At 71.4% G+C, this 226,214-nt stretch carries 211 protein-coding genes and 1 riboswitch (1 of these 212 running past the window's edge); of the genes, 121 read left to right on the plus strand and 90 right to left on the minus strand.

Translation table 11 applies throughout. The annotated features are described in order from the left end of the window. The coding region (locus tag Adu01nite_RS09745) for a hypothetical protein (RefSeq protein WP_203726249.1) at nt 1-288 on the plus strand (288 nt) is incomplete at its 5' end. Next, nucleotides 266-748 (plus strand): GNAT family N-acetyltransferase, encoded by a 483-nt coding sequence (locus tag Adu01nite_RS09750; RefSeq protein WP_239132268.1) that lies wholly within the window; start codon nt 266-268, stop codon nt 746-748. The genes Adu01nite_RS09745 and Adu01nite_RS09750, both read left to right, overlap by 23 nt. 209 nt (nt 749-957) lie before the next feature. Here the strand turns inward: Adu01nite_RS09750 and Adu01nite_RS09755 are convergent, their stop codons facing one another. Both Adu01nite_RS09755 and Adu01nite_RS09760 read right to left on the minus strand, forming a co-directional pair. Further along, the gene (locus Adu01nite_RS09755; protein ID WP_203726251.1) at nt 958-1,320 is read right to left on the minus strand and encodes a C40 family peptidase; all 363 of its coding nucleotides are present in this window, start codon (nt 1,318-1,320) and stop codon (nt 958-960) included. A 284-nt stretch (nt 1,321-1,604) separates the two neighbouring features. Further along, nucleotides 1,605-1,755: riboswitch (cyclic di-AMP (ydaO/yuaA leader) on the minus strand. 130 nt (nt 1,756-1,885) lie between these two features. Beyond that, the gene (locus Adu01nite_RS09760) at nt 1,886-2,956 is read right to left on the minus strand and encodes an XdhC family protein (RefSeq protein WP_203726252.1); all 1,071 of its coding nucleotides are present in this window, start codon (nt 2,954-2,956) and stop codon (nt 1,886-1,888) included. Between the two features lie 120 nt (nt 2,957-3,076). Here Adu01nite_RS09760 and Adu01nite_RS09765 point away from each other — a divergent pair, with 120 nt between their 5' ends. From Adu01nite_RS09765 to Adu01nite_RS09800, 8 genes are read left to right on the plus strand one after another with little or no spacing between them, the layout of a single operon-like run. Then, nucleotides 3,077-3,952 (plus strand): FAD binding domain-containing protein, encoded by an 876-nt coding sequence (locus tag Adu01nite_RS09765; protein WP_203726253.1) that lies wholly within the window; start codon nt 3,077-3,079, stop codon nt 3,950-3,952. A gap of 2 nt (nt 3,953-3,954) precedes the next feature. After that, nucleotides 3,955-4,434: a (2Fe-2S)-binding protein gene (locus tag Adu01nite_RS09770; RefSeq protein WP_203726254.1), complete on the plus strand. Its 480-nt coding sequence runs from the start codon at nt 3,955-3,957 to the stop codon at nt 4,432-4,434. Continuing rightward, on the plus strand, nt 4,431-6,824 hold the full coding sequence (locus Adu01nite_RS09775) for an aerobic carbon-monoxide dehydrogenase large subunit (protein WP_203726255.1): 2,394 nt from the start codon (nt 4,431-4,433) through the stop codon (nt 6,822-6,824). The genes Adu01nite_RS09770 and Adu01nite_RS09775 overlap by 4 nt, the downstream gene beginning before the upstream one ends. Beyond that, nucleotides 6,824-7,774 carry an XdhC family protein gene (locus Adu01nite_RS09780; RefSeq protein ID WP_203726256.1) on the plus strand — a complete coding sequence of 317 codons (951 nt, stop codon included), beginning with the start codon at nt 6,824-6,826 and terminating at the stop codon, nt 7,772-7,774. Before Adu01nite_RS09775 ends, Adu01nite_RS09780 begins: the two co-directional genes overlap by 1 nt. After that, nucleotides 7,771-8,343 carry a nucleotidyltransferase family protein gene (locus tag Adu01nite_RS09785; protein ID WP_203726257.1) on the plus strand — a complete coding sequence of 191 codons (573 nt, stop codon included), beginning with the start codon at nt 7,771-7,773 and terminating at the stop codon, nt 8,341-8,343. The genes Adu01nite_RS09780 and Adu01nite_RS09785 overlap by 4 nt, the downstream gene beginning before the upstream one ends. Continuing rightward, nucleotides 8,340-9,200, plus strand: coding sequence for an AAA family ATPase (locus Adu01nite_RS09790; protein ID WP_203726258.1), 861 nt, complete (start codon nt 8,340-8,342; stop codon nt 9,198-9,200). The genes Adu01nite_RS09785 and Adu01nite_RS09790 overlap by 4 nt, the downstream gene beginning before the upstream one ends. Next, nucleotides 9,197-10,057, plus strand: a complete 861-nt coding sequence (locus Adu01nite_RS09795) for an SRPBCC family protein (protein ID WP_203726259.1) — start codon at nt 9,197-9,199, stop codon at nt 10,055-10,057. The genes Adu01nite_RS09790 and Adu01nite_RS09795 overlap by 4 nt, the downstream gene beginning before the upstream one ends. Next, complete coding sequence (locus tag Adu01nite_RS09800) at nt 10,044-11,255, plus strand: vWA domain-containing protein (RefSeq protein WP_203726260.1); 1,212 nt, start codon at nt 10,044-10,046, stop codon at nt 11,253-11,255. Before Adu01nite_RS09795 ends, Adu01nite_RS09800 begins: the two co-directional genes overlap by 14 nt. Nucleotides 11,256-11,335: 80 nt before the next feature. On the opposite strand, the gene Adu01nite_RS09805 is transcribed toward Adu01nite_RS09800, so the two are convergent. The 3 genes from Adu01nite_RS09805 to Adu01nite_RS09815 all read right to left on the minus strand — a co-directional run bounded on the left by Adu01nite_RS09805 (nt 11,336) and on the right by Adu01nite_RS09815 (nt 14,787). Further along, a complete protein-coding gene (locus Adu01nite_RS09805) occupies nt 11,336-12,289 on the minus strand; it encodes a LysR family transcriptional regulator (RefSeq protein WP_203726261.1) in 954 nt (317 codons plus the stop codon). A 58-nt stretch (nt 12,290-12,347) separates the two neighbouring features. After that, a complete protein-coding gene (locus tag Adu01nite_RS09810; protein ID WP_203726262.1) occupies nt 12,348-13,169 on the minus strand; it encodes an SAM-dependent methyltransferase in 822 nt (273 codons plus the stop codon). Nucleotides 13,170-13,242: 73 nt separating this feature from the next. Next, the gene (locus Adu01nite_RS09815) at nt 13,243-14,787 is read right to left on the minus strand and encodes a M4 family metallopeptidase (RefSeq protein ID WP_203726263.1); all 1,545 of its coding nucleotides are present in this window, start codon (nt 14,785-14,787) and stop codon (nt 13,243-13,245) included. A 540-nt stretch (nt 14,788-15,327) separates the two neighbouring features. Here Adu01nite_RS09815 and Adu01nite_RS09820 point away from each other — a divergent pair. The 10 genes from Adu01nite_RS09820 to Adu01nite_RS09865 all read left to right on the plus strand — a co-directional run bounded on the left by Adu01nite_RS09820 (nt 15,328) and on the right by Adu01nite_RS09865 (nt 33,346). Beyond that, a complete protein-coding gene (locus Adu01nite_RS09820; RefSeq protein ID WP_239132270.1) occupies nt 15,328-22,308 on the plus strand; it encodes a type I polyketide synthase in 6,981 nt (2,326 codons plus the stop codon). 2 nt (nt 22,309-22,310) lie between these two features. Continuing rightward, entirely contained in the window at nt 22,311-26,969 is a 4,659-nt protein-coding gene (locus tag Adu01nite_RS09825; RefSeq protein WP_203726265.1) for a type I polyketide synthase, read from the plus strand. Nucleotides 26,970-26,980: 11 nt separating this feature from the next. Further along, on the plus strand, nt 26,981-27,280 hold the full coding sequence (locus Adu01nite_RS09830; protein WP_203726266.1) for an acyl carrier protein: 300 nt from the start codon (nt 26,981-26,983) through the stop codon (nt 27,278-27,280). Continuing rightward, nucleotides 27,277-28,056 carry an alpha/beta fold hydrolase gene (locus Adu01nite_RS09835; protein WP_203726267.1) on the plus strand — a complete coding sequence of 260 codons (780 nt, stop codon included), beginning with the start codon at nt 27,277-27,279 and terminating at the stop codon, nt 28,054-28,056. The genes Adu01nite_RS09830 and Adu01nite_RS09835 overlap by 4 nt, the downstream gene beginning before the upstream one ends. Beyond that, nucleotides 28,049-28,981: a sulfotransferase family protein gene (locus Adu01nite_RS09840; RefSeq protein WP_239132271.1), complete on the plus strand. Its 933-nt coding sequence runs from the start codon at nt 28,049-28,051 to the stop codon at nt 28,979-28,981. Before Adu01nite_RS09835 ends, Adu01nite_RS09840 begins: the two co-directional genes overlap by 8 nt. A gap of 13 nt (nt 28,982-28,994) precedes the next feature. Next, nucleotides 28,995-30,698, plus strand: a complete 1,704-nt coding sequence (locus tag Adu01nite_RS09845) for a hypothetical protein (protein ID WP_203726269.1) — start codon at nt 28,995-28,997, stop codon at nt 30,696-30,698. Nucleotides 30,699-30,780: 82 nt separating this feature from the next. After that, nucleotides 30,781-31,695 carry a CE1 family esterase gene (locus Adu01nite_RS09850; RefSeq protein WP_203726270.1) on the plus strand — a complete coding sequence of 305 codons (915 nt, stop codon included), beginning with the start codon at nt 30,781-30,783 and terminating at the stop codon, nt 31,693-31,695. A 61-nt stretch (nt 31,696-31,756) separates the two neighbouring features. After that, nucleotides 31,757-32,188: an SRPBCC domain-containing protein gene (locus tag Adu01nite_RS09855; protein WP_203726271.1), complete on the plus strand. Its 432-nt coding sequence runs from the start codon at nt 31,757-31,759 to the stop codon at nt 32,186-32,188. Next, nucleotides 32,178-32,513 (plus strand): ArsR/SmtB family transcription factor, encoded by a 336-nt coding sequence (locus Adu01nite_RS09860; RefSeq protein WP_203726272.1) that lies wholly within the window; start codon nt 32,178-32,180, stop codon nt 32,511-32,513. Before Adu01nite_RS09855 ends, Adu01nite_RS09860 begins: the two co-directional genes overlap by 11 nt. Further along, the gene (locus Adu01nite_RS09865) at nt 32,510-33,346 is read left to right on the plus strand and encodes an aminoglycoside phosphotransferase family protein (RefSeq protein WP_203726273.1); all 837 of its coding nucleotides are present in this window, start codon (nt 32,510-32,512) and stop codon (nt 33,344-33,346) included. The genes Adu01nite_RS09860 and Adu01nite_RS09865 overlap by 4 nt, the downstream gene beginning before the upstream one ends. Here Adu01nite_RS09865 and Adu01nite_RS09870 read toward each other — a convergent pair. After that, nucleotides 33,343-34,005: a TetR/AcrR family transcriptional regulator gene (locus Adu01nite_RS09870; RefSeq protein WP_203726274.1), complete on the minus strand. Its 663-nt coding sequence runs from the start codon at nt 34,003-34,005 to the stop codon at nt 33,343-33,345. The two genes, Adu01nite_RS09865 and Adu01nite_RS09870, sit on opposite strands and share 4 nt — an antisense overlap. A 105-nt stretch (nt 34,006-34,110) precedes the next feature. Here Adu01nite_RS09870 and Adu01nite_RS09875 point away from each other — a divergent pair, with 105 nt between their 5' ends. Next, nucleotides 34,111-35,034 carry an SDR family NAD(P)-dependent oxidoreductase gene (locus Adu01nite_RS09875; protein ID WP_203726275.1) on the plus strand — a complete coding sequence of 308 codons (924 nt, stop codon included), beginning with the start codon at nt 34,111-34,113 and terminating at the stop codon, nt 35,032-35,034. On the opposite strand, the gene Adu01nite_RS09880 is transcribed toward Adu01nite_RS09875, so the two are convergent. Continuing rightward, nucleotides 35,031-35,297, minus strand: a complete 267-nt coding sequence (locus tag Adu01nite_RS09880; protein ID WP_203726276.1) for a helix-turn-helix domain-containing protein — start codon at nt 35,295-35,297, stop codon at nt 35,031-35,033. The genes Adu01nite_RS09875 and Adu01nite_RS09880 overlap by 4 nt on opposite strands. 90 nt (nt 35,298-35,387) lie before the next feature. Here Adu01nite_RS09880 and map point away from each other — a divergent pair, with 90 nt between their 5' ends. Beyond that, on the plus strand, nt 35,388-36,218 hold the full coding sequence (gene map / locus Adu01nite_RS09885; RefSeq protein WP_203726629.1) for a type I methionyl aminopeptidase: 831 nt from the start codon (nt 35,388-35,390) through the stop codon (nt 36,216-36,218). Here the strand turns inward: map and Adu01nite_RS09890 are convergent. Next, entirely contained in the window at nt 36,186-36,641 is a 456-nt protein-coding gene (locus Adu01nite_RS09890) for a MarR family winged helix-turn-helix transcriptional regulator (RefSeq protein ID WP_203726277.1), read from the minus strand. The two genes, map and Adu01nite_RS09890, sit on opposite strands and share 33 nt — an antisense overlap. A gap of 22 nt (nt 36,642-36,663) precedes the next feature. Between Adu01nite_RS09890 and Adu01nite_RS09895 the strand changes: the two genes are divergently transcribed. Further along, nucleotides 36,664-37,428 carry a siderophore-interacting protein gene (locus tag Adu01nite_RS09895; protein ID WP_203726278.1) on the plus strand — a complete coding sequence of 255 codons (765 nt, stop codon included), beginning with the start codon at nt 36,664-36,666 and terminating at the stop codon, nt 37,426-37,428. A gap of 29 nt (nt 37,429-37,457) precedes the next feature. Then, entirely contained in the window at nt 37,458-38,678 is a 1,221-nt protein-coding gene (locus Adu01nite_RS09900; RefSeq protein WP_275414643.1) for an MFS transporter, read from the plus strand. Here Adu01nite_RS09900 and Adu01nite_RS09905 read toward each other — a convergent pair. The 3 genes from Adu01nite_RS09905 to Adu01nite_RS09915 form a co-directional block, all read right to left on the minus strand. Beyond that, nucleotides 38,645-39,058: a hypothetical protein gene (locus tag Adu01nite_RS09905; protein WP_203726279.1), complete on the minus strand. Its 414-nt coding sequence runs from the start codon at nt 39,056-39,058 to the stop codon at nt 38,645-38,647. The genes Adu01nite_RS09900 and Adu01nite_RS09905 overlap by 34 nt on opposite strands. A 74-nt stretch (nt 39,059-39,132) precedes the next feature. Next, nucleotides 39,133-40,164: a zinc-dependent alcohol dehydrogenase gene (locus Adu01nite_RS09910; RefSeq protein ID WP_203726280.1), complete on the minus strand. Its 1,032-nt coding sequence runs from the start codon at nt 40,162-40,164 to the stop codon at nt 39,133-39,135. 3 nt (nt 40,165-40,167) lie between these two features. Next, entirely contained in the window at nt 40,168-41,619 is a 1,452-nt protein-coding gene (locus Adu01nite_RS09915) for an MFS transporter (protein WP_203726281.1), read from the minus strand. Between the two features lie 92 nt (nt 41,620-41,711). Here Adu01nite_RS09915 and Adu01nite_RS09920 point away from each other — a divergent pair, with 92 nt between their 5' ends. Next, entirely contained in the window at nt 41,712-42,362 is a 651-nt protein-coding gene (locus tag Adu01nite_RS09920) for a TetR/AcrR family transcriptional regulator (protein ID WP_239132273.1), read from the plus strand. 5 nt (nt 42,363-42,367) lie between these two features. Here the strand turns inward: Adu01nite_RS09920 and Adu01nite_RS09925 are convergent, their stop codons facing one another. After that, nucleotides 42,368-43,231, minus strand: a complete 864-nt coding sequence (locus Adu01nite_RS09925; RefSeq protein WP_203726282.1) for a dioxygenase family protein — start codon at nt 43,229-43,231, stop codon at nt 42,368-42,370. A gap of 211 nt (nt 43,232-43,442) precedes the next feature. On the opposite strand from Adu01nite_RS09925, the gene cysD reads away from it, so the two are divergent. Continuing rightward, nucleotides 43,443-44,354, plus strand: coding sequence for a sulfate adenylyltransferase subunit CysD (gene cysD, locus Adu01nite_RS09930; protein ID WP_203726283.1), 912 nt, complete (start codon nt 43,443-43,445; stop codon nt 44,352-44,354). A gap of 95 nt (nt 44,355-44,449) precedes the next feature. Beyond that, complete coding sequence (locus Adu01nite_RS09935; RefSeq protein ID WP_203726284.1) at nt 44,450-45,007, plus strand: class I SAM-dependent methyltransferase; 558 nt, start codon at nt 44,450-44,452, stop codon at nt 45,005-45,007. On the opposite strand, the gene Adu01nite_RS09940 is transcribed toward Adu01nite_RS09935, so the two are convergent. Then, on the minus strand, nt 45,004-45,489 hold the full coding sequence (locus tag Adu01nite_RS09940; RefSeq protein ID WP_203726285.1) for a MarR family winged helix-turn-helix transcriptional regulator: 486 nt from the start codon (nt 45,487-45,489) through the stop codon (nt 45,004-45,006). The two genes, Adu01nite_RS09935 and Adu01nite_RS09940, sit on opposite strands and share 4 nt — an antisense overlap. 55 nt (nt 45,490-45,544) lie before the next feature. On the opposite strand from Adu01nite_RS09940, the gene Adu01nite_RS09945 reads away from it, so the two are divergent. Continuing rightward, a complete protein-coding gene (locus Adu01nite_RS09945; RefSeq protein WP_203726286.1) occupies nt 45,545-47,620 on the plus strand; it encodes an MMPL family transporter in 2,076 nt (691 codons plus the stop codon). A gap of 89 nt (nt 47,621-47,709) precedes the next feature. Beyond that, on the plus strand, nt 47,710-48,681 hold the full coding sequence (locus Adu01nite_RS09950; RefSeq protein WP_203726287.1) for an alpha/beta hydrolase: 972 nt from the start codon (nt 47,710-47,712) through the stop codon (nt 48,679-48,681). 19 nt (nt 48,682-48,700) lie between these two features. On the opposite strand, the gene Adu01nite_RS09955 is transcribed toward Adu01nite_RS09950, so the two are convergent. Together Adu01nite_RS09955 and Adu01nite_RS09960 are read right to left on the minus strand one after the other, a co-directional pair. Further along, nucleotides 48,701-49,327, minus strand: coding sequence for an isochorismatase family protein (locus Adu01nite_RS09955; RefSeq protein WP_203726288.1), 627 nt, complete (start codon nt 49,325-49,327; stop codon nt 48,701-48,703). A 2-nt stretch (nt 49,328-49,329) separates the two neighbouring features. Continuing rightward, the gene (locus tag Adu01nite_RS09960; protein ID WP_203726289.1) at nt 49,330-50,523 is read right to left on the minus strand and encodes a CaiB/BaiF CoA transferase family protein; all 1,194 of its coding nucleotides are present in this window, start codon (nt 50,521-50,523) and stop codon (nt 49,330-49,332) included. Nucleotides 50,524-50,581: 58 nt separating this feature from the next. Here Adu01nite_RS09960 and Adu01nite_RS09965 point away from each other — a divergent pair, with 58 nt between their 5' ends. From Adu01nite_RS09965 to Adu01nite_RS09975, 3 genes are read left to right on the plus strand one after another with little or no spacing between them, the layout of a single operon-like run. Then, on the plus strand, nt 50,582-51,484 hold the full coding sequence (locus Adu01nite_RS09965) for a hydroxymethylglutaryl-CoA lyase (protein ID WP_203726290.1): 903 nt from the start codon (nt 50,582-50,584) through the stop codon (nt 51,482-51,484). 45 nt (nt 51,485-51,529) lie between these two features. After that, on the plus strand, nt 51,530-53,032 hold the full coding sequence (locus Adu01nite_RS09970) for a class I adenylate-forming enzyme family protein (protein WP_203726291.1): 1,503 nt from the start codon (nt 51,530-51,532) through the stop codon (nt 53,030-53,032). Then, entirely contained in the window at nt 53,029-53,892 is an 864-nt protein-coding gene (locus tag Adu01nite_RS09975) for a DUF4437 domain-containing protein (RefSeq protein ID WP_203726292.1), read from the plus strand. Before Adu01nite_RS09970 ends, Adu01nite_RS09975 begins: the two co-directional genes overlap by 4 nt. A 52-nt stretch (nt 53,893-53,944) precedes the next feature. Here Adu01nite_RS09975 and Adu01nite_RS09980 read toward each other — a convergent pair whose 3' ends face one another. The 3 genes from Adu01nite_RS09980 to Adu01nite_RS09990 all read right to left on the minus strand — a co-directional run bounded on the left by Adu01nite_RS09980 (nt 53,945) and on the right by Adu01nite_RS09990 (nt 58,669). Next, nucleotides 53,945-55,276, minus strand: a complete 1,332-nt coding sequence (locus Adu01nite_RS09980; protein WP_203726293.1) for a hypothetical protein — start codon at nt 55,274-55,276, stop codon at nt 53,945-53,947. Nucleotides 55,277-55,309: 33 nt separating this feature from the next. Next, nucleotides 55,310-57,133 carry a S8 family peptidase gene (locus Adu01nite_RS09985; RefSeq protein WP_203726294.1) on the minus strand — a complete coding sequence of 608 codons (1,824 nt, stop codon included), beginning with the start codon at nt 57,131-57,133 and terminating at the stop codon, nt 55,310-55,312. An 87-nt stretch (nt 57,134-57,220) separates the two neighbouring features. After that, on the minus strand, nt 57,221-58,669 hold the full coding sequence (locus tag Adu01nite_RS09990) for a dihydroorotase (RefSeq protein ID WP_203726295.1): 1,449 nt from the start codon (nt 58,667-58,669) through the stop codon (nt 57,221-57,223). Nucleotides 58,670-58,742: 73 nt separating this feature from the next. Here Adu01nite_RS09990 and Adu01nite_RS09995 point away from each other — a divergent pair, with 73 nt between their 5' ends. The 18 genes from Adu01nite_RS09995 (at nt 58,743) to Adu01nite_RS10080 (ending at nt 77,052) form a co-directional block, all read left to right on the plus strand. Continuing rightward, a complete protein-coding gene (locus Adu01nite_RS09995; protein WP_203726296.1) occupies nt 58,743-59,927 on the plus strand; it encodes a CaiB/BaiF CoA transferase family protein in 1,185 nt (394 codons plus the stop codon). Continuing rightward, a complete protein-coding gene (locus Adu01nite_RS10000) occupies nt 59,928-60,695 on the plus strand; it encodes a cyclase family protein (RefSeq protein ID WP_203726297.1) in 768 nt (255 codons plus the stop codon). After that, a complete protein-coding gene (locus tag Adu01nite_RS10005) occupies nt 60,692-62,056 on the plus strand; it encodes an MmgE/PrpD family protein (RefSeq protein ID WP_203726298.1) in 1,365 nt (454 codons plus the stop codon). Before Adu01nite_RS10000 ends, Adu01nite_RS10005 begins: the two co-directional genes overlap by 4 nt. 231 nt (nt 62,057-62,287) lie before the next feature. Then, nucleotides 62,288-63,940, plus strand: a complete 1,653-nt coding sequence (locus Adu01nite_RS10010) for a WxL domain-containing protein (RefSeq protein ID WP_203726299.1) — start codon at nt 62,288-62,290, stop codon at nt 63,938-63,940. 64 nt (nt 63,941-64,004) lie between these two features. Further along, a complete protein-coding gene (locus tag Adu01nite_RS10015) occupies nt 64,005-64,976 on the plus strand; it encodes a WxL protein peptidoglycan domain-containing protein (RefSeq protein ID WP_203726300.1) in 972 nt (323 codons plus the stop codon). Next, on the plus strand, nt 64,973-66,076 hold the full coding sequence (locus tag Adu01nite_RS10020; protein WP_203726301.1) for a hypothetical protein: 1,104 nt from the start codon (nt 64,973-64,975) through the stop codon (nt 66,074-66,076). The genes Adu01nite_RS10015 and Adu01nite_RS10020 overlap by 4 nt, the downstream gene beginning before the upstream one ends. Then, nucleotides 66,073-67,392 carry an ABC transporter substrate-binding protein gene (locus Adu01nite_RS10025; RefSeq protein ID WP_203726302.1) on the plus strand — a complete coding sequence of 440 codons (1,320 nt, stop codon included), beginning with the start codon at nt 66,073-66,075 and terminating at the stop codon, nt 67,390-67,392. The genes Adu01nite_RS10020 and Adu01nite_RS10025 overlap by 4 nt, the downstream gene beginning before the upstream one ends. Beyond that, on the plus strand, nt 67,382-68,113 hold the full coding sequence (locus tag Adu01nite_RS10030; protein ID WP_203726303.1) for an ABC transporter ATP-binding protein: 732 nt from the start codon (nt 67,382-67,384) through the stop codon (nt 68,111-68,113). The genes Adu01nite_RS10025 and Adu01nite_RS10030 overlap by 11 nt, the downstream gene beginning before the upstream one ends. Continuing rightward, a complete protein-coding gene (locus Adu01nite_RS10035) occupies nt 68,110-71,172 on the plus strand; it encodes a branched-chain amino acid ABC transporter permease/ATP-binding protein (protein WP_203726304.1) in 3,063 nt (1,020 codons plus the stop codon). Before Adu01nite_RS10030 ends, Adu01nite_RS10035 begins: the two co-directional genes overlap by 4 nt. Nucleotides 71,173-71,188: 16 nt before the next feature. Continuing rightward, the gene (locus tag Adu01nite_RS10040) at nt 71,189-71,902 is read left to right on the plus strand and encodes a neocarzinostatin apoprotein domain-containing protein (RefSeq protein WP_203726305.1); all 714 of its coding nucleotides are present in this window, start codon (nt 71,189-71,191) and stop codon (nt 71,900-71,902) included. A gap of 273 nt (nt 71,903-72,175) precedes the next feature. Continuing rightward, nucleotides 72,176-72,676 (plus strand): RNA polymerase sigma factor, encoded by a 501-nt coding sequence (locus Adu01nite_RS10045; RefSeq protein ID WP_203726306.1) that lies wholly within the window; start codon nt 72,176-72,178, stop codon nt 72,674-72,676. Continuing rightward, nucleotides 72,666-73,553, plus strand: coding sequence for a hypothetical protein (locus Adu01nite_RS10050; RefSeq protein WP_203726307.1), 888 nt, complete (start codon nt 72,666-72,668; stop codon nt 73,551-73,553). Before Adu01nite_RS10045 ends, Adu01nite_RS10050 begins: the two co-directional genes overlap by 11 nt. A gap of 61 nt (nt 73,554-73,614) precedes the next feature. Next, a complete protein-coding gene (locus Adu01nite_RS10055; protein WP_203726308.1) occupies nt 73,615-73,824 on the plus strand; it encodes a hypothetical protein in 210 nt (69 codons plus the stop codon). Beyond that, nucleotides 73,821-74,273, plus strand: coding sequence for a Clp protease N-terminal domain-containing protein (locus Adu01nite_RS10060; RefSeq protein WP_203726309.1), 453 nt, complete (start codon nt 73,821-73,823; stop codon nt 74,271-74,273). Before Adu01nite_RS10055 ends, Adu01nite_RS10060 begins: the two co-directional genes overlap by 4 nt. Then, the gene (locus tag Adu01nite_RS10065) at nt 74,266-75,117 is read left to right on the plus strand and encodes an ABC transporter ATP-binding protein (RefSeq protein ID WP_203726310.1); all 852 of its coding nucleotides are present in this window, start codon (nt 74,266-74,268) and stop codon (nt 75,115-75,117) included. The genes Adu01nite_RS10060 and Adu01nite_RS10065 overlap by 8 nt, the downstream gene beginning before the upstream one ends. Next, a complete protein-coding gene (locus Adu01nite_RS10070; RefSeq protein ID WP_203726311.1) occupies nt 75,114-75,926 on the plus strand; it encodes an ABC transporter permease in 813 nt (270 codons plus the stop codon). The genes Adu01nite_RS10065 and Adu01nite_RS10070 overlap by 4 nt, the downstream gene beginning before the upstream one ends. Before the next feature lie 32 nt (nt 75,927-75,958). After that, nucleotides 75,959-76,492: a hypothetical protein gene (locus tag Adu01nite_RS10075; protein WP_203726312.1), complete on the plus strand. Its 534-nt coding sequence runs from the start codon at nt 75,959-75,961 to the stop codon at nt 76,490-76,492. A gap of 26 nt (nt 76,493-76,518) precedes the next feature. Further along, nucleotides 76,519-77,052 (plus strand): hypothetical protein, encoded by a 534-nt coding sequence (locus Adu01nite_RS10080; RefSeq protein ID WP_203726313.1) that lies wholly within the window; start codon nt 76,519-76,521, stop codon nt 77,050-77,052. 3 nt (nt 77,053-77,055) lie between these two features. Here Adu01nite_RS10080 and Adu01nite_RS10085 read toward each other — a convergent pair whose 3' ends face one another. The 9 genes from Adu01nite_RS10085 to Adu01nite_RS10125 form a co-directional block, all read right to left on the minus strand. Then, the gene (locus Adu01nite_RS10085; RefSeq protein WP_203726314.1) at nt 77,056-77,799 is read right to left on the minus strand and encodes a maleate cis-trans isomerase family protein; all 744 of its coding nucleotides are present in this window, start codon (nt 77,797-77,799) and stop codon (nt 77,056-77,058) included. After that, entirely contained in the window at nt 77,796-78,434 is a 639-nt protein-coding gene (locus Adu01nite_RS10090) for a hypothetical protein (RefSeq protein WP_203726315.1), read from the minus strand. The genes Adu01nite_RS10085 and Adu01nite_RS10090 overlap by 4 nt, the downstream gene beginning before the upstream one ends. Before the next feature lies 1 nt (nt 78,435). After that, nucleotides 78,436-79,188 carry an SDR family oxidoreductase gene (locus Adu01nite_RS10095; RefSeq protein ID WP_203726316.1) on the minus strand — a complete coding sequence of 251 codons (753 nt, stop codon included), beginning with the start codon at nt 79,186-79,188 and terminating at the stop codon, nt 78,436-78,438. Continuing rightward, nucleotides 79,185-80,105: a hypothetical protein gene (locus tag Adu01nite_RS10100; RefSeq protein WP_203726317.1), complete on the minus strand. Its 921-nt coding sequence runs from the start codon at nt 80,103-80,105 to the stop codon at nt 79,185-79,187. Before Adu01nite_RS10100 ends, Adu01nite_RS10095 begins: the two co-directional genes overlap by 4 nt. Continuing rightward, nucleotides 80,105-80,794 carry a hypothetical protein gene (locus Adu01nite_RS10105; RefSeq protein WP_203726318.1) on the minus strand — a complete coding sequence of 230 codons (690 nt, stop codon included), beginning with the start codon at nt 80,792-80,794 and terminating at the stop codon, nt 80,105-80,107. Before Adu01nite_RS10105 ends, Adu01nite_RS10100 begins: the two co-directional genes overlap by 1 nt. Next, complete coding sequence (locus Adu01nite_RS10110; RefSeq protein ID WP_203726319.1) at nt 80,791-81,993, minus strand: aromatic ring-hydroxylating dioxygenase subunit alpha; 1,203 nt, start codon at nt 81,991-81,993, stop codon at nt 80,791-80,793. The genes Adu01nite_RS10105 and Adu01nite_RS10110 overlap by 4 nt, the downstream gene beginning before the upstream one ends. A 4-nt stretch (nt 81,994-81,997) precedes the next feature. Continuing rightward, nucleotides 81,998-82,960 (minus strand): alpha/beta hydrolase family protein, encoded by a 963-nt coding sequence (locus tag Adu01nite_RS10115; protein ID WP_203726320.1) that lies wholly within the window; start codon nt 82,958-82,960, stop codon nt 81,998-82,000. Between the two features lie 76 nt (nt 82,961-83,036). After that, nucleotides 83,037-83,849, minus strand: a complete 813-nt coding sequence (locus Adu01nite_RS10120; protein ID WP_203726321.1) for an oxidoreductase — start codon at nt 83,847-83,849, stop codon at nt 83,037-83,039. 50 nt (nt 83,850-83,899) lie between these two features. Next, on the minus strand, nt 83,900-85,501 hold the full coding sequence (locus Adu01nite_RS10125; RefSeq protein ID WP_203726322.1) for a carbon-nitrogen hydrolase family protein: 1,602 nt from the start codon (nt 85,499-85,501) through the stop codon (nt 83,900-83,902). A 79-nt stretch (nt 85,502-85,580) separates the two neighbouring features. Here Adu01nite_RS10125 and Adu01nite_RS10130 point away from each other — a divergent pair, with 79 nt between their 5' ends. Beyond that, a complete protein-coding gene (locus Adu01nite_RS10130; RefSeq protein WP_203726323.1) occupies nt 85,581-85,862 on the plus strand; it encodes a Dabb family protein in 282 nt (93 codons plus the stop codon). Here Adu01nite_RS10130 and Adu01nite_RS10135 read toward each other — a convergent pair. From Adu01nite_RS10135 to Adu01nite_RS10160, 6 genes are all read right to left on the minus strand, one after another. Next, nucleotides 85,850-87,253 carry an aldehyde dehydrogenase family protein gene (locus Adu01nite_RS10135; protein WP_203726324.1) on the minus strand — a complete coding sequence of 468 codons (1,404 nt, stop codon included), beginning with the start codon at nt 87,251-87,253 and terminating at the stop codon, nt 85,850-85,852. The genes Adu01nite_RS10130 and Adu01nite_RS10135 overlap by 13 nt on opposite strands. A gap of 58 nt (nt 87,254-87,311) precedes the next feature. Next, nucleotides 87,312-88,466: an FAD-dependent oxidoreductase gene (locus tag Adu01nite_RS10140; RefSeq protein WP_203726325.1), complete on the minus strand. Its 1,155-nt coding sequence runs from the start codon at nt 88,464-88,466 to the stop codon at nt 87,312-87,314. Beyond that, the gene (locus tag Adu01nite_RS10145; protein ID WP_203726326.1) at nt 88,463-89,365 is read right to left on the minus strand and encodes an isocitrate lyase/PEP mutase family protein; all 903 of its coding nucleotides are present in this window, start codon (nt 89,363-89,365) and stop codon (nt 88,463-88,465) included. Before Adu01nite_RS10145 ends, Adu01nite_RS10140 begins: the two co-directional genes overlap by 4 nt. Before the next feature lie 66 nt (nt 89,366-89,431). Next, complete coding sequence (locus tag Adu01nite_RS10150; RefSeq protein ID WP_203726327.1) at nt 89,432-90,865, minus strand: aldehyde dehydrogenase family protein; 1,434 nt, start codon at nt 90,863-90,865, stop codon at nt 89,432-89,434. After that, nucleotides 90,862-92,136 (minus strand): acyl-CoA dehydrogenase family protein, encoded by a 1,275-nt coding sequence (locus Adu01nite_RS10155; RefSeq protein WP_203726328.1) that lies wholly within the window; start codon nt 92,134-92,136, stop codon nt 90,862-90,864. The genes Adu01nite_RS10150 and Adu01nite_RS10155 overlap by 4 nt, the downstream gene beginning before the upstream one ends. Before the next feature lie 5 nt (nt 92,137-92,141). Further along, nucleotides 92,142-93,215 (minus strand): flavin reductase, encoded by a 1,074-nt coding sequence (locus tag Adu01nite_RS10160; protein WP_203726329.1) that lies wholly within the window; start codon nt 93,213-93,215, stop codon nt 92,142-92,144. Between the two features lie 158 nt (nt 93,216-93,373). Here Adu01nite_RS10160 and Adu01nite_RS10165 point away from each other — a divergent pair, with 158 nt between their 5' ends. Then, on the plus strand, nt 93,374-94,201 hold the full coding sequence (locus tag Adu01nite_RS10165) for an IclR family transcriptional regulator (protein ID WP_239132274.1): 828 nt from the start codon (nt 93,374-93,376) through the stop codon (nt 94,199-94,201). On the opposite strand, the gene Adu01nite_RS10170 is transcribed toward Adu01nite_RS10165, so the two are convergent. After that, nucleotides 94,191-94,901, minus strand: a complete 711-nt coding sequence (locus Adu01nite_RS10170) for a hypothetical protein (RefSeq protein WP_239132275.1) — start codon at nt 94,899-94,901, stop codon at nt 94,191-94,193. The two genes, Adu01nite_RS10165 and Adu01nite_RS10170, sit on opposite strands and share 11 nt — an antisense overlap. A 61-nt stretch (nt 94,902-94,962) precedes the next feature. Between Adu01nite_RS10170 and Adu01nite_RS10175 the strand changes: the two genes are divergently transcribed. From Adu01nite_RS10175 to Adu01nite_RS10240, 14 genes are read left to right on the plus strand one after another with little or no spacing between them, the layout of a single operon-like run. Next, entirely contained in the window at nt 94,963-95,424 is a 462-nt protein-coding gene (locus tag Adu01nite_RS10175; RefSeq protein ID WP_203726330.1) for a MaoC family dehydratase, read from the plus strand. Then, on the plus strand, nt 95,421-96,401 hold the full coding sequence (locus tag Adu01nite_RS10180) for an LLM class flavin-dependent oxidoreductase (RefSeq protein WP_203726331.1): 981 nt from the start codon (nt 95,421-95,423) through the stop codon (nt 96,399-96,401). Before Adu01nite_RS10175 ends, Adu01nite_RS10180 begins: the two co-directional genes overlap by 4 nt. After that, on the plus strand, nt 96,398-97,597 hold the full coding sequence (locus tag Adu01nite_RS10185; RefSeq protein WP_203726332.1) for a CaiB/BaiF CoA transferase family protein: 1,200 nt from the start codon (nt 96,398-96,400) through the stop codon (nt 97,595-97,597). Before Adu01nite_RS10180 ends, Adu01nite_RS10185 begins: the two co-directional genes overlap by 4 nt. Beyond that, complete coding sequence (locus tag Adu01nite_RS10190) at nt 97,594-98,889, plus strand: MmgE/PrpD family protein (RefSeq protein ID WP_203726333.1); 1,296 nt, start codon at nt 97,594-97,596, stop codon at nt 98,887-98,889. Before Adu01nite_RS10185 ends, Adu01nite_RS10190 begins: the two co-directional genes overlap by 4 nt. Continuing rightward, a complete protein-coding gene (locus tag Adu01nite_RS10195) occupies nt 98,886-99,860 on the plus strand; it encodes a RidA family protein (RefSeq protein ID WP_203726334.1) in 975 nt (324 codons plus the stop codon). The genes Adu01nite_RS10190 and Adu01nite_RS10195 overlap by 4 nt, the downstream gene beginning before the upstream one ends. Next, nucleotides 99,857-100,318, plus strand: coding sequence for an FAS1-like dehydratase domain-containing protein (locus Adu01nite_RS10200; protein ID WP_203726335.1), 462 nt, complete (start codon nt 99,857-99,859; stop codon nt 100,316-100,318). The genes Adu01nite_RS10195 and Adu01nite_RS10200 overlap by 4 nt, the downstream gene beginning before the upstream one ends. Further along, nucleotides 100,305-100,691 (plus strand): MaoC family dehydratase, encoded by a 387-nt coding sequence (locus tag Adu01nite_RS10205; protein ID WP_203726336.1) that lies wholly within the window; start codon nt 100,305-100,307, stop codon nt 100,689-100,691. Before Adu01nite_RS10200 ends, Adu01nite_RS10205 begins: the two co-directional genes overlap by 14 nt. Beyond that, nucleotides 100,688-101,782: a thiolase C-terminal domain-containing protein gene (locus tag Adu01nite_RS10210; protein ID WP_203726337.1), complete on the plus strand. Its 1,095-nt coding sequence runs from the start codon at nt 100,688-100,690 to the stop codon at nt 101,780-101,782. Before Adu01nite_RS10205 ends, Adu01nite_RS10210 begins: the two co-directional genes overlap by 4 nt. Beyond that, complete coding sequence (locus Adu01nite_RS10215; protein WP_203726338.1) at nt 101,779-102,135, plus strand: Zn-ribbon domain-containing OB-fold protein; 357 nt, start codon at nt 101,779-101,781, stop codon at nt 102,133-102,135. Before Adu01nite_RS10210 ends, Adu01nite_RS10215 begins: the two co-directional genes overlap by 4 nt. Continuing rightward, the gene (locus Adu01nite_RS10220) at nt 102,125-103,288 is read left to right on the plus strand and encodes an acyl-CoA dehydrogenase family protein (protein WP_203726339.1); all 1,164 of its coding nucleotides are present in this window, start codon (nt 102,125-102,127) and stop codon (nt 103,286-103,288) included. Before Adu01nite_RS10215 ends, Adu01nite_RS10220 begins: the two co-directional genes overlap by 11 nt. Next, complete coding sequence (locus tag Adu01nite_RS10225) at nt 103,285-104,100, plus strand: HpcH/HpaI aldolase/citrate lyase family protein (protein ID WP_203726340.1); 816 nt, start codon at nt 103,285-103,287, stop codon at nt 104,098-104,100. Before Adu01nite_RS10220 ends, Adu01nite_RS10225 begins: the two co-directional genes overlap by 4 nt. Before the next feature lie 51 nt (nt 104,101-104,151). Then, the gene (locus tag Adu01nite_RS10230; protein ID WP_203726341.1) at nt 104,152-106,044 is read left to right on the plus strand and encodes a pyridoxamine 5'-phosphate oxidase family protein; all 1,893 of its coding nucleotides are present in this window, start codon (nt 104,152-104,154) and stop codon (nt 106,042-106,044) included. Nucleotides 106,045-106,091: 47 nt separating this feature from the next. Next, entirely contained in the window at nt 106,092-107,147 is a 1,056-nt protein-coding gene (locus Adu01nite_RS10235; RefSeq protein ID WP_203726342.1) for a DUF4232 domain-containing protein, read from the plus strand. Between the two features lie 6 nt (nt 107,148-107,153). Beyond that, a complete protein-coding gene (locus Adu01nite_RS10240; protein WP_203726343.1) occupies nt 107,154-107,630 on the plus strand; it encodes a macro domain-containing protein in 477 nt (158 codons plus the stop codon). Between the two features lie 188 nt (nt 107,631-107,818). On the opposite strand, the gene Adu01nite_RS10245 is transcribed toward Adu01nite_RS10240, so the two are convergent. Next, a complete protein-coding gene (locus tag Adu01nite_RS10245; protein WP_203726344.1) occupies nt 107,819-108,991 on the minus strand; it encodes an aminotransferase class I/II-fold pyridoxal phosphate-dependent enzyme in 1,173 nt (390 codons plus the stop codon). 63 nt (nt 108,992-109,054) lie between these two features. On the opposite strand from Adu01nite_RS10245, the gene Adu01nite_RS10250 reads away from it, so the two are divergent. Then, on the plus strand, nt 109,055-110,017 hold the full coding sequence (locus Adu01nite_RS10250) for a zinc-dependent alcohol dehydrogenase (protein WP_203726345.1): 963 nt from the start codon (nt 109,055-109,057) through the stop codon (nt 110,015-110,017). 165 nt (nt 110,018-110,182) lie between these two features. Next, nucleotides 110,183-113,380 (plus strand): penicillin acylase family protein, encoded by a 3,198-nt coding sequence (locus Adu01nite_RS10255; RefSeq protein ID WP_203726346.1) that lies wholly within the window; start codon nt 110,183-110,185, stop codon nt 113,378-113,380. A gap of 1,045 nt (nt 113,381-114,425) precedes the next feature. On the opposite strand, the gene Adu01nite_RS10260 is transcribed toward Adu01nite_RS10255, so the two are convergent. The 5 genes from Adu01nite_RS10260 to Adu01nite_RS10280 all read right to left on the minus strand — a co-directional run bounded on the left by Adu01nite_RS10260 (nt 114,426) and on the right by Adu01nite_RS10280 (nt 121,331). Continuing rightward, the gene (locus Adu01nite_RS10260; protein ID WP_203726347.1) at nt 114,426-115,616 is read right to left on the minus strand and encodes an MFS transporter; all 1,191 of its coding nucleotides are present in this window, start codon (nt 115,614-115,616) and stop codon (nt 114,426-114,428) included. Next, a complete protein-coding gene (locus Adu01nite_RS10265) occupies nt 115,613-116,914 on the minus strand; it encodes a GH1 family beta-glucosidase (protein WP_438871073.1) in 1,302 nt (433 codons plus the stop codon). Before Adu01nite_RS10265 ends, Adu01nite_RS10260 begins: the two co-directional genes overlap by 4 nt. 73 nt (nt 116,915-116,987) lie before the next feature. Beyond that, a complete protein-coding gene (locus Adu01nite_RS10270) occupies nt 116,988-119,762 on the minus strand; it encodes an AfsR/SARP family transcriptional regulator (RefSeq protein ID WP_203726349.1) in 2,775 nt (924 codons plus the stop codon). A gap of 169 nt (nt 119,763-119,931) precedes the next feature. Continuing rightward, complete coding sequence (locus tag Adu01nite_RS10275) at nt 119,932-120,708, minus strand: AfsR/SARP family transcriptional regulator (protein ID WP_203726350.1); 777 nt, start codon at nt 120,706-120,708, stop codon at nt 119,932-119,934. Continuing rightward, a complete protein-coding gene (locus Adu01nite_RS10280) occupies nt 120,705-121,331 on the minus strand; it encodes a hemerythrin domain-containing protein (RefSeq protein WP_203726351.1) in 627 nt (208 codons plus the stop codon). Before Adu01nite_RS10280 ends, Adu01nite_RS10275 begins: the two co-directional genes overlap by 4 nt. Nucleotides 121,332-121,613: 282 nt before the next feature. Here Adu01nite_RS10280 and Adu01nite_RS10285 point away from each other — a divergent pair, with 282 nt between their 5' ends. Beyond that, a complete protein-coding gene (locus Adu01nite_RS10285) occupies nt 121,614-122,945 on the plus strand; it encodes a pectate lyase family protein (RefSeq protein WP_203726352.1) in 1,332 nt (443 codons plus the stop codon). 58 nt (nt 122,946-123,003) lie between these two features. Continuing rightward, a complete protein-coding gene (locus tag Adu01nite_RS10290; protein ID WP_203726353.1) occupies nt 123,004-123,615 on the plus strand; it encodes an NADPH-dependent F420 reductase in 612 nt (203 codons plus the stop codon). Nucleotides 123,616-123,639: 24 nt separating this feature from the next. Here the strand turns inward: Adu01nite_RS10290 and Adu01nite_RS10295 are convergent, their stop codons facing one another. After that, the gene (locus tag Adu01nite_RS10295; protein ID WP_203726354.1) at nt 123,640-124,128 is read right to left on the minus strand and encodes a hypothetical protein; all 489 of its coding nucleotides are present in this window, start codon (nt 124,126-124,128) and stop codon (nt 123,640-123,642) included. A gap of 225 nt (nt 124,129-124,353) precedes the next feature. On the opposite strand from Adu01nite_RS10295, the gene Adu01nite_RS10300 reads away from it, so the two are divergent. From Adu01nite_RS10300 to Adu01nite_RS10310, 3 genes are all read left to right on the plus strand, one after another. Then, on the plus strand, nt 124,354-125,163 hold the full coding sequence (locus tag Adu01nite_RS10300) for an alpha/beta fold hydrolase (RefSeq protein ID WP_203726355.1): 810 nt from the start codon (nt 124,354-124,356) through the stop codon (nt 125,161-125,163). A gap of 16 nt (nt 125,164-125,179) precedes the next feature. Next, nucleotides 125,180-126,019 carry a helix-turn-helix domain-containing protein gene (locus Adu01nite_RS10305; protein WP_239132277.1) on the plus strand — a complete coding sequence of 280 codons (840 nt, stop codon included), beginning with the start codon at nt 125,180-125,182 and terminating at the stop codon, nt 126,017-126,019. A gap of 65 nt (nt 126,020-126,084) precedes the next feature. Then, a complete protein-coding gene (locus Adu01nite_RS10310) occupies nt 126,085-126,675 on the plus strand; it encodes a dihydrofolate reductase family protein (RefSeq protein ID WP_203726356.1) in 591 nt (196 codons plus the stop codon). Nucleotides 126,676-126,876: 201 nt separating this feature from the next. Here Adu01nite_RS10310 and Adu01nite_RS10315 read toward each other — a convergent pair whose 3' ends face one another. Beyond that, nucleotides 126,877-127,623 (minus strand): hypothetical protein, encoded by a 747-nt coding sequence (locus Adu01nite_RS10315; protein WP_203726357.1) that lies wholly within the window; start codon nt 127,621-127,623, stop codon nt 126,877-126,879. A gap of 224 nt (nt 127,624-127,847) precedes the next feature. Here Adu01nite_RS10315 and Adu01nite_RS10320 point away from each other — a divergent pair, with 224 nt between their 5' ends. Further along, complete coding sequence (locus Adu01nite_RS10320; RefSeq protein WP_203726358.1) at nt 127,848-128,381, plus strand: sigma-70 family RNA polymerase sigma factor; 534 nt, start codon at nt 127,848-127,850, stop codon at nt 128,379-128,381. Beyond that, complete coding sequence (locus tag Adu01nite_RS10325) at nt 128,378-129,094, plus strand: anti-sigma factor family protein (RefSeq protein WP_203726359.1); 717 nt, start codon at nt 128,378-128,380, stop codon at nt 129,092-129,094. Before Adu01nite_RS10320 ends, Adu01nite_RS10325 begins: the two co-directional genes overlap by 4 nt. A 2-nt stretch (nt 129,095-129,096) precedes the next feature. On the opposite strand, the gene Adu01nite_RS10330 is transcribed toward Adu01nite_RS10325, so the two are convergent. After that, complete coding sequence (locus Adu01nite_RS10330; RefSeq protein WP_203726360.1) at nt 129,097-129,330, minus strand: hypothetical protein; 234 nt, start codon at nt 129,328-129,330, stop codon at nt 129,097-129,099. Nucleotides 129,331-129,462: 132 nt separating this feature from the next. On the opposite strand from Adu01nite_RS10330, the gene Adu01nite_RS10335 reads away from it, so the two are divergent. The 3 genes from Adu01nite_RS10335 to Adu01nite_RS10345 are packed head-to-tail and all read left to right on the plus strand — an operon-like array spanning nt 129,463 to nt 131,410. Then, the gene (locus tag Adu01nite_RS10335) at nt 129,463-130,122 is read left to right on the plus strand and encodes an SRPBCC family protein (RefSeq protein WP_203726361.1); all 660 of its coding nucleotides are present in this window, start codon (nt 129,463-129,465) and stop codon (nt 130,120-130,122) included. After that, nucleotides 130,119-130,781, plus strand: a complete 663-nt coding sequence (locus Adu01nite_RS10340; RefSeq protein WP_203726362.1) for a DUF4166 domain-containing protein — start codon at nt 130,119-130,121, stop codon at nt 130,779-130,781. Before Adu01nite_RS10335 ends, Adu01nite_RS10340 begins: the two co-directional genes overlap by 4 nt. After that, complete coding sequence (locus Adu01nite_RS10345; protein ID WP_203726363.1) at nt 130,778-131,410, plus strand: TetR/AcrR family transcriptional regulator; 633 nt, start codon at nt 130,778-130,780, stop codon at nt 131,408-131,410. The genes Adu01nite_RS10340 and Adu01nite_RS10345 overlap by 4 nt, the downstream gene beginning before the upstream one ends. Before the next feature lie 55 nt (nt 131,411-131,465). Here Adu01nite_RS10345 and Adu01nite_RS10350 read toward each other — a convergent pair whose 3' ends face one another. Continuing rightward, nucleotides 131,466-131,939 (minus strand): hypothetical protein, encoded by a 474-nt coding sequence (locus Adu01nite_RS10350; protein WP_203726364.1) that lies wholly within the window; start codon nt 131,937-131,939, stop codon nt 131,466-131,468. Between the two features lie 39 nt (nt 131,940-131,978). Here Adu01nite_RS10350 and Adu01nite_RS10355 point away from each other — a divergent pair, with 39 nt between their 5' ends. Further along, complete coding sequence (locus tag Adu01nite_RS10355) at nt 131,979-132,794, plus strand: alpha/beta fold hydrolase (RefSeq protein ID WP_203726365.1); 816 nt, start codon at nt 131,979-131,981, stop codon at nt 132,792-132,794. On the opposite strand, the gene Adu01nite_RS10360 is transcribed toward Adu01nite_RS10355, so the two are convergent. The 5 genes from Adu01nite_RS10360 to Adu01nite_RS10380 all read right to left on the minus strand — a co-directional run bounded on the left by Adu01nite_RS10360 (nt 132,791) and on the right by Adu01nite_RS10380 (nt 136,548). After that, on the minus strand, nt 132,791-133,096 hold the full coding sequence (locus tag Adu01nite_RS10360) for a GlsB/YeaQ/YmgE family stress response membrane protein (RefSeq protein ID WP_239132279.1): 306 nt from the start codon (nt 133,094-133,096) through the stop codon (nt 132,791-132,793). The two genes, Adu01nite_RS10355 and Adu01nite_RS10360, sit on opposite strands and share 4 nt — an antisense overlap. 55 nt (nt 133,097-133,151) lie before the next feature. Then, entirely contained in the window at nt 133,152-133,343 is a 192-nt protein-coding gene (locus tag Adu01nite_RS10365) for a hypothetical protein (RefSeq protein ID WP_203726366.1), read from the minus strand. Nucleotides 133,344-133,357: 14 nt separating this feature from the next. Beyond that, nucleotides 133,358-134,095, minus strand: coding sequence for a G5 domain-containing protein (locus Adu01nite_RS10370; protein WP_203726367.1), 738 nt, complete (start codon nt 134,093-134,095; stop codon nt 133,358-133,360). Nucleotides 134,096-134,261: 166 nt separating this feature from the next. Continuing rightward, entirely contained in the window at nt 134,262-135,323 is a 1,062-nt protein-coding gene (locus Adu01nite_RS10375; RefSeq protein ID WP_203726368.1) for a pectinesterase family protein, read from the minus strand. A gap of 223 nt (nt 135,324-135,546) precedes the next feature. After that, complete coding sequence (locus tag Adu01nite_RS10380; protein WP_203726369.1) at nt 135,547-136,548, minus strand: LacI family DNA-binding transcriptional regulator; 1,002 nt, start codon at nt 136,546-136,548, stop codon at nt 135,547-135,549. Nucleotides 136,549-136,656: 108 nt separating this feature from the next. Between Adu01nite_RS10380 and Adu01nite_RS10385 the strand changes: the two genes are divergently transcribed. From Adu01nite_RS10385 to Adu01nite_RS10400, 4 genes are read left to right on the plus strand one after another with little or no spacing between them, the layout of a single operon-like run. After that, nucleotides 136,657-137,808: a Gfo/Idh/MocA family protein gene (locus Adu01nite_RS10385; protein ID WP_203726370.1), complete on the plus strand. Its 1,152-nt coding sequence runs from the start codon at nt 136,657-136,659 to the stop codon at nt 137,806-137,808. Continuing rightward, nucleotides 137,805-138,899 carry a DUF993 family protein gene (locus Adu01nite_RS10390; protein ID WP_203726371.1) on the plus strand — a complete coding sequence of 365 codons (1,095 nt, stop codon included), beginning with the start codon at nt 137,805-137,807 and terminating at the stop codon, nt 138,897-138,899. The genes Adu01nite_RS10385 and Adu01nite_RS10390 overlap by 4 nt, the downstream gene beginning before the upstream one ends. Further along, a complete protein-coding gene (locus Adu01nite_RS10395) occupies nt 138,896-139,699 on the plus strand; it encodes a sugar phosphate isomerase/epimerase family protein (protein WP_203726372.1) in 804 nt (267 codons plus the stop codon). Before Adu01nite_RS10390 ends, Adu01nite_RS10395 begins: the two co-directional genes overlap by 4 nt. Continuing rightward, complete coding sequence (locus tag Adu01nite_RS10400; protein WP_203726373.1) at nt 139,696-140,490, plus strand: DUF6807 domain-containing protein; 795 nt, start codon at nt 139,696-139,698, stop codon at nt 140,488-140,490. The genes Adu01nite_RS10395 and Adu01nite_RS10400 overlap by 4 nt, the downstream gene beginning before the upstream one ends. 5 nt (nt 140,491-140,495) lie before the next feature. Here the strand turns inward: Adu01nite_RS10400 and Adu01nite_RS10405 are convergent, their stop codons facing one another. The 9 genes from Adu01nite_RS10405 to Adu01nite_RS10445 form a co-directional block, all read right to left on the minus strand. Beyond that, on the minus strand, nt 140,496-142,328 hold the full coding sequence (locus tag Adu01nite_RS10405) for a caspase, EACC1-associated type (RefSeq protein WP_203726374.1): 1,833 nt from the start codon (nt 142,326-142,328) through the stop codon (nt 140,496-140,498). Further along, nucleotides 142,301-142,705, minus strand: coding sequence for an effector-associated constant component EACC1 (locus tag Adu01nite_RS10410; RefSeq protein ID WP_203726375.1), 405 nt, complete (start codon nt 142,703-142,705; stop codon nt 142,301-142,303). The genes Adu01nite_RS10405 and Adu01nite_RS10410 overlap by 28 nt, the downstream gene beginning before the upstream one ends. 56 nt (nt 142,706-142,761) lie before the next feature. Continuing rightward, nucleotides 142,762-143,085, minus strand: coding sequence for a hypothetical protein (locus Adu01nite_RS10415; protein WP_203726376.1), 324 nt, complete (start codon nt 143,083-143,085; stop codon nt 142,762-142,764). A gap of 10 nt (nt 143,086-143,095) precedes the next feature. Continuing rightward, nucleotides 143,096-144,352, minus strand: a complete 1,257-nt coding sequence (locus tag Adu01nite_RS10420; RefSeq protein ID WP_239132280.1) for an MFS transporter — start codon at nt 144,350-144,352, stop codon at nt 143,096-143,098. 63 nt (nt 144,353-144,415) lie between these two features. Then, entirely contained in the window at nt 144,416-145,552 is a 1,137-nt protein-coding gene (locus tag Adu01nite_RS10425) for a Gfo/Idh/MocA family protein (RefSeq protein WP_203726378.1), read from the minus strand. After that, on the minus strand, nt 145,549-147,012 hold the full coding sequence (locus tag Adu01nite_RS10430; protein ID WP_203726379.1) for a mannitol dehydrogenase family protein: 1,464 nt from the start codon (nt 147,010-147,012) through the stop codon (nt 145,549-145,551). The genes Adu01nite_RS10425 and Adu01nite_RS10430 overlap by 4 nt, the downstream gene beginning before the upstream one ends. Then, on the minus strand, nt 147,009-148,295 hold the full coding sequence (locus tag Adu01nite_RS10435; RefSeq protein WP_203726380.1) for an enolase C-terminal domain-like protein: 1,287 nt from the start codon (nt 148,293-148,295) through the stop codon (nt 147,009-147,011). Before Adu01nite_RS10435 ends, Adu01nite_RS10430 begins: the two co-directional genes overlap by 4 nt. Next, nucleotides 148,292-149,716 (minus strand): glucuronate isomerase, encoded by a 1,425-nt coding sequence (gene uxaC, locus Adu01nite_RS10440; protein WP_203726381.1) that lies wholly within the window; start codon nt 149,714-149,716, stop codon nt 148,292-148,294. The genes Adu01nite_RS10435 and uxaC overlap by 4 nt, the downstream gene beginning before the upstream one ends. A gap of 8 nt (nt 149,717-149,724) precedes the next feature. After that, nucleotides 149,725-151,047 carry a Gfo/Idh/MocA family protein gene (locus tag Adu01nite_RS10445; protein ID WP_203726382.1) on the minus strand — a complete coding sequence of 441 codons (1,323 nt, stop codon included), beginning with the start codon at nt 151,045-151,047 and terminating at the stop codon, nt 149,725-149,727. Nucleotides 151,048-151,279: 232 nt separating this feature from the next. Here Adu01nite_RS10445 and Adu01nite_RS10450 point away from each other — a divergent pair, with 232 nt between their 5' ends. The 6 genes from Adu01nite_RS10450 to Adu01nite_RS10475 are packed head-to-tail and all read left to right on the plus strand — an operon-like array spanning nt 151,280 to nt 156,882. Next, nucleotides 151,280-152,314 (plus strand): LacI family DNA-binding transcriptional regulator, encoded by a 1,035-nt coding sequence (locus Adu01nite_RS10450; protein WP_203726383.1) that lies wholly within the window; start codon nt 151,280-151,282, stop codon nt 152,312-152,314. A 16-nt stretch (nt 152,315-152,330) separates the two neighbouring features. After that, nucleotides 152,331-153,671: an ABC transporter substrate-binding protein gene (locus Adu01nite_RS10455; protein ID WP_203726384.1), complete on the plus strand. Its 1,341-nt coding sequence runs from the start codon at nt 152,331-152,333 to the stop codon at nt 153,669-153,671. Between the two features lie 25 nt (nt 153,672-153,696). Next, a complete protein-coding gene (locus tag Adu01nite_RS10460) occupies nt 153,697-154,665 on the plus strand; it encodes a carbohydrate ABC transporter permease (protein WP_239132281.1) in 969 nt (322 codons plus the stop codon). Beyond that, on the plus strand, nt 154,665-155,495 hold the full coding sequence (locus Adu01nite_RS10465; RefSeq protein ID WP_203726385.1) for a carbohydrate ABC transporter permease: 831 nt from the start codon (nt 154,665-154,667) through the stop codon (nt 155,493-155,495). The genes Adu01nite_RS10460 and Adu01nite_RS10465 overlap by 1 nt, the downstream gene beginning before the upstream one ends. Before the next feature lie 5 nt (nt 155,496-155,500). Beyond that, a complete protein-coding gene (locus Adu01nite_RS10470; RefSeq protein ID WP_203726386.1) occupies nt 155,501-156,166 on the plus strand; it encodes a hypothetical protein in 666 nt (221 codons plus the stop codon). 17 nt (nt 156,167-156,183) lie between these two features. Continuing rightward, the gene (locus Adu01nite_RS10475) at nt 156,184-156,882 is read left to right on the plus strand and encodes a MerR family transcriptional regulator (protein WP_203726387.1); all 699 of its coding nucleotides are present in this window, start codon (nt 156,184-156,186) and stop codon (nt 156,880-156,882) included. Nucleotides 156,883-156,920: 38 nt separating this feature from the next. Here Adu01nite_RS10475 and Adu01nite_RS10480 read toward each other — a convergent pair whose 3' ends face one another. Continuing rightward, on the minus strand, nt 156,921-157,922 hold the full coding sequence (locus Adu01nite_RS10480) for a sugar phosphate isomerase/epimerase family protein (protein WP_203726388.1): 1,002 nt from the start codon (nt 157,920-157,922) through the stop codon (nt 156,921-156,923). An 11-nt stretch (nt 157,923-157,933) separates the two neighbouring features. Continuing rightward, nucleotides 157,934-159,112 carry a Gfo/Idh/MocA family protein gene (locus Adu01nite_RS10485; protein WP_203726389.1) on the minus strand — a complete coding sequence of 393 codons (1,179 nt, stop codon included), beginning with the start codon at nt 159,110-159,112 and terminating at the stop codon, nt 157,934-157,936. Nucleotides 159,113-159,218: 106 nt separating this feature from the next. Here Adu01nite_RS10485 and Adu01nite_RS10490 point away from each other — a divergent pair, with 106 nt between their 5' ends. Further along, complete coding sequence (locus tag Adu01nite_RS10490) at nt 159,219-160,214, plus strand: LacI family DNA-binding transcriptional regulator (protein ID WP_203726390.1); 996 nt, start codon at nt 159,219-159,221, stop codon at nt 160,212-160,214. Here Adu01nite_RS10490 and Adu01nite_RS10495 read toward each other — a convergent pair. From Adu01nite_RS10495 to paaI, 4 genes are all read right to left on the minus strand, one after another. Then, nucleotides 160,204-161,277, minus strand: a complete 1,074-nt coding sequence (locus tag Adu01nite_RS10495; RefSeq protein ID WP_203726391.1) for a glycoside hydrolase family 3 N-terminal domain-containing protein — start codon at nt 161,275-161,277, stop codon at nt 160,204-160,206. The two genes, Adu01nite_RS10490 and Adu01nite_RS10495, sit on opposite strands and share 11 nt — an antisense overlap. Nucleotides 161,278-161,411: 134 nt before the next feature. Next, on the minus strand, nt 161,412-162,719 hold the full coding sequence (paaK, locus tag Adu01nite_RS10500; protein WP_203726392.1) for a phenylacetate--CoA ligase PaaK: 1,308 nt from the start codon (nt 162,717-162,719) through the stop codon (nt 161,412-161,414). Nucleotides 162,720-162,731: 12 nt separating this feature from the next. After that, nucleotides 162,732-163,319 (minus strand): TetR/AcrR family transcriptional regulator, encoded by a 588-nt coding sequence (locus Adu01nite_RS10505; RefSeq protein ID WP_203726393.1) that lies wholly within the window; start codon nt 163,317-163,319, stop codon nt 162,732-162,734. Further along, entirely contained in the window at nt 163,316-163,696 is a 381-nt protein-coding gene (gene paaI / locus Adu01nite_RS10510) for a hydroxyphenylacetyl-CoA thioesterase PaaI (protein WP_203726637.1), read from the minus strand. The genes Adu01nite_RS10505 and paaI overlap by 4 nt, the downstream gene beginning before the upstream one ends. A gap of 100 nt (nt 163,697-163,796) precedes the next feature. Here paaI and paaN point away from each other — a divergent pair, with 100 nt between their 5' ends. The 9 genes from paaN to paaE are packed head-to-tail and all read left to right on the plus strand — an operon-like array spanning nt 163,797 to nt 171,168. Continuing rightward, a complete protein-coding gene (gene paaN / locus Adu01nite_RS10515; protein WP_203726394.1) occupies nt 163,797-165,491 on the plus strand; it encodes a phenylacetic acid degradation protein PaaN in 1,695 nt (564 codons plus the stop codon). Continuing rightward, nucleotides 165,484-165,855 (plus strand): beta-ketoacyl-[acyl-carrier-protein] synthase family protein, encoded by a 372-nt coding sequence (locus tag Adu01nite_RS10520; protein ID WP_203726395.1) that lies wholly within the window; start codon nt 165,484-165,486, stop codon nt 165,853-165,855. Before paaN ends, Adu01nite_RS10520 begins: the two co-directional genes overlap by 8 nt. Further along, nucleotides 165,852-166,589, plus strand: a complete 738-nt coding sequence (locus tag Adu01nite_RS10525) for an enoyl-CoA hydratase/isomerase family protein (RefSeq protein WP_203726396.1) — start codon at nt 165,852-165,854, stop codon at nt 166,587-166,589. Before Adu01nite_RS10520 ends, Adu01nite_RS10525 begins: the two co-directional genes overlap by 4 nt. Further along, nucleotides 166,586-167,461, plus strand: coding sequence for a 3-hydroxyacyl-CoA dehydrogenase family protein (locus Adu01nite_RS10530; protein WP_203726397.1), 876 nt, complete (start codon nt 166,586-166,588; stop codon nt 167,459-167,461). Before Adu01nite_RS10525 ends, Adu01nite_RS10530 begins: the two co-directional genes overlap by 4 nt. After that, entirely contained in the window at nt 167,458-168,384 is a 927-nt protein-coding gene (gene paaA / locus Adu01nite_RS10535; RefSeq protein ID WP_203726398.1) for a 1,2-phenylacetyl-CoA epoxidase subunit PaaA, read from the plus strand. The genes Adu01nite_RS10530 and paaA overlap by 4 nt, the downstream gene beginning before the upstream one ends. After that, a complete protein-coding gene (paaB, locus tag Adu01nite_RS10540; RefSeq protein WP_203726399.1) occupies nt 168,381-168,677 on the plus strand; it encodes a 1,2-phenylacetyl-CoA epoxidase subunit PaaB in 297 nt (98 codons plus the stop codon). Before paaA ends, paaB begins: the two co-directional genes overlap by 4 nt. A 7-nt stretch (nt 168,678-168,684) precedes the next feature. Further along, nucleotides 168,685-169,569 carry a 1,2-phenylacetyl-CoA epoxidase subunit PaaC gene (paaC, locus tag Adu01nite_RS10545; RefSeq protein WP_203726400.1) on the plus strand — a complete coding sequence of 295 codons (885 nt, stop codon included), beginning with the start codon at nt 168,685-168,687 and terminating at the stop codon, nt 169,567-169,569. Nucleotides 169,570-169,607: 38 nt separating this feature from the next. Then, a complete protein-coding gene (paaD, locus tag Adu01nite_RS10550) occupies nt 169,608-170,108 on the plus strand; it encodes a 1,2-phenylacetyl-CoA epoxidase subunit PaaD (protein ID WP_203726638.1) in 501 nt (166 codons plus the stop codon). A gap of 1 nt (nt 170,109) precedes the next feature. Then, complete coding sequence (paaE, locus tag Adu01nite_RS10555) at nt 170,110-171,168, plus strand: 1,2-phenylacetyl-CoA epoxidase subunit PaaE (RefSeq protein ID WP_203726401.1); 1,059 nt, start codon at nt 170,110-170,112, stop codon at nt 171,166-171,168. A 48-nt stretch (nt 171,169-171,216) separates the two neighbouring features. Here the strand turns inward: paaE and Adu01nite_RS10560 are convergent, their stop codons facing one another. The 4 genes from Adu01nite_RS10560 to Adu01nite_RS10575 all read right to left on the minus strand — a co-directional run bounded on the left by Adu01nite_RS10560 (nt 171,217) and on the right by Adu01nite_RS10575 (nt 173,334). Next, nucleotides 171,217-171,816: a class I SAM-dependent methyltransferase gene (locus Adu01nite_RS10560; RefSeq protein WP_203726402.1), complete on the minus strand. Its 600-nt coding sequence runs from the start codon at nt 171,814-171,816 to the stop codon at nt 171,217-171,219. A 50-nt stretch (nt 171,817-171,866) separates the two neighbouring features. Beyond that, on the minus strand, nt 171,867-172,625 hold the full coding sequence (locus tag Adu01nite_RS10565; protein ID WP_203726403.1) for a TIGR03089 family protein: 759 nt from the start codon (nt 172,623-172,625) through the stop codon (nt 171,867-171,869). 24 nt (nt 172,626-172,649) lie between these two features. After that, entirely contained in the window at nt 172,650-172,931 is a 282-nt protein-coding gene (locus Adu01nite_RS10570) for a peptidoglycan-binding protein (RefSeq protein ID WP_203726404.1), read from the minus strand. Between the two features lie 100 nt (nt 172,932-173,031). Continuing rightward, the gene (locus Adu01nite_RS10575; RefSeq protein ID WP_203726405.1) at nt 173,032-173,334 is read right to left on the minus strand and encodes a DUF732 domain-containing protein; all 303 of its coding nucleotides are present in this window, start codon (nt 173,332-173,334) and stop codon (nt 173,032-173,034) included. 501 nt (nt 173,335-173,835) lie between these two features. Here Adu01nite_RS10575 and Adu01nite_RS10580 point away from each other — a divergent pair. Beyond that, nucleotides 173,836-174,783 (plus strand): S1C family serine protease, encoded by a 948-nt coding sequence (locus Adu01nite_RS10580; protein ID WP_203726406.1) that lies wholly within the window; start codon nt 173,836-173,838, stop codon nt 174,781-174,783. On the opposite strand, the gene Adu01nite_RS10585 is transcribed toward Adu01nite_RS10580, so the two are convergent. From Adu01nite_RS10585 to Adu01nite_RS10595, 3 genes are all read right to left on the minus strand, one after another. Then, complete coding sequence (locus Adu01nite_RS10585; RefSeq protein ID WP_203726407.1) at nt 174,755-176,263, minus strand: FAD-dependent monooxygenase; 1,509 nt, start codon at nt 176,261-176,263, stop codon at nt 174,755-174,757. The two genes, Adu01nite_RS10580 and Adu01nite_RS10585, sit on opposite strands and share 29 nt — an antisense overlap. 99 nt (nt 176,264-176,362) lie before the next feature. Continuing rightward, nucleotides 176,363-176,971 carry a TetR/AcrR family transcriptional regulator gene (locus Adu01nite_RS10590; RefSeq protein WP_239132282.1) on the minus strand — a complete coding sequence of 203 codons (609 nt, stop codon included), beginning with the start codon at nt 176,969-176,971 and terminating at the stop codon, nt 176,363-176,365. 68 nt (nt 176,972-177,039) lie between these two features. Further along, complete coding sequence (locus tag Adu01nite_RS10595) at nt 177,040-180,522, minus strand: ATP-binding cassette domain-containing protein (protein WP_203726408.1); 3,483 nt, start codon at nt 180,520-180,522, stop codon at nt 177,040-177,042. Nucleotides 180,523-180,637: 115 nt separating this feature from the next. Here Adu01nite_RS10595 and Adu01nite_RS10600 point away from each other — a divergent pair, with 115 nt between their 5' ends. After that, a complete protein-coding gene (locus tag Adu01nite_RS10600; protein ID WP_239132283.1) occupies nt 180,638-181,588 on the plus strand; it encodes an aminoglycoside phosphotransferase family protein in 951 nt (316 codons plus the stop codon). Nucleotides 181,589-181,710: 122 nt separating this feature from the next. On the opposite strand, the gene Adu01nite_RS10605 is transcribed toward Adu01nite_RS10600, so the two are convergent. Next, a complete protein-coding gene (locus Adu01nite_RS10605; RefSeq protein ID WP_203726409.1) occupies nt 181,711-182,892 on the minus strand; it encodes a metallophosphoesterase in 1,182 nt (393 codons plus the stop codon). 16 nt (nt 182,893-182,908) lie between these two features. Continuing rightward, the gene (locus Adu01nite_RS10610; RefSeq protein WP_203726410.1) at nt 182,909-183,589 is read right to left on the minus strand and encodes a nucleoside/nucleotide kinase family protein; all 681 of its coding nucleotides are present in this window, start codon (nt 183,587-183,589) and stop codon (nt 182,909-182,911) included. A gap of 138 nt (nt 183,590-183,727) precedes the next feature. Between Adu01nite_RS10610 and Adu01nite_RS10615 the strand changes: the two genes are divergently transcribed. Beyond that, nucleotides 183,728-184,843: a ScyD/ScyE family protein gene (locus Adu01nite_RS10615; RefSeq protein WP_203726411.1), complete on the plus strand. Its 1,116-nt coding sequence runs from the start codon at nt 183,728-183,730 to the stop codon at nt 184,841-184,843. A 62-nt stretch (nt 184,844-184,905) separates the two neighbouring features. On the opposite strand, the gene Adu01nite_RS10620 is transcribed toward Adu01nite_RS10615, so the two are convergent. The 5 genes from Adu01nite_RS10620 to Adu01nite_RS10640 form a co-directional block, all read right to left on the minus strand. Then, nucleotides 184,906-185,577 carry a hypothetical protein gene (locus Adu01nite_RS10620; protein WP_203726412.1) on the minus strand — a complete coding sequence of 224 codons (672 nt, stop codon included), beginning with the start codon at nt 185,575-185,577 and terminating at the stop codon, nt 184,906-184,908. 68 nt (nt 185,578-185,645) lie between these two features. Next, nucleotides 185,646-185,885, minus strand: a complete 240-nt coding sequence (locus Adu01nite_RS10625; protein ID WP_203726413.1) for a hypothetical protein — start codon at nt 185,883-185,885, stop codon at nt 185,646-185,648. A gap of 360 nt (nt 185,886-186,245) precedes the next feature. Beyond that, a complete protein-coding gene (locus Adu01nite_RS10630; RefSeq protein WP_203726414.1) occupies nt 186,246-187,598 on the minus strand; it encodes a glycosyltransferase family 2 protein in 1,353 nt (450 codons plus the stop codon). Next, entirely contained in the window at nt 187,595-188,920 is a 1,326-nt protein-coding gene (locus tag Adu01nite_RS10635) for a glycosyltransferase family 2 protein (RefSeq protein WP_203726415.1), read from the minus strand. The genes Adu01nite_RS10630 and Adu01nite_RS10635 overlap by 4 nt, the downstream gene beginning before the upstream one ends. A gap of 21 nt (nt 188,921-188,941) precedes the next feature. After that, nucleotides 188,942-189,940 carry a glycosyltransferase family 2 protein gene (locus Adu01nite_RS10640; RefSeq protein ID WP_203726416.1) on the minus strand — a complete coding sequence of 333 codons (999 nt, stop codon included), beginning with the start codon at nt 189,938-189,940 and terminating at the stop codon, nt 188,942-188,944. A 776-nt stretch (nt 189,941-190,716) separates the two neighbouring features. On the opposite strand from Adu01nite_RS10640, the gene Adu01nite_RS10645 reads away from it, so the two are divergent. Both Adu01nite_RS10645 and Adu01nite_RS10650 read left to right on the plus strand, forming a co-directional pair. Beyond that, nucleotides 190,717-191,652 (plus strand): sulfotransferase domain-containing protein, encoded by a 936-nt coding sequence (locus Adu01nite_RS10645; protein ID WP_203726417.1) that lies wholly within the window; start codon nt 190,717-190,719, stop codon nt 191,650-191,652. A 65-nt stretch (nt 191,653-191,717) separates the two neighbouring features. After that, complete coding sequence (locus Adu01nite_RS10650) at nt 191,718-192,626, plus strand: hypothetical protein (protein WP_203726418.1); 909 nt, start codon at nt 191,718-191,720, stop codon at nt 192,624-192,626. 217 nt (nt 192,627-192,843) lie between these two features. On the opposite strand, the gene Adu01nite_RS10655 is transcribed toward Adu01nite_RS10650, so the two are convergent. Beyond that, nucleotides 192,844-194,328 carry a GGDEF domain-containing protein gene (locus Adu01nite_RS10655; protein WP_203726419.1) on the minus strand — a complete coding sequence of 495 codons (1,485 nt, stop codon included), beginning with the start codon at nt 194,326-194,328 and terminating at the stop codon, nt 192,844-192,846. 59 nt (nt 194,329-194,387) lie between these two features. Between Adu01nite_RS10655 and Adu01nite_RS10660 the strand changes: the two genes are divergently transcribed. Beyond that, nucleotides 194,388-194,906, plus strand: coding sequence for a response regulator transcription factor (locus Adu01nite_RS10660; RefSeq protein ID WP_239132284.1), 519 nt, complete (start codon nt 194,388-194,390; stop codon nt 194,904-194,906). 45 nt (nt 194,907-194,951) lie between these two features. Here Adu01nite_RS10660 and Adu01nite_RS10665 read toward each other — a convergent pair whose 3' ends face one another. Then, nucleotides 194,952-196,043, minus strand: a complete 1,092-nt coding sequence (locus Adu01nite_RS10665) for a M20 family metallopeptidase (RefSeq protein ID WP_203726642.1) — start codon at nt 196,041-196,043, stop codon at nt 194,952-194,954. Between the two features lie 150 nt (nt 196,044-196,193). On the opposite strand from Adu01nite_RS10665, the gene Adu01nite_RS10670 reads away from it, so the two are divergent. Beyond that, nucleotides 196,194-196,796 carry a TetR/AcrR family transcriptional regulator gene (locus tag Adu01nite_RS10670; protein WP_203726420.1) on the plus strand — a complete coding sequence of 201 codons (603 nt, stop codon included), beginning with the start codon at nt 196,194-196,196 and terminating at the stop codon, nt 196,794-196,796. On the opposite strand, the gene speB is transcribed toward Adu01nite_RS10670, so the two are convergent. Next, nucleotides 196,758-197,792 (minus strand): agmatinase, encoded by a 1,035-nt coding sequence (gene speB / locus Adu01nite_RS10675; protein ID WP_203726421.1) that lies wholly within the window; start codon nt 197,790-197,792, stop codon nt 196,758-196,760. The two genes, Adu01nite_RS10670 and speB, sit on opposite strands and share 39 nt — an antisense overlap. 75 nt (nt 197,793-197,867) lie before the next feature. On the opposite strand from speB, the gene Adu01nite_RS10680 reads away from it, so the two are divergent. Then, on the plus strand, nt 197,868-198,749 hold the full coding sequence (locus Adu01nite_RS10680; protein WP_203726422.1) for a serine/threonine-protein kinase: 882 nt from the start codon (nt 197,868-197,870) through the stop codon (nt 198,747-198,749). Here the strand turns inward: Adu01nite_RS10680 and Adu01nite_RS10685 are convergent. Further along, nucleotides 198,746-199,579: a universal stress protein gene (locus tag Adu01nite_RS10685; RefSeq protein WP_203726423.1), complete on the minus strand. Its 834-nt coding sequence runs from the start codon at nt 199,577-199,579 to the stop codon at nt 198,746-198,748. The two genes, Adu01nite_RS10680 and Adu01nite_RS10685, sit on opposite strands and share 4 nt — an antisense overlap. An 85-nt stretch (nt 199,580-199,664) precedes the next feature. Next, nucleotides 199,665-201,125: an amino acid permease gene (locus Adu01nite_RS10690; RefSeq protein WP_239132285.1), complete on the minus strand. Its 1,461-nt coding sequence runs from the start codon at nt 201,123-201,125 to the stop codon at nt 199,665-199,667. A gap of 112 nt (nt 201,126-201,237) precedes the next feature. Between Adu01nite_RS10690 and Adu01nite_RS10695 the strand changes: the two genes are divergently transcribed. The 7 genes from Adu01nite_RS10695 (at nt 201,238) to Adu01nite_RS10725 (ending at nt 208,535) form a co-directional block, all read left to right on the plus strand. Beyond that, the gene (locus Adu01nite_RS10695; protein WP_239132286.1) at nt 201,238-201,642 is read left to right on the plus strand and encodes an STAS domain-containing protein; all 405 of its coding nucleotides are present in this window, start codon (nt 201,238-201,240) and stop codon (nt 201,640-201,642) included. Between the two features lie 45 nt (nt 201,643-201,687). Continuing rightward, nucleotides 201,688-202,398, plus strand: a complete 711-nt coding sequence (locus tag Adu01nite_RS10700; RefSeq protein WP_203726424.1) for an alpha/beta hydrolase — start codon at nt 201,688-201,690, stop codon at nt 202,396-202,398. Nucleotides 202,399-202,419: 21 nt separating this feature from the next. Continuing rightward, nucleotides 202,420-203,655: an ATP-grasp domain-containing protein gene (locus Adu01nite_RS10705; RefSeq protein ID WP_203726425.1), complete on the plus strand. Its 1,236-nt coding sequence runs from the start codon at nt 202,420-202,422 to the stop codon at nt 203,653-203,655. A 33-nt stretch (nt 203,656-203,688) separates the two neighbouring features. Next, nucleotides 203,689-204,129, plus strand: a complete 441-nt coding sequence (locus Adu01nite_RS10710) for a DUF5990 family protein (protein ID WP_203726426.1) — start codon at nt 203,689-203,691, stop codon at nt 204,127-204,129. Further along, complete coding sequence (locus Adu01nite_RS48420) at nt 204,126-207,092, plus strand: DEAD/DEAH box helicase (RefSeq protein ID WP_203726427.1); 2,967 nt, start codon at nt 204,126-204,128, stop codon at nt 207,090-207,092. Before Adu01nite_RS10710 ends, Adu01nite_RS48420 begins: the two co-directional genes overlap by 4 nt. Continuing rightward, on the plus strand, nt 207,085-207,849 hold the full coding sequence (locus Adu01nite_RS10720) for an SWIM zinc finger family protein (RefSeq protein WP_239132287.1): 765 nt from the start codon (nt 207,085-207,087) through the stop codon (nt 207,847-207,849). The genes Adu01nite_RS48420 and Adu01nite_RS10720 overlap by 8 nt, the downstream gene beginning before the upstream one ends. Nucleotides 207,850-207,959: 110 nt before the next feature. Continuing rightward, nucleotides 207,960-208,535, plus strand: a complete 576-nt coding sequence (locus tag Adu01nite_RS10725; protein WP_203726428.1) for a hypothetical protein — start codon at nt 207,960-207,962, stop codon at nt 208,533-208,535. Between the two features lie 58 nt (nt 208,536-208,593). Here the strand turns inward: Adu01nite_RS10725 and Adu01nite_RS10730 are convergent, their stop codons facing one another. From Adu01nite_RS10730 to fxsT (Adu01nite_RS10740), 3 genes are all read right to left on the minus strand, one after another. Continuing rightward, nucleotides 208,594-210,015, minus strand: coding sequence for an SDR family NAD(P)-dependent oxidoreductase (locus tag Adu01nite_RS10730; RefSeq protein ID WP_203726429.1), 1,422 nt, complete (start codon nt 210,013-210,015; stop codon nt 208,594-208,596). A gap of 375 nt (nt 210,016-210,390) precedes the next feature. Beyond that, nucleotides 210,391-210,684, minus strand: a complete 294-nt coding sequence (locus tag Adu01nite_RS10735; RefSeq protein WP_203726430.1) for a hypothetical protein — start codon at nt 210,682-210,684, stop codon at nt 210,391-210,393. A gap of 239 nt (nt 210,685-210,923) precedes the next feature. Next, complete coding sequence (fxsT, locus tag Adu01nite_RS10740; protein WP_203726431.1) at nt 210,924-213,422, minus strand: FxSxx-COOH system tetratricopeptide repeat protein; 2,499 nt, start codon at nt 213,420-213,422, stop codon at nt 210,924-210,926. A gap of 183 nt (nt 213,423-213,605) precedes the next feature. Between fxsT (Adu01nite_RS10740) and Adu01nite_RS10745 the strand changes: the two genes are divergently transcribed. The 6 genes from Adu01nite_RS10745 (at nt 213,606) to Adu01nite_RS10770 (ending at nt 220,813) form a co-directional block, all read left to right on the plus strand. After that, complete coding sequence (locus Adu01nite_RS10745) at nt 213,606-214,097, plus strand: flavin reductase family protein (RefSeq protein WP_203726432.1); 492 nt, start codon at nt 213,606-213,608, stop codon at nt 214,095-214,097. A gap of 46 nt (nt 214,098-214,143) precedes the next feature. After that, the gene (locus Adu01nite_RS10750; protein ID WP_203726433.1) at nt 214,144-215,457 is read left to right on the plus strand and encodes a radical SAM protein; all 1,314 of its coding nucleotides are present in this window, start codon (nt 214,144-214,146) and stop codon (nt 215,455-215,457) included. Continuing rightward, nucleotides 215,454-216,116: a DUF6882 domain-containing protein gene (locus Adu01nite_RS10755; protein ID WP_203726434.1), complete on the plus strand. Its 663-nt coding sequence runs from the start codon at nt 215,454-215,456 to the stop codon at nt 216,114-216,116. The genes Adu01nite_RS10750 and Adu01nite_RS10755 overlap by 4 nt, the downstream gene beginning before the upstream one ends. A 145-nt stretch (nt 216,117-216,261) precedes the next feature. Beyond that, a complete protein-coding gene (gene fxsT / locus Adu01nite_RS10760) occupies nt 216,262-218,877 on the plus strand; it encodes an FxSxx-COOH system tetratricopeptide repeat protein (protein WP_203726435.1) in 2,616 nt (871 codons plus the stop codon). A 196-nt stretch (nt 218,878-219,073) separates the two neighbouring features. Further along, the gene (locus Adu01nite_RS10765; protein ID WP_203726436.1) at nt 219,074-219,607 is read left to right on the plus strand and encodes a snapalysin family zinc-dependent metalloprotease; all 534 of its coding nucleotides are present in this window, start codon (nt 219,074-219,076) and stop codon (nt 219,605-219,607) included. Between the two features lie 36 nt (nt 219,608-219,643). Further along, a complete protein-coding gene (locus Adu01nite_RS10770) occupies nt 219,644-220,813 on the plus strand; it encodes a cytochrome P450 (RefSeq protein ID WP_203726437.1) in 1,170 nt (389 codons plus the stop codon). Here Adu01nite_RS10770 and Adu01nite_RS10775 read toward each other — a convergent pair. The 4 genes from Adu01nite_RS10775 to Adu01nite_RS10790 form a co-directional block, all read right to left on the minus strand. After that, nucleotides 220,779-222,059 (minus strand): mannitol dehydrogenase family protein, encoded by a 1,281-nt coding sequence (locus tag Adu01nite_RS10775; protein WP_203726438.1) that lies wholly within the window; start codon nt 222,057-222,059, stop codon nt 220,779-220,781. The genes Adu01nite_RS10770 and Adu01nite_RS10775 overlap by 35 nt on opposite strands. Before the next feature lie 42 nt (nt 222,060-222,101). Continuing rightward, nucleotides 222,102-223,304 (minus strand): cellulose-binding domain-containing protein, encoded by a 1,203-nt coding sequence (locus tag Adu01nite_RS10780; protein WP_203726439.1) that lies wholly within the window; start codon nt 223,302-223,304, stop codon nt 222,102-222,104. An 88-nt stretch (nt 223,305-223,392) separates the two neighbouring features. Then, complete coding sequence (locus tag Adu01nite_RS10785) at nt 223,393-223,953, minus strand: TetR/AcrR family transcriptional regulator (RefSeq protein ID WP_203726440.1); 561 nt, start codon at nt 223,951-223,953, stop codon at nt 223,393-223,395. Nucleotides 223,954-224,006: 53 nt separating this feature from the next. Further along, nucleotides 224,007-224,201, minus strand: a complete 195-nt coding sequence (locus Adu01nite_RS10790) for a ferredoxin (protein ID WP_203726441.1) — start codon at nt 224,199-224,201, stop codon at nt 224,007-224,009. A 152-nt stretch (nt 224,202-224,353) separates the two neighbouring features. Here Adu01nite_RS10790 and fxsT (Adu01nite_RS10795) point away from each other — a divergent pair, with 152 nt between their 5' ends. Next, on the plus strand, nt 224,354-226,214 hold the 5' portion of the coding sequence (fxsT, locus tag Adu01nite_RS10795) for an FxSxx-COOH system tetratricopeptide repeat protein (protein WP_203726442.1). The gene runs 1,154 nt beyond the window's last position; 1,861 of the gene's 3,015 nt are visible here — the first part of the coding sequence; its start codon is at nt 224,354-224,356; its stop codon lies beyond the right edge, outside the window.

Genomic DNA, 226,214 nt, shown 5'->3' on the forward strand with positions numbered 1-226,214 from the left:
TGTCGGGCGGCGCTGTCCGGGGATCTGGAGTTGGTCGCGAAGGCTGCGGCGCAGGCCGGTGTGGTGGCCCGCTGCCGGGCGCCGCTTCCGCTGAGTATGCGCCTGGTCGGTTCTTCCGTGTGGTCTGGCTTCGGGGTTTCGCGGTCGGCGGTGATGCGGCAGGCTTGTCGGTGCAGCCGGATCGAGTCCGGGTCCGGCGTCGCTTTCGCCGGACCGGCGGTCGGACTCGACAACGATGTCGGCACAGGATCGAACGGGGACAGGCGTGACTACGGACGTATCACCTGAGGTGCGCCTCAGGGCCGTCGAAGACGGCGATCTTGACGTGTTCTTCCGGGATCAGGCGGATCCGGAGGCGACCAAGATGGCGGCGTTCCCGGCGCGTGACCGGGAGCGGTTCGACGCGCACTGGGCGAAGACCCGCGCCGACGAGAGCGTGTTTCTGCGGACGATCGTGGCCGACGGGGTTGTTGCCGGCAACATCGGCAGCTGGGTGTCCGACGGGGAGCGGATGCTCGGCTACTGGATCGGCCGCGAGCACTGGGGGCGCGGCGTCGCGACGCGGGCGGTCGCGCTGCTGGTGGGTGAGGTGCCGGACCGGCCGATTCATGCCTTCGTCGCGGCGCACAACACCGGCTCGGCGCGGGTGCTGGAGAAATGCGGCTTCCGTCGCGATCTGGAGATGGAAGCGCAGGAGCCCAAGCCGGAGGACGGCGTCGAAGAGTTCATCTTCGTGCTCTCCGAGTAGGAACCGACGACAGGCCCGAGCGGGCCGGGGTGCTCTGGCCGGGATGGTTTTCGGCGGCTGGGCGGGCATCGGGCCGGCTGGGCGGGCATCGGGCCGGCTGGGCGGGCATCGGGCCGGCTGGGCGGGCATCGGGCCGGCTGGGTGCCTGGGCGGGATGGCTTCGCCGGTCGAACCGATGTTGGGTCGGTTCGACCGGCGCGACGGGCGGGTCAGGCGGCTACGCGGCCGAAGTGGACCTCGCGCCAGGACCAGACGGTGGCCAGGCGGACGTGGTCGCCGGACTTCGGGGCGTGCCAGACTCGGCCGCCACCGGCGTAGACGCCCACGTGGTAGGCGTGTTTGCCGTGCACCCAGAAGACCAGGTCGCCGGGCTGGGCCGTGGCCCGGCTGACCGGCTTGGCCGCGTGGAACTGGGCGTTCGCGGTGCGGGGCAGGGCGACTCGCACACTGCGGTAGACGTAGGTGGTCAAGCCCGAGCAGTCGAAGGCCCGCGGGCCCTGGGCGCCGTGCCGGTAGGGCTTTCCCCGCTGGGCGCCGGCGGCCGCGACGACTCGCCGGCCGCGCACAAGCACGGCGGCAGCCGGCGAAACGATGGCTCGCGAAACTTTGCCGGCGGTCGCAACCGCTGCGGCGGTTGGCGAAGCTGCGGCGGTCGATGCGGCGGCGGGCGATACCTCGGCGGAAGATGTTGCCGTGGCCGAGCTGGTGGGCGCGGCTGCCGTTGTGGTTGGGCGAGCCGGGGCGGCCTGGGCCGGTGGGGCGGCCAGCGCCAGGGCTGCGGTGGACAGGGCTGCCGAAAGCAGGGCCGAGCGGGTGAAACTGGGCATGGTGAAGCGGGCCGCACGGGACACGAGGTTCCTTGTCCTTCAACCGCCTGCGAGGTTAGCTGTCGGATTAGGCCTGAAGGCGGCCCGTCGCAAACGCGACCTCACCCCTAGCCGGCATGCGCCGGCGCTGTGGTTTCCCCGCTGCCGCCCACTGAAGTTTCCGATCGGAGACAGGTCATTCCGCGGCCGGTGGGCGGGACTCGGCGTCCGGGGCGCGGTGTGGCGGCCGCCCAGCTTCGGGTGGTCGCACCGGACACGATCGGCGGCTGGGCGGCGGCGGGTACGGAAAATCCGGCTTGATACCGAACGGTTACCCGTGAATTGGGGCGTCCAGGCCGGTCAGGGGCAGACCGGACCCGCCCCACGCCTTCGATATGATCTCCGCCGCAATTGCTACGGCGGTTTCCTCGGGGGTTCTCGCACCCAGGTCCAGGCCGATCGGGGCGGACAGGCGGGCCAACTGGGTCTCGGACACCCCGGCCTCGCGTAAGCGGCGCAAACGGTCGGAATGGGTGCGTCGGCTGCCCATCACGCCGATGTAGCGGGCCGGCGTGCGCAACGCGACCTCCAGGAGCGGGACGTCGAACTTCGGGTCATGGGTGAGTACGCAGAGGACGGTGCGCTCGTCGACCGCGGTGGACTCCAGGTATTGGTGCGGCCAGCGGACCACCAGGTCGTCGGCGGACGGAAAGCGCTTTCTCGTGGCGAAGACCGGGCGCGCGTCGCAGACCGTGACGTGGTAGCCCAGGAAGCCGCCGATCTTGGCTACCGCGCCGGCGAAGTCGATCGCGCCGAAGACGATCATGCGGGGCGGGGTGAGGAAGGTCTGGATGAAGACCTCCTGGTCCTCCCGGCGCTGTTCGCCGTGGCTGCCCAGGCGGACGATGCCGGTGGTGCCGGCCGCCAGCATGCCGGCCGCCTGCTGTTCGGCGGCGTGGTCGAGGCCGGTGTCGCCGAGTGTGCCGGAGATGCGGTCGGGCCAGACCGCCAGCTGCTTGTCGGCGATCGAGGCGGTGGCCACCGGGTGGCCGTCGCGGATGGCGGCCAGCACCTCGTCGAGGTCCACGAACGCCTCGGCCGGCTGGACCAGCAGCTCGATCGTGCCGCCACAGGTGAGCCCTACTTCGAAGGCGTCGCCGTCGCTCACCCCGTACACAAGCTGCTGTGCCTCTTTGGTCTTGATGACCTCCTCGGCGGCGGCGTAGACGGCGCCCTCGACGCAGCCGCCGGAGACGCTGCCGAGGACCTCGCCGTGCTCGCTGACGGCCATCGCGGCGCCGGGCTGCCGGGGCGCCGACCGCCAGGTGCGCACGACGGTGGCCACGGCGAACCGCACTCCGTCCGCACGCCAGGCACTCAGGCCGTCCACGATGTCCCGCACGGTTCGTACCTTCGGCGATCATCGGCCGAATCGTCAACGGCTAGTTAAGAGATCGCTTAGGTGGCTGTTGACATCGACGGACATCGGGGCGAGATTCACCCCTGATCAAGGGGGTGCATCGTGCAGGTGCCGGCTCCGTTCGAGTACGAACGTGCCACCAGCGTCGACCAAGCCATCGGACTCATGGAACGTCTGGGCAGCTCAGCGCGGCTCGTGGCGGGCGGGCACAGCCTCCTGCCGATGATGAAGCTGCGGCTGGCCAACTTCGAATATCTGATCGACATCAATCCGCTGCACGACGAGCTCGGCTACATCCGGGTCGGGGCGGACGAGGTGCGGATCGGCGCGCTCACCCGGCATCGGGAGTTGCTGGAGTCGGCGGAGCTGGCGGCCGCGTTCCCGATCTTCCGGGACGCCGAGCGGGTGATCGCCGATCCGGTGGTGCGGAACCGGGGCACGCTGGGCGGTTCGCTGTGCCAGGCCGATCCGTCCGAGGACCTGTCGGCGGTGTGCACGACGCTGGACGCCAGCTGCGTGATCCGCGGGCCGGGCGGGGCCGAGCGGGTGGTCTCGATGGCGGAGTTCCACGTCGGACCGTACGAGACGGCGGTCGCCGACGGCGAGATCCTCACCGAGATCCGGTTGCCGAGGCGGCCGGGGCACGGCAGCGCCTACGAGAAGGTCGAGCGGCGGGCGGGGGACTGGGCGGTGGTGAGCGCCGGCGCTGCGGTTTGGCTCGGAGCCGACGGCACGATTGCAGACGCGCGAGTCGGCCTGGCAGCGGTGGGGCCAAATACCACTGGAATTCCAGAAATTTCGGACACCATCAAAGACCAAGCCCCGAGCGAGGCGCTGTACGAGCAGGCCGGCGCCATCGCGGCGAGGAGCTGCGACCCGGCCACCGATCAACGCGGGAGCGCCGACTACAAGCGCCACCTCGCGGACGAACTGACCCGGCGGACCCTGCGCAAGGCCGTCGAGCGGGCGAGGAGCTGATCATGCAGGTCACGATGACCGTCAACGATGTCGAGGTCACCCGGGAGATCGAGGGCCGGCTGCTGCTCGTGCACTTCCTGCGGGACGTGCTGAGCCTGACCGGCACCCACTGGGGCTGCGACACCAGCAACTGCGGCACGTGTGTGGTGTGGCTGGACGGCGAGCCCGTCAAGTCGTGCACCGTGCTCGCCGCGATGGCCGGGGGCCACGAGGTCCGTACCGTGGAAGGGCTTGCCAAGGACGGTCAGCTGGACCCCATCCAGGAGGGGTTCATGCAGTGCCATGGTCTGCAGTGCGGTTTCTGCACGCCGGGCATGATGATGACCTGCCGCGCCCTGCTCGACAAGAACCCCGATCCGACGGATGCGGAGATTCGCGAAGCGATCTCCGGCCAGATCTGCCGCTGTACGGGCTACGCCACGATCGTCCGCAGCGTCCGCTGGGCGTCGGTGCACGAGGCCGCCGCGGAGGTGACCCGATGACCACCGTCCACGAGCCGAAGCTGACGACGTTCGACGACAACGACCAGAAGCCGGTCGGGCACGGCCGGATGCTCCGCAAGGAGGACCCGCGTTTCCTGCGCGGCCGCGGTCGCTACACCGACGACGTGCAGCTGCCCGGCATGCTGCATCTGGCCATCCTGCGCTCGCCGTTCGCGCACGCCCGGATCCTCAGCGTCGACATCAGCGCGGCCGAGGCGTCCCCGGGCGTGAAGCTGGTGGTCACCGGCGCGATGCTCGCCGAGAAGGGGCTGGCCTGGATGCCGACCCTCTCCAACGACGTGCAGGCGGTGCTGGCCACCGACAAGGTCCGCTTCCAGGGCCAGGAGGTGGCGTTCGTCGTCGCCGACGATCGGTATGCGGCGCGGGACGCGCTGGAACTGATCGACGTGGAGTACGACGTGCTCGACCCGGTCGTCGACGCCCGCCGCGCCCTCGAACCGGACGCGCCGCTGATCCGCGACGATCTGGCCGGCAAGACGAACAATCACGTCTTCGACTGGGAGACCGGCGACGAGGCGGCCACCGCGGCCGTGTTCGCGTCCGCGGATGTCGTGGTCACCGAGGACATCGTCTACCCGCGGGTGCACCCGGCGCCGATGGAGACGTGCGGCGCGGTCGCCGACTTCGACGCCATCGACGGCAAGCTGCGGCTCTGGTCGACCACCCAGGCGCCGCACGCGCACCGCACCCTCTACGCGATCGTGGCCGGCATCCCCGAGCACAAGATCCAGGTGATCGCGCCGGACATCGGCGGCGGCTTCGGCAACAAGGTGCCGATCTACCCCGGGTACGTCTGCGCGATCGTCGGCTCGATCCTCACCGGCAAGCCGGTGAAGTGGATGGAGGACCGGTCGGAAAACCTCATCAGCACAGGTTTTGCTCGGGACTACCTTATGCGCGGGGAGATCGCGGCGACCCGCGACGGCAAGATCCTTGCGATCCGTACGAACGTGCTGGCCGACCACGGCGCCTTCAACGGCACGGCCGCCCCGGTCAAATATCCGGCCGGCTTCTTCGGGGTGTTCACCGGCAGTTACGACATCGAGGCGGCGTACTGCAAGATGACCGCCGTCTACACCAACAAGGCGCCGGGCGGTGTCGCGTACGCCTGCTCGTTCCGCATCACCGAGGCCGTCTACCTGGTCGAACGGATCGTCGACTGCCTCGCCTACGAGCTCGACATGGACCCGGCCGAGCTGCGCCTGAAAAACTTCATTCAACCCGAGCAATTTCCGTACGAGACCAAGACCGGCTGGGTGTACGACTCCGGCAATTACGAGCCCACCATGCGGCTCGCGATGGACATCGCCGGGTACGCCGATCTCCGCCGTGAACAGGCCGAGAAGCGGGCCCGCGGCGAGTTGATGGGCATCGGCATCTCGTTCTTCACCGAGGCGGTCGGGGCCGGCCCGCGCAAGGACATGGACATCCTCGGCCTCGGCATGGCCGACGGCTGCGAGCTGCGGATCCACCCGACCGGCAAGGCGGTGGTGCGGTTGTCGGTGCAGACCCAGGGGCAGGGGCACGAGACGACGTTCGCGCAGATCGTCGCCGAGGAGATCGGCATCCCGCCGGCCGACATCGAGGTCGTGCACGGCGACACCGACCAGACCCCGTTCGGGCTCGGCACCTACGGCAGCCGGTCGACCCCGGTCTCCGGTGCGGCCGCCGCCCTGGTCGCCCGGAAGGTGCGCGACAAGGCCCAGCTGATCGCGTCGGCGATGCTCGAGGTCTCGGTTGCCGACCTGGACTGGGTGAAGGGCGCCTTCCAGGTCAAGGGCGACCCGTCGAAGTCGGTCACCATCCAGGCCATCGCGATGCGCGCGCACGGCGCCGGGGATCTGCCGGACGGCGTCGAGGGCGGCCTGGAGGCGCAGATCTGCTACAACCCGTCCAACCTGACCTACCCGCACGGCGCCTACATCTGCGTCGTCGACATCGACCCCGGCACCGCGCAGGTCAAGGTGCGGCGGTTCATCGCGGTTGACGACTGCGGCACCCGGATCAACCCGATGATCATCGAGGGGCAGGTGCACGGCGGGCTCACCGACGGGGTCGGCATGGCACTGATGGAGATGATCGCGTTCGACGAGGACGGGAACTGTCTCGGGGCGTCGCTGATGGACTACCTGATCCCGACCGCGCTCGAGGTGCCCGACTGGGAGACCGGCTTCACGGTGACCCCCTCGCCGCACCACCCGATCGGCGCCAAGGGGGTGGGGGAGTCGGCCACCGTCGGCTCGCCGCCGGCCATCGTCAACGCGGTCGTCGACGCGCTCAAACCGTTCGGGGTGCGGCACGCGGACATGCCGCTGACGCCGTCGCGGGTGTGGGACGCGATGCGCGGCCAGGCCACCCCGCCGATCTGATGGCCGCCGTGATCGCTTCGCGGGTGCACGAGCTGACCGTCCAGCGGCGGCCGTTCGTGCACGCCACGGTGGTGCGCGCCCAGCAGCCGACGTCCGCGGTCCCCGGCGACGACGCGGTCATCCTCGACGACGGCTCGATCGAGGGTTTCGTCGGCGGGGTGTGCGCCGAGACGTCGGTGCGGGCGGCGGCGCTGGACACGCTGCGCGACGGGCAGACCCTGCTGCTGCGGGTGCTGCCGGACGGCGCCGACGCCTTCCCGCAGGCGCCGGGCGCGCTGGTCGTGGTCAATCCGTGCCTGTCCGGCGGCGCCATCGAGATCTTCCTGCGGCCGGTGCTGCCGCGGCCCCTGCTGGGCGTGGCCGGAACGGCCACCCCGATCGGCGCCGCGGTGGCTGAGCTTGCCGAGTTTCTCGAGCTCGAAATCAGCAAACCGATGGTGTACGCCGGTGCCAGCGCGGTCGTCGTCGCGGGACTGGGCCGCGACGACGAGGGGGCGATCCGGGCGGCGCTGGACGCGGGGGTGCCGCTGATCGCCCTGGTGGCGAGCCGGACCAGGAGCGTCGCGGTGCTGGACTCGCTCGGCCTGACCGAGGCGGAACGGGCCCGGGTGCGCCCGCACGCGGGTCTGGACATCGGAGCCCGCACCCACCGCGAGATAGCCCTGTCGGTGCTGGCCGAGATCATCCGCGAGATCCGCACCGGCGGAGTGACGCCGCCGCCGGTTGCGCCCGCCGCCGCGCCCGCCGCCGCGGCCGGGGAAGGCCGCAATCTCCTTCCTCTCGCTGATATTTCGGAAATGTCCGATATGGAGGTGCCGCGGACCGCTGTCGACCCGGTCTGCGGGATGACCGTCGTGGTGGGAGCGGACACTCCGCACGCGGCCGTCGACGGCGTCGAGCACTGGTTCTGCTGTGTGCGGTGCCGGGACAGTTTTGTGGCGGCGCGATGACGGTTACCGGGCTGGTGCTGGCGGCCGGTGGGTCGCTGCGGTTGGGGGAGGCCAAGCAGCTGCTGCCCTATCGCGGCCGCACCCTGCTCGACGCCACCCTGTCCGTGGCCCGGAACTGTGGGTTCGACCAACTGCTTGTCGCCCTCGGTGGATCGGCCGCGCGGGTTCGGGCCGAGGTCGATCTGGCCGGCTTCGACGTCGTCGACAATCCGGATTTCTCGTCGGGGTGCGGCTCGTCCATTCGTACGGCCGTACCGTCAATTTCGTCGGAAGCGGTTGTTCTGCTGCTGGGTGACCAACCGGGGGTTTCGCCGGACGATGTGCGGCGGATCGTCGCGGCGCCCACGCCGGTTGCGGTCTGCTCCTATGCGGACGGGCTGGGGCATCCGTTTCTGTTCCGGCGGGCGGTCTATTCGCGGCTGGCCGCGCTGCACGGGGACAAAGCGGTCTGGAAACTGCTGCATTCCGGGGAGTTCGCGGTGACGCCGGTGCCCTGCGCCGGGGCGATTCCGATCGATGTCGACACCCGCGACGACTATGCCCGGCTGCTCGCGGGGGAGCGGGCGTGAACGATCCGCAGGAGGTCGGGCGGCGGCTCGACGCGGTCGACTACCTCGTCGACGACGGGCTGGCCATGGCCATTTTTCTCGCCCTGCGGCTCGGCAAGCCGTTGCTGCTCGAAGGGGAACCGGGGGTCGGGAAGACGGCCGCCGCCAAAGCCCTGGCGCTCGCTCTGGACACGCCGCTCATCCGGTTGCAGTGCTATGACGGGCTCACCGCGGGCGAGGCGCTCTACGAATGGAACTATCAGCGGCAGCTCCTCGCGATCCGGCTGGCCGAGGCCCGGCATGAACGGCTCGGCGACGACGATCTGTTCACCGCGGAATTCCTGCAGGAGCGGCCCATTCTCAAAGCCGTCCGGCACGCCGGGCCGCGGCCGCCGGTGCTGCTCATCGACGAGATCGACCGGGCCGACGACGAATTCGAGGCGCTGCTGTTCGAATTCCTCGGCGAGGCCGCGGTGACCGTTCCGGAATTGGGGACCTTCACCGCCGTACGCCCCCCGGTCGTGGTGTTGACCTCCAACCGCAGCCGGGACCTGCACGATGCGCTGCGCCGCCGATGCCTTTACCACTGGATCGAGTTCCCGGCGCCGGAGCGGGCCGCCGAGATCGTCCGGCGGGCGGTGCCCGGCGCCACCCGGCCGTTGATCGCGAGCGCCACCGAGTTCATCGGCCGGGTCCGCACGCTCGACCTCGACAAGGCACCCGGCCTGGCCGAAACCATCGACTGGGTGTCCGCGCTGGCCGCGCTCGGCGCCACCGAGCTGGCCCCCGCCGCCGCCCTGCACACCATCGGCACGATCGCGAAAACCCCCGACGACCGCCTTGTCGTCGCCGGCGCCGTCCACCAGGAGATCGCATGAAGATCACGAACGAGTTCACCGTGCACACCCCGATCGACCGTGCCTGGCAGGTGCTCACCGACCTCGAAGGCATCGCGCCGTGCATGCCGGGGGCGCAGCTGACCGGGGTGGAGGGCGACGTCTACCGCGGCAAGGTGAAGGTCAAGGTGGGGCCGGTGATCAGTGAGTTCGCCGGGACGGCCCGCTTCACCGAGCGCGACGACACCGCCTACCGGGCGGTCATCGACGCGAAGGGCCGCGACGCCCGGTCGGCGGGCAACGCGGCGGCGCTGGTCACGGCCGTTCTGGCGCCGGCCGGGGAGAGTACGACGGTCAGCGTCGACACCGACCTGAAGATCAGCGGGAAGCTGGCCCAGTTCGGCAGCGGCATGATCAAAGAGGTGTCCGGGAAGCTGCTGGCCCAGTTCGTGGCCAACCTGGAGGCGAAGCTCGCCACCGACGCCGCTTCGGCGGCACCGCAGTCCAAAATTCCGCCTGCGTCGGCGTCCCCCGTGCCGACGCCGGCCCCGCCGGCGCCCTCCACGCCGGCGACGCCCGCGGCGGATGCGCCGGTGACGGCGCCCGCCGCGGGCTCGGTTCCGACCCCGGGCGCGCCGATCGACGCGGACCCGGCGCCCGCGCCGGTGGTCGCCATCGCGGACCCGTCAGCTTCGCCGGCCGCCGCCTTCCTCGCCGACGCCAAGCCGGCTTCCGAGCCTGCGGCCTCCTCGTCCAGGGAGTTCGTGGCCACCGAGGAGCCGGAGCCGCTGGATCTGCTCAGCGTCGCCGGCGGCTCCGTCTACAAGCGGGTCGTTCCGCTGGCAGTCGCGGTCCTGGTCGCCGGTGCCGTGATCGCCTGGCTCGTTGCCCGCCGCTGACCCGAACCCGGTTGTGCTGCGCGGTGTGGACCGCGCCGCGTTCGCCGTGTCGTTCGCGAACCGGCTGCGCGGCGCGGGGGTGCCGGCCGGGCTGACCGAGATCGACGACCTGATCCGGGCGCTCGCCGCGGTGCCGCTGGATTCCGCGGCGGCGCTCTACTGGAGTGCCCGGGTCGCGCTCGTCCGGCGGGAATCCGACCTGGCCGCCTTCGACCGGATCTTCGAGGCCGTCTTCGCCGATGCGCCGCCGCTGCCGCTGCCGCTGACCCGGGCCGCCGCCGGCCCGGCCGCCCGCCGCGACGACGTGCACGTGCCCGTCCCGGCGGCCGCCGACCAGGCCGTCCCCGGCGGCGGGCTGCCCTGGGCGACACTTCCGCCCGCGGTGGCCGGCGCCGACGACGGCGACGAGTCCGGCCTGCGGCTGCCGCAGTTGCGCCCGAGCGACGTCGCGGCCCTCGCCGCGCGGCCGTTCGAAGAGCTCGACCCGCGGGAGACCGCGCTGCTGGGCGCGGCCCTGGCCGGGGAGCTGGCCCGCTGGCCGACCCGCCGCACCCGCCGGCACGTGCCCCACTCCGGGGGCCGCCGGATCGCCCTGCGCCCGACCATCGCCCGGGCCCGCCGCACCGCGTGGGAGCCGGTGGTCGTCGTCCGGGAGCGCCCGTTGCGCCGGCCGCGCCGGGTGGTGCTGCTCGCCGATGTCAGCGAGTCGATGCGCGCCCAGGCCACCGCCTACCTGCACCTGATGCGGGCGTTCGCGACGGTGACCGAGGCCGAGGTCTTCGCGTTCAGCACCGGGCTGACCCGGCTCACCCGGGTCCTCGCGCACCGATCCGCGGGCGAGGCGATCGCGCAGGCCTCGGCGGCGGTGACCGACCGTTTCGGCGGCACCCGGATCGCCACCACCATCGCCGCGCTGCTGCGCTCGCACCACGGCAACGCGGTCCGGGGTGCCCTGGTGGTGATCGCCTCCGACGGCTGGGACAGCGACCCGCCCGAGGCCCTGGCCGCGGCGATGGCCCGGCTCGCCCGCCGGGCACACGCCGTCCTCTGGCTGAACCCGCGGGCCGGCGCCCCCGGCTTCACCCCGACGGTCGCGGCGATGGCGGCCGCCCTGCCCTACTGCACCGCCCTGCTGCCGGCCGCCACGTTCGCCGACCTGTCGGTGGCCGCCCGCTCGCTGACCGACGCTCTCCGCTGATTAGTCAGATGCGGAAGGTGGAGACCAGGCTGCTCAGCTCGGTCTGTCTTTTCGAAACCGGTGCTTCGAACCTGCGGTGATCAGCTCCAGAGGGTCACATGGACCGACGGGCGGAAGTGGCTGACGTTGACGCCGGCGCCGCGCATCATCGCCTGGATCGCGCGCGGGGTGGCGGCGAAGCGGGCCAGCTCGGCTGCGGCCGACGGGGTGCCCTGGTCGGCCAGGGTCAGCGAGTGCCAGATCGATTCCATCGTCGCGTACGGCCCGGCCAGCTGCACCAGGTGGCCGTTGCGGACGTCGGGGGCCACCGTGAAGGACAGCGCCGGGGACACCCCCTTGCCGCGTTTCGCCTCCTCCAGGGCGGCGGCGTGGCTCTGGAAGATCTGCTGGTTGCTCTCCGGCACGGCCAGCCGGCGCAGCAGGGCGGGGATGGCGCCCATGTCGACCGCGGCGGACGGACCCAGCAGCCAGGTCTGGTCGCGCAGTTGGGCGGCCGACGCCCGCACCGCGGCCAGCGGGTGGGCCGGGCCGGCCACCACGACCACCCGGTAGTTCATCACCGGGCGGCTGACCATGCCGGTCTCGGTCGCCGGGCGGGGGCCGATCGCGATGTCGGCGGCGCGGGTCAGCAGCAGCGCCTCGAACTGCGCCGGGTTGTGCACGCTGAGCTCGACGTCGAGGTCGGCGGCCCGGCCGGCGAACAGCTCGATCAGGCCGGGGGCGGCGTGCTCGGCGAACAGGCTGGACGCGGCCACCCGCAGCAGCCGGCGGCCCCGGCCGGCGGTGCTCACCTCGAGGACGGTGATGTCCTGCAGGCCGAGCATCTCGGCGGCGCGGCTGGCCAGGCGCAGGCCGCCGTGGGTGAAGGCGAGGCCGGCGGCGGTGCGGGTGAAGAGCTGGTCGCCGAGCTCCTTGCGGAGCTGGCCGATGTGCAGGGAGATGGCCGACTCGGAGACGGAGAGCTCGGCGGCGGCCTGCTTGACCGAGCCCAGGCGCACCACGGCCGAGTAGGCGCGTAACTGGGTGGGAGTCATGACCCGAGCCTGCCACGTCGCGCCATGCCCGGCCCCCTGTGCAAAGTTGTGAAGGAGCTTAGGGTTTTCGGCCGACCGCCGCCAGCATGCCGACCAGGCGCGGATCGGGTTTTTCGGCGCCGGCGTCCGGGCGCCACTCGGACGGCGGGACGATGCCGGGATCGATCAGGTCGAGGCCGGCGAAAAGGGCACCGAACTCGGCGTGGTCGCGGGGCCAGACGTCGATGCGGCCGGCCGCCTGCATGGAGCGGTAGCGCTCGCGCTCGGCGTCGGTCATGAAGTCCGTCGTGAAGTGGGTGGCGGCCAGGAAGCTGCCGGCCGGCAACGCCTCCAGCAGCTCGTCGACCAGCGGCTGGGCGGCGCCGCGGCCGGGGATGAAGTGCAGGATCGCCACCAGCATCAGGGCCACCGGCCGGTCGAGGTCGATGGTGTCGCGCAGGCCGGGATCGGAGAGGATCTTCGACGGGGCGCGGAGGTCGGCCTCCAGGTAGGTGGTGCGGCCGGCCGGGGTGCTGCTCAGCAGGGCCTGGGCGTGGGTCATCACCATCGGATCGTTGTCGACGTAGACCACTCGGCACGCCGGGTCGGCGCGCTGGGCGACCTCGTGGGTGTTGCCGGCCGTCGGCAGGCCGGTGCCGATGTCGAGGAACTGCCGGACGCCGGCCTCGGCCGCCAGATGGTGGACCATCCGGCCGAGAACGGCACGGTTCGCCTGCACACCCGTACGCATGCCGGGGAATTTCTTTTCGATCTCGTCGCCGGAGGCGCGGTCGGCGGCGAAGTTGTCCTTGCCGCCGAGCCAGTAGTTGTAGCGCCGGGCCGGGTGCGGCACCGTCGCGTCGATCGTCGGCCGAGATCCATCCCCGTTGATCGAAGCCATGCGGGCAGCCTACGGGAACGGCTCGGGTCACAGTGGACCCGAGCCGTCGCCGAACGAGGGACAGGAATCGAACTCAGCTGACCGAGACGGCCGCCCAGGCTGCCGCGGTGGCCGCGTACTCGGTGCTGCTCGCGCCGTACAGGTCGGTGGCCGCCTTGAGGGTGGCGGTCTTCGCGGCGCTGTAGTTCGACGACGAGGTGAGGTAGGTGGTCAGCGCGCGGTAGAAGATCGCGCCGGCCGCCTCGTTGCCGATGCCGGTCACCGTGCCGCTGTTGCAGGTCGGGCTGCTGTACGAGACGCCGTTGACGGTGTGCGCGCCGGAGCCGACGGCCAGCAGGAAGAAGGCGTGGTTGCCGACGCCGGACGAGTAGTGCACGTCGAGGTTCTTGACGGTGCTGCTCCAGCACTTGGCCGAGCTGCCGTCCTTGGACGGGTCGTCCATCCAGCGCAGCGGGGTGCCGCTGGCGACGACCTTCTCGCCGATCAGGTAGTCGGCGACGTCCTTGACGTTGTTCGAGTAGAACTCGACCAGGGTGCCCATGATGTCGCTGTACGACTCGTTGAGGCCGCCCGACTCACCCGAGTAGGTCAGGCCGGCGGTGCGCGACGTGACGCCGTGGGTCATCTCGTGGCCGGCCACGTCGAGGGTGACGAACGGGTTGTAGGTGCTGCCGTTGCCGTCGCCGTAGGTCATGCAGAAGCAGGTGTCCGACCAGCTGGCGTTGAGGTAGCTGTTGCCGTAGTGCACCCGGTTGTAGCTGCCCACACCGTCGTCGGCGATGCCGTTGCGGCCGAACTCCTGCTGGTAGAAGTCCCAGGTCTCGCTGACGCCGTACTGGGCGTCGACGCCCAGCGTCGCGCGGTCGGTGAGCGCGCCGGTGCCCCACTTGTTGTCGGCGTCGGTGAACAGGGTGCCCGAGCCGATCCGGCGGTTGTTCATGTCGACCGTGTACGTGTTGCCGCGGGTCGGGTCCTTCAGCTGGTAGGTGCTGCCGGACAGGGTGGTCTCCAGGGTGACGGTGCCGACGTTGTAGCCGGTGCCCGTGCCGGTGACGGTCTGCTCCTCGGCCCACTTCTCGACCACCGCGCCGCTCCGCGCGTCGACCAGCACGTGCTGCAGGCCCTCGGCGGTGGTCACCGCGGTGCGGTAGACCAGGGTCGGGACGGCCTCGCGGGTGCTGACGGCGAGGGTGGCGGTGCCGGTGGCGGTGCCCTTCAGCGCGGCGGCGGCCGCGCTGTTCGCGGTGGTCGCGGTGAGCGCGGGGGTCACGCCGAGGGTGAGGGGTGCCAGGAGGGTACGCGTGACCTCCCGCACCGAGCCGTCGGCGTTGAGGTGGGCGATCACGTCGCCGCCGATGACCTGCAGGCCGTGGTAGGTCCGGTCCATGTGGACGTGGCTGATGCCGGTGGCGTCGAGCTTCGTGCCGCGGGCGGCGAAGGCGTCCGACGTGCTCGCGGCGAAGAGGGCGGCGCGGTCCTTGACCGCGGTCTGCGCGAACGCGGTGGCCTGGGCCGGGGTGGTGGGCCGGGCCGCCGGTGCGGCGGTCGCCGGGACGGTCGCGATCAGGCCGGCGGCCGCGGCGAGCGTGGTGGCGCTGAGGATGACTCTGGTGCGCACCTGGGGGATCTCCTCTCGGGATCCGGCCACATCCGGCCGGATGGGAATTGAGTTTCGTGAATGTCCTCGCCTGTGGGAACCCCTGGCTCTGTTACCAATCCGTGTCGTCGCGTTCACAGTCCGCGCAGTCCGAGTTGGACCGTGTTGTGCAAGGTGACCGTTTCGTGGTCGTCAATGACCATTGGGTTACTTGGCGTACTGGCCTTCCGCTCGCCGGCAAGCGCTTGCTACCAGCCAGTAGATAAGCCTATGAAAAGACTATGAGATACACAGAGTAATTAGCGTCGTTTAACGCTGAGTCATCAATTCTGAACGTCTCATATATCCCGCGTTATGGAAGACGTGTGTGATATTGATATGACCTGCCAAAACACCTGTGAGTACGCTCTGGTGAGCGGTCTAAATTGGATGACTCCGATCAAGATTGGTTAACGGAGCTGTAACCAGACCTCGTTAAGTTCCTACCCACTGTTAGATCGACTCATCTGCATGTTTTAGTGAAGCGGGAGTCCGATGAGCACGTCACCACCCTGCGCTCCGGTGATCGCCGTAACCGGCGGGACCGGGATCGAGCCGAGCCCGTACCTCGCCGCCGCGGCCACCGCCGCCGGCGCGACCGGCATCGTGGACCTGGGTACCGGCGAGACCTGGACGTTGCGCCTGCTCCGGCTGGCCGCGGCCCGGTCGTCCGAGCCGATCGGCGTACGCGTCGGAGCCCGGTGCACCGCCACCCTCGCCGAGGTCCGGGCCGCCACCGGCGGCCACCTCGCCGCCGTCGTGCTGACCGCCGACGCCGCCTGGCCCCGCACCGACCTGGCCGGCGAGACGATCCTCGTCGAGGTCACCGATCTCGACGAGGCGCGCGCCGCCGTCGCGGCCGGCGCCCACGGCCTGATCGCGCGGGGCATGGAGTCGGCCGGCCGGACCAGCGACCTGAGCACGTTCGTGCTGCTCCAGTCGCTGCTGGACGCGATGGGGGAGACCCCGGTCTGGGCGGCCGGCGGCATCGGCCCGCGCACCACCGCCGCGGTCGTCGCGGCCGGCGCCGCCGGGGTGCTGCTCGACAGCCAGCTGCTGCTGATGCCCGAGGCCGACCTGCCCGACCACAGCCGGGCCGCCCTCGCCCGGACCGACGGCACCGAGACCACCGCGCAGCGCGAGGCCGCCGGGCTGCTCGGGGTCGGCGCCGACGGTGCGCTCGCCGCCGCGTTCGCCGCCCGCTGGGCCGACACCGGCACCGCGATCCGCGCGATCCGGGCGGCCGCCGGCGAGGACTTCGCGGCGGCGGCCGGACTGCTCGCCCCGGGCGGCCCGCTCGCCGCGGCGCTCGGCGTCGACCTGCCGATCGCGCAGGGCCCGATGACCCGGGTCAGCGACGAACCGGCCTTCGCCGCCGCGGTCGCCGCCGAGGGGGCGCTGCCGTTCATCGCGCTCGCCCTCGCCGACGCCGCCAAGACCGAGCAGATGCTGGCCGGGACGGCGGAGGCGCTGGGCGACCGGCCGTGGGGGGTGGGCATTCTCGGGTTCGCGCCCGACCACGTGAAGGCCGGGCAGATCGAGGTGATCCGGCGGGTGCGCCCGGCGTACGCCATCATCGCCGGCGGCCGCCCGGCGCAGGCGAAAGCGCTGGAGGCCGAAGGCATCCGGTCGTTCCTGCACGTGCCGTCGCCCGGGCTGCTCAAGCAGTTCCTCGCGGCGGGCAGCCGCCGTTTCGTCTTCGAAGGCGCCGAATGCGGTGGCCATGTCGGGCCGCGGGCCAGCTTCCCGCTCTGGGAGACGCAGCTCGCGGTGCTCGACTCCTTCCTGGACGAGCATCCCGCCGCCGGCGATGACCTGCAGATCTTCTTCGCCGGTGGGGTGCACGACGCGCGATCAGCCGCGATGGTGGCGGCGCTTGCCGCGCCTCTCGCCCGGCGCGGGGCCAAGATCGGCGTGCTGATGGGTACGGCGTACCTCTTCACCGCCGAAGCCGTGCAGCACGGGGCGATCCAGCCGTTGTTCCAGGCCGAAGCCGTGCAGGCGACCCGGACCGCGCTGCTGGAGACCGCACCCGGGCACGCCACCCGCTGCCTCGCCACCGGCTTCGCCGACGACTTCCACGCTCTCCGCGACGGACTCGAAGCGGCCGGGGTGGACCACCGGCAGGTCTGGGAGCAGCTGGAGATGCTCAACGTCGGCCGGCTGCGGGTGGCCAGCAAGGGGCTGCGCCGCGAGGGAGACGCCCTGGTCACCGTGGACGAAGCCGGGCAGGCGGCCGAAGGGCTGTTCATGGCCGGTCAGGTGGCCGTGCTGCGTTCCTCGGTGACCACGATCGCTTCGCTGCATGCCGCGGTCACGACTTCTGCCGCCGCATTGCTGGCGGCTTTTGCCGCGCCGGCCTTGGCGGCGGTGGAGGAGCCGGTGGCGCCGCTGGACATCGCCATCATCGGTATGGCCTGCGTCTTTCCCGGCTCGTCGGACCTCGCCGGCTACTGGCGCACGATTCTCGGCGCCGCCGACGAGATCACCGAGATCCCGCCGGGGCGCTGGGACGTCGACACCTACTACGCCCCTACGGTCGGGCCCGGCGAGGCCGGGCGGATCACCGTCTCCAAGTGGGGCGGCTTCATCGAACCCATCCCGTTCGACGCCATCCGCTACGGCATTCCGCCGTCCGCGCTGGCCAGCATCGACCCCACCCAGCTGCTCGCGCTCGAGGTGTCGCAGCGGGCGCTGCTCGACGCCGGTTATCCGTACGACGCGGCCGGCGCCGACCACGGCAAGACCGGTGTCGTCTTCGGCGCCGAGGCCGGTGGTGACCTCGCCGGGGCGAAGACGTTGCGTGCGGTGCTGCCCGGCTATCTCGGGGAGTTGCCGCCCGGGCTGGACGAGCAGCTGCCGGCCATCACCGAGGACTCGTTCCCCGGTGTTCTCGCCAACGTCATCGCCGGGCGGATCGCCAACCGGCTCGACCTCGGTGGACCCAACTTCACCGTGGACGCCGCCTGCGCCTCCTCGCTCGCCGCGCTCGACGCCGCCTGCAAGGAACTGGCCACCGGCGGCAGCGACCTGATGATCTGCGGCGGCGCCGACCTGCACAACGGCATCAACGACTACCTGATGTTCACGTCGGCGCACGCGCTCTCGCCGACCGGCCGCTGCCGGACCTTCGACAGCAGCGGCGACGGGATCGCGCTCGGCGAGGGCGTCGCCACCGTCGTCCTCAAAAGGCTGGCTGACGCCGAAAAAGACGGCGACCGGGTGTACGCCGTGATCAAGGGACTCGGCGGCGCGAGCGACGGCCGCGCGCTCGGGCTCACCGCGCCCCGGGCCGAAGGGCAGCGGCGGGCGCTCGACCGGGCCTACCGGACCGCCGGGATCAACCCGCGCGAGGTCGGCCTGGTCGAAGCGCACGGCACCGGCACCGTCGTCGGCGACCGGACCGAGCTGGAGACGCTCACCCGGCTGTTCATCGAGTCCGGGGCGTCGCCCGGGCAGACCACGCTGGGCTCGGTCAAGTCGCAGATCGGGCACACCAAATGCGCGGCCGGGCTGGCCGGCGTGATCAAGGCGGCGCTCGCCCTGCACACCGGGGTCAAGCCGCCCACGCTCAACCTGACCCGGCCCAACCCGGCCTGGTCCGCCGCGGAGAGCCCGTTCTCGTTCCAGACCAGCGCCCAGCCGTGGTCCGCACCGGCCGCCGAGCGGATCGCCGGGGTCAGCGCGTTCGGTTTCGGCGGCACCAACTACCACGCCGTCCTGGCCGCCCACGCGGCCGACGCCGACCCCCGGCACGGCCAGACGTCGTGGCCGGCCGAACTCTTCTGTTTCCGCGGGAGCGACAGCGCCGCCGCCCATCGTGGCGTGCGCCGGCTCCGCGACCGACTCCAGGTCGTCGCCGGCTTGCGCGAGCTGGCGACGACCTGGTCCGCCGAATCCGACCCACGGGTCGGCCCGGTCCGGATCGCCGTGGTCGCCCGCGACCTCGGCGAGCTTGCCGACCTGCTCTCCCGGGCGCTGGCCGGCGAGCACGACCCCCGCCGGGGCCTGATCCAGCCGCCGTCCGCCACCTCCCCGGGCAAGGTCGCCTTCCTGTTCCCGGGGCAGGGCAGCCAGCGGCCCGGTGCGCTCGCCGAACTGTTCATCACCTTCCCCGAGCTGCGGCACTACCTCGAACTCGGTGGTGACTGGGCCGACCTGCTGTTCCCGCCGGCCGCCTTCGACGACGAGACGGCCACCGCCCAGAAGACGCGGCTGCGGGACACCCGCAACGCTCAGCCCGCCCTCGGCATCGGCGGGCTCGCCGTCGACCACCTGCTGCGCCGGCTCGGCGTGCGGCCCGACCTGACGGCCGGGCACAGCTACGGTGAGCTGGTCGCGCTGTGTGTCTCCGGGGCGTTCGCCCCGGCGACGCTGCTCGAGCTCAGCCGCTCCCGGGCGGCCAGCATCCTGGCCGCGGCCGGGTCCGACCCGGGCACGATGGCCGCGGTCAGCGCTACCCCCGCGCAGATCACCGCGGTGCTCGGCGACTCCGCCGACGTGGTGGTGGCCAACCACAACGCACCCCAGCAGGCGGTCATCTCCGGGCCGACCGAAGCGGTGCGCGCCGCGACCGCCGCCCTCACCGCGGCCGGGCTGACCGCGCGGCCGATCCCGGTGGCGTGCGCCTTCCACAGCCCGGTCGTGGCCGGTGGCAGCCCGATCTTCGCGTCCGTCCTCGCCGACCGGGAGATCTCCGCGCCGACCGGGGAGGTCTGGTCCAACCGGACGGCGGCCACCTATCCGGACACGGCCGACGGCGTACGGGACGAGCTGGCCGCCCAGATCTCCTCGCCGGTCCGTTTCGTCGACCAGATCGAAGCGATGTACGAAGCCGGTGCCCGCGTCTTCGTCGAGGCCGGCCCCGGGCAGGTGCTCACCGGCCTGGTCGGCGCCGTCCTCGGGGACCGCCCGCACCTGGCCGTGCCGATCGACGGCCGGGACGGGCTCCGCTCCCTGCTGCTGGCCGTCGCCCAGCTGGCCTGCGCGGGCGTGCCGGTCAACACCGGCTGGCTGTTCCGCGGCCGCGACGCACGAACCTCCCCCGAAACGTCACGTCCGCTGTGGACGGTCGACGGACATCTCGTACGCGACCCCAGCGGAGCCTGCCTGCCCGGCGGCCTCGCCCCGGCCCGCCGCATCCCCGAGGAGCTGATCATGACGACGCCGCCCCAGCAGGCACCGAACGCCCAGAACGCGCTGCTCGCCGAGTACCTGCGCACCACCCGCGAAATGATCACCTCCCAGCGCGATGTGATGCTCGCCTTCCTCGGCCAGCAGCCCGCAACGACGTGGGAGCCGGTCCCGGCGCCGTATGCGGAGCCGGAACTGGTGCCGAGCATGGCGAGGCCGGCCCTGGAAGCGTCGTACGCACCGGTTGCGCCGGCGCCGGCGCCGATGCCGATGCCGGCCGCGGTGCAGGTGCCCGTCATGGCGGCGGTGGTGGCACCCGCGCTCGATGTCCAGGGCGCGGTGCTCGGCGTGATCAGCGAGCGGACCGGCTACCCGATCGAGCTGATCGAGCTGGACCTCGACCTGGAGGCCGACCTCAGCGTCGACTCGATCAAGCGTGCCGAGGTGGCCGGCGAGGTCGCGTCCCGGTTGGGCCTGTCCGTCGACGGCGACGAGTCGGAGCTGGAAGACCTGGTCAAGGCCCGGACCGTCCGCTCGATGGTGGAGTGGCTCAACAGCCGAATCGTCGGCCCGACGAACGTTGGTGCCCCGAACGTTGGTGCCCCGAACGTTGGTGCCCCGAACGTTGGGGCGGCTAACGATGGGGCGGGGGCCATTGACGTGCAAAGTGCGGTCCTCAGTGTGATCAGTGACCGTACCGGCTACCCGGTCGAGCTGATCGAGCCCGATCTCGACCTCGAAGCCGACCTGAGCGTCGACTCGATCAAGCGCGCCGAGGTCGCCGGCGAGGTGGCGTCCCGGCTGGGCCTGTCGGTGGACGGCGACGAGTCGGAGCTGGAAGACCTGGTCAAGGCACGAACCGTGCGCTCGATGGTGGAGTGGCTGGAAAGCCGCATCAACGGCGTCGCACCGTCCACACCCGAGCCGGCGGCCCAGCATTCCCCGCCGCCCGCCTCGGCCGGTATCGCCCCGCAGCGTCTCGTGTCCCGTCTGCAACCGGCCGCGGCCGGGGAAGGCGAGGTGCGCCTCAATGGCGCAAGGTTTCTGATCAGCGGCGAATCCTTCCACGCCAAGCTCGTCGGCGACCTCCTCGGCACCGCCGGCGCCCGGGTCGTGCCCACCGGCACCGCCGACGGCCTGATCCTGCTGGACGGCCTCGACGACGGCCCGGCCCTGCTGCCCGACCTGTTCGGCCAGATCCGCCGGTCGCTCACCGAGGGCGTCCGCTGGGTGATCGCGGCCGGCCGCCCCGGCGAGCGCAACGACGGCATGCCCGGGCTGTTCCGCACGATCGCCCGCGAATACCCCGAGGTCACCGCCCGCTACGTGGAGTTCCGCGCGGACATCGACGTCCCGGCGGCCCTGCTGCGCGAGCTGGCCGAGACCGCGGTCGCCCCGGTGGTGGTGCACGACGACCGGGGCCGCAACGGCGAGGACCTGGAGCCGGACGGCCTCGGCGTGCTGGCCGACGGCGGGGCCGGCCCGGCCGGTGACGGTGCCTCCGAGGCCCGCGCGCTCGGCCTCGACCAGGACTCGGTGCTGGTGCTGGTCGGTGGCGCCCGCGGCATCACCCCGTGGTTCGCCCGGACGGTCGCCGCCGCGGCCCGCTGCCGGGTCGAGCTGATCGGCCGCACCCCGCTGCCGGACGGCCCGGCCGGCGACGATCTACCGGCCGGCCTGGACAAGGCCGGGCTCCGCGGGGAGCTGGCCCGGCGCGGGATGCGCTCGCCGGCCGAGATCGACCGCACCGCGTCGGCGGTCCTGGCCGCCCGCGAGGTCGAGGCGACCGTCAACGAGCTGCGCGAGCTCGGCGCCACGGTCAACTACCACGCCGCCGACGTCCGGGACGACCAGGCGGTCCGGCAGCTGCTCACCAAGATTCACGACGAGCACGGCCGGATCGACGGGCTGGTCTACGCGGCCGGGATCATCGAGGACAGGCTGATCGCGGACAAGGATCCGGCGTCGTTCGCCCGGGTTTTCGGGACCAAGGTCGACGGATGCCGTACGGTCCTGCGGGTTTTGGGGGAGATCGCCGCCGAGATCAAGTTCGTGGTGTTGTTCGGCAGCATCGCGGCCGCCTACGGCAACCGGGGGCAGAGCGACTACGCCGCCGCCAACGACGCCCTCGACACGCTCGGCGCACGCTGGTCGAGCGAGCACGGCAAGCGGGTCGTCACCGTCCACTGGGGACCGTGGGCGCCCGGGGCCGGGCACACCGGCATGGTCACGCCGGAGCTCATGCAGGAGTACGCCCGGCGCGGCATCGCCCTGATCGACCCCGAGGAGGGCGCGCTCAGCCTGCTGCGCGAGCTTGCCTGGGGTACGCCCGGCACGACCTCGGTGGTCTACACCGCGTCGGGGTGGTGATCGTGCAGAAAACCCAGCAGCCGACCGCGATCGTCGGGATGGCCGCGATCCTGCCCGGCGCCGGCGACCTCGGCACCTACTGGCGCAACCTGGTCGAGGGCCGGGACGCGATCACCGAGGTGTCGTCGCACCGGTGGGGTGGCCCGCACTACGACCCGGCGTTGTCGCACCGGCCGGACCGGCTCTACTGCAACCGGGGCGGGACGGTCGACGAGTTCGCTACGTTCCAGCCGCTCAAGTACGGCATCATGCCGAACTCGGTCGACGACATCGAACCGGACCAACTGCTCATGCTGGACGTGGCGACGGCCGCGATCGAGGACGCCGGCGGCTACGACCGGATGCCGGACGCCGACCGGATCGGCGTGATCGTCGGCCGCGGCGGCACGCTCAGCCCCGGCCAGGCCCGGCACGCCCAGCGGGTCCGGCTGCCCACCCAGATGCTGCAGGTGCTGCGCGAGTTGCTGCCGGAGCTGACCGACGAGCAGATCGAGCGGGTCCGGTCCCGCTTCGACGACCAGCTGGGGGAGTTCCACCCGGAGGGGACGATCGGCCTGGTCCCCAACCTGGCCGCCTCCCGGGTGGCGAACCGGCTCAACCTGCGCGGTCCGGCGTACACGATCGATGCTGCCTGTGCCTCGTCGCTGCTCGCGGTGGACCAGGGGATCAGCGAGCTCGCCGCCGGCAAGCTCGACGCGGTCCTGGCCGGCGGTGTGCACCACGTGCACGACATCAGCTTCTGGTCGGTGTTCAGCCAGCTCAAGGCGCTGAGCCGGCAGGGCCGGATCCGGCCGTTCGACGCGGACGCGGACGGGCTGCTGATCGGCGAGGGCACCGGCGCGGTGGTCCTCAAGCGACTCGAGGACGCGGAGCGGGACGGCGACCGGATCTACGCGATCATTCGCGGTACCGGCGTCTCCAGCGACGGCCGCTCGGCCAGCATGTTCAACCCGGCCACCTCCGGCCAGGTCCTGGCCCTTCGCCGGGCGTGGGCGGCGGCCGGCCTCGACCCGCGGGCCGAGGATGCGCTGGGTCTGCTCGAAGCGCACGGCACCGCCACCCCGACCGGTGACGCGGCCGAGCTGACCTCGGTCGCCGAGGTGTTCGGCCCGCTCGGCGGCGGCGAGCGGGCGGTGATCGGCTCGGTGAAGTCGATGATCGGGCACGCGATGCCGGCCGCCGGGATCGCCGGGCTGATCAAGGCGGCGCTCGCCGTGCACCACGGCGTCCAGCTGCCCACCCTGCACGTGGACAACCCGCGCGCCGAGATGGCCGCGACCCGCTTCGAGCCGATCGGCGCGGCGCGGCAGTGGGAGAGCGCCGGTCCGCGCCGGGCCGGGGTCAACGCGTTCGGTTTCGGCGGCATCAACGCCCACGTCATCCTCGAACAGTGGGTGACGCCGACCCGCCCGGTCACGACGAGTAAGCCGGACCGGGTCTTGCGGCTGGCCGCCGAAACCCCCGCCGAGCTGCTGAAACTCCTCGACAATCCAGGCCCGATGGGCAGCGGGATGTGCCGGCTCGCCATCGCCGATCCCACGCCCGCGCGGATCAAGGCCGCCCGCAAGATCGTCGAGCGCGGCGAGCCGTGGCGCGGCGGCCGGGACGTCTGGTTCACCACCGAGCCGATGTTGGCCGACGAAAAAAGCAAGATCGCGTTCGTCTTCCCCGGCGTCGAGGCCGAATTCGCGCCGCGCACCGCCGACGTGGCCGCGCTGTTCGGCCTGCCCGACCGCGAATGGTCGGCCGCCGACCTCGGGCAGCACGGCACCGGCCTGGTCGAGAGCGGCGTCCTCCTCGACGAGGCACTGCGAAAGATCAAGATCCTTCCTGATGCGTACGCCGGTCACAGTCTCGGCGAATGGACCGCGGCCCGGGTCAGCGGCCTGATGAACACGGCCGCGGTCGGCGAGTTCCTGCACGCGTTCGACGTGGACGCGGTCGAGGTGTCCGGGTACGCGTTCGCCGCCGTCGGGGCGGGCGTCGACGACGTCGTACCGCTGCTGGAGGCTTATCCCGGGGTTGTTCTTTCGCACGACAACGCGCCCGCGCAGACCGTCGTGAACGGACCGGCCGAGCAGATCGACAAGCTCGTCGAGGATCTCCGCGGCCGCCGGATCATGTGCCAGGCGCTGCCGTTCCGGTCGGCGTTCCACACCCCGGTCTTCGAGCCCGGCCTGCGTGCCATCGGCGAGGCCCTCGGCCGCTGGCAGATCACCGGGAGCCGGGTGCCGGTCTGGTCGGCGACGCTGGCCGCGCCGTTCCCGGCCGACCCCGAGAAGGTCGCCGAGGTGTTCGTCCGGCACATGGTCACCCCGGTCCGCTACCGGGAGACGGTGGCCGCCATGCACGACGCCGGTTTCCGGGTGTTCCTGCAGGTCGGCGCGGGCCAGCTGGCCTCGCTGATCGCCGACAACCTGCAGGGCCGGGACCACCTGGCGATGCCGGTCAACGTGTCCCGCCGCGACGGCGTGGCCCAGCTCCGCCGGGTCGCCGCCGCCCTCTGGGTGGAGGGCGCCGAACCCGACTTCAGCCTGCTCGAAGAGTCCCCGGCGCCGTTCGGATCCACCGTGGTCGCGCCGGGCGCGGCCCGCGGTCCGGCGGTCCGCCTCGACCTCGGCGGCCCGCAGCTCACCCTGGGTGCCGGCGCGGACCAGCTTCTCACCCCAAGACGGGACGGCGTCGCTACGCGGGGCGGCGTCGTCCCCCCGGCGCCCACGGCGCGGCCCCCCGCCGTGACCCCGCCGCCGGCCGTCGGCCGCCCGGCTCCGGCCCCGCGACCGGTAAGCCCACCGGCCGCGATGCCGCAGCCATCCCTGGGCGCCCGGCCGGCGGCGGGTAATCGGCCGCCGGCGGGAAACCGGCCGGCCGACACGGCGGCGGCGCTCGGCGCGCTGAAGGAACTGGCGGAGCACTCGACCGCCGCCGCCGAACTGGCCGCCCTGCTGCAGGAGACCGCGACCGACGCGGTGACCATGCTGTCGGCCACCGCCCGCCCGGCCGCGCCACCCGCGCGGCGCAACGGAAACGGCGGCGCACCGCCGCCGCGGAACGGCAACGGCAACGGCAACGGGAGCGGGAACGGTGCGCACCCGGCGCCGGTCCCGCCGCCCTCGGCCGGCGTCCACCGGTCGAGCCTGCGGGTGTCGATGGAGGAGATGCCGTACCTGCTGGATCACTGCTTCTATGCGCAGCCGCCGGACTGGCCGGTCGTCGACGACCGCTGGCCGGTCGTGCCGGCCACCACCGTCGCTCAGCACATGATGGACGCGGCCGAGGCGGCCGCCCCCGGGCACAGGGCGGTGGCGATCCGGGATGCCCGCTTCAACCGCTGGCTGATCGCGGCCCCCGCGCAGACCGTCGAGACCACCGTGAAGCATGACGGCGCGGGGGAGGCCACCGTCGTGTTCGGCGGCTACGCCCGGTCGGTGGTGGAGCTGGCCCCGGCGTACCCGAATCCGCCGCAGGCGTTGTGGTCGCACGACCCGGCCACCGAACGCCCGGCCACCGTCGACGCGAAGACGATGTACGACGAGCGGCTGATGTTCCACGGCCCGCAGTTCCAGGGGGTCAGCGCCGTGCACGCGGTCGGTGACATGCACGTCCGCGGCCAGGTCGTCACCCCGGCCGCCAAGGGCGCGCTGCTGGACAACGCGCTCCAGCTGATCGGCAACTGGATCCTCACCACCCAGGCGACCCGTACGGTGGCGCTGCCGGTGCGGCTGGGCAAGGTCAGCTTCTACGGCCCGCACCCCGCGGCCGGCACGGTCGTCGAGTGTGTCTGCCGGATCAGCACGGTCGACCACGAGCAGATCGTCGGCAACTGCCAGCTGGTGGTGGACGGCCGCTTGTGGGCGCAGATCGACGGCGTGGTGGACCGCCGGTTCGACAGTCACCCGACCGCCCGGCCGGCCGAGCGGTTCCCGTCCCGCTACCACATGTCGGAGCCGCAGCCGGAGGGCTGGACGCTCGCCTACGACTACTGGACCGACCTGGTCACCCGGGGGATGGCGGCGCGCGGCATCCTCGGCGCGGCCGGCGCCCTGGAGTACGAGCGGAAGCCCCCGGCCGGCCGCAAGTCGTGGCTGCTGGGCCGGATCGCGGTGAAGGACGCGGTCCGCTTCCGGCAGTGGGCGGCCGGGCACCGCGACGTCTTCCCGATCGAGCTGACCGTCACCAACGAGCCGAACGGCCGGCCGCGGGTCGCGGTGCGACCGGGCAAGGGGCTCGTCGAGTGTGACGTGTCGCTGGCGCACAGCGCGGACATCGGGGTCGCCATTGCCCGCCCGTACACCGAAAAAGCGCAGGAGGGCGGCGTCGGCATCGACGTCGCCGAGGTGAAGCCGGTCGAGGAATCGACCGTGCGGTTCGCCCTGACCCCCGGTGAGCAGGACCTGCTGGCCGAGCTCGGCGACCGCGACCGGTGGTTCACCCGTTTCTGGGCGGCCAAGGAGGCCGTCGCCAAGGCCGAGGGCACCGGGTTCGGCGGCCGGCCCCGGGATTTCGTGATCACCGCGCACGGGCCGCACGGCCTGACGGTCGCGGCCAACGGCCGTACCTATCAAGTCGCCCACCGCGAGGTGGGCAATCCGCCCGACCTGCCGTCCCGCCGCTACGTCGTCGCCTGGACCTGGGGCCCGGAAACCGGGCCCGTGACATGAAGGAGTTATCCGTGATTCCCGTCGACACCCCCTCGGTCACGGCCGAGGTCAACCGGATCCTGCAGGCGGTGCTCGGCGACTTCGGTGCCGACATGCCGATCTCCCCCGACAGCACGTTCCGGGACGACCTGGGGATGGAGAGCATCGACGTGGTCGCACTGGCCGGCCGGTTGCAAGCCCGCTACGGCGCCGGCGTGAACCTGGCCCAGTTCGTGGCGAGCCTGGACGTCGACTCGGTGCGTGAACTGCGGGTCGGTCAGCTCGTCGACCACATCGTGCTGTCGATGAACCGGGCGGACGGCCGGCCATGACCACGGTCCGGGTCAACGACATCGACCTGCACGTGCAGGAGCTGACGCCGACCGGGGTGGCGGATCCGCCGACCGTGGTGCTGCTGCACGGCCTGGCCACCGACTCGATGGCCAGCTGGTATTTCACGATGGCGTATCCGCTGGTCGAGCTCGGTTACCGGGTGCTGCTGCTGGACCTGCGCGGGCACGGCCGCAGTCAGCGGCCGGCGCTGGGCTACGCGCTGGACGATTTCGTCGATGATCTTGATGCTTTGCTCGCCGGCCGCGAAAAAGTGACGATCATGGGCAACTCGTTCGGCGGGACCGTCGCGTTCGCCTACGCCGCGCGGCACCCGGAGAAGGTCGCCGGGATCGTCTCGGTCGAGTCGAGCCCGCCCACCCCGGTCTGGTTCGCCCGGCTCACGAGCCGGCTCAGCGACCTGGCCAACGCGGTCGCCCGGCCGCGCGCCCTGGTCGCGGTCGGCGCCCGGCGCGGCGCCCGCGGTGCCCAGCGCGCCCAGGACGCGGCCCGCCTGCTCGCCGAGACCAGCCTGCGCGAGGAGCTGCCGGCCAGCCGGCTGCCGGCCCGCGCCCGCCTCGAAGCGATCACCTGCCCGGTGCTGTGTCTCTACGGCGACCGGTCGCACGTCGTCGAGATGGCCCCCGAGACGCAGCGCCTGTTGCCGCAGGCCGCGTTGCGCGTCTTCGCCGGCCAGAAGCATTCGCTGCTCATCGATCAGCCGGAGGACGTCCGGGCCGCGATCACGACCTGGCTACGTGGAGGTTCCCATGCTTGACCGTTCGATCATCATCAGCAACGGCCGCTGCGGTTCGACGCTGCTGTCCGACCTCATCCACGAGGAGCCGGACACGCTGTCGGCGCAGGAGTTCTTCATGACCATGGCGCCGTGGTCGCGGAGCATGGAGATCCTCACCGGCGCCGAGTACTGGGACGTGCTGGCCAGTCCCAAGGAGGAGATCTCCACCCTCTTCCGGATCGGGTTGCCGCCGAAGGAGGTGCGCTACCCGTCGACCGGCGAGTGGGCCGGCAACGAGGAGAACATGCCGCGCATCCTCGGCATCACCCTGGCCAAGCTGACCGACGACCCGGATGGATTGTTCCATTCGCTTGCCGGCCACGTGAAAGCGTTCCCGCGGCAGAGCGTCTCAGCCCAGCATCAAGCCTTCCTCGATCTGCTCGCCACCACGCTCGGCCGGCGTCGCTGGGTGGAACGCTCCGGCGGATCCAGCCAGGTAGCGCCGTTCCTGCTGGCCAACTACCCGGACGCGCGGATCGTCTACCTCGATCGCAACTGGGCCGACTCGGCCCGCTCGATGAGTAGGCACCCCTCGTTCCAGCTGGTGCAGCTGCGGGTGGAGGCGCTGAGCCGCTGGGGGATCGACCCGTTCCGGGTGCGCCCGGACCAGGAGGTCCCCGACGAGCTCGCCCCCTACCTGCCCGGCCGGATCACGCCCGAGCTGCTGAAGGCCCGCGGCGAGGACCCGAGCCGCTACGTGCACCTGTGCGCGTTCATGAGCAGCCAGGCCCAGCAGGCCATCGACGACGCCAAGCCGTCACACCTGCTGACCATGGCGTACGAGGATCTGCTGCTCGATCCGGTCGGGCAGCTCACCAGCCTCGGCGAGTTCCTGCAGTTCGACGACCCGGCCGACTGGGCCGATCGCGTCGCGCACCGAGTCCGTACCCCCGCAATGAAATAAAGGAGAACCGGCCATGAGACTTCCCGCGTTGGCCGCCGCCCTCATGCTCGTCGTGGCGGGGGCCGGCCCGGCCGCCGCCGCGACGACCACCGATACGTACGACTACAAGCTCCTCGCCAAGGCGGTGCCGGACGAATGCTTCGCCGGGATCGGCCTGCCCTACCCGGCCGGCCCGCCCTGCGCCACCGGTCAATCCAAGGTCAATCAGGCGTACGTGTGGGGCCTGACCAAGGTCGGCACCGACATCTGGTTCGGCACCGGCACCAACAACAACTGCCTGACCAGCGGCGCGACCCTGGACGTGATCGACCCGGTGCTCAACGCCGACTACGTCTGCGAGTACGGCGAGAGCCAGGTCGCCAAGACCGACTCGGCCATCCCGCCGGAGATCGGCGACGTGCGCCCGCCGCAGGTGTGGCTCTACGACTCGCGGAGCCGGCGGAACACCAACAAATCGGCCGAGATCACCAAGCGGTCGGCCGACGACAAGTACCGCCTCGACCACACCATCGGCCTGCGCGCGGCCGGCGCCTTCAAGGACAGCGTCCTGCTGGCCGGCCCGACCGCCGAGGGCTACGTGAACATCTTCGCGTTCGACGCGCGGTCGCACCGCTACCTGGGCTCGAACACCTTCACCCAGTACGGCAACGTGCGCACCTTCCTGCAGTACGACAACGCCCTCTACCTGGGCGTCGGCGTCGGCGTGAACGGGATGAGCGGCGGTGCCGTGCTGCGCTGGACCGGCTCGGCCAAGAGCCCGTTCACCTTCGACACGGTGGCGTCGCTGCCGGTGCAGGCGGCCGACCTGACCGCTTATGACGGCCGGATCGCCGCGACATCGTGGCCGGCCGAGGGCTCGGTCGCGTCCGCCGACAAGATGGCCGGCGTCTGGATCAGCCCGCTGCTGGCCGACGGCGCGCCCGGTCTCACCACCGACGACGCGGCCGGCTGGACCCAGGTGTGGAACGCCCGCAAGTACGAGCCGGACAAGGTCATCGCGGCCACCTACGGCATGGGCGGCGTCGCCTCCTACGGCGGCTACCTCTGGTGGGGCTCGATGCACGTGCCGATGAAGTCCACCAAGGTGCACCAGAAGGTCTACCCGCAGGACACCGACGAAGCGGCCCAGGCGCAGGTCAAGAACACCCAGCGGGCCACCGCGATCTTCCGCGGCAAGAACCTCGGAACGGCGGATCAAAAGATCGAGCTGGTGTACGGGACGAGCCAGCTGCCCGCCTACGACCCGGTGACCAAGGCGTGGGCGGTGCAGCCGACGAACTACACGCCGCTGTTCGGCAAGTCCGGTTTCGACAACCCGTACAACAACTACACCTGGCGGATGACGGTGACCGACGGCAAGCTGTTCGTCGGCACGATGGACTGGTCGTACATCGTCCAGGACATCATCGACGGCGGTAAGACCGGCGCCCCGACCCTGGCCCAGGAGAAGGCGACGAGCATGGCGAACGTGGCCGCGCCCGACCCGGCCGGGTACGGCGGCGACCTGTGGATGTTCGCCGACCCCGAGCAGCCGGCCACCGCGATCACCAAGACCGGCATGGGCAACTATCTCAACTACGGCATCCGCAACATGATCGTCGACGGCACCGGCCTCTACCTGGGCATGGCCAACCCGATGAACCTGCGGACCGACCCGGCCGACGACGTACCCGAGGGCGGCTGGGAGCTGATCCATCTGACCAAGTCCTGTAAGTAAGCGGTTGGGGGCAAGGATCACCCTTGCCCCCTTCTGACCGCTCGCTTACGGTTTTCGAACGACCGAAGTGGAGGATGGCGGGATGCGACGGCTGGCTCTGCTCCTCCCGCTTCTCCTGCTACTCGCCGCCTGTTCCAGCCCGGACAAGCCGCGATCCGGCCCGACCGGCCTCTCCGAGCACACGATCAAGGTGGGCACGCTCGACCGGACGTACCGGGTCTTCCGCCCGCCGCTCCCGGCCGGAACGCCGGCGCCGCTGGTGGTGGTCCTGCACGGCGCGGCCGGCACCGGCCGGCAGGCCGAGAAGTCGTACGAGTGGGACGCCGCCGCCACCAAGGGCGGCTTCGTGGCCGTCTTCCCGGACGGCATCCGGCGCACCTGGAACGCCTCGCCCGACTGCTGCGGCGTGGCCGCCCGCGATCAGATCGACGACGTCGGCTTCATCAAGGAGATGGTCGCCGAGGTCAGCCGGGCGTCCCCGATCGATCCGGCCCGGGTGTTCGCCACCGGCATCTCCAACGGCGCCCTGCTCACCTACCGCCTGGCCTGCGAGACCACGCTCTTCGCGGCGATCGCCCCGGTGGCCGGCACGATGATCAACCCGTGCCTGGCGCCGCGCCCGCTCTCCGTCCTGCAGATCCACGGCAAGAGCGATTACACGATTCCGTACGCCGGGGGTCAGGGCCGCCGCGACAACGGTGGCACCGGCGGGCTCCCGGTGAAGATCGACGGCCCCGGCGTCGAAGCCCTGAACGCCACCTGGCGCAAGGTCGACGGCTGCCCCGCGCCGACCGTGACCACGACCGGCTACCTGACCACGACGCTCGCGCAATGCCCCGGCGGCCGCACGGTCGAGCTGATCGCGGTGGCCGACGCCGGTCATCAGTGGCCCGGCTCGGACGGCCCGGGCCCGATCGCCTCCCGCCTGTTGCACCTGGACCCGCCGTCGATGGCGATGGACGCCACGACCACGATCTGGCGGTTCTTCCTTTCTTGACGCAACCATTTGGTTGCGATAACTTCAGTAGCAACCAACTGGTTGCTACTGAGGAGACGTCATGGGCTTTCCTGATCGCATCGAGCGCACCCTCCAGCTGGCCCACCCGCCCGTGCGGGTGTGGCAGGCGCTGACCACCGCCGAGGGCCTCGGCACCTGGTTCGGCAACAGCGCCGAGGTCGACCTGCGCGTCGGCGGCACCGCCAAACTGGCCTGGACCAGCGGCGACACCGCCACGCTCACGATCGAGCGCCTGGAGGAGCCGCACATCTTCGGCTACACGTGGTCGCTCTACGGCCTGCCCGCCGAGGACCCGCGCCGCACCTACGTCGAGTTCACGCTGGAGCCGGCCGGCGACGGCACTACGCTGACCATGGTGGAGAGCGGATTCGCACAACTTCCCGACGACCTGCACAAGGTGGCGTTCGGCGGCAACACCGGCGGCTGGACCAGCGAGCTGGGTGAGCTGGTCACGTACCTCGATGACCACTGACGATCCGGAGGCGGTCGCCGAGGAGGTCTTCGCCGCCCTGGCCGACCCGAGCCGCCGCTCGATCCTGGCGTCGCTGGCCGCCGGCGGTCCCGCCACCGCGACCGACCTCGCCGACCGGCTGCCGATCACCCGGCAGGCCATCGCCAAGCACCTCGCCCTGCTGTCCGAGGCGGGCCTGGTGGTGGCCGAGCCGGGGGAGCGGCGCCGGGTCCGCTACCGGGTGGACTCGGCCCCGATGAAGGTCGCCCAGCAGTTCCTGGCCGCCCTGTCCCGCGACTGGGACGGCCCCCTTTCCGCCCTCCAGCAGCATCTGGGCCGGCCGTGATCCCGCAGTCCTTCAAGGACATGCCGCGCTGGTGGCGGGACGGTTCGCAGTGGCTCGACGCGCTGCCCGGCCTGGTCCGCGCGCAGTGCTCGGCCTGGCACCTGACCGTCGCCGGCGAGGCGATGCACGGCTCCAACGCCCTGGTCGTCCCGGTCACCCGCGACGGCGACGACTACGTCCTGCGGCTGAGCCCGCCCGGTCCGGAGGTGACCGACCAGGTCGCCGCGCTGCGCTTCTGGGCCGGCCGCGGCACCGTCGCCCTGATCGAGGCGGACGCCGGGGCGATGCTCCTGGAACGGCTGGGCGGTTCGCTGGCCGACGTGCCGGTCGCCGAGGCGATGCACGTCCTGGGCCGGACGATGCGCCGGCTGGCCGTCCCCGCCCCGGCCGGCGTGCCGAGCACCGCCACCGTCGTGGCCCGGCGGATGGCGGCCATGGAGCGGCCGGACCGGCCGTTCGACCGGGCGATCCTCCGGCACGCCCTCGACATCGGCTCCCGGCTGTCCCGCACCACGTCCGGCCTCGCCGTCGACGGCGACCTGCACTCGGCGCAGGTGCTGCGCGGCCGCCGGGAGCCCTGGCTCGTCGTCGACCCGGTCCTGATGCGCGGCGACATCGCCTACGACCTCGGCCGGATCCTCTGGACCAGGCTGGACGAGATGACGAACATCGCCGGCCACTTCGACGAGGTGGTCCGGGCCGCCGATCTCGACCGGGACCATGCCCGCGACTGGGTCTTCTTCCGGGCGGTCGACTACTGGCTGTGGGGCCTGACCGCCGGCCTGACCGAGGATCCGGAGCGTTGCCGCCGCCTGGTCGCCGCGGTCGCTTAGCGGGGGAGCACGCCCAGCAGGGTCGCGGTCAGGGCCAGCTTGAGCGAGTCCTTCAGCTCCAGGCGGAAGTGGGCCAGGTCGGGCTCGGCCTCGTAAGCGGCCTGCAGGCTGGGCGGCGGCGTGCTGTAGGCCGAGAGCGCGCCGGCCATGACCATGGTCTGGAGGCTGAACAGCGTGGCGCTCTCGCCCAGCTCCGGCAGGTATTTCCGGATCGTGGTGGTCATCGTGCTCAGGCGCTCCAGGGAGGCGCGCTTGTAGCGGGCGACCACCTCGACGGAGACGTTGTGCTCCAGGACGCTGCCCTGCGCGCCGAACAGATCGCAGAGCACGACTCGGTCGGAGAGTGAGCGGCTGAGGATCTCCGCCACCGCGGTCGCCCGCTCGGCCATCGGCCGGCTCTCGTCGACGCCGGCGGCGAGCTCACCGGCCAGCTCGACCAGCCACTCCTGCAGGAAGTGGTCCAGCAGCTCGAGCAGCACCGCTTCGCGGGACTCGAAGTAGCGCAGCACGTTCGGCTTCGCCAGCCCGACCCGCCGGCTGAGCTCGTTGAGGGTGACCGCGGCGACCGGCATCTCGTCGAGCATCGCCGAGGCCATGTCGAGGATGGCCCGCCGCCGAATCTCCCGCTGCTCTTCGGTCCGCGCCCGCTGAAACGTCACGATCACCACCCTAACTTAGGTACCGCCGGTACGTTGACAACGTACCGGAAGTACTTTACCGTTCTTTCCACAAGATACCTTCGGTACGTTAGTGGGGAGCCCGACATGAGCGAGACGTGGACGACGACCGACATTCCCGACCAGCGCGGCCGGGTGGCCGTGGTGACCGGCGCCAACACCGGCTTGGGCTACGAGACCGCCAAGGCGCTGGCCGAGCGCGGCGCGTCGGTGGTGCTGGCCGTGCGCAACGCCGAGAAGGGCAAGCAGGCCGCGGCCACCATGCCCGGCAACGTGACGGTGCAGGCCCTCGACCTGACCTCACTGGATTCGGTCCGGGCGGCCGCGGCCGCCCTGCGCTCCCGCTTCGACCGCCTCGACCTGCTGATCAACAACGCCGGCGTGATGTACACCCCGAAGCAGACCACCCGGGACGGCTTCGAGATGCAGTTCGGCACCAACCACCTGGGCCACTTCGCCCTGACGGGCCTGCTGCTCGACCTGATGCTCCCGCTCCCCAACTCCCGGGTGGTGACGGTAAGCAGCACCGGCCACCGCATCCGAGCCGCCATCCACTTCGACGACCTGCAGTGGGAGCACTCATACGGCCGAGCGGCGGCCTACGGCCAGTCGAAGCTGGCCAACTTGATGTTCACCTACGAGCTGCAACGCCGCCTGTCCACCCACGGCACCACCGCGGCCTTGGCCGCACACCCCGGCATGTCCAGCACCGAGCTGGCCCGCAACAGCCCCGCCGCTCTCCGCCTCCCACTGACCTGGCTGTCCCCGCTGATCACCCAGACCCCGGCAATGGGCGCCCTGCCAACCTTGCGTGCGGCCACCGACCCCGCCGCGCTGGGCGGCCAGTACTACGGCCCCGGCGGCCGCTTCGAGGTCAAAGGCCACCCCCGCCTGGTGACATCAAGCCCGCAGTCATACGAGGTGGCGATCCAGCAGCGACTGTGGTCAGTCTCCGAAGACCTCACCGGCGTGAAGTTCCCGATCGCCCAGCCTGCGCAGGCGCGGCCTTAGGAGGCCTGGCGGATCGCGGTGTCGGCCAGCCAGATGTCGGCCAGGTCGCTCAAGGGGATCTCCAAGGCTCGGCTCAGGCCTACCACCGTGCCGAAGGCTGGGGCGGGCAGGCGGCCTGCTTCGATCTTGCGTAGCGTTTCGGGGGAGATGCCGGCGGCCAGGGCCACCTCGGCGAGGCTTCGGCTGCCGCGCGCGACTCGCAGAGCGGCGCCGAGGCGCTGGCCGGCGGCGATCTGTTCAACGGTGAGCGGTTGGCGAACCATGGCAGCAGGATATCCCTCCGGGGCGGCCGCAGGTGGCTGTGGTATAAAAATACCGGTATAAAAATACCGGTGTGGTGGAAGGGGAACGTGGTGATCGAGCTCAAGTCGGCCGAGGAGATCGGCCGGATGGCGGTGGCCGGCCAGTTCGTCGGTGAGCTGCTCGCCGAGCTGCGCGGCGTCGCCGCGGTCGGGGTCAACCTGATGGACATCGAGCGGCACGCCCGTGGGCGGATCAAGGAGCGCGGCGCCGAGTCCTGCTACTGGGACTACGCCCCCTCGTTCGGCCGTGGGCCGTTCCGCAACGTGCTCTGCCTGTCGGTCAACGACGCGGTGCTGCACGGCCTGCCGACCGACTACGTCCTGCGCGACGGTGACCTGGTCAGCATCGACATGGCGCTCGGCATCGGCGGCTGGGTCGCCGACTCGGCGCTGTCGTTCGTGGTCGGCACCCCGGACCCGGCCGACCTCAAGCTGATCGAGTGCACCGAGGTCGCGCTGGAGGCCGGCATCGCCGCCGCCCAGCCCGGCGGCCGCCTCGGCGACGTCTCGGCCGCGATCGGCGCGGTCGCCCACGAGTACGGCTACGGCGTCAACGGCGAGTTCGGCGGGCACGGCATCGGCCGCACCATGCACGAGTCGCCGCACGTCGGCAACAGCGGCCGGGCCGGCCGCGGCATGAAGCTCGACCCGGGCCTGACCATCGCGATCGAGCCGTGGTTCTGCCGCTCCACCGACAAGATCAAGTTCGACCCGGACGGCTGGACGATCCGCTCGGCCGACGGGTCGCGCACCGCCCACTCCGAGCACACGATCGCCATCACCGAGTCGGGCCCGCAGGTGCTGACCCGCCGCCCGGCCGCCGGTCCGGCCGCCGGTCCGGCCGCCGGCTCAGGCCTGCGCGCGGATGCGGTCGAGCAGTAGCGCCAGCGACGGCAGGGCCGCGGTGATCCGCTCCCGGTCCTCGGCCGGCAGCTCGGCCACCGCCCGGGCCATCACCTCGGCCCGGCCCTGCCGGAACGCGTCGAGCATCCCCTCGGCCCGTGCGGTCGGCACCAGCAGCACCGACCGGCCGTCGACCGGCGACGGCTGCCGGGAGACCAGCCCGCCCTCGGTCAGGTCGCGCACCACGTTGCTGATCGTCGGGCGGGCCAGGTGCAGGTCGTCGGCGAGCTGGGCGGGGGTGCGGCCGCCCGCGTGCGACAGCCGGCGCAGCACCGCCACCTGTGACTCCGGTAACGCCGGCACCTGCCCGGCCCGGCGGGCGGCCTGCACCAGGGCCCGGCCGGTGCCCTGGACCAGCCGGACCAGGCGGTCGGGCAGGTCGCTTTCCTTGCGATCGCGCATCACACTATGACAGCATAGTTTTGTGGCAAAACCATTTGAGGACCGTGGTCTGATTCGCCGCGAGCCCCGCACCCCGCGCCGCCGGGTGCTGCGGGTGACCCGCGTCGAGGAGCTGAGCCCCACCATGCGGCGCATCTGGCTGGGCGGTGACGACCTCGAGGCCGACTTCCCGTTCAGCCCGCTCGGCGCGACCGACCACATCAAGCTGGTCCCGCCCGACCCGGCCACCGGCAGGGCCGAGCTGCCCCCGCCCGGCGGCCCGCGCCCCGACATGCGCGACTACACGGTCCGCCGGTTCGACCCGGTCGCCAAGGAGCTGGCCCTCGACTTCGTGCTGCACTCGCACGGCCCGGCCGGCCGCTGGGCGATCGACGCCGTGCCCGGCGCCGAGATCGGCGTGCTCGGGCCGCGCGGCACCCAGATCTACCCCGACTTCTGCAGCGACTACCTGCTGGTCGCCGACGAGACCGGGCTGCCCGCCCTGGAGCGCTTCCTCGAGGAGCTGCCGGCCGGCGTCCCGATCCGGGTGATCGCGCTCGGCGCCTCCCCGAGGGGGCTGCCCGGCGACGCCGAGGTCACCTGGCTGCCGGACGCGACGACCCTGGTCACGACGGTTGCCGGGCTGCCGTTCGGGCCGGAGAGCTTCGCCTGGGGTGCCGGCGAGACCGGCGAGATGCGCGAATTGCGTACCCATCTGCGGTCCCGTCTCGACGCCGAGCGCGTCTCGGTGCGCGGCTACTGGAAGCAGGGCCACGCCGGCAACGTGCCCCGCGAGGAGGAGGACTGACCACCGCGGCCCCCCGGCGGTTCGCCGCCCTGCGCAACCCCGACTGCCGGCCCTACCTGTTCGGCGCGGCGCTGGCGATGATGGCCGACAACATCGAGCACGTCATCACGTACTGGGTGCTCTGGCAGAAGTTCCACTCGCCGGCCCTGGCCGGCTTCGAGGTGATCAGCCACTGGGTGCCGTTCCTGCTCTTCAGCGTCTATTTCGGTGGGCTCGCCGACCGGTTCGACTGCCGCCGGGTCATCCAGGCCGCGCAGGCGCTGTTCATGCTGGTCTCGGCGCTGTGGGGGGTGCTGCTGCTGACCGGCGGCCTGCAGATCTGGCACGCCTGCGTGCTGCTGGTGCTGCACGGCCTCGCCGGCTCGTTGTGGGGGCCGGGCGAGCAGCTGATGCTGCACGATTTCGTGGGCGATGCGGAGCTGCCCAGCGCCGTACGCCTCAATGCGACCTTCCGAAGTCTTGGTGTTCTCTTCGGCCCGGTGATCGGGTCGGCGCTGCTGCTCGGGCTCGGGCCGACCGCCGGCATCTTCGTCAACATCGCGTTCTACCTGCCGCTGACCATCTTCCTGTTCCGCACCCGCTTCACCGGGCACACCCGCGACGGCGGCATCGTCAAGCACGAGCGGGTCGGCCTGCTCGACTCGCTGCGCGTGCTGCGCACCATCCGCGCCGACAAAACCCTGGTTAGCATGATCATTCTGGGTGGGCTGGGGTCGTTCTTCGTCGGTGCCTCGATGCAGTCGGCCATGCCGATCTTCGCCCAGGACCTCGGCGCCGGCAGCGCCGGCACGGCGTACGGCATCCTGCTTTTCGCGAACGGCGCCGGCGGCGTCCTCGGCGGCCTCCTCCTGGAGGCCACCGGCTGGATTCCGCCCACCGTCGGCTCAGCGGTGGCAAGCACCTTGGTGTACGGGCTGAGCACGCTCTTCTTCGCGATGTCCGGCAACTACCTGATAGCCCTGTCGTTGCTGGTCATCGGTGGGGTGGCGAGCCTGGCCGCGATGTCGGTCGGCCAGACCGTGGTGCAGCTGCTCGCCCCGCCGGCCGACCGCGGCCGGGTGATCGGCGTCTACGGCGTCTCGGCCAGCGGCCTGCGGTTCGGCAGCGGCATCACCGTCGGCCTGTTCGGCGCGGTCGTCGGCGTGCACTGGTCACTGGGCCTGAGCGCCGCCGCCCTCTGCGTCTGCACCCTGCTGGCGGCGATCCCGGCCCTGCGTCACGCTCGCCAGCGCGCCCGCTCGTCCCCCTGAACGACCTTGCAGGTCAGCTTCTCGCCCGCCTTGGTCTTGCCGGTCGCCCCTTCCGGCGAACAGAACGCCCCCGCCGTGACCTTCTTCTGCACCGCACCCGGCTTCACCGTGGTCGGCACCGGAGCCGGCTTCACCTTGGACGGCTTGCTGGTCGGCGTCCATGTCGTGTTCGGCTGCGGGCTGCCCTTGGTCGGCTTGGGCTTGGGCGACGCCGGGACCAGGCTCGGGGCGGCCGAGTCGGCCGGCGCCGCCTCCAGCGTCGGATCCACTATCACCGCGGTCTTCGCGGCCGACTTGTCATCGTCCCCGGAACAGCCACCCATCAGGGCGGCAACAACAGCAAGACCAAGAATTACGGGTACGGGACGGAAGCGAGCCATCCGGACACCCTGCCGGTTTTTGGCTACCGGAGCGATAGCCCGTTGGTCCAGAACCGGTGGTTCGATCGTCACCTTCACCCGTTCGGGAACGTCACGATCACCTTTTCGGCCGCGCCCGGGGTCAGGGCCAGCTCGAACGCCCGGGGTGCCTCGGCGAACGGGACGCGGTGGCTGATCAGGCGGGCGAAACGGTCCTGGTGGGTGGCCAGCTCCGGGGTCACCTCGAAGATCTCGGTCGGGTAGCCCTGGGACGCGATCAGGGTCAGCTCGCTGCGCAGCATCGCGCCCAGGTCGATGTCCGGCGACTTCTTCTGCACGGCCACCATGACCAGCTTCGCCTTCCACTTCGCGGCCGCGGTCACCGTGGTGAACACGGCGGCGGCACCGGCCGCGTCGATGAAGATGTCGGTGCCGGGGCGGGGCTGGCCGAGCGCGTTGGCGGCCGGGCCGTGCAGCTCGGTGAGGCGGGCGACCACATCCTCCCGGGACGAGTCGATCACCGCGTCGGCGCCGACGGCCAGAGCGGTGGCCAGGCGTTCGGGGATGAGGTCGACGACCACCACGTGGCGTACACCCCGAAGCTTCAGCCAGATCGCGGCGCCCAGGCCGATCGGGCCGGCCCCGAACACCACGACCTTGTCCTCCGGGCGCGCCTCGCTGCGGTTGACGCAGTGCCGGGCCACCGCCATCGGCTCGTTGAGCGCCGCCACGTCGAACGGCACGGTGTCCGGGAAGACGGCGACGCTGTGGCCGACCACCGCGTTCTCGATCAGCAGGTATTCGGACATGCCGCCGAGCGTGCCGCCGCAGCCGATGATCCCGGACGGTGCGCCCTGCGGGTTGACCACCACCCGGTCGCCCACCCGCAGGCCGTCGACCTCGGCCCCGACCTCGACGATCTCGCCGGCCGGCTCGTGCCCGAGCGCCACCGGAACCATCGACCCGCCCGGCCCGAACGGGATCCCGCCCATATGCAGGAACATCCCGTCGGTGCCGCAGATCCCGCAGGCCCGGACCCGGACCAGCGCATCCGCCGGCCCCGGCACCGGCCGTGGCACCTCGACGATCTCGACCTGGCCGACCGCGCCGGTGATCACCGATTTCATCGTTCAGTCCTCCGGGAGTGCGGCGTCGGCGGTCGCCGAGTGGGTGGGGATGATCGCGGCGAGCAGGGCGGCCAGGATCGCGGCGCCCGCGCACAGGGCGAACAGCAGCTGGTAGGCGCCCAGCGACGGCAGCGCGTGCCCGCCGAGGTCCATCGTCTTGGCGGCCAGGATAGCGCCGCCGAGGGCGCTGGCGAGCGAGCTGCCGACGCTGCGGAACAGGGCGTTCAGGCCGTTCGCGGCGGCCAGCTCGGAGCGCGGGGCGGCGTGCATGATCAGGCCGGGCATGGCGGCGTACGCGATGCCGGTGCCGGCGCCCGCGATGGTGGCGCCGAGGATGACCTGCCACAGGCTGCCGGTGAGCCAGATCCGGGACAGGAAGCCGACCGCGATGATCAGCGAGCCGATCATCAGCGCGATGCGCGGCTTGAGCCGGGCGGATACCGGGGAGAGGAGAAGCATGATGATGCCGCCGGGCAGCATGCACAGGCCGCCGACCAGGATGGATTTGCCGAAGCCGTACCCGGTGGCGGCCGGCGCCTGCACGTAGGTGGCGGTGCCGATCAGGGTGGCGAAGAGGGCGAAGCCGACGAACAGCGACGCGATGTTGGTCAGCAGCAGGGCCGGCCGGGCGGTGGTGCGCACGTCCACCAGCGGCGACGTGATCCGCAGCTCGAACACCACGAAGACGACCAGCAGCACCACGGCGGCGGCGAACAGGGTGAGGGTCAGCGGGTCGGTCCAGCCCCACGAGTCGCCCTGAGCCAGCGGCAGGAGCAGGCTGAGGATGCCGCCGCCGAGCAGCGCGGTGCCGATCAGGTCCATCCGGCCCTTGGCCGAGCGGGCCGGTTCCGGCACCAGCAGCACGATGCCGGGGATGGCGAGGATGCCGCCGGCCACGCAGATCCAGAACAGCACGTGGTAGTCGGCGTACTCGGCGATGACGCCGGCCAGCGGCAGGCCGAGCGCGCCGCCGACGCCGAGCATGGCGCTGATCACGGCGATGCCGGAGCCCGCGTGCTTCCGGGGCAGGGTGACGCCGATCAGGCTGATGCTCAGCGGGACGGTGGCCACCGACAGGCCGACCACCGAGCGGCCGACGATCATCCAGGTGAGGCTGTCCGAGAGCGCGCAGATCAGCGAGCCCGCGACCAGCGCGCCGAGTGCGACGAGCACCATCTTGCGGGTGCCGTAGAGGTCACCGAGCCGGCCGAAGGCGGGCACCGCGACCGCGCCGACCAGCAGCGTCGAGGTGAGCAGCCAGGCGATGCCGTCGCTGCCGGTGTTGAGGTCGACGGCGAGCTCGCCCATGACCGGGACCAGCAGCGACTGGGTCAGTGAGACCATGAGCGCGCCGACGCCGATGACGAGCAGGATGACCACCTGGCGGCTGGTCCACTGCTTGCCGCCGTCGGTGGTTTTCCCGGGCGGCGCGTCCTCTGCGACGGCTTGCGACATGTCGGCTCCTAGGCGGCAGGCTTCGTGGCAGAATGTGCCACGAGGCAGAGACTGCCACGGAAAAGTTGCCGATTGGGAAACGAAGCCGCCGCTTGAGACCGGCGTCACAAGAGGAGGGCGGGCACATCTCCGGGCTGAGAGACCTCAAGCGCGAGCGCAACCGGGTGCTGACCGCCGAGACCGCCTGGCGGCTGTTCATCGAGCGCGGCTACGACAACGTCACCGTCGCCGACATCTGCGCCGCCGCCGAGATCGCGCCGCGCACCTTCCACCGCTATTTCGCCGGCAAGGACGACGTGATCGCCGAGCCGGTGCGCTACATGGGCAGGGTGGTCGCCGAGCACGTCGACGCGGCGAACCCCGAGCTGTCCGACGTGGCGGTGCTCCGCGGCGCCATGCACGAGCTGGGCGTCTTCGTCGTCGCGCACACCCAGTGGCTCAGCGCGCTGCGCACGGTCATCCGGCAGTCGAGCCACCTGAGCGCCATCCACCTGGGCGTGCAGCCCGAGCAGGAGCAGGACCTTTCCGCGGCGCTGGCGGCACGGCACGCCGGGAGCGGCGAGCCCGGCTGGCGACAACGACTCCTCATTGCGTACGCCGTGGCAGCGTTCCGCATCTGGTACGACGACTATCTGCTCGGCGCGTTGACCGACCCGCTCGCCCGGCTGGACGAGATGGTGGCGACCATCGGGGCGACCGGGGCGTCCCGCCCGGACCTGGGAGGGTCTTCCGGGCGGGACTGATCCGGTCAGGCGGACAGGCGCTGCCCACCACTCAATGCGGTGCTGCTCGGGTTGACCGTGATGGTCAGGTTCGCGACGTAGCCGGCCGCGACACTGCCGGTCAGCGTGGCCATCTCCCGCGCGGCCAGGTCGTCACCGAACACCATGTCGCTGGACAGGCTGGTCCGGCGCATGTTGGCGGTGCTGCCGGTGTAGCCGTAGCTGCTGGCGTAGACCAGCTTCGACTCGGCCTCCGGGAGCGCGATCTGCGAGGTCTTACGGATCGGCCCGGCGCCGCTGGTCGCGTCGGACAGCGACGAGTAGACCTCGAAGTGGATGTGCGGCCACCGGCCGGTGTAGGCGGCGGGGTAGATGGTGGTGAAGGTGACCTTGCCGGTGGCGTCGGCCACCTGGATCCCGCGCAGGTAGTTCTGGGTGGTCGCGCCGGACGAGTAGAGCGAGTAGCGGCCGAGCTTGTCGCAGTGCCAGGCGTAGACCGCCGCCCCGGCCAGCGGAGCGCAGGCCAGGTTGTTGATGGTGAGCGAGAACTGCAGCAGGACGCCGGTCGCGACGGTGGTGGAGGTGCCGAACGACGAGCGGATGTCGCTGCGCACGATGCCGTTGAGCACGCGTACGTCGGGCCCGTTGGAGCCGTCGGCGGGGAACGGGCCGGCGGTCTCCGACTCGACCTCGGCGAGGCAGGCCGCCGCCGCGGCCTCGGCCTGGCCGCTCGAGCCGAGCAGCGCGCCGGCGCCCACGGCGAGCGCCCCCGCGCCGCCGAGGACGCCGAGCATCCGCCGCCGTGACATGGTGCCGAGGTCGAATGCCAGGCCCTTGTCGTGGACCTCGCGCACGTACGCGTCGTTGTCCTGCTCCGGTACTTGAGGCATGAACCTTTCCTCCTGCTCTCCGTGCTGCCGGACGGCCACCCGGGTGACCGCCCCTGGGGGACGAGGGAGAGCAGAACATTGAAGTCTATGAATGACCTGTGGTTGATCAGTCTGACCTCATATCGGATCGGTCATCACCTCCCGATGATTGTTCAAATCGTCAACAATCAATACGCTTAACGAACCGTAGGAAATGATGCCGGGAGGTTCGATGACCCAGCCCCACCTGTACCGCGTCTCGCATCTGGACGCTCTGGAGGCCGAGAGCATCTTCGTGTTGCGCGAGGTCATGGCCGAGTTCGAGCGCCCGGTGATGCTGTTCTCCGGCGGCAAGGACTCGATCGTCATGCTGCGGCTGGCGCAGAAGGCATTCGCCCCGGCCCGGGTGCCGTTTCCGGTGATGCATGTGGACACCGGGCACAATTTCCCGGAGGTTCTGGAATATCGCGACGCGCGCGTGACCGAACTGGGATTGAGCCTGGTTGTGGCGAGTGTGCAGGAGGCGATCGACGCCGGTCTGGTGCGCGAGTTGCCGGACGGGACGCGTAACCGGATCCAGACGCCGGTGCTGCTGGCGGCGGTGGAGAAGTACCGGTTCGACGCGCTGTTCGGCGGGGCGCGGCGGGATGAGGAGAAGGCGCGGGCGAAGGAGCGGATGTTCTCGTTCCGCGACGAGTTCGGTCAGTGGGATCCGAAGAACCAGCGCCCGGAGCTCTGGGGGCTCTACAACGGTAAGCATCACCCGGGTGAGTCGATCCGGGTGTTCCCGTTGTCGAACTGGACCGAGCTCGACGTGTGGCACTACATCGCGCGGGAGGACATCCCGCTGCCGAGCATCTACTACGCGCACGACCGCGAGGTCGTCGAGCGGGACGGGATGTTCTACGCCGTCAACGAGTTCATCCGGGTGCGCGACGGCGAGACGTCGTCGGTGCGCCGGGTCCGCTACCGCACGGTCGGCGACGCCTCGCAGACCGCGGCCGTCCTGTCCGATGCGGACACCGTGGAGAAGGTGATCGACGAGGTGGCCGCGACCCGGGTGACCGAGCGGGGAGCGACCCGCGGTGACGACCGGGTGTCCGAGGCGGCCATGGAGGACCGCAAGCGCGAGGGCTATTTCTAGGCGATCGACGGGACGGACAGCGGGGCATGCGGGCACCTATCATCGGCCGGCACCGATGCTCATCCCGCTCAGCGACTGAGCACCGTGGAGGCGGCGTGGAGAAGGTCGACTACGACGTACGGCTGCATGCCGTCTACGACGCCGGGCGGCGGATGTCGGCTGAGGCGACGCGGACGTGGATGGCGGCGTTCGCCCGGCACCTTCCGTCGCCCCGGCCGCTGACCTGGCTCGACCTGGGGTCGGGCTCCGGTCGGATGACGCCTTCGCTCGCAACGGCCTTCGGCGGGCCGGCCTTCGGGGTCGAACCGTCCGCTCGGATGCGTACCCAAGCAATTGCCCGCGCCGGACATCCTGCCGTGACCTATGTGGCCGGATCGGCCGAAGGCATTCCGTTGCCGGCGGCGTCGTGCGACGCCGCCCTGTTGTTCTTCGTCTGGCATCACGTGGCCGACCGCGCGGCCGCGGCCCGGGAGTTGCGGCGGGTCGTGAAGCCGGGCGGCAAGCTGTTCGTGCAGGTCAACTTCGCCGACCTGATGCCGGACGTCTGGTGGTTCCGAGCCGTGCCGGAGTGGCGAGAGGTCGACGCGGCGCTGCCCACTCTCGGTGACGGGCCGCAGAATGAGACGAGCACCCTGCTGGTCTTCGAAGCTTAGGGTTTGCGGCCGGCCTCGGTCACCGCGCCGGACATGCGGCGGACGATCTCGGCGGTACGGGCCAGCTCCTCGTCGGTGAACTCCGCGGCCGCCTCGTGCATGAGGACGCCCAGCGGGACGAAGAATGCCGAGGCGACCTTCATCGCGGTGTCGTTCATCTGCACCGTGACCCGGCGGCGGTCGTTCGGGTCGCGGTAGCGACGCACGTGGCCGACATTCTCCAGGCGGTCGACCAGGGCGGTGGCCGCCGCGGGGCTGAGCCGTAGCCGCTGGGCCAGCTCACCGACCGTGACCGGGTCGCCGGTCGAGGTGCCCTGGCTGATCCACATGATCGCGTTCATGTCGCTGCGGCCCATGTTGTGCGCGCGGGCGAAACCGTCGACGAAGACGTCGCTCTCGACGGTGAAGTTGCGCAGCGCGTCGATCAGGTCACCCATCACGGCGTGGCGTTGCGGTTCAGGTTGCGTGGGCACGGCCGTCATCCTATCGTTTCCATGACCGAAAAGTTCAGTCATCGAAATGTTGAGGATCTTTCCCATGCCCAAGCGTACGGTCGCCTGGCTCACCACCCGCCTCGGGGTCCTCACCGTCCTGTTCCTCACCGTCGTGCTCTCCGGCCTGGTTTTCGCGTTCTCGCCGGAGCAGCCGGCCAAGGGTCCGGCCGACGGTCTGCCCTCCGGTGCCCAGTCCACCCGGGTCACCGAGCTGGCCGGCCGCTTCGAGAGCGGTCGATCGCAGAGCGCCGTCGTCGTCCTCGAGCGAACGGACGGTGCGCTCACCGACGCCGATCTGACCGCGACCACCGGGCGGCTCGGCGGTCTCGGCACCGTCGGCAAGGCGGTCACCTCGGCGGACAAGCAGGCCGCCCTCATCGTCGTGCAGCTGGCCGACGGGCTCGACTCCGACGCGCAGCACGCCGTGGTCGATCGGATGCGGGCCGAGCTGCACGGCACCGCCCTGCCCGCCGGCCTGACCGTGCAGGTCACCGGTGGTGCCGCGATCGGCCGGGACATCTCGGCCGCGTTCGAGGGCGCCGACGTGACGCTGCTGATCGCCACCGCCGCGGTGGTGGCCGTGCTGCTGCTGATCACCTACCGCAGCCCGATCCTGTGGATCGTCCCGCTCACCGTGATCGGCCTCGCCGACCAGGTCGTCGCGAAGCTGCTGCCATGGGTCGCCCGGATCGTGGGGGAGCGCACCGACGCCTCGGTCTCCGGCATCGTCTCGGTGCTGGTCTTCGGGGCCGGCACCGACTACGCACTGTTGCTGATCTCCCGTTACCGGGAGGAGTTGCGCCGCACCGAGTCCCGGCGCGAGGCGATGACCAGGGCGTGGCGGGCCGCCGCCCCGGCGATCACGGCCAGCGCCGGCACCGTCGTCCTTGCTCTGCTCACCCTGCTCGCCGCGGTGCTCACCTCGAACCGGACGCTGGGTGTCTCGGCCGCCGTCGGCGTGCTCGTCGCGCTGCTGTTCGGGCTGTTCGTGCTGCCGGCCGCGGTGGTGGCGCTGCCGCGCGGCGTGTTCTGGCCGAAGGTGCCGGCGGTCGGCAGCGCCGACCCGACCGAGACCGGCTGGTGGTCGCGGGTGGCGCACGGCGTGGGCAAGCGGCCCGGTGCCGTCCTCGCGGTCGCCCTCGGCGTGCTGGTGATCTTCTCGGCCGGCCTGCTCAAGATGGATGTCGGGCTGTCGCAGACCGAGCAGTTCCGCACCAAGGTCGAGTCGATCGTCGCGCAGGAGGCCCTGGCCCGGCACTTCCCGGCCGGCGCCGCCCAGCCCGCGCAGGTGATCGTCGAAACTCCGCAGGCCGACCAGGCGCTCGGCACGCTGCGGGCGGTCGACGGCGTCGCCGCGGTGCTGCCCGGCGAGAAGTCGGTCGACGGCGCGCTGACCCAGTTCGCGGTGCAGCTCACCGACGATTCCGGGACGCCGGCCGCCGATCGCACGGTCAAGCGGCTCCGCGACGCCCTGCCGGCCGCGGAGGTCGGTGGTGCTCCCGCCGCCGATCTGGACAAGCGTGCGGCGAACCTGCGCGATGACCGGGTGGTGGTGCCGCTGATCCTGGCAGTGGTGCTGCTCGTCCTGCTCGCGCTGCTGCGCTCCCTCGCGGCGCCGCTCCTGCTGCTGGTCACCGTGGTGATCAGCTATGCGGCCAGCCTGGGCGCGGCGACCATGCTGCTCACCTACGGCTTCGACATGCCGGCGCTGGATACGAGCGTGCCGCTGCTGAGTTTCCTGTTCCTGGTGGCGCTCGGCGTCGACTACAACATCTTCCTGGTCACCCGGGCCCGGGACGAGGCGATCGAGCGGGGCGGCACCCGGGCCGGGATGCTGCGCGGGCTGGCCGCCACCGGTGGCGTGATCACCTCGGCCGGCATCCTGCTCGCCGCGGTGTTCGCCGTCCTCGGCGTGCTGCCGGTCATCGTGCTCACCCAGATCGGGGTGGTGGTCGGGGTCGGCGTGCTCGTCGACACCCTGTTGGTGCGGACCGTGGTGGTGCCGGCGCTGGCGCTGCTGATGGGGGAGCGGTTCTGGTGGCCGGCCCGTCCGGTGCGCGGCGGATCGGGCCCCACGCCCACCACGCCGGCCCCGAAGGAATCAGTAAACATCGATTAATGGGAACGGCGCCTTGACACGAGGCCATCGATCCTCCTGAATGGAAACACCGTTTCGGAGAGTGTTACAGATGACCTTTGGAGGGTCTCGTGTCACTGCGCCGTATCCTTTCCACCCTGCTCCTGTCCTCCGTCGCGCTGGTCGCCACCCCCACGGCCGGCAACGCGGCAGCCACCTGGACCAAGGCCAGCACCACGGTGAGCATCGCCTGCTCCTCGTCGTCGACGCTGAGCCAGGCCGCGAACTGGTATTTCCCGTCGACCGCGACCCCGAAGGCGCTCGTCTACCTGCAGCACGGCTTCTCCCGGTCGAACGCCAACATGGAGGCGCTGGCCGGTAAGTACGCGGACGCCGGCTTCCTGGTCTTCGTGCCGACCCTGCCGTCGTCGACGGCCTCGAACAACTGCGCGGTCAACAACACCGGCGACAACACGACGTTCCTCAACAACGTGGCCGCGCTGATCGGCGAGGCGACCGTCGCGACGAGCAGCCTCGCCAGGAGCTACACCACCGCCGCCGGTCTGGCCGGGCGCACCGGGCAGGCGATGCCGGCCACATACGTCATCGCCGGGCACTCGGCCGGTGGCGACGCGGTCAGCTACATCGCGAACCGGCTGCGGACGACCTGGCCGGCCGCGTTCGCGAACCTGAAGCTCGTGCAGCTGCTCGACCCGGTCCTCTCGCCGAAGGGCACCAACATGGCGACCGGCCTGGCCGGGCTGGCCACCACCAGCACGCCGATCTACGCGATCTCGTCCCCGCCCTACACCGCCAACGACCAGGCGAGCGGGACGACCGAGCTGCTCAAGGACGTCGACCGGCCGTTCCTGGGGGTGCGGCTGACCACCGGCTCGCACTGTGACGCCGAGGGTTCCAGCACCAACTTCCTGTGCACGCTGCTCGGCGGCTCGTCGAAGGCGGCCAACGTGACCGCGCTGCAGACCTTCGCGGTGAACTGGGCGACCGACGCGGTGGCCGGCAGCACGACCGCCACCTACTACCCGGGCGGCACCTATTACCAGGGCCTGCTGACGGCCGGCACCATCACGACGCTCAGCTGATGGCAACGCGTGCCTCCCTTCACCCTTGAAGGGAGGCACGGGCCTCGTCGAGGCCGATCACGTCGGCGTATTTGGCGTTCAGGTCGAACAGGTTGTGCTCGTGCGGGCCGCCCTCGCGGTCGGCGCAGGCCTCGCGCACCACGATCGGGCGGAAGCCGTGCTGCAGTGCGTCCAGCGCCGAGGCCCGCACGCAACCGCTCGTCGAATAGCCGCCGATGACCAGGGTGTCGATGCGGTGCGAGGCGAGCCAGGCGGCGAGCGAGGTGCCGGCGAACGCGCTCGCGTAGTGCTTCACCACGACCAGCTCGCCGGGCGCGGGGGCGAGCGGCGCGGTGAAGTCGCCGAGCGGGTTGCCGGCCGCGAAGACCTTGAGGGCCGGCACCTTGGCGGCGAACAGCGGCGCCTCGGAGCACGACTCGTCGGCGTAGCGCACGCTGGTCCAGACCACCGGGACGCCGTGCTCCCGCGCGGTTGCCGCCAGCTCGTGCATGGCTGCCGCCGCTGCCGCGCCGGACTTCAAATACAACGGCGAACCCTCTGCGGTGTACGCCGAGGCGGGGTCGACCAGGAGCACCGCCGGGCGCCAACCCCAGCCGAGTCGCCGCGCGAACCCGGCCGTCGCATAGTCGCGATCCAGATCGGACACTCTCAGATCACCCCCCGATCGTGGAGGGCCTTCTGTTCCGCGGTGGACAGGCCGAGCAGCTCGCCGTACACCTCGTCGTTGCTCGCACCGAGCGCCGGGCCCGCCCATTTCACCGCGCCCGGCGTCGCCGACAGGCGGGGTGCGACGTTCTGCATCGGCAGCGGGCCGAGCTCCGGGTGGTCGACCGTGACGACCGCCTCGCGGGCCCGCACGTGCGGGTCGGCCAGGATGTCCTCGGCGGTGTAGATGCCGCCGGCCGGCACCCCGGCCGCGTGCAGCAGCTCGAGCAGCTCGGCCGCGGGCAGCGTGACCGTCCAGGCGGCGACGATCTCGTCGAGCTCGGTCTGGTGCTCGCCGCGGGAACCGTGAGTGGCGTAGCGCGGGTCGTCGGCGAGCGACGGGCGGCCCATCGCCTCGGCGAGGCGGCGGAACACCGTGTCCTGGTTGGCGGCGATCAGCACGTCGGCGCCGTCGGCGGTCGGGTAGCCGTTGCTGGGCGCCACGTTGGGCAGGATCGCCCCGGTGCGCTCGCGGCGATAACCGGCGACCGCCCACTCCGGGATCAGCGACTCCATCATCGCCATCACCGCTTCGTAGATGGCCGAGTCGACGACCTGGCCGTGGCCGGTGCGCTCGCGGGCGTGCAGGGCGGCGAGCGTGCCATACGCCGCATACGTCGCGGCGAGCGAGTCGCCGATCGAGATGCCGCTGCGGGACGGCTGCCGGTCGGGCTCGCCGGTCACGTAGCGCAGGCCGCCCATCGCCTCGCCGATCGAGCCGAACCCGGCCCGCGGTGAGTAGGGCCCGGTCTGCCCGTAGCCGGTGACCCGGACCAGGACGAGCCGCGGGTTGATCTCGGACAGCGCTTCGTAGGACAGGCCCCACTTCTCCAGGGTGCCGGGCCGGAAGTTTTCCAGCAGCACGTCGGACTTCGCCACCAGGCGGCGGACCAGATCCTGGCCCTCGGCGGTGCGCAGGTTGCAGGTGACCGACTTCTTGTTGCGCGCGACGACCGGCCACCACAACGATTGGCCGTGCGGTTTCTCCCGCCCCCACTGCCGCATCGGGTCGCCCTTGCCCGGGTCCTCCAGCTTGATCACCTCGGCGCCGAAGTCGCCGAGGAGCTGCCCGCAGAACGGGCCGGCGAGAAGGGTGCCGGTTTCGATGACCCGGATGTCACTCAGAGCTGCCGTCACCCGGTTACCCTAGCGAAGGGAAACGGTGTTTCGCCAGTCGGAACGAGAGGGTGTGTGGATGGAAATCGTAGAGGTCGGGCCGCGTGACGGTCTACAGAACGAGAAGCGGGTCCTGCCCACCGGGACGAAGGTGGAATACGTGACCCGGGCCCTGTTCGCCGGCCTGCGCCGGATCGAGGTGGCCGCGTTCGCCCGGCCGGACCGGGTGCCGCAGATGGCCGACGCCGAGGAGGTGCTGCGCCGGGTGCCGCGGGTCGACGGGGTGCGTTACATCGCCCTGGTCCTCAACGGGCGCGGCCTCGACCGCGTCCTGGCCCTCGATCCGGCGGCCCGGCCGCATGAGATCAACTACGTGGTGGTGGCGAGCGACGAGTTCGCCCGGCGCAACCAGGGCATGGACACGATGACCTCGCTGGACGGCTTCCGGGCCGTCGCCGAGAAGGCCCGGGAGGCCGGGCTCGGCGTGACGCTCACCGTGGCGGCCGCCTTCGGCTGCCCGTTCACCGGCGAGGTCAAGCCCGATCGGGTCCGCGGCATCGTGGCGGCGGCCGGGCCGCTCGGCGAGCTGTGCCTGGCCGACACGATCGGGGTGGGCGTCCCCGTGCAGGTCGAGGAGCTTGCCGCCGGCGTCCGCGAGGCCGCCCCCGGCGTGCCGCTGCGGGCGCATTTCCACAACACCCGCAACACCGGGTATGCGAACGCGATCACCGCCGCCCGATTGGGTTTCGGGGCGCTCGACGCCAGCCTCGGCGGGATCGGCGGCTGCCCGTTCGCGCCGGCCGCCACCGGCAACATCGCCACCGAGGATCTGGCCTACCTGCTCAACCGTTCGGGCCTGGCCACCGGGGTCGCGGTGCAGCAGGCTGCGGAGACGGGCACGTGGATCGGAGCGGAGTTGGGCTTGACTTCGGTGCCTGCTCAGCTCGGCCGGGCGGGCGATTATCCCGGCAATCTCTCCTGACGGGCAGGCCTTGCGCCGGAATGGAAACGGTGTTTCCATTCTCGCATGTTGCGGTCCGGTGGAGCTGATCTGACGATCGCGGGTGGCATCCGGGAGTTCGGCCGGGCCACCCCGGGCATCGTCGCGGTGCGCGACGGCGACCGCTCGCTGACCTTCGCCGCCCTTGACGAGCGCTCGTCCCGCCTGGCCTCCGCGCTGCTCCAGCAAGGGCTGGCCACCGGTGACCGGGTCGCGCTGCTCTGCGGCAACCGCCTCGAATATCCGGAGATCGCGGCCGGTGTCGCCAAGGCCGGCCTGGTCCTGGTCCCGGTCAACCCGCGGCTGACCGCGCCCGAGGTCGACTTCATCCTGCGGCACTCGGGTGCCTGTGTGCTGATCACCGACGACGCCCTCGCCGGATCGGTGCCGCACTTCCCGGGTCCGGTGATCTGCATCGGCGGCAGTTCGCTGGGCCCGTCCTACGAAACGTGGCTCGCCACCGCGCCGGCCACCGATCCCTGGGTCGCGGTCGACGAGCGTGATCCGTTCTGCATCACCTACACGGCCGGCACCACCGGCGACCCCAAGGGCGTGCTGATCTCGCACCGGTCGCGCTGCCTGACCTTCTACGCCACCGCCCTCGAGTGGGGTCTCGGCCCGGGCCGGCGCACGATCGCGGTCGCGCCGATGTACCACGGGGCCGGCTTCGCGTTCGCCTACGCGGCCGTCTACTGCGGCGCCACGGTGAGCATGCTGCGCTCGTTCGACCCGCAGGGGTTGCTGGACCTGATCCAGCGGGAGCGGGCCCAGTCGGTCTTCCTCGTCCCGACGCACGCCCAGCTGATCCGGGCCGCCGTCGAGAAAGTGCCGGAGCTGCCCTCGCTCGACACTCTCTACTTCAACGCCGCCGCCCTGCCCAAGGTGCTCAAGGAGTGGGTGTTCGAGGCGTTCCCGGGGGCCGGGGTGCACGAGCTCTACGGCTCGACCGAGGCCGGCGTGGTAACCAACCTGCGCCCGCCGGACGCCCGCCGCAAGGCCGGCACGGTCGGCCACCCGTGGTTCGCCACCCAGGTCCGGATCGTCGGCCCCGGCGGGCAGCCGGTCGCGGCCGGCGAGCCCGGCGAGCTGTTCAGCCGCTCGCCCTATCTGATGAACGGCTACCACGACAACCCGACGGCGACCGCCGCCTGCATCACCGGCGACGGGTTCCTGACCTCCGGCGACATCGTGATCGCCGACGACGAGGGCTTCATCTCCATCGTCGACCGGGTGAAAGACGTGATCATCACGGGCGGGGTCAACGTCTATCCCCGCGACGTCGAGGAGGTCCTGCTCACCCACGGCGCGGTCGCCGAGGCCGCGGTGGTGGGCGAGCCCGACGACCGGTGGGGCGAGCGGGTGGTGGCCTACCTGGTCTGCCGGCAGCCGGTCGAGGCGGCCGTGCTCGACGCCCATCTGCGGGCCCGGCTGGCCGGTTACAAGGTGCCGAAGGAGTTCAAGGTCATCGCGGCGCTGCCCCGCAACGCCGCCGGCAAGGTGTTGAAACGCGAGCTGAGGAGTACGCCGTGAGGGCACACGTGGAACTCATCCACGAGGACGACTACATCTTCCACACCGGCGAGCTGCCGTCCGGCGAGGGCAAGATCCTGGAGCGGCGGCTGTCCACCGACGAGGAGGACGGCTCCTCCTCGCTGTCGCTGCACGCCATCGGTGACTGGGGCCGCAGCGCCGGCATCGCCCATGCCGACACCGAGTTCTACGTGGTCGAGGGCACGATGATCTACGGCGGCCAGGAGCTCGGGCCGGGCGGCTACGTCCAGGTGCCCAGGGGCACGGCGATGGACTGGGTGAGGTTCCGGGAGGGCGCGCGCATCCTGCACTGGCGCGAGTACGGCGATTGCGGCTTCGACCCGTACACGAACGTGGCCGAGGCGTCCGCGAAGGCGGCGCCGGAGTCGGGCGAGGGGGTGAGCGTGATCGACGCGAACCGGATGGAGTGGACCGAGGCGCAGTCGGTCGGGCCGCTCACCCCGCTCTACATCAAGCTGCTGCACCGCGACCCGAAGACCGGCTTCTACACCCGGCTGATCCGGGCCAGGAAGGGCTGGACCGACCACCGCCTGGCCCACCACCCGTGTTACGAGGAGTTCTACACGCTCGGCGGGAAGATGGCCTACAACTTCGGCGACATCGACGAGGGCACCTACTGCTTCCGCCCGGCCGGGGTGAAGCACGGCCACTTCATCGCCGAGACCGACATCGACTGGATCATCCGGTCGGACGGCGAGCTGACGAACTGGTACACGACCGACGAGTGGGTCAAGTGGGGTGGCCACGCCGAGAACTACGAGCACCACCACGCGCCGGTCATCTCGACCCTGCCGGTCCGGTCCCGCTCCCGTGGCGAGTGGTCCGGCGACGGCATGTGATGAGCCCCGGAGGCCGGCGGCGGTCGGTGCCGCCGGCCTCCGGTCTCCATCGTCAGACCATCCGGCTCGCGGCGAGGACGATCCAGGTCACCTCGGGGTGCACGATGTCGCTGTGCGCGCCGCTCGGGTCGCCGCCGCGGCGGACGATCTCGCTGCAGTCGATGTTGAGGACGCGGTTCTTCGCGAAGCGGTAGGTGGTGCCCGGGCCGGCCGGCTTGATGCCGTCCAGCACGGCGTCGGTGTTCTGTGCGCCGTCGGCGCCCATCCCGCCCCAGCGCCACAGCGCGCCGCGCGCCCCGGAGGTGTCGTCCCGGGCGGCCAGCGACGCGAGGGGGTAGAAGCGGCCGACCGCGTTGTCGTGGCTGGAGAAGCAGACGGTCACCGGGCCGTCGACCCGCCGGTGCTGGTCGCCGAGTGCGCCGTTGCGGCCGGCGTCGAACGGCAGCGGCTTGCAGAAGGCGAAGTGCGAGAACGCGCCCTGCAGCAGGGTCACCGACTTCACCTGCGGAGCCCCGATCGCGTATGAGACCAGGCGCGCGCCGAAGCTGTGCCCGATCAGGTGCACGCGCAGGCCGGCCGGCAGCCGGACCAGGAGCTTGCCGAGCCCGTTGCGGCCGACCACGCCGGCCCGGTTCTTCATCTCCCAGTAGGTGGCGCCGCGCAGCGCCTCCTTGGCCCCGTTGAGCAGGCCGCCCAGCCGGTCGCCGAGCCCGGCCTGACCGCCGCCGCCTCCGCCGAGCTGGACGCCGCTGTCGACCAGGGCGCTCCGGTAGCGGCCGAACAGGTCGTCGGCGCTCTCGTCGCTGAGCATCCGCGGACCGCCGGCCGGCTGAGGCGCCTCGCCGTCGTTCTCGGCCGTGCCGGCCAGCCGCGCGAACTCCTTGAGCGCGGCGTGGAAGTCGTCGAGGGCCGGCTGGGTGGCCGTGCCCCGCAGCAGCGCCGCCATCCGTTCGAGCGGGACCTTCGCGGCCGGGAAGAGCTCGAGCAGGTCGGCCAGGGTCTGCTCGTCGAGGGTGGCGTCGGCCACCACCGGTGCCTGGTGGCGCGGGGTGGCCGCCGCGACCCCGCCGCCGCCCGCCGCGGCGGCCGGGGTGAAGTCCGGGATGGGCTCGTCCGACCAGCGCTTGGACGGCCAGTAGACGCCGGCCAGCCCGACCGTCCGGCCGCCCGGGTCGGCGGCCAGCTGCCGGGCGAGCAGGCCGAAGAACGCGTCGTACAGCCGGCGGGCGGTGCCGCGTTCGTTGTTCCAGCCGTGCGTGAAGACGTACAGGTCGGTGAGGTTGCCGGTCTCGGCGAGCAGGGCGTCGGTGGTCCGGGTGTCCGGGTCGCCGTCGGCGTCGAAGACGAGATCCCAGAACGGTAAGCCGGCGATCGAGTCGGTCATGTCGAGCTCCGATCTTTCAGATGGATTGCCCGGTCAGATGGATTGCAGGGCCCGCATCAGGTCGAGCAGGCCGGCGCCCTGGAACTCGGGGCGGCGGCCCAGGTCGGTGGCGGAATCGACGAGGATCCGCTTGACCCGCTCGGGCTCTCCGATGAATTCGCGCCGCACCGACAGCAGGGCCGCGGCGGCCCCGGAGACGTGCGGCGCGGCCATGCTGGTGCCGGTGTCCTCCACGTAGACGGCCCGGTTCCGCGGGGCGGGCCGGCCACCGCCGACCACCGCGTCGAGGTTGACGCCGGCCGCGCACGAGGTGATCCGTTCACCCGGTGCCACCAGGTCGGGTTTGCCGCGGCCGTCCCCGGTCGGGCCCTTGGAGGAGAAGTACGACACCCCGTACAGGTGGGGTGCGCTGCGGTGGGTGGAACCGACGGTGATGGCCAGCTCGGCGTTGCCCGGGTCGTTGACGGTCATCCCGAAGCCGAACTTGCCGGGCGCCTCCATCGCCACGTTGAGGCTGCCGTAGCCGGAGTTGCCGGCCGCCACCACGACCACCACGCCCGAGCGCACCACCCGGTCGATCTCCTGGCACAGCGGGCTGCGGCCGCAGGCGAACCACTCCGGGTCGAACTCGTAGCCGACGCTGAGGTTGACCCCGTGGATCCGCATGCTGTCGACGCTGTCGCCGTTGACCTCGCGGACGTAGGCGAGCGCCTGGATGACCCGGTGCACCCGGTCGTCGATGGTGCCGCCGGGACCGACCGCCTTGAGGCTGACCAGCCGGGCCCGGGGCGCCATCCCGGCCAGCTGGGTGCAGTCGTCGATGGTGCGCGGGACCCGCAGCGGCGAGGTGGGGTTCGCCACGTTGTAGCGGCTCTCGGTGGCGTACACCTCGCGGCCCTTGGCGCCGGTCCGCCACGGTTCGATCGCGCCCGCGATGATCCCGGCGACGTGGGTGCCGTGCCCGGACGTGTCGTCGAAGGCGCCCCGGCGGGTGGGCTTGTCGGCGATCGGGAAGAACCGGTGCAGGCCCTTGACCGAGTCGTGGGTGAGCGTCTCGTAGTGGTCGAAGTGCGGGTGCGGGGCGATGCCGGTGTCGATGACCGCCCAGACGATGCCCTGGCCGTGCGCCTCGAACGCGCGCCGGGCCGCGTCGGCCTTGATGGTCACGCAGGACGTGTCGACGTGCGGGCGCACCGGGAAATCCGGCCACACGTGGTAGATGCTGCGCCGCGGCCAGGCGATCGGCACCGCGTCGGCGGCGACGAGCTGTTTGATCCGGGCCATGGTGAGCTCACCGGCGAGGTAACGCTCGGCGACCCGGATCGGCGCGGGGCCCTGGCCGGCGGTGACGGCCTTCCACAGCGCGGCGAGCCGGTCGAAGGCGTCGGCCACCCCGGTGGCGAACTGAAGGTTGATCTCCACCATCACCGGGACCGGGTCGTTCTCGCCGAGCTTGATCCCGGCGCGCTGCCAGGTGCCCGGATCGCGTAGCGGCGCCGAAATGACCCCGGCCACCACCGCCAGGTCCCGCTTCTCGGCCTTGTAGGGCTCGGCCGGCGGGGGTGTTCGCAGCCGTTCCTCGGCCTGGTCGGCCGCGGCCCGGCCGGCCGCGGTGACCGCGAAGGCGTTCCGGTCGACCAGGCCGGCGGCGCGCAGGGCGGTGATCGCCTCGGTGACCTGCTGCTGCCATTGCGGCACCCGGGCCAGGCCGAGGTAGCCGCGGTCGGTGTGCGTGAAGTGGTCGGCGAAGCGGAGGGCCACCTCGGTGGCGACCCGTTCGCCGGTTCGTTCGATGCCGTCCGCCAGCCGCCTGATGGCGACCAGCACACGGTCCTGCCAGGTCTCCGGAGTGGCCACCCGCCACCTCCCACGTCGAGTGAAGACGCTGGTCAGGATGGCCCTGGTGAACCCTCGATCACAGTCGGTTAACCGACTGCCTTCGCTCTAACGGGCGACGAAACTCCCGCGCGGCGTCCCGGTCACGCTCCCCTGTGCGTACGCGACCTGGCCGCGCAACACCGTGGCGATCGGCCAGCCGCGCACCTTGTGGCCCTCGAACGGGCAGTGATCCTGCCCCGACAGCAGCAGCTCGGCGGTGACCTCCTGCTCCAGGTCGGGGTCGACGACGGTGAGGTCGGCGTCGTAGCCGACCAGCAGGTTGCCCTTGCGCCCGTCGAGGCCGTAGGCGCGGGCCGGGTTGCCGGACACCAGCTCGGCGACGCGCGCGGGGGACAGGCCGCGCTTGTGCATGCCCTCGCTGATCAGGATCGGGTAGAGCAGGGCGGTGCCGCCGAAGCCGGGCAGCGCCGGCCACAGCTCGTCGCCCTTGTTCTCCTCCAGGCAGCAGGCGTGGTCGGAGGCGACCCAGCCGACCGAGCCGTCGAGCACGCCGGCCCAGAGTGCCTCGTTGTCGGCGGCCGAGCGGATCGGCGGGTTGACCTTGCCGCCCAGGCCTTTGCCACTCAGCCCGGCCTGGGCGTCGAGTTCTTCGTGGGTGAGGCAGAGGTGGTGCAGGGTCACCTCGAAGCGCATGTCGGTGCCCGGCATCGCGGCCCGGGCCTCCTTGGCGGCGGCGAGCGCCTCGCCGGAGGAGAGGTGCAGCAGGTTGACCGGGCAACCGGTGGCCCGGGCCAGGGTGGTGGCCTCGCCGATCGCCACCCGCTCGGTCAGCGGCGGACGCGCATCCGAGTAGGCCTTCAGCGTCTGCGGGTCGCCGGCCGCGCGGACCCGGTCGATGAACAGCCGCATCAGCTCGGCCTGCTCGCAGTGCAGGGAGAGCGAGACCCGGCGGTCGGTGGCGGCGTTGGCCGCCGCGACACCCTCCATCAGCTGGTAGAGGTGGCCCAGGTCGTACTCGTCGCTCATCGTGAAGGACTTGGCGTCGCGCGAGTCGGCCGAAAGGTTGAAACCCTTGTAGAACATGTAGTACTTGAAGCTGCTGATCCCTTGACCGTCGACCAGCGCCGGGATCTCCTTTACCTGCGCGGTGTCCATCGGCGCGAGGTGGAAGCCGTAGTCGGTCCACGCCCGGCCGGCCACCGCGGCCAGCACCTCGGGCAGGATCTCGCCGTAGGGGCCGGTCTTGTTCAGGTAGTGCTGGCCGGTGCGGAAGTAGGAGAGGACGGTGGTGGCCCCGCCGACCAGGGACGACCGGGTCTCCTCGGCCGCGTCGACCTCGAGCGGGCGATAGATCCCCAGGTGGTAGTGGGCGTCCACGGCGCCCGGGAAGACCAGCTTGCCGGTCGCGTCGATGACCTCGTCGGCGTCGGCCGCCGGGATGTCGTCGGCGATCGCGGCGACCTTTCCGTCGCGGGTCGCCAGGTCTGCCCGGATCGTGCCCAGGTAGGGCAGCACCAGGGTGCCGCCGCGGACGAGCAGTTCGTATCGGCTCATGCCGGACCTCCCGAGTGTTTCGCACAATGTAACGGGGTTTCCGTCAACGGAACAGGCCGGTTACTGTGTCGCCATGCCCAGTGCTCTCGACGGCGTGCGGGTCATCGACGCCGCCACCCTCTTCGCCGGACCGCTCGCCGCCACCGTGCTCGGTGACTACGGCGCCGAGGTGATCAAGGTCGAGCACCCGGGCAAGGGCGACCCGGCCCGCGGCCACGGCCCGGCCAAGGACGGCGTGCCGCTGTGGTGGACGATGCTGGGCCGCAACAAGCGGACCGTGACGCTCGACCTGAAGAGGGCCGCCCCGGTGTTCCGCCGGCTGCTGGCCTCGGCCGACGTGCTGATCGAAAACTTCCGGCCCGGCACCCTGGAGCGCTGGGGTCTCTCTCCCGAGGTGCTCCATGCGGAGAACCCCGGCCTGGTCATCGCGCGGGTCACCACGTACGGGCAGTTCGGGCCCTACTCGTCCCGGCCGGGCTTCGGCACCCTGGCCGAGGCGATGAGCGGCTTCGCGGCCATCACCGGCGCGCCCGACGGGCCGCCGACCCTGCCGCCGTTCGGGCTGGCCGACGGCATCGCGGCGCTCACCTGCGCGCAGGCCGTGATGACCGCGCTCTACCACCGCGACGTGCACGGCGGCGGCGGGCAGGTGATCGACCTGGCCATCGTCGAGCCGATGCTGACCGTGCTCGGCATGCAGGCGATGGTCTACGACCAGCTCGGCATCGTGCAGCAGCGCACCGGCAACCGGTCGGTCAACAACGCCCCCCGCAACACCTACCGGACCGCCGACGGTCGGTGGGTGGCCGTCTCGACCAGCGCGCAGGCCATCGCCGAGCGGGTGATGCGCCTGGTCGGCCGGCCGTCACTGATCGACGAACCGTGGTTCGCGACCGGGGTGGGCCGGGCCGCGCACGCCGACGAGCTCGACGAGGCGGTCGGCTCCTGGATCGCCGGGCGCGATCTGGCGACCGTCCGCAAGGCGTTCGACGACGCGCAGGCCGCGGTCGCGCCGATCTACGACATCGCCGACGTGTTCACCGACCCGCAGTTCATCGCGCGCGACGCGGTGACCACGGCCGGCGACCCGACGCTCGGGCCGGTGCGCATGCCCGGCCCGCTCTACCGGATGTCGAGCACCCCCGGCCGGATCGACTGGACCGGCCGGGCCCTCGGCGCCGACACCGACGAGGTGCTCGCCGCTCTCGGCTACGACGAGGACGCGCGGGCCGCACTGCGGGCCGAAGGAGCCATCTGAGTGAAAGTTTTCGATCTCGCGCAGCCGATGCGCCGGGGCATGCCGCAGTCGCCGAACCATCCGGCCTACCAGCACGCCCTCGTCCGCCGGCACGGCGACCAGGTGCGCCCGGGCGGCGGCTCGGCGGCCAACGACATCCTGGTCACCGGCGTCCACGTGGGCACGCACGTGGACGCGCTCGCGCACGTGTCGCAGGACGGTCTGCTGCACGGCGGGGTGGTGGCGGCCGACGTGCAGTCCGACGCCGGGTTCGCCCGGCTCGGCATCGACGAGTTCCCGCCGTTCGCCGGCCGGGGTGTGTTCCTCGACGTGGCCGCGGTGCACGGCGTCCCGGTGCTGCCGCCGGGCTACGCGGTGACGGCCGCCGATCTCGACGCGGCCGCCGGCGACCTCGGGATCAACCCCGGCGACGCGGTGCTGGTCGGCACCGGCTGGTCGCGCCTGTTCGCCGACGGCGCGGCCTTCCTCGGCGCGCGGTCCGGGGTGCCCGGCGTGGGCGAGGAGGCAGCGCAATGGCTCGTCGAGAAACGGGTCGCGGTGACCGGCGGGGAGACCATCGCGTACGAGGTGATCCCGCCCGGCGCCGGCCACCGGTCGCTTCCGGTGCACCGGATCCTGCTCGTCGAGGCCGGGATCAACATCGTCGAGACCATGCTGCTCGCCGAGCTGGCCGACGCCGGGGTCAAGGAGTTCCAGTTCGTCCTGGCCCCGCTCAAACTGGTCGGCGCCACCGGCTCGCCGGTCCGGCCGCTGGCGGTCGTGCCATGACCCTCGCGGCGTCCCTCGGCGAGTTCGCGGCCGGGGTCGACCCGCCGCGCGCGGTCCGCGACGACGTGCCCCGGCGCATCCTCGACGTGCTCGGCAACGCGCTCGCGGCGTACGCCGAGCCCGGCGCCGACGCCGCACCGGCCGCCTTCCGGACCATGCGCCGCTGGGGCGGCGTGCCCGAGTCGACCGTGCTCGGCTGGGGCGTGCGGCTGCCCGCGCCGAGCGCCGCCCTGGTCAACGGCGTGCTCGCGCACTCTCTCGACTACGACGACACCCACCTGCCCTCGGTGCTGCATCCGAGCGCCTCGGTGGTCCCGGCCGCCCTGGCCGTGGCCGAGGCCGGTGCGCCCGGCGACGTGGTCGCGGCCATCGCGGCCGGCATCGAGGTGACCAACCGGCTCGGCATGGGCGGCGTCGCCGAGGGGGTCAACCTCTACTTCGAGCGCGGCCAGCACGCCACCTCGATCTGCGGGACGATCGGCGCGGCGGTGGCCTGCGCCCGGCTCTACGGGCTGTCCGCCGACCGGATCGCCGACGCCATCGGGATCGCCGCCTCGATGGGCGCCGGGGTGCTCGAGGCCAACCGCACCGGCGGCTCGATCAAGCGGGCGCACTGCGGCTGGGCCGCGCACGCCGGGGTGGTCGCGGCCACCCTGGCCGCCGAAGGGCTGACCGGGCCGCCGACCGTGCTGGAGGGGCGCTTCGGGTTCTTCGCGGCGCACACCGGCACGCTCGACGCCGCGGCCGTCACCGACGGGCTGGGGGAGCGGTGGGAGCTGCTGCGTACGGTCTACAAGCCATATCCCGCCAACCACTTCACCCACCCCGGGATCGACTGCGCGCTCGCGCTGCGCGCCCGGGGCGTCCGAATATCCGACGTGGACAGCATCGAGCTCGGGGTGGCCGAGCCGGTGCTGCGCACGATCGCCGAGCCGGCGGCGGAGAAGGCGCATCCGCGCAGCGGCTACCACGCGAAGTTCTCCGGGCCGTACACCGTGGCCATCGCGCTGACCGGCGGCGGCGGTCTCGGCGTGGGCCTGGACGACTTCGCCGCGCTCGATCCGGCCCGGCTCGAGCTGGCCGCCAGGGTGCGGGTGGTGGCCGACCCGGCCGCGACCGCGGCGTTCCCGCGGGCGTTCGCCGCCGTCCTGCGGATTCGCCTGCGCAGCGGCGAAACCGTGGAACACCGCGTGGCCGGTTCGCGCGGCGGCCCGGAGAACCCGCTCTCCGCCGACGAGGTGGCCGCGAAGTTCGCCGCCAACGCCGCCCGGGCGCTCCCGGCCGAGGAGGTCGCCGCGCTGTCCAAGGTGGCCTTCCGGCTCGGCGAGGGCGGCACTGTGTCCGACCTGTTTCCGAGCTGACGCGAATCGGCTCCGGTTGTGGAAACGGTGTATCGCAGGGCGAGATGCGGCCGTCCGGAGTCTTGACATTCCCTGGTGGGAAGGACTTTATTGGGACCACGCAGATGGAAAACGCTGTTTCCCTGATGGAAACGGGAGGGGAGACCCGGATGCGTACCGCGCGCTAGTCGCACCTTCCGCCGGAGCCTCGGCGGCCGGTGCACCCACCTGACAGAGGGGACGCGGCACCACATGAAACACACCGCTCGCAAGGCCCTGACGGCGCTGGCCGCCGCCGGCCTCTCCGCGGCCACGGCGCTCGTCGCCGTCGCCGCGGGAGCCGGCCCGGCCGCCGCCTACGGGCCGACCAATGTCTCCCTCGGTTGCCGGTTGTATTTCGGCAACGCCGGCACCGGCACCTCGCCCACGACGTGGGCCGACACGTTCACCCTGACCCAGACGCCGGCCTCGCCGACGCCCGGGCAGACGGTGACCGTGTCGCTGACCGCCGCCATCGGCCCCACCAACGGCCCGGCCCCGCTCAACCCGGGTGACGTCCCTGTCAAGATCACCGTCAAGATCGCGGGCAACCAGTCCGGGACCGTGACGCTCAACCAGGCGGCCTACCCGGCCGTCGCCAAGGACCCGGCGGTCGCCCTCGGCGGGTTCACCGCCACCGGCACCTTCGTGGCCGGGGCGGCGGGCGCCGGCACGCTGACCGTCAGCCAGGTCAACTTCGCCAACGTCTCGGCCGCGACCTATTGCTCGGCCGAGGGCGACCGCGACCAGAAGCTGTCCCCGGTCGACACCCCGATCGTGCAGAGCTTCGCGGTCTTCGACGGCGGCGCCTCGATCACGTCGGTCACCGGCCAGACGGTCACGGGTTACGCCCGGGCCGGCAACACCATCAACTACTCGGTCACCGGTCTGGCCGCCAACGCGACGCTCACGGCGTCGCTGAAGGACAGCACCGGTGGCGGTACGGCACAGGGCAGCGGGACCGGCACGACCGGTGCCACCGGCGCCGGCACCGGCACGCTCGCCGTTCCGGCCGGGGCCACCGCGGGCAGCCGCACGGTCTCGATCACCGACGGCACCAACACCGTGACCGTACCCATCACGATCCTCGGCACCCGGGCCATCACCATCACCCCCACCGGTGGCGGCGCCGGCACGGCCATCACGGTCACCGGCACCAACTGGGATCCCGGAAGCGTCGTCACGATCGGCGGCTACAAGGCGTCCACCGGCGGGCAGCCGCCGGCCACCTCGGACCCGGCGGTCACCGCCACCGCCTCGGCAACGGGCGGTTTCACCGCGGCGTTCACGGTCAGCGACCCGGCCACCGTCTACATCGGTGCCGCCGTCGGCATTTCGTTCGCCCTGGCCACCTGGGCCGCTTCGGCCGATTCCTGCGTGGCCGGCACGACCGGGTGCAAGACCACCTATCAACTGTCCGAAACGGTCACCGGCGGCTCGCTCTCGATGTCTCGCGGCACCGGCAGCAGCACCATCACGTTCAGCGGTGTCACCCTCAACGGCTCGCCGCAGTCGGCGACCGGCACCCTGCCCGCGATCAACGTGACCGACAACCGGGGCAGCACGTTCGGCTGGAGCCTCACCGGCACGGTCACCGACTTCACCGGTGTCCCGTCCGGCTCCATCGGAAAGGCCGCCCTGACCTGGACCCCGTCCTGCACCGAGCACACCGGGGTGACGACCAACGCGGTTACCGCGGTGGCCGGGGCCGCGGGTGCGGTGGACGGCGCCACGCTCTGCTCGGCGCCGACCGCGACCACCGGCACCGGCGGTTCGTTCGACGCGTCGGCCGGGCTGTCCCTCGCGGTGCCGGCAAACCAGCTGGCAGGCGCGTATTCGGCAACGCTCACCGTCACGTTGAGCTGAGCCCCTTTTGACGGTGGGGGCGGGCCCGCCCGTCCCCACCAACTCGGACAGGAAGGACAGGCCGATGCGGTTACGCGCACTCGCCGCGTGGTGTGTCGTCGCGACGTTCGCGCTGCCCGCCGCGCCGGCCACGGCCGCCGGGAACGGCGAATGGGCGGTCACCCCCACCCCGGCCAAGAACCCCGGCCCCACCCCGCGGGTCTACTTCTTCCTCGACGCCGGCGCCGGGCAGACCGTCAAGGAGTCGGTGCGGGTCGCCAACCTCGGCAAGAGCCCCAAGTCGTTCTACGTCTACGGCGCCGACGCCTACAACACCACCCGCGACGGCGGCTTCGCGCTGCGCACCCGCGACGAGACCCAGAACGACCTCGGCACCTGGGTGAAGGTGGCGGCCACCCGGGTGACCGTGCCCGCCGAGACCCAGGCCGACATCCCGTTCACCATCACGGTGCCGAAGAACGCGACGCCCGGCGACCACGTCGGCGGCATCGTCGCCATGGAGGCCGAGGCCGGCGTGACCGGCGAGGCCGAGGGCGCCACCGTGCAGATCCAGCGGGCCGTCGCCGCCCGGGTCTACCTTCGGGTGCCCGGCACCGTCGTGCCCGGCCTCGCGGTGCCGTCGGTGAAGCTCGACCTTGATGCTCCGCTGCTGCCCACCGGGGCGCGCGGAGCCCTCGACTACCGGATCGCCAACGTCGGCAACGTGCACCTGGTGCCGGCCACCACGGTCAAGGCCACCGGCCTGTTCGGCCACCACGTCGAGCTGGCCGGCAGCCGGCCGACCGGCGACTTCGTGCCCGGCGCCGAGGGTAACTTCGCGATGAAAGCCAGCGGCGTCTGGCCGATCGACATCGTCTCCGCGTCGGTCACCGTCCGCGCCGACGGCGGCGTCTACGCCAAGCGCACCGACCGCACGTTCGTCCTCTCCTGGACCGCCCTGCTGATCCCGGTCGCGCTCGGCGTGGCCGCCTGGTGGGTCCTGACTCGCCGGAAGCGCAGCCGCACGCTGCGGGCGCGGGGCCTGGTGGCCGGATGAAGAGGCCCGCCTTCCTGGCCGTCACGGTGCTGATCGTGCTGGTCACGACCGCCCCCGCGGCCCAGGCCGGCAGTCTGACCGCGAAGCTCTCGGTGGACGAGGGCAAGGTCGGCGACACCGTCCGGGTGACCGGTTCCAGCTGGCCCGGCGGGCAGCTCGTGCAGTTGGTCACCTGCGGCGAGGGCGGCCTCACCGGCTCGGTGGCCTGCGACAACCGGGCCGCCCTGGCCACCCCGGTGCGCCCCGACGGCACGTTCCTGGTCGACCTGCAGATCGGCGAGCCGCCCAAGGCCTGCCCGTGCGTCGTGCACATCGGGCTGGTGCAGGGCATCGACGACTCGTCGGTCAACCTGCCGCTGACCATCACCGGGCACGCGGTCGGCGCACTGCCGAAGGCAACCGCCGCGCCGCGCACCCTGGAGTTCCAGGACGGCCGGCTCGGCGGTGGTTCGTGGACGGCCTGGTTCGGCGCGCCCGACCACCTGAGGCTGACCTACACGGTGCGCAACCCGTCGGCCGCGACGCTCACCAACGGCACGCTCAGCGCCCGGATGGCCGGCGACGGCACCGACGACATCTACTACCAGGCCCCGGTCACCGACCTCGGGCCCGGGCAGAGCCGCACCTTCACCGTCCCGGTCGACATCCCGCTGTTCGCCTTCGGCCGCTACGCCGTGACCGTCGACATCGGTGGCCTCGCCGTCGCCCGCGCGCACCACGAGGCGTACCCCTGGGGCCTGTTTGCTCTCAATGCCGCCGGGCTGGCCCTGATCCTCTGGGGTGTGCTGCGCCGGCTGCGCAGGCGGCGGAAGTTCAACGAGCTCAGCGCGGCCGAAGCGGTGCTCCCGGCGGTGGTGCGGCTCGGCGGGCTGGGCGCGTTCCTGGTCTTCGACGACGCGCCGATGGCCGGGCGGCTGCGCCGGCACGCCGGTGGCTCGCTGAGCACCGACGGCCTGCGCACGCTGATCGGCACCGGCACCGGCGCGCCCCGCGGTGGTGACTCGGTGCTCGACCTCGACGCCCTCGGGCACGTGCTGGCCCGCCGTTATCCGCCCGGCCCGACGCTGCAGGACACGCTTCTGGAAGGGAAACACCCATGACCACCAAGGCCGACTGGCCGCTGCTGGCCCGGGCCGGCGCCGTGCTGGTGGCGTGCGTGCTCGCCTACACCAGTTGCGGTGCGCTGATGCCCGGCGCCTCGTCGGCGGTCAACCAGGGCGTCGCAGGCGGCGCGGTGAAGGTCGTCTTCATCGGCACCGACCTGACCAAGACCGCGTCGCTGACCGGCTTCAAGAATCCCGACGTGGGCAGCCCGGCGGCGCAGGTGACGGCGCTGGCGAAATACATCAACGCGAACGGTGGCATCGCCGGGCGCAGGCTGGACGCCGTCTACGAGGAGTACGAGGCGAGCGCCGACTCGCCGTCCGCCGAGACCACGCTGTGCAGCAAGATCACCCAGGACGACAAGGCGTTCGCGGTGATCCTGACCGGGCAGCTGCAGTCCAACGCGCGCCCCTGTTACGCCCAGCGCAAGACCCTGATGCTGGACGCCACCCTGATCGCCGACGACCGCTCCACGTTCGCGGCGCTCTCGCCCTACCTGTGGACGGCGTCCTTCCCCGAGTACGACGCGTTCGCGACGTCTTTTCTGGCCGTACTCAAGCGGGAGGGGTTTTTCGAAGGCCGTAAGCAGGCCGGGGTGGTCGCCGCCGACACCCCCGCCAACCGGGCGGTCTACGCGAAGAGCGTGACGCCCGCGCTGGCGGCGGCCGGCGTGACCGGCACGGTCAACTGGATCGACACCACCGACCTCGGCACCCTCAACACCGGGCTCAGCCAGGCCGCCGTCAACTTCCGCGGCAAGAAGATCGACCGGGTGTTCTTCTTCGGCGGCGCCCGGATCGCGCCGTTCTTCATGACCTCGGCGGTCGCCCAGAACTTCACCGCCCGCTACGGCATCTCCACCTTCGACAGCCCCAGCTTCATGGTGGCCAACCCGGACACCATCCCGCCGGCCGCGCTCAAGGGCATGGTCGGGGTCGGTTTCGCCCCCGGCTACGACGTGCCGGACAGCCAGCTCCCCTTCCCGTCCACCGCCGCCGAGAAAAACTGCCTCGGCATCTACTCCGCGGCCGGCATCACCTTCAAGGCGCGGGAGAACGCCCGGGTCGCCTTCACCTACTGCGACGCGGCGCTGCTGCTGCAGACCGCGGCCAAGGACCTTCCCGACCTGACCGCCGACGCCTGGGGCCGGGCCGCCCAGGCCCTCGGCACGTCGTTCGCCACGGCCACCGGATTCGGCGGCTCCCTGCAGGCCGGCGGGAACGCCGCCGCCAGCGGCTACCGGGTCCTGAAGTTCAGCGACGCCTGCTCCTGCTTCACCTACTCCGGCGAGGTGACCCCCCTTGGCGAGTGAGCCGGTTCTCGAGGTGGCCGGCCTGTCCGGCGGCTACGGCACCATCCAGGTCCTCTTCGGCATCGACCTCACCGTCGGGCCCGGCGAGACGGTCGCGCTGTGCGGCCCGAACGGCGTCGGCAAATCCACCCTGGTCCGGATGATCGCCGGCCTGACCCGGCCGTCGACCGGCCGGATCACGTTGCACGGCAACGACATCACCGCGGTGCCGGCGGCCCGGCGGCCCCGGCTCGGCATGTCCACCGTCATCGGGCAGCAGGCCTTCGGCACCCTGTCGGTGCGCGACAACCTGCGCATGCACGCCTACCCGAACGGCCGGGACGAGGAGAAGGCGCACACCGCGGTCGACGGCGCCCTCGCCGTCTTCCCCCGGCTCGCGGCCCGGGCCGACCAGCCGGCCTCGACCCTCTCCGGCGGGGAACGGCAGATGCTCGTCCTCGCCAAGACCTTGATCCAGAGGCCGTCGCTGCTGGTCATCGACGAGTTCTCGCTCGGCCTCGCCCCGGTCGTCGTGGGCGGCCTGCTCGAGTTGGTCCGCCGACTCGCCGCGGTCGGGGTGGCCACCCTGGTCATCGAGCAGTCGGTGAACGTCGCCATGTCGATCGCCGACCGGCTGCTCTTCATGGAACACGGCACGATCATCGCCGAGCACACCCCCGACGAACTGCGGGCCGCCCCCGACCTGGCGAGGCGTCTCGTGCTGGGCGGGCACGCCGCATGATGGGCTACGACTTCGGCCTCGACCGCATCGCCGTCGGCCTGTTCACCGGCCTCACCTACGGCCTGCTCGCCATCGGCCTGGTGCTGGTCTACCGGTCCAGCCGGTTCGTCAACTTCGCGCATGGCGCCATCGGCGTCTTCGGCGCGGCCGTCCTTGCCCGGTTCGCCGGCGGCCTCACCTACTGGGTGGCGTTCCCCCTCGCCATCGCGGTCGCCGGCGGCCTCGGCGCGCTCACCGAAGCCACCGTCGTTCGCCGCCTCTACCGGCGCCCGCGCGTCATCGGCATGATCGCCACCCTCGGGTTGTCGCAGTTCATCCTGGTGCTGGCGCTGATCGTCGACCGGTCCAGCTTCTCCGGCACCGCCTACCCGAAACCGCCCGGCCTGCCGTCCTTCCACATCGGCACCACGACGGTCGGTTCCTCGCTGACCGGCATGCTGGTGCTCACCCCCGTACTCCTGATCGCCCTCGCCCTTTTCCTGCGCCGCACCCGGTTCGGCATCGGCATCCGGGCCGCCGCCGACCATCCCGACGCGGCCTCCGTCAACGGTGTCGCCGCCCCCCGGATGGCCAGCCTGACCTGGGGCATCGCCGGTGCGGTCGCCGCCTTCTCGGCCATCCTCCTCACCCCTACCCAGGGCGTGCAGTCGATCGACTCGCTCGGCCCCGAGTTGCTGCTGCGCGGCCTGGCCGGCGCGGTCATCGCCCGGATGGCGTCGCTGCCGATAGCGTTCGCGGTGTCGCTGGGCGTCGGCGTCCTCGAACAGATCCTGCTGTCCCGACAGACCGCCGGCTTCGTCGACGTCGTCCTCGGCGCGGCCATCCTCATCGCCCTGCTCCGCCAGCGCCAGGCCGGCCGCCGCGGCGAGGAAACACCGGCCTGGCGGCGGCCATCGGCCGGGGTTGCGGACCCGTGGGCCCGCATCGGCCTGGGATTATTGGTCACCGTCGGCATCACGCTTGCGTACGTCGTGAGCAACGCGACCGCCTCCGTCCTCACCGAGGTCTGCGGCTTCGCCCTGGTCGGCCTCTCGGTCATCCTCGTCACCGGGGTCGCCGGCGAGTTGTCGCTGGGCCAGTTCGCCTTCGCCGGCATCGCCGCCGCCGTGTCGGTGCGGGTCGCGTCGTCGACCGGCAACATGTTCCTCGGCGTCGTCGCCGGCTGCGCGGCCGGCGCGGTCTCCGCGGCCCTGGTCGGCCTACCCGCCCTGCGCCTGCGCGGGGTGGCTCTCGGCGTCACCACCCTGGCCTTCGCCCTGGCCACCAGCGGCTGGCTGCTCCGCCAGCCGTGGCTGCTCGGCGACGGCCTCGACACGCCCTATCCGGTCTGGCACGGCTACGTGGTCAGCGTCGCCGCCGACTACTACCTGTTCGCGCTGATGCTCCTGGCGATCGGCTGGTGGGTGACGAGCCGCCTGCGCAACGGCGGCTTCGGCCGGCTGCTGCTGGCCCTCCGCGACAACGAGGAGGCGGGCAGGGCCCTCACGATCGCCGCCCCGATGCGCAAGCTCCAGGCGTACGCGGTCTGCGGCGCCCTGGCCGGCCTCGGCGGCGTGGTGATCGGTTTCAGCCAGTCACAACTGAGCGTCAACAGCTTCCCGGCCTCGGCCAGCATCGACGCGGTCGCCATCGCGGTGGTCGGCGGCATGGCCCGCAACAGCGGCGCCCTGCTCGGCTCCGCCGTGATCGTCGGCCTGCCCGCCCTGGTCCCGCTCGGCATCCCCGGCCAGGCCGCCCTGACCTTGGGGTGGCTGCTGGTGGTCCTGCTACTTCCCGACGGCTTGGGCGGCCTGCTGGCCACCCTGCGGCAGCGAATCCCCCTGCACCTGCCGCGGGCCGGAAGAGGTGGCCCCGGCGAGCCCGCCAGCCCACCGGGGCCACCATCCACCCAGCCTCCCACCGCGGCTCTCGCCGAAGCCCCCGACACGGAAGCCCTCGACGCTGAGGCGGCCTTCGCCGCTTTCATGGCGGGCAACGGCCGCGCCTCAGCCGGCGTTGCGGCCGACGGCGGCATCACCGCGGCGGCGACCGCTGCGAGCAGCCTGGGCACGGCGAGCACTTTCGACCCCGGCCCCGACCCCGGCCCCGGCCCCGGCGCCGACGGCGGTGGCGTCGGGGACGGCGGCGCGACGTCCGTACTCAAGGAGGAAGCGGATGGGGATTCGCCTGCCTTGACCGGCTCGGGGTTTGGGGATTCCGGGGGCGGGCGGGCGCGCGGGTGGGGGAGTGGGCAGCTACCGGCTCGGCCTCTTGTGCTTGATCGGGATGGGCGGCCGCTGTTGCAGGTCGTGGGGGTTCGGCGGGCGTTTGGTGGGGTTCGGGCTGTTGACGAGGCCACGTTTGCTGTTGCCGAAGGGGAGATCGTCGGGATCATCGGGCCGAACGGGGCCGGGAAGACCACGCTCTTCGAGATTCTGGCCGGGTTTACCTCGGCTCATGGTGGGGCCGTCTACTACCGCGGGCGGGCGGTCACCCGGTGGGCGCCCGAACGGCGGGCTCGGCATGGGCTTGTTCGGTCGTTTCAGGATGCCCGGCTCTTTCCGGCCATGACCGTGCGGGAAGCCGTGATGGTTGCGGCCGAAGCCGGGTCGCCGGCCCGGATCGCCGCCGACGTGCTCGGGCATGCCGCCGCCGAAGCCGGCAAAGCCGCCCGGGCCGACCGGGCGCTGCGCACGATGGGCCTCGACGAGCACGCCGAACGGGCGGTGGGGGAACTGTCCACCGGCACCCGGCGGATCGTCGAGCTCTGCTGCCTGCTCACCCTCGAACCGCGGCTGATGCTGCTCGACGAACCCTCCTCCGGCCTCACCCAGGCCGACGGGGCCGCGCTCGGCGATCTGCTGCTGCGGGTTCGGGCCGAGCTCGGCACCACCGTGCTGGTGATCGAGCACGATCTGCCGTTGCTGTCCCGCGTCGCCGACCGGCTCATCGCGATGGACGCCGGCCGGGTGATCGCCGACGGCACCCCGGACGAGGTGCGCGCCCACCCCGCAGTCGTTCTGTCCTACCTCGGCACCGATGAGGCTGCCGTGGCCCGGTCCGGAATGCCGGCCGGTTGACCCCATGGAGGATCCGATGGCTCGTACATCCGTCACCCGCCGGCTGGCCGCCTCGGCCGCCGCCGGCCTCGCCCTGGCCACCACCGTGGTGCTGGTGGACAGCTCACCGGCGTTCGCCGCGCCCACCCTGCACGTCTCCAAGACCAGCGGGCTCACCAACGGCCAGCAGATCACCGTGTACGGCACCGGCTTCACCGCCGGCCTGCAGTCGATCGCGCTCGGCCAGTGCATCAAGGACCCGGCCGGGCCGACCGACTGCAACCTGTCCGGCGGTGCGGCGTTCGTCAACGCCGACGCCGGCGGCAAGACGCCGACGCTGACCCTGAAGCTGGCGACCACGTTCAGCGGCCACACCTGCGGCACCAGCGGTTGCGTGATCGCCGCCCAGATCCTGCCGTCCACCGCCACCCCCGAGGTGGTCGAGGCGAACAAGGCGCAGGTGGCCATCACCTTCAGCAGCGGTGGCACGACCACCACCGCACCGACCAAGACGTCGACCAAGACCGCCACCGCCACCGCGACCGCGACCGCGACGAAGTCGACCTCGGCGACCGCGGGCGGCGGCGGAACGACCTCGACGACCACCGCCGGTTCGGCCGCGCTGCCGGCCACCGGGCCCGGCCTGGAGTGGGCCACCATGCTGATGATCGGGGGCGCGCTGCTGCTGCCGGGCCTGGGCCTGATCGCGATGCTCCCGGCGCGCCGCCGCCGGATCGCCCAGCTGCGTTGACCGGATTGCCCAGCTGCACTGGCGGATTGCCCGGCGCCGGATCGGGTGGCGGGCCGGGCCGGGAATGCGGCTGCGCTGGCGGATTGCGCGGCTGAGCTGACCGGATCAACCGGCTGCGCTTTCCGGGGCGGTTCAGGGCTGTGGGAGCGTCTTTGCGCGGGGACAATCCCACAGCCCCGATCCGTCCGGAAAATAGTCGCCGAACCTTGCAGCATGGCTGCCGCGCCGGCCGTTTCCTGGGCAGGACGAGTTCACAGGGGAGCGGGGGCGGGGATGCGGGATGCCGGCGCATTCGATGATTTCTATCGGGACACATCGTCTCGAATGTTGCGCTACGGGTATGCGATGACCGGGGATCTCGGGGACGCCCAGGATGTGGTGCAGGAGGCGTACACCCGGGCGTGGCGGCACTGGCGCACGATGGCCGGCCATCCGGCACCGGAGGCGTGGGTGCGGCTGACCGTCAACCGGCTCGCCACCGACCGGTGGCGGCGGCTCAGCGGATGGCGTGCGGCCCTCGCGCGCACCGGACCACCGCCGCCGGCCGAACCACCCAGCGAAACCACCGTCCTGCTCACCGGCGCCCTGCGCCGGCTGCCCGCGCACCTGCGGCAGGCCGTGGTGCTGCACTATCTGCTCGACATGCCGGTGCACGACGTGGCCGCCGAGACCGGGTCGCCGGTCGGCACGGTGACCTCGTGGCTGCACCGCGGCCGCCTCGAACTCGCCGCCATCCTCGGATCGACGCAGCTGGAGGTCTCCGATGTCGAATGAGTTGAAGCGCGCGTTCGCCGCGCTGTCCGACGACGCCGGTCGTGGCCGGCTCGAACCCGCCGCCACCGTGCGCCGCCGCAGCGACCGCCGCCGCGCCGTCACCGCCGTGGCCGGCACCCTCACCGCGGCGGTCCTGGTCGCCGGCGTGCTCGTCGGTTCCCGGCTGGTGCTGGCCGGCCCACCGGCCCCGGTCCCGGCCGTCTCGATGCCGCCGGTCTCGCTGCCGCCGTCACTGCCGCCGTCGCCACCCTCGGCCGACCCGGGCACCACGTCCCCGTCCTCATCGCCGTCGTCGCCGGCGCCCCGCAGCATCCCGTCGTCCCTTCCGGCGAAGGCGTTTCTGCAGGCCAGCGATGTGCCGGGCAAGATCAAGGACGGCCCGCAGCGCCTCGGGGCCGGCGATCAGCCACTGCCGGACTTCTGCGGCAACTCCTACGACCAAGGCGCCAAGGCCGGCATCCGGGCCACCCAGGTCCTCTACTTCACCGGGCCCGGCGATCCGCCCGACAGCACCCCGAAGGCGGCGGTCTACCAGGACATCCTGGTCTTCCAGGGCAGCGCGGCCGAGTCGTTCATGGACGACCTGCGCGCGGCGGTCCAGGACTGCGCCACCGACGGGGACGTCAAGAGTTACGTACGGGGATCGCTCGGGGTCGGGGACGAGTCGTTCCTGATCGAGCGGACCAGCCCGGCCACCGACGACGCGGGCGAGCCGGTCGGCGGCGAGCTGTTCCACCTCTACTACGCCGTGGTCCGGGTCGGCGACGCGGTGGCGTTCGTCAGCGACACCGGCTGGGAGTCCGGCTCGGCCGATCGCGCCGACGCCGTACACCTGGGGGAACGCGCCGCGGCGCGGTTGTCCGCCTGGCGTAGGTAGGCACGCAGCCTTAAGCAACCCTGGTTGACTAACCCGGATTTAGTCAACTAGGGTTGCTTGCATGTCTGATGATCCTGCGGATGCGCTGGCGGCGGTGGCGGCGTTGCGGCGGCTGGCCGACCAGTTGGAGGATGCCGCGGTCGAGCAGGCGATGCGGGCCGGCTGGGGCTGGCCGAAGGTGGCCGAGGCGCTCGGCGTGACGCGTCAGGCCGTCCACAAGAAACACCTCAAGCGGCTCGAAGCCGCCGGCGTGGAATTACGGAGGCGATGACCGTGTCCGGATTCGACAGGTACCTCAAGGACGTTCTGGAGTCGGCCACCGAGGAGGCCCGGCGGCAGGGCGCGGCAACGGTGGAGGCCGAGCACCTGCTGCTCGCGATTGCCGCCGCCGGGTCACCGGCGCTCGATGCGGCCGGCCTCGACCAGGCGGCGATCCGGGCGGCGCTGGATCGGGAGTTCGCGCACAGCCTGGCCACGGTGGGTGTTTCGGCGGCGGCGTTCGACCTCCCGCCCGCCACCCCGGCCAAGGACCGGCGGCTCCAGCCGGGTGCGTCGGTGCGGCTTGCTTTGGAGCGTACGTTCGTGGCCGCGGCCGGCCGCGACCCCCAGCCCGCGCATCTTCTCCTCGGGATCCTGGCGGCCGAGGTCGGCATCGTGCCGCGGGCCCTCGCCCTGGCCGGTTTCGATCGCGTCGCGTTGATCGCCCGGGTCCATGGCTGACCTCGCGCTCGACGTCACCGGGCTGCGCATGCGCTATGGCACGAAGGATGTGCTGCACGACGTCACCCTCCGGGCGGCTCGCGGCGAGGTGCTCGCGCTGCTCGGCCCGAACGGCGCGGGCAAGACCACGACGATCGAGATCCTGGAGGGCTTCCGCAGTCGCTCGGCCGGCCGGGTGTCGGTGCTCGGCACCGACCCCGCACACGGTGACGAACGATGGCGGGCCCGGCTGGGCGTCGTCCTGCAATCGTGGCGCGACCACGGCAAATGGCGGGTCCGGGAGTTCCTGGCCTACCTCGGCGGCTACTACCCGAAGCCGATGGACCCGGACGAGTTGCTCGCCGCGGCCGGGCTCACCGACCAGGCCGGCCAGCAGATCCGGCGCCTGTCCGGCGGACAGCGACGCCGGCTCGACATCGCCGTCGGCCTCGTCGGCCGGCCCGAGCTGCTCTTCCTCGACGAGCCCACGGCCGGCCTCGACCCGCAGGCCCGCCGCGAGTTCCACGACCTGGTCCAGCGGCTGGCCGCCGAGCAGCACACCACGGTCCTGCTCACCACGCACGACCTCGACGAGGCCGCCCGTCTCGCCGACCGCATCCTCATCCTGAACGGCGGCCGGGTCGTGGCCGACGGCACCGCCGCCGAGCTCACCCAGCGGATCGCCGGCCAGGACGAGGTCGGCTGGACCGTGGACGGCCGTCGTTTCACCCGGTCGACCCCGCGGTCCACCGAGTTCGTCTTCGACCTGTTCCAGCGGCACGGCCACGCGGTCACCGACCTGGAAGTCCACCGGACATCGCTCGAGGACGCCTACCTCACCCTCGTACGGGAAGCCGAATCATGATCTTTCGTCAGGGCGCGGTGCAGGGCCTGATCGAGTTACGCCAGTCGTTCACCGGCGGCGAACTGATCGCGAACCTGTTCTGGCCGGCCGCCACCCTCGTGGCCATCTTCCTCCTCCGCGACCGGCCCGTCGACGGCACGGCGCTGCCGCTCGGCGAGCTGGTCCTGCCCGGGGTGCTGGGCATGTTCGTCGCCCTCGGCATGCTGCTGATCACCCAGCAGCTGACCGCCGATCGCGAGGACGGCACCCTGCTACGCGCGAGGGCAACGCCGCACGGCTTGCGCGGCTACCTGATCGGCAAACTCACCACCGTGTCGGCGACGGTGCTGGCCTACCTGGCCGTCCTGCTGGCCGGCGGCGCACCGCTGGTCACCACCTTCCACCCGCTCACCCTGGCCTGGGTCCTGGCCCTCGGCCTGATCGCCACCCAGTCGGTCGGTGCGATGCTGGGCGCGCTGATCAGCAGCTCACGCGGCGCGGGCATGCTCTCCCTGCCGATCCTGGGGTTGATCGCGGTGTCCGGCGTCTTCTACCCGATCGGCGCCCTGCCGGGCTGGCTGCAGGGGATCGGCCAGACGTTCCCGATCTACTGGCTCGGCTTGGGCATGCGCTCGGCGTTCCTGCCCGACAGCGCCGCCGCGGTCGAGCTGGACGGTTCGTGGCGGCATCTGCAAACCGCCGCGGTCCTGGGCGCCTGGGCGATGGCCGGCCTGATCGTCGCGCCGCCGGTCCTACGCCGGATGACCCGCCGGGAGTCAGGTTCGCGGGTGGCCGAACGCCGCGAACGGACCCTGCAGCGAGTGGGCTGAGCCGGTTGACACCCGACGACTCCGTCCGGGCCATGGCCGAACGTCTCCTGGCCATCGACTATCGGCGCCATGGCGACAAGTCCTGGTCGAAGGCCGCCCTGCTGGGTGAATACTTCCGCCGGGCAGCGGCCTACGACTGCGGGTCACGGACGCCGTTCTTCGACATCGCTCTTTGCGTAGATCCGAGCATTCGCGCCGCCCAGCAGTATGTGGACAGCGTCGTGGAGGGCGTGCATCCGCAGGGCCGCAGCGCGATCACCACGGTGGCCCCGTTCATGCTGCATTGGGCCGCGCTTCGAGCCGACCCGAGCTTTGTGATGCCGCTGGAGCCGGCGGACCCGTTCGAGCCGCTGATCCTCATGTTCGAGCGGGACGGCGGATTCCACACCGAGAACGGCGAGGTCAATCTCGAGTACCGCGCGGTGCCCATGCGCCGCTGGCGCGAACGGTCCGGCGCGGCACCGATGCCGAGCTTCGCCCCGGAAGTGCTCGACGAGATCGACCGGGCTGGGTCTTTGAAGCAGTTCGGGTATGTGATGGGGCCGGACGGGAAGCCGGTCGGCTGACCTCGATGGGCGGGGACAATGTCGGCATGGATCTCTCCGAGGTGCGCAAGGACGTTGCCGCCGTCGATGAGCTGGTGCGGTTCCTCGTCAAGAGCCAGGCGATCGATATGAACGATCCGGATTGGATCGCCAAGCTCAAAGCTGCTCCGAACCCGGTGGACGAGGCCGGGGTCCGGGTCGAGGCGGATGCGGCGCTGCAGGCGCTGCTGGACGCGTACGAGTCGGGGGATGCTGCGCTGCGTGCGGAGGTCCGGGAGATCTTCCGTGCCTACCCGTCGTTCCGGGACTGTGCCGGGCTGCCGAACCAGTGGGCGACGGCGGCGGAGTTCCGCCGCCGCCTGCTTCTGATCTCCGCCAACGACCAGGGTGCGGACCCGCGCGACGAGCTGATCTCGCTCTGGGGGCTGTGCCACGCCGGCCGGGAGCTCGGCATCGACACCGAGCCGGTGCTGCGCGAGGTGGCCGAGTTGTCGTCCGGCGTTGATCACTACGGGTTCGGGTCGATGCGGGCCCTGATCCTGCGCGGGCTGGAGGTGCACGACCCCAGCGAATGGGCGTGAGCCTCAGTATTCGCGGAGCAGGCTTCCGGCGCCGTACACCTTTTCCCTGATGCCGTTCTCGCGCAGGGCCATCCACCATGTTGCCGCGTTGATGGCGATCACCGGCTTGCCCAGCCAGCGTTCGGCCTCGTCGGCCAGGCGGACCATCGACAGGTTCGTTCCGCATTGGACGATCGCGTCGACCTCGGGGCCGTCCACGGCCAGGATCGCTCGGCGCAGCTCGTCCTCGGTCACGTGGGCGATCGAGACCGCGGTCGGGCACTTCAGGCCCTCGATCTTGGTCACCTCGAAGCCGATCTCGCCGAAGAAGCGGACCACGTTGGCGTCGCCGATCGGCTGGTACGGGGTCACCACGCCGATCCTGCGGGCGCCGTACAGCTTCAGGGCCCGTTCGCACGCCTCGGCGCCGGTGGCCACGTCCAGGCCGGTGATCCCGTTGATCTGGCGGACGAACTCGCGGTTTCCCTCGACGCCGCCCCAGAACGTCTCGGCCGACATGCCCATCACCATGTAGTCGGGCTCGGCGGTCAGCACCCGTTCGCAGGCGAAGCCGATCTCGCCCCGGATCTGGACCAGGAGGTTCTCGAACTGGTCGTCGCTGGAGAGGTCCTGGTTGCGGATGTGGATGCGGGAGAAGTGGGCGGTCACGCCGGGGACCGTCATCGCGTAGAAGTCGGGCTCGACGATGGTGTTCGTCGAGGGGGCGATGACGCCGAACTTGCGGCGCCAGCCGAGTGCGTCGGTCATACGGGTTCTCCCACGGGGATTGTCTGCGGGCGGCGCGCGGCGGTCAGCGTCAACCACGCCGCGATCAGCAGGGCCAATTGGGCGGACGTGTTGAGGGACTGCTCCAGCCACTGGTAGGCGACGGTGTCGTGCCTGGCCGAGCCGCGCAGCGGGACCAGCGACGTCACCAGCACCAGGCCGAGGACGAACAGCGACACCGCCCACCACTGCCGGTAGCGGCCCGCGATGATCGCGCCGAGCACGCTGACCGCGGTCACCCCGAACGTCGCCGTCACGAAGATCGGGTGCAGGTTGCCGGCCAGCACGGAGCCGGCCACGCCGAGGCCGAACGCCAGCGCGAAAGGCCAGAGGTGGACGCGCTTGCCACGGCGTACGGCAATGGCCAAGGACCAGGTCAGAAGCGTGGCGCCGGCCGCCATGAGCGGGAAAAGTGCCTCCTCGAGGAGGCGTGGATCGCCGCCGCCGGCGGCGACCGTCAGTTTCCAGGCGCATTTCGACAGGCCGCCGGCGCCGATCAGCACCGCGCCGAGAAGGCCGGCCCGGTGCGGATAAAGGCGGCTGAGCAGGGCGAAGCCGGTCAGTCCGAAGAGGACGGGCGCGAAGTCCTCGAGCGCGAGCCAGATCGGGTAGTCCATCTCATCCCTCGGCGAACAGGTCGCGCTTGCGGAACCCGGCGGTGGCGAACCGGTAGGCGGCCTTCGGCCCGGTCAGCCAGGCCACCCGCCCGCCGTTCCTGGTGCCGGCGAGCACCCGGGCGGCGAGCCACGGGGTGACGGTCTCGACCCGGTCGGCGAGGATGTTGAAGATCTTCTTCGCCTTCGCGAACTCGGCCGGGTCGTAGTCGTGGGTGAGCAGGTCGGTGACGACCATGCCGGGGGAGAGCAACGCGACCTTGACCGGCGTGTCCTTCAGCTCCTTGGCCATCGCGAGGGTGGCGTAGGTGAGCGCCCGCTTCGTCGCCCCGTAGGCGGTCAGCCCGGGCACGATCTGGCCGTTGGAGCCGAGGCCCTCCATGTTCCACAACGCGCCGTGGCCCTGGGTGAGCATCGCGTCGAGCACGACCGCGCTCGCGTGCAGGGTGCCGCGCAGGTTGAGGTAGACGACCTGGTCGATCTCGTCCGGCGGCAACTGCCACAGCGGCGCCCGGCCGGTCGACATCCCGGCGTTGTTGACCCAGATGTCCACCCGGCCGAATCGGTCGACCGTCGCGTCCCACAGTTTCCGCACGTCGGCGCGGTTGGTGACGTCGGCGGTCACGCCGAGCGTTCCCTCCGGCACCTCGGCGACGGTGCGGCCGCAGAAGGCCACCGATGCGCCCTGCGCGGCGAACGCCCGGACCAGGCCCTGCCCGATGCCGCGGGTCCCGCCGGTGACGACGACCACGGTCACGGCGTCCACTCCAGCAGCCCGTGCAGCACGGCATCGAGCGTGTTTCCGTGGAACAGCTCGTAGACCACCGACAGCTGCCTGCCCGCCGACATGCCGGGCTTCGCGTCGATGGAGAACTCCCGGCCCTTGATCTTCCACACGTCGGTGAGGTGCAGCGAGGAGAACGAGGCACGGCCGAAACCCACCGCATTGCCGTACGCGTCGGGCCCTTCGAAGAACAGGTTGTTGCCGTCCCGCCGGGTCTCCACCGTGAACTCCCGGTCGAGCCCGGCGCCCCGCCAGGTCACCAGCCGGCGGGTGCGCAGCAGGTCGATCGGCTTGAGCCCGATGCTGACCTGAACACTCCCGCGCAGCTTCTGGTCGGCGCCCCACAGCTCGCACTCGCCGGTGAACGCGCCCGACTCCTTGGTGGGCAGGATGTAGGGCACCGGGCCGCAGACCGTCTCCCGCTCGATCAAGTCGTCGACGAGCGAAGGGTTCCGGGTGTAGACGCCGTTGAAGCAACCCACCACCGCCCACCCCTGGTAGAGCACCGACGAGTAGACCTGGGTCTCGCCGTCCGGCAGCACCTGGTTCCAGGTGTTCAGGTCGACCTGCCAGCCGGGCCCGTAGTAGTGCGAGTCCACGAACGACCCGTAGGGCTGCCCGGTGCCGAAGAAATCCGGCCCGGCGTAGACGCGGTTGGCGTCGGAGTCGACCACACCGAAGGCGAACGGCGCCCCCAGCCGGAAACGCCCGGCCAGAGCACCACCCCCGATCAAACCCCCATCCATCCGGTACGTCGTGACGCCGTCGACGAACTCCGACGACCGCCGGATCTCCTCGAAACCGCACCAGGTGCCGGTGTGATCGAAGAGGGAGGGCCGCCCGTGCCATTCGCCGGCGATGCGCTGCTGCCAGACGCTCGGCGCGGTCATCAGTTGCGCACCAGCTCGAGGCGGACCAACTCGGACTGCTCCTGGCCGAGCAGGCGCACCGTCTGCGCCCAGACCGGGTCGATCTCCGGGCTGAACAGCAGCGCCCGGTGGGCGGCGTCGCGCTCGGCGGTGCCCTCCGCCTTGACGCCGGAGTCGACCAGGCCGGCCCAGTGCGTGAAATACGTGTCGACGGCCTCGCCGATGCCCGCGAAGGCCTCCGCGGTCGCCCGGTTGACCAGCATCCACGGCGACATCAGGGCGTACTGCCGGGGCGACAGGTGGGCCGGCGTCAGGCCCTCGCGCTCGCGAACCTCCTGGTAGACCGCGGTCAGCGGCTCGAACACCTCGTCCAGGTAGGGCAGCGAGGTGGCCAGGTCGATCCGGGGGATCAGGTCGAGGTGGAACGCGTAGTTGTCGCCGTTGGCCACCGAGTCGAGCGTGAAGTGCGGAACGCCCGACGACGGGTCGGTGAAGGCGAAGATCATGTGGCTGTCGAGGCCGATCGGCGGGACGACCAGCGACACGTTCACCACCTTGACGATCGGGCCCTCGCCCCGCCAGACGCGGATCTTGCCGACCGGCGCCGGGCTCATCGGCGAGGTGAGGTCGCGCTCCTCGGTCAGGGTGACCGGGAACCGGGCGAGGATCTTGTCGAGGGTGGTGTCGCAGAGCGCGGCGGGCAGGCTCACTTGTTCTCCTCGGACTCTTCGTCGGAACCCATCAGCCGGGCCGCGGCCACCGTCGGGTGCTCGCCGCGGGCCTTGTGGATCCAGGCCCGGGCGAGCTCGGGGTTCTCCCGGCGGGCCGGGGAGGGGATCACCGTGGCGGTGCGCTTGGGCACGTCACCGGTGATGAAGTCCTCCTCGTTGAGCAGCCAGCCCTTCTCGGCCAGCTCCTGGCGCCGGCGACGGTATTCGACCGCGATGATGTCGCTCTTGATGTGCAGCTCGGCGCCGAGGTCGAACGGCAGCAGCTCGGGCCGGACCTTGTCGACGACCGCGGCGTCCTCGTAGAAGATCCGCATGGTCCGGTTGATGGCGTCCTTGTTGGCCCACGTGCCGGTGAAGAACGTCCGCAGCGCGACCCACTTGACCAAGGTGTGCGTCTCGTCGATCGGGATGTTCGTGTCGTAGATGACCATGTCGCCGATCGGCAGCCGCACGTGCAGCTTGATCATGTTGGGCAGCATCCAGCCGGCCGACGTGGTGACCGGCGGCCGCTTCTTCAGGTCGTTGCCGACCAGCCGGCCGAACCTGCCCCAGATGCCGCTCGGCTTCGGCGGGTGCAGGTCGACGGTGGCGAACGCCGACCACTCGTCGGGGTGCTCCACTTCGTACTCCGGGACCTCCGGCATCTCCGGGTTGCCGAAGCGCCCGGCGTGCACGAACGGCGCGTGCGCGATGTCGCAGCCGTTCTCCAGGATCCGCTCGTAGTTGGCGTTCCACAGGAACTCACCGGTCACGACCCGGAATCTGCCGCCGTTCTCCACCAGGTCGTCGAATTCGGGCCAGACCGGGATCGGCGGCCGTTCCTCCTCGGGGAGGTCGCCCATGAAGACCCAGACAAACCCATATTTCTCCTGTACGGGGTACGAGTCGACGCGCGCCTTCTTCGGGATGCTCCGGCCCGGCAGGTTGGCCGGGATCTTGGTGCACGCGCCGTCCGGGTCGTACTCCCAGCCGTGGTACGGACAGACGATCTTGTCGTCCTTGAGGGTGCCGCCGGAGAGCGCGGCGCCGCGGTGCACGCACAGGTCGCTGAGGGCGACGACCCGACCCTGCTTGGGGGTGCGGTAGACGACCAGGTACTGCCCGAGCACGGTCAGCCGGGCCGGCTTGGTGGTGACCCGATCGGTGAACTCGACCGCATACCAGAAGTTTTTGAGCATGGCGTTACCTCCGCCTGGTCTCGGCGACGTCGGGGTTGTCCAGGGCTTTGTCGAGCGCGTCGCCGTCGGCGCCACGCAGGTGCACGTCGAGGAACGCGGCCGTCACCTCGGTCAGGGCCGCGCGGGTGGCGGCCGGGTCGGTCGTCGCCTCGAGGTCGAGGAACGCGCGGGCCGCCGTCTCGTCGACCGGGTGCACGATGCCGAAGTGGTTGGCGCCCGTGAAGGTCACCTTGAGGTTGGCGCCGTCCGCGTCCGGCAGCGCCTCCTCGAAGGTGCGGGTGATCGGGTCCTTGCGGGTGGCGGCCTCCTCGCCGTACCGGTCGGCGGATCCGTTGATGACGCCGTCGCGCTCGCCGGCCATCAGCAGCACCGGCGAGTCGACCTGGGCGGGCAGCACCGTCCCGGCCGGCCAGCCGAGCATGGTCGCCACCATCGTGTGCGTCCCGTACGCGGCGACCGCCCTGACCTGCGGGAAGAAGCGGGCGCTCTGCAGCACCACGGTGCCGCCGGCCGAGTGGCCGATCAGCGCCACGGTGTCGAGGTCGATCAGGCCCGCGACCGGCCCGGTCATCTCCCGCAGGGCCTCGATCACGGCGGGCACCGACGGCGTCGTCGCCCGCGTGCCGTACGCGTCGGGCCGGGCCGCGTCGAGGATGACGCCCGGCGTGATGCCCTTGAGGCCGCCGAACAGCTCACCCACCCAGTCGTAGGTGACCGCGACGTAGCCGCGCTCGGCGAGCGCGACCGCCAGCCACCGGTAGGCCTCCTGCCCGACGTTGACGCCGGACACGATGATCACGACCGGGTAGGGCGCGAGCGCCGGGTCGGCCGGGAAGATGCCGGAGAGCCGCTCCGCATCCGAGCCGGTCGGCTTGGCCGGGTAGTAGACGCGCAGGTGCGCGGTGTCGAAGGGCGCTTCGTAGCCGGGGACGGCCGCGGCCCACCAGATCGACCGGACCCCGGTCATGCCAGCTCCTCGCTTCGCTCCGAGCTGCCAAGACCAAATTCCGCACTGAGCTTGCCGATTCGCTCGCTACGCTCGCTCATGCTCCGGCCCCCGGCCGCGGTAGCTCGCGGTCGCCGCCCCACAGCGCCCGGACCAGCTTCTCGGTGGTCTCCTCGCCGAAGAACCGGACGCCCATGACGTTGGCCGGGTCGCGGTCGGCGATGTTGCGGCGGATCTTCAGATCGGTCGCGGCGAGCGCCGCCTGCTCCTCGGCCGGCACCGGGGTGGCCTCGTCGACCCAGCGCAGCCACCGGTCGACGTGCGCGTGCAGCTTCTCGGTGACGATCGCGAGGTTGCGCTCGCTGCGCTCGAACGAATAGCAATACGCCGTCGGGGACAGGCTGGACCGGATGAACCCGGCGCGGGACACGAAATACTCGAACTGGGGGTCGGCCCGCAGCGCCAGCCACTCCTCGTTGAGCGGCTCGTAGTACTCGTCGTAGTACTCGCCGTCCTCGACCATGTTGACCCGCGGCACCGAGTCGACGTAGAACCAGCCGCCCGGCCACACCAGCAGCGCGATGCCCAGGTGCGGCACCTTGATCTGCGGGCCGAGCCAGCAGGAGAGGTGCAGATTGGCGAAGCTCGCGCCGGGGTTGCCGATCCACGAGTGGACCATCCAGTCGACCTCGGGCCCGGAGTAGGCGGCGAGACGCCCGCCCGGCCCGTCCGGGTAGGTGCCGTAGGCCTCCAGCGCTTCCGTCGACGGGTCGCGGGTGGTCTCGAAGCGGGCGTCGATCTTCGCCTTCAGCGCGGCGAGGAGTTCCTGGTAGTAGTTGAACGTGTCGTGGACGTCGACGACGGGTGAGCCGTCGACCATGTCCTCAACGTGCGCAAGCGTCTCCGCCACGATGAAATGTCCCTTCAGAGGTTCAACGGGTCAGGGTCAACGGGTCAGGGTCAACGGGTCAGGGCGTCGAGGAGCCGCCACGGGCGCCCGTCGACGAGATCGGTGAGTCGCGAGACCAGGCGGTTCGCGGCCTGTGCGGGAGCGACCACCGCCGTGCCGACGAGCACGTCGCCGGGCACGTCGGTGCGGATCGGGGTGGAGATGCGGCCGGTGAACGGGCCCTGCCATCGGGTCCAGAGGGTGAAGTCGGGGCTCATCGAGAAGATCGCCGCGGGCTGCCCGGACGGGGTGGCGACCACGACGTTGAGCCGGTTCTCGGCGGCCCGCTCGGGCAGGGCCAGGGACAGCTCCCACGGCTCCTGCACGCGGTAGGGGACCGCGACCACGTCGGCGTCGAGGAGGGCGGCCAGCCGGAACGTCTCGGGGAAGAGCGCGTCGTCGCCGACGACCACGGCCAGCCGGCCCCAGGGCAGGTCGACCGGGACGATCCGTTTGCCGGTCGGCTCGAAGCCGGCCGGGCCGACCGCACGGCTGGCGTGCAGCTGCGGCTGCCGGGCCACGATGCCGGCCGCGCCGACCACCACGCCGACGTGCGCGGCGTTCTCGATGACGGTGGTGACGACGTGTGCGTCGGTGCCGCCCAGCACGTCGGCGAGGGCGGCCGGGGAGCCGGTCAGCTCGGGCAGGACGATCAGCTTGGCGCCGCCGAGCGCGGTCTCCCGGACCAGGCCGGACGACCGGACCACGGCGACCGGCAGCTCCGGCGCGCCCGGGCCGCGCTGCCGGCCCATCGGCGGGTCGGCGATCGGGCCATACAGCGCGGGGCGGCGGGTGGCGAGGATGTCGGTGCCGTCCGGGCGCCGCTTGTCGTCGGCCGCCGACGGGTCGATGTCGGCGACCACGATCGCCTCGCCGGTGCGCGGGGCCTTCGCGACCACCGTGCCGTCGGGGGCGACGATCTGACTCTCGCCGGCGCCGTGCAGCCACTCCGGCGGCACCCCGAGCCGGGCCGCGATGGCCGGCAGCTCGGCCACCGGGAGCAGCGGGCCGACCTTGTTGGCGGCGATCACCCACGCCTTGTTCTCCGCGGCGCGGACCGGGATATGCAGGTCGGCCTCGTCGAGGGCGAAGCTGTTCAGGCTGTTGAGCATCACCTGGGCGCCGCGCAGCACCAGGCCGCGGGTCACCTCGTTGATGACGCCTTCCATGCACGCATACATCCCGACGCGGCCGAACGGGGTCTCCATCACCGGGCCGACCGCGGGGGCCGGCTCCAGGAAGTCGTTCTCTGCGCCCATCAGGGTCTGCTTGTCGGACGTGCCGACGACCGCGCCGCTGGAGTCGAAGAGGAAGTTGGTGCCGCCGGTGGTGCCGTCCGGCCAGGCGTGCGTGACGTTGATCTTGATCCACATGCCGTGCCGGCGGGCCCGGCCGGCGATCGCCGTCAGGAACGGATCGCCGGGGCGGGTGGCCAGCGCGTGGGCCTGGGCACGGCCGGTGTACCAAGAGAGGTGGTTGCAGAACTCGGGCAGGACGGCGAGCTGCGCTCCCGCCGCCGCGGCGGCGTCGATGACGCGCAGGCAGGCGGCGAGGTTCGCGGCAATGTCCTGGCCGGCCTCTATCTGTGCGGCGGCGACGCGAACCGGAGCCATCGTGGTTCCCCCTAGCGAAACGGCGTTTCCAAAATCTACACTCGGAGGCGTCGTAGCAAAAGGGGTCAGGGAGGCACAAGTGCTGGTACACGTGGTGATGATGAAGTTCGCCGACGCCAGCGATGCTGCCAAGGCAAAGTTGCGTTTGGAAGAACTGGCCGGGGTCGTGACCGAGATCCGGACGATGGATTGCCGGCTCGACGAACTGCGTACCGATGTCTCCTGGGACCTTCTGCTGCGGACCACCCACGAGGACGCGGACGACCTGCGGGGCTATCAGGCGCATCCCGCACACAAGGAGTTCGGTGCGTGGGTGCGCCCGCTGCTGACGGCGCGCGCCGTCGTCGACTACACGGGGTAGGCGGAAGGTCCGCCGGCCGGGGGCGGTGCGCCCGGCCGGTAGGCGGCCGGCGCGTGGATGACACAGGTCTGGACGTACTCGGCGAGGCCCTCGGCGGCGTATTCGCGGCCCCAGCCGGAGCGCTTCACCCCGCCGAACGGTGCGCGCAGGCTCATGCCGGTGCGGTTGTGGGTGTTGACGAAGCAGAAGCCGGCCTGGAAGCGACGGGCGAAGGCGACCGCCCGCTCTTCGTCGGCGCTCCACACCGAGGCCCCCAGCCCGAGCTCGCTCTCGTTGCACGCGGCCAGCAACTTTCCCTCGTCCTCGTACCCGAGCACCGGCACCACCGGGGCGAACTGCTCGGCGGCCACGAGCGGGTCGTCCGGTTGCGGCGCGACGACCAGGGCCGGGCGGACGAAGTAGCCGGTCTTGTCGTCGGCGTCGAAGAGCCCGAGATCGTGGACGGTGCCGCGCCGGAGCGAACGGGCGGCCTCCTGCGCCGCGGCGGAGATGACCGGGCCCATGGTCACCCCGTCGGCGAGCGGATCACCGGTGACCAGCACGCGGGCGGCGGCAGCCCGGTAGGCGTCGACGAAATCGCCGAGCCGCCGCTCCGGGACGTACAGCCGCTTGGCCGCCATGCAGACCTGGCCGCTGGTCGCGAACGTGGCCATCACCAGCCGATCCATGGCCGGGTCGTCGAACGGCGCGTCGTCGAGGAACACGGCCGGGTCGTTGCCGCCGAGCTCCAGCACCGACGGGGTGAGCCGGTCACCGGCCAGGGCGGCGACCGCCCGGCCGCCGGCCGCACCGCCGGTGAAGGCCACCTTGCGGACCAGCTCGTGGCCGACCAGCGCGGCACCGGCGGCCGGGCCGCCGTGCACGATGCGCAGCGGGCCGCCGACCAGCCGGACGATCCGGTCGAGGGTGAGCGGGGCGAGCGGTGACGGTTTCACCACGACCGCGTTCCCGGCTGCCAGGGCCGGCGCGATCTTCAGCATCGACAGGATCACCGGCGCGTTCCACGGCGTGATCGCGGCGACCACCCCGTACGGCTTGTGCTGCTTGATGAGCAGCCCCAACTCGTCGTCGACGACCTCATCGGCGTACGCCGCGGTCGCCTGCGCCACCACCCACCGCAGGTAGCGGACCGCGAAGCCGATCTCGCCGCGGCAGTCGCCGAGCACCTTGCCGGTCTCCCGGGCGAGAAGCACCGACAGCTCGCCGAGCGCGTCCTCGATCGCCTCGGCCGCCGCGGTGAGCAGCCCGAGCCGCTCCTCGATCGGCGTGGCCGACCAGCGCCGGAAGTCGGCATCGGCGGCCCACACGATCGCATCCACCTCGATCGGCGACGACTCCGCGACCGACCCGACGATCTCCTCGAACCGAGCCGGATTCTCCCGAGAGATCATGCGACGCCGCCCAAAGCCCAAGGAACATCAACGCGATCATGACGCTCGCTTCGCTCGGTCATGCCGCGACCCGCAACGACGCGATCATCGAGCTTTTCAGCAGCGCCGCGCGTGCCTTGGCGGGGTCGGCCGCGGTGGCCCGCAGCCCGGCCAGATGTGCCTCGCGCATCAGAGGGTCGGCGGTGCGCATGCGCTCGTAGTTCTGGTGGGAGACGCTCTGCACGTATTCCAGGGCGATGCGGCGCCGGCTCTCGGCGGCCCCGGTCACGGCCGTGTGGTCGCCGGCGGCGATCGCCGAGGCGTAGGCGACGGCGTCGTGGATGCCGGAGTTCATGCCGAGCCCGCCGAGCGGGTTGTTGACGTGCGCCGCGTCCCCGGCGAGCAGCACCCGGCCGAGCCGGAAGGTCTCGGCGACCCGCTGATGCACCCGGTACATGCTGGCGTGCGCGACCCGCCACTCCCGGCCCGGATCGTGGACCCCGAGCAGCCGTCCGCCTAGCCGGTCGTACTCCACCTGGTCGGGCGTGCCGTCCGGCGTCGGCAGCAGCACCCGCCAGTGGTCGGGGGTGCGCAGCAGCACGCACCACTCGACCGGGTCGTAGACGTAGTTGACCGCGGCGAGCCCGTCCATCCAGTCGGTCAGCTCGTCGTGGACCGAGGCGACCAGGAACCGCTCGGGGTAGGTGATGCCCTCGAAGTTGACGCCGAGCGCCCGCCGCACCGCCGAATGCGCACCGTCCGCCGCGATCAGCCAGCTGCCGTCCACGGTCCGGCCGTCGGCGGCGACCGCGGCGACCGCGCCGGCCGCGCGCTCGACCACGTCGGCGACCGGCCAGGAGTATTCGATCGCGCAGCCGTCGTGCCGCAGCAGGTGGTCGCGCAGGATCGGAGTGAGCTTCGACTGCTCGCACTGCACCCGGTAGGGGTAGCGGGTGTCGCCGGCGAGCAGCCCGAGGTCGAGCATCGCGACCGGGCCGGTGCGCCGGTCCCGGTAGGCGAACGTCGGCGACACCAGCCCGCGCCGGTGCAACTCGTCGCCGACCCCGAGATCGTCGAGCATCTCCAGGGTCGGCGGATGGAAGGTGGAGGCGCGGGACTCGGCGGCCAGGTCGTCGCCGGCCTCCAGGACCGTCACGGCCAGGCCGCGGCGGGCCAGGGCGAGCGCGGCGGTGAGGCCGACCGGCCCGGCACCGGCCACCAGGATGCGGTTCACGTCTCCAACCTCCCGGAGATGTCGGGGGCCCGAAGGCCCGGCGCGGGGGTGTAGCGGGCGTCGAGTTCGAGGGCGTCGGACTGCCCGGTCAGGTCGGTGAAGGCCGCCCACGGCATCCGGTCGACCGGCTCGGCGCTGCCGTGGTCGGCGATCGCCCGGTAGACGAGCGACGCGGCGCGCAACGCGGCCAGCAGCGCCGCGACCGGGTGCAGGACCATCCGGACGCCGACCGCGGCGAGCTCGGCGTCGGTCGGGGCCGGACGATTGCCGCCGGCTTCCGAGCGGTTGACGACGATGGGTACGCCGGGCAGCGCGTCGTGCAGTTTCCCGAGGTCGCCGAGGTCGTCCACGCCTTCGGGGAAGACCGCGTCGGCGCCGGCCTCGGCGAACAGCCGGCACCGCTCGATCGCATCCTCGAGGCCGTTCACCCCGTACGCGTCGGTGCGGGCGATCACCGCGAGCTCCGGCACCTCGGTGGCCAGGGCCTTGATCTTTGCGGCCGCCGGGCCGGCCTCGACGACCTCCTTGCCGGCGAGGTGCCCGCAGCGCTTCGGGCTGACCTGGTCTTCGAGGTGCAGCCCGGAGATGCCGGCCCGGGCGTAGGCGTGCGCGGTCCAGATCGCGTGCAGCGGGTTGCCGTAGCCGGTGTCCGCGTCGGCGAGCAGCGGCACCCCGTTCAGAGCCGGGACCAGCGTGGTGGCCCGGTCGGCGATCTGGGTGGCGTGCACGAAGCCGAGGTCGGGCCGGCCCAGCATCAGCGCGGACACGGCCGCCCCGGACAGATGGACGGCCTTGTGCCCGGCCCGGACGGCGAGGGCCGCGGTGACCGGGTCGTAAACGCCGGGCACGTGGGTCACGGTGTCCGCACGGAGCAGGGCTCGCAGCTGGTCAGCACTCACGGCTGAACCTCCTTCGGCACGCGCCCGCTGCTTTGTGCCGCGGGACGTCGCGCACCACTCTGCCGTTCATGGCCGTCCATGCAAGGCGAAGCCGCCCTCGACCCCGGTCACCCGCGGGTTGGTGAAGAAGAGCAGGGTCTCCGCCGTCCCCTCCTCGGAGTAGCCGGAGAGCCCCCAGGCCGGGCGGGGCGTGAAGAGATGCAGACTCATGATCGAGGAGCCGTTGACCTTGACCTCGCCGGCCCGCACCCGGCGCGCCACCGCGAGGGCGGCCTCCTCGTCGGCACCGACCACATAGCCCTCGAGACCGTGGCTCGTGCCGTTGGCCAGGGCGATCGCCTCGTCGACGGTCTCGTACCCGTGCACCGCCGCGACCGGCCCGAAGATCTCGTCCACCGTCCGGGCCGGGTCGGCGCCGACGACCAGGGACGGCGCGAGGGTGTTGCCCGGCCCTTTCAACGCCGCGGAACGGATCGTGCCGCCCATCGCCGCACGGGCCTCGACCACGGTGGCCAGGTGCCCGGAATGGATCAGCGGCCCGTAGTCGGTCGTCGCGTCGGCCGGGTCGCCGGTCCGCAGCGACGCGACCCGGTCGAGGATGGCCGACACCAGGGGTTCCTCCCGGCCGGCCGGCACGATCAGGCGGCCGAGCGCCCGGCACCACTGCCCGTTCAGCGTGGTGAGCAGGTCGGCGGCGGCGCGCACGGCCACCTCCTCGTCGGCGTCGGGCAGCACGATCAGCGGGTTGTTGCCGCCGAGCTCCAGCTGCACCGGCTTGATGTCGTAGGCGCAGGCGGCCGCGACCGCTCGCCCGCCGGCGAGCCCGCCAGTAAAGGAAACCGCCCGGATCCGCGGATCGGCGACGAGTTGCCGCCCCGCCGAAGCGCCGCCCTGCACGAGCTGGAACAGCGCCGCCGGCGCACCGGCCCCGCGCAGCGCCTCGTCGATCGCGACGGCCAGCCGCTCGCTGCCGAACGGCGCGAACTCGCTGGGCTTGAGGATCGCCGGGCAGCCGGCGGCGAGGGCGTTGGCGACCTTGTGCGCGGCCATCGGCGCCGGCGCGTTCCACGGCACCAGGCAGGCGACCGGGCCCCACGGCAGCCGCTCGACGACGACCTCCCGGCTGTCCTCCCGGGTGGCGGTGGACCGCAGCAGGCCGGAGCGCAGCTGACCGGCGGCGAGCGCGAACGACCCGGACAGGATCATCCCGAGCGGCGTGGTCTGCCGGATCGGCACGCCGGTCGCCGCCGCCTCCAGCGCGACGATCTCGGGCGCGGCCGCGGCGACCGCCACCGCCACCGCTTCCAGAACCGTCGCGCGTTCCTCGGCGGACGCGTCCCACGACTCCAGCTCGGCCGCGGCCCGCAGCGCCGCCTCCACGCGAGCCGGGGACGAGCCGAGGGCCGGGCCGGTCACCGCACCGGTGGCCGGGTCCTCCAGGTCGAGGCCGACCGGGGTGGAACACGACTCCCACCGGCCGGCGACCAGGTCGCGGCTCACACCTTCACGCTCGCGAACAGCTCGTTCGCCTTGTTGCTGGTGATCACCGAGGCGGCTTCGAGGCGGCCGCGCTCCGGCGGGAACGTCATGACCAGCCCCATCGCCAGGTCGCGGACGGCCCGGCCGACGACGCCGTTCATGGTGGCGCTGGACGTGCCGGACGCCTTGAACGCGCCCATCGCCACATCGAACGCGGCCTGGCAGATCGAGCCCTTGGCGATCCGCCACTGCGCATACACCTCGGACTTGGTGGCGATCGGCGGCTCGCACGTCTCCAGCAGCAGCTGGCGGCGCAGCCACAGATACGCCGTCTCCAGTCGTTCGGTCATGTCGCCGATGATGACCTGGTGCATCGGCGACTCGGCGATCGACTTGCCGGTGTCCGCGAACGTCTTCCGGGTCAGGCGCTCCAGGGTGTCGTCGTAGACGCCCTGCGCGGCGCCGACGTAGACGGCGGTGATGGCGAGCTGGTTGCCGACGAAGCTGCCCCGGCTGCACTGCAGCATCTTCACGAACGCGCCGGGCACGGCGAGCGCGTCGTCGTCGGGGATGAAGACGCTCTGCAGGCGGATGCCGTGGTTGGCGCTGCCCCGCATGCCGAGGCCCTCCCACCTGGGTCGCTCGGTCACGCCGGGCGCGTCCCTCGGCACCAGGAACATGGTCAGGCCGTCGGCCGTCTCGTAGCCGTCGAGCCGGGCGGTGACCAAGTAGTAGTCGGCGACGCCGGTGGCGCAGCCGAACGACTTCTCGCCGGTCAGGTGCCAGCCGCCGGCGGTCCTGACCGCGGTGGTGGCGATGGCGATGTTGGCGCTGCTGCTCTTCACCGACTCGCTCGCGAAGTTGGCGAGCCAGGTGCCGGCCGACATCAGCCGCAGCACCTTCTCGGCGAACGCCTTGACCACCGGCACCTCGTCGTCGGCGAACAGGCCGGACTCGATCGCCTCGAGCGGGAGCAGGCCGCGGGAGGCGGAGGTGTTGTGGAAGAAGAAGGAGAGCGCGGTGGACGGGCAGGCGGTGCCCATCGCGTAGGTGGCGGCGGCGAGGTCGCGCAGGGTGCCGCCGAGCCCGCCGTACTCCTCCGGGACGATCAGGCCCATCAGCCCGGCGTCGCGCAGCAGATCGATGTGCGACATCGGGAAGGCGCCGTCGGCGTCGGCCTGCTCGGCCTTGGCCCGCAACACCGGCAGCACCTGCTCGACGAGGGCGGCGCGGCTCTTCTCGTCGACGGTCATGTCGTTGACGAGCCGTTCGCCGGTCAGTCGGTCGGCCATGGAAGTCACTCCCTGATCTGGGCGAGGTCGCGGAGGTCGCCGGCCTGCGCCGGGTCGATCGGGCCGGACACCTCGAGTTGACGGGACAGATGAAGCAGGTCGCCGAGCGGCAGGCCGGGGGAGCCGGACCCGGGGGCGACCGTGTCGAAGTGGGTGACGCCGCTCTTCATCGCGACGAGCGCGTTGACCAGGGCGAGGCTGTGCCCGCCGGCGAGCCGCACCCGCAGGGCGGCCGGGCGGACCCGGGCCTTGGCGTCCTGCAGCACCCGGCGGACCTGCAGCGGGGACGCCGGCGCGGTGGCCGACTCGGCGAGGCCGACCTCGTCGCAGCCGAGCGCGGTGAGCGCGTCGAGGACGTCGAGGACGGCCTGCTCGCGGCCCGGATCGAAGGCGTCGGCGACGTAGCCGACGACGCAGCCGGCAAGCTTGGCGGCGGCGACCCACTCGGCCGAGGGCAGGCCGCTCCCGTCGGCGGTGACGACGAACTCGGTGTGGTCGTCGTCGTGCCGGACCCGGGCGCCGCCCTGCCGCAGCACCTGCGCGAGCGGATCGCCGGCCGCGACCTCCACGGTGAGGTGGATCGCGGTGGGCAGCGGGTCGGCGACCTGGCCCCAGGTGCGCGAGTGGAACAGCAGGGGCGCGATGACCCGGGGCGTGGCGGCCTCGGTCACCCGGCCCACGAAGATGGTGTGGTCGCCGCCCGGGTAGGCGTGCGCGACCGTGCAGTCGAGCCAGGCCACCGCGTCGCTGAGCACCGGGCACCCGTTGGGGGTGATGGTCCAGGCCAGACCGGCGAACCGGTCGGTCACCCCCGGGTGCTGCCCGGCGAAACGCCGGCCGATGTGCGCCTGGTCCTTGCCGAGGAAGCTCAGGGCGAACTTTCCGGCGGATTCCAGCAGCGTGCGGCTCGGCAGATGATTGCCGAGACAGACCGAGACCAATGGCGGGTCGAGGCTGACCGAGGAGAATGAGGAAGCGGTCATGCCGTGCGCGCCGTGCGGTCCGACCGTGGTCACCACGCACACGCCGCTCGGCCATTGCCCGAGGACGGAGCGGAACGTGGTGCTGTCGACCGGCACGTGAGCCTCGTTTCGGCTATGGAAACGCTGTTTCCACGACGGTAACGATCCGGCCGTGTCGCTGTCAATCGTTGGGCGGGACAGCGTTTCGCTGTGCGAAATCGCAGGTTAGGCTCATCCGAAGGTTTGTTCCGAATCTGTTCCGGGGGAGTTTCACTGTGCCCACCCGTTCCGCGCCGTCCAGCACGTCGGCCCCGGCCGAGGACGAGAGCCAGTCGCGCTCCGTCGCCGCGGTCGAGCGCGCCATGGACGTGCTGCTCTACTTCGGCCGCACCGACCAGCCCGACCTCGGGGTCACCGAGATCGCGACGGCGCTCGGGCTCACCAAGGCCGCCGTGCACCGCATCCTCACCGCGCTGCGCAGCCGGGAGCTGATCACGGTCGACCCCACCACCCGGCGCTACGCGCTCGGGCACGCGGCGGTCGCGCTGGGCCGGGCCTACCTGGCCCGCACCGACGTGCGCGCGATGGCCGCCCCCGACCTGCGATGGCTCTCCGAGCGCACGCACGAGACGGCCACCCTGTCGCTGCGCCGCGGCGACACCCGGCTCTACGCCGACCAGGTCGTGCCCGATCAGGAGCTGCGCCTCGAGGTCAGCCTCGGCATCCCGTTCCCGCTGCACGCGGGCGGCTCGTCGAAGGCGTTCCTGGCCTGGGTGCCCGACTTCGAGCTCGAGGCCTACCTGCAGCGGCACCCCCTCGAAGCGGTGACCGACAAGACGATCACCGACCAGGCGAAGCTGCGCAAGGAGCTGGCCAGCATCCGCAAGCGCGGTTACGCCACCTCGCTGGGCGAGCGGCAGGCCGGCGCGGCCTCGGCGGCCGCCCCGATCTTCGACCACGACGGGCATGTGGTCGCGGTGATCAGCGTGGCCGGCCCGGCGCTGCGGTTCAAGCCGGAGCCCGGCACCGAGGTGATCGACGACCTGATCGCGGCGGCCCGGCGGATCTCCGCGCAGCTGGGCTACGAGCCGGCTACAGATTAGCGAAGGGCTTCGCGACACCGAGGAGCCCGGCCAGCAGCACCGAGAGCCAGATGGCCCAGACGTACGGCAGGCAGCCGTTGACGCTCCGCCGGAGCACTGACTCCGTCTCCGGCCCGGCGGAGCCGGCCATGACCGCGCCGAAGGCGGCGCCGAACGGGCGCAGCGTCCGCCGGATGCCCAGGCCGGCGGCGATCGCCAGGGAGTAGAGCAGCACCTTCGCACCCAGCCAGCGGGGATTGGTGGTGACGCCGAACGGCTCGGCGGCGATCAGCGTGTAGAGGCCGGCGCCGGCCATGCCCGCGATCACCGCGATCCGGACGATCCAGTCGATCTTCTTGACCAGCGGATGCTTCCCGGGCGCGTGGTGGTCGGTGTGCATCAGCCGGACCCAGGCGAACGCGCCGATCCACAGCGGCACGAGCAGCCACCAGGGCAGCATCTTCAGGCCGAACACATACCCACCGTGCGCGTCCAGCGAGACCAGGGTCAGGCCGCTGGGCAGGAAGAGGATCAGGCAGATCTTCGGGCCGAGGTCGAGGCCGCTCATGATCTTGAGGGCGGTCAGCCGGGCGGCCGGGGTCAGCGACTCGTCGATGACGAACCGGCTGGAGTAGAAGACGCCGAGGTCGCCGCCGAGCCAGAAGACCATCAGCACGATGTGCAGGTAGCGGAACGCGTCGAGCATGCGCAATGGAAACACGGTTCCGCCGTGAGAAACAATCCCTTGACCCTGACTACCGGGCGTAGCTAGCGTCCTCGGCATGGTCGGCCGATATTTCGAAGATTTCGCGGTCGGTGACGAGTACCGGCATCCCTTGGGCCGGACGGTCTCCGAAGCGGACAACACCTGGTTCACGTTGCTCACGATGAACACCAACCAGTCCCACTTCAACGCGGATTACGCCGCCGGCACGCCCTACAAGAAGCTGCTGGTCAACTCCACCCTGACGGTCGCCATCGTGACCGGGCTGTCGGTGCTCGACATCAGTCAGCACGCCTTCGCCAACCTGGGCTGGGAAGAGATCAGGATGCCCAACCCGGTGTTCGTCGGCGACACCATCTACGCCCGGTCGACGGTGCTGTCGAAGCGGGAGTCGCAGTCCAGGCCGTATGCCGGGATCGTCTCCTGCCACACCACCGGCTTCAACCAGGACGGCGTCGACGTCATCACCTGGCGCCGGTCGATGCTCGTCTACAAGCAGGGCCACGGGCCGTCGGCATGAGACTCGACGTGCAGCCCTGGGGTGCGACGATCGGCGAGGTGGTCGAGGCGGCGCGCGCCGCCGAGTCCGCCGGGGCCGGCGTCGCGTGGACTCCGGAGCTGCACCGCAGCGCGCCGGTGGTGGCCGCCGCGATCGCCGCCGGCACCTCGACGATCGGGGTCGGCACCGGGATCGCGCTCGCCTTCGCCCGCAGCGCGATGCTGACCGCGCTGACCGCGGCCGACCTGGACGAGTTGTCCGGCGGGCGGTTCCGGCTCGGCCTCGGCACCGGGGTGAGCCGGCTCAACCAGGACTGGCACGGGGTCGAGTTCGCGAAGCCGGTCGCCCGGATGCGCGACTCGGTCGCGATCATCCGGGCGGTGGAGGCCGGCGGCGACCCGATCGTGCACGAGGGGGTCCGATCCATTGCGGTCCGCGGCTGGCGGCGGCCCTATCCGGCGGCCCGCCCGCGGATCCCGATCTACCTGGCCGCGGTCGGCCCGGCGATGCTGCGCCTGACCGCGCAGATCGCCGACGGCTGGCTCTCCCACGAGCTGTGCCCACCGTCGACGCTGCGCGATCAGGTCCGGCCGGTGCTCGGCTCCCGGAAGATCGACATCGTCGCCTCGGCCTGCTGCTCGGTGGATGCCGACGCCGGCGCCGCTCGCCGCCGCGCGGCCAACGTGGTCGGCTTCTACGCCTCGGTCCGTTCCTACGCCGACATGTTCGCCGCGGCCGGCTTCGCCGAGGTCACGGCGATGGCCGGCGCCGCGCTGCGGGCCGGTCGCCCGGCCGACTCGCTGGGCGACCTGATCCCGGACGAGATGGTCGACGCCTACGCGGTCGCCGGCACGCCCGCCGAGTGCGTGGCCCGCCTCAAGCAATACGACGGACTGGCCGACGGCATCAAGCTCTCCCCGCCCTCCTACGGCCTCGACGCCGACGAGGTGCGCGCCGCCCAGCACGGCCTCCTCGAGCTCGTCGGGAGCCACTCGTGAGACCTCTCGCCGACCTCCGCATCATCGCCGTCGAGCAGTACGGCGCCGGCCCGTTCGGCTCGGTCCACCTGGCCGACCTGGGCGCCGAGGTGATCAAGATCGAGGAGCCGCAGTCCGGCGGCGACGTGGGCCGCTACGTCCCGCCGTACAACGACGGCGAGGACTCCCTGTTCTTCGAGACGTTCAACCGCGGCAAGCGGTCCCTCTCCCTCGACCTGGCCGCCCCGGCCGGTCGCGAGGTCTTCGAGGACCTGGTCGGCACCGCCGACGCGGTCTGGTCCAACCTGCGCGGCGACGTCCCGGCGAAGATCGGCATCACCTACGAGCAGCTCAAACACCTCAACCCGGCGATCGTCTGCTGCTCGCTGACCGGCTTCGGGATGACCGGCCCGCGGGCGAAACAGCCCGGCTACGACTACATCCTGCAGGGCCTGGCCGGTTGGATGGAGCTGACCGGCGAGCCCGGCGGCCCGCCCACCAAGTCCGGCCTGTCCCTGGTCGACTACTCCGGCGGCTTCGTCGCGGCCATCTCGCTGCTGGCCGGGGTGCACGCGGCCCGGCGGGACGGCGTCGGCATGGACTGCGACGTCAGCCTCTACGACACCGCGATCGGCATGCTCACCTATCCCGCCGCCTGGCATCTCAACGCCGGCTTCGCCCCGGCCCGCACCCACCACTCCGCGCACCCGTCGCTCGTCCCGTTCCAGGTCTTCCCGTCGGCCGACGGCTGGATCGTGGTGGGTTGCGCCAAGGAGAAGTTCTGGCAGCGCCTGGTCCAGGTGCTGGCCGTGCCCGCGCTCGACGACCCGCGGTTCGCGACGTTCGCGACCCGCCGGGAGCACGCCGCCGAGCTGCTCTCGTTGCTGGACACCACGTTCGCGACCCGGCCGTCGGCCGAGTGGCTGGCCCTGCTCGAACCGGCCGGCGTGCCCTGCGGCCCGGTCAACGACGTGGCCGCCGCCCTGCGCGACCCGCACACCCTGGCCCGCAACCTCGTGGTCGAGACCGAGCACCCGCGCTACGGCACGGTCAAGCAGGTCGCCTCGCCGGTCCGGGTGGGCGACGACCCGCCGGCCTACCGCCGGGCGCCGCGCCGCGGCGAGGACCTGGGTTATGTGGCCGGCCTGCTGGGCTACGACGACTCCCGGCTGTCGTCGCTGCGCGCCGCCGGCGCCTTCGGAAAGACCCGCACATGAGTACGGATCCTGCTGCCGTCGTCCTGGCCCGTTGGGCTTCCGAGCTGCGCTGCGCGGACCTGCCGCCGGACGTGGTGGACGCGGCCGAACGCCACCTGATCGACGCGGTCGGCTGCGCGGTGGCCGGCATCCGGCGCGGTGCGGCCGATCCGGCGCTGACCGTGGCGCGGTCGCTGGGCGGGCCACCCGAGGCTCAGCTGTTCACCGGGGAACGGCTCGGCGCGGTGGCGGCCGCCTTCGGCAACGCGGTCGCCGTGCACGCCCTCGACTTCGACGACACGCACCCCGGCGGCCTGGTCCACGCGAGCGCGGTGACCGTGCCGGTAGCGCTCGCGGTGGGTGCGGCGGCGTCCGCCGACGAGTTGATCACCGCGCTGGTCGCCGGCATGGAAACGGTCTGCCGGCTGGGCGCTGCCGTCCCGCACGGGTTTCACGCGCGCGGGCTGCACGCCACCTCGATCTGCGGGCCGGTCGCCGCGGCCGTCGTCGCCGGGAAGCTGCTCGGCCTGGATGCGCCGACGCTGACCGCCGCGATCGGGATCGCGGCCAGCGGCGCGAGCGGCCTGCTCGAGTTCCTGCACAGCCCGGCCGGCACGAAGCAGCTGCACCCCGGCACCGCCGTCGCCAACGGCATCCTCGCCGCCCGGCTGGCCGCGGCCGGCGCCACCGGACCGGCCGGTGCGCTGGACGGCGCCTACGGCCTCTACCGGGCGCTCGCCGACCGGCAGCCCGACCGGGACACGTTGCTCGGCGGGCTCGGGTCGCGGTGGGAGACGACCGGGATCGCCGTCAAGCCGTACCCGTGTTGCCAGCTGAGCCACGCCTCGCTCGACGCGGCCCGGCCGTTCGCCGGCTCGGAGCCGGGGACGCAGGCGGGGGCGGTGACGGTCACGCTGCACCCGGCCGCGGTGCCGATCGTGGCCGAGGAGCCGAAGCGCCGGCCGCGCAGCGCGTACGAGGCGAAGTTCAGCGTCTACTTCGGCGTCGCCGCGATGATCATCGACGGCCGGGTCGACCTGGACACGTTCGACCACCTCGACCGGCCCGACCTGCTGGAGCTGGCCGCCCGGATCACGGTCCGCACCCGCGATGCCGGGGGAGTGCCGGCCGACGCGCCCGGCGACGTCGAGGTCGAGGGCCACCGCTCGATCGTCGACCGTGCCGCCGGCCCCGGCGTACGCGACAAGGCCGCCGCCAATCTGGGCGCCGGGGCGCACGCCGTCTTCGCGGCCGTGGACTCCCGGGCCGGCGCGGCCGCACTGCTCGATGCGATCGAGGGGTGCCTCACGTGACCGTCTACCTGCCCGCCGTCGCCGGTTATCCGGGCCTGCCCGGTGCGCTCATCGAGGCCGGCCTGGGCATCGGCGACATCGTGCACGTCACCGAATACGTGACCAGGCCCGGCCTTCAGCTGAGCCACGCCCGCTCGATAGCGCTCGGCGGCCACCGGGTGCCGGTCTCCCGGGTGCCGGTCGAAGCGGTGGTCGGCGACCCCAGCCCGTACATCCTGGGGGTGAGCGCCCATCCCGGTGGCGGAACCCTCCTCGCCGCCGGTGGCGACGCCCTGCGCGTCGCCGACGGCATCGTCTATCTCCCCAGCGTGCACACGACGGAGGGGGAGTTCCGCGAGCAGTACCGCTGGTGCCTCGACCGGATCGCGTCGCTGCTCGCCCTGGCCGGTCTGAGCCCGGCGGCGCTGACCCGCACGATCGACTACACCGCGACCGCGACCCGGGCCGACTATCCGCGCTGCGGCCGCCCCCGCAGGGAGGTCCTCGGCGCCGGCCCGGTCCACCCCGGCGCCGCCGGCATCCTGGTCGACGTGCCGGTCGAACCGGGCGCCCAGGTCGCGATCGACGCCCTGGCCGCGATGGGTGGCCTGGAGGCGATCAACCCGGGCTGGGCCCGCTACGACACGCTCACCTACAAACCGGCGGTCCGGGCCGGCGGCAAGATCTTCCTCTCCGGGTTCGGCGCCCTCGATCCGGTGTCCCAGCAGGCGCTGCACGCCGGCGACCTGCTCGCGCAGGCCGACTACATCTACGCGAGCATCGAGACGGTGCTGACCGCGGCGGGCGCGTCCGGCTCGGCGGTGACCGGCCTGATCGAGTACGTGACGCCGGACGCGGTCGCCGACTACCCCCGCACCGCCGCCCTGCGCGCGAAGCATTTCCCGAACGCCGCGGTGACGTCGGTGGTGTGCTCGGCCCTGCTGCGCCCCGAGTTCCTGCTGGAGACGATCCCGTCGGTGGTGCCGGCATGACCAAGCTGCTCACCCCGGAGCTGGCCGCGCGGATCGGCGAACAGGTCAGCTACACCGCGCCGGAGCCGCTGGGCCGGGCGTCGATCCGCTACTTCGCGCTGGCCACCGGCGACCCCGAGCCTGCCCACCGGACCGGCGAGGTGGCCCCGCCGACCCTGATCTGCGAGACGAATCAGTACGCGGGGGTGCCGCGCGACGACGACGGCTACGCCGGGCACGGCTGGCATCTGGACGTGCCGGGCACGCGGCTGGTGCGCGGCGGCAACTCCTACGAATTCCACGGCCCGGTCGGCCCGGACGACATCGTCACCGCGACCTGGCGGCTGGCCGACATGGTCGAGCGGGTCACCGGCGACGGCAAACGCATGCTGGTGGTCACCTCGACCGCCACGTACACCAAGCAGACCGGCCGTGTCCTGGCGACGAACGAGGAGACGCTGATCTATGTCGAGCGTTGAGTACCCGCCGCTGGAACGGACCATCGACCTCCCCGACATGATCGCCTACGCGGGCGCGACCTGGGACTGGCACCGCCTGCACTACGACCAGGCCTACCTGGCGGCCCGCGGCCTGGACCGTCCGGTGGTGGACGGCCAGGTGTTCGGCGCCTACCTGGCGATCGCCCTGCGCGGGTGGTTCGGCCCGCACGCCGAGATCACCAAACTGTCGTTCCGCTTCAAGAGTCTCGTCTTCGCCGGCGAGACGATCCGCTGCCACGGCACCCTGCGCGAGGTCGCCGACCGGCACGCCGTGGTCGACCTGCGGGTCGAGGTCGCCGACGACGGCCGGCGCGCCGTCGCCCCCGCCGAAGCAACCGTGCGGCTGCCATGAGCGTGGCCATCGCCGGCGCCGCCGAATGCGACCTCGGGCAGACCGGGAAGAGCGTCCTGGAGTTGCAGAGCCAGGCCGTGACGCGGGCGCTCGCCGACGCCGGCCTCCCGCTGTCCGAGGTCGACGGTCTCGCCACCAACGGCATCGCCCGCTTCTCCGCCACCCAGCTCGCCGACTACCTGGGCCTTCAGCCGGCGTGGAGCGACTCGAGCTTCGCCGGGGGAGCGGTCTTCGAGATGTACGTGGCGCGGGCGGCCCAGGCGATCGAGGCCGGCCAGTGCCGTACGGTCGTCATCTCGTTCGCCTCGAACCAGCGCTCGGCCCGCTCCCGCACGCTGACCGGGGTGGTCGAGGAGGGCACGCCGGAGGCGTCGTTCGAGGCGCCCTACCGGCCGCTCTACCCCCTCTCGTACTACGCGATGACGGCTCAGCGATATCTGCACACCTACGGCCTGACCCGCGCCGACCTGGCGGCCGTGGCCGTGGCCGCCCGCGCGAAGGCCCAGCTCAATCCGGCCGCGTGGACCTACGGGAAGGGCCCGCTGACGGTCGCCGAGGTCCTCTCCGCGCCGATGATCTCCACTCCGCTGGGCGCCCTGGACTGCTGCCTGGTCACCGACGGCGGCGGCGCGATCGTCCTGACGTCGGCGGAGCGGGCCCGCGACCTGCCGCGGATGCCGGTGACGGTCCTCGGCTACGGCGAAGCCCTGACCCACACCGGCATGGCGACCGCCCCCGACCTGTTGCGGACCGGCGCCGAGGCGGCCGCCGCACGGGCGTTCGCGCGCGCCGCCCTGACTCCCGCCGACATCGACGTGGTCCAGCTCTACGACTCGTTCACCATCTCCGTCCCGCTCGGCATGGAGGCCCTGGGTTTCGCCAAACCGGGGGAGGGCCTCCATGCCACCGTTCCGCACAACACCAGCGGCGGGGGCCTGGCCTATTGCCACCCGGGCCAACTCGGTGTCCTGCTGCTGGTGGAAGCGGTGCGCCAGCTCCGCCAGGTCCCCGGCGCCCGGACGGCGCTGGTCCACGGCACCGGCGGCATCTTCTCCAGCCACGCCACGGTGATCCTGGGGGTGGACCGGTGACGGAGCAGGAGTGGTGGGCGGCCACCCGCGACCGGCGGCTGCTGCTGCAGTTCTGCCTGACCTGCCGCAGATTTCAGCACTATCCCCGCGTCGTCTGCACCGGGTGCGGCGGCGCGGAGCTCGAAATCCGGGACGCCGCCGGGACCGGTGTGATCGACAGCTTCACCACGGTGGTGCGGGCGGAAACCCCGTACACCATCGCCCGGGTCCGTCTCGCCGAAGGCCCGATCCTGCTCACCCAGCTGGTGGATCTCCCGGATCCCCGCTGTGACCTGCCCGTCCGCCTGGCCTGGCGGGCGCAGCCCGACGGGCGCCACCTGCCCGTCTTCCGGAGTGCCGACGATGGACTTTGAGCTCAGCGACGAACAGCGCCTCTTCCGCGAGGTGCTCCGCGACTTCGTCGACCGGGAGATCCGCCCGGTCGCCCAGGAATGGGAGGAGTCCGGCCGCTACCCCACCGAGATCGTCGCCACCATGCGTGAGCTGGGCCTGTTCGGGCTGACCGTGCCCGAGGAGTACGGCGGGCTCGGCGCCGACATGATCAGTTTCGCGCTGGTGTTCGAGGAGATCGCCAAGGGCTGGATGGGTGTCGCCGGCATCCTCGGCAGCCACTCGCTGTCCTGCTGGCTGATCGCCCGGCACGGCACCGAGGAGCAGAAACAGCGCTACCTGCCGGACCTGGCGAGCGGCAGACGGCGTACCGGAATCGCGTTGACCGAACCGGATGCCGGCACCGATCTGCAGGGCATCGCCACCGTCGCCGTTCGCGACGGCGACGACTATGTGATCACCGGGCGCAAGACGTGGATCACGAATGCCCGGCATGCCGATCCGCTGCCGGTGCTCTGCAAGACCGACCCGGCCGCCGCGCCCGCGCACAAGGGCATGTCGGTGCTGCTGGTGGACGCGGGCACGCCCGGTTTCACGGTGGAGCGGGATCTGCCGAAGCTGGGCTACAAGGGCACCGAGTCGTGCGAGGTGCTGCTCGATGCCGTCCGGGTCCCGGCCGCCAACCTGCTCGGCGGCGTCGAGGGCCGCGGCATGCAGCAGGTGCTGGCCGGGTTGGAGACCGGCCGGATCAACGTCGCCGCGCGGGCGCTCGGCATCGCCCAGGCCGCCTACGACGAGGCGCTGCGCTACGCGGGCGAGCGAAAGGCGTTCGGGCAGGCGATCGGGGGTTTCCAGGCCGTCCAGCTGAAGATCGCCGAGATGGCCGCCCAGGTCCAGGCCGCCCGCCTGCTGGTCTATTGGGCGGCGTCCCGGTCGGACGGCGGCCACCGGGTCGACATGGAGGCCGGGATGGCCAAGGCGTTCGCGTCGGAGGCCGCCGTCTCCTGCGCCCTGAACGCGATGCAGATCCACGGCGGCTACGGCTATTCCAAGGAGTTCGTGGTGGAACGGCTCTACCGAGACGCCCCGCTGATGATGATCGGCGAAGGCACCAACGACATCCAGCGCATCGTGATCGCTCGCGCGTTGCTGGCCGGCACGGCGTCGATCGGATGAGGTCGTATCTCTACGTCCCCGGCAACCGGCCGTCGATGCTGGCGACGGCGCTGTCCCGGGGTGCGGACGCGCTGATCGTCGACCTCGAGGACGCGGTCCCGCCCGGCGAGAAGTCCGCCGCCCGGGACGCGGTCGCCGGTTGGCTGCGGACCCTGCCGGAGGGCTCGCCGGTCTACGTCCGGATCAACGAGGGCAAGGACGGCCTGGCGGACGCGTCGGCGGTGGCCGGTCCCGCCCTGCGCGGCCTCTGCGTGGCCAAGGCCGGCACCGTCGACCAGCTGGCCGGGATCACCGCCGAGCTGGACCGGGCCGGCGCGCCCGCCACGGTCGAGCTGGTCCCGCTGCTGGAGACGGCCCAGGCCATCCTGTCGGCCCCCGCGCTGGCGGCGGCTCCGCGGGTGCGTCGCCTTCAGATCGGCGAAGCCGACCTGGCGGCCGAGCTCGGGGTCACCCTGGGTGCGGACGAGCGGGAGCTCATTTACGTACGCTCCGCCGTGGTCCTCGCCTCCGCCTCCGCCGGCATCGAACCGCCCGCCGCCGCCGTGACCACCGACTTCCGCGATCTCGACCGTCTCCGCCGCACCACGGCGGCCCTGAAACGGCTGGGTTTCCGGGGCCGGGCGTGCATCCATCCGGCCCAGATCCCGGTGGTCAACGACGTCTTCACCCCGGCCCCGGCGCAGCTGGCGGCCGCGCGGGACCTGATCGAGCGCTTCGAGGCGGCCGGCGGCGGGGTGTGCCTGGACGCCCGGGGCCGCATGGTCGACCTCGCGGTGGTGCGCGAGGCCCGCCGGACTCTCCGCGACGGGTGAACGTTCCGGGTTGAACTCCCACCGGCCTGACCGCGATGGGAGGGTTGTCGGGTGGACCAGGCCTACCAGGTGATCGACGGACGGCTTCGCGATCTCCTCCTCGCCCAGCCGGTGTTCTTCGTCGGCACCCTGCCGGACGGGCCCGGCGGGCAGATCGACCTGGCGCCGCATGCCGCCGCCGGTGGCCTGGCGGTGCTGGACGATCAGCGGATCGCCTACCTGAGCGACGGCAGCGACGCCGAGATGGTCGAGCACCTGCGGGCGAACGGCCGGATCACCCTGCTGTGTGCCGTGCGGGACAGCTCACGGGTCGTCCGGTTGCAGGGTCGCGGCCAGGTGGTCGATCCCGGCGACCCCGGCTTCGGTCAGCTCATGACGCTGTTCCCGGATGCCCCGGCCGGCGATCGGCGCCCGGTCGTCGAGGTCACCGTCGAGCAGGTCAACGAGTCGTCCGAGCCCGAGCCCGCGGCCCCCGCGGTCTACCCGCCGCCGGTCGAGCCGCCGGACCGGTGGATCTTCCGGATCCCGATCCTGCGTGTCATCCGCAACCAGCACGAGGACTGCGTGCGCAGGTACGACCGAGACCTCCTCGCCTATTTCGACGCGACCCACCGGATCGACGACGCCGAGCGAACGGAGGCGCGTCCCGCCGTCATCCGCAGCCTTCACCCGATCGACGTTCGGCAGGCCTGGCTCGAACTGATGTGGCGGATCAAACCGTCGCTGGTCTGGACCGCGGTGTGGCCGGCGCCGTGGATCTATGGTTTCGGCGCGTGGCTGCTGGCGTGGTCACCGGCGGCCGGGGAGGGCAAGGCGATCTGGCTCGCCGGCGCCTTGGCCTACCTGCACTGGTACATGGCCGCGGTTTTCTGCGGCGGGAAGTTTCAGGAATCGGTCATCGTGTCCGCGTCGGATATCCGGATTCCCCGGTATTGCCAGGTGCTCGGTGCGGTCCTGTTCGTCGCCGGGCTGGCACTGGCGCCGTCCACGCTGTCGGTCGGCGCCCTGCTCCCGGCGATGGGCGCGATCCTGATCGCCGCGGCGCTCACCTTCCTGGTCGCCCTGCTGGTCGCGACGACGGTGAACTGGATTCCCCGGTTCCGGCCACGCGCGGCGATCTACATGACCGAGGTCGCGCTCCTCAGCCTGGCGGCCTCCGGGCCGAGGCCGGACTGGCCGCAGTGGCTCGTGCGCGGACTGTGGACCGGGTTGTGGGCGAGCTGCGCCTTCGCGGCGTCGTTGGTCATCATGCTGATCGCCGTGTTTCTCGCCACCAGCCTGTACGTCCGGTGGAAGAACCGCCGCTACGCCGCGGCCGAGCTGCTGCAGACCCTCCTCTGGCTGGTGATGCGCATCGACGACGCGGGCAGGCCCGAGGCGGACCGATCGGAGCTGAGTCGCCGATACCAGCCGCCGGACCCGCTCAGGATCGCCGTGGCTCTGGAATACCTGGCCACGGTCATCGAGGAATCGCTCCCGAAGGCCCTCGACTGCGGCGACCGGAGCGGCACCCGGGCGATCTCGGAGCACTGCCGGGGCATCGCGGCCTCGGTCCGGGCCCTGAAGACCGAGCGCTTGCTCGACCAGCGGACCTCGTCCGACGCCCTGGCCGCCGCGCTCGCCAACGCGATCGTCCCGGTTGCCCTCGGTGACTGGAAATCCCTGGCCTACGTCGAGCCGGCCGACCTGCCGCAGACGGTCTCCGCATGGACCCGCACCCTGCGATGGATCGGCCGGCTCGTCGCGGCCGCGATGCCGCTGGCCGTCATCCTGTTCCTCCAGGCCACCACGCACGGCAGCGACAAACAGCTGGAACCGCTCGTCCCGGTCGCCGCCACCTGGCTGCTGGTCTCCATCGTGACCTGGATCGACCCCGGCGGCGGCGACCGCTCCGCCGGCGTCCGGAACCTGCTGGGCGCGGTCCCCGGCGTCAAGGCGAACTGAGCTCGGCGGGACGGCGGCAGTCGCGCCGAGCTGGCACCATGCTGCCCATGCTTGTCACCCTCCGGCTGCCGGCCGCGATCCTTGCCGCCGCCGTGCTGACCGGCTGCGCCGCGACCGGGTCGGCCGGCGGGCCGAAGCCGGTTCCGTCCGAGGCGCTGACCCTGAAGGCGGACGGCAGCGTCCCGTGGGTGGACGAGCCGATCGACAGCGTCTACACCGCGCCGGCCGCACCGACGGTCGCCGAGGGCAGCAAGCCCTGCACGTCGGCTCAGCTCACCGGCCGGCTCGACAAATGGTGGAAGCCGAGCGGGGAGGCGGTGCTCGGCGGCCGGCTCCTCGGCGAGCTGGTCGTCACCAACGGATCCGGCGCCGGCTGCGTGCTGCAGGGCGAGGCCGGCGTGCGGCTGTTCAGCGCGGGCGCCGAGGTGCTGGTCGACCACGCGTCGAGCGTCAACGACGAGGCCAAGCGGAAGGCGGTTCCGGTACCGGCGGGCGGGACCGCCACGATGCGCGTCGACTGGTCGGGCCCGTTCTGCGGGACGGCCCGGCCGCCGTACGAGCTGCGGGTGACCCTGCCCCACGAAGGCGGCGAGCTGCGCGCCCCGATCGGTCCGCGCGACCATCCGGCGTGCAGCCGCAACCCGGAGTCGCCGGACAGGCCGTCGTCCCACCTGTCCGCGAGCGTCTTCGACACCACGGTCGCCCCGGACCCGGCCGCCGGGGTGCGCTCGCCGCTGTGGGCGCTGACCGCCGCCGCGACCGGCCCGCAGCAGGCTCGTCCCGGCGCCCGGATCACCTACACGGTCACGCTGGCCAACCCCACCGCCGAGCCGGTCACCCTGCTGCCCTGCCCCGGCTACCTGCAGGAGATCAGCTCGTCGGCCGGGGGAGCGGTGAACGGTTCGAGCTACCGGCTCTACCGCCTGAACTGCCGCCCGGCGACCGCGGTCCCGGCGCACAGCGGCCTGCGTTTCGAGATGGTCGCCACGGTGCCGGAGACGGCCACGGCCGGCGGCAGCGTGCAGATCTCCTGGAAGCTGCAGACCGCACAGAGCCTGCCCAGCGAGCACCTGGTCGGCCTCCTCACCATCCCTGTGGTCTGATGGGCCGTGCTTCCCCTGAAGATCATCAAAGGCGACGCGACAAGCCCGCAGGCCAAGGGCCCGAAGCTGATCGCCCACATCGCCAACGACCTCGGCGGCTGGGGCAAGGGTTTCGTCCTGGCCATCTCCCGCCGCTGGCCGGAGCCGGAACGCGCGTACCGCCAGTGGCACCGCGACCGCGCCCACAACGACTTCGGCCTGGGCGCCACCCAGCTGGTCCAGGTCCGCCCCGACATCTGGGTGGCGAACATGGTCGCCCAGCACGGCCTGAAATCCGGCAGCGCCGGCCCACCGATCCGCTACGACGCCGTGGAGCGCTGCCTGACCACGGTGGCCGAGCACGCCGCCGCGCTGTCGGCGTCGGTCCACATGCCGCGCATCGGTTGCGGCCTGGCCGGCGGCCGCTGGGACCGCATCGAGCCCCTGATCGTGACGGCGTTGTCCGCCCACGACATCCCGGTAACCGTCTACGACTTCGACTGAGCGGCGCAAGCGTAATAGGGAGGCAGCGGCCGCGGCCGCCGCCTGCATGGAGGCCTTGAGAAAGCGCAGCGCACAGAAAAAAGCGGAAAATCCGGGTTTATGTACGCGGTGGAAGCGCAGCCCATCCGCGATGCTCGCGAACACCGCCCGGAAGGGTAGTGCCCATCGCAAGCGGAACAACGCGCGGGTCAACCGTTCGAGTGAAGCCGGTGGCCGACCGCGCTGACGGCTTCGAGCACCGTGGTGACGTCGGCGTCGTCGTGATTGGCGGTCAGTGACAGGCGCAGCATCGCGCCGGCCGAGGCGGGCGGGCCGACCAGGTTGGTGAAGACGCCGGCTTCGAAAAGGCCCGCCCAGAACGCCCCGGCCGCGGCCATGTCGGCGAACCGGACCGGGATGATCGGGGTGGTCGATGGCCGGGTGTCGTAGCCGAGCTCCCGCAACCCGCTGTGCAGCGCGCCGGCCAGATCAAGTGTGCGCGCGCGGCGTTCCGGCTCGGCCAAGATGATCTCCAGGGCGGCGAGGGCGGCGGCGGCCGAGGCGGGCGGCAGCGCCGTCGAGAACAGCACCGATCGCGCGTTGTGGTCGAGGTAGCGGATGTTGTCGGCTGAGCCGGCGAGGACCCCGCCGACCGATCCGAACGCCTTCGACAGCGCCCCGGTGATCAGATCGATCCGCCCTTCGAGGCCGTACGAGGTGGCCAGGCCGCCCCCGTCCGGGCCGAACACCCCCATGTCGTGGGCGGCGTCGATGACGAGCTTCGCGTCGTACTCCTCGGCCAGCGCGACCAGTCCGCGCAGGTCGGCGACGTCGCCCTCCATCGAGAAGACGCTGTCCGTGATGATCAGGCGGCCGCCGCCCGAAGGCGCGGCGGCGAGGCGTTCCCGCAGGTGGGCAAGGTCCCGATAGCTGCGCACCTTCCCCCACCCGAGCCGGACCGCGTCGATCAGCGAGGCGTGGTTGCGGGCGTCGGTGAACGCGATGTCATCCCGCCCGAGCAGCGCGGACAGGGCCAGGTTGGCCTGAAATCCGGAGCCGGTGACCGCCGCCGCTTCCTGGCCGAGGAACGCGGCGAGCCGCCCCTCCAGCTCGCGATGCAGGTCGAGGGTGCCGTTGAGCGCCCGCGATCCGCCAACCCCGGTGCCGAACCGGCGCACCGCGGCCACCGCCGCCTCGATGACCCGAGGGTGGGTGGACAACCCGAGGTAGTCACCGGAGCCGGCCATCAGCACCTTGCGCCCGTCGATGACGACGTGCGAGTCGCCGGTGCGTTCGGCGGCCGAGCGGAAGTACGCGTCGACGCCGTGCGCCTGCAGGATCGCCTCGGCCTGGTGCAGGCCGGGTTTCGCGAACGGGTCCACGTCCTCATTGGATCGAACGGGAACGCAAAAAGACAGCCCGACCTGCGATGTTATCGTTAACACATGCGCGTAGCCCGTCTGTTCGGTGCCGGTGATGTTCGGGTCCTCGACGAGGAGGTTCCGGTCCCGGTCGCGGGTGAGGAACTCGTCGAGGTGACCAGCGTCGGCATCTGCGGCTCCGACCTGCACTGGTTCACCGAGGGCGCGATCGGCGACGCCGTGCTCTCCCGCCCGCTCGTGCTCGGCCACGAGATGGCCGGCGTCATCCGCGGCGGACCGCGCGACGGCACCCGGGTGGCGATCGACCCGGCCATCCCGTGCGGCATCTGCGAGCCCTGCCTCGACGGCGACCCCAACCTCTGCCTGAACATCATCTTCTCCGGGCACGGCGGCACCGACGGTTCGCTGCGCCAGTTCATGGCCTGGCCGGCCCGCCGCCTGCACCCGCTGCCGGACGCGATCGGCGACGACGAGGGTGCCCTGCTCGAACCGCTCGGCGTCGCCCTGCACGCCTACGACCTGGCCCACGCGAAGCTGGCGAGCACGGTCGCGGTGATCGGCTGCGGCCCGATCGGCCTGATGCTGATCCAGCTGGCCCGGCTCGGCGGCGCGACCCGGATCATCGCCGCCGACCCGCTGCCGCACCGGGCCGAAGCGGCCGCAAAGCTGGGAGCGGAGATCACCGAGGGCGAGGCCGACGTGGTTTTCGAGGTCTCCGGCTCGAACGAGGCGGTCGACGCCGCCCTGAAGGCCGCCAGGCCCGGCGCCCGGGTCGTCCTGGTCGGGATCCCGGACGGCGACACCACCACGTTCACCGCGTCGCACGCCCGCCGCAAGGGCCTGACCCTGGTGATGTCCCGCCGGATGGGCGAGGTCTACCCGCGCGCCATCGACCTGGCCGCCCGCCGCCTGGTCGACCTGCCGCCGCTGGTGTCGACGGCGTTCCCGCTCACCGAGATCGCCGCCGCGCTCTCGACGGCCGCAGCCCGCGACGGCCTCAAGATCGTCGTCCACCCGCAGGCCTGAAGCGGCAATACCCGCAGGTTTGAAGCGGCGAATACCCGCCGGTAACCCGGCACACATCGGACGGTCACGCTACGCGTTGGTAGCGAAACTCTGGTGTGCAACCCATCGAAGTCTTAGCATCTACGAAATAATTTCGCGTTCGCGTTTCCCTGAAGGGAAGCCTCCATGCGCCGACGTTCCCCCGTCCTCAATTCCCTGGTCATTGCCGCGGTAGTCGCCTCCGCGGCATTCACCCCTATCACTGCGTCCCCCGCGCAGGCGGCCTACGCCGTTAACGACTATTGCCTGGGCGAGTGCTCCGACATCCTGCCGCCGGGCCAGAACGGCGACGCCGACCTGGTCCAGGTGCTCGCCAACCAGGCCTTCGGCACGCAACCGCCGCACGCCGACGACCAGCTCGCCAAGTACGGCAACCTGACCTACAACTACACCGGCCTGACCGGCGACCAGATCAACACGTTCTTCAACGACAGCTCGTACGGCGTCGCCGCCGCCGATGTGGAGAGCACCAAGTCCCCGCGCTCGGACGTGACGATCGTCCGGGACAAGCAGCTCGGCATCCCGCACATCACCGGCACCACCAGGGCCGGGACGATGTACGGCGCCGGTTACGCGGGCGCCCAGGACCGGCTGTTCCTGATGGACCTGATGCGGCACGTCGCGCGCGGCAGCCTCACCTCGTTCGCCGGCGGCGCCGAGGGCAACCGGGAGCTCGAGCAGAGCGTCTGGCGCAACTCGCCCTACACCGAGGCCGACCTGCAAACCCAGATCAACACCTTGCAGGCTTCCGGTACGCGTGGCGCACAGCTCTACACCGACGTGCAGAGTTACATCGCGGGCATCAACAAGTACATCGCCGACTGCATGGCCGCCCGGGACTGCCCCGGCGAGTACGTGCTGACCGGGCACCTCGACTCGATCACCAACGCCGGCGGTCCCGAGGACTTCACGCTGACCGACCTGATCGCGATCGGCGGCGTCATCGGTGGCCTGTTCGGCGGGGGCGGTGGCACCGAGATGCAGTCGGCGCTGGTCCGCATCGCCGCCCGGGCCAAGTACGGCACCACCGTCGGTGACCAGGTCTGGCAGCAGTTCCGCCAGCAGAACGACCCGGAATCGGTGCTCACCCTGCACAACGGGCAGTCGTTCCCGTACGCATCGGGGAACCCGAACGCCGCCGGCGTCGCCATGCCGGATGCCGGCAGCGCCGTCTCCGAGCCGATCGTCTTCGACAAGACCGGTAGCGCGGTCAGCGCGGCGGCCAGCGGCACCAGCGACATCGCCCAGTCGCTGAGCACCCTGGCGATCGGCAGCGCCCACCGCGGCATGTCGAACGCCGCGGTGATCTCCGCGGCCAACTCGGCCACCGGCCACCCGGTCGCCGTGTTCGGCCCGCAGACCGGCTACTTCGCGCCGCAGCTGCTCATGGTGCAGGAGCTGCAGGGCCCGGGGATCAGCAGCCGGGGCATCGCGTTCTCCGGCCTCAACCTCTACACGCTGATCGGGCGCGGACCCGACTACGCGTGGAGTGCGACGTCGTCGATCCAGGACATCACGGACACGTTCGCGGTGAAGCTGTGCAACGCCGACGGCAGCACCGCGACCCTGGCCTCGACGAGCTACGTCTACCACGGCACCTGCCTGCCGATGGAGGCGCTGAGCAAGACCAACTCGTGGAAGCCGACCACCGCCGACTCCACGGCGGCCGGCTCTTACCGGCTGACCATGCAGCGCACCAAGTACGGCCTGGTCACCTGGCGCGGACTCGTGAGCGGCGCACCGACCGCGTTCACCAGCCTGCGCTCGACCTACCGGCACGAGGCCGACTCGGCGATCGGCTTCCAGATGTTCAACGAGCCCGACCAGATGGGCACGCCGGCCGCGTTCATGAACTCGGCCTCGAACATCGCGTTCGGCTTCAACTGGTTCTACGTGAACTCGGCCGACACGGCCATGTTCACCTCGGGCAGCCAGCCGGTGCGGCCGGCCGCGGCCGACCCGAACCTGCCGACCAAGGCGGAGGCGGCCTACGAGTGGACCGGCTGGAACCCGGACACCAACGTCGCCACCTATCAACCGGCGTCGGCCCATCCGCAGGCGGTCAACCAGGACTACTTCGTCAGCTGGAACAACAAGCAGGCCAAGGACTACGGCGCCGCCGACGGCAACTTCAGCTTCGGCTCGGTGCACCGCGGCGACCTGCTGGACACGCCGATCAAGGCCGGAATTGCGGCGGGTACGAAGTACGACCGGGCCGCCCTGGTGAAGGTCGTCGAGTCGGCCGCCACCACCGACCTGCGCGGCACCGACGTGCTGCCGGTGCTGCTCCGGGTGATCGACACAGCCACGGTGACCGACTCGGCGCAGGCCGCGGCGCTCACCAAGCTGCGCACCTGGCTCGCGGCCGGCGCGCACCGCCAGGAGACGAGCGCGGGCAGCAAGGCGTACGCCAACGCCGACGCGATCCGCATCTTCGACGCCTGGTGGCCGAAGCTGGTGGTGGCCGCGTTCCAGTCGGGTCTGGGCGACCCGCTGTTCCAGTCGCTGGTGGACACCCTGCAGATCAACGAGTCGCCGTCCGGCGGCCAGACCGGCCCGACGTCCTCCCTGCCGACCAGCGCGAACGAGTCGCAGGCGCACAAGGGTTCGTCGTTCCAGTTCGGCTGGTGGGGTTACGTCGACAAGGACCTGCGGGCCACCCTGGGCGACAGCGTGCCGGGCTGGTCGCAGAAGTACTGCGGCGGCGGCACGGTGAGCACCTGCCGCAGTGCCCTGCTGACCAGCCTGACCACGGCCCTGGCCGAGCCGGCCGCCACCACCTATCCGGCCGACACCTATTGTTCGGCCGGCGACCAGTGGTGTGCCGACGCGATCCTGCAGTCCCCGCTGGGCGGCATCAAGCACGGCCTGATCGGCTGGCAGAACCGCCCGACCTACCAGCAGGTGGTGTCGTTCCCGGCCAAGCGCGGCGACGACATCACCAACCTGGCGGCCGGCCGGACGGTGACCGCATCGAGCACGCAGAGCGGATATCCGGCGTCGAACACGGTGGACGGCAGCTATACGAGCCGGTGGGCCAGCTCCTACGCCGACAACCAGACGCTGACGGTGGATCTGGGAGCGTCGAAGACGGTGGCGCGGGCGGTCATCCGCTGGGAGTCGGCGTACGCCACGGCGTACAAAATAGAAACCTCGGCCAATGGCACCACCTGGACCCAGGCGGCCGCCGTGACCGGAGGGAACGGTGGCCTCGACACCGTGACCTTCCCCGCGGCGACCGGCCGGTATCTGCGCCTGACCGGCCAGACCAGGGCAACGTCCTACGGTTTCTCGATCTACGAGTTGGAGGCCTACAGCCACTAGGCAGCGTCACAGCGAAGGGTGTCGCTGTCTGTCCCCAACGACAGTCACCGGCACCCTTCGCTCTGCTTACCTCCGCGCGCCGCTTTACTCGCGCTTTGATAGCGCTGTACCACGAACGGCACCTCTCTTTGTCAAGGCGTCGGTAGTAGAGAGGTCTCCGTTCGCGTTACGGACCCGGCGATATGTCTGCCGGCTGGATGCGTTGGGTCGCAGGGCGTCTTTCGGGAGGCCGCATTCGTGATGATTCACGAGGGTTGGTGGCGATGGCGATCGTGTGCCGAGGTGAGGCCGGCCGCCTGGCCCGATTTCCTTGATTGCGGGGTCTGCGCGCGGTTCAGGATTTCGATTTTCTTGATGTCGGGGCCTCGGGTGTGCGACGAGAGCCCGTTTTCCTGGGTCTTGGCCGCTGGCGGCCGGGGTGAGGCCCCAACTTCCGCGAAGTCGGCAGCTCTGGCTCCGACCCCGGCCTCGTCCCCGGCCTCGTCCCCGGCCTCGTCCCCGGCCTCGTCCCCGGCCTCGTCCCCGGCCGATCTTTGAGCAACCGCCTGACCTGCGCGACGTTCGGCCGAAGCTATGTGAACAGTTACCCATCATGAATGGCCAAGCAGAACGGCATGACATGTACGTCATGTCCGGCAGTCGGTTCGCCGACCCGGCGGGGACTTGTCGATTTTCGGTGGGAGCTGGGAGTTGGGCTGGAGATTTACAAGATCTCGAGGGAGAAGCGTGGCGAGGCCGGCGTCGGTCGCGGATTCGTGGCGGCTAGGGCTACTCGCGTCGGGATTCCGGCAAACACGACCTTAACCATCAAGGCAACAGAAACCCCCTTAACTCCACGGGCTGCTGCACCTGTAGCTGCTTACCTCCACGCACTGCTGCACCCGCAACTCTGGGTGCTGCTCTGCCCGCAGCCCTGGGTGATGCGATACCCGCGCACTGCTTACCTCCGCGCGCCCACCAGATATCTCACGACAGATCGTGGTGCGCGCGTGGAGGTAAGCAGAGCAGGGCGCGGCGAAGGTGGTCGTCCGGGTGGGTGGGGTGGTCAGGCGACGGATTTGATTCGGGTCACCAGGACCGAGCCGAGCACGGTGATGACCGCTACCACGCCGAACAGCACCGGGTAGCCGCCCAGATACGTGACCAGGGGGAACGCCAGGGCCGGGCCGAGGACCTGGGGGGCCGAGCTGGCGATGTTGATGACGCCCAGGTCGCGGGCGCGGTCCTCGGCGGTCGGCAGCACCTGGGTGATCAGCGCCTGGTCGACCGACAGGTAGACGCCGAAGCCGAGGCCGAGGACGACCGCGGCGGTCAGCGCGCCGGTCCAGGTCGGCCAGGCCGCGAGCAGCACCGCGGCGACCGCCATCGTGAGGCCGGAGGCGATCACCGACGGCTTGCGCTTGCCGGTGCGGTCCGAGATCACGCCGCCGATCACCACCGTGAGCACGGTCGCGACCGTGTAGACGATGATCAGGATGGTCAGGCCGTCGTCGGCGTTCTCGTAGTGCACCTTGTCGCGCAGGAAGTAGAGCAGGTAGAGCGTCGCCATCGCGTTGCCGAGCTGCACCAGGAAGCGGGTGCCGAACGCCCACGCGAAGTCGCCGCCGTGCCAGGTGAAGGTGCCGCGCAGCGCGAAGCGGGTGGGCGTCGCCGGCAGCGGGTCGCGGGTGGCGAGCACGAACGGGACGGCCAGGGCGACGACCACGACGGCGATCACCACGTAGCCGCCGCCGACCACGGTGACCAGCACGACGCCGGCGACCACGCCGATCGACTGGGTCAGGCCGACCCAGCCGGAGACCAGGCCGCGCTGGTTGACCGGGGTCTGGTCGGGGACGATCGAGTTGAGGCCGGCCTGCAGCACGTTGAGCCCGGCCTGGGCCAGGCACCAGCCCAGCGCGACGCCGAGGATGCTGTGCACCCCGGTCAGCGCGACCAGCCCGGCCGCGCCGATCAGCGCGCCCGCGATGATCCAGGTGTGCCGCCGGCCGGTGCGGGCGGTGGTGGCGTCGGAGAGGGCGCCGGCGACCGGGCCGACGATCACCGCGACCAGGGCGCCGAGGCCGGTGACGATGCCGAGGGCGGTCGTCTTGGAGTCACCGGCGATGTCTTCGATCTGGTTGGGCAGCAGCACCTGCAGCGGCCCGAAGTAGCCCATCCAGAGGCCGAGGTTGGCCAGCGAGAGCAGCCCGATCCAGCGGGACCCGACCCGTTTTTCCACTTCCAGAGCGGTCATCCGCGCTCTCGCAGCTGCGCGGCGAGCCAGTGGTAGGAGGCCTTCGGGGTGCGCTCCTGGGTGTCGAAGTCGACCCGGACCAGGCCGAACCGCTGGCTGTAGCCCTCGGCCCACTCGAAGTTGTCGAGCAGCGACCAGACGAAGTACCCGCGCACGTCGACGCCGGCCGCGATGGCCCGCTTGACCGCGCCGAGGTGCCCGTCGAGGTAGTCGATCCGGAACTGATCCTCGATCAGGTCGTCGGTCGAGCAGCCGTTCTCGGTGATGTAGATCGGCGGCAGCGCGTCGCCGTAGGTCGTCTTCAAGCCGGTGAGCAGCTCGTGCAGCCCGTCCGGCACGACCGGCCAGCCGAATGCGGTGGTCGGCACCCCGTCGATCTGCTTCATGTCGAACGGCAGCTCGTCCTGGGTGGGCGCGCCGACCTTGGTCGGGTTGTAGTAGTTGATCCCGAGGGTGTCGATCGGCGTCCGGATCGTCTCCATGTCGCCGTCCTGGATGACCGGTTCGAGCAGCGCGGCCAGGAAGTCCGGGTACGTCCCGAGCAGGACCGGGTCGTTGAACAGCCGGTTGTGGAAGGCGTCGTAGACCATCGCCGCGGCCTCGTCCGCCTCATCGGCGGACGCGGGCCAGACCGGCGTGCAGTTGTTGGTGATCATGATTTCGGCGGCGCCGCGCGAGCGCAGCTCCTGCACCGCCAGACCGTGCCCGAGCAGCTGGTGGTGGGCGACCGGCAGCGCCTCGAAGCCGAGCGACTTGCCGGGCGCGTGCGACCCGAAAGCGTACCCCTGGGCCATGTGCACGATCGGCTCGTTCAGGGTGATCCAGCGCCGGACCCGGTCACCGAGACGATCGGCGACGATCCCGGCGTACTCCGCAAATCGCTTTGATGTTTCGCGATTCAGCCAGCCGCCGTCGTCCTCGAGCGCCTGCGGCAGATCCCAGTGGAAGAGCGTCGGCACGATCGCGATGTCGCGGTCGAGCAGGCCGTCGACCAGCCGGTCGTAGAAATCCAGACCGAGGGGGTTGGGCTTGCCGCGCCCGTCCGGCTGGATGCGCGGCCAGGACAGACTGAAGCGGTACGCGTCGACGCCGAGCCCGGCCATCAGATCGAGGTCCTCGGCGAAGCGATGGTAGTAGTCGCAGGCGACATCCCCGGTGTCCCCGGCGAGGGTCCGCCCCGGCGTGTGCGCGAACGTGTCCCAGATCGAGACCCCGCGCCCGTCCTCGGTAGCGGCACCCTCGATCTGATAGGCGGCGGTCGATACTCCCACCTCGAACCACGTGGGAAACCCGTCCAGCGATCCCAAACCATCCTCCAGCCGAAGGCGAATTCAGCTCAGGTTAGTGACCGCACCCACCCCGCGGAACCCCTCAGCCCGGCGTCCGTGGCCCGAGGATGGCCTCCAGTCGCTCGATGTCCGGGTAGCGGGCGGTCTCCAGCAGGCTCAGCGCCTCCCCGCGGACCCGGTCGGCCGCCTCCTGGTCGCCGGCCGCCAGGTGGGTGGAGTAGAGCCCGATCAGCGGTTCGATGCGCAGGTCCTGCATGTCGCCGAAGAGCCGCAGGGCCTCCTCGAAGGCGGCCACCGCCCGGGCCGGATCGCCGGTCGCGGCGTGGAAGCGGGCCAGGTGCATCCAGCTGCCGGCCGCGCCGTGCGGGTGGTCGCAGCGCACGTTGATGTCGATGCTCTCCTGCAGCAGCGCGCGAGCCTTGTCCCGGCCGCCGGGCCGATAGAAGTGGTACCAGGCGATCGGGTGCAGCGCGTTCGCCGCCTCGACCCGCCCGAAGTCGCCGCCCAGCTTGCGGTAGGCGGCGAGCGCCTCCACCGCGTACGGATAAGCCTTGATGGTTTCCGTGCGGGTCGGCACGTCGTGCACGCCGACGATGCCGGTGGCCACGCTGAGCAGGCCGTGCGCCAGCCGGATCGGGTCGTCGGTGGCCCGGCCGACGGCGATCGCGGCCTCCAGCGGCGGCATGGCCCGGTCGATCTGGTTGAGGCGCAGGTAGGCGCGGCCGATCGCGTACTGCAGGAAGCCGATCCACCAGCGGGAGCCGTCGCGTTCGGCGATGGTCAGGGCGCGCCGGGCCAGGCCGATCGAGTCGTGCAGATGGAAGCGGACGTCCTGCTGATAGGGACACAACACCCAGACGAAGATCTTGAGGTACGACTCGTCGCAGATCTCGGTGAGCGCCATCAACGTGTCGTACTCGGCGTCCTGCCAGGCGTACGCCTCCCGGGGGTCGGCGAACGTCTCGGGCCGGATCCCGTCCGGCACCGGCGGGAGGCGCGACGGCTGCCGGTAGGGGAAGCACACCTCGACCGCGTTGCCGCCGGAGAAGAGGTAGTGCTCGACGATCCGGCCCAGCACCGCCGGGCTCGGCGTGGCCAGCTCGAGGGCGTAGGCGCGGACCAGGTCGTGGTAGACGTAGCGGCCGGGGCTGCGCTCGTCGAGCAGGTGCGCGTCGCAGAGCAGCCGCAGGAGGCCGCGGGCCTCGTCGCCGGCCACGCTGATCGCGGCGGCCCGGCTGACGTCGGCGCCCGGGTGCAGCGCGAGGTGCCGGAAGAGGGCGGCGGCGCCGTCCGGCAGCTGACGGTACGACCAGGAGAACACCGCCCGCAGATCGTGCTTGAACCCGGCCACCGTGAAGGCGTCGAGCCCCTCCTCGTCCTGCAACTCGGCGGCGATGGCGGTCAGCGAGAACGCGCTGCGGGTGGCGGCCCGCGCGCACACCACGGCCAGGGCGAGCGGGAGGCCGCCGCAGCGGGCGACGATCGCGTCCCGGGCAAGCGGTTCGGCGTCGACCCGGGCGGCACCGAGCCGGCCGCGCAGGTAGTTGCGTGCCTCCTCGTCGTCGAACGCGTCGAGCCGCAGCGTGTGCGCGCCCTCGGCGACGACGAGCCCGCCGAGCTGGCTGCGGCTGGTCACCACGACCGCGCAGCCGCGGGTGCCGGGCAGCAGCGGCCGTACCTGTTCGGCGCCGACCGCGTTGTCGAGCACGAGCAGCATCCGCCGGCCGGCCAGGACGCTGCGGAACAGTGCGACCCGTTCGTCGAGGGCGGGCGGGATGCGGTGGTCGGGCAGGCCGAGCGCGGTGAGGAACCCGAACAGCACGTCGGCCGGGCCGGCCGGGGCCTCCTCCGGCCCGAAGCCGCGCAGATCGGTGTAGAGCTGCCCGTCCGGGTAGCGCCCGGCGACCGCGTGCGCCCACCGGACGGCCAGGGTGGTCTTGCCGACGCCGCCGGCGCCGCTGATCACGGTCAGGATGGTGCCGTCGTCCTCGCCGGCCAGCCGGGTGAGCTCGCCGAGCTCGGCCACCCGGGCCGCGAACCCGGCCGCCGCCCGGGGGAGTTGCGCGGGCCGCAGCTGCGGCCCGCGGTCGGTGCCGACCGCCTCCTCGAGGACCTCGCCGCGCTGGGTGAGGATCGCCTGCTCCAGCCTGGCCAGTGCCGGTTCGGGGTCGAGGCCGAGCTCGTCGGCGAGGTGCTCGCGGTGCCGGCGGAGCGCTTCGAGCGCCTCGGCCGACCGATGCGCCGCCCACAACCCGAGCGCCAGCAGCCGCCATGCCTCGCCGCGCAGCGGTTCGGCGTCGGCGAGGGCCTGCGCGGCCGGCACCGCCTCGGCGATCCGCCCGATCCGCAGCATCGCCGCGATCGCCCGCTCCTGCGCCGCGTAGCGCAGCTCGGTCAGCCGGGTGATCTCCGCCTGCGCCCACTCCTCGTCGGCGAACTGCTCGAACGGCACCCCGCGCCACAGCCCGAGCGCCTCCCGCAGCAGGGTCACCGCCTCCTGCGGCGGCAGGTCGGGGGAGCGGGCCACGTCGCGCTCGAAACGCCAGGCGTCGACCTGCTCGGCGGGCAGCCGCAGCGCGTAGCCGGCCGCCTCGGAAACCAGGATCTGGGGTGCGGTGCGCGGTGCGCGGTCCGGTTCGAGCAGGCGGCGAAGCCTGGAGATGTACGCCTGGAGGGTGGCGGTCGCACTCGCCGGCGGTTCGCCGCCCCAGACCTGGTCGACGATCCGGTCGGCGGGCACGACCCGGCCGCCCGCCGCGACGAGCATCGCGAGCACCGCCTGCTGTTGGTACCCGCCGGTGGCGCCGGGCTCGGTGGCCCGCACCTCGACGGGCCCGAGAACGCACACCTCGATCATCCGGGAACACACCACACTGTGGATCGGGCCGTCAGTAGTGGTTGATCTTAACCGGTTAACCAGGGGTTTCTCGTTCTGCGCAGAGGCGGATAGCCGACATCGAGGCCGGTGAACGAAAAGTGCCGGGCCGACGTCGCCGCGCCCGGGGGCAGGCGACGACGTCGGCGGCTCAGCGGGTGGCGCAGAGCTCGGGGACCCGCCCGGCGAGGGGATCGCCGGCCAGGATGCGGCGGTGCAGCTCGCGCAACTCGGCCGACGGCCGGACGCCCAGCTGGTCGGCGAGCACCCGCCGGACCTGGTCGTAGTGGGCGAGCGCGTCGGCCGGGCGGCCGGCCCGGCACAGCGCCGTCATCAGCAGCCCGTGGTAGGGCTCGGAGATGGGGGATTCGGCGACCAGGCCGCGCAGCCGGGCGATCGCCTCGGCGGGCCGGCCCAGCTCGATGGTGACCGCGGCCAGGTCGGCGGTGGCCGCCCGGCACAGCTCGGCCAGCCGGGCGCGCTGCCCGGCCAGGTAGAAGCCGGTGGTGCCGGCCAGTGGAGTGCCACGGTGCAGGGCGAGCGCGTCGGTGAGGAAGCCGGCCGCGGCCGGGTGGTCCCCGAGGCGGACGGCCTCGGCCGCCTCGGCGGTGTCCCGGCGGAACCGCCACACGTCGACCGACTCGGGCGGGACGTCGAGCTGGTAGCCACCGGCGATCCAGCCGATCTCGGCCGCCCCGGCGAAGGTGCGGCGCAGCCGGGAGAGGTAGGTGCGGACGGTGCCGACCGCGGTCTCCGGCGGCGCGTCCGGCCAGAGCGCGTCGACCAGGTCCTCGGTGCTGGTGATCCGGCTGCCGCGCAGCAGCAGGACGGCGAGGGTGGTGCGCTGCTGCGGGCTGCCCAGTTGCAGCTCGAGGCCGTCCCGCCAGGCCCGCACCGGGCCGAGCAGGGAGAACGCGAGGCTGCTCATACGGTCGCGCCGCGCAGCTCGCCGACGTACCGGCGGTACTGCCGGCGGCCGACCAACTGCCACAGCAGACGGCCCGGGCCGGGGACCTTGCCCAGGAAGTAGCGCTGCTCGTCCGGGTCGGCGTCCTCCAGGATCGCGCCGAGGGCCAGCATCACCTTGCTCTTCGGGATCGTTTCGAGGCCGCGGCGGCCCACCTCGTCCCACTCGTCGACGGTGAGGTGGTCGGCGATCAGCGGCAGCACCTGGGCCTCCTCGTCGTCGAGGTGCTCGGTGAGGACGCAGACGTGGTCCTGCAGGGCCTCGACGAGAGCGGCCCGCACGTGGTCGGCCCCGGCCGCCTCCCACCGCGGCAGCATCGCTTCGATGACCTTGAGGGTGCCGTCGAGGCGGGCGTGCTGGGCCGCCATCCGGTCGATCAGCTCGTCGTAGAGCCGGGCCCGCTGATGGAGCTTGGGCCAGATCAGCTCGTCCTCGAGGCCGTGATGATGGTGCAGGCCGCCGACGTATTCGCGGACGGCGGCGGCGATCCGGGCCGCCCGGACGGTGTCGCCGGTCGGCACCCCGTCGACGAGGCGCGGCAGCAGCGCGGCCTCCCGGCGGAACACCCGATGGATGATCACCATTTCATGCGTGTACGGCGTGGTCGTGACGGGCACAGACTCCCCCTCGGGTCATGGTCGTGTCAGGACGCCCGGGAGTCTGACGGAGCCCACTTGATCGCCACTTGCACCGGATCCATCGTTTTCATGGTGCGGGCCGGTGATCGCCGAATGATCAACACAATGCAAAGAATCTGCGTCGCCCCGGGCATTGACTAGGTGCGATCTCCGTGTAAACGTAGCCAGGCAAGCGCTTTCCTGAAGCTTTCACGGCGGTTCCACCGACCGCCGCTCGAGGAGTACGCCATGCCGTTCGCCATTCCCCGGGCCTTGCCCGCCACCGCCGTTCTCGTCGCTGTCGCCGCGTTCGGGACGGCTGCCGCTCCTCCGGCGGGTGCTCAAGCAGCACCCGCCGGGGTGAGCCGGGCCGGGCTGGACCTCGGGCGGCAGACGCTGCCGCTCAACGACGGCTGGGCGGCGGCCGGCTCCGGCACGACCGGCGGTGCCGCCGCCGACGAAACCCATGTCTCGGTGGTGCGCACCCGGGACGAGTTGGTCGCGGCCGTCGCGGGCAACGATCCGAAGATTGTGTACGTCAGTGGCCGCATCGACATGACGGCCGGCAAGTCGTGCACCGACTTCGCCGACCCGGCCTACGACCTCGACGCGTTCCTGGCGGCTTACGACCCCGCGGTGTGGGGCACGGCGACCAAGCCGACCGGCCCGCTCGAGGAGGCCCGGGTCCGCTCGGCCAAGACCCAGGGCGACCAGATCAAGGCGATCGTCGGCAGCAACACCACGATCATCGGCATCAACAACGGCCGGATCAGCCACGGCAGCCTCGTGCTCACCAACATCAGCAACGTGATCGTGCGCAACCTCGAGATCGTCGACGCGGCCGACTGCTTCCCGGCGTGGGACCCGACCGACGGCAGCGCCGGCAACTGGAACTCGCTCTACGACCTGGTGTCGCTGTCCGGCGCGACGAACGTGTGGATCGACCACAACACGTTCTCCGACGGCAACAACAACGACGAGGACCAGCCGCTCCGCCTCGGCCGCCCCTACCAGGTGCACGACGGCGCCAGCGACATCATCAAGGGCTCCGACTACGTGACCGTGTCGTACAACGACTATTACGACCACGACAAGACGATGCTGATCGGCTCCACCGACACCGCCGGTGTCGACGTCGGCAAGCTGCGGGTCACGGTGCACCACAACCGTTTCGGCAACGTCATCCAGCGGGCCCCGCGGGTGCGCTACGGCCAGGTCGACGTGTACGACAACCTGTATGTCGGCACCGATGAGGAGACGTATCAATACTCCTTGGGCGTCGGCATCGAGTCGGCGATCTACGCGGAGAACAACTACTTCCGCCTCAGCGCCGACGTGCCCACCAGCAGCGTCCTGCACTACTGGAAGGGCACCAAGATCACCGCGATCGGCTCGCTGCTGCAGATCGGCAGCCGCCGCCCGGTTCCGGTCGACCTGATCGCCGCCTACAACGCGGCCTACGACCCCGACTTCACCGCCGACGCGGGCTGGACACCGACCCTGCGCACCCACCTCGACCCGACCGCAGCGGTGCCCGGCATCGTGGCCGCGAACGTCGGAATCCGGCACCTCGGCTGCTGAACCTGTGGACTTCGCCATTCGCCCACCCATCGGGTGGGCGAATTGGCACGCTGGGGGCATGCACATCGGCGTCATCGGAGCAGGTCAGCTCGGCGCAACCCTGGCCGAGTGGTGCGCGCAGAGCGGTCACGACGTGGCGGTCACGTCACGGCATCCGGAACAGCTGACCGACCTGGTCGGCCGCCTCGGCGACCACGTGACGGCCATGCCGGTCGCCGACGCGGCCGCGTACGCGGAGGCGGTGCTGTTCGCCCCCACCTGGGGGTCGGCCCACGAGGCGATCGACCTGACCTACGGCGCCCTGGCCGGGAAGGTCGTGATCGACGCGACGAACCCGCCGGAGGCCGGCCCGGGCGGCCGCAGCGGCCTGGAACTCCTGATGGAGTGGGCCCCCGAGGCGCACTGGGCGAAGGCTTTCAACACCCTGCCGACCAACGTCCTGTCCCGCCGCCGGGGCCACGACCCGCTGCTGGCCGAGTTCGTCTGCACCGACAAGCCGGTGGCCCGGCTGACCGCCGCCAAGCTGATCCGGGACCTGGGCTTCGCCCCGTACTACGCGGGCGGTGCGGAAAAGGCCCGACTGACCGAGACGGGCGGCCCGCTGCAGCTGGCCGAGTGCAACGTCCTCGACGCGAAAGACATCCTGGCCCAGGCCCTCGCCGACGGCTGAGGGCCCGGGCCGGGCGGCGGCGGATCAGGTGCCGCAGGGAACCTTCACACTTCCGGAATAGCGCAGCGTCCACGACGGAGACGGCCCGATCAGGTACGTGAAGGTGATCTTCTTGCTGATGTATCCGCAGCGATCGGCGACCGACAGATCCTCGATCCACACCTGCCGTCCGGTGGCGCCGATTGCCGCGGTCTCGGCGGCGGCGAGCGCCAGTTGCTTGGCGAGTTTGCACGTGGCGCTGGTGCCGGCGTTCTTGGCGGCGATCTCGCCGGAGTAGGCGGCGATCAGGTTGAGTTGGCTGCGCGCCTTGTACTTCTTCATCTTGTTGACGACTGCGGTGATTCCGCAGGTGACCGAACCGACCGCGGCGCCGTTGAGGAAATTCTGGACGATCCGGGTTGCTTCGTCGGGGCTGTAATAGCGGGCGGAGCTCGCTTGGGCTGGTGATCCAGCTACCAGAACGGCCGCACCGGCCGCGGCCGCGGCGAGGCCGGATGCCAGTTTTCTTCGCATACTTACCCCTTGTGGCAATCGTTAATATCGGCGGGAAATGTCAGCGTAGAGTTCTGACCATTTATCGAGCTATCGCCGTAACAGTGGGCACTTCACGGTCGGTGGGCGACCCCGAAGGGTGGACACCCGCGAGGTGACCGCGGCGGCTGGCAAAGGCGGTTGCACCCGGCGAGCGGTCCTGCTTGTCTGAGGCCGTCCGCGACCTCACCCGCCCGCAGGAGTCCCGTGCCCACCACCCCGTCCGGCATCGCCTACGACCACGTGACCGGCAGTGACCTGCCGATAGTCCTGATCCACGCCGGTGTCGCCGACCGGCGGATGTGGGATCCGCAGTGGGCGTCACTCAGTGAAGATCATCACATCGTGCGCCTCGACCTGCGTGGTTTCGGCGACTCGACCGCCGCATCGCAGGGCCCGCTGTCACACGTCGACGACGTCCTCTCGACGCTGTCGCACCTCGGCATCGACCGGTGTCACCTGGTGGGTGCGTCGCTCGGTTCCGGGGTCGCGGTCGAGGTGGCCCTGACGGCGCCGCAGCTGGTCGGCTCGCTGCTTCTCGGCCCGCCGGGCGGTAGCCTCCTGGCCGAGCTGACCGACGACCTGACCGACTTCTTCCAGGCCGAACGCAGCGCTCTCGAAGCCGGCGACATCGACGCCGCCGTCGAGGCCAACATCGCCGCCTGGGTGGTCGGCCCCGGCCGGCAGCCCGAGCAGGTCGACGTCGCCGTCCAGGACGCCGTCCGGCGGATGCAGCGCCGGGCCTTCGAGGTGACCTCGGCGTGGCCGAACACCGAGGAGGCGGAGCTGGACCCGCCGGCGCTGGACCGGCTGGGCGACATCGCCGTGCCGACGCTCGTGCTGGTCGGCGGCCACGACCTGGCCACCACGCACGACTCCGCCGATCGCCTGGCCCGGGGGATCGCCGGCGCGCGCCGGGTGGACTGGCCGGACGTGGCCCACCTGCCGTCCCTGGAGCAGCCCGACCGTTTCCGCACCCTGTTGCTCGACTGGACACGTGCGCATCCCGTGAGTTGAGCGCCATGCTGTGGGCGTGGAATACGTGTCCCGAGTGCCGCGGCCGCCGCTGGACGGGCTGATCGACGACCTCTACTACCTGGCGGGCGCGCCGCCGTGCGCCCGGCTGACGCTGCCGCCGATGCCGGCGGCGCTGCTCATCGTCAACCTCGGGGCGCCGTTCCGGATCCGCGCCGGCCACGACATCGAGACGGCCGAGTACGCCGACGGCTGTGTGGTCACCACGCCCACCCGCGCGCTGGAGTTCGGCTACCCCGTCCCGACCCGATCCGTCGGCGTGCACGTCAAGCCGTGGGGGCTGGCGCCGTTCCTGCCGATGCCCGCGGCCGATCTCTGCGACCGGCCGGTGACATTGGAGCAGGTCTGGGGCCGGCCCGCCGTCGCCGAGCTGCGCGACCGGCTGGCCACGGCGGACCGGCCGGACGAGATGCTGACGCTGCTCGAGGAGGAGCTGAGGCGCCGGCTGTGCGAGACCGCCGGCCTGGGGCTGGTCCGCCGGACGAGCAGTGTCATCGCGGCGACCGGCGGGGTGGCCGCGATCGGCGACCTGAGCGAGGCGGCCGGGGTCAGCAGCACCCATCTGGCACGGCAGTTCCGGGAGTTCGTCGGCGTCACGCCGAAGCGGCTCGCCCGCACCTACCGCTTCGCCGCCACCGTGTTCGCGATCGACCCGGCCGGCCCGATCGACTGGGGCGACCTCGCCGGCGATGCGGGCTACTTCGACCAGGCCCACTTCGGCCACGAGTTCCGGGCGTTCACCGGACTCACGCCGACCCGGTACGTCGAGGTCCGGCGGCGGTTCCGCCGCGAACATCCCGGCCACGTGTTCGACGGCTGGCCGCTGCCGGCCGATTGATTTCTTACAAGAACGACAGCCCACAAGACGCTAATTTGGGGTCACCCCAAGCAGAGGAGAGCGTCGTGGGCAGGGTGGTCATGTACAGCTCGGTGTCGGTGGACGGCTTCGTGGCGGACGAGAACGACCAGCCCGGGCCGCTGTTCGACTGGCTGATGAGCGGCGACGTCCCGCTGGACGAGAGCGGCGCGCTGAAGGTGTCGAAGACGTCCTACGACTACATCCGGCCGTACTGGGACCAGATCGGCGTGACCGTCGCCGGCCGCCACGTCTTCGACATGACGGACGGCTGGGACGGCAAGCCGCCGGCCGGGATCGACCACGTGGTCGTCGTGACGCACCGGCCGGCGCCCGAGGGCTGGGACCCGGAGGCGCCGTTCCACTTCGTCGACGGCGTCGAGGCCGCCGTGGCCAAGGCACAGGAGCTGGCCGGTGACCGCCTGGTCGAGGTCGCCGCCGGCGAGGTCGGTGGCCAGGTGTTCGCCGCAGGCCTGGTCGACGAGGTGCGGATGGACGTCGTCCCGGTCGTGTTCGGATCCGGCAAGCGCTACTTCGGCTCGGTCGACGCGCAGCACCTGCTGACGGACCCGGACGTGGTGATCCAGGGCAACCGGGTGCTTCACCTGCGCTATCGCGTCACCGATGCGACGCGATGAAGGCGGATACCGTCTCGCCCGGCGAAGCGGGCGGAGCCTGCGAGCCTGGGTGACCGCCGGGGCCGGGCCGGTGGCGGGGTGATCGGCCGGACCGGCGCCTGGCCGGCCGATTCTCAGTCGGGCTGTCGGTGAATCCCGTACTCGAAAAATGACCCGCCCGGCAGCTACGTTCGCTGCCGGGCGGACCCCCGATGGTTCTGTTCAGTTCGTGGGGTTTGTCAGCGGGAATCCCGGGATGGCCTTGGTCTTGCCGCCGGTGGGAGCCACTGCGAACCACTTGTCGTTGACGCCCTGGCCGTTCAGGTCGCCGGGCTTGGCGTCGGCTACGAAGTAGTAGACCGGCCAGCCGTTGATCGTTACCTGGCAGTGGCCGTCGGCGCGCTCGACGTAGCCGATGATCTTCGGGTCGATGCCCTTCGGGAAGATCTTGCCGGGGGACTTGATCAGCAGCGGGGGCCACGCCGTGGCGCAGGAGCCGTTGCACGTCGACTTCGGCGGCTTGGTGTTGTCGTTGTCGAAGCGGTACAGCGTGCGGCCGGCGCCGTCGGTGACGAACGTGCCGATCTGCTCGTTCTCGACCGCGTTCAGCTCGACCGTGTTGCTGCCCTGGGTCTTGTCCTCGTTCGGCTTGATGTCCTTGTCGGACGGGCCGCTGAAGATCTTGACCCACTTCTGGGTCTTCGCGACGGTGGGCTTCGCGTCCGGGATCTCGACCTCGCCGCCCTGGCCTGAAGCCGTGGGGGAGGCCGAGGCTGACGGTTCCGCTACGCCGGCCAGGCCGCCGGGGCCCGCGGCGGGCGGCGGGGCCTCGACCGAGCGTGTCTCGGCTACCGGCAGCTGGCCGGCGATCGCGTCGGCCGGCGTCTCGACCCGGCTGCCGCACGCGGCCAGGCAAGCCAGGCCGGCCAGCGTGACCACTACCTTCGTCGTCCTGCTGTGCATCGTCATGGCTGAATCTCCCTCGCTCCTGTTCGCGTGTCATCCACACGACGGGGGCGCAAGGGTGGTTCACCCGCACGTGCCACTTTGCCAAGATCTTTGATCCGGGTGGGCTACCTGGACGTATCTGTGGTAGCCGCGGCACAGTACGTTCGTCGATGTCGCCTTCGGCTCGGGCGGCAGACCCCGGACCGGAGCGGCGCCACGGAGTGCCGCGGAACAAGAGAGACGCGATGCCGTCGAGCAGCAGACCACGCCGGGAGGTGGCCGATGAGGCACTGGTCAGATCGTTGTTCCAGGAGCACGGACGGGCCATGCTCGCCTACGCGACGCAGCTGACCCGGGACCGGGCCGCCGCCGAGGACGTCGTCCAGGAGGCGCTGGTGCGTGCCTGGCGGCACCCGGACAGTCTGGACAGCGGTAAGGGATCGGTACGGGGATGGCTGCTCACGGTCGTCCGCAACATCGTTCTGGATCAGATCCGCGCCCGGAACCGGCGGCCACCGGAGGTGCGGGAAAGCCCGCCGGATGCCGCGGTGGAGGGCGATCACGCCGATCGGGTGGTGAACTCGATGGTGGTGGTGGACGCGCTCAGCACCCTCTCCGACGAGCACCGGGCCGTGCTCGAGCAGGTCTACCTGCGGGGCAGCACGGTCAGCGAGGCAGCCGAGGTTCTCGGCATCCCGCCGGGAACGGTGAAGTCCCGGTCCTACTATGCGTTGCGGGCCCTGAGAGAGGCCGGCGGCAGAGAACGGTTGGCATCATGAGTACGCCGGAGAGAGTCAACCCGACCAACGACCACGTCGACATGGCCGGATACCTGATGGAGATGCTCACCCCCGACGAGAAGCGCCGGGCCGACGAGCATCTGGCGACGTGTGCCGAGTGCCGCGACGAGATCGAGTCGCTGCAGGAGTGGTCGACGGCGTTGCGTGACATCCCGGACGAGATGCTGCTCGACGGCCCGCCGGAGGACGCCGACCTGCTGTTGCAGCGCACCCTGCGCCAGGTCCGGCAGGAGTCCAGCGGTGGCCGGCTGCGCCGCCTGGCCGTCCTGACGACGGCCGCGGCCGCGGTGGTCGCGGTGGCGATCGGCGGCGGGGTCCTGCTCGGGCGGGGTACGGCGCCGACCGGAACCCCGCAGGCCCAGGCCACCGCGTCCTCGGTTCCGGCCGGCACCAAGGTGGTGAACGCGGTCGACGGGGGCACCGGCGCGCAGATCAACGCGACCGTCATCCCGGCGTCCGGCTGGGTGCGGGTCAGCGCGACCGTCGCCGGCATCCCAGCCGGCGAACGCTGCCGGCTCGAGGTGGTCAGCAAGGACGGCGAGCCGATCCTGGCCGGCAGCTGGCTGGTCTCGGCGGCCGGCGAGGCCAACGGCACCACCCTGAACGGCAGCGCCCTGATCGATCCGACCCAGGTGGCGTCGGTCCGGGTGGTCAACATGGCCGGCAAGCAGTACGTGAGCGCCACCGTCTGATCTCAGTTCCGGCCCGCGGTCTCCAGCTCGCGGGCCGGCTTTCGGCCGGCGGCGTAGACCGCCGTCATGATCATGCCCAGGGCCAGGCCGAAACCCGCGCCGAGCAGCGGCGAGTGCGCGAAGGTCGCGCCTCCGAGACGACCAAGACCGATGGCGTACGCCGCCCAAGCCGCACTCGCCAGCGCGCTGAACAGGCGGAACCGGGGCATCGGCAGGCGCACCGAGCCGGCGGTCACGGCGGTCGCGGTGCCCGCCTCGATGGTGCCGGCTTCCCGTCCTTGGGTGGGGATAACACCACCCCTGCTCTTGAGCGATCGCTCAAAACCCGCTACGTTTGAGCAGTCGCTCAAATCGACCGGGGAGGGGTCATGGCCAGGATTTACGTGGAGACGATCATTGCCGCGCCGCTGGACCGGGTCTGGGCCGCGACCCAGGATCACCGGCAGCATCCGCGCTGGGACGCACGGTTCGGCCGCATCGATCCGGTTCCCGGCACCGTGCCGGCCGAGTTCACCTACGCCACCGCGGTGCTGCCCGGCGTCGAGATCGCCGGTTACGGAGTGCACACGGGGGAGCGGCAACGCGCGGACGGCGGGGCCACCTCGGCGCTGCGGTTCGGCTCCGCCGACCCCCGATCGGCCATCCGGGAGGGGTCCGGCTACTGGCGCTATGTTCCGGTTCCGGGCGGGGTGCGCTTCCTTACCGGGTACGCCTACCGCACGCGCTGGGGTGTCGCCGGGCGGCTGGTCGATCTCGCCTTCGGGCCGGTCTTCGGCTGGGCCACGGCCTGGTCGTTCGACCGTCTCCGGCTGTGGCTCGAGCACGGCATCACCCCGGAGCGCGCCCGCCTGCACGCGATCGTCGAGCTCCTGCTGCGCGCCGCGGTCGTCACCCTCGCCGTCGTCCTCGACGGGCGGCCGCTGGTCGTCCTGATCGCGGCGGGCCTGGCCCTCGGCGTACCCCCGCACCCGCACACGCCCGCGGCACGACGGTGCCGGCGGCGTCCCGGAAAGGACGACCCGCGATGACCTCGGTCTTCGAACATGCCCTGCGTGACGACTTCGACCGGCTGCACCCGCAGCTGCAGCGGCGCTTCGGCGTCGACGGCGAGCGGGACCAGGGCTGCATCGGCACCGGCGTGATGGACCGGGTGTGGCGCGGGGCGGCGTTCACCGCGCCGTTCCTGCACCTCGGCACGCTGCGGCACGTGCTGTTCCCGGAGACCGGCACCGGCGTGCCGTTCACCATCGAGAACTACGCCTACCCGGACACCTACGGCCGGCCGACGCTCACCTTCGTGCGGACCTTCCAGGTACGCCCACATCGGCGCCGGCGCTTCGACGCGACCATGGTCTACCACCCCGAGCGGGACGTGGTGATCGACTACCTCGGCACCACCCAGCACCTGGCCGTCGACCTCGACGTGAGCGTCGATCGCGCCGGTGGCCTGCTGATTCGCAGCGGGCGGCAGACGTTCCGGGGCGGGATCGGCTGCCCGGCGACGATCTCCGGCGAGGCGGAGGTGCGCGAGTGGTGGGACGACGGGTTTCATATCCAGGTGACTGTCACCAATCGGCGCTTCGGGCCGCTCTTCGGCTACCACGGAAGTTTCACCGCGGCCTACGTGCCGGGCGGCACCCCGGTCCCGGCCGCGGTCCGGCCGCTGCGGGAGAACCCGCGCGGATGAGCGGCACCCGCGAGAAACTCATCGCCGGCAGCCTGACCGCGATCCGCGAGCACGGCATCGCCGGCACCTCGGCCCGCTCGATCGCGGCCGCGGCCGGCGTCAACCAGGCGCTGATCTTCTACCACTTCGGCACCGTCGACGAGCTCCTCTCGGCCGCCTGCCAGACCGAGGCCACCGCCCGCGTGGACCTCTATCGGTCGCGGTTCGCTTCGGTCAAGACCCTGCGGGAGCTCCTCGACGTCGGCCGTGATCTGCATGAGCGGGAGAAAGCCGAAGGCAATGTGACAGTCCTCGCCCAGCTGATGGCCGGCGCGCAGAACGACGAGAAACTGGCCGGGCCGACCGCGGCGGCCCTCGCCCTGTGGACCGCCGAGATCGAGGCCGTCCTGCGGCGGGTGCTGGTCAAGTCGCCGCTGAGCGATCTTGCCGATCCGGCCGGCCTGGCGGTCGCCGTGTCGGCCGCGTTCGTCGGGCTCGAGCTCTACGACGGGGTCGATCCGGACGGGGCGCGCGGGGCGTTCGCCGCCCTCGAACAGCTCGCTGTCGTCGCCGAGGTGGTCGACGATCTCGGGCCGATCGCGCGGCGGGCGCTGCGGGCCCGGCTCAGGTCGTCGGGCGGTGCGCGGTGACCAGCCAGGCGCGGGCGTCGACTCAGCTCGGTGTCGAAGTCCACGGTCGGCGATCCTACGAGGAATGCCGCTGCGCCTCGGCTCGCAGCCGCTCCATCAGCGCGGACAGCTCGGGTTGTTCGAGTTTCGCCCGGTTGCGGTGAACCGCCGGGGAATTGGCGCGCCAGATCGCGGTCTCGATGTCCGGGCCGTTGCGGACCGAGATCCACAGGGCCAGGGCGTCGAAGCCGGTGGCCGGGGCGAGCCAGACCCGGTCCAACTCCGGCCACGGCACCACCCTCGTCCGGACGATCATGCTGATCTTCACGCCCCGATCGCCGATCCAGACACCGACCAGGACGATCCGCCAGACCAGCGTGATGGTGGTGGCGACCAGGAGCGGGCCGACGACCCAGGTGACCCACGACTGTTTGTCGCTGAAGGTGAGGGCGCACAGCGGGGCCAGGACACCGATCGAGAAGAGCAGGGCGAACACGTAGCGGATCAGGGTGCGGTCGGGAGACTCGTACGGGACCTCCCACCGCGGCATGGGCCGATGGTAGGAGGGTCGCGCCCGTACGCTGCCCAGGTGATCGAAGCTGATGTGCGCACGGCCGACGGGCGGAACCTGCACGCCTACTCCCGGGGTGACGGCGACCTGGTCGTCATGTGGCATCACGGCACGCCGAACATCGGGTCGCCGCCGGTGCCGCTCTTCGCCGCCGCCGATCGGCTCGGCATCCGGTTCATCTCGTACGACCGGCCCGGCTACGGCGGGTCGACACCGTTGCCCGGCCGGGACATCGCGTCCGTCGCCGCCGACGCGGCCGCCGTTGCCGATGTGTTCGGCGTGGGCTCGTTCGCCGTTCTCGGCCATTCCGGTGGTGGGCCGTGCGCGCTGGCCTGCGCCGCCCTCCTGCCCGGCCGGGTCACGGCCGCCGTTTCGATCTCCGGGCTGGCGCCGTTCGACGCGGCCGGGCTCGACTGGTTCGGCGGGATGGGGGCGGCGGGGGTGGCCGGGTTGCGCGCGGCCGCTGCGGGGCGGGCGGCCAAGGAGGCGCACGCCGGCGGCGAACCCGACTTCCTTCCGGCTGACTGGGCGGCCCTGGAGGGGGAGTGGGGGTGGTTCGGCAGCGTCGTCGAGCCGGCCCTGGCCGCCGGCCCGGCCCCGCTGATCGACGACGACCTGAGCTACGTCAACCCGTGGGGCTTCGACCCGGCCGTCATCGCGGCCCGGACCCTGCTGGTGCACGGCGCCGGCGACCTGGTCGTTCCGGCCGCGCACAGCTCCTGGCTGGCCGCCCACATCCCCGGGTCGTCGCTACGCCTCGCCGACGGCGAAGGGCACATCTCGGTTCTCCCGCCGACCGCGGTGCCGGCCCTGGAGTGGATTCGGGAGGTCTAGTCGTCGTCGCGGTCGGTGGAGAACGCGCGGGCCAGCGTTGCCGCGAGGGCCACGCCGACCACCGCGATGCCGACCTGGACGGCCACCACCAGCCAGTCGAAGGTGCGGCCGGTCACCTCGACGTGGTGGCTGCTGTGCCAGTCCCAGCGGTCGGCGGCCCATGTGCCGGCGACCGCCGCGCCCATGCCGATCAGGACGGTCAGGATCACGCCGATGCGTTGCTTGCCCGGAAGCAGGATCCGGGCCACCACGCCGATCAGCGCACCGAAGATGATCGCCACCACGTAGTCCTGTGCCTGCACCTGTCGCCTCCCCATCCGCCGGCTGCGGCAGGATGTGCCCGCTCGGCGGGCAGGTTCAAACGCGGCGCCAGACGTTGCGGAGTGCGCGCGTGAACCGGGCCGGGCGATCGTTCTGCCAGCCGCCGGAGTCCCGCCACACCAGCGACGGCAGCCGGCCGTGCTCGAAGGCGGCGGGCTCGTCGTCGACCAGCATCCGCAGGCTCACCGAAACCGGACTCACCGGTTCGGTCTCTTCGTCGGGGTCCATCGCGCGCACCTCCGTCACCTGTCGCAGGCGATGCCGTCACCGTCGCGGTCCAGGTCGTACGGGTCGTCGCCGATCACCCGGATCGGGCCGTCCACGTAGGCCGGGCCGTTCCCGCTGCCGCCCGCGCAGTCGACGTCGCTGGCGATCGGGACGCACGGGTCGTAATGGGGGTCGCAGCCGTCGTTCGCCGCCGCCGCTTTCGTGCCGACCGCGACCACCTTCGTCACCGGCTTCTTGGTGACGGCGTCGCTGATCAGCTTGCGGCCGGTCTCCTTGCCGCCGGTCAGGGTCACCCGGTAGGTGAGCGTGCGCACGCCGGCGACGCCCTTCGTCCGTACCTTGGTCTTGCCCTTCGCGAGGCTGTCGTCGTCGACGGTCCTGGTGGCGAACGCGATCGCCGTGGTGACCGTGACGGTCTTCGTCGTTGCCCGGCCGGGGTTGCTCGCCGGGACGGTGCCGGCCGTCGGCGCCGGGGTGGCCTCGGTAGCTTTTGGTGCCCCGGTCGCGTCGGGGTTCGCCGCGTCGCTCGACGGTTCCAGCAGCGCGTCCGGGGTGCCGGCCACCTGCTCGGCGACCGGTACGTCGGTGGTGGTGTAGGTCTTCGGCGAGCCGGACAGCGCCCCGATCGCGGCGAGACCGCCGCAGCAGGGCAGGAGCACGGCCGCGCCGATCAGGCCGACCCGTTGGAACGGCGAGAGCCGCGCCCAGAAGGTCCGCCTTCGCGGCGGTTGCCAGATCGGTGTCTGATTCATCACCGCGACAGTGTGGAATCACCGGGGCCCGGAAACCACCGACTGTTCGGCTGAAAGATGTAAAACCAGTATGCCTATTTCAGCCGTAGGCTACGGCCGTGTTCCGCGGTGTGGCCGGGTGGCGGACCGGCCGTTGCCGCGGAAAGATGCGAAGCTGGTACGCATATTACCGGCAGGACTGCGGCCGCCAACCGTCCGAACCGCGGAGAAACGCGGCGACCGTGTAGGTGGCCGCCTCGTCCGCGGTGAGCTGCGGGCGGTCGGCCGAGACCAGCGCGCCGGGCCCGCGGTTGTGGTGCTCGCCGAAGCGGGCGTCCGCCCACGGCCACGTGCCGAAATCCGACCAGGCGGTGGCGCCGATGTGCGAACCGATCCACGAATCCCGGATGATCGCCTGGCCGATCGCGTTCGGGTCGTTGCTCGGATGCCACGGCCGGCCGAGGAACACGGTGCCGGCCGGCGCGTCCGAGGTGAGCATGCACCGGCTGAAGAGGAACCCGTACGGAATGGTGATGTCGGTGCTCGGCGCCGTGACATACCCGTTCGGGGTGGACCCCCGGTTGAGCGAGTGGATCCGGCAGCCGTCGAAGACGGCGGAAGCCCGGCCGAAGATGAAGTCGACGTCGCCCTCGACATAGCAGTCCCGGAAGTACGCCCGGGCGACCACACCCGCGGCGCTGCTGTTCACGTAGAGCGTGTCCTGGTTGGCGATGAACCGCACCCGGTCGAACTCGATCTTGTCCGCCCGGGTCAGGATCGCCACCGCCTGCTTGGAGGTGATCTCCGGGTGCCCGGCCTCGTCGAACAGGTTGGCGAAGGTCAGATTGCGAGCCTTGAACCCGGCGCCGTCGACCGTGACCGACGCGCTGCCGGAGGTGCCCCAGGTGCCGCTGCCGTCCGGCTTGGGCGTGCCGTTGGCCCGGTCGTCGGCGATCACCACGGCGCTGGGCGTGGCGCCGAGCCCGGCCAGCGTGATGAACGGCCTGGACGACGGAATGATGACCTGCCCGAGATAGACACCGGGCTTCACCGCGATGGTGACCGGCGTCGTGTTCCCGGCCGGAACGGCGTTGACGGCCGCCTGGACGGTCGCGAAGTCACCGCTGCCGTCGCCGGCCACCACGGCGAACGGGGGAGTGCCGGCCCAGGCCGGGGACGACACGGTGGCAGTGAGGACGGCGCCGGCGGCCCCGCCGCCGGCAAGTTCGAGAAACCTACGTCGGCGCATCAAAAACTCCTTGGGAAAGGCCTTTCCCGGCGACGCTAGAGCCACCCATCGCCCAGAGTCAATGCCCAATCGCCGAGCGGTCACCCCGCGCCGCACGCCCGGGGTGGAGGCCGGTCCGGGCTGCCGTGCCAAGGGGCCAGCGCCTCCGCAGTGGGAGTTGCTCGGTGTCGAGCAGGCGGGGGCGCGACGGTCGGCGGGGCCCCTACGTCGTACTATTCGCTGCTCAGAGTGACCATGTGCTCTGCCGGATGATGAGCGCGGCCTCGACGTGTTCGACGCGCGGAGCGTCGCCGGCCGCACCCAGCGCAAGCGTCATCGCCCGCTCGCCCAGCTCGGTGAGCGGGAGGCGGACCGACGTCAGCGACGGCGTGACGTCGCGGGCGATCGGCATGTCGTCGAAGCCGATCACCGCCAGCCGCCGGTCGGGCGCGGTGCGCAGGGCGGCCAGCGCGCCGACCGCCATCGAGTCGTTGAGGGCGGCGATCGCGGTCACCTCGGGCTGTTCGGTGAGCAGGCGGGCGGTCGCGTCCTCGCCGCCGTCGCGGGTGAAGTCGGCGTGAATGATGCGCTTCTTGGGGAGTTTGCAGCCATATTTCCGCGCGGCCCGCTGCAGGCCCTTCAGGCGGTCGAACGTCGTCGTCAGATAGGACGGGCCGGCGATCACCGCGACCTCGGTGTGGCCCAGGTCGAAGAGGTGCGCGCCGGCCAGGTAGCCGCCCTGCTCGTTGTCGGGCAGGACCGCATCGCCGGTGTGCTCGTGGCGGCCGATCACGGCGATCCGGCCGCCGGTCGCCTCGAAGGCCCGCAGCCGATCGTCGAGGCGCGCGGCGGTCGCGTCGTCCAGGTAGCCGGAGCCGGCGATCACGATCGCCGCCACCTGGTGGGCGTGCAGCAGGTCGATGTATTCCAGCTCACGGTCCGGTTCGCGGAAGCTGTTGCAGATGATCACCAGACGGCCGTCGGCGGTGGCGACCCGCTGGAGGCCCCGGGTGATCTCGGCGAAGTAAGGATCGGAGACGTCGTGCACGATCACGCCGACCGCGCTGCGGTGCGATCGTGCCAGCATCTGGGCGTGCGCGTTCGGAACGTACTTGAGTTCGGCCACGGCGGCCAGCACTCTCGTACGCAACGCGTCCGCGACCGGCTTCGAGCTGCCGTTGATGATCCTCGATGCGGTTGCGGTGGAAACTCCTGCGTGGCGAGCGACATCCGCCAAAGTGGCCATGACCGGGGAGGATACCGTCGTCGCTCTTGCCTCGGTGGTGACGCGCCCGTTACGGTCTAGGAAAGCGCTTACCTCAAGCGTTCAGACCATCGTGGGAGGACCTCCAGCATGGGCCGGACGACCATCGGCATCGTTCTCAACGGCGTAACCGGGCGAATGGGGCTTCGTCAGCACCTGCTCCGCTCGGTTCTCGCCATCCGCCAGGACGGCGGCCTGCCGCTAAGCGACGGGTCGGTCCTCTGGCCCGAGCCGGTGCTGGTCGGCCGCAGTGAGGCCAAGCTGCGCGACATCGCCGAGCGGCACGGACTCACCGAGTGGACCACCGATCTCACCGCCGCGCTCGCCCGCCCGGACGTGCAGATCTACTTCGACGCCCAGGTCACCTCGGCCCGGGTCAAGGCACTGCAGATGGCGATCGACGCGGGCAAGCACATCTACACCGAGAAGCCGGTGGCCGAGACCGTCGAGCAGGCGGTCGAGCTGGCCCGGCTGGCCGACGCGGCCGGCGTGAAGCACGGCGTGGTGCAGGACAAACTGTTCCTGCCCGGGCTGCGCAAGCTGGCCCGCCTGGTCGAGTCCGGCTTCTTCGGCCAGGTGCTGTCGGTGCGCGGCGAGTTCGGCTACTGGGTGTTCGAGGGTGACTGGCAGGCCGCGCAGCGTCCGAGCTGGAACTACCGGGCGGCCGACGGCGGCGGCATCGTGCTCGACATGTTCCCGCACTGGCATTACGTGCTCGAGCAGGTCTTCGGGCCGGTCCGGGCGGTGACGGCGCGGGCGGTCACGCACATCGGCCGGCGCTGGGACGAGGACAACGCGGCCTACGAGGCCACCGCCGACGACGCCGCCTACGGCATCTTCGAGCTGGACAACGGCATCATCGCCCAGATCAACTCGTCGTGGGCGGTCCGGGTCAACCGGGACGAACTGGTCGAGTTCCAGGTCGACGGCACGCACGGCAGCGCGGTCGCGGGCCTGCACCACTGCCGCATCCAGCCGCGGGCCGCCACCCCGAAGCCGGTCTGGGACCCGGACGTGCCGACCACCCAGCAGTTCCGTTCGCAGTGGCAGGAAGTGCCGGACAACGACATCTTCCCGAACGGCTTCCGCGCCCAGTGGGAGCAGTTCCTGCGCTACGTCGCCGAGGACGCCCCCTACGCCGGTGACCTCTGGGCGGGCGCCCGCGGCGTTCAGGTGGCGGCGCTCGGCCTGCAGTCGTCCCGCGAGGGCCGCCGCATCGAGATCCCGGAGCTGGACCGATGATCGCGTTCTCCGGCCGGGGCGCCGACTTCGCCTCGTCAAAGGGCAAATTCACCAGCCGGATTGCGTACGCCGCGGCACCCGTCACCGCCGATCAACATGCCGAGAACATCCCCGGTGCACCGGCGGCCCTCGACTGGGAGGCGACGCTGCGGTTCCGGCATCACCTCTGGTCCCACGGGTTCGGGGTGGCCGAGGCGATGGACACGGCGCAGCGCGGCGCCGGTCTCGACTACGCGGCGACCCGGGAGCTGATCCGGCGCAGCGCGGCCGAGGCGACCGGGCCGATCGTGGCCGGTGTCGGCACCGATCAGCTGCCGGTCGGGCCGGCGACGATCGACGACATCCGGAAGGCGTACGCCGAACAGCTGGCCGATGTGCAGGAAGCCGGCGCCCAGCCGGTGATCATGTGTTCGCGGCATCTGGCCGCGGCGGCGCGGGGTGCCGACGACTACCGGCAGGTCTACGGGGAGTTGTTGTCCCAGGCCGACGGTCCGGTGCTGCTGCACTGGCTGGGGGAGGCGTTCGACCCGCTGCTGGCCGGTTATTGGGGCGGCGACGAGGTGGTCCTGTCGATCATCACGGAGCACGCGGCCAAGGTGGACGGGATCAAGATGTCCCTTTTGGACGCTGGGCGGGAAGTCGACATGCGCCGCTCGCTCCCGCCGGGTGTCCGGATGTACACGGGTGACGATTTCAACTACCCGACGCTGATAAAGGGTGATTTGTCGGGCTATTCGGACGCTCTGCTCGGCGTCTTCGCGGTGATCGCGCCGCCGGCCGCGGCTGCTCTCCGGGCTCTCGATGCCGGCGACATTTCGGCCTATGACCGCATCATGGAGCCGACCCTGCCGCTGGCCCGGCATCTCTTCGCCGCCCCGACCTACCACTACAAAACCGGCATCGTGTTCCTCAACTGGCTGGCCGGGCACCAGGACCACTTCACCATGGTCGGCGGTGCCCAGGCCGGCCGCTCCCCGCAGCACCTGCTCACCCTCGCGCGCCTGGCCGACGAGGCCGGCATCCTCCCCGACGCCGACCTGGCCGCCGCCCGCGCCCAGGCCTGGCTCACCACGGTTGGACTCGACAAATGACCAGATTCTCGCTCAACCAGGCCACCACCAAACGCTGGCCGCTGGACGAACTCGTCGCCGGTTGCGTGGCCGCCGGCGTGCCCGCGGTCGGCCTGTGGCGCGAGGAGGTAGCCGAGTACGGCCTGGACAAGACGGCCCTCCTGGTCCGCGACGCCGGCCTCACCGTGTCGTCGCTGTGCCGCAGCGGTTTCTTCCACGAGGAGGACTGGTACGACAACAACCGCCGCGCCATCGAGGAAGCCGCCACCCTGGGCACCGACACGCTGGTGCTGGTCAGCGGCGGCCTGCCCGGTAGGTCCCGGGACATCGACGGCGCCCGCCGGCACGTGGCCGACGCGATCGGCGCCCTGGTCCCCGACGCCCAGGCGGCCGGCGTCCGCCTGGCGATCGAGGCCCTGCACCCGATGTTCGCCTCGGACCGCTGCGTCGTCTCCACCCTCGGCCAGGCCCTGGCGATCGCCGCCCCGCACCCCGCGGAGGCGGTCGGTGTGGTGATCGACACCTACCACCTGTGGTGGGACGACCAGGTCTGGAAGCACATCGAGCAGGCCGGCCGGGAGAACCGGATCGCCGCGTTCCAGCTGGCCGACTGGATCACCCCGCTGCCCGAGGGCGTCCTGCTCGGCCGCGGCCTGCCCGGCACCGGCTGCGTCGACATGCGAAGGTTCGCGACGGCGGTCCGCAACGCCGGCTACCAGAGCTGGGTCGAGGTGGAGGTCTTCCACTCCGACGTGTGGTCCCGCCCCGGCGCCGAGGTCCTGGCCGAGGCGTTCGCCGGCTACCGCGCCGCCGTCGAATGACCACCCTGCGCGTGGCCGGCGTACCGGTGGTCACCTACGTCGACGACCCCGACCTGGACATCCGCCTGGCCCCACGCCCCTACCTGCACCCCGTCCGCACGCTGACCGGCGTGGCCGTCACCGATGCCCTGTGCGAGGACCACCCCTGGCACATGGGCGCCTCGGTGACCATGTCGGACGTGTCCGGATACAACCTGTGGGGCGGCCGCACCTACGTCCGCGACGAGGGCTACGTCTGGCTCGACGACCACGGCCGCGTCCGCCAGGTGACGTCCACCCCGATCCCCGGCGGCGTCACCGAGAGCCTGGAGTGGTCCACCCAGGACGGCACGGTCCTGCTGCGCGAGCAGCGCGAGATCACCGCGGTTGCCGCGCCACACGGATGGGAGCTTTCCTTTGCGTACGCACTGAGCGCCCCCGGACCGGCCGAAGTGACCCTGGGGAGCCCGGCCACCCACGGCCGCCCCGGCGACGCGGGCTACGGCGGCTTCTTCTGGCGGGCGACTCCGGGCCCGGCGGTGGCTTTCACGGCATCGTCGGACGAGCCGCACGGCTCCGCCGACCCGTGGCTGGCCTTGGTGGTGGCCGACCGCTACACGCTGGTGTTCCGCGGCCTGGCCGACGCGGACCGGTGGTTCGTCCGCACCACGGAATACGTGGGCGTGTGCGCCGCCCTGGCCTTCACCGACCCGCTCACGATCAAGCCGGGCGACCCGCTGACCCGCCACCTGCGGGTCCTGGTGGCCGACGGCGTCCTGTCCCGGGAGGAGGTCGCGGCCGCCCTGGAGTAACCGATCTACCGGAGCATGCCCTTGATCTTCTGGAGGGCGGCGCCGACCTCGGCCTCGGAGTAGCCGCCGGGCACCACGGTGAAGTGCACCCTGTCGAGTTGTTCCACGGGCATCGGCAGTGGGCTGGCCCCGGCCCGGAAGTCCAGGATCATCTGGAAGAGGTTGTCGACCTCGGCGGGATCGTAGCCGTCGCCGGAACGACAGCGTCGGAGCGAAGCCCGCAGGCCGCTGATCCTACTGATCATGTGGTTCATGTCAGCGGTGCACTTCACGTGGTACTGGACCATCACCTGCTGCCGGAGCATGTCGGCGGTCTTTTTGAGGGCCGCGTCCACCTCGGTCTCGATGTAGCCGTTCGGCTCACGAGCGAATTTGATCTTCAGTAGATCGTCGGCACTGAACGGAAGCGGCCGGCGCTGGTCGATCGCCTCGACAATTTCCCGGAACAGGCGGTCGGCCTGGTCGCGTGCATAGCCGGAGCCGGGCCGCCGAGCCCGGAATGTCCGTGGCAGGCCGTCGATCCGGTCCCGGATATAGCGCACGGGGCCTCCCAGCGCTGATCTTGACCTGGTGTCCGCGACGGGGCGTGGCCCGGGATTGCGGTTGCGGGCCGTCTGCACGGCCCCGGCCGGAAGCTCCGGTGCAGGATCGGCCCCGGGCTTGAGCGGGATCGCCCACCCGAGCGTGATCAGGTGTTCCAGCTGAGCAACCTTCTTCCGGTCGGTGGCCTGCTGCGCGAACTTCCGCTGGGCCAGCTCAGCTGCCTTGACCAGGTCGGGCCCGGCGGCCGGCGGCCGGGAAGGCCCGGGTGCGGGCTGGACCTGTAGGTGGAGGCGGATGGTGCGGGACTCGCCGGTCGCCGCGTTGCGGACGTGCACGTTGGCCCGGGAGTGCCCGGCTCGCGGCGTCACCAGAAGCTCCAGCCGCTCGGGCTCCATATGCCGGCTCGTGGCGATCCAGTCGGCGTCGCACTCGACGGTCCACGGCGCGGGGGCGCCCTCGCTGTCCCGCGCCTCCACGTAGACCCGTTCGGCCGGCAACGTCTCGCCGGCCTCGACCTGGCCCAGATCCAGCCGCACCTCGGAGACGTGCAGCGTCGGGGCGGCCGGCCGCGTCGGCCGGGCGCGGCGGCGGGCGATGGCCAGGCCGCCCTCGCCGTCCGCCTTGAACTGCGGCCGTTGCCGGCCCAACTCGGCCAGCCCGTTGCGGGTGAACTCGAACAGCTCCTCCAGGGTCAGATGGCCGGCGGTGGAGCGGGCCGCCGGCGCGGTCCGCAGGCCGGCCACGACCTGACCGGTGAACAGGCTGGTGCCGTCCTCCGCGGACGCGTCGTTGGCCAGCTCCTGCGCGCGGCAGCTGGTGAGCACGTACCGCCCGGTGCCCTCGAACGCGCGCACCATGTCGGCGCCCTTGAACGCGCCGCTATGGCAGCAGTCCAGCATGATGATCACCCGGGATGCGGCCGACCCTTCGATGATCCCGTCGACCGCGCGGGAGCTGATCGAGGTCGACCGGAGCCGGTCGGCACGGGTATCCCGCGTGCAGAGGTAGAGATTGCCGTACTCGTCCAGCCGCCCGTGCCCGCTGTAGTAGAGCAGCAGCACCTCGTCGCGACCCGCGGTCGTGAAGAACTCGTCCAGCCCGACCAGGACCTCCTGCATCGAGCCGTCCGGCTGGAGCGTGACCGAGCCGGGCCCGAACAGACCCTGACCCGGGTCCTGCAGGGCGTCGCGCAGGGCCACGATGTCGTTGCGCGGACCGATCAGTGGCGGGAGGTTGTGCTCGTCGACCGGGTACGAGCTGTTTCCGATCAGGATCGCTCGGTATCGGTCTGCCACGGTTCCCCCGACAGGATTCGGCTCATGCCCCGGGTCAACTCCTGCATCGCCGCCGCATCCAGGTTGTCGGCGTCGAGGGTCACCCGGTCCTCCCGGCCGTCGTGCTGCCAGGTCAGCGTCACCGTCCGGGTGCGGTCGCGGCCCAGCCACGCCTTGAACGCCCCGAGCGCGGCGGTGAACGCACCGGCCGAGCCCAGGGCCACCACGACGGCTTCCGCGGCGCCCTTGGTGCCGGCCACCGGCGTGGAGCGCACCTCGGCGCCGGGCACGCCGGAGCGGAGACCGGCGGCCAGCTCGTAGCGCTGCTTGATCCACCCCGGATGATCCGGGGCATACCGCCGGCTCGTGGCGGATACCTCGATGTCGACAGTCAGCATCCCCGAAATCCTACGCACGGTGATGGGTGGGTGACCGGCCGACACTCGGGGCGGCGTCAGGCGGCCGGGGTGCCCAGGGACTGCTCGATGACCGCCAGCAGGAGCAGCGCGACCAGTGCGGCGGCCAGGCCGAACAACGCTGCCTGCCCGCCCAGTGACGCCGCCGAGCGGGCGTTGCGGCTGCCCACGTAGACCCACAGGCCGGCCACGACCAAGCAGCCGGGCAGGAAGATCGTGCTCCACAGCAGGCTGCTGATCACCGTGTCGCGGAACTGGTCGCCGAGTCCGCCGGTCGACGCGGTGAAGGCGACGACACCCGCCGCCAGCCCGGCGAGGATCCAGGCGGTGGCGACGGTGAAGGCGCGCGCTCGGCTCACCATGGCGGGCAGACTAACCCTCCAGCTGCGGCTCCGGCGCCAACGAATCGATATCGATCTCTTTAAAACGACCTTTGGCCCGTGCCACCAGGGCCGCGGCCACGACGCCGAAGGCGGTGATGGCCAGCCCGCACAGCAGGAGGGCGTGCCGCGCCCCGAGCCACTCGACCAGCGGGCCGCCGAGGATCGTGCCGATCGGCACCGCCACCACCAGCACGGCGCCGTTGGCCGCCAGGACCTGGGCGCGGTTGGACCTGGTGGTGCTGCGCTGGAGCAACGCCATCGACGTCGGCATGTAGGGCGCCCAGATCGCCCCGCCGACCGCGAGCGCCGCCAGCGACACCGGCATCGGCGCGCCCAGCCCGATCGGCACCATGGTCAGCCCGAACGTGGTGACCACCCCGATGGTGACCGGCCACAACGGCAGCCGGCGCAGATATCCGGCGAGCAGCGCCCCGCCGACCGCGCCCGCCGCGAACGCCGTGAAGAACCAGCCGAGCAGCGCCGCCGACCCGTGCAGGTCGTCGGCCACGTAGATCGGCAGCGCCACATACACCGGCCCGAACAGGAAGAAGAAGCCGAAGCTCAGCGCGAGCAGCCCGACCAGCCGGCGCTGCCGCAGGATCACCCGGAAGCCGGCCGACCGGGAGGCTCCGGCCGGTGGCGGCGCGGCCCGGACGGTGTGCGGCACCGCGAGCCGGTAGCTGATCGCCAGCACCGCGAAGGTGGCCGCGTCGGCCGCGATCACCCAGGCCGGCCCGACGGCGGCGGCGAGGAAACCGGCCAGCGGCGGCCCGCCGACCGCGGTCGCCTCGGCGATCGCCCCGATCAGGGCGTTGCCGGCCAGGTGGTGCTCGGTCGGCAGCACCTCGGCGATCAGTGTGTACCGCCCGGCCGAGCCCCACGAGTGCAGCAGCGACGAGCAGGCCAGCAGCACGACGTAGAGAGTCGGCGTGAGCGCGCCCGTCGCATACGCCAACGGGATGGCCGCCAGGGCGGTGGCGCGCAGCGTGGCGTCCCACCCGGCCAGTCGCGCCCCGTCCCAGTGCGCGAGCCGGCGCGCGAAGAAGAACGTGCCGAGCACGCTGGGCATCGTGTACGCGGCCATGGCCAGGGCCACCCAGGTGCCGCGCGTCCCGGGGCCGGCCAGCAGGAGCGCCAGCCAGCCCACCGCGACGATCGACATGCCGTCCCCGAGCGCCGACACGGCGAGCCCCGGCAGCAGCCGGCGCAGCACCGGGTTGGTGATCACCGGACGGTAGGGGTTCATACGTCCACCCGACACCATCGGCGGCCCGAGATCCATCTGCCAGAAGCAGAAGCAGAACCGGCGCTACGTGACCGGCAGCCGCTGGACGAGCGGGCGGACCGCCCACGGCACGCCCATCTCGGACGGCAGGGCAAGGGTGTCGACGACCTTGTGCAGCAGGTCGTTGATGCCGGGGATGGTGCGGTTCGGGCCCTCGATACGGACCACGCCGTCGTCGAGCAGGTGCGGCTCGGGCACGTCGGGCACGGTCAGCGCCTCCAGCACGGCGGTGAAGTCGGCGGTCGCGGCCAGCGGCACCAGCAGCGGCACCCCGCTCGCCCGGTGGTCGAGGAGGTTGGTCAGCAGGTCGGTGCGCCCGGGCACCTCGCGCAGCTCGTCGTCGCCGGGCAGGGCGAGCCGGTCGGTCGGGTATTCCAGCAGCGCCCGCCCCTCCGGCCCGCGCGCCCCGATCTCGCCGGCCACGAAGTCCTCGCCGGCCAGGGTGACCGCGATGACGACCTGCAGCCCGTCGTCGAACGTGATCCGGGCGAACGCGGTGTCCTCGACCTCGATCGGCCGCACCCGGTACCGCTCGGCGACCAGCTGCCGCGGCCGGCCCGCGCCGAGCGACTGCGCCCCGGCGAGGGCCTGCATGACCGCGTGCGCGAGCGGGTTGACCAGGGCGCCGTCGATGACCGGCCGGCCACCGACGACCCGCCGGCCGGCCCACGGCGACCGTCCGTAGTAGACGTCGTCGCGCTGCCAGGACGCGGTCGCGGTGATCCCGCCGATCGGCCCGAGCCCCGGCAGGGCGGCGCGGAACTGCTGCCACGCCGCCGAGCCGAGGGCCTGGAACCCGACCTGGCAGGCCCGCCCGGACGAACCGAGCGCCGCGGTGAGGGTGCGGTGCGCGGCGAGCGACGCCACCGGCGGCTTCTCCAGCAGCAGGTCGCAGCCGGCGGCGATCGCGTCGAGCGCGATCTGCAGGTGGGTGTGCGGCGGGGTGCAGATCACCACCACGTCGGGGGCGGCCTCGGCGAGCAGGTCACGGTGGTCGGCGAAAACCGGGACCCCGGCGGGTACGGGCGGGTCCTCCTCCAGCGGCCGCGTGTCGGCAAGTGCCTTGAGGCGTACGCGTCCCGCGGCCTCCAACTCGGCGATGCGCCGCCGGTGCCACCGTCCGTGCCCGTTCGCCCCGATCAGGGCGATGGTGGGGATCATCGGACACCGGCCAGGGTCGCCTCGACGCCGTGTTTGTCGAGCTCGGTCAGCCAGTCGACGAGCAACTGCCGGACCGTCTCGTCGCCGGCCAGCTCCGGCGCGAAGACGGTGTCGAGGCCGAGCAGCGCGTCGACGGTGCCGGCCGGGGTGGGTGCGGCGGTGGCGAGCCGCTGCCGGATCCGGTCGGCCAGCGGGTCGTCGAGGGGCAGTGGCCGCCCGTCGTCGGTGGTGCCCCGCACGTACCGCATCCAGGCGGCGACCGCGAGGGCTCCCCAGCGCGGGATCCCGCCGGCCCGGCGCCGGTCGAGGATGGCGTGCAGCAGCCGCTGGGGGAGTTTCTGCGAGCCGTCCATGGCGACCTGGACGGTGCGGTGCCCGATGGCCGGGTTGGCGAAGCGGTGCAGCACCTGGTCGCCGTACTCGACCACGGTGATACCGGGCGGCGGGTCGAAGCTGGGCGCGATGTCCTCGGCGATGAACCGCCGCATGGCCGTGACCAGGCCGGGGATCTCCAGGGCCGAGTAGATCGTCTCCCGTCCGGCGACCGCGCCGAGGTAGGCGATGGCCGAGTGCACCCCGTTCAGCGTGCGGAGCTTCAGCAGCTCCCAGGGGCGCGGGTCGCCGGCGAGGACCGCACCGGCCTGCTCCCAGGCGGGCCGCCCGGCCGGGAAGTCGTCCTCGATGACCCACTGCATGTAGGGCTCGCCGTGCACGGCCGCCTCGTCGCGGACGCCGAGCTCGCCGGCCGCCACGGCCAGGGTCTCGGCGGTGCTGGCCGGCACGATCCGGTCGACCATGGTGCCGGGGAAGGTCACGTTGCCGGCCACCCAGTCGGAGTGCCCGGTCGCGGTGGCCAGGTAGTCGACCAGCCCGCGCAACCGGTGCCCGTTGGACGGCAGGTTGTCGCAGCTGACCAGGGCGATCGGCCCGCCGTCAGCCCGGCGGCGGGCGGCGAGACCGCGGATGAGCAGGCCGGGAACCGTCCGCGGGTCGCGGTCGGTCTCCAGGTCCCCGCGCAGGTCGTCGTCGAGCAGGAGCCGGCCGGTGGCCGGGTCGAGCCGGTAGGCCTTTTCGGTCACGGTGAGGGTGACGATCTTGATGGCCGGGTCGGCGAGGAGGGCGACCACCGCGGCCGGGTCGGCGGCCGCGTGCCGCAGCCCGGCGATCGCGCCGATCACCCGGGTGGAGCGGCCCTCGGCGGCGAGGGTGGTGACGCTGTAGAGGCCGTCCTGGGCGCGCAGGTCGTCGATGACCTTCGCCGAGCGGGGCCCGACGCCGACGATGCCCCAGTCACCGCCGCCCGCGGCCATCGCGTCCTCGGTGTAGACGGCCTGGTGGGCCCGGAAGAACGCGCCGAGGCCGAGGTGGACGATGCCGGCGCCGGCATCGCCGGGGGTGATGCGCGGGCGGCTCGCTTCGGGGATGCGGCCGAGGGTGCCGAGGCCGAGACGGTCGCTCATCGCCAGACCGGCCCGTCCGGGAAAGAGAACTCGGCGATCGAGGCGGGCTTGAGGTCGGAGCTGTAGCCGGGCTTCTCCGGCACCAGATAGCGGCCGTCCCGGGTGCGCACCGGATCCTCGAAGTGTTCGTGCAGGTGGTCGACGTACTCGACCATCCGCCCGTCCAGCGACGTGCCCACCCGCAGGTAGTCGAAGATCGCCAGGTGCTGGACGAGCTCGCAGAGGCCGACCCCGCCCGAGTGCGGGCAGACCGGCACCCCGAACTTGGCCGCCAGCAGCAGCTCGGCGAGGACCTCGGGAACGCCCGCCACCCGGCACGCGTCGATCTGCATCACGCCGATCGCGCCGGCCTGCAGCAGCTGCTTGAAGATGACCCGGTTGGCGGCCACCTCACCGGTTGCCACGCGTACGGGAGCAACCGCTTTTTGAATTTCGGCGTGCCCGAGGATGTCGTCGGGGTGGGTGGGTTCCTCGATCCAGTAGGGATCGGATTCGGCCAGCCGGGCCATGTTGGCGATCGCCTCGCCGACCCCCCAGATCTGGTTGGCGTCCATCATCAGCAGCGCGTCCGGGCCGATCTCCGCGCGGATGATCCGGGCCCGGCGGACGTCGTCCTCGATCGGGCCGCCGACCTTCATCTTCATCGCCCGCCAGCCCTGCGCGTACGCCTCGCGGGTCAGCGCCCGGACCTTGTCGTCGGGGTAGCCGAGCCAGCCGACGCTGGTCGTGTAGGACGGGAAGCCCTCGCTGCGCAGCTGGGCGAGCCGGTCCTCGAGCCCGACCCGGCCCTTGTCGAGGATCGCGGCCGCGTCCTCCGGGGTGAGCGCGTCGTCGATGTGCCGGAAGTCGATGCAGGCGACCAGGTCGGCGGTCGGCATCTCGGCGAGCAGTTGCCAGATCGGCTTGCCGTCGATCTTGGCCCGCAGGTCCCAGACCGCGTTGACGATGGCGCCGGTGGCCATGTGCAGCGCGCCCTTCTCCGGACCGAGCCAGCGCAGCTGCACGTCGGCGGTGAGGCTGCGCAGGAACGCCAGCGGCTCGGCGAACAGCTCCTCGAGGGTCCGGCCCTCGACATGGTGGGCCAGCGCCCGGACCGCCGCGCAGGTGATCTCGTTGCCGCGCCCGTTGGTGAAGGTGAACCCGGTGCCGGTGTGGCCGGAGTCGGTGGCCAGCTCGACGTAGGTGGCCGAGTAGTCGCCCTTGTTGATCGAGTCGGAGCCGTCGCCGGCGGCGGCGGTCGGGAACCGTACGTCGTGGACGGTGAGCCCGGTGATCGTCGTCATGCCTTTGCCCCGTCCAGCCGGAAGATCCGCTTCGGTAGGTGGTAGGCCAGGTCGGCCATGGTCTCGGCGGCCTCGTCGAGCGGCAGCCGGTCCTGCGCGACCAGCGACGCGAGGTAGGCGGCGTCGGACCGGCGGGCGACGTCGTGCCGCACCGGGATCGAGCAGAACGCCCGGGTGTCGTCGACGAACCCGGCGGTGTTGTAGAAGCCGGCCGCGTCGGTGACCGCCTCCCGGAACCGGCGCATCGCGTCCGGCGTGTCCAGGAACCACCACGGTGCGCCCAGGTAGAGCGCGGGGTAGCCGCCGGCCAGCGGGGCAAGTTCCCGGCTGAACGTGTACTCGTCCAGGGTGTAGACCACCAGCCGCAGCTTCGGATCCATCCCGTACGCGTCGAGCAGCGGCCGCAACCCGTGCACGTAGTCGGTGGCCTGCGGGATGTCGCCGCCGACGTCGAGGCCGTGCTCGGCGTAGAGCTGCCGGTTGTGGTTGCGGTTCGCCCCCGGGTGGATCTGCATGACCAGCCCGTCGTCGAGCGACATCCGGGCGAACTCGAGCAGCATGTGCGCCCGGAACGTCTCGGCATCCTCGGCCGTGGCGGTGCCGTGCAGCCCGCGGTCGTAGAGGGCGGCCGCCTCGGCCGGGGTCAGCGCCAGGGTCCGGGCGGTGGGGTGGCCGTGGTCGGTGCAGGTGGTGCCGGCCTCGATGAACGCCTGCCGCCGGCTGCGCAGCGCGGCCAGGTAACCCGGGTAGGTGCCGGTGTTCTCGCCGGCGATCTCGCCGAGCGTGTCGATCGCGCCGCGCCAGTCCGGGCGCTCCATGTCGACCACGTTGTCCGGCCGGAACGTCGAGATCACCCGGCCGCCCGGGCCGCCCCAGCCGTCGGCGGCCAGCTTGGCGTGCTGGGCCAGGTCGTCGGTGGGCGACTCGGTGGTGGCCAGCACCTCGATGCCGAACCGCTCGAACAGCGCCCGGGGCCGGAAGTCCGGCTCGGCGAGCTTGGCCGCGATCGCGTCGTACACCTCGTCGGCGGTTTCCCGGCTCAGCCGGGTCTCCACCCCGAACACGGTGCGGAACGTCTGCTCCAGCCAGAGCCGGGACGGGGTGCCGCGGAACAGGTGCCAATTTTCCGCGAGCAGCCGCCAGATGGTGCGGCCGTCGGTCTCGACCGGGCCGCCGTCGCGCCGCGGCACGCCGAGCCGGGACGGCGGGATGCCCTGGCTGAGCAGCATCCGGGTCACGTAGTGATCGGGCACGATGAGCAGTCGCGCCGGATCGGGGAACGGCTCGTCGTCGGCGAGCAGGCGGGGATCGACATGGCCATGCGGGGAGAGCAGCGGCAGGTCGCGCGCGACGGCATACAGCTCGCGGGCGATGCCGGCCTGGCGCGTGTCGATGGCGAACGTCGGGTCGGACACGGTCACCTCGGTGATCAGTTCAGGTCGAGCAGGTCGGAGACCCGAACCGGCTCGGCGGTCTGCAGGGAGCGGTTGGCGGCGAGGCCGGTGAGCAGCGCCAGGGCGCCGTCGCGGGCGGTCGCGGAACGGTTCATCGGGTCGGTCTGCCCGCCGAGGAGGACGGCGGTCATGCGGTGGTCGGCGCCGCCGTGGCCCTCACGGGTGTGCGGTTGCAGCTCGACCCGGTACGGCGGGGCCCAGAACGGCCGGATCGTCAGGGTGACGCCGCCCTGCTCGGGTGCCTCGGTGGTGCCGTGCACGGCGGCACCCTTGAGTTCGCCGGCCGCGGTCGGGCTGACGTGGTCGGACTCGACGACCTCCAGCTCGAGCCGGCCGCGGCTGCCGTTGACCATGAGCCGGTAGCCCTCCCACGGCGCGTACGCGGTGAGGTGGTAGGTCATCCGCGCCCCGGTGTCGTACCGGACCAGGACCGACAGGTCGTCCTCGATCGTGACGCCGGGCGCGAACACGTTGCGGTCGCGCAGGTAGCCGTCCTCGCCCTCGGCATCGAGGTACAGCTCGCGCAGGCGCGGGTTGGCCGCCATGTCGAGCGCGAACGGGTCACCCTGCGCCTCGGGACTGCCATGCACCCGCTCATAGTCGCGTGCGTACCCGTGCCGCTGCCCGTGTTCGCCGTAGAAGAAGAGCCGGCCGGACGCGTACACCTCGGTCGGCGCCGCCCCGAGCCACCAGTTGACCAGGTCGAAGTGGTGGCCGGACTTGTGCACCAGCAGCCCGCCGGAGTTGGCCTTGTCGCGGTGCCAGCGGCGGAAGTAGTCGGCGCCGTGCCGGATGTCGAGCAGCCACTCGAAGTGCACCGAACCGATCTCGCCGATCTCGCCGCCGGCCAGCAGGGTGCGCACCATCTCGTGCACCGGGTTGTACCGGTAGTTGAACGAGACCTGCACCTTCCGCCCGCTGCGCTGCTGCGCGTCGAGGATCCGCCGGGCGCTCTCGGCGTCGACGGTCATCGGCTTCTCGGTGATCACGTCGCAGCCGGCGTCCAGCGCGGTCACCATGTGCCCGGCATGGGTGCTGTCCATGCTGGTCACGATCACCTCGTCGACGCGTTCCTTGGCGATCAGGGCGGCCAGCTCGGCGGCCGGGTAGGTGGGGACCGGCTCGTGGCCGGCCGCGGTCAGCCACCGGTTGTGCGCGTCCATCCGGGCCTGGTTCACGTCGGCCAGCGCCACCAGCACGGTGGTCTCCGCATGGTCCTCGGTGATCGCGCGGACGAACATCTCGGCGCGGGCGCCGGCACCGACCACGGCGATCCGGCGGCGTTCGTTTCGTGGCATGGGTCCTCCCGGCCGAGGCGGCTACAAAGGTTTGCAGCGAAATTAGGTGGATCGATGCGTTGTAGTCAATGACTACGGCGATTATCGTCCGGATTTGCCCGGCTAAGACAGCCTTTCAGGTGCCCGTCTGCAATCTTTATGCAACACAACTACATTGACAGTTGTGCAACCGCTTGCATTAATTGTGGTCGTCAGTGACCGCCGCCACAACGTCCACTGAGGAGGCCGGAGCGTGTCCGTCACCATTCGCGACGTTGCTCGGGCGTCCGGCGTGCACATCTCCACGGTGTCGCGCACGTTCTCGGCGCCCCACCTGGTCAACCCGAACACCCGCAGCCGCGTGCTGGCCTGCGCCGAGCAGTTGGGTTACCGGCCCAACCGGGCCGCCCGCGCACTGATCACCGGCCGGACGTACAACATCGGCCTGATCGTCGCGGACATCGCCAACCCGTTCTTCCCCCCGCTCATCAAGGCCGCCGAGAGCCAGGCCCGCAAGCACGACCACCACATCTTCGTCGCCGACACCAATGAGGACGCGGCGGTCGAGGAAGAGGTGGTCCGTGCTCTGGCCAAACAGGTCGACGGCGTCCTGCTGTGCAGCCCGCGGATGAGCAACACGCTGATCGAGCAGCTCAGCCGCGAGGTCCCGCTGGTCGTCGTGAACCGCCAGATCACCGGCATTCCCGCCGTCGTGATGGACGTGGCCCAGGGCGCCCGGCTCGCCATCGAGCATCTCACCGCTCGCGGGCATCGCAACATCGCACTTCTCAGCGGGCCACGCGGCTCGTGGACCAGCCGGGAGATCCGGCGTTCCGCGACCGCCACGGCCCGAGCCGGCCACGCCGAGCTGACTGTCATCGGGCCCAACCCGCCCACCGAGACCGGCGGCCTGAGTGTCGCCGAGGACGTTCTGCAGGCCGGCGCCACCGCCGTGCTCGCCTACAACGACCTGATGGCGATCGGCCTCATCGAGGGGCTGTTCACCGCGGGGGCCCGTGTCCCCGAGGACGTCAGCGTCATCGGCATCGACGACATCATGCTCAGCCGGCTCACCCGTCCGAAGCTGACCACGGTAGCGACACCCACCGCCGCCGCGGGTCGGGCGGCCGTCGACATGCTCCTCGCGCATGGCGACGACCGTCGTTCCACCGCACACCTACACCTGCAGACCGAACTGGTCATTCGCGACTCGACGGGGCCGGGCCCGGGTCCGCACAGCCCTGCGGACCCGGGCGACGTGATCGTCCCCGGAGGTGTCGCTTCCTAAAAAGGAGCCACACGACATGCTTCCCATCACGAGGAGCGCCACGCACGATCAACCTACCCCGGCGCTCCGTCCGACACGCCGCCGCCTGCTCGCCGCCGCTCTCGTCGCGCCCCTGCTCCTCGGGGCCGCGGCATGTGGTGGCGACGACGACTCCGGCGGCGGATCGAGCGACAAGGTCGAGCTCTCCATCTTCTGGTGGGGTGCCGACAAGCGCGCCGAGCTGACCGACAAGGCGCTCGCGCTCTACACCCAGAAGCACCCGAACGTGACGTTCAAGAAGACCTGGCAGGCCAACCAGGGCTACTTCGACAAGCTCGCCACGCTGACCGCCGGCGGCAACGCGCCGGACATCTTCCAGATCGACGACAACTTCATCGCCGAGTACGCCCAGCGCGGCGTCACCCTGGACCTGCAACCGTCCGCGGACAGCGGCAAGATCGACGTCGCCAAGTTCCCGAAGAGCCTCGTCGAGTACGGAAAGGTCGACGGGAAGCTGGCGGGCGTCGCCATGGGTGAGAACACCCAGGGCCTGGTGTTCGACAAGACCCTGCTCGACAAGTTCAAGCTGCCGGCCCCGACCACCGGCATGAGCTGGGAAGACTTCATCAAGTGGGCGACCAACGTGTCCAAGGTCGCGAAGGTGCCCGGCACCCAGGACCCGAGCGCCGTCTACCAGGCCCTCTGGGTCTACCTGCGGCAGAACGGCAAGGACCTCTACAAGGACAACAAGCTCGCGTTCGACGAGGCCGACATCACCAAGTGGTTCCAGCTGTGGAAGGGCGCTCGCGAGGCCGGGGCCACCCCGACCCCGGACGTGATCCACGAGGGCAACGACTCCAGCGTCAGCAAGCAGCTGGTGGTGACCGGCAAGGCGGACACTTCCTGGGTCTGGGTCAACCAGATGCCGGAGCTGAAGAAGAACACCAAGAGCGAGCTCGGCGTCATCGCCTACCCCGGTGACCCGAGTGCCCAGTGGGCCCGCGCCTCGATGTACTTCTCCATCTTCAAGGGCACGAAGAAGAAGGACGCCGCGATCGACGTCGTCAACTTCCTCGCCAACGACCCGGAGGCCGGCAAGATCCTCGGCACCGACCGGGGCCTGCCGCCCAACCTCGACGTCCGTGCGCAGGTCGCGGCGTCGGTCACCGACGCGAGCATGAAGCAGACCATCGAGGTGCAGAACGAGCTCGGCACCAAGTTCGGGCCGACCTCGCCGGCCGTTCCGCCGAAGGGCCACAGCAAGGTCAAGACCGAGCTGGTCCGCATCGCGGAAGAAGTGACCTACGGCCGATCGACCCCCGAGGCGGGTGCTACGGCGTTCGTCACGGCCGCCAAGGCGGCCATCGGGCAGAGCTGAGGAACTTTTCGTGACAATGGCTCAAATGCCGGTCCGTCCGACCGAGCCCGCGCCCCCGGTCCCCGCCGCACATCGGCGGGGCCGGGTGGCCCGCCGGCGGCGTCGTGAGGGCCTGGCCGGCTACGTGTTCCTCTCACCCTGGCTGCTCGGCCTGCTCGGGATCACCGCGATCCCGATGCTGCTCTCGCTGTATCTCAGCTTCACCGACTACAGCCCGCTGATCCCGGTCACCGAGGCCAACTGGATCGGCCTGGAGAACTACCGGCGGATGTTCACCGCCGATCCGCAGTACTGGCACGCGGTGCGGGTCACCGCGACCTTCGCGCTGATCGCGGTGCCGCTGAAACTGGCGTCCGCGCTGGGCGTGGCGTTGTTGCTCAACAAGACCATGCGCGGCATCTCGGCCTTCCGCGGTCTGTTCTACCTGCCGTCGCTGCTGGGCGGCAGCGTCGCGGTGGCCATCGTCTGGCGCAGCATGTTCAGCGGCGACGGGGCGGTCAACTCGTTCCTGTCGCTGTTCGGGATCAAGGGCGAGGCCTGGGTGAACGACCCGACCTGGGCGCTGCCCACCCTCATGCTGCTGGCCATCTGGCAGTTCGGCGCCCCGATGGTGATCTTCCTGGCCGGCCTGAAACAGGTGCCGGTCGAGCTCTACGAGGCCGCCTCGGTGGACGGCGCCAGCCCGTGGCGCCGGTTCGCCCACATCACCCTGCCCATGCTGTCCCCGGTCATCTTCTTCAACCTGGTCCTGGAGACCATCCACGGCTTCCAGGGCTTCACGTCGGCGTTCGTGCTCAGCAACGGCACCGGCGGACCGGTCGACTCCACCCTCATGTACACGCTTCGCCTCTACAACGCCGGCTTCGTCGAGCTGAACATGGGCTACGCGTCCGCGATGGCCTGGGTCTTCCTGGCGGTGATCGGCACGATCACGGTCGTGCTGTTCAGCACCGGGCGGTTCTGGGTCCACTACTCCGACTCCGAGGAGCGGTGATGCGCTCGAAAGTACGCCTGCTGGCGTTGATCGTGATCCTGGCGATCGTGCTCTACCCGCTGCTCTGGATGGTCGGCACGTCGTTCAAGTCGCAGCAGGAGATCGCCAGCAACATCGGCCTGTTCCCGCGCGAGTTCACGCCGAAGAACTTCTCCGACGGCTGGCACAAGTTCGACTTCGCGTTCGGCCGGTTCTTCCTGAACAGCGCGATGGTCGCCATCCTGACCGTGATCGGCAACACGCTGTCCTGTCTGCTGGCCGCCTATGCGCTGGGGCGGCTGAAGTTCCGCGGGCGGGGTCTCTGGTTCGCCATCATGATCGGCACCCTGCTGCTTCCCGGGCACGTGTTGATCATCCCGCAGTACATCCTGTTCCGGACCCTCGGCTGGGTCGGTGGCGGCTGGCCCTACCTGCCGCTGCTGGTGCCGCACTTCCTGGCCACCGAGGCGTTCTTCGTGTTCCTCATGGTCCAGTTCATGCGCGGCATTCCTCGCGAACTCGACGAGGCCGCGGTGATCGACGGTGCCTCCCCGTACGGGGTGTTCCGTCACGTCATCCTGCCGCTGAGCCGGCCGGCCCTGGTCACCACGGCGATCTTCTCGTTCATCTGGACCTGGAACGACTTCTTCCGGCAACTGGTGTACCTGTCCGACCTCAAGGACTACACCGCGCCGGTGGCCCTCACCCTGTTCATCGACTCGACCAGCGAGAGCTCGGTCGGCCCGATGTTCGCCATGTCGCTGCTGTCGCTGGTTCCGGTGTTCCTCTTCTTCGTCGCCTTCCAGCGACTCCTGGTCGAGGGCATCAACACCAGCGGCCTGAAGGGGTGAGTCCGATGCCGCATGACTGGCGCGACTCGCTGCGCCTCGCCGCTGACCTGGCGTTGCTCGGCATTGTCGTGACGCTGCTGTCGCTCCCGCTGTTCACCGCGGGGGCGGCGGTGGCGGCCGGCAGCTTCGCGATCGGCCACCTGATCGCCTACGGCCGGTGGCCGTCCTTCACCGGCCTGTGGGCGTTCTTCCGGCGCCGGCTGCTGCCCGGTCTCGTGGCCGGCCCGGCGGTGGCCGTCGCCATCACCCTGGTCGTCATCGACGTGGCGGCTCTGCGCCGGGGTGCTGTCCCCGGCGGGGCCCCGGTCCTGACCGCGGTGCTGGCCGTCGCGGTCCTGGCGGCCGGCTACGTCGCGCTGGTGGCGGTGCGCGCCGGGACCATCGCCGGCGTCGCGCCGGGTGCCGGCGATGCCCCGCACCGCATCGGCGCCGGCGTTCCCGGGGCACCGAACGGGGGAGCGGCGCGGTCGGCCCTGACGATGGCGTTGTCCCGCCCGGCCGCCCCACTCGCCGCGGCCGGGGTGCTGGGCGTGGCCGCGCTGCTGGCCTTCTTCGTGCACCCGGTGCTGGTGCCGGTGCTCGCGGGTTACGTCCTCTTCGCCCTGCACGTGGTCACACCCCGGGTGATGGGCCGGTCGGCGGTCTCCGCTCTTGACTCTCCGGTGACCTGAGGCCTGATGCTGGACGCGTGAACGGCGACGACCTCTTCAACATCGGTGCCTTCGGCGCGGCGACCGGCCTGACCGTCCCGGCGCTACGCCACTACGACGAGATCGGCCTGCTCAAGCCCGCGCAGGTCGATCCGGGCACCGGCTACCGGCGCTACGGCCGGGACCAACTCGACGACGCCCGCCTGATCTGCGGCCTGCGCGCCGTCGGCGTGCCGATCGACGAGATCCGGGCGGTGGCCGGCCGGCCCGCCGAGGACTTCCGTGCGGCGCTGGACACCCACCGGGACCGGCTGGTCGCTCAACTCCGTGTGCTGGCGCAGCGGATCGTCGCCGTCGACGAGTTCATCGAGAAGGGAACCCCGATGCCCGCTCTGCAGGACATCCGCCCGGTGCAGCTCCGCATCCAGGTCGCCGACGTCCGGAAGGCGGCCGCCTTCTACACGGCCGCGTTCGACGTCGTCTTCAACGAGGCGATCTCCTCGCTGCAGTTCGGCACGTACCGCTCGGACCGCTTCTTCCTGATCACTCTCGAGGAAGGCGGCGGACCGAGCGGCTCCCGCTTCGGGCTGCTGGTCGACGACGTCGACGCCGCGCATGGCCGGGCGCTCGCGGCCGGCGGCGCCGAGCATCACCCGCCGGCCGACTTCGCCTGGAAGCCCCGCACGTCCTGCGTCCGCGACCCCGACGGAAACCTGATCGACCTGAGCCAGGCGTAACACTGTTCAGTTGTCAAGAAACGGGCGGGCGGGTGGGGTCAGACGCCGGCGGTGCGGGCCGCGGCCAGGAGGCTTTCCGCGGCCTGGCGCAGGCCCTCGATCTGGTCGAGCTCGGCGTCCTCGTGCTCGATGTTGACCGCCATGTCGGGATCGACGGCGTGCAGCGCCCGCAGGAACGGCGCCCAGAACTCCTCGCCGTGGCCGCGGCCCACCGCCACGAACTGCCACGACGGCCGGGACGGCCACTGGTTGAGCGTGTTGTTGCCGCCCAGGCCGAGCGGGTTCTGATCGGCCGGCACCCGGGTGAAACGGTCGTCGAGGACGCCGAAGAGCCGCACGTTGTCGTCGTTGATCCGGGTGTCCTTGGCGGCGGCGTGGAAGACCAGGTCGCCGAGGTGTTCGACGGCGGCGACCGGGTCGATGCCCTGCCAGAACAGGTGGCTGGGGTCCATCTCGGCGCCGACGTGGGTGGCGTTGGTCTGCTCGACCAGCCGCTGCAGGGTCGGCGGGTTGAAGACCAGGTTGTGCGGGTGCATCTCGATGCAGATCTTGACGTCGGCGTCGGCGGCACGGGCCTGGACGTCCTTCCAGAACGGGATCGCCACCTCGTTCCACTGGTAGTCCAGGACGTCGAGCCACTGACTGTCCCAGGGGTTGACCACCCAGTTGGCCGCGGTGCTGCCGGGGTGGGCGCCGGGCAGGCCGGACATCGTCACGACCCGCTTGACGCCGAGCGCGGCGGCCACCTCGATGGTGCGGTGCAGGTCGGCCGCGTGCCGCGGACCGACCAGCGGGTCGGGGTTGAGCGGGTTGCCGTTGACGTTGAGCCCGGTCAGCGTGATGCTGGCCTGGGCGAAGCGGCCCAGATAATCCTCCCGGGCGGCGCTGCTGGCCAGGATGTCGTCGATCGGGAGGTGCGGGGCGCCGATGAAGCCGCCGCTGTTGATCTCGGCGCTGGTCAGGCCCATCTCACCGAGGATCTTCAGGGTCTCGTCGAGGGAACGGTCGTGCAGGCAGGCGGTGTAGGCACCGAGTTTCATCAGGGGACTCCTCAGAGCTGGACGGGCTTGTCGGTGGCGGACACGACCGCGTCGAGGACGCGCAGGTTGTGCAGGCCGTGCGCCATGTCGGGGCACGGCGGCAGGGTGGGGTCGCCGGCGATCTGGTCGAGGAACGCGCGGGCCTGGTAGACGAAGAAGTCGTTCTGCCCGTGGCCGACGGTGGGGAAGTCCATCGGCAGGCCCTGCCCGACGTAGGGGTGCCAGGGGCCGATGAAGACGGTGCGTACACCGTTGACCTCGGGGGCCGGCCCGGCGTCGGCGATGGTGAACTCGGCCGGCCGGGTCAGGTCGAACGATGCGGTGCCGTTCTCGCAGAACAGGTCGATCCGCAGCGTGTTGGCGTGCCCGAAGGCGATCCGGGACAGCGAGAAGGTGCCGACGGCGCCGTTGCCGTACGACGTGGTGAAGGTGCAGACGTCCTCGTTCTCCACCGGCACCCGCTCGTCGCTCACCTGGACGCCACCGGCGTGGCCGACGGCGACCCCGAGCGGCTTGGGCCGGTCGGCGACCACCGTGGTCAGCGTCGTGCCCTGCACGCCGGCGGTCGGCCCGCAGAAGAACTCGGCCAGGTCGACCATGTGGCTGCCGATGTCGGCGAGCACGCCGCTGCCGGGGCCGCCGAGATAGCGCCAGCTCATCGGGCGCTGCGGGTCGTAGCCGTAGTCGCACCAGTAGTTGCCCACGAAGTGGCGCACCGGGCCGAGCCGGCCCTCGACCTGCTGCTTGATCGCGTTGATCGCGGGGGAGCGGCGGAACGTGAAGCCGACCGCGTTGATCTGGCCGGGTGCGGCGGCCGCGGCCTCCACCATGGACTGCGCCTCGGCGACGCTGGGGGCGAGGGGCTTCTCGCAGAGCACGTGCTTGCCGGCGGCCAGGGCGGCCTCGGTGATCTCGCGGTGCAGGCTGTTGGCGACCGCGACGCTGATCGCGTCGACGTCGGGGGCGTCGACGACGGCCCGCCAGTCGGTCTCGGCGCGGGCGAAGCCGTAGCGGGCGGCGGCGTCGGCGGCGAACGGCTCGTGGAGGTCGGCGACGGCGACCAGGCGGGGAGCGGGACGGTCGAGGCCGAAGACGGTGGCGGCGCTCCGATAGGCGTTGGCGTGAGCGCGGCCGACCGTGCCGGCTCCGATGACGGCGACGCCGATGGGTTGGGGCGAAGGTTGCGGCATAGGGGGTTACCTCCGAGGGGTGGCGCTCGGTTTTAAAGCGCTTTAAGTCCCTGTACTATCTGAGTCGATCTCGATCTGTGTCAAGGGATTCACGGGGAGTGATTTGGTGGATCAACGACCACGCCTGGCCGACGTCGCCGCCCGCGCCGGCGTCTCGACCGCATCGGTGTCCCTCGTTCTGCGCGGCGAGCCGGGCCCGAGCGCCGAGACCCGCGAACGCGTGCTGGCCGCCGCCGCCGAGCTCGACTACCGGCCCGACCGCACGGCCAGCCTGCTCGCCCGCCGCCGGCGCCATCTGCTCGGTGTCCTGCTCGACGTGCGCAACCCGTTCCACGCCGAGCTGGTCGAGGAGCTGCACGTCGAGGCGGACAAGGCGGGCTACGAGGTGGTGCTGTCGACGCTGACCCGCGGCCGCGACGAGGACCGGGCGATCGAGACGCTGCTCGACTTCCGTTGCGAGGCGCTGATCCTGCTCGGCCCGGACGCGTCCGAGGAGGCCCTCGACCGGCTGGCCGCCCAGGTGCCCTGCGTGGTGATCGGCCGCACGGTCGGCGCGGCCCAGGTCGACGTGGTCCGCCCGGCCGACGACATCGGGGTCGACGCGGCGCTGCTGCATCTGATCGGTCTCGGACACCGGGAGATCGCGTTCGTCGACGGCGGGCAGGGCGCGGTGGCGGCGATCCGGCGCCGCGGCTACCGCCGTGCGATGCGCCGCGCGGGCCTGCTCCCGCTGATCGTCGCGGGCGACCACACCGAGGAGGGCGGCGTGCTGGCCGGGCGCCGGCTGCTGGCCGGGCCCGCGCTGCCGACGGCGGTGGTGGCGTCGAACGACCGGCTGGCGGTCGGCCTGATGGACGCGTTCGTCCGGGCCGGCGTCGACGTGCCGGGCCGCGTCTCCATCGTGGGGTATGACGACAGCAGCCTGGCCCGGCTCGCCCACATCGACCTGACCTCGGTCAACCAGGACGCGCCCGCCCAGGCCCGCAACGCCGTGCTGGCCGCCGTCTCCCGCCTCGACAAGGGCCGCACGGTGCGTTTCGAGGCGGTTCTGGTGCCGCACCTGGTGGTGCGGGGCAGCACCGCCCCGCCGGTCAGCAGCTGAGCAGCCCGGCCCGCTGTTTGGCCACCAGCACGTGCCGGGCCGCATCGGTCAGCCGCGCGCCGAAGGCCGGGTCGCGGCCGGCTTTCTCGGCCAGCGCGGCCGACATCGGCGCCGCGTCGGCCGGCCGGATGGTGAGCGCCATGTCGCCGCCGGCCGCCACGAAACGCACCGCCCGCTGGCCGGCCGGCACCGCGTCGAGCGCCGTCGCGGCACCCAGGTCGTCCGACATGATCAGCCCCGGGAAGCCGAGCCGTTCGCGCAGCAACCCGGTGACGATCGGTGCGGAGAACGCCGCGATCGCGTCCGGATCGAGCCGTGGGTAGCGGGCCGAGGACATCATCACCGCGGCCGAGCCGGCTTCGATCCCGGCCGAGAACGGGCCGAGATAGGGATCGTTCGCGGTCGCCATGTTGTCGGCGGCGTCGGCCGAGGTGTCCGTGTTGACGGTCACCCGGCCCAGGCCCGGGAAGTGCTTGAGCACGGTCAGCACGCCCGCGTCCTGGCTGGCCGGCACGACCGTCCGGATGCTCGCCGCGACCTTGGCCGGGTCGGAGCCGAACTGCCGGTGCCAGTAGCCGATGGGCGGGTTGCGCTCGCCCAGCACGGCCGGGACGGTGTCGGCGACCGGTGCGAGGTTCATCGTCACGCCGATCCCGGCCAGGCGGCGGGCGCTGTCCGCGGTGGTGTCGCGCAGCGTCGCGGCCGGGTCCGCGCCCAGGGTCTGCGCCGACGGCAGCCGCGGGAAGTCGGGGCCCTTGAGGGTCTGCACGTTGCCGCCCTCCTGATCGAGCGAGATCAGCAACGGCAGCGACGCCCGCTGCTGCAGCGCCGCGATGCCGGGCCGCAGCTGACCGGCCGTGCGGGTGCTGCGGCCGTGCAGGAACACCCCGCCGAGGTGGTACTTCGCGACCGTGTCGCCGAGGTCGCCCGGATCGTCGACCGCGGTGCCGATCATGAGCACCTGACCGGCGAGCTCCGCCGGGCCGAGCCGGCCGAGAGTTTGGGTGACGCAATCGGCCGAGGGCGAAGCCGACGGCGATGCCGGCGGCGACAACGAGGGCATCGGCGAAACGGACGGCGCAGACAAAGGTGGTGGCGACGATGAGCATCCCGCCAGGAACAGGGGGAGTGCCACGGCAAGGTTTGTCACGGTCCGGCTTCGCATCGGCAGTCAACCTATCGGGTCGGCGCACACCCTCATGACGCCCTCCGCAGGTCGACTATCCGCCGCGCCTTGCCCATCGACCGTTCGACACCGTCCGGCTCGATGACTTCCACCCGTACCGAAACTCCGATCGTGTTCTTGATCGCGGTGACCAGATCGTGGCCCGCCTGCGTGGCCACCTCGGGGTTCGTCCCGGTGCGGCGCTCCACTTTGACCGTCAGCGCGTCGAGGCGGCCGTCGCGGCTCAGCACGCACTGGAAATGGGGTGCGAGCGCGGGCGTGCGCAGGATCAGCTCCTCGATCTGGGTCGGGAAGACGTTGACCCCGCGCAGGATCATCATGTCGTCGGAACGGCCGGTGATCTTCTCGATCCGCCGCATCGGGCGTGCGGTGCCGGGCAGCAGCCGGGTGAGATCGCGCGTGCGGTAGCGCACCACCGGCATGGCCTGCTTGGTCAGTGAGGTGAAGACCAGCTCGCCGACCTCGCCGTCGGGCAGCACGTCGCCGGTCTGCGGGTCGATGATCTCGGGATAGAAATGATCTTCCCAGACGTGCGGGCCGTCCTTGGTCTCGATGCATTCGTTGGCGACGCCCGGGCCCATCACCTCGGACAGCCCGTAGATGTCGAGCGCGTGCATGTCGAGCCGTTCCTCGATCTCGCGGCGCAGATCCTGCGTCCAGGGTTCGGCGCCGAAGATGCCGATCTGGAGCGAGGTGGCTCGCGGATCGATGCCCTGCCGTTCCATCTCGTCGACGATCGCCAGCAGATAGCTCGGCGTGACCATGATGATCTCCGGCTCGAAATCCTTGATCAGCATGACCTGACGCTCGGTCATCCCGCCGGAGACCGGAATGACGGTGCAACCCAGCTCCTCCGCGCCGTAGTGCGCGCCGAGGCCTCCGGTGAAAAGGCCATAACCATAAGCGACGTGTACGCGGTCGCCCGGTCGCCCGCCCGACGCGCGGATCGAGCGTGCCATCAGCCGGGCCCACGTGTGCAGGTCGTCCTTCGTGTAGCCGACCACGGTCGGCTGCCCGGTCGTGCCGGACGACGCGTGCACCCGGGCGATCCGCTCGCGCGGCACGGCGAACATGCCGAACGGGTAGTTGGCCCGCAGCGTCGCCTTGTCGGTGAACGGGAACTTCGCCAGATCGGCGAGACTCCGCAGGTCACCGGGGTGCACCTGGCGCTCGTCGAACAGCTTGCGGTACTGCGGCACATTCTCGTACGCGTGCTGGAGCGACCATTTCAGGCGGCTCAGTTGCAGGTCGCGCAACTCGTCGATCGAGGCGCGCTCGATCGGGTCGAGATCTTCGGGACGGGGGGAGCGATCCTGCACTTTCTCTACCTCCTACATGCGCAGTCCTTCGAAGGCGATGCTGATGACGGCGTCGGCGATGGCCTCCGCGCCGCCCGGCCGCGGCCGGTACCACTCGGTCAGCGAGTTGACCATGCCGAGCAGCAGGCGGGCGGCGGTCGCCGGGTCGACATCCGGCCGGACGTCACCCTCCGCCTGCGCCTGTTTGACCAGCTCGGTCACGACCGCGTCGAACTCGCGCCGCCGCGTCAGCGCGTGTTGCTCGACCTCGGTGTTGCCCCGCACCCGCAGGAGCACGGTGACGAACTCGAACCGCTCGGCGAGGACCAGGACGCTGCTGCGGATCAGCCGCTCGAGCCGCTCGATGGCCGGCAGATCGAGCTCCCGCACATCCTCGGCCGCCTCGAACAATCCGTCGAGTGCCCGGTCCATCGCCATCTGCAGCAACTGCTCCTTGCCGCTGATGTGGTGATAGACGCTCGATTTGGTGATGCCGAGTGACTCGGCGATCTCGAACATGCTTGTCGCGTCATACCCCTGCTCGTTGAACAGGCGCACCGCGGCGGTCAGCACCGCGTCCTGGTCATGGCCGGGCCGCCCGCGCCGGCGCGGCGCCGTCACGCCGGCCTCCCCGGGCCGATCACCCGGCTGCGGCCGCGGAACTCGGCGACCACGTCGCCGTCGCGGGTCACGGTCACGTCGTAGATCCCGCTGCGACCGCTGGTCACTCTCTCTTTTGCGTACGCCGTGAGCAGGTCACCGGCCTTGGTCGGGCGGAGGAACGTGACGTCGGCGCCGGCTGCCACGGTCACCGGACCATGGCTGTTGCACGCACACGCGAACGCGGTATCAGCGAGCATGAAGACGTAACCGCCGTGCGTCATCGCGTGCCCGTTGACCATGTCGCCGGTGACCCGCATCCGCACGGTGGCCTCGCCGTTCCCGGCGGCGAGCAACTCGATGCCGAGAGCCTTGGAGGCGGTGTCGCGGTCGAACATGTCGTGCGCCGGAGTCCGTGCCACCTTGTCTCCCAAGCCTTGATAACCGACCGATCGTTCGGTAGATATTTAAGCCACAGCCAACCGCAATGGAGCGCAGATGACAACCCCCACCGAGTTGTACGAAACGCATCGCGAGCTGCTCGATCGGGCCGTTCAGGCTGCCCAGGAGCGGGACTACTGGTCCGCCTTCCCGGAGTCGCCGAGCAAGAGCGTCTACGGCGAGGATGCCGCGCCCGCCGGCGAGCGGGCGTTCACCGCACTCCTCGGCAAACAGTTCCCGATCGACGTGCCCGGCGCGGTCGGCATGGTGTCCACCGAGCGTTCCCCGTTCGGCATCGAGCTCGGCGTGAGCTACCCGAAGGCCGACCCCCTGGCTCTGGTCGCCGCCGCGCGCGCGGCCGTCCCGGCCTGGCGCGCCGCCGGTCCGGAAGGCCGGGCCGGGGTCGCCGCCGAGATCATCAGGCGGATCAACGCGCGCAGCTTCGAGCTGGCCCACGCCGTGCAGCACACCACCGGCCAGGCCTTCGTGATGGCGTTCCAGGCCGGCGGCACGCATGCGCAGGACCGTGCGCTCGAGGCGGTCGCCTACGCCCTGGCCGCGTCCACCCGGATGCCGGCCGGTGCCACCTGGGCCAAGCCGCAGCGCGGCACCGAGCCGCTGCGCCTGGAAAAGACCACCACCGTGGTCGGCCGTGGCGTCGCCCTGGTGGTCGGCTGCACCACGTTCCCCACCTGGAACAGCTACCCCGGCCTGTTCGCGAGCCTGGTCACCGGCAACCCGGTGATCATCAAGCCGCACCCCGGCGCCGTCCTGCCGCTCGCCATCACCGTGCAGATCTGCCGCGAGGTCCTCGCCGAGGCCGGCCAGAGCCCCGACCTGGTCAGCCTCGCCGTCGAGGAGCCCGGCGACGGCATCGCCGCCACCCTCGCCACCCACCCCGACGTGCGCATCGTCGACTTCACCGGCTCCAGCGAGTTCGGCAACTGGCTCGAGGCCAACGCCCGCCAGGCCGTCGTCTACACCGAGAAGTCCGGGCTCAACACGGTCGTCGTCGACTCCACCGACGACTACAAGGGCCTGCTGCGCAACCTCTCCTTCTCGCTGTCGCTCTACAGCGGCCAGATGTGCACCACCCCGCAAAACCTGCTGGTCCCGCGGGACGGCATCGAGACCGACGCCGGCCACAAGAGCTTCGACGAGTTCGGCGCCGACCTGGCCGCGGCCCTCGACAAGCTGCTCGGCGACCCGAAGCGTGCGGCCGGCACGCTCGGCGCCATCGTCAACGACGGCGTGCGCGGCCGGCTCGCCGAGGCGGGCGACCTGTCGTCGGCGATCCACCCGTCCGCCGAGGTGACCGACGAGCAGTTCCCCAACGCCACCATCCGCACCCCCGTGGTGGCCCGGCTCGACGCGGCCGACGAGAAGGTCTACACCCGTGAGTGGTTCGGCCCGGTCTCCTTCCTGATCGCCACCGACTCCACCCCCCACAGCCTCGAGATCTTCGTCGAGACGGTCCGGGCGCACGGCGCGCTGACCGCCGCGGTCTACTCGAGCTCGCCGGATGTCCTGGCCGCGGCCCGGGAGGCAGCGCTCGACGCCGGCGTGCACCTCTCGGAAAACCTGACCGGTGGCGTCTTCGTCAACCAGACGGCGGCGTTCAGCGATCTGCACGGCACCGGCGCCAACCCGGCCGCCACCGCCTCCCTGACCGACGACCACTTCGTGACCGGCCGGTTCTTCACGCTCCAGTCCCGCCACCACGTCGCGGCGCCGGAGGGCACGAATGCCTGAGGCCTACCTCGTCGGCGGGGTCCGCACCCCGCAGGGGAAATACGCCGGCGGCCTCGCCGGCGTGCGTCCCGACGACCAGGCCCTGGCCCGGGCCGGCTGGGGCGTGGCCGACCTCGACGCGGTCGAGCTCAACGAGGCGTTCGCCGTGCAGTCGCTCGGCGTGATCCGCCGGCTCAAGCTCGACGAGGAGCGGGTCAACGCCGACGGCGGCGCCATCGCCCTCGGCCACCCGCTCGGCTGCTCCGGCGCCCGGATCACCGTCACCCTGCTCGGCCGGATGGAGCGCGAGGGCGCCCGCCGCGGCCTCGCCACCCTCTGCGTCGGCGTCGGCCAGGGCGTGGCCATGCTGGTGGAGCGGCCATGACCGGCTCGACGCTCACCGTCGAGGAGCTCGACGACCGGGTGGTGGTGACGTTGCGCCGCCCTGAGGCGCGCAACGCGATAAACGCGGCCATGGTCCGGGAGCTGCACGAGGTGTGCACGGTGCTGGAGGAACGGCCCCGGCTGCTGCTCCTGACCGGCGGCGACGGCGTCTTCGCGGCCGGCGCCGACATCGGTGAGCTGCGCGAGCGCGGCCGCGACCAGGCGTTGCAGGGCATCAACAGCCGGCTGTTCGACCGCATCGCCCGGCTGCCGATGCCCACCGTCGCGGCCGTCGACGGCTACGCCCTGGGCGGCGGCGCCGAGCTCGCCTACGCGTGCGACATCCGCCTCGCGTCGCCGGCCGCGGTCTTCGGCAACCCGGAGCCCGGCCTCGGCATCCTCGCCGCGGCCGGTGCCTGCTGGCGGCTGCGCGACCTTCTCGGCGCGTCGGTCGCGAAACAGGTGCTGCTGGCCGGCCGCCGGCTCGACGCCGACGACGCGATGCGGCTCGGCCTGGTCGCCGAGGTCGTCCCCACCGACGACCTGCTGAAACGAGCACATGCGCTGCTCGACCGGATGGCCCGTTCCGGCCCGCTCGCGCTGCGCCTGACCAAGCTCGTCACCGACGCGCCCGGCGGCCACCCGGTCACCGACGACCTGGCCCAGGCGATCCTGTTCGAGTCCTCCGACAAGAGCGTCCGGATGGACGCCTTCCTCGCCGGCGGCCGGTCATGACCGATCTGATCGAGGCTCTGGTGCCCAAGACCGTCGGTGTCATCGGCGGGGGCCGGATGGGTGCCGGCATCGCCCAGGTGTTCGCGGTGGCGGGTGCGGTGGTCTGCCTCGCCGAGCGGGATCCGGCCGCCGCCCAGGCCTCCCGTGACCGGGTGGCGATGGGCCTGCTCCGGGCCGCGGAGAAGGGCAAGCTCACCGAATCGCCCGACGCGGTTCTCGAACGCCTCGTCCTGGTCGACGCGGTGGCCGGGCTGCCGTCCGACGCCGATCTGGTGATCGAGGCCGTGCCCGAGGACACCGCGCTGAAGATCCGGGTGCTCACCGCCGCCGAGCTGGCGGTCGGTGAGCAGGCCGTGCTGGCCAGCAACACCAGCTCGCTGTCGGTCGCCGGCATCGCCGACGGGCTGCGCCGGCCCGGGCGCTTCCTCGGCATGCATTTCTTCAACCCGGTGCCGGCCAGCAGCCTCGTCGAGGTGGTCATCGGGCCGCAGACCGGCGACGACGCCCGCGATGCCGCCCGGTCCTGGGTGGCCGGGCTCGGCAAGACCGAGGTGGTGGTGCGCGACTCACCCGGCTTCGCCACCAGCCGGCTCGGCGTGCTGCTCGGCCTCGAGGCGATCCGGATGCTCGAGGAGGGCGTGGCCGACGCCGCGTCGATCGACCGGGCCATGGAGCTGGGCTACCGGCACCCGATGGGCCCGCTGCGCTCGACCGACCTGGTCGGCCTCGACGTGCGGCTGGCCATCGCCGAGCACCTGCGGGCGGAGCTGGGCGACCGGTTCGCCCCGCCACAACTGCTGCGCGACAAGGTGGCCCGCGGCGAGCTCGGCCGCAAGACGGGCCAGGGTTTCTTCAGCTGGGAGACAGCATGAACGGCGAACAGGTCTTCGAGGACACCCTCGCGAAGGACCAGCGGGTCGAACCGCGCGACTGGATGCCCGACGGCTACCGCAAGACGATGATCCGGCAGATCGCCCAGCACGCGCACTCCGAGATCATCGGCATGCAACCGGAGGGTGCCTGGATCACCCGCGCACCGACGCTGCGCCGCAAGGCGATCCTGCTCGCCAAGGTGCAGGACGAGGCCGGTCACGGTCTTTACCTCTACTCGGCGGCCGAAACCCTCGGTGCCGACCGGGGCGACCTCACCCGGCGGCTGATCGAGGGCCGGCAGAAGTACTCGTCGATCTTCAACTACCCGACGCTGACCTTCGCCGACGTCGGGGTGATCGGCTGGCTGGTCGACGGTGCCGCCATCTGCAACCAGGTGCCGCTGTGCCGAAGTTCTTTCGGGCCGTACGCGCGGGCCATGATCCGCATCTGCAAGGAGGAGTCCTTCCACCAGCGGCAGGGCTACGAGCTGCTGATGACCATGATGAGCGGCACCGCGGCGCAGCGCGCGATGGTGCAGGACGCCACCGACCGCTGGTGGTGGCCGTCGCTGATGATGTTCGGGCCGCCCGACGCGGAGTCGCCCAACAGCGCCCAGTCGATGGCCTGGAAGATCAAACGGCACAGCAACGACGAGCTGCGGCAGCGGTTCGTCGACATGAGCGTCCCGCAGGCCGAGGCGCTCGGCGTGACCCTGCCCGACCCAGCGCTGCGCTGGAACGCCGACCGCGGGCACCACGACTTCGGCGAGATCGACTGGGCCGAGTTCAAGAAGGTCATCGCCGGCAGCGGCCCGATGAACCAGGAGCGCCTCGCCCACCGGCGGCGGGCGGACGAGGACGGCGCCTGGGTGCGCGAAGCCGCCGCGGCGCACGCGGCCAAGCGGTCGGGAGCACAGCGATGAGCGACGAGATCAAGCACGAGTGGCCGCTGTTCGAGGTGTTCGTGCGGGCCAAGCGCGGCCTCAACCACGTGCACGTCGGCTCGCTGCGGGCGGCCGACCACGAGATGGCCCTGCACCACGCCCGTGACCTCTACACCCGGCGCAACGAGGGGGTCAGCATCTGGGTGGTGCGCTCCGACGACGTGGTCTCCTCCGGGCCCGGCGACAAGGACGCGTTCTTCGCACCCAGCGGGGACAAGGCCTACCGCCACCCGACGTATTACGCCATTCCCGACTCGGTTCCGCACATCTGAGGCCGCCATGTCCTTCGACGACGCCTACGACGCGCTCACCGACCACGACGACGACACCCGCTGGGCGTACGGGACGGGATTCGCCGACCCGCTCGCCGGTGTGCCGACCGCCGTGCCCGACGGCGTCGATCCGGCCGACCTCGTGGCTTACTCCCTGATGCTCGGCGACGACGCGCTGGTCATGTCGCACCGGCTGCAGCAGTGGGTGACCCGGGCCCCCGAGCTGGAGGACGAGATGGCGATCGCCAACATCGGCCTCGACCTGCTCGGCCAGGCCCGGCTCCTGCTCAGCCGGGCCGGCGAGGTCGAGGGGGCGGGCCGCGGCGAGGACGCGCTGGCCTACCTGCGCGACCCGGCCGGCTTCCGCAACGTGCGGCTGGCCGAGCTCGCCGCCGAGGACTTCGCCCACCTCGTCGCCCACCTGCTGGTCTTCGCCACCTGGCGGCTGGCCCTGCTCGACCGCCTGTCCGCCTCCCGCGACCCGGTCCTGGCCGCGATCGGCGCCAAGGGGGTGAAGGAGGTGACCTACCACCGGGAGTACGCGGCGGGCTGGGTCGTCCGCCTCGGCGACGGCACCGAGGTCTCGCACGCCCGCATGCGTGCCGCGGCCGAGGCGATCGAGCCGCTGGCCGGCGAGCTGTTCGCGCCGCACGAGATCGAGCTGCGCCTGGCTGCGGCCGGAGTCGCGGTCGACCCGGCCACCCTGCGGCCGGAGTTCGACGACGTCCTCACCCAGGTCCACCAGCTCGCGACCCTGCCACCGCCGCCCGCCCGCGACGCCGTGACCACGTCCGGCGCCTCCGGCCGCGATGGCATCCACGGCCCGGAACTTGCCGAGATCCTGGCCGAGATGCAGGAACTGGCCCGGGCGATCCCTGGCGGTGCGTGGTGAAGGTGACGGCGTCCGGCCGGCCGCCCGGCATGGCGGACATGGGCGGCGTCTTCACGGCGACCGCGGTGGCCGGGTCGGTAGCCGATCCGGAGCTGCCGGTGCTCACCCTGGCCGACCTGGGAATCATTCGGGACGTCCGGGAGAGCGACGACGGTGTCGTCGTGACGATCACCCCGACCTATTCGGGTTGCCCGGCGATGGAGGCGATGCGCGACGACATCGTGGGGGCGCTGCACCGGGCCGGATTCGGCCGGGCCGAGGTGCGTACCGTGCTGTCGCCGGCCTGGACCACCGACTGGATCAGCGAGACCGGCCGGGCGAAGCTCGCCGCCGCCGGGATCGCCCCGCCCGGCGCGGCTCCCCGCCGCGGCGCCGGGCCCATCCCGCTGGTGATCGGCGTGCGCGCGGAGGCGGTGCCCTGCCCGCAGTGCGGGCATGCCGAGACCGAGCAACTGGCCGCCTTCTCCGCGACCGCCTGCCGTGAGCTGCGGCGATGCCTGTCCTGCCGGGAACCGTTCGAGCACGTGAAGGAGATCTGACGTGGTCGTGCGTGACTTCCGGCCGCTGCGGGTGGCCGGGATCGAGCGGCTCTGCGACGACGCGGTAGCGGTGACGTTCGACGTGCCGGACGAGCTGGCGTCGCGGTATGCGTTCCGGGCCGGGCAGTCGCTGACCGTGCGCAAGCCGGGAGACGCGGCCGACGAGCGGCGCAGCTATTCGATCTGCGCCGCCGAGGGGGAGCGGCCGCGCATCGGGGTGCGCGAGGTGCCGGGTGGGCTGGTGTCCGGGTGGCTGGTGCGGGAGCTGCGGGTGGGGGACGCGGTCGAGGTGGCGCCGCCGACCGGGAGTTTCACGCCGGATCTGGTGGCCGGCGGGCGACACGTGATGATCGCGGCCGGTTCCGGGATCACACCGGTGCTGTCCATCGCGACCTCGCTGCTACGGAACCCGAAGGCGCAGGTCAGCATCCTGTACGGGAACCGGCGCGCGGCGACCGTGATGTTCGCGGAGGAGCTGGCCGATCTCAAGGACAGCCATCCGTCGCGGCTGGAGCTGGCGCATCTGCTGTCCCGGGAGGCCCGGGAGGTCGACCTGCTCAGCGGGCGGATCGACGCCGCCAAGCTCCGCGAGCTGCTCCCGCTCCTGATCGACGTGCGCGCGGTGGACCACTGGTGGCTGTGCGGCCCGTTCGGGATGGTGGTCGACGCGGTCGAGGTGCTCGGCGAGGCGGGAGTCGAGTCGGAGCGGATCCACCGGGAGCTGTTCTGGGTGGACGAGGTGCCGCCCACGCCGCGCCGGTCGGAGGCGGGGATCGCGGGCCCGTCCAGCGAGGTCACGGTGATCATGGACGGGCGGTCGACGCTGGTCGAGGTGGCCGACGGCGACACCGTGCTGGAAGGCGCCCAGCGATCCCGGCCCGACCTGCCGTTCGCCTGCAAGGGCGGCGTGTGCGGCACGTGCCGCGGCCGGGTGCTGGAGGGCGAGGTCACCATGCGGCGGAACTTCGCGCTCGAGCCGCACGAGCTGGCCGAGGGATTAGTGCTGACCTGCCAGTCGACCCCGGTCACCCCGAAGCTGGTCGTGACGTTCGACGAGTGAGCCCTGCACGGCGAAGGCCGCCCTCGGGTGAGGGCGGCCGTGAGCAGGTCAGGCGAGCTTCGCCAGGGCGAAGATCTGGCTCTCCTCCGGGCCGTTCTCCGGGGTGAAGTTGACCGTGTCGATGGACTCGACGGCGAAACCGTGGGCCTCGAGAACCGCCTTCAGGTCGGGCTCCAGGTAACCGGAGACCGTCACCGGCACGCCGAGGAACTCGAACGGCAGGCTGTCGCCGTCGAAGTTGACCATGCCGACCGCGAAGTAGCCGCCGGGCTTGAGCCAGCCGGCCACCTTGCCCAGGGTCTTCTCGATGTCGGCCTTGCTCAGCATCAGCAGCGAGAAGAAGGCTGTGACGGCCTCGAACTCGCCGAAATCGTCGGGGAGCTCGGCGAAGTTCGCGTGCACGAACTCGGCCGCGGGAACCTGGTCGCGGGCGAGCTTCAGCATTCCCTCGGAAATGTCCACACCGACGACCCGGTGGTCGGACTCCGCGAGGATCTTGGCGGTGGGCACGCCGGTGCCGCAGCCCAGGTCGACCACCGAGGTACCGGCCGGGAGCAGCGCGCTGATGCGTTCCACCAGCGCCGCCTGGAAGGGGTTGCTACTGTGTTCGCCCTGGTATTTCTCGGCGAGTTGGTCGAATACCTCCATGGCCGGGAGGTTACCGTCAAGTGTGGATGATCTCTAGCGTGCGAAGGTCCTCAGTAGACCTCTGAACGGCTACGTTCCCGATTCGCGCGGATGTGGCGATCACGGCACCGGCGAGCCCAGCACGTGCGTGACGCCCTCGGCCGCGACCCGCTCGTCGATGCGGGACGGGTCGAGGTCGGCGCAGAGCACGATGGAGGCCCCGCGGCGAGCGGAGCCAGCAACCACATCAGCGGTTGCTCGCTGCCGGCCGCGTCGAGCAGCACCCGATCGCCGGGGCCGATACCGTACGACTCGGCGATGCCGGCCGCCAGTTCGCCGTACTCCCCGAAGGTCGCACCGACCGCCGCGAGGTCGCCGGCGCCGGCGAGTTGAGCCGGTGGCGCCGCACCCAGATAGGACCGCACCTCGGTGGCGAAGTCGCGGTAGCCGGCCGGAACGTCCGGGGCGGGCGCACCGGCCGGGGCCAGGCCCAGCACGAACGGGTGCCGGCCGGAGGGCACATCGTCCAGCCAGTTGCCGACCCGGCGCCGTTCCACGAACGTGGCGTCGAAGCCGGCGCCGGCCGGGGAGAGCCCGGCGGTCGCCCAGCCGCGATACGACACCTCGAGGCCGGCCGACCACGCGCCGAGCAGCACCGCCGCGGTCTGCCAGTGCGGCGGGAGCAGCACCGCCACCCGGCTGCCCGGCCCGAGGCCGCACCCCTCGGTGAGCAGCGCGCCCGTCGCCGCCGCCCAGCCACCCAGCTCCGCCGCGGTCAGGCCGGTCCGCTCGCCGGTCGCGTCGTCGTAGTAGACGAACAGCTCGCTCATCCCGAGCACCCTAGCGGGGCGGGATCAGGCGGCCAGGTCCAGATGACGTTCGCGGACTTCTTTCGCGTAGCGGACCAGCAGGTGCACGGTGTGCGGCCCGGCCACGCCGTCGGCCTCGAGGCCGACCCGGGCCTGGAAGGCCCGCACCATCTCGGTCAACTCCTCGTCGCTGTCACCGATCGTCACATCCAGATCGGCGAACAGGGCACGCACCGTAGTGGGATCGGCCGGCGGTGACGTCTCCGGCCAGCCGATCAAGCCACCTACGGCGGTGCCGACCATGGTGAACATCTCGCGTGCTGACATGACTGCCTCCTGCCGTGACCCTGGGGGATCGGGTACCTCCAGAATCCGCAGGAAAGCTGTGTTGCACATCGGACCTTGGTCCCGAGAACCTGTGCCCTGTTCAGACTTTCGGCCGACTTTCGCACATGGTGCTACCGGCCAGGGCGACCAACTTTCCGGCGTCGGTGCTGGTCACACCCTGCTCGCTGAGCTCACCGGCCACGGCGGTGGCCTTCCGGCCTGCGGCGAGAGCGTCGCAGGCCTGCTGGCCGAGCTGCTCCACCTCCTCGTCCCGCCGGTCGAGCGCGACCTCCGGCAACTGCTTCTGCACGGCCGCCACGAACCGGTCCAGCCCGGGACTGCCGCTCCCGGCCCCGGCCGGCTCCGCCGTCCGCTTCGCCTGCGGCGGACGGGAGGAGGTCACGGATAGCGATTCGGTCGAAGTCACCGAAGGTACGGAAGCGGCAGCGCGTTCCGGCGGTGCCGCGGCCGGCTCGTCCGCGCAGCCTGCCAGCGCCGCGATAAACCCGAGCGTCACCAGGGCGCGCCTCACTGCGGGCCCTTCCGATCGCTGGGAGCCGGCGGCAGCGGTTCCACGGCCGGCGGCCAGACGCGCAGACCGGGCCGAGCGACGGTGGGCGCGACCAGAGTTGGCGCAACCAGGGTCGGGGCGATCAGCGCCGGATGCGGAGGCTCGGTGTCGCGGGGAGACAGCGGCACCGCGATTGTGGTGAAACGGGCTAAAGACACCCGAAAAGGTTAGGTGCGCAACCACGGGCCGAGCGGCGGCGCGCCCACGCGCGGGTGGCGACTCGACCCGGTCGAGTGACCGGCGGCATACAGCAAAGCCACAGACGCTTCACCGGGTTCGAACAAGTTTCCGGGCAACTGTTGACGCACCAGCCGAACGAAGCGAGGCGTCGCCATGACCGATCTGATGAGCCGGCCCCCTTACTACCGCGGTGCCCACGGCGCGTACGCCGACGAGCGCACCGGCGATCGCGACGACAACACCAACGTCACGCCGCCTCCGCCGCCGGCCCCGCCGTACGTCATGCCGCCGTCCGGTGGTGGCGGTGGCCGGCACTGGCCGCGTCGCGTCGGTGGCGCCGCCGCGATCCTCGCGCTGGTCGCCGGCGGCGGCACCGCGGGCGGCGTGCTCGCCGAGCGTTACCTCGCCGACCACCCGGCCACGGCCGCCACCACCAGCAGCGTCACCTCGACCACCGCGACCAGCACCTCCACCGGGTCCGCGACCGAGGGTGACGACCTGGCGGCGGTCGTGAAGGCGGTGCAGCCGAGCGTCGTGACGGTGCTGGTGGACGGCAACCAGTCGTCCTCGCTCGGCTCCGGCGTGGTGATCAGCTCGGACGGGCTGATCCTCACCAACAACCACGTGATCGCCGAGGACGGCACGGTGAGTGTGCGGTTGTCGTCGGGCAAGACGGTGCCGGCCACGGTCGTCGCCACCGACACCACCAACGACCTGGCCCTGGTGCAGGCGACCGGGCTGTCCGGGCTGACCCCGGTCACGTTCGGCACCGACGACTCGGTGATCGTCGGGGACACCGTGCTCGCGTTCGGGGCGCCGCTCGGCCTGGAGAACACGGTCACCTCCGGCATCGTGTCGGCGCTGGACCGCAGCGTGGACACCGGCACCGAGAAGCTGACCGGGCTCCTGCAGACCGATGCGGCGATCAACCAGGGCAACTCCGGTGGCGCCCTGGTCGACACCTCCGGTCACGTGATCGGGATCAACGTGGCGATCGCCACCGCCAGTGAGAGCAGCACCGGCAGCATCGGGGTGGGTTTCGCGATCCCGGCCGACAAGGTCACCGCCGTGATCAAGCAGCTGGAGAGCCAGATCCGCTGACCTCCGGCGCGCCGAACCACCTGGTCAGCGCGGTCCGCAGCGACCCGGCGTCGGGTGCCGCTACATCCGACGCCCAGGCCACGTAGTTGTCCGGCCGCACGAGCAGGGCGGACAGCCCGTCGACCGGCACCGCGACGACGTCGACGCGGTCCCGCCACGGCGCGGCGACCTCGGCGAGCGTGCCGGTGTTGTCGACCAGCAGCGGCCGGCCCGACCGGGTGACCGGGCCGAGATCGGGTGCGAACCCGCCGGCCGGCGGCGTACCCACGTCGTACCGGATGTCGGATCCGGCAATGAGCGAAGCGATGTGCTGGAGCACGTCGGGTTTCTGCAGCAGCTCGCCGAAGAGCGTGCGCAGCGCGGTCACCTCCGGGCCCGGTCCGGTGAGGGCGTGCTGGGCGAGGGTGTGCATGGTGACGCGGGCGCCGGCCGGGCGACGCTCCGACTCGTAGGTGTCGAGCAGAGCGTCCGGGGCCCAGCCCCGCACGGTCGCGGCCAGTTTCCAGCCGAGGTTCACCGCATCCTGCAGACCGAGGTTGAGGCCCGGCCCACCCATCGCCGAGTGCACATGCGCCGCGTCACCGACCAGCAGCACCCGCCCGTCCCGGTAACGCTCCGCGAGTCGCGTGTTGCCGCCGGAGAGGCGGCGCAGCAGGTGCGGTCCGTCGCCGTCCGGCGGGCCCAGCGGGATCTCGATGCCGCCGAGCACGTGCTTGAGGGCCTGCTGGAGTTCGGCGATGGTGAGGTCACCGTCCGGCGCGGGCAGGGAAGACGTGTTGACGCTGATCAGGGTGCGGCCGTCCGGGAACGGTGCGTAGGCGATCAGCCCGAGCTCGGTGCGATGGTGCAGGAACGGCGGAATCACTCCGTAGCCGGGCACCCGCAGACCGCCGGTCACCGGGTCGCGCAGCTCGGCCGGGACGGTGACGTGCGCGGTGCGACCGACCGTGCGGTCGGTGGTGATGCCGGGGAATTCGATCCCGGCCAGCTTGCGGGTGATGCTCTTGCCGCCGTCCGCGCCGACCAGATAGCGGGTCTCGATCCGATAGCCGCCGTCCGGCCCGTCGACGTCGACGAGCACCCGGTCGTCCTTCTGGGCGAGCCCGGTCAGGCGGTGACCGCTGCGAATGGTCACGCCCAATTCGACGGCCCGCGCCGCGAGCATTTCCTCGATCTTCCGCTGCGGCACCATCACCAGATAGACCGGGCTCTCCGGCAATTCGTGGAGCGGCAACGGGAACGCCGCGAACATGAATTGCTGCGCCGGCGTGGGCGGCCGGGAACTGCCGGTCAGTCGTTCGTAGAGGCCACGCCGGTCGAGCATCCGGATGACCTGCCCGACCATCCCGTTGGCGCGTTGTTCCAGCGAAGGGCCGGTGCGCTGCTCCAGCACGAGCGGCTGCACGCCGGCCAGTGCCAGTTCACAGGCGAGCATGAGTCCATTAGGTCCCGCCCCCGAGATGACAACATCGAAAACCATCGGAAACCCCTTTTGATCGTACGCGTCGAAAAGCTCACCACCGCAGCGCGAACCGCCCCGGCGTTTGGAGAAAAACGCGGGTTGCCCTTGATGAAAAGGTCAGGAAATAGGTGGTGGCAGCCCAGCCGTGATCTGCTGGAGGGCCTCGGCCAGCAATTCCTGAATGCTGGACCTGCTGACGAGCGAGGCCTGGCTGGCCACGTTCACCGCGGCCAGGACCGTCGCGGCGACGAGGTTGGGATAGAGGTCGGTGGTGGGGTCGGTGCCGGTGCGCTCGGCGACCGCGGCGGCGATCGCGGCCTGGGCGAGCGCGCCCGCCCGGAGGATCTCGGCCTGGATGGCCGGGGCGGCGGTCATCAGTTGCACGCCCGCCGCCCAGGCCGCACGGTCGGGATGGGGGTGTGCGGTCACTTCCGGACCGGGGGTGAGCTGGTCGAAGATGGCGTGGGTGATGGCGTCCCAGAGCGGCTCGCCGGCCGGGCGCGCGCGCAGCGCGTCGGCCCCGCGCCGGAACCGGTCGAGATGCCGGGACGCGACCGCCTCGGCCTTGCTGCCGAAATAGTTGTTGAACGTGCGCGGCGAGACACCGGCTTCGGTGGCGATGTCCTCGACCAGCACCTTGTCGTAGCCGCGTTCGACGATCAGCCGGATGGCCGCCCAGCTCAACGCCGACCGCGTCGCCTGCTTCTTCTGTTCCCGCAACCCCACCGACGTAACGCTAGCAAAAACTGCGGGCCACGCAAAGATGCGTGACCCGCAGCTTTCTCAGCTCCCGCTCAGCCGGCCAGGTGGCCCCAGCGGTGCTCCAGCTCCGGCCAGGTGCCCTGATCCTCGACCCGGCCGCCGATCAGGATCACCACCTTGTCCGCCTGGGCCAGCGCCGCCCGTTTCGAGGTGGAGCCGACCACCGTCACGCCGTGCTCGCGCAGCGCCCGCCACAACTCCAGCTCCGTCGTCACGTCCAGGGCGGACGAGACGTCGTCGGCGATCAGCAGTTCGGTGCGCGGCGCGAGGGCCCGGGCCAGCGCCAGCCGCTGCAGCTGGCCGCCGGACAGCCGGGTGCCCTTGTGCCCGATCAGCAGCTGCAGGCCGCCGCCGGACGCGGTCAGGTCGTGGTCGAGCTGGGCCGTGGACACCGCGTCCGCGGCGTCCAGCTCGTGGCCCAGCCGGATGTTGTCGGCGACCGTGCCGGACAGCACCCGGGGGAGCTGGGCGACGTAGCCGACCTGGTTGGGCCGCAGGAACAGCTCCGGCTCCACCACGTCCTTGTCGTTCCAGCGCAGCTCGCCGGTGTGGTGCACGATGCCGGCGAGCGCCCGGAGCAGCGACGACTTGCCGGCCCCGACCGGACCGACGACCAGGACCAGCTGGCCGCGGTCGACCGTGAGGTCGACGTCCTGCGCGCCCACCGTGCCGTTCTCGTGGACCGCGCTGAAGTGCCGCAGCTCGAGACGGTCCAGCGGGTTACGCGGCGCATTCGGCGGGGCCGGCGCGGTGCCCTCGGAGATGTCCACGCCGGGAACCTCCGCCGTGTACTCGGAGATGCCGGTCATGGCGACCGTGCGGCGGGTCCAGACCCGGGCCGACGGCATCTGCGACACCAGCGACGCGGTGGTCCAGGCGAACCATCTCGCCGCGCCCAGCGTGGACACCGCGACCAGGGTGGCCGCGGCGGTCAGGTGCCCGCCGAGGTAGAGCGCCCACGCCAGGATCGGCAGCAGGCCGCTCGCCAGCGCCGGTGTGGACCGGGCCCACACCTGGATGACGATCTCGCGGCGCTGGCGGTCGCTGCGGGTCGTGTCCAGGTCGGCCAGGTGGTTCAGCACCGGCTCGGTCGCGCCGGCCAGCTTCACCGTGCGCGCCGCCGACAGCGTCGACACCAGCGCGGTGGCGAACGCCGCCCGGGACGCGACCGTGCGGCGGGCCGCCGTTTCCAGGCGCGGGCCGAACAGGGTCGCGGCCAGGCCGGAGAGCACCATCGTGCCGAGGAAGAACAGGCCCGGCACGATCGACTGGGACGCGAGCGTCATCATCGCGATGAGGATGAGACTTGTCACGTTGTCGATCAGGTTGTCGGCGAGGAAGACCACCCGCTCGGTGTCGCCGCCCTGCGCCACCACCTCGGCCGGGGTGTGCTTGCTGACCCGGCGCGGCCCGATCTGGCCGTGCACCAGGCGCAGGCTGATCCGCAGCATCTGCCGCACCCACCACTCCGGGAACCAGACCCCGGTGTAGTAGAGCGCGGGGATCGCCACGATCAGCCCGGCCGCGATGCCGATCGCCGGGTAGAGCGGGTTGCCGACGCCGTCGACCACGTGGACCCACAGCACCGGCAGCAGCGCGCCGTCCAGGCCCAGCCCCATCAGCACGACGTAGAGCGCCACGGCGCCCAGACCGTACCGCGGGTCGTTGGTGGCCAGCCGCACGATCTCCCGCATGGTGCGGGCGGGCGGTGCCTCGGGCAGCGGCGGTGGTTCGACCGGGGGCAGCGTGTTGGCCAGGGCGTCGGCACCCAGCTCGACCCGGGCGGCAGTGTCCCAGTCGCGCTCGGCCACGGCCACCCCGCCACCGGCCGTGGTGGCCGCCGGGACGGGGAGGCTGCTGCTCGCCATCAGCTCGGCGAAGCGCCGCGACTCGGGCAGCGGCCCGGCCTCGAGCACCTTGCCGTCGGCCAGCACGACCACCTCGTCGCAGCGCTGCACACTCGACAGGCGGTGCGCCACGATCACGCCGATCCGGCCGTCGAGCAGCCGGTCGGTGGCCCGCTGCACCCAGGTCTCGGTGACCGGGTCCATCCGGGCGGTGGCCTCGTCGAGGATCACCACGTGCGGGTCGCGGACCAGGATGCGGGCGAACGCGACCAGCTGCTCCTGACCGGCGGACAACTTGTAGCCACCCTCGCCGAGCTTGGTGTCGATCCCCTCGGGCAGGCTCTGCGCCCACGGGGTCAGGCCCAGCTCCGCCAGCGCGTCGGCCGCCCGGGGCAGCAGCTCCCGGTCGAACAGCGCGATGTTCTCGGCCAGGGTGCCGGCCAGGATCTCGGTGCGTTGCGGGACGATCGCCGTCCAGCGGCGCAGGCCCTCGATGTCGAGGTCGGTGAGGTCGCTGTCGCCGAGGAACACCGTGCCGCGCGGCACGTCGACCGCCCGGGTGAGGACCTTGGCCAGGGTGGACTTGCCGGAACCGGTGCGGCCGATCAACGCGTACGACCGGCCGCGGGCGAACGTCAGGTTGACGCCGTGCAGGGCCGGCGGCCGCCCGCTGTCCGACTCGCCGTAGCGGAAGGTCAGATCACGGACGGTCAGGTCGCCGTCGACCGGCGGGCGGCCGCCGGTGGGTTCCTGCGGCACGTCCTGCAGCAGCTGCACCCGGCTCCAGGCACCCAGAGCGTTCTGCAGCTCGGGAACCATCCGGGTGACGTGCTCGAGGGTGCCGCCGAAACCGAGCGCGAGCAGCCACACCGCGGTCAGCCGGGCACCGCTGATGTGCCCGCTGAGCAGCCCCCACGCGCCGCCGACGACCAGGATCGCGATGAGCGACCGGGTGATCGTGCCGGCCGCCATGGTGATCCGCGACGAGGACCGCCAGACCAGCCGGCCACGGCGCAGCACCTCGCTGGCCCGCTGCGCGTAGAGCCGCCGCACATACGGCGCGGCGAGGCTGGTCCGCACGTCGTCCTGCCCGTGGATGGACTCCTCCATCACGGCGGCCAGGTCGCTCCAGGACTCCTCCTCGCTGATCCGCATCGGCGAGATCCGCTGGATCGGCTTGTTCATCGTGAGGAAGAGCAGGATCGACACGAACACCATGCCGACGCCGGCCGGCCACCAGGCGAAGAACGCCGTGATGATCGACAGGGTGGCGACGGCCACCGACTGCGCGATCCGCACGCCGCTGCCGCGCAGCTCGGAACCGACCGCCGAGACGTCGGAGTCGATCCGGTCGAGCAGCTCGCCGACCGGCGTGTTCTCCAGCGTCGGCAGGTCCTGCCCGAGGGCCACCCGGTTGAGGCCGCGGCGCACCCGGGCGGCCCAGTCGGCGGTCAGGCCGGCCGAGACCAGGCCGACCACGACGTCGCTGAGCACGGACACCACGAGCGCGGCCGCGAGCACGGTGAACAGCGAGAACGATCGATTGACGAGGACGGCGCCGGCCAGTGCGAGAGCACCGGCCTGCCCGGCCGCGCCGAGCAGGATGAGCAGGGCCACCAGGCCCGTGCGATGTCGGGACGTGGCCCACAGGTCGCGAAGCAAGCGCATGAAACAACCCCTGGGGCTCGACGGTTGGGCGGTGACTCCATCCTCCGGATGCGCCGGAAACTCTTCAACGCAATTACGTGGCCGCGAAATATCACGTGTGTCACCATCGGCGTCCGTGGGAGATGTTCCGGCCGCCGTGCGGGCCAAGGCCCGAGACGCCGGCGCTTCCGCCTGGCTGGAAAACCTCCCCGGGCTGGTCGGCGATCTCTGCCGGGAGTGGGAGCTGCGGCCGGGCGGGGTGTTCGGCGACGCGACTGAGGCGTACGTCGTGGAAGTGACCCGAAAGAATGGCACGCCCGCGGTGCTCAAACTGCTCGTGCCCCGCCCCGGCGCGCCGGCCGCGCACGAGATCACCGTGCTCCGGCTGGCGGCGGGCGAGGGTTGCGGCCGCCTTTACGAGTACGACGTGGGCAGGGGAGCCCTGCTGCTCGAACGGCTCGGGCCGTCGATGGCCGAGCTGAACCTCCCGCAGCCGCGCCGCCTGGCGATCCTCGCCGATCTGGCCGCGGCGCTGTGGCGGCGGACCGACGCCGAACTGCCGACCGCGGTCACCCGGCTGGAGTGGCAGATGCACTACATCCGTCGACAGTGGAGGGAGCTGGGCGAACCCTGCAGCCGCGCCGCCGTCGACCAGGCCCTGGCCGCCGCGGAGAGCCGCCGCCGGGCGTGGGATCCGGGCCGAGCGGTCCTGATGCACGGCGACGTGCACCAGTGGAATGCACTGAGCGTGGCCGTTGAACCTAGCCTCCTAGGACGCCCTGCGCGGGGTGCGGCCGGACACGGGGACGGCGCGGGCAGGTTCCGGCTGGTGGACCCCGATGGGTTGATCGCCGAGCCGGAATGCGACCTCGGGGTGCTCATGCGCGAGGACCCTCTCGAACTGATCGACGGCGATCCCTGGGAGCGGGCCCGGTGGCTGGCCGCGCGGACCGGCACCGACCCGGTGGCGATCTGGGAGTGGGGGCTGGTCGAGCGGGTGGCGACCGGCCTCGTGCTGACCGTGGCGGGCGTGCAGCCGGTCGCGGCCCAGATGCTGGCCGCGGCCGACGCGGTCAGCCGGCTTTGAGGGTCGGCAGGCTTTAAGGGTCGGCAGGCTTTAAGGGCCGGCAGGCTTTAAGGGTCGGCAGGCTTTAAGGGTCAGCCGGCCTTGAGGGTCAGCCGGCCTTGAGGGTCAGCCGGCCTTGAGGGTCAGCCGGCCTTGAGGGTCAGGAGGGTGATCTCGCTCGGGGCGAAGATGCGGAACGGCGGGCCCCAGAAGCCGGTGCCGCGGCTCGTGTAGAGCTGGGTGCGGTCGGAGTGCCGGGACAGGCCCTGCAGCACCGGCTGGTCCAGCCGGACCAGGTAGTGGAACGGCCACATCTGGCCGCCGTGGGTGTGGCCGGAGATCTGCAGGTCGACGCCGTGCGCCACCGCCCCCTGGATCTGCGCGGGCTGGTGGGCCAGCAGCAGGATCGGCAGTTCCGGGTCGGCGCCGGTCAGCGCGGCCTCGTGGTCGGTGTGGTGGCCGGGGACCCCGGAACCGGCCGCGGTGCGGTCGTCGACGCCCGCGATCACCAGCGAGTAGCCGCCGCGGGTGACCACCAGGTGGCGGTTGTGCAGCGCCTCCCAGCCGAGCGACGCCATGTGCTCGACCCAGCGCTGGGCGCCGCTGAAGTATTCGTGGTTGCCGGTCACGTAGACGCGGGCCAGCGACGCGCGGATGTCGGCCAGCGGGGCGGCCATCTCGCGGCGCTGGGCGACCTCGCCGTCGGCGATGTCACCGGTGTGGGCGACCACGTCCGGGTCGAGGGCGTTGACCGCCACCGTCACGCCGCGCGACCAGCGGGCGCGGTCGATCGGGCCGTAGTGGGTGTCGGTGATCAGGACCAGGCGCAGGCCGTCGAGGGCGGCACCCAGCCTGGGCAGGGTGACGTCGATACGACGGATTCGCGGGACGCGCATGGCCTCCGCGTACCCCCAGAGCAGCAGGACCAAGGCGATCACCGTGACCACCGCGGTGGCGATGCGGGAGCGAGCCGGCGAGTCGACGCCGACCAGCCACAGGACCAGGGTGAGGATCTGGCCGATGATCGACCAGACGAACAGGACCCAGACGACGCCGAGCGTGGTGTCGGCGATCTTGGCCGGGCCGTCCCGGTGATGGCGGCCGTGACCGCTGAACATCAGCGCCGGGAAGCCGGCGGCGACCCCGGCGAACACGATCGTGCCGAGCACCACGACCGGTGTCGGCCAATGGTTGCCGCTCATGATCAGCGTCCACCAGGGCACGCCGAAGAGGAGCAACAGGACGGCTACGACAATGAGCGCGAAGCGGGCGGCCCGGGAACGACTACGCCTCGGTTCGGTCTCGACGGTTTCACCCACGGACACGTGAGAAGCATGCCACTCAGGCGGGTGGAGTGCCGACGCGGTGGATCAGATCGGCCGGGACGACCAGGTCGGCGCGGTCGCGGGTGGCGGCGATCACGGCGGCGTTGAGCTCGTCGGTGCCGGTGGCCCAGACCTTCGCGAGCGGCTCGGGCTTGCCGAACCGGACGTGCCGGGCGATCAGCCGGTCGAGGCGGGTGTCCTGGTCGAGGTCGGCATACCAGACCTCGGACAGCAGCGGGCGGACGGTTTGCCAGTGCGGGGTGTCCAGCAGCAGGTAGTTGCCCTCGGAGACGATCAGCCGGGCCGGCCGCTCGATCGGGATGGCCCCGGCGATCGGCTGCTCGATGGTCCGCTCGAAGCCGGGCGCGTAGATGATCTCGTCCTGGTCCTCGCGCAGGCGGCGCAGCAGGGCCGCATAGCCGAGTGCGTCGAACGTGTCCGGGGCGCCCTTGCGGTCGCGCCGGCCGAGCCGGTCGAGCTCGACGTCGGCCAGATGGAAGCCGTCCATCGGGACATGCACGACCCAGCTTCCCCGGGCCAGTCCGGCCGGCGGGTGCGGGGCGAGCGCGGCGACCAACTCCTCGGCGAGGGTGGTCTTGCCGGACGCGGGCGGGCCGGCGATCCCGAGAACCGCGCGGCCGCCGCCGGCGACCAGCGACCTCGCCCGGTCGGCCAGCGCATCGAACGTGAGGGTCATGGTCCCGAACGGTACCGGCCGGTCACCTGATCGGGGTCGGATCAACGACGTGGGCGCAGGCGCGGCCGTTCGGGCCATGGGCTTGACCTTCCCCCACGGTCAGGGTCCTGAATGTTCGCAAGAACTCAGGGGGATCAGATGATCACAAGACGTATCGCTCTCACCGCCGCCCTCGCGGCCGGTGCCGTGCTCGTCTCGGCGGTGCCGGCCGCGGCGGGTGGCGCTGCGGCACCGTTCCCGGTCGCTGTCGGGCTCGACAATCCGCGCGGTCTGGCCTTCGGCCCGGACGGCGCGCTCTACGTGGCCGAGGCCGGCCGCGGTGGCACCGGGCCGTGCCAGAAGGAGGGGCCCGAGGGTGGCCCGGTCTGTTTCGGTAGGTCCGGCGCGGTCACCCGGGTTTCGCACGGCCGGCAGAAGCGCATCCTGCGCGGGCTGCCGTCGCTGGCGTCGCCCGAGGGCACCGAGGCCGGTGGCGTCTCGGATGTCGCCGTCGACCGGCGCGGCACCCTCTGGTTCACGGTGGGCCTGGGCGGAAACCCCGACCTGCGCTCGCAGCTCAAGGAGCTCGCCGGCATGGCGAAGCTCTACAAGGTCGGTCGGCACGGGCCGTCCGCGGTCGCCGATCTGGGCGCGTTCGAGAAGCGGGCAAACCCCGACGGCGTCCAGCCACCCGACACCAATCCCAACTCGGTGGCCGTCGTGCGCGACGGCCAGGTGGTCGCCGACGCGGGCGGCAACTCGCTCGTCCGGGTCGGCTCGCGCGGGCGTGTGTCGACCCTGGCGGTGTTCCCGCAGCGCATGGTGCCGGCTCCGGCCGGCATTCCCGGCGGCCCGCCGGAAGGCACGCCGATCCCGATGCAGGCCGTGCCCACGTCAGTGGTGCAGGGCCCGGACGGCGCCTATTACGTGGGCGAGCTGACCGGTTTCCCGTTCGTCAACGGCAAGGCGCGGGTGTGGCGGGTCCGGCCCGGTCACCAGCCGATGGTCTACGCCACCGGCTTCACCAACATTATCGACCTGGCCTTCGGCCCCGATCACCAGCTGTACGTGCTGGAGATCGCGAAGAACGGCCTGCTCTCCGGCGACCAGACCGGCGCGTTGATCCGCGTCGACAAACACGGAAAGCGGAAGGAGGTTCTGTCCAAGGGGCTGACGGCGCCGGGCGGTCTGGCGATCCGCGGGAAGTCCGCATTCATCAGCAACTGCAGCGTCTGCAAGGGCACCGGCACCGTGCTCCGCGTGACCCTGCACTGACATGCCGGGCCACTCCGGGTCGCGTTGGTCGCGCGCCGGGTTGCTCCCCGGGCCGGGCCGGGTTACTCCGGCGGGGCGCTGGTGGAGAGGCCCATCCGTAGGCCGGCTACGCCGGCTGGGGACAGTGGGCGGGCCGTGGCCCGGCTGAGTTCCTCGCGCACGCTTGCCGGCAGCTCATCGGCGAGCGTGCGCAACCGGGGGTAGAGGTCGAGCACGTCACGGTGGGTGAGCGCGCCGACGCCGATCAGCAGGCCGTTCACCGAGCCGGCGTCGCGGGCCAACTCGGCGCAGAGTTCGAGGCGCCAGATCGGGTCGTGCACATGCGACGCGAACTCGCGGGCGATCCGGTTGCCGGCGGGGGAGGCGACCTCGAGCCGGGCGTGCCGGCCCGAGCGGGCCAGGACGGGGGCGAGGCGGCAGGCGATGCCGAGCATGCGGGCGAGTTCCGGCACGGTCAGCACCTCGAGGCCGAGCGAGCAGGTGGCGCACAGCCGTTGGTAGGTGCGGGCGTGCACGACCGAGGCGGGGCGTGGGCAGTCGCCTAACGGGCCGCATAAGCGGTCCAGGATTATCTCGGCGAGCGTGCCCTCGTGGTCGAAGCGGCCCACGCCGAAGTAGGCGGCCGGGCGGCTGCGGTAATGAGCCAGGGCGGTGCGGGCGCTGACATAACCGTCGGGTTCGACGCCGATGCGGGGGACGCCGTTGTCGGTGTGCAGCTGGATCAGTCGGAACATCTTCGTCGCTCCCGGTGGTTGAAGCGCCAACGTCTTGTCCGGGATTACGGGTGCCGTGAGGTGTCGGTTCAGTCCTCACCGCGAGTGAACGAAAAATTCTGTCTGCGCTGGTGACCGGTAAACCGGAAGCAGTCGAAGGTTACGGCGTGTAGTGCGTAGACGCCAGAGCTGATGATCATCCACATGGTCGCAAGAACCGCACCGATCGTCGGGTCGAGTGTGTTCCAGGCGGCGGGCAGCGTCACGGTGCCGAGGATCAGGGCTGCCGCGGTCGCGGCCTCGCCCAGTCGGAGAGGATCGATGGACATGGCCGTAGCCTTCCGGGTCGCGGGGGACCGCCGCTTCGGTCCGGAGCGGGATCTGAACCTACGACTTTCGGCAGAGGTTCCAAAACGGGTAAACCCCACATAGGTGATCAATTACCCCACCCGTGGGACCGCCCGGCGCCGCACGGTAGCCCTATGGAGTGGCCCCGACGCAGCGAGTTCCAAAGCGGACAGCCCGCCTATGCCATGCGCCGACCCACCGACCGTCCATACCCGGCTCAGCGGCGCGGGATGTGCGCGACGGCCGCTTCACGCCCCGAACCCGGCCCGGCCCGCGCGGCGGGGTGCGGTGCGGCGGGGGTGCGGTTGCGGCGGGGTGCGGGGATGACAGCCGGCTGATGGTCAGCCGAGGGGGCGCTTGGCCTGGCGGCGGCCTCTCAAGTAGGCGCTCGGGCCGGAGAGCATGCCTCGGCGGTTGGCCTTGCGCAGGTGTCGCGGGAAGTCGTCGCGCGGGGTCTGTGACTGGGGGGTGTACCTCGTGGCCAGCTCTCGCAGGGCGGTGGGGGCCAGGCGGAGCAGGGGCCAGATCAAGGTCGGGCGGCGCAGGACCAGGCCTGTGTAGGCGGCGGCCAAGCCGGTGCCGTGGCTGACCATGTGTTCCTTCAGGCCCTCCAGGTCTCGGCGGTGGTAATGGTGGGTCAGCGCCGTGGGCTGGTAGACGATCGTGCCGCCGGTGATCAGGACCTGGGTGAAGGCCAGCGTGTCCTCGCAGTCCATCGCGGGGGTGCCGGCACCCAGGGCCGTGTCGAACATGCCGATGCGTTCGATCACGCCGGGGCGGAATGTCATGTTGGCGCCGACCGCGAACGGGGGGACGGGGTACAGCGGGCTCTGTTCGCTCGTGGACTTCGGGCCGAAGACGGCGGGGACGAAGCCTCGGCCCTTGATGTGGCCGCCGAACTGTTCGAACCACAGCTGGGCCCGGGTCTCCAGCTCGGCGGGCAGCGTCACGCCGGAGATCACGTCGGCGTCGGGGTGATCGTCCAGGGCTCTCGCGATCTCGGCCAGCCAGTGGCGGTCGGCCACCTCGTCGTCGTCGATCCAGGCGAGGATCTGGCCGGGGGCGTTGCGGACGGCGGCGTTGCGTGCGCAGGAGAGGCCGGGGGCCGGCTCCAGGAGGTAGTCGACCCGACCCCGGCGGGCGGCGGAGCGCACCACCTCGGCGGTGGCCTCGCCGGTGGGGGCGTTGTCGACGACCAGGATCCGGTAGGCGGGGTAGTCCTGGGCGAGCAGGCTGTCCAGGCAGCGGGCCAGGGCGCCGGGGCGCTCCCGGGTGCAGATCACCACGGTGATGTGCGGGGCGGTGGCCAGCACCTGGCGGCGGCGGGTCAGGAAGGTGGGCTCGGTGGCGGGGACCAGGCCGTCGATCGGCAGGGCCTCGCCCAGGCGGGGGCGTAGCTGGTCGCCCAGTACCGCCTCGATCGCGGCGCCGAGGTCGGCCGGGCGCAGGCCGTCCTCGGGCACGTCGACCAGGACGGTGCCGAGCGGCTCGGTGAACAGCCGCACCAGCGCCCAGGCCTGCCGGACGCGGCGGCCGTCGTGGTGCACGGCCGGTACCGACGGCAGCGGGTCGGCCAGGTCCACGTCGAGGACCACGGCGGGCAGCTCGGCGGCGGTCGGGGTGATCCGGGGTGCGGTCAGGATCGGGACGTCGCGCGGCGGCGGTGACCAGGAACGGCTGAGGCCGGAGTTCATCGGGCCGTGGCGAGCGCCCGGCGCGGTGCGCGCCGGGTGTGGAAGGACTCGACGGTGGCGCCCACCCCGGCGGCGGCCAGGCCGGCCAGCATCCCACCGGCGCGCAGCAACCGACCGGCGTCGCGACCACGCAACGCGGCCCCGAAATTGTGCCCGACCGCCCGCAGCCCACTGCGACCCCCGGTCGCCGGCCCGCTGACGCGCGCCGACCGTCCGGCGTCGCGACCGCGCAACGCGGCCCCGAAGTTGTGCCCGACCGCCCGCAGCCCGCTGCGACCGCCACCGGTCGCCGGCCCGCTGACGCGCGCCGACCGTCCGGCGTCCCGGCCGCGCATGGCGACACCGAGGTCACGGGCGACGGCACGCAGCCCGGGGGTGGGCAGGGTGCGCGGCACGCGTCCGGCCTCTTGGCCGCTGAGCGCGGCGCCGATGCTTCGGGCAACGGCACCCAAGCCGAGGCCGCCGCCGCCGGCGGCGGGCCGGACCGGGTCGGCGGCGGGCCGGCCGTTGCGGGGGACGAGCAGACCGCCGCGGGTGGCAGGCAGGCGGGTATGGCGGGCCGGCGCCTCGTCGCGGGCCGGCATCGGAAGGGCCGGCGCGGGAAGGGTGGAGGCCGGCCGAGTGGACGTCGGCATGGTGGTGGGGAGCAGGGCGGCGGTGCGGACTCGGCCGCGGCCCTCCTCGTAGCAGCGGCGCAGGAACGCGCCGAACGTGGTTCCGGTGGCCGGGACCAGGTGGCGGATCACGGCGTCGGGGGCGTACGCCCAATGGCCGCCGGTCAGGTCGGTCAAGCGCAGGTAGAAGTCGGTGTCGGTGCCGGTGGTGAAACCGCCGGCCTGGCGGAACGGAACCCGGCGCAGGACCGTGCCGGCCGGCTGCAGGCCGCGCGGGGCGGTGCCGGCCGCCCAGCGGAACTCCTCGGGCAGCCAGCCGGGGCGCGCCGTCTGCCACTCGGCGGTCACGTCGGTGCCGGCGCCGATCACCGCGGGGCTGGTGAACTGCGCGATCAGGTGGCTGAGCCACCGCGGGTCGGCGACGGTGTCGTCGTCCAGGAAGGCGACCAGCGACGTCTCGGCGTGGAACGCCCCGGTGTTGCGGGCGCCGGACAGGCCGGGGAGGCCGTCACTCTCCAGGACCGTCACGCCGGCCAGGTCGCGGCGGACCCGGCGGAACAGGCGCGGGTTGTGGTCGACGACCACCACGACCTCGGCGGGCTGGACGGTCTGGGAGCGGGCCGAGGCCACCGCCCGGACCAGCGTGTGCCAGTGCTCGGCCGTCTGGGTGGGGACGACCACGGTTACTGCGGGGCGGGTCAATTCCATGGGGGGTGCTCCAGGGGGATGTCAGTCCTCGATGGCGGACGGCATGCGCAGCGGCTTGATGTCGCCGGTGCGGGTGCCTACCTCGCGCTCGCGGGCCGGGGGATTCATCGGGGCGGCGGCCGGGGGGACCGTCCGGGTGATCTGGGTGCGGGTGATCGCGGGGCGGTTCTCCATCTGGCCGTAACCGCGGGACTCGGCGGTGGTGCGCTGGTGCACGATCACGCCGTCGGGGCGGCGGACGCCGGTGCGGTGGTGGCGGCGCATCCGGCCGTACTCGCTGAAGATGGTGCGCAGCACGCGGAAGCCGTCGCGGAAGGTGTTGAGGTTGCTCTCGCCGTGGATGCGGGCGTGCTCGATGCTGCCGACCTCGCCGACCTTCATGCCGTCGGCGGCCGCCCGGATGTTGATCATCGTCTCGATCTCGAAGCCGTCGCCCCACAGCTTGCTGCCGTCGCCGGGCTGCGGCAGCCGGGTGTCCGGGAGGTCGAGGGCAGGCACGACGCTGCGCCAGAACGCGTTGTAGCCGTAGCAGAGGTCGGTGAACTTGGTGCCGAACAGCACGTTCACGACCAGGTTGAGGCCGTCGTTGCCGAGCTTGCGCAGTTGGGTGATGTCGTGGCTGTGGCCGCCGTTGGAGAACCGCGAGCCCTTCACGAAGTCGGCGCCCTCGACCAGCTGCTTCACGAACAGCGGGATCTCCGCCGGGTCGGTCGACCCGTCCGCGTCGATCATCACGATGATGTCGCCGGTGCAGGCGGCGAAACCGCAGGCCAGCGCGTTGCCCTTGCCCTTGCGGGTCTGCTGGACGACGACCACGTCGGGGCGCAGCTCGAGCGCCACCGCGACGGTCCGGTCGACCGAGCCGCCGTCGACCAGGATCACCTCGGTGACGCCGGCGGGCAGGGCGGCGAAGACGTGCGGGAGGTTCCGCTCCTCGTTCAGGGCCGGGATGACCACGCTGACCGTGGGTGACGCAGAACTCTCACCGAACGTGTTTTCACTGCTCGCTGAAAGCTCCATGTGCGTTCCTCCTGTGCTACGGCCAAGCAACTTCTCAGCAGATTCCGGGCGCAGAATCGCAGGTCGCTTGCGTATGGAGACCAACCTAGCAAGGTGTTACACAGCGTCAACTGACCGAATAGACAGCCTGGCCGGGTCCGGCCGGTATATGCCTGGCCAACCGGATGACCTGCGGAGTTCACTTTTCGCCCCAGAAAATGATCTGGTTCACACAAGTCACGTGGAGTAACGGACTCGCTGCGTCTTTAACCGACAAAGCGCAGACAAAAGGCAAAACTGACAATGCGCCTTGAGTACGCCTAAAGCCGGGCAAGACAAATATGACGGAATTGACGGGGTGAACTGTGTCACCGCACGTCGACATTACGAAGCGTGACGCGCCCAGTGCGGAAGTAGACACGTACGGGTGACGGAAAGATCGCGAACGATGGATACTTTGCCGGTATGGGGACCCCTGTAGGAACGGGCCCGTAGCTTTCGGGCGCCCTTACCGTTGGTGAAACGATGAAGGCTGAGGAAGCACACTGTGTTTGCGGACATCCGCGTCGCGCCCACGACCACCACCGGCGGGGGACCGACTGCGCCCTGTGCGGCGCGGGCGAGTGCCCCCGATTCCGACCCGACGTCTGGTGGCGCCGACTGGTTCCGAGGCGGTGAGCGCCGGCATCCCAGCACGTGGCAAGGGGTCGCGAAAACCTACTAAGTCTGTAGGCTAACCCTCACTTCGAGCGGCCGGGCGTGCTTGGCCCGCCCGGCTACGACAGGAGGGACTCGCGATGTCTCTGCCGGATTTCCTGATCGCCGGGGTGCCCAAGGCCGGCACCACAGCGTTGCATGCGGCACTGCAGCCGCATCCGTCGCTGTTCCTCTCGGCGGTCAAGGAACCCAAGTTCTTCCTCTCCGACGGGCCGCCGCCGCGCCACGGCGGTCCCGGCGACGTGCAGACCTACCAGGAGCACGTCTGGCGCCGGAAGGACTACGAGGCGCTGTTCGCCCCGGCGCCGGCCGGCACGCTGCGCGGCGAGGCAACCCCGTTCTACCTGTACGACCTGAATGCCCACGAACGCATGGCGGCGCTGGTGCCGGAGGCGCGCATCGTGCTGCTGCTGCGCGACCCGGTCGACCGGGCCCACTCCAACTGGACCCACCTGTGGATCGCCGGGCTCGAGTCGGAGGCCGACTTCCTGGCCGCGTGCCGGGCGGAGCCGGAGCGGATCGCGGCCGGCTGGGCCGACTTCTGGCACTACGTCAACCTGGGGCTCTACGGGCGGCAGCTCGAGAACCTCTACAAGCACTTCCCGCGTGAGCAGGTGCTGCTGCTGCGCTACCGCGATCTCAAGGACGACCCGGCCGTCACGCTCGACCGGGTCTGCGCGTTCCTGGGGGTGGAAACCGGCGTGCTGTCGGCCATTCCGAAGGAGAACGTGAACCGGCACGTGGTCGAGGACAGCCCGGTCAACGCGGTGCTGCGCCGGCTGCTGCGCACAGGTGGTGAGTTCGGGCATCGCTTCCCGGTGCCGCTACGGCTCGCCGCGCGCGGCCCGCTGCTGACCCTGCTGCACCGTAAGCAGGGGACCAGGCCGGTCACCACCCCCGAGGAGCGGGCCGCGCTGCTGCCGCTGTTCGCCGAGGACATCGCTTTGCTGCAGGATGTCACCGGCGAGCAGTACGACGACTGGCTGTCGGTGGACCGACACGCCAACGCCCGGTAATTCCTGCCTTGCCGATAGAACGCGCATGCTTGTCCGGATGTCGCCCCATTTCGATAGGAGCCGCCTTGTCCACCGGGATCTCAACGCTGCCGCTGCCCCGCTGGGAGGAGTCCGCCGTGGTGGTCCCGCCACCGGGTGACGAACCGGGGGCGTGGTCGGGGGCGCCCAGCTCGGTCGCCACCGACGACGGCGTCTACCTGGCCTACCGGGTGCGGCTGCCGATCGGCGAGGGCCGGGGGATCTCCAACGTGATCGCCCACGCGGCCGACGGGGTGACCTTCACGCCGGTGGCCGAGGTGAGCAAGGAGCAGTTCGGGGCCGAGTCGCTGGAGCGGCCGGCGCTGGTGCGCACCCCGGAGGGGCGGTGGCGGCTCTACGTCAGCGCCGCCACCCCGGGCACCAAGCACTGGCGGGTCGACCTGCTCGAGGCGGACACCGTCGAGGGCCTGCCGGACGCGACGGCGCGGACGGTCCTGGCCGGGGACGAGACGGTCGGCGTGAAGGACCCGGTGCTGCACCACGACGAGGCCGGCTGGCACCTGTGGGCCTCGGTGCACCCGCTGGAGAGCTGGGACGACGCCGACCGGATGACCACCGAGTACGCGACCAGCCCGGACGGGGTGACCTGGACGTGGCGGGGCACGGCGCTGGCCGGCCGCGCGGGGGAGTGGGACGCGCGCGGCGTGCGGGTGTCGTCGGTGCAGGTCGACGGGGACGAGATCACCGTCGCCTACGACGGCCGGGCCACCGCCGCGGAGAACTGGGAGGAGCGCACCGGGGTCGCCCGCGGGCAGCGGCTCGCGGACGGCAGCTTCGGGCCGCTGACCGCCGAGGGTGAGCCGGTGGGCAGCCCGCACGCGCCGCACGGCCTGCGCTACCTGAGCATCGTGGACCTGCCGGCCGGCGGCCGGCGGATCTACTACGAGGCCACCCGGGCCGATGGGGCGCACGACCTGCGCAGCGAGCGGGCCTGATCGCGTTTATAGAAGAGCGGGAAGCAAAATGGCGGAGCTTCTCCTTGTGGGAGTGGCTCCGCCATCGACAGTGCGGCCGTTTACCGCGCGCACCTGCTCACCTGGGAACGCTAGGCGACCCCGGTTCGGGGCGAACGGCCGCCCCGCCCGATCGTGATCGCGCTCTCACCCGGCGGCACGGACGGTTTTCCCTGCACAACACCCGGTTACCGGTGAGTCAGTTGGCGGGCACCGCGGCCGGGACGAACCGCCGGACGGTGCCCTTGCCGGCCGACTTCGCCGCATACATCGCGGCGTCGGCCTCCCGGATCAGGGTGTCCAGGGTCTCGCCCGACCGGCTCAGGGTCAGGCCGATGCTCCCGCCGATCTTGACGGTGGTGTCCAGCACACCGATCGGGTGGGTGATCGACTCCAGGATGCGGTGGGCCACGGCCAGGCCGGCCGGCTCCGCGTCGAGCTCGGTCAGGATCAGCACGAACTCGTCACCGCCGAGGCGGGCCACCAGGTCGGTGGGGCGGATCGCCGCCCGCAGCCGGCCCGCCACCGCGATCAGCACCTCGTCGCCGGCCGCGTGGCCCAGGTCGTCGTTGACCGGTTTGAAGCCGTCCAGGTCGAGCAGCAGCACCATGCAGCGGCCGGGGTCGGCGGCCACCAGCTCGGCGCCGGAGCGGTGAAAGTATCCGCGGTTGGGCAGGCCGGTCAGCGCGTCGTGGTCGGCCTGGTGGGCCAGCTCCGCCTGCTGGCGTTCCAGGGTGATCGCCAGCCGGCCGACGATCGCGACCGTGATGAACTGCCGCACCAGCACCAGCATGAACGTCACCAGCAGCACCCACACCAGCACCGAGCCGAGCCGGCCGGTGCGGATCTGCTCGGCCGCGCTGGCACCGACGGCCAGCAGGATCGGCACGTACGGCAAGAAGGCCCACCGGCCGGAGATCATCCGTTCGGTGCCGGCCGGCACCGGGCGCGGCGTCTCCAGGTGGCTGGTCACCGCCACCAGGCCGGCCGCCAGCAGGTAGCCGGCCCCGGCGCCCAGTGAGTACCACGGTTGGCCGTTGACGTTGCTGCGCAGCGCCAGCATCGCGGTCAGGGCCAGGACGACGGCGGCCACGCCGAGCAGGCGCGGGGCCCGGCCGGCCCGGGTGGGCAGGTTGCGGGACATGGTCACCAGGGCCACCGCGGCGGCGACGATCTCCGGGCCGATGAGCATGGTGGCGAAGCCGTAGGTCATCCCGTCGGTGCCCCGGTCCTGCGCCGGCACCAGGACGTAGAGCCAGGTCAGCGCGTAGACCGCGCCGGAGACGGCGGCCACGTCGATCAGCCGGCGGTACCGCTCGGCGCCGCGGACCGGCGGCGCCAGCAGGTGCATGCCCACCGGCAGCAGCAGGGCGGCGCCCACCGACAGCACGCCGGCCGGGGTGATCAGCACGGTCGGCGGGGTCAGCTCGTCGATCAGGAACAGGACGTTGCCGGCCGACCAGAGGGCGGCCGAGGTGGCGCCGACGGCCACCGCCACCTGCGTGCGGCGGGTCTGTTCGCGGCGGATGCGGCGGGCGTAGGTGACCGCGGCGCTCGCCAGCAGAACGGCGATGAGGGTGTCGGAGACGGCCCGGCCCAGCCACTCGGGGAGCGCCGGCACGACCGCCTGGAACGTGCCGGCCAGGGCCACCACCGCCAGCAGGGCCGCTCGGGTGCGCATCATCGGTTCTTCGCACCCGACGTGCAACACGGGATCTTCTGCGACCCGCTCAGGATCCGCCGATGATGCCCCCGCTCGAACGGAACGTCACCCTCACCGGTCAGGAGACAGCCGTGGTTGCTGCCGCATCGTCCACCATCCCTACCTTCACCGTTCCGTCGCTGTCGCTGGTCGCGCCGGTCGCCGAATGGGTCACCGACGTCGCCGACCCGACCATCCTGGTCGCCGACGACGACGAAGGCGTGCGCGACCTGGTCGCCTACAAGCTTTCGGCGGCCGGCTACAACGCGATCACCGCCGGGGACGGCACCTCGGCGCTGACCATGGTGCACCGCGAGCAGCCGGACATGGTGATCCTCGATGTCAGCATGCCGGGGCTGGACGGGCTCAGCGTCTGCTACGAGCTGCACTCGTCGGCGTCCACCGCGCAGATCCCGGTGCTGATGCTCAGCGGCCGTGACCGGCAGGTCGACATCGACCTCGGGCTCACCGTCGGCGCGGACGACTACCTGGTGAAGCCGTTCAGCCCGGCCGAGCTGATCCGGCGGGTGCGCTGGCTGCTGCTGGCCAACGGGGACTGAAACGACTGCCATGATCGCATTCTGTTGCAGACGGGCGACCATTCGTCATCCGTCGAAAGTCTGCAGAAACGCGACCAACGCGTCGTGATACGGCCGCAACGTCGGAAGGTCGACGAACTCGTCGGGCCCGTGCTGGCCGTCGCCACCCGGGCCGAAGATCACCGCGTCGATGCCGAGGGCGTGGTAGTAGCGGCCGTCGGCGGCGCCGTGCTTGCGCAGCAGGCTCGCCGGATGGCCGGTGGCGCGGATCGCGTCGCGCAGCGCCCGCACACCCGGGCCGGCCGGGTCGGCGTGGTGCGGCGGGCCGAGCGCGTCCACGTGCGCCTCGACCCCGGCGACCTTGGTCAGATGCGTGGCGACCTCCTCGGCCGTGCGGCCCGCGAAGTCCGGATCGGACGGCGGGTAGCGGATGTCCAGCCACGCCGTGGCTTCGGCGGGCACCTGGTTGTACGCACGGTTGGGGGTGTCCAGACGGGCGAGGTTGACGGTGGTCGTCCACGCCTCGCTGACCGGCACCGGATAGGCGGCCAGCACCCGGGTCACCGCGTCGGTCAGCGTCAGCAGCGCGTTGCGGCCGAGCCACGGGTACGCGGCGTGCGCGGCCCGGCCGGTGGTGGTCAGCCGGGCGTGGCAGATCCCCTTGGACTCGGTGACCACCCGCAGGCCGCTCTGCTCACCGATGATCACGAAGTCGCCGCGGACCCCCTCGGCCAGCTGGTGGCCGGTGCCGTCGGCGCCGCCGACCTCCTCGTCGGTGACCAGCTGCAGCGCGATCGGATAGGGCAGATCGGCGGCCAGCTCGCGGAACACGCCGGTCAGGACCAGGGCGGCGGCCTTCATGTCGTGGGCGCCGCGGCCGTACAGGCGGTCGCCGTCGCGGCGCGGCACGAACTGCTCCGGCGGCGCGGGGACGACATCCAGGTGGGCGTTGAGGATGACCCGGAACTCTCCCGGGCGGCCGGGCGGGTGCAGCAGGGCGCTCGGCTTGCCGTTCGAGGTGAACTCGCGGACCGTCCAGCCCGGGCCGGCCTCGGCCAGCACCAGGTCGAGGGCGTTGCGCAGCTCGGCCGGGCGGTCGGCGGTGGACTCGATGGCGATCAGCGCGGCGATGCGGTCGGTGATCGTTTCCGTCCACATGGTCACCGAACCAGAATGGCCGCATTCCGTGCGTGACGGAAGTCCTCTTCGCCCGGCGGCCGGGGACGGCCGCAAGGGTGCGGTCAGCCGATCCCTGCGCCGGGGACTCATTCCACGCTCGTACGCAAAGGGTCGTGATAGACATGCGCCGTGAGTGAGGTGACCGCGGGGAAGCGTGCCGGCGTGCTTGCCGCCGCCTGTGCGGTCGTCGCGGAACGCGGCGCCGATGCCACCCGCTTCTCCGACGTCACCGCCGTGACCGGCGTGGGGGTGTCGACGTTGCAGTACTACTTCGGCAGCCGCGAGGACATGCTGATCGCGGTGTTCCGGTATGCGGCGCAGAGCGACTTCGACGCGGTGTCCGAACGACTCGCGGCCGCCGCCGATGCCTGGGCGAAACTGCTGGTGATCGCCTCGCATCTGACCGGGGCGGTGGGCAGCGACACCGGCTGGCGGCTGTGGGTGGAGTCATGGCGATGGGCGCTGCGTGACGAGGAGTTGCGCGCGGAGGTCCTCGGTGATTACACCCGGTGGCATGAGCTGCTCGCCTCGATCATCGCGGCAGGGGTCTCGGCCGGACGCTTCGCCTCCGCGGCCGCGCCGCTGGATGTCGCCCGGCAGGCGCTCGCGCTGATCGACGGGCTGGCGTTGCCGGTGGCCCTCGGCGATCCGCAGGTCACCGGGGAGATGGCCGGTGACCTGCTCGCCGATGGGCTAGGCCGGCTGGTCGGGCTTCGTGCCGCGGCCCTCTAGCAACGGGGTCGCGCGGTTCCATCGCGGACCGGTACCGTCCTTGCGACGGCGGGCCATCCCGGACAACGCCTCCAGGACGACGCGGTTGCCGAGCATCGCGGTGATCTCGGCGTGGTCGAACGGCGGCGACACCTCGACGATGTCCATGCCGACCACCGGCAGCTCGTGGCAGATCCGGGAGACCGCGTCCAGCAGCTGACGCGCGGTGAGGCCACCGGGCTCGGGCGTGCCGGTCCCGGGCGCATGGCCGGGGTCGCACACGTCGATGTCGACCGAGAGAAACACGCCCTCGCAACCATCAAGAGCAATCTCAAAAGCCTGATCGAGTACGGTGTTCAAGCCCTTCTCGACGATCTCGCTCATGTGGAACGAGTTCATCCCCTGGTCGGCCATCCAGTCCAGGGTTTCCGGGCCGGGCCAGTAGCCGCGCAGCCCGACCTGCAGGAAGCGGTCGCCGCGCACCGCGCCCGACTCGATCAGCCGGCGCATCGGCTGGCCGTGACCGTAGAGCGAGCCGAACTCGATGTCGCCGGTGTCGGCGTGCGCGTCGAAGTGGATGACCGAGATGTTCCCCGGTGTTTCCTTCGCGACCCCGGCCACGTCGGGCCAGGTGACGGTGTGGTCGCCGCCGAGGATGACGGGAATGGCCCCGTTCTTCGTGATGACGGCGACGGCTTCCTCGATCGTCGCGCAGCTGCGCCGGACCTCGCCCGAGTAGACCTCCAGGTCGCCGGCGTCCTTCACGACCAGGTCGTCCTTCAGCGCGTCGACCCGCATCGCCATGTGCGGGCGCGAACCGTCGTGCGGCAGGTAGTCGGTGCCGCGGATGACCTGCGGGCCGAACCGTGCCCCGGGGCGGTGCGAGGTGCCGCCGTCGAAGGGGGCACCGACGATCACGACGTCGGCGTCGGCGTACGAGGCCGGCTCCTGCCAGTCGCACGCGGGGACGCCCAGGAAGGTGTAGTCGGGGCCGAACATGGGGCCGTAGCGGGTCATGCGTACGGACTGTATAGCCATACAGTATGGGAGTACAGCGTTTGTGCCGGAGCGTCGGCGGGTACCGGGGCGGCCATGGCGACGCGGACCGTGGGTGGGCGATATCAGCTGGTCCGACGCATCGGCGTGGGCGGCATGTCCGAGGTGTGGCACGGGCACGACGAGGTGCTCGACCGGCCGGTCGCCATCAAGGTCCTCGCGCCCGGGCACACCACGCCGGTCGACGTGGTGCGGGCCGAGGCCCGCTCGGCGGCCCGGCTGGCCCACCCCAACGTGGCCGGCGTGCACGACTTCGGCACCTCGGCCGAGCAGCCGTTCATCGTGATGGAGCTGGTCGAGGGGCGCACCCTCGGCGAGCACCTGCGCGCAGGCGCGCTCGACTGGCGGATCGCGGTGCGGATCTGCGCCGAGGTGGCGGCCGCGCTGGCCGCCGCGCACGGCGAGAACGTCGTGCACCGCGACATCAAGCCGGGCAACATCATGCTCACCCCGTCCGGTGCCAAGGTCCTCGACTTCGGCATCGCGGCGACCGTCGGGGCCGCCGACGACGACCCGGACGGGCCGGTGATGGGCACCCCCGCCTACGTGGCGCCGGAGCGGTTCGCCGGGCACCCGGCCACCCCGGCCACCGACATGTTCGCCGTCGGCACCCTGCTCTACCAGTGCCTGAGCGGCCGGCTGCCGTGGCTGCGGGCCACCCCGACCGAGCTCGTGCACGCCGAATGTCACGACGACCCGGACCCGCTGCCGGAGATCGACGGCCTGCCCGGCGAGGTCCTCGACCTGTGCTCGCGCTGCCTGGCCAAGGACCCGGCCGAGCGGCCCACCGCCATGATGGCCGCACTGCTGCTGGCCGAGGCGGTGGACGCCCGGGTGTACGTGCCGATGAGCCTCATGGAACCGCTGCCGCCGTCGCCGCGCTGGATCGACGAGCCCACCGGCCGGCACCGCGCCTAGCCGCTGCGCGGGACCACCACCACCGGCCGCCGGGCCTTGCGCAGCAGCCGGGCCGAGACGCCGCCGAGCAGCACCCGGCGGGCCGGGCCGTAGCCGCGCGAACCGCAGAACAGCACGTCGACCTCGTCCAGGCCGGCCAGGGTGTCGACCACGTCGCCGATGATGATCCGCCAGTCGGCCTCCAGGCCGGGCACGCTGGCCGCGGCGGTCGACAGCGAATGCTCGTACGTCTCCTTCGCCGTCTCCAGCAGCACCCGCTCGGCGTCGTGCAGGAACGGCAGCGGGCCGGTGCCCTCGGCGACCACGGTGTAGAGCCGCAGCCGGGCACCGGCGCCGGTGGCCAGCGCGGCCGCCTGCGCCAGGGCGGCCCGGCCGTCCGGGGTGTCCACGTACGCCACGCCGATCAGGCCCAGCGTGCCCGGCTGTTCGACCAGGTCGCCGGGGACGACCGCGACCGGGCAGACGTTGCCGGCCAGCAGCCGTTCCGCGGTGCTGCCCAGCGCCTCCTGCCCGGAACCGACCACCACCAGCGCGGCGCCGGTCTCCTCGGCCAGGTCGTGCAGGCCGTGCGCGGCCGACGAGGAGGCGATCGTCCGGTACTCGATGTGCCCGGTCGCCTCGCCCAGCGCCGCGCGCGCGTCGTCGAGGACCTGCTGGGCGGCGCGGTGCCGGTCGGCCACCCACTCGGCGTCGACCCGGCCGGAGCCGAGCGCGGCCGGGGCCGGGTGCACGACCGCGACGATCAGCGGCACGCCGAGGGTCTCGGCGGCCCACCGGCCCAGGGTCAGGGCGCCCGGGCCGGGTGCCCCCACGATCACCGGGCCGGTCATGGCTGAGCCTCCTCGGTCATGCCTTTCTGGCCCTCGCCTGCGGCCTGGGCGGGCAGGTTGCGCAGGTGCCGCTCGGTGCAGGCAGTCATGACTGTTCACCGTCCTGCTCACGGGCCCAGCTCGGGGTGCTCTGCGGCTCGGTGCGTAGCCGCGAGTTGCGGTAGCCGTACAGCAGGTAGATCGCGATGCCGATGACCAGCCACACCCCGAACCGCACCCAGGTCTCCCAGGGCAGGTCGCTCATCAGGTAGAGGGCGAACAGCACGCCGATGATCGGCAGCACCGGCGACCACGGCACCCGGTACGGCCGCGGCATCTCCGGCCGGGTCCGGCGCAGGATGATCACACCGATGTTGACCAGCACGAACGCGAACAGGGTGCCGATGTTGACCAGCTCCACGATGGTGCCCAGCGGCACCAGTGCGGCCAGGATCGCGATCAGCACGCCGAGGCCGACGGTGAGCCGGACCGGGGTGCCGAAGCGCTGGTTGATGGTGGCCAGCCGGCGCGGCATCAGGCCGTCGCGGCACATGGCGAAGAAGATGCGGGTCTGTCCGTAGAAGATGACCAGGACGACGCTGGTGATGGCGACGACCGCGCCGAGCGCCAGGATGCCGGCCGCCCAGCTGATGCCGGCGCCCTGGTCGAGGGCGGCGGCGAGCGGCGCGTCGCTGCCCTTCATCTGGTCGGGCGAGGCGATGCCGATCGCGCCGACCGCGGTGAGCACGTAGAACAGCGTGCAGATGCCCAGCGAGGCGAGAATCGCGATGGGCAGGTCCCGGCCCGGCTTCTTGGCTTCCTCGCTGCCGGTGGAGACCGCGTCGAAGCCGATGTACGCGAAGAAGATGATCGCGGCCGCCGAGGTCACCCCGTCCACGCCGGCCGGGGCGAACGGCTGGAAGTTGCCGGTGCCGAAGTTCGCGAACGCCACGATCAGGAAGAAGATCAGCACGGCCAGCTTGATCACGACCATGATCAGGTTGGCGCGGGCGCTCTCGGTGACGCCCCGGACCAGCAGGAACGTGATCGCCAGGACGATGAAGACGGCCGGCAGGTTGAACACGCCGCCGTCCGACGGGCTCTTCGAGATCGCGTCCGGCAGGTGGTAGTTGAACGCGGCGTCCAGGAACGCGTTCAGGTTGCCGCCCCAGCCGACCGCGATGCCGGCGACCGACACCCCGTACTCGAGGATCAGGTCCCAGCCGATGATCCAGGCCACGATCTCGCCGAGGGTCGCGTAGGTGTAGGTGTAGGCGCTGCCGGAGACCGGGATGGAGGAGGCCAGCTCCGCGTAGGACAGGGCCGAGAACGCGCAGGCCACGGCGGCCAGCACGAACGAGAGGATGACGGCCGGGCCGGCGATCCCGGCGCCCTTGCCGATCACGACGAAGATGCCGGTGCCGATGATCGCGCCGACCCCCATCGCGGTCAGCTGGGTGACGCCGACGGCCTTCTTCAGGCCGCTGCCTTCCTCGGTGGTCTCGGTGATCAGTGAGCGTACGTCCCGGATCGCGAAGATGCCCGGTTTACCTGATGTGCTTGCCACGGCCCACCCGCCCTCGTAGCTCGATTGGCGATTGCCGATCTCACCTTGTGCACAGGTGGTCACGCTCCGCAAGTCGAGAGTGGCGCCGGAAACTCGTGGCAGCCTGCGAGGCGTGCGATCGTCGTTGTACCGTGAGGTGAACGGGTACGAAGGCGGAGGGTCGGCGATGGGCGAGGCGGTGATGACCACGCGCACCCAGGCCGACGGTGCGATCGTGGTCGACGTCCGGGGCAGCCTCGACGCCGCCACCGTGGACGCCGTCCGCGAGTCCCTGCTCGGCACCCTGGCGCGGGAGCGCCCGATAACCCTCATCGTCGACCTGACCTTCGTGGTGTTCATGGACTCGATGGGCGTCGGCGCGCTGGTCACCGGCTACAACGCGGCCCGCGAGACCGGCACCCGGTTCGTGCTGCGCAATCCGAGCGAGTTCGTGCACCGGCAGCTGCGGGTCACCGGGCTGGCCGAGATGTTCGGACTGCCCCCGGCGTCGTCGCCTTCGCAGTCCTTCACCGGCTGATCCTTTCAGCGCGCGCCGTCGCTCCCGGGCGGTTAATGTGCGTGCATGGAACGGGTGGCGGTGGCCCGCGGGGAGTGGCGTGACCTCCGGTTGCCCGCGCCCCTGCTGAAGGTCGAGCTGACCGCCCGGGTCTGGTCGCCGGCCACCCCCACCGATCGGGTGGTTGTCGTGCACGACGGGCCCGACTACGACCAGTTCGCCGCGCTCGGCGACTTCGCGGCCGGGATCGTGGCGGCCGGGCAGGTGCCGCCGTTCCGGCTCGTGCTGCTGCCCGCCGGGGACCGCCTGGAGTGGTATGCGGCCTCCCGGGCGTACGCGAAATCGCTGACCGCCGAGATCCTGCCGCGCGTCGCCGGGGACCGGCCGGTGGTCGGGATCGGCGCCAGCCTCGGCGCCCTCGCCATGCTGCACGCCCAGCGCCGGGAACCGGCCCGGTTCGCCGGGCTGTTCCTGCAGTCCGGCAGCTTCTTCCAGCACCGGTTCGACGCGCAGGAGTCCGGCTTCGCGCGCTACCAGCGGATCATCCGGTTCGTCGCCGCGGTCCGGCGGGCCTCGTCCGGCCCGGCCGTGCCGGCCACGCTGACCTGCGGTCTCGCCGAGGAGAACCTGGCCAACAACCGGAGCATGGCCGACGCCCTGCGCGGGCAGGGGTACGACGTGAGCTTCGCGGAGAGCCGCGAGGGGCACAACTGGACGAACTGGCGGGACACCCTCGATCCGCATCTGACCACGCTGCTGCAGCGGGTGTGGCCGTAGCTCAACCCCCGGGAGGACGACGTGGCCGACGTCGAGCACACCATCGGACTGTTGCTGGGCACCGAGGACGACTGGCCCCGGGCCTACGAGGCACTGCTGCGCCGGCTCGGGGTGATCAAGGGGCCGGACGGGCGCACCCACCGGGCGGTCAGCGAACGGGTCACCATCGAGCCGTTCAACCTGCGCGACAAGCCGCGGCACGAGCTGGTCATCGACCGGCTCGCCTATTGGTACTACCACCCGCGCGAGTGGCTCAAGAAGATCTCGCTGATGGACGACGTGTACCTGCTGAACAGCCCGTTCACGTTCCAGTCGATGGAGAAGCACGCGGCCTACTGCGCGATGATGCGGCTCGGCCTCAAGGTGCCGGAGACGGTGCTGGTGCCGTACAAGAATCCGCTCGACAACAGCCGGTACGCCTACACCGCGGCCCGCTACAACCAGTCCTTCGACCTGGAGGCCACCGCGGCGCAGGTCGGCTACCCGATGTACATGAAGCCCTACGACGGCGGGGCCTGGGTCGGCGTCTCCAAGATCCGTAACACCGACGAGCTGCACGCGGCGTACGACGCGTCGGGGGAGCGGCTCATGCACCTGCAGGCCTCGGTCGAGGGGTACGACGTCTTCGCCCGCTCGCTGACCATCGGGCCGGAGACGATGGTGATGAAATTCCGGCCCGAGCAGCCGATGCACTCCCGCTACGAGGTCGACCACGGGTTCCTCACCGCCGACGTCGGGCACGAGGTGGTCACCATCTCGCGGCTGGTCAACGCGTTCTTCCGGTGGGAGTTCAACTCCTGCGAGTCGCTGGTCCGCGGCACCGACGTGCACCCGATCGACTACGCCAACGCCTGCCCGGACGTCGCGATCACGTCGCTGCACTACTACTTCCCGTGGGCGATGTCGGCGCTGCTGCGCTGGACGGTGTTCTGCGTGGTCACCGAGCGCAAGCCGACGCTCGACACCGACACCGCCCGCTACTTCGCCATCGGCGACGACCCGTCGCTGTCGTACGCGGAGAAGCTGACCGAGTACCGGCGGCTCACCGACGAGTACTTCGAGACCGCCCGGTACGAGGAGTTCTGCGACCGCTACCTGGGCAACGTGGACGCGATCGTCTACGACTGGGTGACCTCCGAGGAGTTCCGGTCGCTGCTGCGCGAGACCGTCCGGGCGACCTACCCGGTGCACGAGCACGAGAAGTTCCTCGGGCACTTCGGCGGGCTGATCGACGCCTGGGTGCGCGATCACTCCTGAGTTTTGTCACAGGCCCGGCCTATTGTCGGTCGGGTGCGGATCCGGATCGAGGGACGAGAACTGCCGGGCACCTTCCCGGGCCCGGTGGCTGACGAGTTGCGCCTGCGCAATGTGCACGTGGGGGTGCAGCGGAAGTCTGTCGTCGTCGACCGGGTGCCGGCGTCGGCGCCGGCCGCGGTCTGGGAGCTCGAGGTCGACTCTCGGGAGGTCGACGGGCTGCCCGACGTGGGCGGGCCGTTCGTGCACGGCCGGCCGGGAGCTCGGTTCCTCTATCTGAGCTGGGGGAACGTCTCGGGGGAGTCGTTCGAGATGTTCCGGCGGGCGAAGCTGCTGTTCGGCGACATCCCGACCGCTCTGCTGCGGCAGGCATTCTCGGATTCCTTGCTGGTCGGGTCACTGGGCTTGACGGATGCGGCCGGCGAGCCGCGCTGTGCCCGCGTGCGGCCGCCGGACATCGTCTGGACCGTGCGATGAGCACCGCCCTGGTCCAGGTCGGGGTTCGGGTCCTGCACGGGTTCGTCGCGCGGGACGGGGCCCTCTGCCTGTGGGGCGAGGTCGACACATCGGATATGTCGGCCTTGAAGGGTGGGCATCCGCTGGCGCTGCCCGTCGACCGGCTCCCGGTGGGCGATTCGCACGCCCCGATGGTGCTCATGCTGCCGTCGACCAGCGCCGGGCCGATGCCGTCGCCGCAGCTCGGGCTGCCGCCCCGGCGCGGGACCCCACGGCTGCGGCCCTGGCAGGTGCCGGTCGTCGAGGTGCCGTTCGTCGACGACGACCTCGCCGACGAGTTCGACGGCCGGCTCGGGCCGTCCGTCCACTGGCTGATCGAGCTGTGCGCCTTCGCCGCCGACCTGGTGCGGCGCGGCCGGGTGCTGCCGGCCGTGCTGCCCGGCGGGCCGGTCGCCCGCTGGCGGCCGGTGCTCACCGGCTTCGACGCCGTGCACCACGCCGACCTGCAGCGCCGCATGCCGCCGGCCTGCCGGGCCGAACGCGCCCGCCCCGGCGACGTGGCCGGGCTGCCCGCCGCCGACACCCTCGCCGCCGCCCTGCACCGGCTCGTCGACGGCCTGGTCCGCACCCGGCTCGCCCTCGCCGGTGTCGAGATCGGCACCGGCTGGCTGGCCGCCCTCACCGGCGAACCGGAATTCACCGCCGCGCCCGCGCTGGCCGACGACCTGGCCGAGAAGCTCGACGCGTGGCACGCCGACGCCGCGTCCGGCGCCGCCGTCCGGCTCTGCTTCCGGCTCAGCCACCTGCAACAACTCGACGAGGAGCCGGACGCCACCGACCCGGCGGCCCGGCCGCCCGGCCGCGACGTCTGGCTCCTCGAATTCCTCCTGCAGGCCGTCGACGAACCGAGCGCGCTGGTCACCGCGAGCGACATCTGGCAGGACGAGTACGCCCCGCTGCGCCGCTGGACCAGGCACCCGCAGGAACGGCTGCTCGGCGGCCTCGGCCGGGCGGCCCGGCTCTACGCCGAGCTCGGCGCCGCCCTGCGGGTGCCCCGGCCGGTCGACATGGTCCTCGACACGGCCGAGGCGCACACGTTCCTGAGCCACGCCGCGATCCTGGAGGAGGCCGGCTACGGCGTGCTGCTGCCGGCCTGGTGGCGTGAGCCGCAGAGCCTCGGCCTCGCCCTCGAGCTGCGCGAACGTGACCCGGTCGCGCCGGTGCTGCGGGACGAGGCGGCCGACCTCGCGCACCTCGTCGACTACCGGTGGGGGCTCGCCCTCGGCGGCCGGGTGCTGACCGAGACCGAGCTGGACGACCTGGCCCGGGCCAAGATTCCGCTGGTGCGGCTGCGCGGGCGCTGGGTGCATCTCGACGCCGTCCGGCTGGCCGCCGGGCTCACGTTCCTGGAGCGTGGCGGGGGGTCGATGACCGCCGGCCACGCGCTGCGGATGGTCCGGCTGCTGCCGCCCGAGGAACTGCCGCTGCCGGTCACCGCGGTCGGCGGCAAGGGCTGGCTCGCCGACCTGCTCGACGGGGATCTCGAGGAAAATCTGGAGCTGCTGCCGCCGCCCGCGGAGTTGCGCGGCGAGCTCCGCCCGTACCAAATCCGGGGTTTCTCGTGGTTGGCCTTTCTCGACTCGCTCGGGCTCGGTTCGTGCCTCGCCGACGACATGGGGCTCGGCAAGACCGTGCAGCTGCTCGCCCTGCTGCTGCACCGGCGGGCCGGGCCGGCGCTGCTGATCTGCCCGCTGTCGGTGCTCGGCAACTGGCAGCGCGAGGCCGCCCGGTTCGCGCCGTCGCTGACCGTGCGGGTGCTGCACGGCGGCGAGAAACCCGAGTTCGAGGGCGCCGACATCGTGCTGACCACCTACGCGACCGCGCTGCGGGCGGCCGACGAGCTGGCCGCCTTCACCTGGGACAGGGTGGTGCTCGACGAGGCGCAGCACGTCAAGAACAGCGCCGGGGTGATGGCCAAGGCGGTGCGCCGGTTCCCGGCGCGGGTGCGGATCGCGTTGACCGGCACACCGGTGGAGAACCGTCTCGCCGAGCTGTGGTCGATCCTCGACTTCGTCAACCCGGGGCTGCTCGCGTCCGCGCACACGTTCCGGGCCCGGTTCGCCGTGCCGATCGAGCGCTACGCCGACGAGGAGGCCGCGGCCCGGCTGCGCACCGCCACCCGGCCGTTCCTGCTGCGCCGGGTCAAATCGGACCCGTCCGTCATCACCGACCTGCCCGACAAGCGGCACATCCGGCACCTGTGCGGACTGACCACCGAGCAGGCAACGCTCTACCAGGCGATCCTCGACGACATGTCCGGCCGGCTCACCGAGAGCACGGACAAGTGGAACAAGGGCATCGTGCTGGCCGCGATGACCAAGCTCAAACAGGCCTGCATCCACCCGGCGCTGCTGCTCGGCGACGGCTCCGCGCTGCCCGGCCGCTCCGGCAAGCTCGAACGCCTGGAGGAGATCATCGACGGTGCGCTCGCCGAGGGGGAGAGCGCGCTCTGCTTCACCCAGTTCGCCAAGTTCGGGGCGATGCTCACCCCGCACCTGGCCGCCCGGTTCGGGGTGCCGGTGCGCTACCTGTACGGCGGCACCTCGCGCGCCGACCGCGACGCGATGGTCGCGGAGTTCCAGGCCGACCAGCGGCCCGGCATCTTCGTGCTGTCGCTCAAGGCCGGCGGCACCGGGCTCAACCTCACCGCCGCCAACCACGTCGTGCATGTGGACCGCTGGTGGAACCCGGCGACCGAGGCGCAGGCCACCGACCGGGCGTTCCGGATCGGACAGCAGCGCGACGTGCAGGTGCACACCCTGGTCTGCCTGGGCACCCTGGAGGAACGCATCGACCGGCTGCTGGTCGACAAGGGGGTGCTGGCTGAGCGTGTGGTGGGTAACGGCGAGAGCTGGCTGACCGCGCTGGACACCGCCGAGCTGCGCTCGCTGCTGCGGCTGGAACCGGAGGCCGTCGTTGACTGACTCGATGGCCCTCGCCTTCCTCGGCACGTTCGAGTCGCTGCGGATGGGGCCGACCTTCGCCCGCGGCCGCCGCGACGAGCGGGCCGGGCACGTCCGGCAGCTGACCATCTCGGGCAGCCTCGTGGTGGCGCTCGTGCGCGGTCCCGAGGACGCCACGTCGTTCCGTGCCCGGATCGCGGTGCGCTCGTTCGGCGCCGCCGAGTGGGCCCGGGTCGAACAGGACCTGGTCGCCGAGGCGCGGTTCGCGGCCGACCTGCTCGGCGGGCGGATGCCGGCCGGGATCGGGGCGGTGTTCGCGGCGGCCGGGCTCAGCCTGGTGCCGCTGTCGCTCGACGAGGTCGCGATGGACTGCTCCTGCGAGCGGTGGCCGATGCCGTGTGTCCATCTCGCGGCGACCTGTTACGCGCTCGCCCGGTCCTTCGAGGAGGATCCGTTCGGCATCTTCGCCTGGCGCGGCCGCTCCCGGGACGAGTTGTTGCTGCACCTGCGGGAGCTGCGGGCGAGCGTGGGTTCGACGTCCGCCGACGCTGAGGTCCATTCGCGTGTCGCGCCGGAAAATCCTTCGGGTGATCTTGGTGAGCCGGCCGGCTTCTGGGGCGGCGAGACCGCTCCGCCGGCCCCGACCGGCGGCCATCCCGGGGCTGTGACCAGGCCTGATGCGCTCCTCGACCAATTGGACCCGCCACTGATCGCGGACCAGGGCCGCCCGATTGTCGACCTCCTGCGCCCGGCCTACCGGGCTCTGCCCGAAGGGTAGCGGGAGTCAGTTCTTCCACCATCGGGTTACACGGAGCGAAATCAAGCCGTGACGTTCGGTGAGCATGTTCTCCTTGTTGGGACATTTCGTTTGTCAGGAGAAGGTGTGAAATGAACCGATTTACCCGAATTCTCACCATGGCCGGCCTTGGGCTGGTAACTGGCGTGACGATGGCTGCCGGTCCGGCGATGGCCGCGAGCAGCAGCGATCAGGGCACGGCGAAGTCGGGTTCCAACGCCAGCGAGGCGCGTCGCTTCGGCGACCGTACCGTCGGTGTGTTCCGTAGCTACCGGGCTTGCGACCGTGCCGGCGAGTACGGCGAGGACCGCGGCTACTGGGAGGACTACGACTGCGTCCGGATCTTCTGGCACGGCAGCGTCGGTTACCGGCTCGTCGTCGACTACGACGACTGGGGCCACGGCTGGGGCGGCCACTTCCCGAGTAACTGGGGTGGCGGCTGGCGTCCGTACCCGGGCAACTGGGGTGGCGGCAACTGGGGTGGCGGCAACTGGGGCGGCGGCAACTGGGGCGGCGGCAACTGGGGCGGTAACTGGGGTGGCCCGCGTCCGGGTCCGTGGGGCGGCCCCGGCCGTCCGCCGGTGATCATCCCGCCGGGCGCTCCCCTGCCCACCCTGCCGGGCACCGGCACTCCGGTTCCTCCGGGACCGGTCAGCGTTCAGAGCTGATCTCAGCAACATCCAGGCGAGCCGCATCCCGGCCAGGGATGCGGCTCGCCGCGTTCGGCTACCAGTCGACCGGGGCGTAGTCCTTCAGGAAGCAGCCGTACACGTCCTCGCCGGCCTCGCCGCGCACGATCGGGTCGTAGACGCGGGCCGCGCCGTCCACCAGATCCAGCGGAGCGTGGAAACCCTCCTCGTGCAGGCGCAGCTTCGTCGGATGCGGGCGCTCGTCGGTGATCCAGCCGGTGTCGACGCTGGTCATCAGGATGCCGTCGGCGAACATGTCGACCGCGCTGGTGCGGGTCAGCATGTTCAGCGAGGCCTTCGCCATGTTCGTGTGCGGATGGCCGGCACCCTTGTAGCCGCGGTTGAAGATGCCCTCCATCGCCGACACGTTCACCACGTAGCGGCGGGGGAACGGTGACTTCGTCATCGCCGCGCGCAAGCGGCTGACCAGTACGAACGGCGCGGTCACGTTGCACAGCTGCACTTCCAGCAGTTCGAGCGGGTCGACCTCGTGGACCCGGTCGCTCCAACTGTTCGTCGCCGTCGTGTCCGGCACCAGGCCGCCCGCGTCGATCGCCGCCGAACGGGCGGTCAGCGCCATCTCGGTGATCTGCTGCGGGGTCAGCATCGTGCCGCCGTCGGTCAGCACCGCCGCGGGGGAGGCCCCGGCGGTGCCGAAGAACTCCAGCTCCGGCAGCGGGCCGTCGGGCAGCGGCCGGCGCTCGGCGGCCGCGATCGCCGCATACGACCCCGGCGTACGCCGGACCGTCTGGGCCGCGTTGTTGATCAGAATGTCCAGCGGGCCGTGCGCCGCGACCGAATCCGCCAGGGCGGTCACCTGCGCCGGATCGCGCAGGTCGAGACCCACCACCCGCAGCCGATGCAGCCAGTCCGCACTGTCCGGCATCGCCGTGAAACGCCGGACCGCATCGTGCGGGAACCGGGTCGTGATGGTCAGGTGCGCGCCGTCGCGCAGCAGCCGCAGCGCGATGTACATGCCGATCTTCGCCCGGCCACCGGTCAGCAGCGCCCGCCGGCCGGTCAGGTCGGTGCGGGCGTCGCGCTTCGCGTGGTTGGTGGCCGCGCACTCCGGGCAGAGCTGGTGGTAGAACGCGTCGACCACGGTGAACCGCCGCTTGCACACGTAGCAGCCGCGGGCCTGCAGCAGCACCCCGGCGCTGGCGCCCTTGACGTTCGAACGCAGCGGAATGCCGGCCGTCTCGTCGTCGATGCGCCCGGGCGCGCCGGTCGCCGTGGCCTCGGTGACCTCGCGGTCGGCGGAGAGGATCGCATCGCGCCGCTCCCGGCGGCGCTGCATCTTGGCCGTCTTGAACAGGCCGGCCGTGGCTCGGCGCAGGGCCACCGCGTCCGGGTGCTCCGGGGGAAGCTTCTCCACCTCGGCCATGACCGCCAGGCAGGCCGCGAGCCGCTCCGGATCCACCCCGCCGGTGCCGGTCGTTTCCGTGTCCGCGCTCGTCATGCCCGCTCTTCCCTCTCGTGCCACTTCACCGGAGAGACTGTACTGAGCCGTCGTGCCCGGCCCCCATCGGAGGCTGGGGATTTGCGCACTGGGGCTGCATTAATGCGGGCTCGGGCCGGATTGATGCCGGCTCAGCCGGGCAATTCCGCCGGTGATGACTTTCGCGGGCGGAGAATTCGAGATCCGGCGGAGCGTGGCTCGAACGCGGGATATCTCGCATTAACCCCGTATTAAGCGGTGTCGTCGAACTAAGGGGTGCCGGAGTGGCGGCTCCGGCGGTCCTTGCAGTTTGCCCGTCTTCGGGGGCATTTCTGAGCGTCGAGGGGATTTACGCTCGGGGGTATGTGCGGTGAGCCGGGGAGCTCAGGCCGCTGGTCAGCGCGTGGGGACCTTCGCGACCAGGCGGGGCCGGGCCGCGCGGCGGGCCTTCAGTCGCTTGGGGACGACCTCGATCCGCGGTTCCCGGTGCGGGTCCAGCTGAGTCATCGAGGACACGACGATGACCGAGGCCAGACCGTCCTTGAGCATTTGCAGTGCGGCGTTCCAGTCGCCGCAGATCAGGCCGGCCACCTCGTAGCGCATGGCAGCGCAGTAGTCGAGGCAGCGTGCGGCATGGACATCGAACCTGTCCGGCTGCACGAAAATTACTGCATTGGGCACCGTGACCATCTCCCTCACCCGGGTCGCCTGTGCGCGAGCAAAATCACCTAATCGTGTCGGACGCAAGTTGCACATCGGCCGATCCGGACAGCGCATGGCCGCCGATCCCGCACTTCGGCCACCATCTGTCGCATTCGGATCACCCGTCCGGGCATATTCAGCGAACTGTCGGCCACCCGACTTGCTTTCCGCCGAACGATTCGACCTTGGAAATAAGCCCACCCTTGACCTTCCCCATGGGGAAGCCCTCAGTCTGTACGTGGCGGTTGGTCACCGCCCCGGGCTTGTCGCCGACGAGCCTGAGCGTCCAGTTCCAGCTTGCGAGCGCCCTCGTGGTCGCCGAGCGCTTGCAGGTATGTGGCGAGTTGGACGGCCGATTTGAGAGCGTCGGGATGGTTCACGCCTTGGACTCGCAGCCGCCGGTCGAGGGCGTCCTGGGCCAGCTGTCGTGCCCGTTCGTGTTGCCCGAGGCGGTGTAGGTCGTTGGCGAGGTTGTTGGCGGAGGTGAGGGTGTCGGGGTGGTCGTCGCCCAGGATTCGTCGCCGGCGTGCGAGGGTGTCCTCGTCTAGCTCTCGTGCCCGTTCGGGTTTGCCGAGCTGGCGTAGATCGTTGGCGAGGTTGTTGGCGGAGGTGAGGGTGTCGGGGTGGTCGTCACCCAGGATTCGTCGCTGCCGTGCGAGGGTGTCCTCGTCTAGCTCTCGTGCCCGTTCGGGTTCGCCGAGCCGGCGTAGATCGTTGGCGAGATTGTTGGCTGAGGCGAGGGTTGCGAGGTGGTCGTCGCCCTTGAGTCGTCGCTGCCGTGCGAGGGTGTCTTCGTTCAGCTCACGTGCTCGTTCGATTTCGCCGAGCTGGTGAAGATAGACGGCGAGGTTGTTGGCCGAGGCGAGGGTGTTGGGGTGGTCGTCCCCGTTGAGTCGTTGCCGCCGGCTCAAAGTGTCGACGTCGAGGTCGCGAGCCTGCTGGTATCGACCGACTTGGCGGTATCCGAAGGCGAGTGTGCTGGCGGCCATGAGGCTGCTGGCGTCGTCGGGGCCGTGCCGGTCAGTCCATTCGGCATGTAGTTGTTCGGCCAAGGGAAGAGCGGTGCGGGTGTCACCGCGAGCGAATAGGTGCCAGATTGCGGAGTCGGCGGTGTAGCGGAGGGAAGCGTTGTCACTGGTGGCCGGACTGGCGGCGAGGATGTGCGGCAACAACTGAGTCCAGCGTGGCCACCACTCGGGAGACGTACCATCCCTGGGGCTGGCGGCGATGAGAAGCCGGTCGACGACGAGGCGGGCGGAGGCCGGGTCGGGATCGACGTCGCGCAAGACGGCCTGGGTGAGGCGGTGCAGAAGCGGGCCGGTCTCGGTGAGTCGGGCGAGTCCGTAACGACCGAATTGGCCGACGGTACGCGCCAGCGCGATCGGTCGACAGGCGACGGCCGCCAGCGATGCCGGGAGCACGTTAGGCCAGTCGGTGAACAGGTCAGTGGGAATCGGCTCCGGGCCGAGATGCGCGCACAAGGTGAGTAGCTGTCCCGCAACCGGATCGTCGGCGGCCAGCTTCTGCGCGGCGACCGTGACCGCGGCAGCTAGCGGTGCCGGATACCCCGACGGAGGTTGCCCGTCACTTAGCAGGTCGGCGGCGTGAGTGCGGAGCTCGGCTAGGTATGTGTCGACGTGGACGTGGGTCTCGGCGAGCATGTCGGCGGCCTGCCCGATGGCCAGCGGCAGGTCGCCGAGCGCCTGCGCTAGCCGGTTCGCGTTCTGGTCGTCGAGGTCAGGCAGGTGGGTCTGCAGTAGGGCAGTCGATTCGGCGCGGGTAAAAACGTCCAAGTCGACCGGCTGGGCGACTCCGGTCCAGAGCGTGTTGCGGCTGGTGATGATCAGGTGACCGGGGCCGTCCGGGAGCCACGGGCGTAGGTCATCGCGGCGCTTGGCGTTGTCGAAGATCAGCAGCCATCGGGAGCGCCCCCGCAGATGTTGATGGATCGCCTCCATCGCGGCCGGAGTGGCGCTGTCGGCGGCGATCAGGCCCGCCTTCACAGCGAGGGCGGCCAGGTGGTCGCCGATCAGTTCGGGTCGCTCGGCCGGGATCCACCAGATGAGGTCGTACTCGTTGCCGAACAAGTGGGCGTATTCGACGGCCAGCTCGGTCTTTCCGACGCCACCGATGCCGTGCAGCACCTGAACCAAGGCCCGGTCGCCAGAGCACAGTTGCTCTCGTAAGTGGGCAAGTTGCCGTTCGCGGCCGGTGAAGGCCGGGTTGCGCCGCCGAACGTTCCATATTGGCGGCCGCGATCCGGGCACGCGGATGCCGTCCGTCGGCTCGGCAGGGCGACCCGGAAACGGGACCTCCGCGACGGGTCGCACTGGCCGGGTGACAGCCTGCAGCAGTACCTGGCGGGCCTGGTGCTCCGGTATCCCGAACACATCCGGGGTGACCACGGCCTGCAGGATCAGGGGCGGCGTCACCTCGGCGACCCGCACCGGGACCAGCCGCCGCCGGCCCGACGAGTCGAGGCGCTCCGCCAGCACCGATGCCCACTCGTCGGTCGTGAAGCGGTCGCGCGCGAAGTAGGACGGCGAGCACAGCGCCAGGACCAGGTCGGCCCGGGCCAGGGCGTCGTTCATGCGCAGGACGAAATTGTCGCCGGCTGACCAGTCCCAAGCGTCCAGCTCAACCTTGAAGCTCGCACGCTCCAGCTGCTGGGCTGCCCACTCCGCCCACGGCCGGTCCGGGCCGGCGTAGCTCACGAAGATCTTCACGGCTGACGGCTGCCCCATATCTGCCACGATGGCCGATCCCCGCGACGAGCCGCGTCACCCGAACGGATTGATGACGGTCCTCGGCTTGAGCAGCTGGGGGCCGCCGCCGCTGCGGTTGGGGGAGTTGTCACGCGTACCACTCTGGGTTGACTTGAACTTGGGTTTAGGTTTTAGCGTCAACCAATGGACCTAACGACGGCTGAGAAGATGAAGGCGGCATTTCGTCGTTATCCGACCGGTGTTGCTGTTGTCAGTGCGGCGGGGCCGGACGGGCCCGTCGGGCTGACCCTGTCCAGCGTCGCCTCCGTCTCCGTCTCGCCGCCTGCGCTGTCGTTCTCGGTGTTGGGGACCGGGTCGGCGACGATTCTGCTGGCGGCGGACAGTTACGTCGTTCATCTGCTCGGGCCCCGGCATGCGGGCCTGGCCGGCGACTTCGCTCGCTCGGGTGGGCCTCGGTTCACGCCCGAGCAGGGGTGGAGCACGCTGCCGACCGGGGAGCCGGTGCTGCGCGACGCCCTCGATGCGCTGGTGGTCCGGCCGCTTCACCGGCTTCCGGTGGGGGACTCGACGCTGGTCGTCGCCGAGGTCGTCCAGGTGTTGCACGGGCCGGAGGACGGGGCGCTCGTGCACCATGCCAGGACGTTCGTCACCTCGGGACTGACCGAGCGGATCTGAGAAGTAGTCTCGGACTCGGAGCTTGGTGGCACGATCGAGGAGACGTATGCAGACGCGGACCGACCTGGTCGAAGACCTGATGGGCCGATTCCCGGGCGTGCCCAAGGAAGCGGTCATCAAGGAAGACCTGCTCCGCGGTGGGCTGGCGTTCGACGACTCGGCGCTGACCGACAACGAGAACGGTGACGTCAAGCCGAAGTCGTATTTCATCTTCTCGTTCGACCACCGGACGCTGCCCGAGCTCGGCACCGCCGCGCTGCGCCGGCCGCCGGAGGAGATCGTGCTCACCGGCGGGCCCTACGAGCTGCGCCGCACGGTCGTCTCGGTGCGCATCAACCCCGACTCGCCCTACCGGGTGAAGGCCGACGCGGACAACCGCCTGAAGCTCTACCTCGACGACCGGGAGATCGCCGAGGTCGGCCTGCCGCCGATGCCGGAGTACTACCGGCACACCCTGGAGAACGGCAAGCAGGTCATGGAGGTCGCCCCGACCATCCAGTGGGGCTATCTGATCTACCTGACGGCCTACCGCCTCTGCCAGTACTTCGGGGCGACCGAAGAGTGCCAGTACTGCGACATCAACCACAACTACCGCCAGCACAAGGCGGCCGGGCGGCCCTACACCGGGGTGAAGCCGGTCGACGAGGTGCTCGAAGCGCTCGAGATCATCAACAAGTACGACACGGCGCAGACCTCCACCGCCTACACGCTCACCGGCGGCAGCATCACCCGCAAGGTCGACGGGCTGGCCGAGGCCGACTTCTACGGGCGGTACGCGCAGGCGATCGAGGAGCGCTTCCCGGGCCGGTGGATCGGCAAGGTGGTCGCCCAGGCGCTGCCCCGCGAGGACGTGCAGCGCTTCAAGGACTACGGGATCCAGATCTACCACCCGAACTACGAGGTGTGGGACAAATACCTGTTCGAGCGCTACTGCCCCGGCAAGGAGCGTTACGTCGGCCGCGAGGAGTGGCACCGCCGCATCCTCGAGTCGGCCGAGGTGTTCGGCCCGCGCAACGTCATCCCGAACTTCGTGGCCGGCATCGAGATGGCCGCGCCGTTCGGCTTCACCACGGTGAGCGAGGCGATCGACTCCACCGCCGAGGGCCTCCAATACTTCATGTCGCGCGGCATCACCCCGCGCTTCACCACCTGGTGCCCGGAGCCGACCACCCCGCTCGGCAAGATGAACCCGGCGGGTGCACCGCTGGAATACCACGTCCGGCTGCTGGAGACGTACCGCGCGGTGATGGAATCGAACGGCCTGACCAGCCCGCCCGGCTACGGCCCGCCCGGAGCCGGCAACGCGGTCTTCTCGGTCAGCTCCTTCATGGACACGCTGCCGGCGGCCGACGACAAATGACCGCCGCCTTCGACGACCTGTTCAGCCGCAACGTGGTCAGCGCCATGGCGCGGCAGATGGCGCTCGCCGACCTGCTCGGCGAGCGCGACTGGCAGGTCGACATCCCCACCGGGAGCGCGACGTTCGGCCCCGACCTGCGCTTCGGCATCCAGCTGCTGGGCACCGAGAGCCACGGCGACGGCACCTGGCTCTGGGCGTGGGCCAACACCGGCAGCAACCTGCCGCCCACCGTGCTGCACCTGGGCGGCTGGCTGCGCGAATACGGCCAGAACTCCGGCATCACCGAGCTGACCGACCCGACGTTCCCCCTGGACCGGGCCGACGGGCACCGGCTGGCGCTGATCGCTTCCGGCCTGACCGGCCGGCCGTATTACCGCGGCCCCTACGACGGCGGCGCCCTCTTCTTCCACCTGGAGGGCGTGCCCCCGCAGGAGGTCACGCCGGAACGCGCGATCACCGTGCTCAACCAGTCGATCTCGGCGTTCCCGATGAACCATCGCATCGCCGTCGTCAGCTTCCTGGAGCAGCAGGGCTGGCGGGTGGAGGCCGACGAAACGGTCACCGGCCACCACCCGAGCGGCGCGATCATGCGGGTGACATTCGACGAGCGCGGCCGAATCGCCCAATTCTCCGGAAACATCAAACCCCCCACCTCCTAGACGTACGCACCCCCACTCCCACAACCGCAGCGGCGGCAGCCCCCAGCTGCTCATGCCGTACGCGTCCCCAGCTCCGGGCGGATTGTCCGTCATTGATCCGTTCGGGTGAAGCGGCCGGTTGCCCGGGTCGGACATGGTGGCAGATGTGGGGCAGCCGTCAGCCGTAAAGATCTTCGTCAGCTACGCCGGCCCGGATCGGCCATGGGCGGAGTGGGCCGGGCAGCAGTTGGAGCGCGCCGGCTTCACGGTGGAGCTGGACGCCTGGGACTGGTCGGCCGGCGACAACGTCGTGCTGCGGATGAACGACGCCCTGGCACGAGCGGATCTGGTGCTGGCGCTGTGCTCGCCGGCGTATTTCGCGCGGGACCGGTTCACGACCGATGAGTGGACGGCGGTGCTGGCCGAGCGCCGCCGCCTGGTGCCGGTGCGGGTGACCGAGGTGACGCCACCCCCGGTGCTGCGGCCGCTGTTGTTCCGCGACCTCTTCGGCCAGCCGGCCGAGCAGGCCCGGCTGGCGCTGCTGGAAGCGGTGTCCGGTAGGTCGGGCCGGCCGGTCGGCCCGGTGCCGTTCCCCGGCGACCCGGCCGCCCCGGCCTCGGTCTCGGCGGACAGTGTCCGGGTGCCCGGCTCGCTGCCGGCGGTATGGAACGTGCGGCGACGCAACCCGGCTTTCACCGGCCGCGAACGGCAACTCGCCGGCCTGCGGGAACGACTGTGCTCGGGCGAGCGTGCCCTGGTGCAGGCGTTGCACGGCATCGGCGGCGTCGGCAAGACCGAGCTGGCCGTCGAATACGCCCACCTGTTCGGCAACGAGTACGACCTCATCTGGTGGATCCCGGCCGAGCAGCCCGAACTGATCGGCGACCACCTGGCCGCCCTCGCCGTGAAGGCGGGCCTGGCCCCGGCCGACCGTGCGACCCCGGCCGCGGTAGAGGCGGTCCGCGCCCACCTGCGGGGACGCCCTCGATGGCTGCTGATCTTCGACAACGCCGAGCACCGCGACGACACGGCCCCCTGGCTGCCGGACGGACCGGGCCACCTGATCATCACCAGCCGCAACCCGCTCTGGACCGGCGTGGCCCAGCCAATCGATATGGACGTGTTCACCCGCGCCGAATCGACCGCCCTGCTGCAGACCAACTTGCCGGGCCTCGGCGACCACGACGCGCAGCGGCTCGCCGTGGCGCTCGGCGACCTGCCGCTGGCCATCGGACAGGCCGCGGACATGCTCGCCGAGACCCGCGTCCACGTCGACGCCTACCTGGCCGAGCTGCGCACGCACGCCACCGATCTGCTGCGCGGCGGCCGGCCCCCGGCCGGTTATCCGCTCCCGCTAGCGGCCGCGGTCACGGTCGCCGCGCAGAAGCTGGCTGCCGACGATCCGGCCGCCGGTCGACTGCTCACCCTGTGCGCACATCTCGGCCCGGAGCCCATCCCTACCGACCTGTTCACCGCCCGGCCCGGCCTTCTCCCGAAGTCGCTCGCCGAGACCGCCTGGCGGCCGGTCGCCTTCGCCCGCATCGTCGCCCAGCTCGGCCGCTACGGGCTCGCCCGACTCACCGAGACCGGCCCGCTGCTGCATCGCCTCACCCAGGCCGTGCTGCGTGACGTCGACCCCGACCCGGCCGGATCCCGCAGCACGGTCGACGAGCTCCTTATCGCTGCCAAGCCCAAAGATCCGACCACGCCCGCCTGGTGGCCACGCTGGACCCAGCTGCTGCCGCACATTCTCGCCGCCGACCCGGCCGCCACTGACAGCGTCGACCTTCGCTTGACTGCCGACGCCGCGGTGTGGCACCTAATGGCTCGCGGTGACGCCCGCACTGCCCTGCCGCTGGCCGAACAACTGCACGCCGCCTGGACGAGCCGGCACGGCCCCGACGACGACACCACGCTCGCGGCCGGCGACACCGTCTCGGAGGGAAACCGAAAGTTTGGCCGATACCTGCAGGCCCGTGCGGCGGACGAGGACACGCTGCGTCGCCGGCGAAGACTCGGCGGTGACGACGATCCCCTCACCCTCAACGCCGCGTTCAACCTGGCCCTGGACCTACGCTTGCTCGGCGAATACGAACAGGCCCGTGAGCTGGACGAGGACACCCTCGAGCGGCGGCGCAGGGTGCTGGGCGACAACCATCCGAACACCCTGCGCTCGGCCAGCTACCTCGCCATGGATCTGCGCGGGCTCGGGGAGTACGAGCGGGCCCGTGAGCTGGACGAGGACACCCTCGATCGGCAGCGGCGGGTGCAGGGCGACGACCACCCCTTCACCCTCCATTCGGCCGACAACCTTGCCGGCGATCTGCGCGGGCTTGGCGAGCACGAGCGGGCCCGCAAGCTCAGCGAAGACAACCTGGCCCGGCGGCGCCGGGTGCTGGGCGACGACCACCCCGACACCCTCACCTCGGCTGGCAACCTCGCCATCGTGCTGCACCACCTCGGCGACCGCGAAGGGGCAATCCGCCTGACCGAGGACATCCTGGCCCGGCGGCGGCGGGTGCTGGGCGAGGATCATCCGCATACGTTCATCTCGGCCAACAATCTCGCCGTGTTCCTGCGCGCGGTGGGCCGGTTCGGCGAAGCGCGAGATCTGGACGAGGACTCTCTTGCCCGGCGGCGGCGGGTGCTGGGTGAGAACCACCACCTCACTCTGACTTCGGCCGAGAATCTGGCCGCCGACCTGGCCGGTCTCGGCGAGACCGAACGGGCCAGGGAACTGCGCGACGACGTCCGGGCCCGGCGGCGAGCCGTCGAGCAGTGACCACGTCGCCATCCAAAGGTCGGGGCGGCCGTTTCTGCGGTTGGGGGAGTTGTCACGCGTACTTATCGGATTGGGGTTTTCGGTGGCATCGTGCCGGTGGGAGAGGGGAAGTGATATGCCTGCATTAGATCGATGATCTTCTTTGTCTGTCTAGGGTTGCGGCACGGAAACCCCCGAATCCCCTGGGAGGGCAACGATGCTTGTACGTAGGTGGGCGGCTGCGCTGGTCGCTCTGTTTGCGCTGGCCGGTGTGCAGGTTGTCGGGGCTGCGCCGGCCTCGGCGGCGGCGCGGATCCTTTACTACGACGCCAGCCAAGCGCAGGAGTTCAAGAGCGTTGTCGACCAAGGGGCGCAGATCTGGAACAGCTCGGTCGCCAATGTGAAACTGCAGCCCGTCACCTCGGGGCACACCGCCAACATTCGGGTCTACGCCGACAATGGCTGGCCGCGCACCTATTCGACCTCGCTCGGTAACGGGCGCTGGTACATGGGGCGGGAGGCCGTTGTCGACGGTTACTACCCGCCGCGGATCGCCGCCCACGAATTCGGGCACATTCTCGGGCTTCCGGACAATCGCACGGGGCTCTGCTCCGATCTGATGTCCGGCAGCAGCGCGCCGGTGGCCTGCACCAACGCCAACCCGAGCGCGGCCGAGAAGGCCAAGGTCGAGTCGCTGTTCCGGTCCTCGGTGGCGGTCGCGCCGCAGATGTACGTCTGGGCCGGCAACTAGGAAAACCGGAAACATCGCCGGGTTACGGTGTTGCGGGTGATCGACTTCGAGGACCCGGAGTTCATCCGCGACCCGTACCCGGCGCTCGGCCGGCTGCGCTCGCAGGCGCCGGTCAGCTTGCACGAGAAATCGGGGATGTGGCTGGCGGCGAGTCATGCCGCGGCCGATGCCGTGCTGCGGGACCGGAAGCTGGGCCGGTTCTGGCGGGACCGGGAGCCGTCGGAGTGGTGGGAGCCGTTCAACCTGCTGCACCGCAACCAGATGATGGAGAACGAGCCGCCCGACCACACCCGGTTGCGGTCGCTGGTCGCCAAGGCGTTCGGTCGCGGCCATGTGGAGCGCCTGCGGCCGGCCGTCCGCGCTGAAGCCACCGCGCTCCTGGCCGCGGCCGGCGGCGAGTTCGACCTACTCGCCGACCTGGCCGAACCCCTCGCCGTGACCGTGATCGCGGAACTGCTCGGCGTCCCGGTCGCCGACCGGCACCGACTGCGGCCCTGGTCGGCGGCGATCGTGCGGATGTACGAGGTGTCCCGGACCCGTGCCTCGGAGGAAGCAGCCCTGGACGCCTGCCTGGACTTTGCGGATTATGTCCGGACATTGGCGGCGCAACGGGCCCGGGACCCGCAGGACGACCTGATCAGCCACCTCGTCTCGGTGCGGGACGGCACCGACCGGCTCTCCGGTGACGAGCTCGTCGCGTCCGCGATCCTGCTGCTCAACGCCGGTCACGAAGCCTCGGTCAACGCCCTCGGCGGCGGCATGGTCGCCCTGCTGCGCCACCCCGCCGAGCTCGCCCGGCTGCGCGCCGACCGCGCCCTGGTCCCGACCGCGGTCGAGGAGATGATCCGCTACGACTCGCCGCTGCACATGTTCGTGCGGACGGCCGCCGCGCCGGTGACGGTGGCCGGCGTGACCATCCCGGAAGGCGGGCAGATCGCCGCACTGCTCGGGGCGGCCAACCGGGACCCGGCCGTCTTCGCCGACCCGGACACCTTCGACGTCGCCCGCGACCCCAACCCGCACCTCGGCTTCGGCGCCGGCCTGCACTTCTGCCTGGGCGCGCCGCTGGCCCGGATCGAGTTGCAGGCCGGGCTGTCCGCGCTGCTCGACCGGCCGACGCTCGCGTTCGCGGCCGAACCGGTGCACCGGCCGACGTTCGTGCTCCGCGCGTTCACCGCGGTTCGACTGACTTCTCCACCGCGCTGACCAGGGCATCACCCCCAAGACCCAGAAGACCGAGCACCTCGCGTACGTCGTTGGCCCGCGCCACGAACGGCCCGGCACCCGCGTCGTCGAGCGGGGCGCCGATCCCGCGCAGATGATCGATCCAGGCGGCCAGGATGCGGATCGCGCCGGCCGGCACCCGGCCTGCCCGCAGTTCGCCGCGCACGACCGGGACGACCCGGATCGGGATCTTCTGCGAGCCGTCGGCGGCGATCTGGGCGAGGGTGTGCCGGATGCGAGCGTTGCCGAAGCGGGTCAGCAGCGCCGCACGGTAGGCGGCGATCTCGGCCGGCGGCAGCGGGACATACCGGGCGGCCTCGTCCCACCACTGTTCCAGCCAGGCGCGGCACTCCCGATCGGCGACGGCCTCGGCGACCGTGGTGTGGCCGCGTGCGCTCCCGGCGTACGCAAGAAGGGAGTGACCGCCGTTCAGAAGCAGGAGTTTCCGCTGCTCGTGCGCGGTGACGTCGGAGACGAACCGCGCCCCGCCCGCTTCCCAGGCCGGCCGTCCCGCCGGGAAGACGCCGCCGAGGACCCACTCGGTGAACGGCTCCGTCACCACCGGCGCGGCATCGTCGAAACCGGTCAGCGCGGCCGCCGTCCGCACGTCCTCGGGAGTGGTCCGCGGGGTGATCCGGTCGACCATCGTGGTCACGAACGACACGTTGTCGCGGATCCACGGGACCAGGGCGGGCTCGGCGAGCGAGGTGAAGTCGAGCAGCACCCGGGCGGTGGCCGCGCCGTTGTCCGGCAGGTTGTCGCACGGCACGATCGCGATCGGACCCCCGCCGAACAGCCGCCGCTCGGCCAGCCCGGCCATCAACCGGCCCGGCACGGTCTGCGCCGGATCGCCGCGCAGCCAGGCGGCGACGTCGGCGGCGGCCTTCGCCTCGTCCAGGCCGCCGCCCGGCGCCCGCAGATAGGCCGCCTCGGTCACCGTCAAGGTCACCAGCGCCGTGCGGGGTGCGGCCAGGTGGTCCCGCCACGCTTGGTGATCATTTGCTGCGTACGCCGCCCGCACCGCCCCGATGATCTGCGCCTCGTCGCGTTCCGGGCCGCGGACCAGCAGCGTGTAACGGCCGTGCTGGGCGGCGAGTTGCCGGGCGGCCGCGGGGGACCGGCCGGTGAAAGCCGCGATCGGCCAGTCGGCGGCGTCCGGCGCGACCGACGTGTACCAGGCCTGGTGCGCCCGGAAGAAGTTCCCGAGGCCCAGGTGCACGATCTGCATGGCTTCCATCGTGGGTTCCGCGCGGCGGCCCGGCAACCGTGGTCAGCAGCCGTTGCGCATCGCGCTCACTGCCACGTCGTCGTACCAGAGGGTGTCGGCGCCCTGGCCGTAGCTCTCCCAGCCCAGCTTGAGGTCGGTGAGCGCGGGCCGCCAGGTCTTGTTCAGCCACTGGCTGTCGATGTCGTGGGTGGCCACGCCGTCCTCGAGCAGGCCCGGGACCGAGGTGCCGTTGAGCCAGGTCTCGATCGTGCCGTTGCTGCCGTCGACCTTGAACTCGACACAGTTCCAGGTGTTGACCGGCAGCGGCGCGGACAGGGCGACGCCGGCCGGGCTCTGCTCGGGCAGGGTCGCGTCGTCGGAGGCCCGGTTGAACTGCAGGGCCCCGTTCTGGCCGCCGAAGCGCAGGTCCTTGTTGCCGTCGTTGGCGTCGGTCATGGCGACCGCGGTGACGTGCGCGGTGGGCAGGGCGGTGGTGTGCCGGACCCAGTAGCGGACGTACCAGGCGTTGCTGGTGGTGCCGAGGATCGCGGTGTTCTTCACGAAGACGTGGTTGCAGTACCCCTCGGCGCCGTTGATCTTCAGCGACGTGGACCCGGAGTGGGCGGTGGTCTTGTCGATGGTGGCCGTGCCCAGGCCGGAGCAGTCCGGGGTGGTGACCGCCCAGTTGCCGCCGGGGGCCGTCCCGGTCTGCGCCTCGAAGCCGTCACAGACGGCCGTGGCGACGCAGTTCGCCGTAGGCGGTGTCGTGGGCGCGGTGGTCGGTGCGGTGGTCGGCGCCGTCGTCGGGGCGGTGGTCGGCGTTGTGGTCGGCGTCGTAGTTGCCGGTGTCGTCGTCGGTGTCACTTCTGGCCCGCACGAGACCCCGTTCAGCGAGAAGGCCGTCGGGGTCGGGTTGCTGCTCGCGTACGTGCCCTGGAAGCCGAAACTGGTGGTGGCCCCGGTGGCGAGGCTGCCGTTCCAGGCCAGCGAGGTGGCGGTGACGGCCGTGCCGGCTTGGCTGACCGCGGCGTTCCAGGCGTTGGTGATCTTCTGGTCGCCCGCGTACGACCAGGTCACCGTCCAGGACGAGACGGCCGGGCCGTTGTTGGTCACCTTGACGTCGGCGGTGAAGCCATTGGACCAGGAATTCGGGGTGTAGACGACGGCGCAGGCGGTGGCCGCCGTGGCGGCCGAGGCCCCCGCCACGATCAGGCCGGCGCCGGCCACCAGGCCGGTCACCGCCAGTGCAATTGCTCGTCGGCGCATCGGTACTCCCAGGGGATGTTGGGGGACGGAGTCTTGGGAGCGCTCCCAGATATCGACGACTGTAGTTTTGTTTCGGGTAGATGAAAAGCTATGCGGGCGCCGGGTTCCGCTCGTACGTGCTGATCAGCAGTTCGATCTCGCGGGTCAGCGCGGGTAGCGCGTCCTCGTCCCGGGCCAGCAGCAGGCCGGCCTCGGCCAGCGCGCCACGCAGGACGGACAGCCGCGCCTCGACGTCCTCCTCCTCGGTGGCCCGCTGCAGGCCGCGCCGCAGCAGCTCGCCGACGTAACCGTCCTCGATCGACCGGACCTCACGCCACCCGAGAACGGCCGGACCGTCGATCAGCAGGATGCGCCGCAGCCCCGGGTCGAGGTAGGCGTCGAGCACGACCGCGCAGCCGGCCCGCACCGCATCCCAGCCCACCCGCACCGACGAGGCCGCCACGAACCGCTCGGCCAGCCGGCGCTCCTGATGGATCAGCGCATAGCGGAAGAGCGCCGACTTGGTGCCGAAGTGGTGGTAGACCGCGCCCCGGCTGACCCCGGCCGCCTTGGCCACCTCGTCGAGCGACGTCGTGGCATAGCCGTCCCGGCCGAACATCGCCGCCGCCGTGAGAACAAGCGAGTCCTCGGTCTCCCCCGCATGCCGCATGACCCCGAACCTATCGAAGATGCTGGATCAATGCGAACGGTTACCGGGCAATCTTATTTGAGTAGCCGAATGACGGCCGCCGGGCAGCTCTTGACCGCGAGCTCCACCGCCTCCCGCTCGGAGTCCGGTGGCGAGTTGTCGAGCACGACCACCTCCGCCACGTCCGGATCGTGGTCGAAGACGGCCGGCGCGGTGAGCGCACAGGTCCCCGACCCGATGCAGAGGCTGGTGTCCACGGTGACCTTCATGGGCCCTCCACGGTGGGCGAACGCCCCCACACTGCTCGCCATCACGAAGCCCGTCAATGCTTCACGCCCGGCTTCGCGCACCATTCGAATTGGTACGGATTGAACCGTTCGGGGGACGCGGCCCGCCACCGGGGTCGGCCAGGGTGGCAGACGTGCGGGTCTTCGTCAGCTACGCCGGGCCGGACCGGCCATGGGCGGAGTGGGCGGCACAGCAGCTCGAGCATGCTGGCTTAACGGTCGAGCTGGACGCCTGGGATTGGGCAACCGGCGACAATTTCGTCCTCCGGATGAGCGACGCGCTGGCCCGCGCGGACCTGGTATTGGCCCTGCTCTCCCCGGCCTATTTCGCCCGGGACGCGTTCACCGCCGACGAGTGGACGGCGGTGCTGGCCGAGCGCCGCCGCCTGGTCCCGGTGCGGGTGGCCGAGGTGACGCCTCCGCCGGTGCTGCGGCCGCTGCTGATCCGCGACCTCTTCGGGCGGCCGGCGGAACAGGCCCGGCTGGCGTTGCTGGAGGCGGTGTCCGGCCCGGCCCGCCCGACTGAGGCGGTGCCGTTCCCGGGCGGCGGGCCCCGGGTGCCGGGGTCCCTGCCGTCGGTGTGGAACGTGCGCCGCCGCAACCCGGCCTTCACCGGCCGCGGGCCGGAGCTGGCGCGCCTGCGCGAGCGGTTGTGCTCCGGCGAGCGGGCCCTGGTGCAGGCGCTGCACGGCATCGGCGGCGTGGGCAAGACCGAGCTGGCGGTCGAGTACGCCCACCTGTTCGGCAACGAGTACGACCTGGTGTGGTGGGTGCCGTCCGAACAGCCCGAGCTGATCGGCGACCACCTCGCGACCCTGGCCGCGACGGCCGGGCTGGTCCAGGCCGGTACGCCGACCCCGGACTCGGTCGAGCAACTGTGGGCCTATCTGCGTGGCCGGCCGCGATGGTTGCTGATCTTCGACAATGCCGAAGATCGCGACGACCTGATCCCCTGGCTGCCGGACGGGCCGGGACACCTGATCGTCACCAGTCGCAACCCCGGCTGGGCCGACGTGGCCCAGCCGGTGGGCCTCGACGTGTTCACCCGCGACGAATCGACCACGCTGCTGCAAGCCCAGCTGCCCGGTCTTGATGAGGAGAGCGCGAACCGGCTCGCCGCCGCCCTCGGCGATCTGCCACTGGCGATCGGCCAGGCGGCCGGTCTGCTCGCCGAGACCGGCATCGGCGCCGGCCTCTACCTGTCCGAGCTGGAGCGGCACGCGGCCGGCCTGCTCCGCGATGGCCGCCCACCGGCGGGCTATCCGGTCCCGCTGGCCGCCGCCATCGCGCTTTCCGCCCAGCGCCTGGCCGAGGTCGACGCCGCGGCCGCCCAGCTGCTCGACATGTGCGCGCATCTCGGTCCAGAACCCATTCCCACCGACCTGTTCACCGATCACCCCGAGCTGCTTGCCCCGCCGCTGGCCGAGGTCGTGTCCACACCCCTCACCTTCGGCCGCACCGTCGGCGTGCTCGGACGTTTCGGGCTGGTCCGGATCACCGAGGCCGGCCCGGTGCTGCACCGGCTCACCCAGGCCGTGCTGCGCGACCTCGACACCGATGCCACCGCGCATGGCAACACCGTCGAGCAACTGTTGATCGCCGCCCAGCCCGCCGATGCGAACAACCCTGATTGGTGGCCGCGCTGGGCGCAACTGCTGCCGCATATCCTCGCGCGTGACCCGGCCACCACCGACAACCTCGAACTTGGCTGGGCGGCGAACGCGGCGGTGTGGCACCTGCTCGTCCGGGGCGACACCCGAACCGCTCTCAGCCTGGCCGAACACCTGCACGCCGCGTGGACCGAACGGCGCGGCCCGGACGACCGCACCGCGCTCGGTGTCGCCAACACCATCGCCAACATCTACCGTCGGCTCGGCCGCCTCCAGGATGCTCGTCGCCTGAACGAAGACACTCTGGCGCGCCTGCGGCGGCTGCTGGGTGACGACGATCAGGACACACTCGGTTCAGCTGGCCACCTCGCCCTCCTCCTGGCTG

This window comes from Paractinoplanes durhamensis (assembly GCF_016862175.1).
In the GTDB taxonomy this organism is placed as follows: domain Bacteria; phylum Actinomycetota; class Actinomycetes; order Mycobacteriales; family Micromonosporaceae; genus Actinoplanes; species Actinoplanes durhamensis.

What these genes read in the sequence shown, in the direction of transcription:
- Adu01nite_RS10455 (WP_203726384.1), top strand. Translation starts at nt 152,331, where the DNA reads ATGCTTCCCATCACGAGGAGCGCCACGCACGATCAACCTACCCCGGCG.
- Adu01nite_RS10025 (WP_203726302.1), top strand. Translation starts at nt 66,073, where the DNA reads ATGACCACCAAGGCCGACTGGCCGCTGCTGGCCCGGGCCGGCGCCGTG.
- Adu01nite_RS10580 (WP_203726406.1), top strand. Translation starts at nt 173,836, where the DNA reads ATGACCGATCTGATGAGCCGGCCCCCTTACTACCGCGGTGCCCACGGC.
- Adu01nite_RS10390 (WP_203726371.1), top strand. Translation starts at nt 137,805, where the DNA reads ATGATCGCGTTCTCCGGCCGGGGCGCCGACTTCGCCTCGTCAAAGGGC.
- Adu01nite_RS10315 (WP_203726357.1), bottom strand. Translation starts at nt 127,623, where the DNA reads ATGACGATGCACAGCAGGACGACGAAGGTAGTGGTCACGCTGGCCGGC.
- Adu01nite_RS09775 (WP_203726255.1), top strand. Translation starts at nt 4,431, where the DNA reads ATGACCACCGTCCACGAGCCGAAGCTGACGACGTTCGACGACAACGAC.
- paaN (WP_203726394.1), top strand. Translation starts at nt 163,797, where the DNA reads ATGACAACCCCCACCGAGTTGTACGAAACGCATCGCGAGCTGCTCGAT.
- Adu01nite_RS10155 (WP_203726328.1), bottom strand. Translation starts at nt 92,136, where the DNA reads ATGGCCGACCGACTGACCGGCGAACGGCTCGTCAACGACATGACCGTC.
- Adu01nite_RS10075 (WP_203726312.1), top strand. Translation starts at nt 75,959, where the DNA reads ATGGCCGAACGTCTCCTGGCCATCGACTATCGGCGCCATGGCGACAAG.
- Adu01nite_RS10750 (WP_203726433.1), top strand. Translation starts at nt 214,144, where the DNA reads ATGCAGACGCGGACCGACCTGGTCGAAGACCTGATGGGCCGATTCCCG.
- Adu01nite_RS10110 (WP_203726319.1), bottom strand. Translation starts at nt 81,993, where the DNA reads ATGCTCAAAAACTTCTGGTATGCGGTCGAGTTCACCGATCGGGTCACC.
- Adu01nite_RS10205 (WP_203726336.1), top strand. Translation starts at nt 100,305, where the DNA reads ATGTCGAGCGTTGAGTACCCGCCGCTGGAACGGACCATCGACCTCCCC.
- Adu01nite_RS09795 (WP_203726259.1), top strand. Translation starts at nt 9,197, where the DNA reads ATGAAGATCACGAACGAGTTCACCGTGCACACCCCGATCGACCGTGCC.
- Adu01nite_RS09805 (WP_203726261.1), bottom strand. Translation starts at nt 12,289, where the DNA reads ATGACTCCCACCCAGTTACGCGCCTACTCGGCCGTGGTGCGCCTGGGC.
- Adu01nite_RS10345 (WP_203726363.1), top strand. Translation starts at nt 130,778, where the DNA reads ATGAGCGGCACCCGCGAGAAACTCATCGCCGGCAGCCTGACCGCGATC.
- Adu01nite_RS10525 (WP_203726396.1), top strand. Translation starts at nt 165,852, where the DNA reads ATGACCGGCTCGACGCTCACCGTCGAGGAGCTCGACGACCGGGTGGTG.
- Adu01nite_RS10115 (WP_203726320.1), bottom strand. Translation starts at nt 82,960, where the DNA reads ATGACCGGGGTCCGGTCGATCTGGTGGGCCGCGGCCGTCCCCGGCTAC.
- Adu01nite_RS10460 (WP_239132281.1), top strand. Translation starts at nt 153,697, where the DNA reads ATGCCGGTCCGTCCGACCGAGCCCGCGCCCCCGGTCCCCGCCGCACAT.
- Adu01nite_RS10180 (WP_203726331.1), top strand. Translation starts at nt 95,421, where the DNA reads ATGAGACTCGACGTGCAGCCCTGGGGTGCGACGATCGGCGAGGTGGTC.
- Adu01nite_RS10610 (WP_203726410.1), bottom strand. Translation starts at nt 183,589, where the DNA reads ATGACCCTCACGTTCGATGCGCTGGCCGACCGGGCGAGGTCGCTGGTC.
- Adu01nite_RS10465 (WP_203726385.1), top strand. Translation starts at nt 154,665, where the DNA reads ATGCGCTCGAAAGTACGCCTGCTGGCGTTGATCGTGATCCTGGCGATC.
- Adu01nite_RS10010 (WP_203726299.1), top strand. Translation starts at nt 62,288, where the DNA reads ATGAAACACACCGCTCGCAAGGCCCTGACGGCGCTGGCCGCCGCCGGC.
- Adu01nite_RS10785 (WP_203726440.1), bottom strand. Translation starts at nt 223,953, where the DNA reads ATGCGGCATGCGGGGGAGACCGAGGACTCGCTTGTTCTCACGGCGGCG.
- Adu01nite_RS10135 (WP_203726324.1), bottom strand. Translation starts at nt 87,253, where the DNA reads ATGATCTCTCGGGAGAATCCGGCTCGGTTCGAGGAGATCGTCGGGTCG.
- Adu01nite_RS10520 (WP_203726395.1), top strand. Translation starts at nt 165,484, where the DNA reads ATGCCTGAGGCCTACCTCGTCGGCGGGGTCCGCACCCCGCAGGGGAAA.
- Adu01nite_RS10425 (WP_203726378.1), bottom strand. Translation starts at nt 145,552, where the DNA reads ATGATCCCCACCATCGCCCTGATCGGGGCGAACGGGCACGGACGGTGG.
- Adu01nite_RS10685 (WP_203726423.1), bottom strand. Translation starts at nt 199,579, where the DNA reads ATGACCGGCCCGGTGATCGTGGGGGCACCCGGCCCGGGCGCCCTGACC.
- Adu01nite_RS10530 (WP_203726397.1), top strand. Translation starts at nt 166,586, where the DNA reads ATGACCGATCTGATCGAGGCTCTGGTGCCCAAGACCGTCGGTGTCATC.
- Adu01nite_RS10090 (WP_203726315.1), bottom strand. Translation starts at nt 78,434, where the DNA reads ATGGACTACCCGATCTGGCTCGCGCTCGAGGACTTCGCGCCCGTCCTC.
- Adu01nite_RS10295 (WP_203726354.1), bottom strand. Translation starts at nt 124,128, where the DNA reads ATGCGAAGAAAACTGGCATCCGGCCTCGCCGCGGCCGCGGCCGGTGCG.
- Adu01nite_RS09840 (WP_239132271.1), top strand. Translation starts at nt 28,049, where the DNA reads ATGCTTGACCGTTCGATCATCATCAGCAACGGCCGCTGCGGTTCGACG.
- Adu01nite_RS10210 (WP_203726337.1), top strand. Translation starts at nt 100,688, where the DNA reads ATGAGCGTGGCCATCGCCGGCGCCGCCGAATGCGACCTCGGGCAGACC.
- Adu01nite_RS10280 (WP_203726351.1), bottom strand. Translation starts at nt 121,331, where the DNA reads ATGGTGATCATCCATCGGGTGTTCCGCCGGGAGGCCGCGCTGCTGCCG.
- Adu01nite_RS10235 (WP_203726342.1), top strand. Translation starts at nt 106,092, where the DNA reads ATGCTTGTCACCCTCCGGCTGCCGGCCGCGATCCTTGCCGCCGCCGTG.
- Adu01nite_RS10190 (WP_203726333.1), top strand. Translation starts at nt 97,594, where the DNA reads ATGAGTACGGATCCTGCTGCCGTCGTCCTGGCCCGTTGGGCTTCCGAG.
- speB (WP_203726421.1), bottom strand. Translation starts at nt 197,792, where the DNA reads ATGACCCGCTACGGCCCCATGTTCGGCCCCGACTACACCTTCCTGGGC.
- Adu01nite_RS10775 (WP_203726438.1), bottom strand. Translation starts at nt 222,059, where the DNA reads ATGCAGATCGTGCACCTGGGCCTCGGGAACTTCTTCCGGGCGCACCAG.
- Adu01nite_RS10270 (WP_203726349.1), bottom strand. Translation starts at nt 119,762, where the DNA reads ATGATCGAGGTGTGCGTTCTCGGGCCCGTCGAGGTGCGGGCCACCGAG.
- Adu01nite_RS09835 (WP_203726267.1), top strand. Translation starts at nt 27,277, where the DNA reads ATGACCACGGTCCGGGTCAACGACATCGACCTGCACGTGCAGGAGCTG.
- Adu01nite_RS09890 (WP_203726277.1), bottom strand. Translation starts at nt 36,641, where the DNA reads ATGCGCGATCGCAAGGAAAGCGACCTGCCCGACCGCCTGGTCCGGCTG.
- Adu01nite_RS10560 (WP_203726402.1), bottom strand. Translation starts at nt 171,816, where the DNA reads ATGGAGGTATTCGACCAACTCGCCGAGAAATACCAGGGCGAACACAGT.
- Adu01nite_RS10335 (WP_203726361.1), top strand. Translation starts at nt 129,463, where the DNA reads ATGGCCAGGATTTACGTGGAGACGATCATTGCCGCGCCGCTGGACCGG.
- Adu01nite_RS10275 (WP_203726350.1), bottom strand. Translation starts at nt 120,708, where the DNA reads ATGAGCAGCCTCGCGTTCTCCCTGCTCGGCCCGGTGCGGGCCTGGCGG.
- Adu01nite_RS09910 (WP_203726280.1), bottom strand. Translation starts at nt 40,164, where the DNA reads ATGAAATCGGTGATCACCGGCGCGGTCGGCCAGGTCGAGATCGTCGAG.
- Adu01nite_RS10045 (WP_203726306.1), top strand. Translation starts at nt 72,176, where the DNA reads ATGCGGGATGCCGGCGCATTCGATGATTTCTATCGGGACACATCGTCT.
- cysD (WP_203726283.1), top strand. Translation starts at nt 43,443, where the DNA reads ATGACCCAGCCCCACCTGTACCGCGTCTCGCATCTGGACGCTCTGGAG.
- Adu01nite_RS10645 (WP_203726417.1), top strand. Translation starts at nt 190,717, where the DNA reads ATGTCTCTGCCGGATTTCCTGATCGCCGGGGTGCCCAAGGCCGGCACC.
- Adu01nite_RS10320 (WP_203726358.1), top strand. Translation starts at nt 127,848, where the DNA reads ATGCCGTCGAGCAGCAGACCACGCCGGGAGGTGGCCGATGAGGCACTG.
- paaB (WP_203726399.1), top strand. Translation starts at nt 168,381, where the DNA reads ATGAGCGACGAGATCAAGCACGAGTGGCCGCTGTTCGAGGTGTTCGTG.
- Adu01nite_RS10385 (WP_203726370.1), top strand. Translation starts at nt 136,657, where the DNA reads ATGGGCCGGACGACCATCGGCATCGTTCTCAACGGCGTAACCGGGCGA.
- Adu01nite_RS10570 (WP_203726404.1), bottom strand. Translation starts at nt 172,931, where the DNA reads ATGTCAGCACGCGAGATGTTCACCATGGTCGGCACCGCCGTAGGTGGC.
- Adu01nite_RS10680 (WP_203726422.1), top strand. Translation starts at nt 197,868, where the DNA reads ATGGCGACGCGGACCGTGGGTGGGCGATATCAGCTGGTCCGACGCATC.
- Adu01nite_RS09880 (WP_203726276.1), bottom strand. Translation starts at nt 35,297, where the DNA reads ATGGTTCGCCAACCGCTCACCGTTGAACAGATCGCCGCCGGCCAGCGC.
- Adu01nite_RS48420 (WP_203726427.1), top strand. Translation starts at nt 204,126, where the DNA reads ATGAGCACCGCCCTGGTCCAGGTCGGGGTTCGGGTCCTGCACGGGTTC.
- Adu01nite_RS10255 (WP_203726346.1), top strand. Translation starts at nt 110,183, where the DNA reads ATGCGCCGACGTTCCCCCGTCCTCAATTCCCTGGTCATTGCCGCGGTA.
- Adu01nite_RS10125 (WP_203726322.1), bottom strand. Translation starts at nt 85,501, where the DNA reads ATGGCTCCGGTTCGCGTCGCCGCCGCACAGATAGAGGCCGGCCAGGAC.
- Adu01nite_RS10100 (WP_203726317.1), bottom strand. Translation starts at nt 80,105, where the DNA reads ATGACCGCGCCGAGCGTCTGGCAGCAGCGCATCGCCGGCGAATGGCAC.
- Adu01nite_RS10480 (WP_203726388.1), bottom strand. Translation starts at nt 157,922, where the DNA reads ATGAAACTCGGTGCCTACACCGCCTGCCTGCACGACCGTTCCCTCGAC.
- Adu01nite_RS09770 (WP_203726254.1), top strand. Translation starts at nt 3,955, where the DNA reads ATGCAGGTCACGATGACCGTCAACGATGTCGAGGTCACCCGGGAGATC.
- Adu01nite_RS10470 (WP_203726386.1), top strand. Translation starts at nt 155,501, where the DNA reads ATGCCGCATGACTGGCGCGACTCGCTGCGCCTCGCCGCTGACCTGGCG.
- Adu01nite_RS10625 (WP_203726413.1), bottom strand. Translation starts at nt 185,885, where the DNA reads ATGTCCATCGATCCTCTCCGACTGGGCGAGGCCGCGACCGCGGCAGCC.
- Adu01nite_RS10040 (WP_203726305.1), top strand. Translation starts at nt 71,189, where the DNA reads ATGGCTCGTACATCCGTCACCCGCCGGCTGGCCGCCTCGGCCGCCGCC.
- Adu01nite_RS10050 (WP_203726307.1), top strand. Translation starts at nt 72,666, where the DNA reads ATGTCGAATGAGTTGAAGCGCGCGTTCGCCGCGCTGTCCGACGACGCC.
- paaI (WP_203726637.1), bottom strand. Translation starts at nt 163,696, where the DNA reads ATGTTCGACCGCGACACCGCCTCCAAGGCTCTCGGCATCGAGTTGCTC.
- Adu01nite_RS10665 (WP_203726642.1), bottom strand. Translation starts at nt 196,043, where the DNA reads ATGTGGACGGAAACGATCACCGACCGCATCGCCGCGCTGATCGCCATC.
- Adu01nite_RS10395 (WP_203726372.1), top strand. Translation starts at nt 138,896, where the DNA reads ATGACCAGATTCTCGCTCAACCAGGCCACCACCAAACGCTGGCCGCTG.
- Adu01nite_RS10005 (WP_203726298.1), top strand. Translation starts at nt 60,692, where the DNA reads ATGACCCTCGCGGCGTCCCTCGGCGAGTTCGCGGCCGGGGTCGACCCG.
- paaA (WP_203726398.1), top strand. Translation starts at nt 167,458, where the DNA reads ATGAACGGCGAACAGGTCTTCGAGGACACCCTCGCGAAGGACCAGCGG.
- Adu01nite_RS10400 (WP_203726373.1), top strand. Translation starts at nt 139,696, where the DNA reads ATGACCACCCTGCGCGTGGCCGGCGTACCGGTGGTCACCTACGTCGAC.
- Adu01nite_RS10630 (WP_203726414.1), bottom strand. Translation starts at nt 187,598, where the DNA reads ATGAACTCCGGCCTCAGCCGTTCCTGGTCACCGCCGCCGCGCGACGTC.
- Adu01nite_RS10495 (WP_203726391.1), bottom strand. Translation starts at nt 161,277, where the DNA reads ATGCCCTCGTTGTCGCCGCCGGCATCGCCGTCGGCTTCGCCCTCGGCC.
- Adu01nite_RS10415 (WP_203726376.1), bottom strand. Translation starts at nt 143,085, where the DNA reads ATGGTGAGCCGAGCGCGCGCCTTCACCGTCGCCACCGCCTGGATCCTC.
- Adu01nite_RS10615 (WP_203726411.1), top strand. Translation starts at nt 183,728, where the DNA reads ATGATCACAAGACGTATCGCTCTCACCGCCGCCCTCGCGGCCGGTGCC.
- Adu01nite_RS09905 (WP_203726279.1), bottom strand. Translation starts at nt 39,058, where the DNA reads ATGGCTCGCTTCCGTCCCGTACCCGTAATTCTTGGTCTTGCTGTTGTT.
- Adu01nite_RS10445 (WP_203726382.1), bottom strand. Translation starts at nt 151,047, where the DNA reads ATGCCACGAAACGAACGCCGCCGGATCGCCGTGGTCGGTGCCGGCGCC.
- Adu01nite_RS10370 (WP_203726367.1), bottom strand. Translation starts at nt 134,095, where the DNA reads ATGAATCAGACACCGATCTGGCAACCGCCGCGAAGGCGGACCTTCTGG.
- Adu01nite_RS10565 (WP_203726403.1), bottom strand. Translation starts at nt 172,625, where the DNA reads ATGAGCGAGCTGTTCGTCTACTACGACGACGCGACCGGCGAGCGGACC.
- Adu01nite_RS10055 (WP_203726308.1), top strand. Translation starts at nt 73,615, where the DNA reads ATGTCTGATGATCCTGCGGATGCGCTGGCGGCGGTGGCGGCGTTGCGG.
- Adu01nite_RS10380 (WP_203726369.1), bottom strand. Translation starts at nt 136,548, where the DNA reads ATGGCCACTTTGGCGGATGTCGCTCGCCACGCAGGAGTTTCCACCGCA.
- Adu01nite_RS10410 (WP_203726375.1), bottom strand. Translation starts at nt 142,705, where the DNA reads ATGCTGACTGTCGACATCGAGGTATCCGCCACGAGCCGGCGGTATGCC.
- Adu01nite_RS10765 (WP_203726436.1), top strand. Translation starts at nt 219,074, where the DNA reads ATGCTTGTACGTAGGTGGGCGGCTGCGCTGGTCGCTCTGTTTGCGCTG.
- Adu01nite_RS10070 (WP_203726311.1), top strand. Translation starts at nt 75,114, where the DNA reads ATGATCTTTCGTCAGGGCGCGGTGCAGGGCCTGATCGAGTTACGCCAG.
- Adu01nite_RS10375 (WP_203726368.1), bottom strand. Translation starts at nt 135,323, where the DNA reads ATGCGCCGACGTAGGTTTCTCGAACTTGCCGGCGGCGGGGCCGCCGGC.
- Adu01nite_RS10080 (WP_203726313.1), top strand. Translation starts at nt 76,519, where the DNA reads ATGGATCTCTCCGAGGTGCGCAAGGACGTTGCCGCCGTCGATGAGCTG.
- Adu01nite_RS10700 (WP_203726424.1), top strand. Translation starts at nt 201,688, where the DNA reads ATGGAACGGGTGGCGGTGGCCCGCGGGGAGTGGCGTGACCTCCGGTTG.
- Adu01nite_RS10755 (WP_203726434.1), top strand. Translation starts at nt 215,454, where the DNA reads ATGACCGCCGCCTTCGACGACCTGTTCAGCCGCAACGTGGTCAGCGCC.
- Adu01nite_RS09845 (WP_203726269.1), top strand. Translation starts at nt 28,995, where the DNA reads ATGAGACTTCCCGCGTTGGCCGCCGCCCTCATGCTCGTCGTGGCGGGG.
- Adu01nite_RS09785 (WP_203726257.1), top strand. Translation starts at nt 7,771, where the DNA reads ATGACGGTTACCGGGCTGGTGCTGGCGGCCGGTGGGTCGCTGCGGTTG.
- paaC (WP_203726400.1), top strand. Translation starts at nt 168,685, where the DNA reads ATGTCCTTCGACGACGCCTACGACGCGCTCACCGACCACGACGACGAC.
- Adu01nite_RS09875 (WP_203726275.1), top strand. Translation starts at nt 34,111, where the DNA reads ATGAGCGAGACGTGGACGACGACCGACATTCCCGACCAGCGCGGCCGG.
- Adu01nite_RS10225 (WP_203726340.1), top strand. Translation starts at nt 103,285, where the DNA reads ATGAGGTCGTATCTCTACGTCCCCGGCAACCGGCCGTCGATGCTGGCG.
- Adu01nite_RS10085 (WP_203726314.1), bottom strand. Translation starts at nt 77,799, where the DNA reads ATGACCGACGCACTCGGCTGGCGCCGCAAGTTCGGCGTCATCGCCCCC.
- Adu01nite_RS10780 (WP_203726439.1), bottom strand. Translation starts at nt 223,304, where the DNA reads ATGCGCCGACGAGCAATTGCACTGGCGGTGACCGGCCTGGTGGCCGGC.
- Adu01nite_RS10175 (WP_203726330.1), top strand. Translation starts at nt 94,963, where the DNA reads ATGGTCGGCCGATATTTCGAAGATTTCGCGGTCGGTGACGAGTACCGG.
- Adu01nite_RS09995 (WP_203726296.1), top strand. Translation starts at nt 58,743, where the DNA reads ATGCCCAGTGCTCTCGACGGCGTGCGGGTCATCGACGCCGCCACCCTC.
- paaD (WP_203726638.1), top strand. Translation starts at nt 169,608, where the DNA reads ATGGGCGGCGTCTTCACGGCGACCGCGGTGGCCGGGTCGGTAGCCGAT.
- Adu01nite_RS10745 (WP_203726432.1), top strand. Translation starts at nt 213,606, where the DNA reads ATGGACCTAACGACGGCTGAGAAGATGAAGGCGGCATTTCGTCGTTAT.
- Adu01nite_RS09850 (WP_203726270.1), top strand. Translation starts at nt 30,781, where the DNA reads ATGCGACGGCTGGCTCTGCTCCTCCCGCTTCTCCTGCTACTCGCCGCC.
- Adu01nite_RS10730 (WP_203726429.1), bottom strand. Translation starts at nt 210,015, where the DNA reads ATGACGAGCGCGGACACGGAAACGACCGGCACCGGCGGGGTGGATCCG.
- Adu01nite_RS10015 (WP_203726300.1), top strand. Translation starts at nt 64,005, where the DNA reads ATGCGGTTACGCGCACTCGCCGCGTGGTGTGTCGTCGCGACGTTCGCG.
- Adu01nite_RS10350 (WP_203726364.1), bottom strand. Translation starts at nt 131,939, where the DNA reads ATGCCGCGGTGGGAGGTCCCGTACGAGTCTCCCGACCGCACCCTGATC.
- Adu01nite_RS10660 (WP_239132284.1), top strand. Translation starts at nt 194,388, where the DNA reads ATGATGCCCCCGCTCGAACGGAACGTCACCCTCACCGGTCAGGAGACA.
- Adu01nite_RS09990 (WP_203726295.1), bottom strand. Translation starts at nt 58,669, where the DNA reads ATGAGCCGATACGAACTGCTCGTCCGCGGCGGCACCCTGGTGCTGCCC.
- Adu01nite_RS10340 (WP_203726362.1), top strand. Translation starts at nt 130,119, where the DNA reads ATGACCTCGGTCTTCGAACATGCCCTGCGTGACGACTTCGACCGGCTG.
- Adu01nite_RS10065 (WP_203726310.1), top strand. Translation starts at nt 74,266, where the DNA reads ATGGCTGACCTCGCGCTCGACGTCACCGGGCTGCGCATGCGCTATGGC.
- Adu01nite_RS09925 (WP_203726282.1), bottom strand. Translation starts at nt 43,231, where the DNA reads ATGCCTCAAGTACCGGAGCAGGACAACGACGCGTACGTGCGCGAGGTC.
- Adu01nite_RS10420 (WP_239132280.1), bottom strand. Translation starts at nt 144,352, where the DNA reads ATGAACCCCTACCGTCCGGTGATCACCAACCCGGTGCTGCGCCGGCTG.
- Adu01nite_RS10020 (WP_203726301.1), top strand. Translation starts at nt 64,973, where the DNA reads ATGAAGAGGCCCGCCTTCCTGGCCGTCACGGTGCTGATCGTGCTGGTC.
- Adu01nite_RS10595 (WP_203726408.1), bottom strand. Translation starts at nt 180,522, where the DNA reads ATGCGCTTGCTTCGCGACCTGTGGGCCACGTCCCGACATCGCACGGGC.
- Adu01nite_RS10430 (WP_203726379.1), bottom strand. Translation starts at nt 147,012, where the DNA reads ATGAGCGACCGTCTCGGCCTCGGCACCCTCGGCCGCATCCCCGAAGCG.
- Adu01nite_RS10035 (WP_203726304.1), top strand. Translation starts at nt 68,110, where the DNA reads ATGATGGGCTACGACTTCGGCCTCGACCGCATCGCCGTCGGCCTGTTC.
- Adu01nite_RS10790 (WP_203726441.1), bottom strand. Translation starts at nt 224,201, where the DNA reads ATGAAGGTCACCGTGGACACCAGCCTCTGCATCGGGTCGGGGACCTGT.
- Adu01nite_RS09855 (WP_203726271.1), top strand. Translation starts at nt 31,757, where the DNA reads ATGGGCTTTCCTGATCGCATCGAGCGCACCCTCCAGCTGGCCCACCCG.
- Adu01nite_RS10200 (WP_203726335.1), top strand. Translation starts at nt 99,857, where the DNA reads ATGACCAAGCTGCTCACCCCGGAGCTGGCCGCGCGGATCGGCGAACAG.
- Adu01nite_RS10060 (WP_203726309.1), top strand. Translation starts at nt 73,821, where the DNA reads ATGACCGTGTCCGGATTCGACAGGTACCTCAAGGACGTTCTGGAGTCG.
- Adu01nite_RS09860 (WP_203726272.1), top strand. Translation starts at nt 32,178, where the DNA reads ATGACCACTGACGATCCGGAGGCGGTCGCCGAGGAGGTCTTCGCCGCC.
- Adu01nite_RS10485 (WP_203726389.1), bottom strand. Translation starts at nt 159,112, where the DNA reads ATGCCGCAACCTTCGCCCCAACCCATCGGCGTCGCCGTCATCGGAGCC.
- Adu01nite_RS09940 (WP_203726285.1), bottom strand. Translation starts at nt 45,489, where the DNA reads ATGACGGCCGTGCCCACGCAACCTGAACCGCAACGCCACGCCGTGATG.
- Adu01nite_RS10635 (WP_203726415.1), bottom strand. Translation starts at nt 188,920, where the DNA reads ATGGAATTGACCCGCCCCGCAGTAACCGTGGTCGTCCCCACCCAGACG.
- Adu01nite_RS10325 (WP_203726359.1), top strand. Translation starts at nt 128,378, where the DNA reads ATGAGTACGCCGGAGAGAGTCAACCCGACCAACGACCACGTCGACATG.
- Adu01nite_RS10260 (WP_203726347.1), bottom strand. Translation starts at nt 115,616, where the DNA reads ATGACCGCTCTGGAAGTGGAAAAACGGGTCGGGTCCCGCTGGATCGGG.
- Adu01nite_RS10620 (WP_203726412.1), bottom strand. Translation starts at nt 185,577, where the DNA reads ATGTTCCGACTGATCCAGCTGCACACCGACAACGGCGTCCCCCGCATC.
- Adu01nite_RS09965 (WP_203726290.1), top strand. Translation starts at nt 50,582, where the DNA reads ATGGAAATCGTAGAGGTCGGGCCGCGTGACGGTCTACAGAACGAGAAG.
- Adu01nite_RS10725 (WP_203726428.1), top strand. Translation starts at nt 207,960, where the DNA reads ATGAACCGATTTACCCGAATTCTCACCATGGCCGGCCTTGGGCTGGTA.
- Adu01nite_RS10640 (WP_203726416.1), bottom strand. Translation starts at nt 189,940, where the DNA reads ATGGAGCTTTCAGCGAGCAGTGAAAACACGTTCGGTGAGAGTTCTGCG.
- Adu01nite_RS10285 (WP_203726352.1), top strand. Translation starts at nt 121,614, where the DNA reads ATGCCGTTCGCCATTCCCCGGGCCTTGCCCGCCACCGCCGTTCTCGTC.
- Adu01nite_RS09980 (WP_203726293.1), bottom strand. Translation starts at nt 55,276, where the DNA reads ATGACCGACTCGATCGCCGGCTTACCGTTCTGGGATCTCGTCTTCGAC.
- Adu01nite_RS09970 (WP_203726291.1), top strand. Translation starts at nt 51,530, where the DNA reads ATGTTGCGGTCCGGTGGAGCTGATCTGACGATCGCGGGTGGCATCCGG.
- Adu01nite_RS10655 (WP_203726419.1), bottom strand. Translation starts at nt 194,328, where the DNA reads ATGATGCGCACCCGAGCGGCCCTGCTGGCGGTGGTGGCCCTGGCCGGC.
- Adu01nite_RS10250 (WP_203726345.1), top strand. Translation starts at nt 109,055, where the DNA reads ATGCGCGTAGCCCGTCTGTTCGGTGCCGGTGATGTTCGGGTCCTCGAC.
- Adu01nite_RS09780 (WP_203726256.1), top strand. Translation starts at nt 6,824, where the DNA reads ATGGCCGCCGTGATCGCTTCGCGGGTGCACGAGCTGACCGTCCAGCGG.
- Adu01nite_RS10365 (WP_203726366.1), bottom strand. Translation starts at nt 133,343, where the DNA reads ATGGACCCCGACGAAGAGACCGAACCGGTGAGTCCGGTTTCGGTGAGC.
- Adu01nite_RS09810 (WP_203726262.1), bottom strand. Translation starts at nt 13,169, where the DNA reads ATGGCTTCGATCAACGGGGATGGATCTCGGCCGACGATCGACGCGACG.
- Adu01nite_RS09915 (WP_203726281.1), bottom strand. Translation starts at nt 41,619, where the DNA reads ATGTCGCAAGCCGTCGCAGAGGACGCGCCGCCCGGGAAAACCACCGAC.
- Adu01nite_RS09945 (WP_203726286.1), top strand. Translation starts at nt 45,545, where the DNA reads ATGCCCAAGCGTACGGTCGCCTGGCTCACCACCCGCCTCGGGGTCCTC.
- Adu01nite_RS10220 (WP_203726339.1), top strand. Translation starts at nt 102,125, where the DNA reads ATGGACTTTGAGCTCAGCGACGAACAGCGCCTCTTCCGCGAGGTGCTC.
- Adu01nite_RS10735 (WP_203726430.1), bottom strand. Translation starts at nt 210,684, where the DNA reads ATGGTCACGGTGCCCAATGCAGTAATTTTCGTGCAGCCGGACAGGTTC.
- Adu01nite_RS10435 (WP_203726380.1), bottom strand. Translation starts at nt 148,295, where the DNA reads ATGACGACGATCACCGGGCTCACCGTCCACGACGTACGGTTCCCGACC.
- Adu01nite_RS10585 (WP_203726407.1), bottom strand. Translation starts at nt 176,263, where the DNA reads ATGGTTTTCGATGTTGTCATCTCGGGGGCGGGACCTAATGGACTCATG.
- Adu01nite_RS10290 (WP_203726353.1), top strand. Translation starts at nt 123,004, where the DNA reads ATGCACATCGGCGTCATCGGAGCAGGTCAGCTCGGCGCAACCCTGGCC.